Annotated in this window: 192 protein-coding genes, 1 other RNA gene, 3 pseudogenes and 1 CRISPR repeat array (2 of these 197 running past the window's edge); of the genes and pseudogenes, 37 read left to right on the top strand and 159 right to left on the bottom strand. The window is 47.6% G+C overall.

From position 1 onward, the window contains the following. From AWM72_RS05895 to AWM72_RS05875, 5 genes are all read right to left on the bottom strand, one after another. Positions 1-69: the 5' portion of a branched-chain amino acid ABC transporter permease gene (locus AWM72_RS05895; RefSeq protein ID WP_067974743.1), read on the bottom strand. The gene continues 918 nt to the left of window position 1, outside the view; 69 of the gene's 987 nt are visible here — the first part of the coding sequence; its start codon is at positions 67-69; its stop codon lies off the left edge, out of view. A gap of 8 nt (positions 70-77) precedes the next feature. After that, positions 78-896, bottom strand: coding sequence for a branched-chain amino acid ABC transporter permease (locus AWM72_RS05890; RefSeq protein ID WP_067976585.1), 819 nt, complete (start codon positions 894-896; stop codon positions 78-80). A 197-nt stretch (positions 897-1,093) separates the two neighbouring features. Beyond that, on the bottom strand, positions 1,094-2,263 hold the full coding sequence (locus tag AWM72_RS05885; protein ID WP_067974740.1) for an ABC transporter substrate-binding protein: 1,170 nt from the start codon (positions 2,261-2,263) through the stop codon (positions 1,094-1,096). Positions 2,264-2,825: 562 nt separating this feature from the next. After that, positions 2,826-5,612: an ABC transporter permease gene (locus AWM72_RS05880; RefSeq protein WP_067974737.1), complete on the bottom strand. Its 2,787-nt coding sequence runs from the start codon at positions 5,610-5,612 to the stop codon at positions 2,826-2,828. 8 nt (positions 5,613-5,620) lie between these two features. Beyond that, entirely contained in the window at positions 5,621-6,322 is a 702-nt protein-coding gene (locus AWM72_RS05875) for an ABC transporter ATP-binding protein (RefSeq protein ID WP_067974733.1), read from the bottom strand. 109 nt (positions 6,323-6,431) lie between these two features. Between AWM72_RS05875 and AWM72_RS05870 the strand changes: the two genes are divergently transcribed. Next, positions 6,432-7,700: a BaiN/RdsA family NAD(P)/FAD-dependent oxidoreductase gene (locus tag AWM72_RS05870; protein ID WP_067974730.1), complete on the top strand. Its 1,269-nt coding sequence runs from the start codon at positions 6,432-6,434 to the stop codon at positions 7,698-7,700. 51 nt (positions 7,701-7,751) lie between these two features. Here the strand turns inward: AWM72_RS05870 and AWM72_RS05865 are convergent, their stop codons facing one another. From AWM72_RS05865 to AWM72_RS05855, 3 genes are read right to left on the bottom strand one after another with little or no spacing between them, the layout of a single operon-like run. Continuing rightward, positions 7,752-8,939, bottom strand: a complete 1,188-nt coding sequence (locus tag AWM72_RS05865; protein WP_230080800.1) for a class I SAM-dependent rRNA methyltransferase — start codon at positions 8,937-8,939, stop codon at positions 7,752-7,754. Continuing rightward, positions 8,917-10,356, bottom strand: coding sequence for a sensor histidine kinase (locus AWM72_RS05860; protein WP_067974727.1), 1,440 nt, complete (start codon positions 10,354-10,356; stop codon positions 8,917-8,919). Before AWM72_RS05860 ends, AWM72_RS05865 begins: the two co-directional genes overlap by 23 nt. 1 nt (position 10,357) lies before the next feature. Further along, a complete protein-coding gene (locus AWM72_RS05855; protein ID WP_067974724.1) occupies positions 10,358-11,101 on the bottom strand; it encodes a response regulator transcription factor in 744 nt (247 codons plus the stop codon). Between the two features lie 163 nt (positions 11,102-11,264). Between AWM72_RS05855 and AWM72_RS05850 the strand changes: the two genes are divergently transcribed. Then, entirely contained in the window at positions 11,265-11,618 is a 354-nt protein-coding gene (locus tag AWM72_RS05850) for a single-stranded DNA-binding protein (RefSeq protein ID WP_067974720.1), read from the top strand. 229 nt (positions 11,619-11,847) lie between these two features. On the opposite strand, the gene AWM72_RS05845 is transcribed toward AWM72_RS05850, so the two are convergent. The 14 genes from AWM72_RS05845 to AWM72_RS05780 all read right to left on the bottom strand — a co-directional run bounded on the left by AWM72_RS05845 (position 11,848) and on the right by AWM72_RS05780 (position 25,201). Further along, positions 11,848-13,257 carry an aldehyde dehydrogenase family protein gene (locus AWM72_RS05845; protein ID WP_067974717.1) on the bottom strand — a complete coding sequence of 470 codons (1,410 nt, stop codon included), beginning with the start codon at positions 13,255-13,257 and terminating at the stop codon, positions 11,848-11,850. Between the two features lie 128 nt (positions 13,258-13,385). Beyond that, the gene (locus AWM72_RS05840; protein WP_067974713.1) at positions 13,386-14,357 is read right to left on the bottom strand and encodes a GMP reductase; all 972 of its coding nucleotides are present in this window, start codon (positions 14,355-14,357) and stop codon (positions 13,386-13,388) included. Positions 14,358-14,455: 98 nt separating this feature from the next. Next, positions 14,456-14,917: a hypothetical protein gene (locus tag AWM72_RS05835; protein WP_067974711.1), complete on the bottom strand. Its 462-nt coding sequence runs from the start codon at positions 14,915-14,917 to the stop codon at positions 14,456-14,458. Beyond that, entirely contained in the window at positions 14,917-15,897 is a 981-nt protein-coding gene (floA, locus tag AWM72_RS05830; RefSeq protein WP_067974708.1) for a flotillin-like protein FloA, read from the bottom strand. Before floA ends, AWM72_RS05835 begins: the two co-directional genes overlap by 1 nt. After that, entirely contained in the window at positions 15,890-16,489 is a 600-nt protein-coding gene (locus AWM72_RS05825) for an NfeD family protein (RefSeq protein WP_067974705.1), read from the bottom strand. The genes floA and AWM72_RS05825 overlap by 8 nt, the downstream gene beginning before the upstream one ends. 188 nt (positions 16,490-16,677) lie before the next feature. Continuing rightward, positions 16,678-17,610 (bottom strand): DNA-binding protein WhiA, encoded by a 933-nt coding sequence (whiA, locus tag AWM72_RS05820; RefSeq protein ID WP_067974703.1) that lies wholly within the window; start codon positions 17,608-17,610, stop codon positions 16,678-16,680. 15 nt (positions 17,611-17,625) lie between these two features. After that, on the bottom strand, positions 17,626-18,654 hold the full coding sequence (locus AWM72_RS05815; protein WP_067974700.1) for a gluconeogenesis factor YvcK family protein: 1,029 nt from the start codon (positions 18,652-18,654) through the stop codon (positions 17,626-17,628). Further along, positions 18,651-19,541 carry an RNase adapter RapZ gene (rapZ, locus tag AWM72_RS05810; protein ID WP_067974697.1) on the bottom strand — a complete coding sequence of 297 codons (891 nt, stop codon included), beginning with the start codon at positions 19,539-19,541 and terminating at the stop codon, positions 18,651-18,653. Before rapZ ends, AWM72_RS05815 begins: the two co-directional genes overlap by 4 nt. 61 nt (positions 19,542-19,602) lie before the next feature. Further along, a complete protein-coding gene (locus AWM72_RS05805) occupies positions 19,603-21,324 on the bottom strand; it encodes a phospho-sugar mutase (protein WP_067974694.1) in 1,722 nt (573 codons plus the stop codon). A gap of 201 nt (positions 21,325-21,525) precedes the next feature. After that, on the bottom strand, positions 21,526-22,260 hold the full coding sequence (locus AWM72_RS05800) for a CpsD/CapB family tyrosine-protein kinase (RefSeq protein ID WP_083272439.1): 735 nt from the start codon (positions 22,258-22,260) through the stop codon (positions 21,526-21,528). A 12-nt stretch (positions 22,261-22,272) separates the two neighbouring features. After that, a complete protein-coding gene (locus AWM72_RS05795; protein ID WP_067974691.1) occupies positions 22,273-23,013 on the bottom strand; it encodes a YveK family protein in 741 nt (246 codons plus the stop codon). 17 nt (positions 23,014-23,030) lie between these two features. Then, positions 23,031-23,813: a CpsB/CapC family capsule biosynthesis tyrosine phosphatase gene (locus tag AWM72_RS05790; protein ID WP_067974687.1), complete on the bottom strand. Its 783-nt coding sequence runs from the start codon at positions 23,811-23,813 to the stop codon at positions 23,031-23,033. Between the two features lie 27 nt (positions 23,814-23,840). Beyond that, positions 23,841-24,302 (bottom strand): NUDIX hydrolase, encoded by a 462-nt coding sequence (locus tag AWM72_RS05785; protein ID WP_083272440.1) that lies wholly within the window; start codon positions 24,300-24,302, stop codon positions 23,841-23,843. A 17-nt stretch (positions 24,303-24,319) separates the two neighbouring features. After that, positions 24,320-25,201 carry a DegV family protein gene (locus AWM72_RS05780; protein WP_067974683.1) on the bottom strand — a complete coding sequence of 294 codons (882 nt, stop codon included), beginning with the start codon at positions 25,199-25,201 and terminating at the stop codon, positions 24,320-24,322. A gap of 364 nt (positions 25,202-25,565) precedes the next feature. On the opposite strand from AWM72_RS05780, the gene AWM72_RS05775 reads away from it, so the two are divergent. Continuing rightward, a complete protein-coding gene (locus AWM72_RS05775; protein ID WP_067974680.1) occupies positions 25,566-26,615 on the top strand; it encodes a hypothetical protein in 1,050 nt (349 codons plus the stop codon). 71 nt (positions 26,616-26,686) lie between these two features. On the opposite strand, the gene trxB is transcribed toward AWM72_RS05775, so the two are convergent. From trxB to AWM72_RS05675, 20 genes are all read right to left on the bottom strand, one after another. Beyond that, positions 26,687-27,613 carry a thioredoxin-disulfide reductase gene (gene trxB / locus AWM72_RS05770; protein WP_067974677.1) on the bottom strand — a complete coding sequence of 309 codons (927 nt, stop codon included), beginning with the start codon at positions 27,611-27,613 and terminating at the stop codon, positions 26,687-26,689. Between the two features lie 4 nt (positions 27,614-27,617). Continuing rightward, positions 27,618-28,499: a UTP--glucose-1-phosphate uridylyltransferase GalU gene (galU, locus tag AWM72_RS05765; RefSeq protein WP_067974672.1), complete on the bottom strand. Its 882-nt coding sequence runs from the start codon at positions 28,497-28,499 to the stop codon at positions 27,618-27,620. Between the two features lie 22 nt (positions 28,500-28,521). Further along, entirely contained in the window at positions 28,522-29,595 is a 1,074-nt protein-coding gene (locus AWM72_RS05760; protein ID WP_067974667.1) for an NAD(P)H-dependent glycerol-3-phosphate dehydrogenase, read from the bottom strand. Continuing rightward, positions 29,596-30,456: a prolipoprotein diacylglyceryl transferase gene (gene lgt / locus AWM72_RS05755; RefSeq protein WP_067974663.1), complete on the bottom strand. Its 861-nt coding sequence runs from the start codon at positions 30,454-30,456 to the stop codon at positions 29,596-29,598. Position 30,457: 1 nt separating this feature from the next. Then, positions 30,458-31,393, bottom strand: a complete 936-nt coding sequence (hprK, locus tag AWM72_RS05750; RefSeq protein WP_067974659.1) for an HPr(Ser) kinase/phosphatase — start codon at positions 31,391-31,393, stop codon at positions 30,458-30,460. Between the two features lie 300 nt (positions 31,394-31,693). Then, the gene (locus tag AWM72_RS09230; RefSeq protein WP_070486448.1) at positions 31,694-31,990 is read right to left on the bottom strand and encodes a PspC domain-containing protein; all 297 of its coding nucleotides are present in this window, start codon (positions 31,988-31,990) and stop codon (positions 31,694-31,696) included. A 13-nt stretch (positions 31,991-32,003) separates the two neighbouring features. Further along, positions 32,004-33,368: a DUF4097 family beta strand repeat-containing protein gene (locus AWM72_RS05740; RefSeq protein WP_067974656.1), complete on the bottom strand. Its 1,365-nt coding sequence runs from the start codon at positions 33,366-33,368 to the stop codon at positions 32,004-32,006. A 74-nt stretch (positions 33,369-33,442) separates the two neighbouring features. Further along, the gene (locus AWM72_RS05735) at positions 33,443-36,535 is read right to left on the bottom strand and encodes an AAA family ATPase (RefSeq protein ID WP_067974653.1); all 3,093 of its coding nucleotides are present in this window, start codon (positions 36,533-36,535) and stop codon (positions 33,443-33,445) included. Then, complete coding sequence (locus AWM72_RS05730; protein ID WP_067974649.1) at positions 36,532-37,692, bottom strand: exonuclease SbcCD subunit D; 1,161 nt, start codon at positions 37,690-37,692, stop codon at positions 36,532-36,534. The genes AWM72_RS05735 and AWM72_RS05730 overlap by 4 nt, the downstream gene beginning before the upstream one ends. 60 nt (positions 37,693-37,752) lie before the next feature. After that, the gene (gene uvrA / locus AWM72_RS05725; RefSeq protein ID WP_067974645.1) at positions 37,753-40,575 is read right to left on the bottom strand and encodes an excinuclease ABC subunit UvrA; all 2,823 of its coding nucleotides are present in this window, start codon (positions 40,573-40,575) and stop codon (positions 37,753-37,755) included. Between the two features lie 190 nt (positions 40,576-40,765). Then, entirely contained in the window at positions 40,766-41,557 is a 792-nt protein-coding gene (gene pstB, locus AWM72_RS05720) for a phosphate ABC transporter ATP-binding protein PstB (RefSeq protein ID WP_067974642.1), read from the bottom strand. Position 41,558: 1 nt separating this feature from the next. Next, positions 41,559-42,377 carry a phosphate ABC transporter permease PstA gene (gene pstA / locus AWM72_RS05715; RefSeq protein ID WP_067974638.1) on the bottom strand — a complete coding sequence of 273 codons (819 nt, stop codon included), beginning with the start codon at positions 42,375-42,377 and terminating at the stop codon, positions 41,559-41,561. Further along, positions 42,377-43,255 (bottom strand): phosphate ABC transporter permease subunit PstC, encoded by an 879-nt coding sequence (pstC, locus tag AWM72_RS05710; protein WP_067974634.1) that lies wholly within the window; start codon positions 43,253-43,255, stop codon positions 42,377-42,379. The genes pstA and pstC overlap by 1 nt, the downstream gene beginning before the upstream one ends. Positions 43,256-43,351: 96 nt before the next feature. Beyond that, positions 43,352-44,248, bottom strand: coding sequence for a substrate-binding domain-containing protein (locus AWM72_RS05705; protein WP_067974630.1), 897 nt, complete (start codon positions 44,246-44,248; stop codon positions 43,352-43,354). Between the two features lie 175 nt (positions 44,249-44,423). Continuing rightward, positions 44,424-46,262, bottom strand: coding sequence for a two-component system histidine kinase PnpS (gene pnpS / locus AWM72_RS05700; RefSeq protein WP_067974626.1), 1,839 nt, complete (start codon positions 46,260-46,262; stop codon positions 44,424-44,426). Next, positions 46,259-47,035, bottom strand: coding sequence for a response regulator transcription factor (locus AWM72_RS05695; RefSeq protein WP_067974623.1), 777 nt, complete (start codon positions 47,033-47,035; stop codon positions 46,259-46,261). The genes pnpS and AWM72_RS05695 overlap by 4 nt, the downstream gene beginning before the upstream one ends. A 26-nt stretch (positions 47,036-47,061) precedes the next feature. After that, a protein-coding gene (gene prfB, locus AWM72_RS05690; RefSeq protein WP_372595696.1) for a peptide chain release factor 2 occupies positions 47,062-48,181 on the bottom strand; the annotation gives its coding sequence in 2 pieces (ribosomal slippage) (positions 47,062-48,120 and positions 48,122-48,181; 1,119 coding nt in all). 171 nt (positions 48,182-48,352) lie between these two features. Next, entirely contained in the window at positions 48,353-48,910 is a 558-nt protein-coding gene (gene hpf / locus AWM72_RS05685) for a ribosome hibernation-promoting factor, HPF/YfiA family (RefSeq protein ID WP_067974616.1), read from the bottom strand. Between the two features lie 126 nt (positions 48,911-49,036). Beyond that, a complete protein-coding gene (locus tag AWM72_RS05680) occupies positions 49,037-49,726 on the bottom strand; it encodes a ComF family protein (RefSeq protein WP_067974613.1) in 690 nt (229 codons plus the stop codon). Next, positions 49,719-51,089, bottom strand: coding sequence for an ATP-dependent helicase ComFA (locus tag AWM72_RS05675; RefSeq protein ID WP_067974610.1), 1,371 nt, complete (start codon positions 51,087-51,089; stop codon positions 49,719-49,721). Before AWM72_RS05675 ends, AWM72_RS05680 begins: the two co-directional genes overlap by 8 nt. Positions 51,090-51,244: 155 nt before the next feature. Between AWM72_RS05675 and AWM72_RS05670 the strand changes: the two genes are divergently transcribed. Next, on the top strand, positions 51,245-51,880 hold the full coding sequence (locus AWM72_RS05670; RefSeq protein ID WP_067974606.1) for a YigZ family protein: 636 nt from the start codon (positions 51,245-51,247) through the stop codon (positions 51,878-51,880). 109 nt (positions 51,881-51,989) lie between these two features. Then, the gene (locus tag AWM72_RS05665; protein ID WP_067974602.1) at positions 51,990-52,511 is read left to right on the top strand and encodes a PTS sugar transporter subunit IIA; all 522 of its coding nucleotides are present in this window, start codon (positions 51,990-51,992) and stop codon (positions 52,509-52,511) included. Positions 52,512-52,580: 69 nt separating this feature from the next. Here the strand turns inward: AWM72_RS05665 and coaD are convergent, their stop codons facing one another. The 4 genes from coaD to map all read right to left on the bottom strand — a co-directional run bounded on the left by coaD (position 52,581) and on the right by map (position 56,567). Continuing rightward, positions 52,581-53,075, bottom strand: a complete 495-nt coding sequence (gene coaD / locus AWM72_RS05660) for a pantetheine-phosphate adenylyltransferase (RefSeq protein WP_067974597.1) — start codon at positions 53,073-53,075, stop codon at positions 52,581-52,583. Positions 53,076-53,084: 9 nt separating this feature from the next. Next, the gene (gene rbsK / locus AWM72_RS05655; RefSeq protein WP_067974594.1) at positions 53,085-54,002 is read right to left on the bottom strand and encodes a ribokinase; all 918 of its coding nucleotides are present in this window, start codon (positions 54,000-54,002) and stop codon (positions 53,085-53,087) included. A gap of 14 nt (positions 54,003-54,016) precedes the next feature. After that, positions 54,017-55,471, bottom strand: coding sequence for an LCP family glycopolymer transferase (locus AWM72_RS05650; RefSeq protein ID WP_067974592.1), 1,455 nt, complete (start codon positions 55,469-55,471; stop codon positions 54,017-54,019). Between the two features lie 274 nt (positions 55,472-55,745). Continuing rightward, complete coding sequence (gene map / locus AWM72_RS05645; protein ID WP_067974590.1) at positions 55,746-56,567, bottom strand: type I methionyl aminopeptidase; 822 nt, start codon at positions 56,565-56,567, stop codon at positions 55,746-55,748. 307 nt (positions 56,568-56,874) lie between these two features. On the opposite strand from map, the gene AWM72_RS05640 reads away from it, so the two are divergent. The 4 genes from AWM72_RS05640 (at position 56,875) to AWM72_RS05625 (ending at position 59,817) form a co-directional block, all read left to right on the top strand. Next, positions 56,875-57,579, top strand: coding sequence for a winged helix-turn-helix domain-containing protein (locus AWM72_RS05640; protein WP_067974587.1), 705 nt, complete (start codon positions 56,875-56,877; stop codon positions 57,577-57,579). A gap of 158 nt (positions 57,580-57,737) precedes the next feature. Beyond that, on the top strand, positions 57,738-58,196 hold the full coding sequence (locus AWM72_RS05635; RefSeq protein WP_067974583.1) for a flavodoxin: 459 nt from the start codon (positions 57,738-57,740) through the stop codon (positions 58,194-58,196). Between the two features lie 12 nt (positions 58,197-58,208). After that, complete coding sequence (locus tag AWM72_RS05630; protein ID WP_067974580.1) at positions 58,209-59,456, top strand: aminopeptidase; 1,248 nt, start codon at positions 58,209-58,211, stop codon at positions 59,454-59,456. A 28-nt stretch (positions 59,457-59,484) separates the two neighbouring features. Continuing rightward, positions 59,485-59,817: a hypothetical protein gene (locus AWM72_RS05625; protein WP_067974576.1), complete on the top strand. Its 333-nt coding sequence runs from the start codon at positions 59,485-59,487 to the stop codon at positions 59,815-59,817. 301 nt (positions 59,818-60,118) lie between these two features. Here the strand turns inward: AWM72_RS05625 and AWM72_RS05620 are convergent, their stop codons facing one another. The 13 genes from AWM72_RS05620 to AWM72_RS05560 form a co-directional block, all read right to left on the bottom strand. After that, positions 60,119-60,454, bottom strand: coding sequence for a helix-turn-helix transcriptional regulator (locus AWM72_RS05620; protein WP_067974572.1), 336 nt, complete (start codon positions 60,452-60,454; stop codon positions 60,119-60,121). 139 nt (positions 60,455-60,593) lie between these two features. Further along, a CRISPR array of direct repeats spans positions 60,594-62,024; the repeat unit is 28 nt; unit sequence GGATCACCCCCGCATGTGCGGGAAGAAG. 17 nt (positions 62,025-62,041) lie between these two features. Beyond that, the gene (cas2e, locus tag AWM72_RS05615; protein WP_067974566.1) at positions 62,042-62,938 is read right to left on the bottom strand and encodes a type I-E CRISPR-associated endoribonuclease Cas2e; all 897 of its coding nucleotides are present in this window, start codon (positions 62,936-62,938) and stop codon (positions 62,042-62,044) included. Then, entirely contained in the window at positions 62,938-63,882 is a 945-nt protein-coding gene (gene cas1e / locus AWM72_RS05610) for a type I-E CRISPR-associated endonuclease Cas1e (protein WP_067974563.1), read from the bottom strand. Before cas1e ends, cas2e begins: the two co-directional genes overlap by 1 nt. A 2-nt stretch (positions 63,883-63,884) precedes the next feature. Continuing rightward, complete coding sequence (gene cas6e / locus AWM72_RS05605) at positions 63,885-64,526, bottom strand: type I-E CRISPR-associated protein Cas6/Cse3/CasE (protein ID WP_067974558.1); 642 nt, start codon at positions 64,524-64,526, stop codon at positions 63,885-63,887. 1 nt (position 64,527) lies between these two features. After that, the gene (gene cas5e, locus AWM72_RS05600) at positions 64,528-65,235 is read right to left on the bottom strand and encodes a type I-E CRISPR-associated protein Cas5/CasD (protein WP_070486455.1); all 708 of its coding nucleotides are present in this window, start codon (positions 65,233-65,235) and stop codon (positions 64,528-64,530) included. A gap of 1 nt (position 65,236) precedes the next feature. After that, positions 65,237-66,322, bottom strand: a complete 1,086-nt coding sequence (cas7e, locus tag AWM72_RS05595) for a type I-E CRISPR-associated protein Cas7/Cse4/CasC (protein ID WP_067974552.1) — start codon at positions 66,320-66,322, stop codon at positions 65,237-65,239. Beyond that, entirely contained in the window at positions 66,315-66,950 is a 636-nt protein-coding gene (gene casB, locus AWM72_RS05590; protein ID WP_067974550.1) for a type I-E CRISPR-associated protein Cse2/CasB, read from the bottom strand. The genes cas7e and casB overlap by 8 nt, the downstream gene beginning before the upstream one ends. 1 nt (position 66,951) lies before the next feature. Continuing rightward, entirely contained in the window at positions 66,952-68,631 is a 1,680-nt protein-coding gene (locus tag AWM72_RS05585) for a type I-E CRISPR-associated protein Cse1/CasA (protein ID WP_067974549.1), read from the bottom strand. 1 nt (position 68,632) lies between these two features. Further along, positions 68,633-71,413, bottom strand: coding sequence for a CRISPR-associated helicase/endonuclease Cas3 (locus AWM72_RS05580; RefSeq protein ID WP_067974540.1), 2,781 nt, complete (start codon positions 71,411-71,413; stop codon positions 68,633-68,635). Between the two features lie 119 nt (positions 71,414-71,532). After that, positions 71,533-71,724, bottom strand: coding sequence for a helix-turn-helix transcriptional regulator (locus tag AWM72_RS05575; protein WP_070486457.1), 192 nt, complete (start codon positions 71,722-71,724; stop codon positions 71,533-71,535). 982 nt (positions 71,725-72,706) lie between these two features. After that, on the bottom strand, positions 72,707-72,979 hold the full coding sequence (locus AWM72_RS05570) for a hypothetical protein (RefSeq protein WP_067974537.1): 273 nt from the start codon (positions 72,977-72,979) through the stop codon (positions 72,707-72,709). Positions 72,980-73,366: 387 nt separating this feature from the next. Continuing rightward, positions 73,367-74,191, bottom strand: coding sequence for a pur operon repressor (gene purR, locus AWM72_RS05565; RefSeq protein ID WP_067974534.1), 825 nt, complete (start codon positions 74,189-74,191; stop codon positions 73,367-73,369). Positions 74,192-74,272: 81 nt separating this feature from the next. Further along, entirely contained in the window at positions 74,273-75,811 is a 1,539-nt protein-coding gene (locus tag AWM72_RS05560) for a glycosyltransferase family 39 protein (RefSeq protein ID WP_158444754.1), read from the bottom strand. Positions 75,812-76,007: 196 nt separating this feature from the next. Between AWM72_RS05560 and rpiB the strand changes: the two genes are divergently transcribed. Next, complete coding sequence (gene rpiB, locus AWM72_RS05555) at positions 76,008-76,454, top strand: ribose 5-phosphate isomerase B (RefSeq protein ID WP_067974525.1); 447 nt, start codon at positions 76,008-76,010, stop codon at positions 76,452-76,454. A 59-nt stretch (positions 76,455-76,513) separates the two neighbouring features. Here the strand turns inward: rpiB and AWM72_RS05550 are convergent, their stop codons facing one another. The 3 genes and pseudogenes from AWM72_RS05550 to AWM72_RS05540 all read right to left on the bottom strand — a co-directional run bounded on the left by AWM72_RS05550 (position 76,514) and on the right by AWM72_RS05540 (position 80,523). Further along, a complete protein-coding gene (locus AWM72_RS05550; RefSeq protein WP_067974522.1) occupies positions 76,514-77,338 on the bottom strand; it encodes an endonuclease/exonuclease/phosphatase family protein in 825 nt (274 codons plus the stop codon). Positions 77,339-77,414: 76 nt separating this feature from the next. Then, positions 77,415-79,088 (bottom strand): annotated as a pseudogene (locus AWM72_RS05545) (PTS transporter subunit IIBC); the annotation flags it as partial. Between the two features lie 430 nt (positions 79,089-79,518). Beyond that, positions 79,519-80,523: a LacI family DNA-binding transcriptional regulator gene (locus AWM72_RS05540; protein WP_067974518.1), complete on the bottom strand. Its 1,005-nt coding sequence runs from the start codon at positions 80,521-80,523 to the stop codon at positions 79,519-79,521. A 114-nt stretch (positions 80,524-80,637) separates the two neighbouring features. Here AWM72_RS05540 and malQ point away from each other — a divergent pair, with 114 nt between their 5' ends. The 4 genes from malQ to AWM72_RS05520 all read left to right on the top strand — a co-directional run bounded on the left by malQ (position 80,638) and on the right by AWM72_RS05520 (position 85,641). Continuing rightward, complete coding sequence (malQ, locus tag AWM72_RS05535; RefSeq protein ID WP_067974515.1) at positions 80,638-82,173, top strand: 4-alpha-glucanotransferase; 1,536 nt, start codon at positions 80,638-80,640, stop codon at positions 82,171-82,173. 1 nt (position 82,174) lies between these two features. Beyond that, positions 82,175-84,442, top strand: a complete 2,268-nt coding sequence (locus AWM72_RS05530) for a glycogen/starch/alpha-glucan phosphorylase (RefSeq protein ID WP_067974512.1) — start codon at positions 82,175-82,177, stop codon at positions 84,440-84,442. Between the two features lie 333 nt (positions 84,443-84,775). Beyond that, positions 84,776-85,240 (top strand): LytTR family DNA-binding domain-containing protein, encoded by a 465-nt coding sequence (locus AWM72_RS05525; protein WP_067974508.1) that lies wholly within the window; start codon positions 84,776-84,778, stop codon positions 85,238-85,240. A gap of 14 nt (positions 85,241-85,254) precedes the next feature. Then, positions 85,255-85,641, top strand: a complete 387-nt coding sequence (locus AWM72_RS05520) for a DUF3021 domain-containing protein (RefSeq protein WP_067974504.1) — start codon at positions 85,255-85,257, stop codon at positions 85,639-85,641. 93 nt (positions 85,642-85,734) lie between these two features. Here AWM72_RS05520 and nadE read toward each other — a convergent pair whose 3' ends face one another. The 11 genes from nadE to AWM72_RS05465 all read right to left on the bottom strand — a co-directional run bounded on the left by nadE (position 85,735) and on the right by AWM72_RS05465 (position 101,494). Then, complete coding sequence (nadE, locus tag AWM72_RS05515; RefSeq protein ID WP_067974501.1) at positions 85,735-86,562, bottom strand: ammonia-dependent NAD(+) synthetase; 828 nt, start codon at positions 86,560-86,562, stop codon at positions 85,735-85,737. After that, positions 86,562-88,040, bottom strand: coding sequence for a nicotinate phosphoribosyltransferase (locus AWM72_RS05510; protein ID WP_067974497.1), 1,479 nt, complete (start codon positions 88,038-88,040; stop codon positions 86,562-86,564). The genes nadE and AWM72_RS05510 overlap by 1 nt, the downstream gene beginning before the upstream one ends. Before the next feature lie 648 nt (positions 88,041-88,688). Further along, positions 88,689-90,083, bottom strand: a complete 1,395-nt coding sequence (locus AWM72_RS05505) for a sugar transferase (RefSeq protein ID WP_067974494.1) — start codon at positions 90,081-90,083, stop codon at positions 88,689-88,691. A gap of 130 nt (positions 90,084-90,213) precedes the next feature. Beyond that, positions 90,214-91,560 carry a hypothetical protein gene (locus tag AWM72_RS05500; RefSeq protein WP_067974492.1) on the bottom strand — a complete coding sequence of 449 codons (1,347 nt, stop codon included), beginning with the start codon at positions 91,558-91,560 and terminating at the stop codon, positions 90,214-90,216. Positions 91,561-91,895: 335 nt separating this feature from the next. Beyond that, a complete protein-coding gene (locus tag AWM72_RS05495; protein ID WP_230080801.1) occupies positions 91,896-93,407 on the bottom strand; it encodes an ABC transporter substrate-binding protein/permease in 1,512 nt (503 codons plus the stop codon). Further along, positions 93,407-94,645 carry an argininosuccinate synthase gene (locus AWM72_RS05490; RefSeq protein WP_067974485.1) on the bottom strand — a complete coding sequence of 413 codons (1,239 nt, stop codon included), beginning with the start codon at positions 94,643-94,645 and terminating at the stop codon, positions 93,407-93,409. Before AWM72_RS05490 ends, AWM72_RS05495 begins: the two co-directional genes overlap by 1 nt. Before the next feature lie 335 nt (positions 94,646-94,980). Then, positions 94,981-96,360: an argininosuccinate lyase gene (gene argH / locus AWM72_RS05485; RefSeq protein ID WP_067974482.1), complete on the bottom strand. Its 1,380-nt coding sequence runs from the start codon at positions 96,358-96,360 to the stop codon at positions 94,981-94,983. Between the two features lie 647 nt (positions 96,361-97,007). Beyond that, on the bottom strand, positions 97,008-98,417 hold the full coding sequence (locus AWM72_RS05480) for an aldehyde dehydrogenase family protein (protein WP_067974478.1): 1,410 nt from the start codon (positions 98,415-98,417) through the stop codon (positions 97,008-97,010). A 136-nt stretch (positions 98,418-98,553) separates the two neighbouring features. Next, positions 98,554-99,105 (bottom strand): NADPH-dependent FMN reductase, encoded by a 552-nt coding sequence (locus tag AWM72_RS05475; RefSeq protein ID WP_067974474.1) that lies wholly within the window; start codon positions 99,103-99,105, stop codon positions 98,554-98,556. Positions 99,106-99,534: 429 nt separating this feature from the next. Continuing rightward, positions 99,535-101,160 carry a chaperonin GroEL gene (gene groL, locus AWM72_RS05470; RefSeq protein ID WP_067974471.1) on the bottom strand — a complete coding sequence of 542 codons (1,626 nt, stop codon included), beginning with the start codon at positions 101,158-101,160 and terminating at the stop codon, positions 99,535-99,537. Between the two features lie 61 nt (positions 101,161-101,221). Next, positions 101,222-101,494, bottom strand: coding sequence for a co-chaperone GroES (locus tag AWM72_RS05465; protein WP_067974468.1), 273 nt, complete (start codon positions 101,492-101,494; stop codon positions 101,222-101,224). A gap of 249 nt (positions 101,495-101,743) precedes the next feature. Here AWM72_RS05465 and AWM72_RS05460 point away from each other — a divergent pair, with 249 nt between their 5' ends. Beyond that, positions 101,744-101,938: a hypothetical protein gene (locus tag AWM72_RS05460; protein ID WP_067974465.1), complete on the top strand. Its 195-nt coding sequence runs from the start codon at positions 101,744-101,746 to the stop codon at positions 101,936-101,938. A 103-nt stretch (positions 101,939-102,041) separates the two neighbouring features. Here AWM72_RS05460 and AWM72_RS05455 read toward each other — a convergent pair whose 3' ends face one another. Next, positions 102,042-102,668 (bottom strand): redox-sensing transcriptional repressor Rex, encoded by a 627-nt coding sequence (locus tag AWM72_RS05455; protein ID WP_101603602.1) that lies wholly within the window; start codon positions 102,666-102,668, stop codon positions 102,042-102,044. Between the two features lie 78 nt (positions 102,669-102,746). Beyond that, positions 102,747-104,813, bottom strand: coding sequence for a glycoside hydrolase family 3 protein (locus tag AWM72_RS05450; RefSeq protein WP_067974457.1), 2,067 nt, complete (start codon positions 104,811-104,813; stop codon positions 102,747-102,749). Between the two features lie 170 nt (positions 104,814-104,983). Here AWM72_RS05450 and AWM72_RS05445 point away from each other — a divergent pair, with 170 nt between their 5' ends. Continuing rightward, positions 104,984-106,915: an ABC-F family ATP-binding cassette domain-containing protein gene (locus AWM72_RS05445; protein ID WP_067974454.1), complete on the top strand. Its 1,932-nt coding sequence runs from the start codon at positions 104,984-104,986 to the stop codon at positions 106,913-106,915. Positions 106,916-107,121: 206 nt separating this feature from the next. Here AWM72_RS05445 and tsaD read toward each other — a convergent pair whose 3' ends face one another. The 7 genes from tsaD to AWM72_RS05410 all read right to left on the bottom strand — a co-directional run bounded on the left by tsaD (position 107,122) and on the right by AWM72_RS05410 (position 114,036). Then, the gene (gene tsaD, locus AWM72_RS05440; RefSeq protein ID WP_067974451.1) at positions 107,122-108,138 is read right to left on the bottom strand and encodes a tRNA (adenosine(37)-N6)-threonylcarbamoyltransferase complex transferase subunit TsaD; all 1,017 of its coding nucleotides are present in this window, start codon (positions 108,136-108,138) and stop codon (positions 107,122-107,124) included. Positions 108,139-108,157: 19 nt separating this feature from the next. Beyond that, positions 108,158-108,592: a ribosomal protein S18-alanine N-acetyltransferase gene (gene rimI, locus AWM72_RS05435; protein ID WP_067974447.1), complete on the bottom strand. Its 435-nt coding sequence runs from the start codon at positions 108,590-108,592 to the stop codon at positions 108,158-108,160. Beyond that, positions 108,585-109,175, bottom strand: coding sequence for a ribosomal protein S18-alanine N-acetyltransferase (rimI, locus tag AWM72_RS05430; protein ID WP_067974442.1), 591 nt, complete (start codon positions 109,173-109,175; stop codon positions 108,585-108,587). The genes rimI (AWM72_RS05435) and rimI (AWM72_RS05430) overlap by 8 nt, the downstream gene beginning before the upstream one ends. Then, positions 109,156-109,890 (bottom strand): tRNA (adenosine(37)-N6)-threonylcarbamoyltransferase complex dimerization subunit type 1 TsaB, encoded by a 735-nt coding sequence (tsaB, locus tag AWM72_RS05425; protein ID WP_067974439.1) that lies wholly within the window; start codon positions 109,888-109,890, stop codon positions 109,156-109,158. The genes rimI (AWM72_RS05430) and tsaB overlap by 20 nt, the downstream gene beginning before the upstream one ends. A 690-nt stretch (positions 109,891-110,580) precedes the next feature. Further along, complete coding sequence (locus AWM72_RS05420; RefSeq protein ID WP_067974435.1) at positions 110,581-111,801, bottom strand: ABC transporter permease; 1,221 nt, start codon at positions 111,799-111,801, stop codon at positions 110,581-110,583. Beyond that, a complete protein-coding gene (locus AWM72_RS05415; RefSeq protein ID WP_067974432.1) occupies positions 111,802-112,593 on the bottom strand; it encodes an ABC transporter ATP-binding protein in 792 nt (263 codons plus the stop codon). Positions 112,594-112,605: 12 nt separating this feature from the next. After that, a complete protein-coding gene (locus tag AWM72_RS05410; RefSeq protein ID WP_067974428.1) occupies positions 112,606-114,036 on the bottom strand; it encodes a biotin/lipoyl-binding protein in 1,431 nt (476 codons plus the stop codon). Positions 114,037-114,205: 169 nt separating this feature from the next. On the opposite strand from AWM72_RS05410, the gene AWM72_RS05405 reads away from it, so the two are divergent. The 4 genes from AWM72_RS05405 to AWM72_RS05390 all read left to right on the top strand — a co-directional run bounded on the left by AWM72_RS05405 (position 114,206) and on the right by AWM72_RS05390 (position 117,979). Beyond that, positions 114,206-114,457, top strand: a complete 252-nt coding sequence (locus AWM72_RS05405; protein ID WP_067974425.1) for a DUF896 domain-containing protein — start codon at positions 114,206-114,208, stop codon at positions 114,455-114,457. Positions 114,458-115,110: 653 nt separating this feature from the next. Next, positions 115,111-115,317 carry an MFS transporter gene (locus AWM72_RS05400; RefSeq protein WP_067974421.1) on the top strand — a complete coding sequence of 69 codons (207 nt, stop codon included), beginning with the start codon at positions 115,111-115,113 and terminating at the stop codon, positions 115,315-115,317. Between the two features lie 174 nt (positions 115,318-115,491). Next, the gene (locus AWM72_RS05395; RefSeq protein ID WP_198434427.1) at positions 115,492-116,871 is read left to right on the top strand and encodes an MFS transporter; all 1,380 of its coding nucleotides are present in this window, start codon (positions 115,492-115,494) and stop codon (positions 116,869-116,871) included. Between the two features lie 229 nt (positions 116,872-117,100). Continuing rightward, complete coding sequence (locus AWM72_RS05390; protein WP_067974415.1) at positions 117,101-117,979, top strand: MetQ/NlpA family ABC transporter substrate-binding protein; 879 nt, start codon at positions 117,101-117,103, stop codon at positions 117,977-117,979. 90 nt (positions 117,980-118,069) lie between these two features. Here AWM72_RS05390 and AWM72_RS05385 read toward each other — a convergent pair whose 3' ends face one another. The 11 genes and pseudogenes from AWM72_RS05385 to AWM72_RS05335 all read right to left on the bottom strand — a co-directional run bounded on the left by AWM72_RS05385 (position 118,070) and on the right by AWM72_RS05335 (position 128,776). Next, positions 118,070-118,576, bottom strand: coding sequence for a QueT transporter family protein (locus tag AWM72_RS05385; protein WP_067974411.1), 507 nt, complete (start codon positions 118,574-118,576; stop codon positions 118,070-118,072). 372 nt (positions 118,577-118,948) lie between these two features. Continuing rightward, positions 118,949-119,569 (bottom strand): DUF2179 domain-containing protein, encoded by a 621-nt coding sequence (locus AWM72_RS05380; protein ID WP_070486473.1) that lies wholly within the window; start codon positions 119,567-119,569, stop codon positions 118,949-118,951. A 9-nt stretch (positions 119,570-119,578) separates the two neighbouring features. Next, positions 119,579-120,241: an ABC transporter permease gene (locus AWM72_RS05375; RefSeq protein ID WP_067974408.1), complete on the bottom strand. Its 663-nt coding sequence runs from the start codon at positions 120,239-120,241 to the stop codon at positions 119,579-119,581. A 1-nt stretch (position 120,242) separates the two neighbouring features. Continuing rightward, a complete protein-coding gene (locus AWM72_RS05370) occupies positions 120,243-121,205 on the bottom strand; it encodes an osmoprotectant ABC transporter substrate-binding protein (protein ID WP_067974405.1) in 963 nt (320 codons plus the stop codon). Further along, a pseudogene (locus AWM72_RS05365) lies at positions 121,198-121,846 on the bottom strand (ABC transporter permease). Before AWM72_RS05365 ends, AWM72_RS05370 begins: the two are co-directional and overlap by 8 nt. Continuing rightward, positions 121,846-122,988 carry an ABC transporter ATP-binding protein gene (locus AWM72_RS05360; RefSeq protein WP_067974402.1) on the bottom strand — a complete coding sequence of 381 codons (1,143 nt, stop codon included), beginning with the start codon at positions 122,986-122,988 and terminating at the stop codon, positions 121,846-121,848. Before AWM72_RS05360 ends, AWM72_RS05365 begins: the two are co-directional and overlap by 1 nt. Before the next feature lie 193 nt (positions 122,989-123,181). Then, on the bottom strand, positions 123,182-123,559 hold the full coding sequence (gene acpS, locus AWM72_RS05355) for a holo-ACP synthase (RefSeq protein ID WP_067974399.1): 378 nt from the start codon (positions 123,557-123,559) through the stop codon (positions 123,182-123,184). A gap of 12 nt (positions 123,560-123,571) precedes the next feature. Then, positions 123,572-125,056: a degradosome RNA helicase CshA gene (gene cshA, locus AWM72_RS05350; protein ID WP_067974396.1), complete on the bottom strand. Its 1,485-nt coding sequence runs from the start codon at positions 125,054-125,056 to the stop codon at positions 123,572-123,574. Positions 125,057-125,454: 398 nt separating this feature from the next. Next, positions 125,455-126,885, bottom strand: coding sequence for a UDP-N-acetylmuramoyl-tripeptide--D-alanyl-D-alanine ligase (locus AWM72_RS05345; protein ID WP_067974392.1), 1,431 nt, complete (start codon positions 126,883-126,885; stop codon positions 125,455-125,457). Positions 126,886-126,895: 10 nt separating this feature from the next. Continuing rightward, complete coding sequence (locus AWM72_RS05340; protein WP_067974388.1) at positions 126,896-127,984, bottom strand: D-alanine--D-alanine ligase; 1,089 nt, start codon at positions 127,982-127,984, stop codon at positions 126,896-126,898. Between the two features lie 3 nt (positions 127,985-127,987). Further along, positions 127,988-128,776, bottom strand: a complete 789-nt coding sequence (locus tag AWM72_RS05335) for a hypothetical protein (RefSeq protein WP_067974384.1) — start codon at positions 128,774-128,776, stop codon at positions 127,988-127,990. Positions 128,777-128,948: 172 nt separating this feature from the next. Between AWM72_RS05335 and AWM72_RS05330 the strand changes: the two genes are divergently transcribed. Next, positions 128,949-129,710: an SMI1/KNR4 family protein gene (locus AWM72_RS05330; RefSeq protein WP_067974380.1), complete on the top strand. Its 762-nt coding sequence runs from the start codon at positions 128,949-128,951 to the stop codon at positions 129,708-129,710. Between the two features lie 406 nt (positions 129,711-130,116). Here the strand turns inward: AWM72_RS05330 and AWM72_RS05325 are convergent, their stop codons facing one another. Both AWM72_RS05325 and AWM72_RS05320 read right to left on the bottom strand, forming a co-directional pair. Further along, on the bottom strand, positions 130,117-130,833 hold the full coding sequence (locus tag AWM72_RS05325; RefSeq protein ID WP_067974377.1) for a class A sortase: 717 nt from the start codon (positions 130,831-130,833) through the stop codon (positions 130,117-130,119). An 89-nt stretch (positions 130,834-130,922) separates the two neighbouring features. After that, positions 130,923-131,861, bottom strand: a complete 939-nt coding sequence (locus AWM72_RS05320; protein WP_067974374.1) for a LysR family transcriptional regulator — start codon at positions 131,859-131,861, stop codon at positions 130,923-130,925. A gap of 482 nt (positions 131,862-132,343) precedes the next feature. Between AWM72_RS05320 and AWM72_RS05315 the strand changes: the two genes are divergently transcribed. After that, positions 132,344-133,273 carry a LysR family transcriptional regulator gene (locus AWM72_RS05315; RefSeq protein ID WP_067974371.1) on the top strand — a complete coding sequence of 310 codons (930 nt, stop codon included), beginning with the start codon at positions 132,344-132,346 and terminating at the stop codon, positions 133,271-133,273. 154 nt (positions 133,274-133,427) lie between these two features. Here the strand turns inward: AWM72_RS05315 and AWM72_RS05310 are convergent, their stop codons facing one another. The 5 genes from AWM72_RS05310 to AWM72_RS05290 all read right to left on the bottom strand — a co-directional run bounded on the left by AWM72_RS05310 (position 133,428) and on the right by AWM72_RS05290 (position 138,252). Continuing rightward, positions 133,428-133,685, bottom strand: a complete 258-nt coding sequence (locus AWM72_RS05310) for a type B 50S ribosomal protein L31 (protein WP_067974368.1) — start codon at positions 133,683-133,685, stop codon at positions 133,428-133,430. 112 nt (positions 133,686-133,797) lie between these two features. Next, positions 133,798-135,057 carry a UDP-N-acetylglucosamine 1-carboxyvinyltransferase gene (locus AWM72_RS05305; RefSeq protein ID WP_067974364.1) on the bottom strand — a complete coding sequence of 420 codons (1,260 nt, stop codon included), beginning with the start codon at positions 135,055-135,057 and terminating at the stop codon, positions 133,798-133,800. A 195-nt stretch (positions 135,058-135,252) separates the two neighbouring features. Further along, a complete protein-coding gene (locus tag AWM72_RS05300; RefSeq protein WP_067974361.1) occupies positions 135,253-136,860 on the bottom strand; it encodes a CTP synthase in 1,608 nt (535 codons plus the stop codon). Positions 136,861-137,154: 294 nt separating this feature from the next. After that, a complete protein-coding gene (rpoE, locus tag AWM72_RS05295; RefSeq protein ID WP_067974358.1) occupies positions 137,155-137,748 on the bottom strand; it encodes a DNA-directed RNA polymerase subunit delta in 594 nt (197 codons plus the stop codon). 63 nt (positions 137,749-137,811) lie between these two features. Further along, complete coding sequence (locus AWM72_RS05290) at positions 137,812-138,252, bottom strand: YwiB family protein (RefSeq protein ID WP_067974355.1); 441 nt, start codon at positions 138,250-138,252, stop codon at positions 137,812-137,814. 129 nt (positions 138,253-138,381) lie between these two features. Here AWM72_RS05290 and AWM72_RS05285 point away from each other — a divergent pair, with 129 nt between their 5' ends. Together AWM72_RS05285 and AWM72_RS05280 are read left to right on the top strand one after the other, a co-directional pair. After that, entirely contained in the window at positions 138,382-139,203 is an 822-nt protein-coding gene (locus AWM72_RS05285; protein WP_067974352.1) for a lipoate--protein ligase family protein, read from the top strand. An 18-nt stretch (positions 139,204-139,221) separates the two neighbouring features. Next, positions 139,222-140,580, top strand: a complete 1,359-nt coding sequence (locus AWM72_RS05280) for an HD domain-containing protein (protein WP_067974349.1) — start codon at positions 139,222-139,224, stop codon at positions 140,578-140,580. 431 nt (positions 140,581-141,011) lie between these two features. Here the strand turns inward: AWM72_RS05280 and AWM72_RS05275 are convergent, their stop codons facing one another. The 3 genes from AWM72_RS05275 to AWM72_RS05265 form a co-directional block, all read right to left on the bottom strand. Next, positions 141,012-141,899 carry a DMT family transporter gene (locus AWM72_RS05275; protein ID WP_067974345.1) on the bottom strand — a complete coding sequence of 296 codons (888 nt, stop codon included), beginning with the start codon at positions 141,897-141,899 and terminating at the stop codon, positions 141,012-141,014. Positions 141,900-142,015: 116 nt separating this feature from the next. Next, positions 142,016-143,482 (bottom strand): MFS transporter, encoded by a 1,467-nt coding sequence (locus tag AWM72_RS05270; RefSeq protein WP_070486487.1) that lies wholly within the window; start codon positions 143,480-143,482, stop codon positions 142,016-142,018. Positions 143,483-143,917: 435 nt separating this feature from the next. Next, complete coding sequence (locus tag AWM72_RS05265; RefSeq protein WP_067974342.1) at positions 143,918-145,066, bottom strand: pyridoxal phosphate-dependent aminotransferase; 1,149 nt, start codon at positions 145,064-145,066, stop codon at positions 143,918-143,920. 170 nt (positions 145,067-145,236) lie between these two features. On the opposite strand from AWM72_RS05265, the gene AWM72_RS05260 reads away from it, so the two are divergent. Next, positions 145,237-146,127 (top strand): hypothetical protein, encoded by an 891-nt coding sequence (locus AWM72_RS05260; protein WP_067974338.1) that lies wholly within the window; start codon positions 145,237-145,239, stop codon positions 146,125-146,127. After that, a complete protein-coding gene (locus tag AWM72_RS05255; RefSeq protein ID WP_067974335.1) occupies positions 146,128-147,243 on the top strand; it encodes an NAD(P)/FAD-dependent oxidoreductase in 1,116 nt (371 codons plus the stop codon). 951 nt (positions 147,244-148,194) lie between these two features. Here AWM72_RS05255 and mscL read toward each other — a convergent pair. The 6 genes from mscL to AWM72_RS05225 all read right to left on the bottom strand — a co-directional run bounded on the left by mscL (position 148,195) and on the right by AWM72_RS05225 (position 152,045). Continuing rightward, the gene (mscL, locus tag AWM72_RS05250; protein ID WP_067974331.1) at positions 148,195-148,581 is read right to left on the bottom strand and encodes a large conductance mechanosensitive channel protein MscL; all 387 of its coding nucleotides are present in this window, start codon (positions 148,579-148,581) and stop codon (positions 148,195-148,197) included. Between the two features lie 83 nt (positions 148,582-148,664). Continuing rightward, positions 148,665-149,702, bottom strand: a complete 1,038-nt coding sequence (locus AWM72_RS05245; RefSeq protein ID WP_067974327.1) for a YdcF family protein — start codon at positions 149,700-149,702, stop codon at positions 148,665-148,667. Continuing rightward, complete coding sequence (rsmI, locus tag AWM72_RS05240) at positions 149,699-150,601, bottom strand: 16S rRNA (cytidine(1402)-2'-O)-methyltransferase (protein ID WP_067974323.1); 903 nt, start codon at positions 150,599-150,601, stop codon at positions 149,699-149,701. The genes AWM72_RS05245 and rsmI overlap by 4 nt, the downstream gene beginning before the upstream one ends. Before the next feature lie 12 nt (positions 150,602-150,613). Beyond that, positions 150,614-150,922 carry a GIY-YIG nuclease family protein gene (locus tag AWM72_RS05235; protein ID WP_067974320.1) on the bottom strand — a complete coding sequence of 103 codons (309 nt, stop codon included), beginning with the start codon at positions 150,920-150,922 and terminating at the stop codon, positions 150,614-150,616. Next, a complete protein-coding gene (locus AWM72_RS05230; RefSeq protein ID WP_067974316.1) occupies positions 150,915-151,658 on the bottom strand; it encodes a tRNA1(Val) (adenine(37)-N6)-methyltransferase in 744 nt (247 codons plus the stop codon). The genes AWM72_RS05235 and AWM72_RS05230 overlap by 8 nt, the downstream gene beginning before the upstream one ends. Before the next feature lie 24 nt (positions 151,659-151,682). After that, positions 151,683-152,045 carry a DNA replication initiation control protein YabA gene (locus tag AWM72_RS05225; protein WP_067974310.1) on the bottom strand — a complete coding sequence of 121 codons (363 nt, stop codon included), beginning with the start codon at positions 152,043-152,045 and terminating at the stop codon, positions 151,683-151,685. Positions 152,046-152,616: 571 nt separating this feature from the next. On the opposite strand from AWM72_RS05225, the gene AWM72_RS05220 reads away from it, so the two are divergent. Then, positions 152,617-153,384: a GNAT family N-acetyltransferase gene (locus tag AWM72_RS05220; protein ID WP_067974303.1), complete on the top strand. Its 768-nt coding sequence runs from the start codon at positions 152,617-152,619 to the stop codon at positions 153,382-153,384. Between the two features lie 87 nt (positions 153,385-153,471). Here AWM72_RS05220 and holB read toward each other — a convergent pair whose 3' ends face one another. From holB to nrdD, 7 genes are all read right to left on the bottom strand, one after another. Continuing rightward, entirely contained in the window at positions 153,472-154,446 is a 975-nt protein-coding gene (gene holB / locus AWM72_RS05215; RefSeq protein ID WP_067974299.1) for a DNA polymerase III subunit delta', read from the bottom strand. A gap of 11 nt (positions 154,447-154,457) precedes the next feature. Beyond that, positions 154,458-155,108 (bottom strand): dTMP kinase, encoded by a 651-nt coding sequence (tmk, locus tag AWM72_RS05210; protein ID WP_067974296.1) that lies wholly within the window; start codon positions 155,106-155,108, stop codon positions 154,458-154,460. Further along, positions 155,108-155,725, bottom strand: a complete 618-nt coding sequence (gene recR, locus AWM72_RS05205; RefSeq protein ID WP_067974292.1) for a recombination mediator RecR — start codon at positions 155,723-155,725, stop codon at positions 155,108-155,110. Before recR ends, tmk begins: the two co-directional genes overlap by 1 nt. 332 nt (positions 155,726-156,057) lie before the next feature. Then, positions 156,058-156,378 carry a YbaB/EbfC family nucleoid-associated protein gene (locus AWM72_RS05200; protein WP_067974290.1) on the bottom strand — a complete coding sequence of 107 codons (321 nt, stop codon included), beginning with the start codon at positions 156,376-156,378 and terminating at the stop codon, positions 156,058-156,060. Positions 156,379-156,571: 193 nt separating this feature from the next. Next, the gene (gene dnaX / locus AWM72_RS05195; RefSeq protein ID WP_067974285.1) at positions 156,572-158,368 is read right to left on the bottom strand and encodes a DNA polymerase III subunit gamma/tau; all 1,797 of its coding nucleotides are present in this window, start codon (positions 158,366-158,368) and stop codon (positions 156,572-156,574) included. 254 nt (positions 158,369-158,622) lie between these two features. Further along, positions 158,623-159,192 (bottom strand): anaerobic ribonucleoside-triphosphate reductase activating protein, encoded by a 570-nt coding sequence (gene nrdG / locus AWM72_RS05190; protein ID WP_067974282.1) that lies wholly within the window; start codon positions 159,190-159,192, stop codon positions 158,623-158,625. Then, entirely contained in the window at positions 159,192-161,441 is a 2,250-nt protein-coding gene (gene nrdD, locus AWM72_RS05185; RefSeq protein ID WP_083272454.1) for an anaerobic ribonucleoside-triphosphate reductase, read from the bottom strand. Before nrdD ends, nrdG begins: the two co-directional genes overlap by 1 nt. A gap of 587 nt (positions 161,442-162,028) precedes the next feature. Here nrdD and AWM72_RS05180 point away from each other — a divergent pair. Beyond that, positions 162,029-162,934, top strand: a complete 906-nt coding sequence (locus AWM72_RS05180; protein ID WP_067974278.1) for a nuclease-related domain-containing protein — start codon at positions 162,029-162,031, stop codon at positions 162,932-162,934. Between the two features lie 374 nt (positions 162,935-163,308). Here AWM72_RS05180 and gorA read toward each other — a convergent pair whose 3' ends face one another. From gorA to mprF, 6 genes are all read right to left on the bottom strand, one after another. Then, on the bottom strand, positions 163,309-164,658 hold the full coding sequence (gene gorA, locus AWM72_RS05175; protein WP_067974275.1) for a glutathione-disulfide reductase: 1,350 nt from the start codon (positions 164,656-164,658) through the stop codon (positions 163,309-163,311). Between the two features lie 502 nt (positions 164,659-165,160). Next, positions 165,161-165,898, bottom strand: a complete 738-nt coding sequence (locus tag AWM72_RS05170; RefSeq protein ID WP_067974271.1) for an SDR family NAD(P)-dependent oxidoreductase — start codon at positions 165,896-165,898, stop codon at positions 165,161-165,163. 121 nt (positions 165,899-166,019) lie between these two features. Then, a complete protein-coding gene (locus tag AWM72_RS05165; protein WP_067974266.1) occupies positions 166,020-167,315 on the bottom strand; it encodes an O-acetylhomoserine aminocarboxypropyltransferase/cysteine synthase family protein in 1,296 nt (431 codons plus the stop codon). Between the two features lie 119 nt (positions 167,316-167,434). Then, positions 167,435-168,094: a YczE/YyaS/YitT family protein gene (locus AWM72_RS05160; protein WP_067974262.1), complete on the bottom strand. Its 660-nt coding sequence runs from the start codon at positions 168,092-168,094 to the stop codon at positions 167,435-167,437. A gap of 511 nt (positions 168,095-168,605) precedes the next feature. Then, positions 168,606-169,103, bottom strand: coding sequence for an LURP-one-related/scramblase family protein (locus AWM72_RS05155; RefSeq protein ID WP_067974258.1), 498 nt, complete (start codon positions 169,101-169,103; stop codon positions 168,606-168,608). 2 nt (positions 169,104-169,105) lie between these two features. Further along, positions 169,106-171,598 carry a bifunctional lysylphosphatidylglycerol flippase/synthetase MprF gene (gene mprF / locus AWM72_RS05150; RefSeq protein WP_067974255.1) on the bottom strand — a complete coding sequence of 831 codons (2,493 nt, stop codon included), beginning with the start codon at positions 171,596-171,598 and terminating at the stop codon, positions 169,106-169,108. A gap of 1,147 nt (positions 171,599-172,745) precedes the next feature. Between mprF and AWM72_RS05145 the strand changes: the two genes are divergently transcribed. Continuing rightward, positions 172,746-173,708 (top strand): ABC transporter substrate-binding protein, encoded by a 963-nt coding sequence (locus AWM72_RS05145; RefSeq protein WP_067974253.1) that lies wholly within the window; start codon positions 172,746-172,748, stop codon positions 173,706-173,708. Between the two features lie 196 nt (positions 173,709-173,904). Here the strand turns inward: AWM72_RS05145 and ffs are convergent. The 9 genes from ffs to AWM72_RS05100 all read right to left on the bottom strand — a co-directional run bounded on the left by ffs (position 173,905) and on the right by AWM72_RS05100 (position 183,594). Then, positions 173,905-174,001: signal recognition particle sRNA small type (gene ffs / locus AWM72_RS05140), an RNA gene on the bottom strand. An 88-nt stretch (positions 174,002-174,089) separates the two neighbouring features. Beyond that, complete coding sequence (argF, locus tag AWM72_RS05135; RefSeq protein ID WP_067974248.1) at positions 174,090-175,091, bottom strand: ornithine carbamoyltransferase; 1,002 nt, start codon at positions 175,089-175,091, stop codon at positions 174,090-174,092. A 727-nt stretch (positions 175,092-175,818) separates the two neighbouring features. Then, complete coding sequence (locus tag AWM72_RS05130) at positions 175,819-176,673, bottom strand: MetQ/NlpA family ABC transporter substrate-binding protein (protein WP_067974245.1); 855 nt, start codon at positions 176,671-176,673, stop codon at positions 175,819-175,821. Between the two features lie 385 nt (positions 176,674-177,058). Then, positions 177,059-177,997: a ZinT/AdcA family metal-binding protein gene (locus AWM72_RS05125; RefSeq protein WP_067974242.1), complete on the bottom strand. Its 939-nt coding sequence runs from the start codon at positions 177,995-177,997 to the stop codon at positions 177,059-177,061. Positions 177,998-178,593: 596 nt separating this feature from the next. Then, the gene (locus tag AWM72_RS05120; RefSeq protein WP_067974239.1) at positions 178,594-179,358 is read right to left on the bottom strand and encodes an ATP-binding cassette domain-containing protein; all 765 of its coding nucleotides are present in this window, start codon (positions 179,356-179,358) and stop codon (positions 178,594-178,596) included. Further along, entirely contained in the window at positions 179,343-180,239 is an 897-nt protein-coding gene (locus tag AWM72_RS05115; RefSeq protein WP_067974234.1) for an ABC transporter ATP-binding protein, read from the bottom strand. The genes AWM72_RS05120 and AWM72_RS05115 overlap by 16 nt, the downstream gene beginning before the upstream one ends. Position 180,240: 1 nt before the next feature. Further along, positions 180,241-181,068 (bottom strand): ABC transporter permease, encoded by an 828-nt coding sequence (locus AWM72_RS05110; protein WP_101603587.1) that lies wholly within the window; start codon positions 181,066-181,068, stop codon positions 180,241-180,243. Continuing rightward, entirely contained in the window at positions 181,065-182,024 is a 960-nt protein-coding gene (locus tag AWM72_RS05105; protein ID WP_067974232.1) for an ABC transporter permease, read from the bottom strand. Before AWM72_RS05105 ends, AWM72_RS05110 begins: the two co-directional genes overlap by 4 nt. Next, positions 182,017-183,594, bottom strand: coding sequence for an ABC transporter substrate-binding protein (locus AWM72_RS05100; protein WP_067974229.1), 1,578 nt, complete (start codon positions 183,592-183,594; stop codon positions 182,017-182,019). Before AWM72_RS05100 ends, AWM72_RS05105 begins: the two co-directional genes overlap by 8 nt. A gap of 458 nt (positions 183,595-184,052) precedes the next feature. On the opposite strand from AWM72_RS05100, the gene AWM72_RS05095 reads away from it, so the two are divergent. Then, entirely contained in the window at positions 184,053-185,807 is a 1,755-nt protein-coding gene (locus AWM72_RS05095) for a retron Ec67 family RNA-directed DNA polymerase/endonuclease (RefSeq protein WP_067974226.1), read from the top strand. A 160-nt stretch (positions 185,808-185,967) separates the two neighbouring features. On the opposite strand, the gene AWM72_RS05090 is transcribed toward AWM72_RS05095, so the two are convergent. Genes AWM72_RS05090 through AWM72_RS05075 form a run of 4 tightly spaced genes read right to left on the bottom strand, consistent with a single transcriptional unit; the run spans position 185,968 to position 193,215 of the window. Continuing rightward, positions 185,968-188,943, bottom strand: a complete 2,976-nt coding sequence (locus AWM72_RS05090) for a type III restriction-modification system endonuclease (RefSeq protein ID WP_067974223.1) — start codon at positions 188,941-188,943, stop codon at positions 185,968-185,970. Between the two features lie 10 nt (positions 188,944-188,953). Then, positions 188,954-190,828 (bottom strand): site-specific DNA-methyltransferase, encoded by a 1,875-nt coding sequence (locus AWM72_RS05085; protein ID WP_067974220.1) that lies wholly within the window; start codon positions 190,826-190,828, stop codon positions 188,954-188,956. Between the two features lie 12 nt (positions 190,829-190,840). Further along, positions 190,841-191,992 (bottom strand): hypothetical protein, encoded by a 1,152-nt coding sequence (locus AWM72_RS05080; RefSeq protein ID WP_067974217.1) that lies wholly within the window; start codon positions 191,990-191,992, stop codon positions 190,841-190,843. Between the two features lie 29 nt (positions 191,993-192,021). Continuing rightward, positions 192,022-193,215 (bottom strand): AlbA family DNA-binding domain-containing protein, encoded by a 1,194-nt coding sequence (locus tag AWM72_RS05075; protein WP_067974213.1) that lies wholly within the window; start codon positions 193,213-193,215, stop codon positions 192,022-192,024. 375 nt (positions 193,216-193,590) lie between these two features. Here AWM72_RS05075 and AWM72_RS05070 point away from each other — a divergent pair, with 375 nt between their 5' ends. The 3 genes from AWM72_RS05070 to AWM72_RS09225 all read left to right on the top strand — a co-directional run bounded on the left by AWM72_RS05070 (position 193,591) and on the right by AWM72_RS09225 (position 197,714). After that, the gene (locus tag AWM72_RS05070; RefSeq protein WP_067974210.1) at positions 193,591-196,296 is read left to right on the top strand and encodes a LamG-like jellyroll fold domain-containing protein; all 2,706 of its coding nucleotides are present in this window, start codon (positions 193,591-193,593) and stop codon (positions 196,294-196,296) included. Positions 196,297-196,729: 433 nt separating this feature from the next. Further along, complete coding sequence (locus AWM72_RS05065; protein ID WP_067974207.1) at positions 196,730-197,470, top strand: DeoR/GlpR family DNA-binding transcription regulator; 741 nt, start codon at positions 196,730-196,732, stop codon at positions 197,468-197,470. Positions 197,471-197,483: 13 nt separating this feature from the next. Next, a complete protein-coding gene (locus AWM72_RS09225; RefSeq protein WP_083505582.1) occupies positions 197,484-197,714 on the top strand; it encodes an HAD family hydrolase in 231 nt (76 codons plus the stop codon). Here the strand turns inward: AWM72_RS09225 and AWM72_RS05060 are convergent. The 6 genes from AWM72_RS05060 to AWM72_RS05035 all read right to left on the bottom strand — a co-directional run bounded on the left by AWM72_RS05060 (position 197,608) and on the right by AWM72_RS05035 (position 205,137). Next, positions 197,608-198,015: a hypothetical protein gene (locus AWM72_RS05060; RefSeq protein WP_067974205.1), complete on the bottom strand. Its 408-nt coding sequence runs from the start codon at positions 198,013-198,015 to the stop codon at positions 197,608-197,610. The genes AWM72_RS09225 and AWM72_RS05060 overlap by 107 nt on opposite strands. Before the next feature lie 146 nt (positions 198,016-198,161). Next, positions 198,162-198,686, bottom strand: a complete 525-nt coding sequence (locus AWM72_RS05055; RefSeq protein WP_067974202.1) for a hypothetical protein — start codon at positions 198,684-198,686, stop codon at positions 198,162-198,164. A gap of 193 nt (positions 198,687-198,879) precedes the next feature. Continuing rightward, the gene (locus AWM72_RS05050; RefSeq protein WP_067974200.1) at positions 198,880-200,208 is read right to left on the bottom strand and encodes a GntP family permease; all 1,329 of its coding nucleotides are present in this window, start codon (positions 200,206-200,208) and stop codon (positions 198,880-198,882) included. A 454-nt stretch (positions 200,209-200,662) separates the two neighbouring features. Continuing rightward, the gene (locus AWM72_RS05045) at positions 200,663-203,077 is read right to left on the bottom strand and encodes a flavocytochrome c (RefSeq protein WP_067974197.1); all 2,415 of its coding nucleotides are present in this window, start codon (positions 203,075-203,077) and stop codon (positions 200,663-200,665) included. 14 nt (positions 203,078-203,091) lie between these two features. Then, on the bottom strand, positions 203,092-203,703 hold the full coding sequence (locus tag AWM72_RS05040) for an NADPH-dependent FMN reductase (RefSeq protein ID WP_067974193.1): 612 nt from the start codon (positions 203,701-203,703) through the stop codon (positions 203,092-203,094). 285 nt (positions 203,704-203,988) lie between these two features. Beyond that, positions 203,989-205,137, bottom strand: coding sequence for a glycerate kinase (locus AWM72_RS05035; RefSeq protein ID WP_067974190.1), 1,149 nt, complete (start codon positions 205,135-205,137; stop codon positions 203,989-203,991). A 259-nt stretch (positions 205,138-205,396) separates the two neighbouring features. On the opposite strand from AWM72_RS05035, the gene AWM72_RS05030 reads away from it, so the two are divergent. Then, positions 205,397-206,668 (top strand): GntT/GntP/DsdX family permease, encoded by a 1,272-nt coding sequence (locus AWM72_RS05030; protein ID WP_067974187.1) that lies wholly within the window; start codon positions 205,397-205,399, stop codon positions 206,666-206,668. Between the two features lie 679 nt (positions 206,669-207,347). Here the strand turns inward: AWM72_RS05030 and ftcD are convergent. The 3 genes from ftcD to AWM72_RS05015 all read right to left on the bottom strand — a co-directional run bounded on the left by ftcD (position 207,348) and on the right by AWM72_RS05015 (position 210,899). Then, positions 207,348-208,259 (bottom strand): glutamate formimidoyltransferase, encoded by a 912-nt coding sequence (gene ftcD, locus AWM72_RS05025; RefSeq protein ID WP_067974184.1) that lies wholly within the window; start codon positions 208,257-208,259, stop codon positions 207,348-207,350. Between the two features lie 907 nt (positions 208,260-209,166). Then, positions 209,167-210,261, bottom strand: coding sequence for an anti-sigma factor domain-containing protein (locus AWM72_RS09290; protein ID WP_067974181.1), 1,095 nt, complete (start codon positions 210,259-210,261; stop codon positions 209,167-209,169). A gap of 5 nt (positions 210,262-210,266) precedes the next feature. Next, on the bottom strand, positions 210,267-210,899 hold the full coding sequence (locus AWM72_RS05015) for an RNA polymerase subunit sigma (protein ID WP_143485081.1): 633 nt from the start codon (positions 210,897-210,899) through the stop codon (positions 210,267-210,269). Positions 210,900-211,248: 349 nt separating this feature from the next. On the opposite strand from AWM72_RS05015, the gene AWM72_RS09215 reads away from it, so the two are divergent. Both AWM72_RS09215 and AWM72_RS05005 read left to right on the top strand, forming a co-directional pair. Continuing rightward, positions 211,249-212,397: a CAP domain-containing protein gene (locus tag AWM72_RS09215; protein ID WP_144435177.1), complete on the top strand. Its 1,149-nt coding sequence runs from the start codon at positions 211,249-211,251 to the stop codon at positions 212,395-212,397. Between the two features lie 75 nt (positions 212,398-212,472). After that, positions 212,473-213,264 carry a hypothetical protein gene (locus AWM72_RS05005; RefSeq protein WP_067974175.1) on the top strand — a complete coding sequence of 264 codons (792 nt, stop codon included), beginning with the start codon at positions 212,473-212,475 and terminating at the stop codon, positions 213,262-213,264. A gap of 527 nt (positions 213,265-213,791) precedes the next feature. On the opposite strand, the gene AWM72_RS04995 is transcribed toward AWM72_RS05005, so the two are convergent. The 15 genes and pseudogenes from AWM72_RS04995 to AWM72_RS04925 all read right to left on the bottom strand — a co-directional run bounded on the left by AWM72_RS04995 (position 213,792) and on the right by AWM72_RS04925 (position 230,080). Next, a complete protein-coding gene (locus AWM72_RS04995) occupies positions 213,792-214,436 on the bottom strand; it encodes a V-type ATP synthase subunit D (protein WP_067974168.1) in 645 nt (214 codons plus the stop codon). Between the two features lie 6 nt (positions 214,437-214,442). Next, positions 214,443-215,840, bottom strand: a complete 1,398-nt coding sequence (locus tag AWM72_RS04990; RefSeq protein WP_067974165.1) for a V-type ATP synthase subunit B — start codon at positions 215,838-215,840, stop codon at positions 214,443-214,445. Further along, positions 215,840-217,618 (bottom strand): V-type ATP synthase subunit A, encoded by a 1,779-nt coding sequence (locus AWM72_RS04985; RefSeq protein ID WP_067974162.1) that lies wholly within the window; start codon positions 217,616-217,618, stop codon positions 215,840-215,842. Before AWM72_RS04985 ends, AWM72_RS04990 begins: the two co-directional genes overlap by 1 nt. A 44-nt stretch (positions 217,619-217,662) precedes the next feature. After that, on the bottom strand, positions 217,663-217,974 hold the full coding sequence (locus tag AWM72_RS04980) for a V-type ATP synthase subunit F (protein WP_067974159.1): 312 nt from the start codon (positions 217,972-217,974) through the stop codon (positions 217,663-217,665). Beyond that, entirely contained in the window at positions 217,964-218,965 is a 1,002-nt protein-coding gene (locus AWM72_RS04975; RefSeq protein ID WP_067974156.1) for a V-type ATPase subunit, read from the bottom strand. Before AWM72_RS04975 ends, AWM72_RS04980 begins: the two co-directional genes overlap by 11 nt. 15 nt (positions 218,966-218,980) lie before the next feature. Next, complete coding sequence (locus AWM72_RS04970) at positions 218,981-219,562, bottom strand: V-type ATP synthase subunit E (protein ID WP_067974152.1); 582 nt, start codon at positions 219,560-219,562, stop codon at positions 218,981-218,983. A gap of 119 nt (positions 219,563-219,681) precedes the next feature. After that, positions 219,682-220,164, bottom strand: coding sequence for a V-type ATP synthase subunit K (locus AWM72_RS04965; RefSeq protein WP_067974149.1), 483 nt, complete (start codon positions 220,162-220,164; stop codon positions 219,682-219,684). A 28-nt stretch (positions 220,165-220,192) separates the two neighbouring features. Further along, a complete protein-coding gene (locus tag AWM72_RS04960) occupies positions 220,193-222,157 on the bottom strand; it encodes a V-type ATP synthase subunit I (RefSeq protein WP_070486385.1) in 1,965 nt (654 codons plus the stop codon). Further along, complete coding sequence (locus AWM72_RS04955) at positions 222,144-222,470, bottom strand: hypothetical protein (RefSeq protein ID WP_067974142.1); 327 nt, start codon at positions 222,468-222,470, stop codon at positions 222,144-222,146. Before AWM72_RS04955 ends, AWM72_RS04960 begins: the two co-directional genes overlap by 14 nt. A 90-nt stretch (positions 222,471-222,560) precedes the next feature. Beyond that, a complete protein-coding gene (gene tadA, locus AWM72_RS04950; RefSeq protein WP_256364778.1) occupies positions 222,561-223,061 on the bottom strand; it encodes a tRNA adenosine(34) deaminase TadA in 501 nt (166 codons plus the stop codon). A 429-nt stretch (positions 223,062-223,490) separates the two neighbouring features. Beyond that, positions 223,491-224,709 (bottom strand): annotated as a pseudogene (locus AWM72_RS09210) (CapA family protein). 96 nt (positions 224,710-224,805) lie between these two features. Then, complete coding sequence (locus AWM72_RS04940) at positions 224,806-225,795, bottom strand: lactate/malate family dehydrogenase (RefSeq protein WP_067974139.1); 990 nt, start codon at positions 225,793-225,795, stop codon at positions 224,806-224,808. A 423-nt stretch (positions 225,796-226,218) separates the two neighbouring features. Next, complete coding sequence (locus tag AWM72_RS04935) at positions 226,219-226,482, bottom strand: hypothetical protein (protein ID WP_067974136.1); 264 nt, start codon at positions 226,480-226,482, stop codon at positions 226,219-226,221. A 596-nt stretch (positions 226,483-227,078) separates the two neighbouring features. Continuing rightward, positions 227,079-229,592 (bottom strand): ATP-dependent Clp protease ATP-binding subunit, encoded by a 2,514-nt coding sequence (locus tag AWM72_RS04930; RefSeq protein WP_067974132.1) that lies wholly within the window; start codon positions 229,590-229,592, stop codon positions 227,079-227,081. A gap of 26 nt (positions 229,593-229,618) precedes the next feature. Beyond that, the gene (locus AWM72_RS04925; RefSeq protein ID WP_067974128.1) at positions 229,619-230,080 is read right to left on the bottom strand and encodes a CtsR family transcriptional regulator; all 462 of its coding nucleotides are present in this window, start codon (positions 230,078-230,080) and stop codon (positions 229,619-229,621) included. 250 nt (positions 230,081-230,330) lie between these two features. Here AWM72_RS04925 and AWM72_RS04920 point away from each other — a divergent pair, with 250 nt between their 5' ends. Then, positions 230,331-230,686: the 5' end (the start) of a carbohydrate kinase family protein gene (locus AWM72_RS04920; RefSeq protein ID WP_067974124.1), read on the top strand. The gene runs 583 nt beyond the window's last position; only the first 356 of its 939 coding nucleotides appear in the window; it begins with the start codon at positions 230,331-230,333; its stop codon lies off the right edge, out of view.

The raw sequence follows: 230,686 nt of genomic DNA, 5'->3' as shown, positions 1-230,686 counted from the left end.
CACAATAAGACCTATCCATGACAGACTCGACTTGGTAAAGAAATTTTTAGCCCAACTGTTCGTTCTCATAAAACCACCTACACTTTCTCTTTAACTGTCTTACCAAAGATTCCGGTTGGTTTCATCAGTAAGATAACAATTAATACGCCATAAACCACGGCATCCTTCCAGGTAGATAAGCCGATCATAGAGACCATGGTTTCAATACAGCCGATCAAAAGGCCGCCTACCATGGCACCTGGAATCGAGCCAATCCCACCAAGCACCGCCGCAACGAATGCCTTGATCCCTGGGGTAAGCCCCATCAGTGGTGAAATAGAGTTATAGTAAATCCCAACTAAGACCCCACCAGCACCAGCCAAGGCAGAACCCAAGGCGAAGGTAAAGGAAATCACATGGTCGACATTAATCCCCATCAAACGAGCAGCTGTTTCATCAACGGAAACCGCCCGCATGGCCTGGCCCATTTTGGTTTTTTGAACGGTAAACTGGAGGCCTGCCATCAGGATAATAGTAACGATTAAAATTAAAAGCTGTTGCGTACTCACGGCGACAGAGCCAATCTGTAAACTGTAGTTGGGCAAGTTAGTCGGGAAAGCCCGCACTTCAGGCCCCACCAAATAAATCATGACATTCTGTAAGAGATAAGAAACACCAATTGCGGTAATCAAGGCTGAAATCCGAGCTTGACCGCGCAGGGGCTTATAAGCCAGGCGTTCCACAATTACCCCTAGAATTGCTGTAAAAATCATGGCAATTAGGATACTTGGCAAGACTCCGAGCCCTGTCTGTGTTACCAAGCTAAAGCCAACGAAAGCCCCCACCATATAAATATCCCCGTGGGCAAAGTTAATGAGCCCAATAATGCCGTATACCATGGTATAGCCCAAAGCCATCAGAGCGTAGATGCTCCCGAGCGATACCCCATTAATTAATTGTTGAAAGAAATTAGCCACTTTGATCCGTCCTCCTTTTATAACTGATCAGCTTAAGACCACCCGCTCTCAAAGAGAGAAGACAGGCACCTGCAAAAAACAAACCTTTTTGCCCTGCTTACGCATAGGAACCTGTCCACTTGGTCTCATGAACTTGTCTATTCTGGATCAATCGCTGTTGAATCAACGACCTTTCCATCCTTAGCCTCTAGGATAAAGGCTGTCTTCACTGTATTATGCTTGTCGTCAATTGAGAAGGTCCCTGTAATTCCTTCAAAATCCTTGGTTTCTTCAAGAGCTTGACGCACATCTTCCCGCTTGTCTGAACCAGCACGCTCCATGGCGTCAAAGGCAAGGTAAGCGGCATCGTAAGCCAGGGCCGCGAACATATCAGGCTCTGTCCCATACTTGGCCTTGTAATTGTTCATGAAGTCCTTAGTCCGCTGAGGCGAATTCTCGTCGGCAACGAAGTGGGCCGCATAGTAAATATCCGTAAAATTCTTCTTACCGGCCAAGTTTACAATTTCCTCATTACCAAAACCATCAGGGCCTAAAATCGCTGCTTGAATGCCCATTTCCCGGGCCTGCTTAATCAAGGGACCCGCTTCTTCATAGTAACCCGCCACGAAGATCACATCCGCATTTTGGCGCTTCACATTGGTCAAGATGGCGCTAAAATCCGTCTCCTTGGTCACATAACTTTCATCCGCTACAATTTCACCCTTATAGGTATTTTTGAATTCATCGGCTAAGTTTTGCCCATAATCTGATCCATTATCTTTAATAATTGCTGCTTTTTGGAAGCCTTTTTGGTTAGCGAAGGCTCCTAAGGCGGCCCCTTGGAAAGAGTCTTGGAAGCAGGTCCGGAAGACTTCTGGCAGGGTCTTGCCATTGTTATCGAGGGTGATGGTATCCCCCGTCGCAGTCGGAGTAATCATTGGGGTTTGGCTCTGCAAGGAAATTGGAATCTGAGCCTCAACACTCCCCGTCGTTGCCGGCCCTAATAGAACAGCAACATCTTCTAAGTCGACCAGGCGGGCAGCCCCCGTGGTCACTTCTTCTGGAGCTGACTTATTATCATACTCTTCATATTCGATTTGTTTGCCGTTGACCCCACCTTGAGCATTTTTCTCATCGATGGCTAGTTTAATGGCGTTATTTTGAACAATCCCGTAGGCCGATACCCCACCTGATAATTCCAGGTTTCCTCCAATTTTGATGGTGTCGTATTCTTCTTGCTCACCACTGGCTGGTTGGGTTGCTCGACTGGAGCAGGCTCCCAGCGTCAGGGCACTCATCATTAGTAAAACAAATTTTTTGATTGACATGCCTGAACCTCCTTGTTTTTTTGCTATGAGATATAGTTTAGAATTTTCAGACAATTAAGTCAAGCTTTTTTTAAGAAATCAATCAGAATTTTATCATCTTTCTTATTTTTTCAATAGAATGTTTCTATTAAAAATAAAAAAGCAGCTGCTAACAGCTACTTTTTTATTTATCTACTTATTAGTAATCGTGACGGGTAATTAAAGCTGTATTTCAATACAGATTATTTCTGAGCAGGAGTGAAGCTTTGAATTTGATCGTTAGCCATGAACGAGCAAGCGATGTGAATTAGGGATAGTTGGCGCAAGCCTTACTAGCCCTTTGAAGCTCGCTAGGCGAGAAGAAGGTAGCAACGCTGCTAGCGCAGCCTTGAACTTCATCTCTAAGTCGCTCTGCTCCAAGAGCTGAAGCTACTCGAGCCGGTGCTGCTTTAGCCGTAGGAGCAAAGCGACGTACGGATAAAGTACAAAACGGCGTCAGACGTTCTTGACCCTCCATAATTTAACGATCAAATTCAAAAGCGGAACGGATGCTCACTAACAGGATGTATTAAATAATTAAATCTTATTCCACCCCTTTGAGGGCTTCAACCATATCGACCTGCTTCAATTTATGGTGCATGATCGCCATAACAATAAGAGAGAAGACTAAGGTTAGAAGGCTAGCATAGAGATAGGACAAGCCTTGGATTTGGGCCGGGAAGATCATAATGTCCACTTCCACTGTCTGCAAGATATAAGTGGTTAAAAGTTGTCCCATGGCAAGTCCAGCAAGGATACCCCCCACCGTCAACAAGAGGGTTTCCCGGTAGATATAGAGGGTGACCTCGAGTGGGTAGGCGCCCAGCACCTTGATGGTTGATAATTCCCGGATCCGTTCCGAGACATTTATATTGGTCAGGCTATAGAGCACGATGAAAGCGAGGATAGCTGCCGCGATAATCAAGACCAGGGTCACCAGGTTTAAAGTTTCCAAAGTTTCATTGAACATGTTCCGGAATTGGTCAATATTAACGACCGTGACGATCCCCTCTTCTGCCATCAAATCATCGATGACCTGGTCCTTCTTCTCAGGCGCATTATCCTTTAATTTTATTTCCACCTGGTTTTGACTAGGCAGACTTCCGATTAAGTCTTCGTAGACCGACTGGCTCATAAAGACATCGTGCATGATGTAGCTTTCAAAGACTCCCTTAACTGGCAAGTCCACCACTTGACCATCAGGATCTTCCAAGCTGATGGTATCCCCTGCTTGGATATTCAGAAGTTTAGCTAGTTTGTGGTTGATGAGGACCCCATCTTCAGGCAGGGCCATTCTCTCCCCTGTCGCCACATCTGCGAGGGCATAGAAGTCCTGGTAGTTAGAATCAGGGTCCAAGGCATGGAGGGAAACGGTCTGTTGGTTGACCCGGTCGTCTGTTGTTTGGTAGCTAGCCGTATAGAGAGGCAGGGCATCTGCCACCTGGTCATGCTGGCGGACGGTCTCATTTAGCTCATCCACTTCTTCCGCCGATAGCTTGGGCTGGTATTGAACAATGGCTTGGGCATGCTCGAGATCGATGAATTGGCGGTCAGCCAAGCCAGATATCGAGTCAGATATTCCAAAACCTGTCAATAAGAGAGCAGTTGAACCAGCAACTCCGATCAGAGTCATGGCATTGCGGCCCTTATAGCGGAAGAGGTTACGCAAACTAATCTTATTATTGAAGCTAAGTTTTTGCCAGAACCAGGTCCAACGTTCTAAGAGAATGCGTTGGCCTTCTTTAGGGGGCTTGGGCCGCATCAGGACGGCCGCTGGCTCGGTTAGCGAATTGCGGGTGACCAACCAGGCCGGTCCAACGGTTGTCAGGAGGGAAATGCTGAGGGCAAGGAGGAAGTCCTTCCAGTAGAAGCCGTAGTAGACTTCCTGTCCTAGATCGTAGAGCATCCCGTAGGCGTTGACAATGATATTGGGCAAGAGATAATTGCCCACTGCCACTCCCAGCAAGGTCCCAATGACGCTGGCTAGTCCAGCATATAATAGAAACTTAATCGCAATTTCGGAAGACCGATAGCCTAAAGCCTTGAGCGTCCCCAATTGGATCCGCTGCTCATCGACCATCCGCGTCATAGTTGTAAAGCTTACCAAGGCGGCCACTAGGAAGAAGATGACAGGAAAGACCTGGGCAATGGCGGCAATCCGGTCTGCATTGTCTTCATACTCACTGTAACCACTCAATTGGCTGCGGTCATTGACTTGGTAGTTGGGGACTTCCATTTCTTCCTTATATGTCTTGGCCTGGTTGAGTTTTTCCTGGCCTTGAGATAAGTCTTTTTCCTTAGCTTGGATATCCTCTTCGGCTTGCTTAATAGCTTCCTTGCCTTGGTCTAATTGTTCTCTAGCTTGGGCGAATTGAGGTAAGTTAGCAGCGCCTTCTCCTAGGCCAGCAGTCACTTGCTTCAATTGGTCTTCTTGACTCTGCAAGCTTTCCTTCTGCGCCTCAACTTGATCCTTGGCCTTTTGAATAGCTTCTTGGCCTGGTTTCAAGTCCTCCTCCGCTGCTTGGATGTCTTGGTCTAAGTCTTCTTGTTGTTGCTGGTAGCGTTCCTCTGGCCGACCATCCAGCGCATCTTCGATATCCGACTTAGCCTGGTCAACTTTTTCTTCATAAGCCTCGCTATAGGCTGGATAATTTTCTAAGCCATCGACCTTGAAGGCCACCTGGCTGTACAGGTCTCCAGTAAAGACCTCGGGCTGGACAACCGCAAAGCCATCGATAGCCCCCTTGCCGATAGGGCTATTTCCCCGAGCACTCTGGTCAATATACATCGGCGAGGTCACAAAGCCTACCACCTTGAAACGATTGGAGGCTAGGCCTGGAGCTTGGTCATTGCCTGTCTGGTCAGGATCAGCTAGTTCAATTTCATCTCCGATTTGATAGCTAAAGCCCCCTTCTTCGGCTAAGCGGACATCCAAAGCCACTTCATCCTTATTTTCAGGGAGACGGCCAGACCGTAACTTGTACTGGTTAACTTCCCCCATCTGGTTAAAATTCGGCAAGAAGCGTAAGAGACTCTCTTGATTTTTTTCTTCTCGGTCGACACTGCGGTAGGGATAGGCCTGGATGCCTTCCAAGTCATCCACCCGGTCAATATCTTCATCGGTTAGTCCCCAGTCAGCTTGCAGGCTCAGATCCTGTAAGTGTTGGTCTTGGAAGTAAAGGTTAGCCGTCTGACGCATATTGGGGGCTGCCGCTCGGATCCCTACGAAAAAGCCTGCCCCTAAGAAGATAATTCCCATCAAGGCAATAAAACGGGAAAAACTATTTTTTATTTCGCGTAAACTATCTTTCCATAAAGCTGTTTTCTTCATAGCCACCCCTACCATTCAATCTCAGAAACGGTCTTGGGCTCTGTTTGTAGGTAGCTATCTGCCACCTGGCCGTTCTTGATCTCAATGACACGGTCAGCCATCGGGGCAATGGCACGGTTATGGGTAATCACGATGACTGTTGTCTCTTCTTCACGAGACTGCTTCTGTAAGAGGGCGAGGACTTGCTGACCAGTTTCATTATCCAAGGCTCCTGTCGGCTCGTCGCAGAGAAGGAGTTTAGGATTTTTGGCTAGGGCTCGGGCAATAGAAACCCGCTGCTGCTCGCCCCCAGACAATTGGGCAGGAAAGTTATTCTGCCGGTCCGTTAAGCCTACTGCTGCCAAGGCTTGGTCAGCAGCAATGGCTTGTTGGGCAATCTGCTCACTTAATTCAATGTTTTCCCGGGCGGTCAAGTTGGGAATGAGATTATAGAATTGGAAGACGAAACCAACATTGTCCCGGCGAAACTTAGTCAATTGCCGGTCGTTAAACTGGCCAATCTCCTGGCCATCTACCCAGATTTCACCCGATGTGGGCTTGTCCATTCCCCCTAGAATATTTAAGGTTGTCGATTTACCCGCTCCTGATGGTCCCAGAATGACGACAAATTCTCCCGCTTCAATTTCAAAGCTCATATGGTCATTTGCCTTCACCTGGGACCGGCCTTCACCATAGGATTTAACGACATCTTTGAATTCGATATATGCCATAGTTGACCATTCCCTTTCTTCATACAATATGTTACTTTGTTAGTATATCAATAGTAAAAACTAGCTGAAAATAAAAGCAATTAAAATAAATAAATTTAAGGAGTTCTTTATGATTTACGACGTGATTGTCATTGGTGGAGGGACTAGCGGTCTCATGGCAGCTTGTGCCGCAGCTCAAGCTGGCGCCCAGGTCCTCCTCTTAGAAAAAAATCCCAGCCTCGGCAAGAAACTTTTGCTCACTGGAGGGACCCGGTGTAATGTCACCAATAAGCGTCCCGCCCGCTATATTATCGACCATATTCCAGGCAATGGCAAGTTTCTCTACAGTGCCTTCTCGCGTTTTGACAACAGCGATATTATGGCCTTCTTCGAAGAACGCGGTGTTGCTCTTAAGGAAGAAGACCACGGCCGCATGTTCCCTGTCTCGGACTCAGCCAAGACCATCCTGCAGACTTTTATCGATGAATTGAAGCATCTAGAAGTTGACATTATCTGCCAGGCCAAAGTCGAAGCACTCAAGCTCCAAGCTGGTGGGGTGACCGTTCAACTTGAGGACCAACGCCTCTTCCAGGCCCGCACAGTGGTTCTAGCCATGGGTGGCCGGGCCCATCCGCGAACGGGGTCGACAGGAGACGCCTATCCTATCTTAGAAGGCTTGGGCCACACCATCCAACCCATCTATCCCACCGAGGTCCCCCTAACCTCTTCAGAGCCCTTTATCAAAAAGAAAACCCTCCACGGTCTCTCCCTGCGCGATATCAAGCTGACCGTCCTGGATGCCAAAGAAAAGCCGGTCGTTAGCCATCAAATGGATATGATCTTTACCCATTTTGGGGTCAGTGGGCCGGCTGTTCTGCGCTGCTCCATGTTCGTCCAAAACTTGCTTCGCCAAGGCCAGCAAAAAACCGTCCGCTTGAAACTCGATGCCCTCCCTGGCCGCAGTAAAGAAGAGCTCATCCAAGCCTATGCTGACCTCCAAGCGGACTATAAGGCTAAGGCTATCCGCAATGTCCTCAAAGAAGTCGTCCCCGAGCGTTATGCCGAGTTTCTCTGCCAGAGAGCCGAGGTCCCTGGCCTGACTCCCTGCCAGGACCTATCCAAGAAGCAGTGGGCCGCCTTAGTCCATGAGCTCAAGGGCTTTAACTTTGAAGTCGATGGCAGCTTATCGATCGATAAAGCCTTCGTCACCGGAGGCGGACTCACGCTAGATGAGGTCGACCCATACTCTATGCAAAGCAAGGCCCATCCCCAAGTCTTTATCTGTGGGGAACTCCTCGACATCAACGGCTACACAGGGGGCTATAATATCACTGCCGCCTTCGTCACAGGCCACGCAGCCGGCGAAAGCGCCGCCTACCAAGCTTTCAGCATGGCCTAATCAAATAAAGACAGCACCGCTTAAACTCGAACGTTCCAGCGGTGCTGTTTTTTAGTCGGCCCGGTAAATCAATACCTTCAAATAGTCACTTTCTGGACTGTGGGCTGGCACAGGGAAATCCCCTGGCAATTTAAATTCTTGAATGAGACGTAAAGAGCGCTGGGCTTTCTTTGCGCCCTTTTCAATATCAGATTTAAAAGCAGCCAGGCTATAATTGGAAGCATTGGTGCTGCAGACCAAGTCCCCCTGACTGGCTAGGATTCCTAAAGCCCCCGCCACTAATTTAGGATAGTCTTTGTTCACTTTGAAAACTTTTTTCTTATTCCGGGCAAAGCTCGGTGGGTCCATAATGATCAAGTCATAAAACTTGTTATGACGCTGGGCATACTTATAGTAGTCGAAGGTATCCATGACGTAAATTTCCTGGTCAGCTAAGGGGATACCATTAGCCGCAAATTGTTCTTCCGTCAAGTCACGACTGCGGTTGGCCAAGTCCACACTGCAGGTTTGACTAGCCCCACCCAGGGCAGCTGCCACTGAGAAAGCGCCGGTATAGGAGAAGGTGTTGAGCACGCGGCGACCTAGCGCTAATTCGCACTGAAGATAGGTCCTGACCTCGCGCTGGTCCAGGAAGATGCCCGTCATCCAATGATCATTGAGTCGGACCACATAACGACGCCCTTCCTCCAGGACTGTAAAATGCTCAGGCGCTTCCTCTCCAGCCAACCATTCACTGGCTAAGTGGTCCTGGCTTTGGAAGCGGTTCTTCCCCACAATCCCCCGACAAGCTGGTAGGACTTCCTTAAGGGCTTCAACGATGCTTGCCCGATAGGCATAAATGCCTAGAGAATACCATTGGATCAGTAAGTAATCCCCATAGACATCGACACTTAGCCCACCCAGGCCATCACCTTCCCCATTAAAGAAGCGAAAGGCTGTCGTTAGCTCATCATCGAATAGGCCTTGGCGTTTAGTCTTAGCTCGGCTAAAAATTTGCTTGAAAAAGGACGGGTCGAGAACCTGGTCTCTTTGGTAACTATAGACCCAGCCCAAGCCCTTATTCTGCTTAGCCAAGTAAGCCATAGCGAGGAAGTCTCCCTTGGAATCGGTCAAATAAACCTGGTCACCTTCATTAAAGGAGACTTCCCCCATAAAATCATCTGCCTGCAAGAGGGGCCGACCCTGGCGCAGGGCTTGGGCTGCTTCTTGTTTTAATTTAACGGTCATCTTGATTGTCACAATCTTCCTCCTTTGCTTTAGGAAAAGTCAGGATAAAACGGGTTCCTTGGCCAGGCCTACTCTTAACCTCCACCTGGGCACCATGGGCATGGATCAATTCATGAACAATAGCCAAACCGAGTCCTGATTCCCCATAGGCCGATGACTTACGTGATTCATCTGCCTTGTAGAAGCGTTCCCAAATATTGGCTAATTCCTCTTCCGTCATCCCAATCCCCGTATCGATAATTTGAATTTCTGTTGCTTCACTCGTCTCGCGGGCTTGCAGCTTAACCTGCCCTTGGTCCGTGAATTGGATCGCATTTTGGGTAATATTAAAGAGGATTTGCCGGAGCCGGTCCCAGTCCGCATAAACTTCTGTCTCGTCCGAACAATCGATTAGAATCTGGTCTTCCTTGGACTTAGCTGCCTCTTCCAGTTGAAGGGCCAGGTCTTCCAGCATTTGCCGCAGCTTAAAGGTCATCGGCATAAGGAAAATTTCCTGCGAGCGGATCTTTTCATAGTCTAAGTTTTGGTTAACGAGCCGCGTTAAACGCTGGGTCTCATTGTGGACCAGTTCGATACTCCGGTCAAAATGTTTTTCTGGGATTAGACCATAGCGCAAGCCCTCTAAGAGGCCATTCATGGTGGTTAGCGGCGTCCGCATTTCGTGGGCCACGTCCAGCATAAATTGCCGGCGAATATTTTCCTGGCGGTTAATTTCCTCAATCGAACTTTCAAGAGACTCTGCCATCCGGTTAAAGTCCCGGCTGAGGTCGCCGATTTCATCATCATAGTCTTGGGGCAAGCGGACAGCGTAATTACCATCCGCTACTTCCTTAGTTGCTTGGCGGATGCGGCCAATCCGCTGGTTCAAGAAGTAAGAAATCCCCAGGGCAATGACTAAAGCAGCCCCGCCTACTAAGAGAGCCGCAACCAGGGTATCCATGCGGTTGCCTAAGAGACGATGGCCAAATTCAAAGTTATTTTTGCCAATAGCCACAAAGCCCTGGTAGCGATCGCCATCAAAACGGGGCACAAAAGTGGCTAAGGCATCCCCATCTTCCTTAGAAAAGCCCATATCAAAGGCACGCATGGGCTGGCGTGTCCCGCTCTTTAAACTGGCCAAATCTTGTTGGTCGAGATAGTTGGAGACAGGCTCTGTTCCCTGGCCTTCCACCTTAGGATAGACAAGCTGGGCATCTTGGTCATAGAGAAAAACCTTAATGCCCGCGCTCCCTAAGAGCTCTTGCTTGTCTGCTAAGTAATCCGGGTTGACTGATGTTTCTTCAAAATAATCGGCCATTGAATCCAATTGTTGGGCCGTTTGATTTTGAAAACGTTCTTCCGGGATACGGATCATGACATAGGACAAGCCGGATAGGGTAAATAAAATCACAACAATAAAAGCTAACAAGAGTTGGTAAAAGTAACGCAAACTAATCCCCCTCAGTCTCGTCGAACTTGTAACCGACACCCCAGACTGTTTGGATCACCTGGGGCCCTAGAGCTTCCATCTTATGGCGGAGCTTCTTAATATGGGCATCAACCGTTCGCTCGTCCCCGTAAAACGGCTCTTCCCAGAGGCTGCTGAGCAAGTTTTCTCGGGTAAAGACTTGTTTAGGATGAGAAGCAAGAAGGGCTAAGATATCAAATTCTTTAGGCGTTAAATTCTTAATCTCTTGGTCATTATAATAGGCTTCTCGGGTCTTGGTATTGATTCGAATCGATTGGGTAGACACAATATGGTCTTGGTCCTGCTTAGCTCCCTTATCTTGGTCCTGGTCAACAGCGGCTAACTGGTCCTGTTCTTCCTGGTAGCGGCGGTAGAGGGCCTTCATCCGGGCAATCAAGGTAATCGCGCTGAAGGGTTTAGTGACATAGTCGTCCGCCCCTAGACCCAGACCCAGGATCTGGTCACTCTCAGAATCACGAGCTGTGAGCATGATAATCGGTACCATCTTATTGCGCGCGCGGATCCGCTTACAGATTTCCTTGCCGTTTAGAGAGGGCAGGTTTAAATCTAAGATAATCATTTCAATTTCTTCTTCATGGTTAAGAAAATACTCCCAACCTTCTTGACCATCAGCAATAAAAATGGCTGACCAGTCCTCTTCTTGTTCAAAGTACATGCCTAGCATTTCAGAGATCGAGGCATCATCTTCAATCATTAGTATACGCATTCGAGGTCCCCACTTTCTTTATCGTTCACAAAAATAAGTATTTTCTATGTGAGCCTTCAAAACTATTGTACCCTATTTAAATTAGCTTTGAAGTAAAAAACTTAAAATTGTTTCGTGAATTTCAGCTTTTTTCGTTTATATATCTAATAGGAGGTGAGAATAAATGAATCAAGTTGCTTGTATCGGTCGCTTAGCCGTTGATGTTGAAATTAAAGAATTTGCCAATGGCAATGCTGTCCTAAATAATCTCATTGCAATTAACCGACGCAATAGTCAAAAACAAGAAGCGGACTTTATTCCCATTGTCGCTTGGAACGGTACCGCCCGGCTAATCGCCAAATACCTTGAAAAGGGTGATGAACTGGGTCTCGTTGGCCGGATCCAAAGCCGGCGTTATGAGAATAAAGCTGGCCACAATCAAACAGCGATTGAAATTGTGATCAGCGATGTCACTTTCTTGCGTAAAAAAGTAAGCGACGCAGACAAAGTCATGACTATCCAAGTCGCTAAAGACTAAATAGAAAAATCCCTCCCCTAATAAAAACAGGCTGCGAAAAGGCAGCCTGTTGCTTTTTTATACTTTCAAATGTGGGGGCGAGGATACAGAAGCTTCTGCTCACCCCCCTGCAGTCGGGTTCGCAAAGGCAGAAAGGGAGTGACTTCAACAAATGGGAACGACCGGCTAAAGCCGCTCTTATCCCTTTTGTCTCCAGTCATCCCTTTCTAACCGCCTTTGCTCACACCCTTTATTTATAAATGGATTTGATTTCGAGGTAGTCTTGGACGCCGTAGCGGCCGTTTTCGCGTCCGATACCGGATTGTTTGTAACCGCCGTATGGTGCCTTGTTGCTCTTGCCGGATTTGTTAATGTAGACAGAGCCGGTCCGGATCTTGCGGGCAACTGCGATAGCTTCTTCATCGCTTGGGCCAACGACAGCACCGGATAGGCCGTATTCTGTATCATTAGCAATTTCAATGGCTTCTTCTAAGCTGTCATAAGGAATGACACAGAGAACTGGGCCGAAGATTTCTTCTTGGGCAATAACCATCTTGTTATCCACATCGGTAAAGACAGTTGGTTCAACATAGTGGCCTTCGCGGTCGATTTTACCCCCGCCGACAAGTACACGTGCGCCTTCTTCTTTACCCTTTTGAATATAGGATTCAACGGTTTCTTTTTGACGTTCGGAAACAACTGGACCTACCACTGTATCAGGATCTGTCGGATCGCCGATTACGACATTCTTTTCATAGTAGTTCAAAATACTTTGATTAGCCGCTTCCAATTCCTCGCGAGGAACCAAGAGACGAGTCAAGGCTGAGCAAGTTTGCCCACAGTTATTGACTACGGTATCCATGGATTTCTTCACTGCATAGTCCAAGTCGCCACCTGGCATATAGATCAATGGGGATTTACCACCAAGTTCTAGGATTAACTTTTTAATGGTAAAGCTGGCATGTTGGTAAAGATGGCGGCCCACTTCTGTTGACCCTGTAAAGGAAATGACATCAACATCCTTGTGTTCCGTTAGCACGTCGCCAACTTGGCTACCTTGGCCTGTCACTAAGTTAAAGACGCCCTTAGGTAAGCCGGCTTCCTCGCAAATTTCAGCTAAGAGGACAGCAGTAATTGGGGTATCAGTCGCAGGTTTTACAACCACTGTATTACCCGCAATCAGAGCTGGCCCAATCTTACGTTCAATCTGAGTTAACGGGAAGTTCCATGGCGTCACACAAGCTACTACGCCGAAGCCTTCCTTAACCACTTGCGTCCCATCAATATCTTCTTCGAAATGAACATTTTCTAAGTCATCGAACATGTCATCCATTTCTTTGATTGGTTGTTGGACATGCTTAGAGCGAGCGAGGCTAATCGGTGCGCCTAATTCTTGGACGATAATATCAGCGATTTCATCTTGGCGGTCAGCAATACCGTCACGCACTTTTTTCAATAAAGCAGTCCGTTCTTCCACACTGGTTTCATTCCATGCTGGGAAGGCCGCTTTTGCCGCTGCAACCGCAGCATTCATATCATCGGCAGTCCCCCGAGGAACACGCCCCACGATTTCACCATTGGCTGGATTCTTTACTTCCATCCATTCATTGGATGAGGCATTACGCCATTCACCATCAATATAAAATTGATAATCTGTCATGTCAATATCACTTCTTTCTGATTTTAATGAGAATACGCTAAGCTTTTGCTCTATTTAGCTTAGGGTTATCTCATTGTAACACAGTTTAGCCGAAATTATCGACTTATTGCTTATATCTTTCCTATAAATTACCGGTCGCCGTTGTAAATACTTGGTACCACCACATAGTCAACGGTACGCAGCGCCCCCAAGTCGCGTCCTCCTGCATAGGAAATTGAGCTCTGCAAGTCTTCTTCCATTTCCTTCAAGGTAGAGAAGAGGCTGCCCCGGCTCTCAATTAAAATCCGCTTGCCTTCGACGTTTTTGTAGATGCCTTTTTGGAATTGGCTAGCTGAACCGAAGTATTCCTTATAAGTGACGCCATCTTCTTCGACCTGCTCGCCAGGGGACTCTTCATGGGCGGCAAGGAGTGACCCTACCATCACCATGCTGGCTCCAAAGCGGATACTCTTCGCTAAGTCACCATTGGTCCGGATCCCCCCGTCAGCAATGATCGGCTTGCGGGCGGCTTTAGCGCAGAGGCGGACAGCAGCTAGCTGCCAGCCAGCGGTCCCAAAACCAGTCTTAATCTTAGTTATACATACCCGACCAGGGCCAACTCCCACCTTAGTCGCATCAGCACCGGCGTTTTCTAAATCGCGAACAGCTTCTGGTGTGGCAATATTCCCCGCAATCACAAAAGTATCGGGTAATTCTTCCTTAATAAAGCGGATCATATCGATCACTGTTTGTGAATGCCCATGGGCAATATCGATCGTAATATAATCCACTGCCTGCCCCGAAGCCTTCACTTCACGGATGAAGTCGCGCTCCTCATCTTTAACTCCCACACTAATGGAAGCATAGAGGCCTTTTTCATTCATCATTTTGATAAAGTCGAGGCGCTTTTCGGGTTGGAAACGGTGCATAATGTAGAAGTAGCCCTTCTCAGCTAATTGGATAGCGAGTGCTTCGTCAATCACCGTCTGCATATTGGCTGGTACCATCGGAATTTTAAAGCGATGTTTACCAAACTCAACACTTGTATCGCATTCGCGACGGCTTTTCACAATACATTTAGCGGGAATTAATTGAACCTGTTCGTAATCAAAAGTTTGCACGATTTTCACCTTTCTGCTTGGCTATTCATTATAATTGTCCGCCGAATATTTTACTCTATATTAGCCACAAAAGCAAAGTTTTCCTTAAAACAATCTCATTATTTCTTCCGACGACTGGGCGGTGGGTTGAGCAAAACTTGCCATTTCAAGCCCTGGCGAATCTCTTGTTTACTTGGACGGCGCTTAGGGCCTGAGTCTCTCTTCGAACTAATCTTCGGAAGATCAGCAGCAGCCTGGTCCTGATCTGCCAAAAGAGCTCGGGCATGGTCATCCAAGTAAGCCTTAAAGTCTTCATGGTCTTCATGGAAACGGTCAACGGCATCATCAATCGCTTCGTTGGTCGTATCTGAAGACATTGGCGCCAAGTCTAGATCTTGGTCCAGGTCATAGGTTCCAGCATTTTCTTCGTGGCCTTCCTCTAATTCAATGGGGGTGAGTGCTTCCCCTTCACCAACAGTCTCTTCACTTGTTTCAGCTGCCTCCTGACTAGGGCCCAGTGCCTGGATTAGAGCTTTAATGAGACGGTAAATAACATAAGCCAGTAAGACCCACGCCCACATTAGTCGTCACCTGCTGGGCTTTCCTCTTCCCCAAAGGACTGACGCATCTTCGTGTCAGCTTGGAGATTTTCTAATTGATAATGGTCCATCACTCCTAAACGTCCTGAACGCAAGGCTTCAGCCAGGGCAAGAGGCACCTGAGACTGGGCTTCGACGACCTTGGCACGCATTTCCTGGGTCTTGGCGATATTTTCTTGTTCATTGGCCACAGCCATCGCCCGTCTTTCTTCAGCCTTGGCTTGGGCAATCCGCTTGTCAGCTTCTGCTTGTTCGGCTTGCAGTTTGGCTCCGATATTGCGTCCAACATCGACGTCAGCGATATCAATGGAGAGAATTTCATAGGCAGTTCCTGAGTCCAGACCCTTGCGCAGGATGGTTTGTGAGATAGAGTCAGGGTTTTCGAGAACAATGGTATGGGTCTTAGACGAGCCGACCGTCGTCACAATCCCTTCACCAACCCGGGCAATGATGGTTGATTCCCCTGCCCCACCGACTAAGCGTTCAATATTGGCCCGCACCGTTACCTTGGCCTTGGCGCGAACTTCGATCCCATCCATGGCGACCCCGGCAATCACGGGCGTTTCAATGACTTTCGGATTAACCGAAACTTGGACAGCTTCAAAGACATCACGGCCTGCCAGGTCAATGGCTGCTGCCTGTTCGAATTCCAAGTCAATCATGGCGCGTTGGGCTGCAATCAGGGCATCCACCACCATGTTAATATCCCCACCTGCCAAGTAATGAGCTTCCAGGTCGTTGAGGTCCAAGTCAAGCCCCGCCTTAGTCGCCTTAATCAGGGGTTTAATAATACGAGACGGATTCACCCGGCGCAAACGCATGCCCACTAAGTCCCCTAAACCTACCTTAACTCCTGAGAAATGAGCCGTTACCCAAAGGCCCACAGGCACAAAGATAAAGAATAGGATAAGCAGGATAAAGGCTAAAAATACTAGAAAAGCTGCTAACCACACATTAGTCATGATCGATTCTCCTCACTTTCACGTCTTTTGTCCGAACTGCAATAATTTCAACGGCTTGTCCACGGTCAACAAAATCTTGCTCATTGATCGCTTCAACTACCCGACCGTCTGAGACCCGCACCTTACCAACCGGTCTCAAAGGGGCGACAACTTTAGCTTGCTGGCCCAATAAAAGTTCTTGGTCTCCTCTTTTGCCTTGAGAGCCTGGCTGGTCTTTTAAGACAAGTGTTTGGGCTTGGGGACTAGCAAGGACCAGACGGATCATCAAAACAGCAGTCACTAGGCCCAAATAAAGAGCAGCCAAAACTTCAAAGCCTAAAGCGCCGAGAGACAAGCGCTGCTGGAAGATTTCAAAAGCCAGCATCCCCAGACCTATCAGCCCTAAGATTCCTAAAGAAGGTAAAAAGGCCTCAAAAATCACTAAGGCTAAGCCTAGGGCCAGGACACCGATAAAGGCATAATGGCCCGGATCCCAGAGATAGAGAGCGACTAAAGCCAAGCCTAAACTTAAGGCACTTGCTCCCAATCGGTACTTACCTTGAAAGCCATAGACCAAGCAAAGAATAGAAATGATAAAGATGATAAGCGCCATCTTAAGACCTCCCTCCACCTAACTTCCATTGACGGTTATCTTCTGATACGAGTATACAATACTTGCCAAGTTTCCTGCAATCCACAAGCTAAGTTATAAGTTCGGACATACAAAAAGAGCTGGCCAAAGACCAACTCTCTAAATTTGTATGGGGTGCCTCCATAGCTAAAGCACTTATTTTGCACACTCTACTGCCGGCGCAATTCTTCGGCAAATTGGTTGATTTTGCGGAGGCGGTGGTTGACGCCAGACTTGGAAACCGGACCGCTCTCCAAGGTCTCACCCAGCTCCTTCAAGCTGGCCCCTGGGTGTTTCAAGCGGGCCTCTGCAATCTCCCGTAATTTGACTGGCAATTCCCCTAAGCCGACACGGGCTTCGATATAATTAATATTTTCAATTTGCTTACCGGCAGCGGTGACCGTCTTATTCAAATTAGCGCTCTCACAGTTCACAATCCGGTTGATGGAATTGCGCATATCCCGCATCACCCGGACATCTTCAAAGCGAAGGATAGCCTGGGTGGCACCCAGTAAGGCTAAGAAGTCAGAAATTTTTTCCGCTTCCTTAAGATAGGTAATATAGCCGCTCCGTCGTTCAATCTGCCGGGCATTGAGATCATAAGCGTTCATAAGCTCGATAATGTCTTGGTTGTGGGACTGGTGGATGGAATAAATTTCCAGATGATAGCTCGACGTCTCTGGATTATTCACCGATCCTGCCGCTAGAAAAGCGCCCCGTAGATAGGCCTTGGCCAATTTAGGATCCGCTTTAATAGCTTGGGGAACCTGGGGGATAATCATTAAGCGGTCTAGGATCTCCATATCAGACAAGATGGCCTGGGCTTCTTCATGGATACGCACAATATAGACATTGTTCTTTTTTAATTTCATCTTCCGGCGCACAATAATCTCGCCTGTCACCTGGTAGGTTTTCTTAAAAAGACTATATATCCGCCGGGCAATGGCCGCATTCTCTGTCTGAACATTTAAGACCAGACCTTGACTCAATAAGTTAATCGAACCATTCATCCTGACCAAAGCAGAAAGCTCTGCCTGAGCCTCAGCAACACTCACTTCAATCCGGGTTAATTCTTTTTTGACATCTGCAGCAAATGAACTCACGACTGGTATTCCTCTCTACTCGAAACCTTTATCCGCTTCATAAAGACGTAAAATCGTTTCGACAAGTTTATCTTGATCATGATACACGCCTGTCTCTCTGAGGTCAAGGAAATCAGCTGCAACAATTTGGGCTTCTTCTTGGAGAATCCCTGCCCGGTCTCTTTCCACCTGGACCAAGTACTCTGGGGTGAGGTCAGATTCCATGTATTCATAGGGAACCGGGGCCTTGTTGATTAAGGCATAGTCAATTCGCTTAGCCTGGAGGTGGTCATTGATCACCCGGACATGGTCCGCATCAGAAAAGTGCTCCGTCTCCCCTAACTGCGTCATAATGTTACAAATATAGACGACCTTGGCTGGGCTTTCTAGAACTGCCTGGCGGATATCTTCAATCACTAAATTAGGAAGGATCGAGGTATAGAGGGAGCCCGGGCCTAAAACAATCAGATCTGCCTCGCGAATGGCCGAGACCACTTGACGACCTGCTTGGGGTTTCCGGTCCTGGCAGGGACTGCCTGGCATACAGTGGACACTTACCCGGTCAATTGGCCGGCGCTGGCCAACAATTTCCGTTTCGCCATCAATCGTCTGCCCATCATTGTAGTGGGCCCGTAAGACAAGCGGCTCTTCAGCTGCCGGGAGGACCCGCCCCTTGACCTTCATCATCGCCGATAAAAGACGGAGGGAGCTAAAGACATCCCCGCGCATCTCAGCTAAGGCAGCAATAATCAGGTTCCCAATCGCATGGCCTGAAAACTCCTGGTCTTCTGGTGCAAAGCGGTATTGGAAAATATCCTTATAGATTTGTTCGACTTCAGATAAGGCCACAATACAATTTCGAATATCACCTGGTGGAATGGTATTGAGGGAGGTCCGGATACTGCCGCTGCTTCCCCCATTATCAGAGACTGTAACCACTGCCGTAATCTCACAATTGGCCTGTTTGAGACCGGACAGGAGGATGGGGAGGCCTGTCCCCCCTCCAATGACAGTAATTTTTAGCTTATCGTTCTTGGCTTGGTTAAGCAAGTCGCGGTTAATCATGAATGCTTCACCGCCGCCTGACTCTTACTGGCATCCCGGTGGGAAACATGGACATTGTAGCCCAGCGCTTTGATATGGTCTCCAATGCGCTCGGTCAAAGCGACAGACCGGTGCTGGCCTCCCGTACAGCCAATGGCAATCGTCACACTGCTCTTTCCTTCTGCTTCGTAGAGTGGCAGAGTGAAGTCGATCATATCTGTAAATTTATCAAAGAAGATCTGGGTATCGGACTGGGCCATGACATAATCATAGACCGGTGCATCCTGACCCGTCAGCGGTCTGAGCTCTGTCTGGTAATAGGGATTAGGGAGGAAACGCACATCCATGACAATATCTGAATCGATTGGAATTCCATATTTAAAGCCAAAGGACATCACTTCTACCGTAAAAATAGCATCATCCCCGCTATGGAATTCACGTATTAAGGTTGCCCGCAACTCCCTCGGTGACAAGGACGAGGTGTCGATTACTAGATGCGAATTTTCCTTAACGGCAGCTAATTGCTCGCGCTCACGCTGGATACCGTTTAAAACTGTACCGTCTTGTTGGAGCGGGTGGCTGCGACGAGATTCCTTATAACGCGATACCAACTTGCTATCGCTCGCTTCAAGGAAGATAATTTGCAATTTCATAAAATCTTTATGGTCCATATTCGTAAGGACTTGGTTGAGTTCGGTAAAGAAATCCCGCGAACGCAGGTCAATCACTAGGCAAACCTTACTGATCGTATCCGAACCTTGCAAGAGGTCCCAAAAAGAAGTCAAGAGGGAAGGTGGCAAGTTATCGACACAGAAATATCCCATATCTTCAAAGGATTGCAAGGCGACCGTCTTGCCGGCCCCGCTCATCCCCGTAATTATCACAAGTTTAATATTATTTTTGGTCATTCGATCACTCCTATAAAAAGATGGGACTTTCCAGGTCTTTGCCCTAGCTTGGATTCAACTTTTATGCTGTAAATTCTTTCATCGCTGCTTCATATTGGTCGAGGGCTTTTTGAGCAGCTAACTCATTCTCTGCCTCTACGCCAATATAGAACTTAATCTTAGGCTCGGTCCCACTTGGGCGAACAGCAATCCAGGTCCCATCCTCAAGTTCATATTTCAAGACATTTGATGGGGCTTGGTCTAAACTTTCCTGCTTGCCATCCGCATAAGTTTTGGACTGGTCGGCAAAATCAGAAGTTGCTTTAACTTGAACCCCCGCAATTTCCTTGAGGGGTTCTTCTCTTAAGCCCTTCATCAATTGCTCAATCTTAGCGGCACCTGCCTGTCCAGGTAGTTTAACAGAAATGGTCTTTTCTTTAAAGTAACCATACTCCTGGAAGATTTCTTGCAGGCCATCATAAGGCGTCTTACCTTGTTTTTTATAATAGGCGGTCATTTCTGACATTAGGAGAATAGCTTGAACGGCATCCTTATCACGGACAAAGGGCTTAACCAGGTAGCCATAGCTCTCTTCGAAACCAAAGAGGAAGGTCTTGCTTTGGTCTTTTTGATATTGTTTGATCTTATCCGCGATCCACTTAAAGCCAGTCAGAGTATTAACGGTGTCTACCCCATAGGCCGCTGCAATCTTAGCTGGAAGTTCCGATGAAACAATAGATTTCAAAATAACACCATTATCAGGCAATTCATCGGCATCCTTCTTGGCCTGGAGGATGTAGTGGGTCATGAGGGCCCCAATCTGATTCCCGGTTAAGATTTGGTACTTGCCATTAGGTAGGCGGACAGCGCCCCCCATCCGGTCAGCATCGGGGTCGGTTGCTAGCAGGATATCAGCTGCTTCTGCTTCCCCGTACTTGATAGCATATTCAAAGGCTGCCGCATCTTCAGGGTTAGGATCTGGCGCATAGGTGAAATCAGGGTCCGGATTCTTCTGTTCGTCAACAAAGACAACTGACTCGAAACCGGCGTGGTCTAGAGCCCGTGAAACCGGCATTTGACCAGTTCCGTGCAGAGGGGTGTAAACGATGGTTACTTGGTCGCCCATTTCTTTAACCAGGTCTTGGTCAATGGTCACTTCTGCTACCCGGGCCAGGTATTTCTGGTCAAGCTCTTCTCCAATAATGGTTAAGAGATCACTCGACTTCAGTTCTTCTTGGGACAAGCTAGGGATCGTTAGGAGGTCAACCCCTTCCGTGTGGGCCACCAGGGCATCGGCATCTTCAGGCGTCATCTGGCCGCCATCCGCGCCATAAACCTTATAGCCGTTATATTCAGCAGTATTATGACTGGCAGTAATCATAATCCCCGCAAAGGTTTCCAGTTTACGCACGGTAAAGGAAAGCTCTGGGGTTGGACGCAGGGATTCATAAACGTAAGTTGGAATACCATGCTTGGCCAAGACAGCTGCTGATTCATAGGCAAAGCGCTGGCTATCATGGCGGCCATCATAGGCAATCGCCACCCCAGCTTCCTTGGCCTCGGCCCCATAATCTTCCATTAAGCGGGCCAGCCCTTCTGTAGATAGGCGAACCGTATAGATGTTCAAGCGATTAATTCCTGGGCCCATGAGTCCGCGCATACCTGCTGTCCCAAAAGCAATTCGTTGGTAGAAGGCATCTTCCAAAGCTTCGGGATCTTCTTTTAAAGTGTCTAATTCTTCTCTTAGAGTTGGATCGAGGTCTTCAAAGTCGTCCCAGTGTTTAAAGTTTTCTTGCCAAGTCATGATTAACACTCCTCATCATATTCTTTTCCTATATTATAGCAAATTTTACCCGTAAAGGCTTCTAATCTTATCCTAATTTTCAAAAGATGTAAGCCCTTAACAAAGATCAGTCTCTTTTAGGATAGCTATTAGCCTAAGCAAATAAAAAACATAGTCAAAAGCCTAGTTAGCTGGGCTCTTGACCATGCTAAATCATCATTCTTAAACTTCTTCGTCGTGGTAACCGTAGCCGTAGTAGGAGTTGATCGCATCCCCTACGGCCCCATTATAGATGGCACCGAGGACATTGGCATTGACAGCATCGAGGAGTTCTTTGGACTTTTGGACATTGCGAATCTGGGAGACATTCTCCCGCAAAACGAAGATGACATTATCGACCCGTGATGCCATGATCTGGGCATCGGTCACCAAGAGGATCGGTGGCGTATCAATAATCACCAAGTCAAAGAGCTGCTCCAGTTCATCAATGATATCTGCCATCCGCTGAGAACTCAGGAGTTCGGCAGGGTTTGGCGGCTTAGGACCAGCCGGCAAGACATAGAGATTAGCCTCAGGAACATATTGGACATAATTCATGGTCTTCAGTTCTCTTTGGGTCAGCAGACTGGTCAGGCCAGAAGGTTCATCCACGTCAAAAGTCTTATGAATCGTAGGCTTACGCAGGTCACAGTCTACAATGCAGACCCGTAAGTTCAGGTCGGCCATTACCGTTGCGATATTGGCTACAATGGTCGACTTCCCTTCCCAAGCTCCCGAGGAAGTAAACATAATGGATTTGAATTTCTGTTCTTCCATGGCGAATTGAATATTGGTTCGAATAGTCCGAAACTGTTCCGAGACAATATCATTAGGGCGCTGGAGGGTAATCAAGCTGGAACCTTGGCGCTGTTCCCGGTTCTTTTTGACGATTTCTTTTTGTTTGAAACGAGAAAACATTCTTAACACCTCCTAGATGCGACGTTTATTGTCGTCGTAGTTAGCTGACCGGCCCTTCCGTTTGAAGCGCGTTTCTCGTACTTCTGTCTGGCTCATTTCGGGTAGGACCCCAATTAAATGCCAGCCCATCTCGCTGACAATCTCTTCGCTGCGGACTGTCTTATCGCGGTAGGCTTGCCAGAGGGCCCAAAGCGAGGCGAGAAGGAAGGCTAGCCCACCACCGATCAAGATATCCCAAACGGGTTTAGGCCGGATTTTTTTTGTATGGGTTTTTGCATCAGCCACTTGCTTGACCTGGCTATTGGGATAGATTTCATTCACCTGCTTGCCGAAGCTTGAGGCAATCTGGTTGGCTAAGTCGGAAGCCGTGTAGGGCGAATGGTCGACCACTGCAATTTGTAGCACGAGGGACTCCTCATTGGTCGTCACACGCACCCGATCACGCAGAGCCTGGTAGGACAAGTCCTCCTCCGCTCCTTGAGCGACCGGTTCCAGGACAGCTGGTGTTACAACAATTTCCTTATAAGTATCGGTCAGTGTCTTGGCCTGGTCAGCTAAGGGGGCAGTCGTTTGTTCCTCCGTATTTTGGTGGACAATCACTTGGGCTGTCCCTTCATACTGGGGCTCAAGAACGAGGAAGGAGATAAGGCTGGCCAGGATCATCCCGATAACCGTTGCCATAATGATAAAGGCCAGCTTATTTTTCATAATTTTTAGAATCTCGGTTAGAGGTTTGCGCTGTTTCTTCGCCATAAGAACCACCTTTCTTCTTACTTTTGGCGCTTGAAGAAGTCAAAAAATGTCCGTTTCTTCTTCAACTGATAATGGGTCACCATGGGATCCCCATTCAATAAACTAATGGCATTCTGCTTTAAATCAAAGCTAAAACTTTCACCATATTTTTCTTCTAAGTATTGGTAAACGCTAGCCAAACTGTCCCCTCGCCAGGAATCGCTAGCACAGAAAGCCCCTGAGGCAATCACATGAAGATAGCGGCGCTCAACCAAGTCCCAGGTCAAGCGGTAAACGGGATCTGGGCTGGAGGGCAGCAAGGAAGTCGCTGAAGCTTGAATACTGCAACCCTGCTCACAAATATCATAAAGGAGCTGGGGCTTGTTTTGAAAGCAGGCTTGCTTTTCCGGTTGGCTAATAATGGGCCGAATATTATGAGCAAGCAAGCTGAAGAGAACTTCCTGGGTATAGGCAGGCAAATCTTGGTCGGGAAAACGAATGAATAAATAGCGTTGGTTGAGGTCTGCGAAAGAAACTTTTCCCGCTAAGACATCATCGGCTAAGCTTGCTTCTAACAAGGCTTCGTGGCCTGGATAAAGACGGAGGGGCAAGCCTCTGCGGTCAAGCGCCTCCTGGTAGGCCTCAGCGACAGCTTCTAATTTAGCGAGCGGTGCAATGGTCGTATCGTGCTGGTAAGGAGCTAGCGACAAGACATGGCTAGTGCCTGCTTGTAAGATTTGATTGACCCTGGGCAAGGTATCTTCAAAACGCAAGCCTTCCTCCACTTCCGGAAGAATATGGGTATGAACATCAACAAGCACACGCATCAACTCCTCTCAATCACTAGGCTAGTGGGAGAAATCTTCACAAGCAAGCAAACGACTCTCCGCATCATAACTTAATTTCATATCAATATACTGGTCGCTTTCAAATAATTTCTTAAGGAAAATCCGATCTCCTTCCCAGAGTTCTAAATCGGGAATCTGGTCGCGCTTAACCCATTCTAAGTCCCCTTCATAGGTCTGGATCACTTGCCGGGAAGCCAAGCGACCAGTATAGAGGAAGATGTAGAGGGGCTCGTCATCGGCAAAGAAAAAGGTAATCACGCCCCGAGCTTGGGCTTCTAGAAGGTCTTGGCCCGTTTCTTCCTTCACTTCTCTTCGGGCACATTCTAAAGGACTCTCTCCCCATTCGAACTTACCGCCTACACCTAACCATTTATTATGGTTGATATCATTAGCTTTCTTAGTCCGATGGAGCATAAGAACCTCATCACCGTCAATCAGATAAACTAAACTCGTTAATTGCAAGTCCTGCCTCCTCTTCTTTAATTGGCTTGGTAGCGGCGAGGTAAATTAGGAACGGCAATCACGCCATAAGCATCCCGACCTGCATGGATACCAATTACTGGGGTTAGATAAGTCTTCTCCACCCTGATGTGGGGATAGGCAGCTGTAAAAGCTTGCTCTAGGGCTGCCACCCCTTCTGGATTGAGGGCATCCAAAACAATCAGCCGCTCTACCCCGTCAGGATAGTCCTGGATCCGCTTCTCGATTTCATCAACAATTGTCGCATAAACACGTTTACGCGACCGCACCTTAGCAAAAACTTCTACCTTGCTATGGACCTCTAGCACAGGGAAGATATTCAATATTTTTCCAATGAGGGCCGAGGCATTACCAGCTCGCCCTCCCTTAACCAGGTAAGACAAGTCTTCAAAGCAACATAAAAGCGCTGTCTGATCCACCATTTTTTCCAGGTGGTCAAGGATCTCCCCTTCACTAGCCCCGGCTTCTTGGAGACGTATCGTATGGTCAAGCAGGGCTTCAATAGCTAGAGAAATCGACTTAGAATCAATCACATGAACTGTTAAGCGGTCATCATACTCGTGCATGACTGAATAGGCGGTTTGATAAGTCCCACTTAGGTCGGCAGACAAGAAGAAACCGTAAACCGCCTCATAACCTTCCGCTACTAAGTCGTCCATAATATCGTAGAACTGCTGGGGTTGGGGCTGGGAAGTCGTCGGAATCTCTTCTTCTTTGGGTAAGTCTTCGTAGAAACGCTGTAGGGCTTCGGGGTCTGTCGTGTCACGCAAGCTATCACCATTCGCATAATGAATCGATAGGTAAACTTGATAGACATCGGGATGGTCTTGGTAAGCTTCCGGTAAGGACGCTGTACTGTCAATAATATAAGCTGTTTTCATATCTAACCTTTCCAAGTTATCGCAAAATAACTTCATTCGTAGAGTCTCGCTTGCAAGCAAGCGTATATGTTCATTATAACAAATCTGACCTTTAAATGATATGAAAGCGGCGGGTAAAGCCTCTTCCTAAGTCTAGCACAATCTTGTCTTCATGCCTTCTGATTAATTTTTAAAAATATATAAATACTCACTAAGGGAATTTTTTCATTGGCTTTCTGACAGAGATTTAATACAATTATTGTTCTTATTTTCATAAAAGAGGGCGCTTACAGGGTGGAATAGACCAAATGCCCGTCATGGAAAGGCTTATGCCTTGAATTTATCATACATAAAGATTAAATTAATGGAAAAGGAGGAATTATTTATGCATAGATTTAATCGTTATCTAGGAGCTGGCGACAAAGAAGCCGGCTACAACCTATCATGGGGAGCGATCTTTGCAGGCGTTGTTACTTTTATCGCCTTAATGATCACCCTCGGTTTTATTGGTAATGCCATTGGCTTCGGGACAGTGAGTCCTAAAGCGAGCAATCCAATGTCAGGCGTTGGAACTGGGGTCTTAATTTGGACGGTTATCCAATTAATCCTTTCATTCTTAGGGGCTGGCTTTGTTTCTGGGATTACCGCCCGTCGCGTGGGTGTGGTTCACGGTTTCTTAACCTGGGCTGTATCAACCATCGCAACCTTTATTTTACTTTCAGTCGCTACCGTGTCGATCCTGTCATCCGTGGGGACTTTCTTTGGCCAAGTGGCACAGACAGCCGGTCAAAGCGTTGAAAGTGTAACTTCTTCAGCAGCTGATAGCGTCTCCAATGGCGTTAATGCCCTCACTGACCAAATTGATGTGAACCAAAGTGACATCCAAAGTTTAGAAAACGATGTCAACGACGTCCTACGTGATACCAATATCAAAGAGCTCCAACCAGAATACTTGAAGGGGCAGCTCCAAGGGGCAACTGACGACATCAGCCAAGCTGCTAAAGACTTGGTAACGAATCCTGAGAATTCAGATGCTATCTTTGACCAATTAAGTAATCAATTGCAAGCACGGACAGAAAGCATCACGGAAAACGTGGATGAACAAGCCGTTGCCAATGCCATCGAATCTAACTCTGATTTATCCCAAGCGGAAGCTGAACAAACTACTCAAAATATTGTCGAAGGGTACAACCGTGCAGCCAGCGAAGCCCGTCAACAAATTGACCAGGCTAGCCAAGCGCTTGACCAAACCAAGTCTGAAGCTCAAGACGCGATTGCACAATTACGGAATGAAGCCAACAAAGCTTCTGACACGACTGCTCAAGCTTCAATCTGGGCCTTTGTCGGACTCTTACTTGGTGCCATTCTCTCAGCTCTTGGTGGTTACTTCGGGACAAAATTCGTCACAGAAGAAGCCAATGAAAATCATATCTAGTCTAAATTAGCTATTGCTAGATAGACAAAAAGCGCCTTTAGTCGGGCGCTTTTTTTGTTGGCATTATTTAGTTATAAGCTTTGAATATAATTATAAGCTTCTTGGCCAGCTTGGCCGCCGTCACCAACTGCGGTTGAAATTTGCCGCAATTTCTTTTGGCGGATGTCACCAGCAGCAAAGATACCAGGGACCTTCGTCAACATGTTCTCGTCAGTGATGACCCAGCCTTCCTCATCGGTGATGCCCAGGTCATCAAAGCCAGCTTGGTTGGGGAGGAGGCCAATATAGATAAAGACCCCATCGCAGTCTTCCACATAAGAAGAGCCATCCTTCTTAACAATCCGAACTCCCGTCACCTTCTGACCGTCGCCTAGGATTTCTTGGACTTGGGCATCCCAGGTGAAATCAATCTTCTCATTAGCAAAGGCCCGCTCTTGGAGAATCGCTTGGGCCCGTAACTGATCGCGTCGGTGGACAATGGTCACTTGCTTGGCATACTGGGTCAAGTAAGCCCCTTCTTCAACAGCTGAGTCTCCTCCACCTACAACGATCAACTTACCATCCTTGAAGAAGGCTCCGTCGCAGACAGCACAGTAGCTAACTCCGCGCCCAGCATAGTCGGCCTCACCTGGCACATCCAGGAGACGGTGGGTGGACCCCGTTGCAATCACAATCGCCTTAGCTTGGTAGGTTGCCGTATCGGTTTCAATCGTATGGTAGGGTTGGCCGGGATGGATCGCTTTAACATTCCCATAGGCATAATCTGCCCCGAAACGCATGGCCCCTTCATACATACTGGTCGCCAGGTCTGGCCCTTGGATGCTAGGGAAGCCTGGATAGTTTTCTACTTCAGCTGTATTCAAGAGCTCGCCCCCCCGTACACCCCGCTCTAAGATTAGAACCGATAGGGCTGCCCGTGAGGTATAGAGGGCGGCAGTCATCCCCGCTGGCCCACAGCCAATGACTAAGACATCATATTGTTTAATTTCTTCGCTCATTCTCTCACTCCTTATTTAATTCGTCCTCAAGACTCAGGAGATAGTCAGTCAGGCCCTGGCGGATACTCTCTTGGCCTAAGCCATACTCGATGGTTGTCTTCATATAGCCAAGCTTATCCCCCACATCATAGCGTTGGCCCTTAAATTCGTAAGCAAATACCCGCTGAGTGCGGTTCAAACGATCGATGGCATCAGTTAATTGGATTTCATTGCCTGCTCCTGCTTTTTGAGTTTCTAAAAGGCCGAAGATTTCAGGTGTTAGTAAATAGCGGCCAATAATAGCCAAGTTAGAAGGGGCCACAGAAGGATCCGGTTTTTCGACAAAGCGGCGAACATTGTAGATGCCATCGCGGAACTTCGCTTCAGGATCAATGATGCCATACTTATCGGTATCTTCCTCGGCAACGGGCATCACGGCAATGTTGGAAGCATGGGTCTCATTATAGGCGCCAATTAATTGCTTGGTTAATGGTTCCTCATCTACCATCAAATCGTCCCCGAGCATGACCACGAAGGGTTCGTCGCCAACAAAAGCCTTGGCTTGAAGAACCGCATGACCGAGGCCTAGTGGATAGGATTGGCGCTTAAAGTAGAGGTTAAGCCCAACATTCTCCTGTATTAGTTCTAGTAATTGGTCCTCACCCTTCTGCTTGAGGACGCCCTCGAGTTCAATATTCGAATCAAAGTAGTCTTCTAGAGGGCGTTTACTCTTACCTGTGATGATTAAAATATCTTCTATTCCCGACGCTAATGCCTCTTCCACTATGAATTGGATGGTTGGCTTATTGACAATCGGTAGCATCTCTTTAGCCATCGCCTTAGTAGCTGGTAGGAAACGGGTTCCAAAACCAGCCGCTGGAATAATTGCTTTACGTACTTTTTTCATAAGTCCTCCTTAAGAAATTACTTTAAGTTCTTTTCGCCAGATAGTCAATTAATGCGCTTCGTAATTGGGCTTCTTCCTTACCTTCCCGCATCATCAGCTGGGTTAGGGCTTCTTCCACCGGCATGCCTTCATAGAGAATAGCGTAGAGAGCATTGGTAATGGGCATATCGACACCTAAGTCAGCCGCTAATTCGTATGCCGCCTTGGTCGTCGGAATTCCCTCAACGACCATGCCCATCTTAGCTTCTACTTCTTCAGGGCTAGCTCCCTGAGCAATCTGGTTGCCGGCCCGCCAATTCCGTGAGTGGACGCTGTTACAGGTCACAATGAGATCCCCCACTCCGCTTAAGCCAGAAAAGGTTAGGGGATCCGCACCCATAGCCAGGCCCAAACGAGTAATTTCGGCTAAACCACGCGTGATCAAGGCTGCCTTGGTGTTATCCCCATAGTTTAAGCCATCTACCCCGCCGGCCGCGACCGCAATAATATTCTTCAGGGCCCCACCCAATTCCACACCGATACAGTCAGTGTTGGTATAAACCCGGAAATAGCGGTTGAGGAAGACTGCTTGGACTTCCTTGGCCGCTTCTAAGTCTCGGCTCGCTGCTGTGATCGTTGTGATATGGCGGACCGCCACCTCTTCCGCATGACTTGGCCCAGACAGTGCCACGATGCCGCGGTAGTCACAGTCTTCTAGAACTTCTTCGATAATCTGACTGATCCGCAAATGGCTACCTTGTTCCAAGCCCTTAGAAGCATGGAGGATAAGCGGCGGCTTGTCCGCTCCCGAAGCTTGATCAGAGGCTAAAACTTCCTTTACTTGTTGGCTGACAGACCGGATTGCCTTGGTCGGCACCACAAAACAGACCATATCAGCTTGTTTGAGTGCCTCGCTCAAATCCGTCGTCACTAAGATATCCTCAGCTAGGTGCAGGTCGGGCAGGTAGGCAGCATTAATCCGCGTCTGACGGATCTCTTCTGCTTGGTCTGCATCAACGGTCCAGAGCCGAACCTGGTGCTGGTTGTCATTTAATACCATGGCGAGCGCCGACCCCCAAGAGCCAGCGCCTAATACTGCAACACGATAACTTTGCATTTAGTTCTCCTCCGTTTTCTTCTGTTCAATCGCATAGAGACTCGCTTCCTGGTAGGGAGTGGGAGCTTTTTGCCAACGTCGCCAGATAATTGCGCCCAGGCCAATAAGCACCAAGACTAAGGATAGGACTTGGGAGACACGGAAGGGCCCCCAATAGAGGCTATCTGTCCGCAGCCCCTCAATAAAGAAACGTCCGATCCCATACCAAATCAAGTAGAGGAAGGTCGTCTCCCCTACTCTCAGTTTGCCCCTAATATTACGTAAATACAAGAGAACCACAACCCCTAAAAGGTTCCATAGTGATTCGTAAAGAAAGGTCGGATGGTAGTAGACCCCGTCGATCTGCATACCTTCCACAATAAAATCAGGTAAGTGGAGGCGGTCACGAAGAAATTCTACCGACACGGGGCCTCCATGGGCCTCCTGGTTAACAAAATTTCCCCAGCGGCCAATGGCTTGGGCAAGCAGGAGGTAAGGCGCCATCACATCTGTCAAAAGTAGGAAGCGCCAGCCCTTAGACCGACAATAAAGGTAAATAGTCAATAGGGCCGCTAAAACGCCCCCATAGATGGCAATCCCACCATTCCAAATTTGGATAATCTCATCCAAGTGCTGGCGGTAATAATCCCATTCGAAGATCACATAATAGAGTCGAGCCCCGATAAAGCCAATGGGAATGGCCCAAACCAAGACATCTAAAATTAAATCCTCAGGCCAGCCCCGCCGCTTAATTTCACGGCTACCCAATTGAATAGCTAAAAGGATACCTCCAGCTATGATAATCCCATACCAACGAATGGGCCAGCCAAATAGCTCGAAAGCGACGGGATCAATGGCTGCTAAAACACGATCACTCAACATATTATCCTTCCTCTTGACTGTTACTTTCGATCAAATGCGTTAAACGGTCTTCAAATTCCTTGGCTGAATTGTAGCCGAGATCATTGGCTCGGAAATTCATGGCAGCTACTTCGACGATGCTAGAAATATTCCGTCCCATCTGAACCGGAACGGTAATCTTAGCCACCTTCACCCCAAAGATATCTTCCTCTTCGGCAGCGGTTCCCAAACGGTCATACTTGTCCTCCTTGTGCCAGAGCTTCAACTGGATGATCAAGTTCACCTGTTGCTTCTGGCGGACAGCTCCTGCGCCGTAGAGGGTCATAATATTAATAATGCCCAGGCCCCGAATTTCCATCATGTTTTCAAGGATAGCGGGCGCCTCCCCCATAATGGTATATTCATCTCTTTGATAGAGTTCGACCCGGTCATCAGCAACCAGGCGGTGGCCATTCTTAACCAGTTCGAGGGCAGCTTCCGACTTACCAACGCCACTCTCGCCCATAATGAGCACACCTAAACCATAAACCTCAACAAAGACACCATGGCGCGAGGTACGGGTCGCCAAACGTTCCTGAAGAAAGGTCGTCAAGCGAGAAGAGAGGTGGGTGGTCGAGGTATTGATCCCAATCACCGGAATATGGTTTTCATTAGCTGCCTGGATCACTTCGTACTCCGGCCGCAAGTCGCGGGAAAAAACAAAAACCGGTGTCTTATCCCGGGCTAGACGCCGCATCACCAATAAACGTTCTTCACTGGTCATCTTGCTCATAAAAGAATGCTCGTTACGGCCAAAAAGTTGGATCCGTTCTTCAGGATAATAATTAAAATAACCGGTCAATTCCAATCCCGGGCGCGAAATATCTGATACTGTGATCTCTCGATCCAGATAGTCCTCACCAGAAATAATATTCATCTTGAGTGCCTCTACTAGCTCACGAACTGTAACTACCGCCATGTAGAACTCCTTCCATCCTTCGCATCAATGCTGTTTTTCTCCTATTTTACCATAGATTCCCCCAAGAAGCTTCACCGACATCAAGGACCGCCCCTTAGGCAGGCAAAGAAAATAAAAGAGGCTGGGACAAAAGCCCCGGCCTCTTTTAAAATAACGAACTTTTTTAGCAAAAATCTGTTCCAAAAGTCAGTCCTGACATCCACTTCATGAACTATGTCCAATCGTTTTCCAACGATTTCCCATAGTTCGCTCCAGTGATTCAGGACTAACCGACTTTTGTCACACTCTCTTTATTATAGGTTAAAAGTCATTCCAATTTCCCTGCTGGTCATCATCAATGTGTTCAGCTTCTTTAATGCGACCGAAACCTCGGGGGTGGCGGTGGGTTTTCTCAGCCTTGCGCTTAAAAGGCTTTCCTTCACTTGGAATCAAATAAGCCGCCACGATGTAGATCAGGATGAGGAAGGGATTGAAGAAAGTGAAGATGGCGTAAAGCCAGCGGATAAGGGTTGAACTGACGCCAAAATAAGCTGCCAGGCCCCCTAGTAAGCCGGTTAGAACGCGGTCTGTTTTGGATCTTCTTAATTTTTTAGTCATGGTTATCCTCCTATTACTTAGCCTCTGCCTTCAACCAGATATCTCCAGAAACGGATGACAGGTTGATTTGGGCAGGGCGTGTCTCGCCTAAATAATATATGCTCTTCGCTTGGTTAAAGCGAGAATCAGCCAAGGTTTCTACCTTAAAGCTTTCTTGCCGCCAACGTATAGTCCCATTATTGGAACGCAGGTCAGCATTCAAACTCGTTGCTGGATTAACATTGAGCTTGACATCTCCCGAAGTGGTCTGGCAGTTAACGGTCTCTAAGTCCGGGCTTGTCACCGTCAACCGCAAGTTCCCATTCAGGGTATCCATGGCCAGCTCGCGAACCGCTCCAATGAAGCGCTGGTCCCCATTGGCTGTCTGCGCATCCAGATGGTCAAAGGCAACTTGGTCCAAAACTACTAAACCGTTCTTGGTATTCACCCGGCCACTGCTTGCCTGGCACTCAGCGACCCGGATATCCCCATCAATGGTATAAAGATCCAGGTTTTCCGCTTCTAAACCAGTCAGCTGGATGCCTCCTAATAAGCTCCTAAAATTTAATTGGCCGAATTTTACTTTGGGAAGGCGCAAGTGGATATTAGTAGATAGCAGGCGGTTATTTAATTCAAAACGTAAACATCCGCCTTGGTTTTCAATCAGGGTTCTTTTTCTAAAGGCTTCTTCAACGCTTTCTTCCTGGTACTTACCTAGGATAGTCCCTGTCACTAAGACTTCCACCCGGTCGATCTCGGCGACTTCAACCAGGATGTCTCCCTTAGAGATTGAAAAATCAAAATTCTTGGCGATCTCGTCAAAAGTAAAACGTTCTTCAAATTGCCGGGTGACTAAGTGGGGACGGGGGATCCCCGACCGGCCCCGGTCAAAGTGAACCGTTCCTTCAACGGCCGTCTTAAGGTCCTTGAACATTTGACCCAATCCTGTCTTCTCTGCCTGGCTGGTCTTTGCTTTTGGCTCCTCTGCTGGTCCGTCTGCTGAGTCATTATTTGATTGGTTCGCTTGGTCACGCAAGTAAGTCAATTCTGTTTTGAGACCCTTGATTTCTTCTTCTAAGGCCAACTTGGCCTCCGCTTCGTCCGTTGATTCAGCCAACCCCAGTTCTTCTAAGGCAGCCTCCTTGGCATCTAATTCAGCTTCTAATTTTTCTTCGCGATCTAAGTAATAATTTTTCAGAATCGCTTGGGCTAAGTCATCCTGGCCTTGGTCTTCATAGAATTCCGCCAAGGCTTGTGCTTCTTCAAATGAGAGGCTCTGCTTCTGCTTTTGGTTATCACTTTCTTTAGCTTGGCGCTGTTCTAAAAGCACCAAGGCTTCTTCTCGACTGAGTAAACCTTCTTGAACTAATTTCAGTATACGTTGTTTGTCCTCACTCATCGTGTCGCCTCCTTGTTTATCTTGAACCTATTATCTCAATTTTTTCAAGTTTTAACATAGGCCCTGAGATGTATTTATCTTGTAAGCCCCCGAAAGGCACAGCGGCTGCCTGCTGGACTGGCTGTCACCGCCAATTGAACGGGCAGCTCCTGCTTCAATTCCTCCACGTGGGAAATAATCGCAATCAAGCGGCCACTGGCTTCCTGGAGCTCAATCAGGGTATCCATGGCCTGGTGGAGGGACTCTTCATCCAAACTACCAAAGCCCTCGTCAATAAAGAGGGTTGAAATTTCAATACCACCTGCATGATTTTGGATCACATCGCTTAAGGCTAGGGCCAGGGAGAGTGAAGCCTTAAAGCTCTCACCCCCTGATAGGGACTGGACGCTGCGGCTGCTACCGGAATAATAATCCATTACCGCCAAGTCTAAACCCTTAGCAGCTGTTCCCCCCTTGTCTGTACGTTCACGCAAGAACTGATAGCGGCCACTCGTCATCTGCTTAAAGCGTCGATTGGCCTGCTGGATAATCTGATCAAAGTAATAAGCTAAGATATAGCGCTCAAAAGAAATACGTTGGCTGCCTGATCGTGTCCCGTTAGCGACTTCAGCGAGTAAGACCAATTCCCCGTAATGTTGGGATTGCGCTTGGTAGCGGGCTAAGCGGGCATTGAAGGCCTGGTCGAGCTGGTCTAGGCGGGTCAGCTGGGTCAAGCGTCTATCCCGGTATTGTTGTTCTTTTTGAACTTGCTCGCTTACTTCCTGGAGACGGGCTTGAGTTTGGTCAAGGTCTAAAGCCTCCTCCCTAGCAGCCAAGGCCTGCCGATTCTTGGCTATTTGTTGGTCCAGAGCATAACGGTCCTGTTCATAATTTCGCCAAAATTTCTCCACAGCTGACCAATCTTTATCCGCACGGTGGTAGTTAGAAAGGTCTTCGGCCGTGAGATCAAAATCGGTTAGGCTTGCCTGGAAGTGTGACCAGCCCTCTTGGTAACGCTGGTCTTGCCGTCCCAGGCTCTCTTCCAAGCCCGCTTTCTGTGCTTTTAAGCGAACTACTTGGTCACTTGCTGCTTGGAAGCTGGCTTGAGCTTTTTGATAGGCCTCTTTTACCTTTTGAATTTTCTGTTCAAGTTCTTTTTCAGCAGCCAGGAGGTCATCCATTTCCTGGTAGTTTAGCTGGGCAGCCAAAGCCTGCATGTCTTCTTTTAAGTCCTTATACTGCCTTTCCTGGTTATCCAAACGTTCCTCGAGCTGACCTTCTTCTTGTCTGACCGCAACTTGTTTTTCTTGGTAGGTCACGAGATCTTCTTGGACCTGGTCATAGTCCCTTTGTCGCTGAGCTTGGGCCTTCTCTTTAGCTAGTAGCTGGTCCGCTTGGGTCTTTAGGCGACGATCTTCTTCTACTAAGTCAGAAGAGAAATTCCCTTCTTTTGCCTGGTCTTCTAGCTGGTCTGTAAGCTTCTGCATTTCTTTTTGGGCATAGCCCAGTTGGCTACCCAGCTGGGTCAAATCCTGGTAGGCCTGGCGCTCCTCAGCTTCTAAACTGTCAGTGTCTGGCACCGGCCCCTCTTGGTCACTTGTCCCTTCATAAACTGCCGGGTGGTCCAAGCTCCCACAAAGCGGACAAGCCTGGCCAGGGACTAAGTCAGCCGCTAACTTGCCCAGGTAATCCGCTTGCTCCCTGAGCCGACCTGCTTCAAGCGCCGACTGAGTCTGCCGCCAAGTCTCTTGAGCCGCTTGGTAGTCTAGCTCCAGCTGGCTAAGCTGGTCTGTCTGCTCCTGCTTGCTTGCCATTAAGTGGCGGTAAGTCGCATAAGTTGCCTGCTTATTTTCCAATTGGTAGCGCTCCTTAAGCAAGTCGTCAGGATTCAGCCACTGATTCTGGAGCTGCTGAGCTTTTTCTTTAGCTAGGTCAATCTTTTGCGCGAAGCCTTCCTGGTCTTCCTGAAGCGCAAGAAGTCTCTTTTGACTCGTCTGGATGGATTGGTCAAGTGCTTGGGCACCTTCCCTTTTCTTCAACCAGGTCTTTAAGTCGTGTTCCTCCAAGCGCATCTGAGCCAGCTTTTCCTCCCAGTCGTCGACTTGGGCATAGGAGTCTTGACTGGCTTCTAAGCTAGTTTGAGCAGCTTCTTTAGCGGCCTGGTATTGGCTAGCTTCTGCTTCGACTTCCCCCAGGCGCTTTCTCTCCTGGCTAATGACTTCCGCCAATTGTTCCAAGTCAGCTTGGTTCTTAGCCAGGGGCCGCGTTTTTTGATAGAAGTCCCAGTCCGCCTTGGCCTTATGATAGACCGAAGACTTTTGATCCAAGTCAACTTGTGCTTGGGCCAAGCGGTCCGCTTCTTTTAAGCGCTCTAAGTGCTGGTTGAGCACCTGACTTTCTGCTTGCCCGTCTCCGATCTTCTTTTCCGCTGCCTTAACACCTGCTCGCTGGTTTTCCAAAGCCTCCGCCACTTGGTCCGCAAAAGCTGCGAAGTCTTCTTGATTAGCAGCTTCTCTTAAAGCTTCTTGACTCGCTTCATCTAGCAGGTCCAGGATATCCGTTTTGTCCTCCTTAAGGGCTTGGTAGTCTTGGCCCATTTCTTTTTCTAAAGCTTGTTTCTTAGCCAGGAGGTCATCCTGGAAGTTTTTAAGATGGTAGGTCGTAAAAATCTTGCGAAAGATGACCTCTTTTTCACGGCTAGGGGCCTCTAAGAGCTGCTTGAATTCACCCTGGGGCAGCATCACAATTTGTCGGAACTGGTCGACACTGAGGCCTAATAGTTCTTCTAGGGCCTGGTTGGCTTCTTGGGTCTTTTGGAAGACCCGGTCCCCTCGGTCGAAAGTCACACTTGCCTTCAGGTTGATCGGACGTTGGGTTTTGGGACTGGGGCCCTTTTGCTGGGGAATACGTTTAACGGAATAAGTCTTTCCGCCAAGTTCAAAGCTCAAATAAATATAGGACAGTTCATGGTCACTGGCTAAGTCTGATTTGAGCTCAGCCTCCTGGCGCGAACTGCCGCTGGTCTTACCATAGAGGGCATAGACAATGGCATCGAATATGGTTGTCTTACCAGCGCCAGTGGGTCCCGTAATTAGAAACAACTGGGTCTGGCCTAGGTCCCGGAAATCAATCTGCATCCGCTCACGGTAGGGACCAAAAGCTTGCATCTCTAATATAATCGGTTTCATTGGTCACCTGCCTCCTCTCCTCTGCCTTGGGCCTCAGCCATGATTTGCTTAACCACTTGCTCTTGGTAAGCCGTCAAGACCTGGCCCGTTTGATCTTCATAAAAATCGGCAAAGACCTGGTCTAAAGCTTCTTTTTGCTGGGCCTGGTAGCCTGTTTCAGATTGTGGTTGATCGACTTCTAGGGCCGAGTAGGTCAAGGCCATAATGTGGGGATAGACTTGGCGCAAGCGTGCCATCGCTTCATGGACGGGCTGGGCATCGGTCAGTTCCACATAGAGGTAGTCATCAGACTGGTCGGCCATTAAGTCTTCAAAAGTCCCCTTTACCTGCCGCAAATCATATTTAGGCTGGATGGGATGGGGGGTAACGGTCAGGTCTTCCTTGGTCAGATCAACTTCTAAAAAAACCTTGCGCTGGCGGGCTTCCGATTTTGAGTATTTTAAGGGAGACCCACTGTAGTAGATATGCTGGTTTTTAACAAACTGGCGGCCGTGCAAGTGTCCTAGGGCAACATAGTCAAAATCCTCAAAAAGATCAGCAGGAACATAGGCAGAGTTCCCCATGCTCAGGGGACGTTCAGACTCCGTGTGCTCTAAATCTGCCCCCGCCTCGTCCAAATCGACATTGGTTACATAGCCATGGAAGACTAGGAGGTTGAGCCGGTCAGGTCGCCAGTCCCCCGCCTTAATGGTTTGGATTTGAACCGCTAGCGCATCGGCCATAGAGCGGATTGTCTGGTCAGGGTATAACTTTTGGATTTGACCATAGTCACTGTAGGGCAGGAGATAAACATCAGCCTCTTCCAGACAGACACGGCGGATTTCTTTTTTGACCATGCCCTCTAAGTAGAGGCCCTCCTTTTCTAAGATAGCGGAAGCATAGTCGATGCGCTCCCCGCTATCATGGTTGCCCGAGATAATACAAATGGGGCAAGCGATTTCTTCCGACATCTGGGTCAATAATTGATTGCACAGGTGGACACTCTCGCGATTAGGAAGGGACCGGTCATAAAGATCCCCCGCAATAATCACAAGATCTGGCCCCATCTCTGCTACCTGACTGATCCATGCCGTTAAAACATCCGCCTGGTCATCGAGCAGACTTCTTTCATTGATCACTTTTCCGATATGCCAATCGGAAGTATGGATAATTTTCATATGGACTCCTCACTCGGTGAAAAAGAGGCTGGTAAATTCGTCCACCCTCTTTGACACAACTTATTCTTTTTCCAGTAATGGTTTTAGGTATTGACCGGTGTAGGAAGCTTCCACTTGGGCCACTTCCTCAGGGGTCCCACCAGCAACGAGCTGGCCACCCTTTTCGCCGCCTTCTGGTCCCAGATCAACAATATAATCGGCGGTTTTAATCACATCTAGATTATGTTCAATAATAATCACCGTGTTTCCCGCATCCACTAGACGCTGGAGGACCTCTAAGAGACGCTTAATATCATGACTATGTAAGCCGGTCGTTGGTTCATCAAGGATATAGACCGTCTTCCCTGTCGCCACGCGCTGGAGCTCACTAGCTAATTTCATCCGTTGGGCTTCACCACCGGAAAGCGAGGGCGCAGGTTGACCCAGGCTAACATAGCCCAAGCCCACATCCACCATGGTCTGTAATTTACGCTTGATCTTTGGCACCGCAGAGAAGAAGTCTAAGGCTTCCTCAGCCCGCATGTCCAAGACCTCCGCAATATTCTTTCCTTTATAAGTGACTTCCAAGGTCTCCGCATTGTAGCGGGTCCCCTTACAGAGCTCGCAAGGCACGTAGACATCCGGCAAGAAGTGCATCTCTACCTTAAGGATCCCGTCACCCTTGCAGGCCTCACAGCGCCCTCCTTTGACATTAAAGGAAAAGCGTCCCTTATTGTAGCCACGGATCTTCGCCTCATTGGTTTGGGCAAAGAGTTCCCGGATATCGTCAAATACAGAGGTATAGGTCGCTGGATTCGACCGGGGTGTCCGACCGATTGGGCTCTGGTCAATATCAATAATCTTATCTAGGCCCTCATAACCCGAGACACTGTCTGACTTACCGGGATGAATTTGCGCCCGGTTGAGATCGCGAGCCAAGGTCTTCTTGAGGACTTCGTTGATCAGCGAACTCTTACCCGATCCGGAAACGCCGGTCACGACATCCAAACGCCCAATAGGCAAGCGGACATCGATCCCTTTCAGGTTATTTTGACGGGCGCCCTTAATCTCTAGCCAGCCCTTATCTTCCTGACGACGCTCTGATGGGACTTCAATGGCAAGGTCTCCACTCAGATAGCGGCCTGTCAGCGAATCAGGATTTTGAGCTACTTCTTGGGGGGGGCCGCTAGCCACGACTTCGCCCCCATGCTCTCCAGCGCCTGGTCCCATATCGATCAGGTAGTCTGCAGCCCACATGGTCTCCTCATCGTGTTCCACTACGATGAGGGTATTCCCTAAATCACGCATTCTCTGCAGAGAGCGGATCAAGCGATCATTGTCTCTTTGGTGGAGACCAATCGAAGGCTCATCTAGGACATACATGATACCCGATAGGTTAGATCCAATCTGGGTAGCCAAACGAATACGTTGGGCTTCCCCACCCGATAAGGTACCGGCTGACCGGTCGAGCGTTAAATAATCGAGACCAACTTCTTGTAAGAAGCCCAGCCGGGACCGCAATTCTTCAAGAATCGGTGCAGCAATTTCACTATCCTGTTCACCCAAGTGGAGTTGCTTAAAGAAGTGGATTGTTTTTTCAATGGGCATGGCCGTTACTTCTGCTATATCCTCACCTTCGACCTTGACGCAGAGGGCCCGCTCATTCAAGCGTTTGCCATGGCACTTGTCACAGGGCAATTCGGCTAAGTATTGTCGCATATTGTCGCGCACCATATTGGATGAACTGTTATGGTAACGCCGGCTGACATTATTAGCAACTCCCTCAAAGGTCATATCCTTATCTTGAACCTTGCCAAAATCATTGACATAGTGAAAATGGAAGGTCTCATCCTTAGACCCATAGAGCAATAAGTCCCTCTGCTCTTCAGTCAAATCTTCAAAGGCTTTATCGAAAGGAATATCGAAGGCTTCCGCTGCTTGTTTTAAGAGGGTTGGATAGTAGCCTGACCAATTAGAATTCCAGGCTTGAATGGCGCCCTCTTCTAGACTTTTCGATGGATCAGGGACCAGTAAGTCCAAGTCAACCACCAATTTCTGTCCCAAACCATCGCAAACTTCACAACGTCCATAAGGGGCATTGAAGGAAAAGAGCCGAGGTTCCAGTTCTCCTACGGTAAAGCCACATAGGGGGCAGGCATAATGCTCAGAAAAAAGGATCTCTTCCCCATCAATGATATCCAAAAGGGCATAGCCATCCGTTAGGCGGAGAGCCGTCTCCAAAGAATCCGCTAAGCGCGTCCGGATACCTTCCTTAATGACTAAGCGGTCGATTACAATATTAATATTGTGCTTCTGATTTTTATTTAGTTCTGGCAGGTCCTCGATATCATAGAGCTCGCCATCAATTTGAACTCGGACATAGCCCTGCTGTTGAATCTTCTCCAATAATCGTTTATGCTGGCCCTTCTTGCCGTAAACCACCGGTGCCATAACTTGGACGCGGGTTCTCTCTTCCAAGGCTTCTGCCCGCTCGATCATCTGGTCAATGGACTGGCTAGCGATGGGTGTCCCGTCATTGGGACAAATAGGCTGACCTACCCGGGCGTAAAGTAAACGCAAGTAATCGTTCACTTCTGTAATCGTTCCAACGGTTGACCGAGGATTACGGTTGGTGGTCTTCTGGTCAATTGAAATAGCAGGACTCAACCCATCGATACTATCGACATCTGCTTTGCGAGAATTCCCTAAGAATTGACGAGCGAAGGCTGACAGGCTTTCAATATAACGACGCTGTCCCTCCGCATAGAGCGTATCAAAGGCTAGAGAAGACTTTCCCGAACCTGATAAGCCTGTTACAACGACCATTTCATTGCGTGGAATTTCAACATCAATATTTTTTAAATTGTGAGAACGTGCCCCACGAACCACTATTTCATCTCTCACAGACTTCACTCTTTCTTTGACAATTTATTTACCTATACAAACAAGTGTTCTGATTCATTATAGCATGGATTAAATGAATTAACTATTATTATACTCCACGCCCCATTCTAAAGCTTTCCTAGTCGATTCTCAAATGATTTGCAAAAAAATAAGCCGGACTCGAGGTCCGGCTAGGTAAAATATATTTTGATTAACCAAAACGTCCAGCAACATAGTCGGCTGTCTGTTCGTTATTTGGATTATTGAAGATTTGTTCGGTTGGCCCGAATTCAATGATCCGTGAATGGCCAGGCGCACGATCAGGATCAGCATAGAAGAATGCTGTATAATCAGATACCCGAGCTGCTTGTTGCATATTGTGGGTTACGATAACAATGGTATATTTTTCTTTCAACTCTTGAACAAGTTCTTCAATTTTAAGGGTTGAAATTGGGTCCAAAGCTGAAGTTGGTTCATCCATCAATAAGATTTCTGGTTTTACTGCAAGCGCACGTGCAATACATACCCGTTGCTGCTGACCACCAGAAATCGCTAAACCAGACTTGTTGAGGTCGTCTTTGACTTCATCCCAAATGGCAGCCCCTTTAAGAGAAGTTTCCACGATTTCATCTAATTCTGCCTTATCTTTAGTGCCATGAGTCCGTGGACCATAAGCCACATTGTCATAAATGCTCATAGGGAAGGGGTTAGGTTGTTGGAAAACCATCCCCACCCGTTTTCTCAAGTGGTTAACATTGACATCCTTGGCATAGATATCCTTACCATCTAAAGCAATCTCACCTGTAATTTTGCAACCTTCAATTAAGTCATTCATACGATTTAAACTCTTTAAGAAGGTTGATTTCCCTGAACCTGATGGGCCGATTAAGGCGGTTACCTGTTTTTCATAAATATCCATATCGATATCTTCCAAGGCTTGGAAATTGCCATAAAATAGGCTCATATTCCGAGCAGTCATTGTTACTTTGTGTTCTTCTGCCATTTTATTTTTGTCCCCCTTGAGCTCCTAATTTATTGGATAACCAAGTCGATAATCCGTTGATAATTAATACAAATAATAGTAAGACAACACCTGTTGCCATGGCTTGGTCACGGTGCAAGCCTTCTGTTGATAAAATATACATGTGTAAGGCCAGTGTCCGACCAGATGCAAATAAGCTATCGGGCAAGCTAGTTGCGGTCCCTAAGGTGTACATAAGAGCCGCCGTTTCCCCAACAATCCGTCCAATCGCTAAGATGATACCGGATAGGATACCAGGCATAGCCACTGGTAAAACAATCTTGAAGATGGTCCGTAGCTTACCAGCCCCTAAACCAAAGCTCCCTTCACGCATCTTGTCACTAACAGACATCAGCCCTTCTTCGGTATTCCGAATAATTAATGGAAGGACCATAACCGCCATGGTCAAGATACCTGCTAGTAATGAATATTGGAAGCCAGCAGCAATAACAAAGGCTAGCATCCCGAACAAACCATAAACAATGGATGGAACCCCTGATAAGGTGTCAGAAGCTACCCGAATGGCTTCTACCCATTTATTGTTCTTACCAGCATATTCAATCAAATAAAAACCAGCGAAGACCCCCAGAGGTACAGCAATTAACAAGGCTCCTAGGATCACATAAATGGTTGTGATAATGGCGGGCATCATCGACACATTATCTGTTGTATACTCAAAGGCAAAAAGGTCTGCTGATAGGTAAGGAATCCCATTAATTAACACATAGCCGATAATATAGATAAGCCAAGCAAAAGTTACGATAGTAAAGAAATAGGTTAGGTACTTTAATGCTCTATCCATTAGCCTTGCACGCCTCCTTTGCGTTTAACAACTGCTAAGATCCCGTTGATCATTAGGACGATGACAAAGAGTACAGCCCCTGTGGCAATCAAAGCGCTCCGGTGGTCGCCAGATGCATAGGCCATTTCTAGCATAATGTTAGCTGTCATGGTCCGGGTCCCTTGGAAGAGACCTTTAGGGAAGACAGCCGCGTTCCCGGCTACCATGATAACCGCCATGGTTTCGCCGACAGCCCGACCAATCCCCATAATAACGGAGGCCAGAATCCCCGAGCGAGCAGCTGGTACCATAATGCGGTAGGCTGTCCGGTCGTGAGTTGCCCCCAAACCAACAGAAGCTTGGTAATAGGACTTAGGAACCGCACGCAAGGATGATTCGGACATGGTAATAATAGTCGGTAAGATCATAATACCCAAAACTAGGCCAGCTGTAAATACACTCATCCCACTGGAAGGAATTCCCATCGACCGAACCGTCTTACGGATAATCGGAACTAAAACCACCAAACCGAAGTAACCATAAACGATGGATGGAATCCCAGCCATCAGGTTGACCCCAGGTTTAAGGATTTTATGCAATTTGTCAGGGCAGTAGAAGGCCATAAAGACTGCTGTAAAAATGCCAGTCGGAACCCCAAACAAAATAGCCAGGCAGGTTACATAGAAAGATCCAACCAGCATTGGAGCAATCCCATAGATATCATTAGTTGGCTTCCAAGTATCACCAAACAGAAAGCTTCCCAGGCCATAGTCAGCTAAGAAAGGAATACTGCGTGCAAAAATGAAGTAGCAAATTGCTGCTAAAGCAAAGATAGACAGCAAGGCGCAGATGAAGAAAATCCACTTCATTACGACTTCAAGTGTATTATTTTGATTCATTGCTTTCTCCTCTAAAATATACAAGTCTCATAAACATTGGAAAACAGCTACTAGTGTTCAATAGTAGCTGTCCTCCTCTCTTCTTAAGCTAGGTCACTATTTAACTTCTGACCAATCTGTGATTTCACCCACGAAGATACCTTTAACACTTTCTAAAGTAATATCTCCTAAACCATTTTCATTATTTACAATAACAGCAATCCCATCTTGGGCAATTGCTTCTGCTTCAACATCTGTTTCGTCTTCCTTAAGTTCACGGGAAGCCATACCGATATCAGCGGTTCCTTCTTGGGCAGCTTGTACCCCTGCACCAGAACCGTTTTGGGTGATGTTAATGCTTACACCTGGGTTTAACTTTTCATATTCTTCTTTTAATTTTTCCATAACAGGGCCAACAGAAGTGGAACCAGAGATATTGATATTTCCTTCTGCAGAACCGTCGCCGGCATAAGCCTCAGCATCACTCTTCACTGGCACATAGCCTTCAGCTAAGATAATGTCTTGGCCTTCCTTAGAGAAGATGAAGTCATGGAAGTCTTGAGCTGCGCCTTCTAAGTCGCCCTTGTGAACAATATTAAATGGACGAGCAATCGCATATTCACCAGAAGCAACATTTTCTTCAGTTGGTTCAACGCCATTGACATTTAAGGCCTTAACGGTATCGTTTAATGACCCTAAAGAAATGTAACCAATAGCTGCTGGGTCCCCAGCGACAGAAGTCATCACGCCGTCTGTTGAGTTTTGGATATCTGCCATATCCGTTGTGTTATCGTTGTCGCCTTCTTTAACACCTGTAATTTCAACAAAGGCATCACGTGTACCAGATCCTTCTTCACGGCTGATCACTTGGATTAAACCTTCAGGAGCACCAGAAGCGCCACCTGCATCAGCTTCAGAATCACCGCTATCGCTAGCTGAGTTACCACATGCAGCTAATAGAGCCGCACTCCCTAATACAGTGATTAATTTTGAAAACTTCTTCATTTCTACCATGAATTAACCGTCCTTCCTAAACTCTTGGAGTTCATTTGGATTAATATTTTTTGCTATATATTAATCATACACGTTAATTGTAAATTTCTTGTATAGTTTGGGCTAAAAATCAGCGAGTAATGTTAAAGTTTTGTAAATTTTATGTAAAGTTTGTTATAACTTAAAATTAAAAAAACTATTCTTCTAAAATCTCAATTCCGTCATCATTATCTTCCAAATCGAGCATAGGCAGATAGACATTGAAACAAGAGCCCTGGCCATATTGACTCTCTACATGGATCTTCCCGTTCATGCTATTGACCAAGTTACGAACAATAGATAAACCGAGACCTGTCCCTCCTGAATTGGTTGACCGGTCCTTGCTCACCCGGTAAAAGCGTTCAAAAATACGGGGCAAGTCTTCACGGGGAATCCCGACACCATTATCCTTGACGCTAATATGAACGTAACCCTCTGCTTCCATCAGGTCTAAGATAATCCAGACATCGCCACCCGGATTAGTGTACTTGATCCCATTGTTCACGAGATTCGTTAATATTTGATCGATCCGGCCAGCTTCACTATTGAAAATAATCGGTTCCTCGTGGAGATTCACCGTATGCAGTGAGATTCCTTTCCGCAAGGCTAATTCTTCCGCTTTCACCAAAGCGCCGTTAGCCAGAACTTCCAGGTCAATACTTTCTACCTTATGGCCGATCTGATCCTGTTCAATCTTAGACAAGTCCAAAATATCTGAAATCAAGGAGGTTAAACGATTACTCTCAGAGGCTATGATGCCGACAAATTCCTGGGCCAAGTCAGGATCTTCCAAGGCCCCATCTAAGAGAGTTTCAGCAAAGCCTTGGATCGAGGTAATCGGCGTCTTCAACTCGTGGGAGGCATTGGAAATGAAATCTGTTCGAACCTTCTCTAAGCGTCTTATTTCAGTGATATCATAAATCAGAACAATCACCTGGCTGCCCGTATCAGGACCCGCCGGCGATTCCTCGATATAAATCACATTCACATCTAAGATAACTTCTTTGGGATAGTATAAGTAAACCTCATCGTTGTAATTACTCTTGTCTTGAAAACAATTCTCAATCATCTGTTTGAGCCGGTAACCATGGAGCACATTATCATAGCGCTTGCCCCAAATATCATCCGTCTCAATACCTAGTATCGTAAAGAAGGCTGAGTTACTTACCTGGATACGCTGCTGGTCATCAATGAGGAGGACCCCAACAATCAGATAGTCAATCAGCTGGTTTAATCGTTTCTGTTGGGTTAGAATCTGCCCCTGCTGCCGTTCTAAATTCTCTGCAAGCCCGTTAATATTGCGACCGATTTCATCGAACTCCTCGATCCCCTTACTTTCATAGCGACTCTGATAATCATTATGAGAAAGGTCATCGACAATCCGGGTAATAGCCTGGACAGGATTTGACAAACGTTTGAAATAATAATAGAGCAAGGCTAATAAGACAGCCATAGCCAGTATCGAACAGATAAATGCAATCCCCATCAAGCGTGACTGGGCAGCAGAAAGATCGGACACCGCCCGGATAATTTGAATATAGGCAATGGGATCTCCCTTACTATTGCGCATAAATTCCGTATACTGATAGATTGTATTATCTTCCGAATTGTTATCATGGGTCTTAAAATCTGTCGTATTGGCCCAGGCCCTGTCAAAAGCTTGACTTTCTCGAGGTGCAGCAGGCAAGTCCGCGTTCCCCATAGCAATTAATTCCCGCTTGTCCATATCGTAAATAATGATCCGCTCAGCTGGGTTGAGAACACCAATCAAGTTATTAATCATTCCCACCCATTTGCGGTCACGATTTTGAATATTTTCTTCATTTAAGGACATAAAGGACTTGCGCAAAGTAGCGGCTGTCTCTGTCATCTGTTCCTGTGTTTCCTCACCTACAACGTGTTCCACCACTAAGTTGGCATTATAGGCAAAAAGAAAACTATAAAGAATAAAAAGTAGGGCAAAAAGACCCGTTAAACGTGCTGTGAGCCGCTTCATGGCTTAGGAACCTCAAACTTATAGCCGAAGCCCCGAACCGTCTTAATATATTGAGGTTTCTTAGTATCTTCTTCGATTTTTTCCCGCAAATGGCTAATATGAACATCCACAATACGCGTTTCCACTGGATAGTCAAAATCCCATATTTTCTGTAGCAATTGTTCCCGCGATAGGGTCCGGTTCACCCGTTTGGACATATAGTAAAGCAAGTCAAATTCTTTAGGTGTCATATCAACAAGCTCGCCCCGCACGCTAACGGAAAAGTCTCCCGTATTGATGATAATATCTCCCACCTTAACTAACTCATCTTCCTCTAAGTCATCTGCTGGAACTGGGTAGGAATTTTCAGCCACATGCTGGCGCAGGGAGTCAGCCTCTGCTTGGGACTTGGCTTTTTCTTCCGACTGCCGAGTGGACCGGCGCAGGATCGCCTTCATCCGTGCCAGGACTTCACGCGGACTGAAAGGCTTCGTCATATAGTCATCCGCCCCTAGTTCAAGTCCGATAATCTTCTCCAACTCTTGGTCCTTAGCTGTTAACATGAGGATGGCTGTTTCGATATTTTTTTGTCGGAGACGGCGACAAATTTCCATCCCATCAATACCTGGCAACATAATATCCAGGATGATCAGGTCAAATTCATTGCTTTTCCCTAATTCGTAACCCCGGTTACCATCTTCCGCCGTCGTCACGTCATAGCCTTCCTTTTCCAAGTTGAATTGCAATAACTTACGGATTGACGCTTCATCATCAACAATTAGTACCTTTTTCATTCCTTACACCCCATCTTCATCACGACTTAATTCTCAACTTCATTATTCAACTGAGCCTTAAGATAGGCATCAATAAAGAGATCAATCTCACCATCCATCACCCCATCGACATCGCCTGTTTCGCAATTCGTTCGGTGGTCCTTGACCATGTTGTAAGGATGGAAAACATAAGACCGGATCTGAGAGCCCCAGGCAATCTGAGATTTCTCACCGCGAATTTCATCCAACTCCTTAGCATTTTCTTCCTCTAGAATCCGAGCCAATTTAGCTTGGAGCATCCGCATGGCGACTTCCCGGTTCTGGAACTGGGAACGCTGGTCTTGGGAGGCAACAACAATTCCCGTGGGCAAGTGCTTGAGGCGGACAGCTGATGATGTCTTGTTAACATGCTGGCCCCCAGCCCCTGACGCACGAAAAACGTCCATTTCAATATCATCAGGATTAATCTCAATCTCTGTCTGTTGGTCAATCTCTGGCATCACCTCTACTGAGGCAAAGGAGGTATGCCGGCGACTATTGGAATCAAAGGGTGAAATTCTTACCAAACGATGTATCCCATGTTCAGACTTCAAGAGACCATATGCATTGTGGCCGAGAATTTCCATCGAAACCGTCTTAATGCCTGCTTCATCCCCAGATTGATAGTCTAAGTAATTAATCTTATAACCATGTTGGCTCGCCCAACGTTCGTACATCCGGGTCAACATACTTGCCCAATCTTGGGATTCCGTTCCCCCGGCTCCCGGATGAACTTCAACGATCGCTGAAAGCTTATCATACTCGCCGCTTAGCAGCATGTTTCGTTCATACTTAACCATTGCTTGGGTGAAAGCTTGCATCTTATCCTGCAATTCTGTCCCAAGATCGGGATCATCAGGTTCCTCACTGACCAATTCATAGAGCGTCTCAAGCTCCTCGTACTCTTCCTCCAAGTCATGGAAGGTTTGATAAACAGACTTCGCCTGGTTATTGGCTTGAATCAATTCCTGCGCCTTGTCCGAATCGTCCCAAAAGGATGGATCCAGCATTTTCGCTTCGTTTTCAGCAATCGTCTCTTCCAAACTGTCTAAGTCAAAGAGACCCCCTGAAGCTTTCCAATTGATCGCGGTCCCCATCGAGCAAATGACGAATTTCGTACAATTCCATTATATCCCACACTTTCTATCTATATAATTAGCTAAAAACCTTCAATTCTAATTATAAAGAAATTTCTAACAAGCACAAGTTGAATCCTCTTTCTAAACATTTTCAAATGCATACAAAAAGAGCCAGCTTTAAGCTGACTCTTTAAGACAGATAAATTTTATCAGGCTGAGCTTAATCTTTAGTAAATTCCTCTTCAATATCAATTAAACCATATTTGCCATCATGACGTTTATAAACTAAGGCAAAGCTTTCGGTCTCTGCATTTTCAAAGATGAAGAAGTTGTGGCCGAGTAAGTCCATTTGGAGAACAGCTTCTTCTGCTGACATCGGTTTAACTGAGAAAGTTTTTTGACGAACGATTTCAATCCCATGATCGTCGCCCCCAGCTTTCTGCTCATCAGCAGCAATTTCACCGAGTCCTTTTTCCCGAGAGCGGCGGTTCATCCGTGTTTTATACTTGTGAACTTGGCGCTCTAGTTTATCTACCACTAAATCGATGCTCCCGTAGAGGTCTTGTGAAGTAACTTCTGCACGGAGCGTCAATCGTGGGAGAGGAATGGTAACTTCTGCTTTCGCATCATGGTTTTGATAAACCTTAGCATTCACGTATACTGTTGCCTCTGGATCATTATCGAAATATTTCTCTAGCTTACTAATCTTATCTTCCGCATATTGACGGATAGCCGGAGTGATTTCAATATTTTCTCCCCTAACATTATAAGTAAACATAAATACTCATTCCTTTCTAACCAGTTTCCTGGCGAAAGCTCATTCGCTTTCTTGATTCTAATCTTATTATAAAAAATAACGCTTTCTTTTTCAATGAAAAGGCCTTAGAAATTTAATTTGTTCAATCTATCGTGCCAAAGTAAAGCCGGATAAATTCTGATAACCCGCCTGGTCGAGCGCCTGGTAGCAGGCAAACATGGTGGCTCCCGTGGTATAGACATCATCGAAAAGAATAAAGGCCTGGTCTTTGGGATAAGAAAAAGTTGGGGCTAAACGGATTCCGCGGTCCGCTTGCAGGCGCTCGCGTCGGCCCTTGAGTGCTTGCTTCCCTTCCTTGGGCTGGCTGGGTAAGAAAGCTTGGTCATAGGGAAGGCCGACTGCTTCTAGGATGCATTCGGTTTGGTGGAAGCCCCGCTTACGGTAATTGGCCTCGCTCGATGGCAGAGGTAGCCAGATAGCTTCCGGCTGTCCTTGATGAAAGTCACGCAAGACTTGTTCAAAAGAAGCAGCCAATCGCACATCCCCCAAGCGTTTGAATTGGTGGACCCAGGCCTTAAAGGCTGCGTCGTAATGCAAGAGGGCGCAGTTTTTAAAGTACCACCCTTGGTCCTGCCAGCGCAGGCAGTCCCTGCAATAAGCAGTATCCGAGTCTTCATGAGATCGGCCGCATTGCTGGCAGGTTTGCCCACTTATCCAAGCAAAGCTTTGCCAGCAAGCTGTACATAACTTAGCTTCTGTAATAGGGCGGAAAGCTAAAAAATCCTTGAGCGAGAAATGAGCCGGCATGCTTTCTTGGCACAAGAGACACCTAGTCATCGAGCAGCCCCCTCTCATGGGCAAGCCGGTTCATGTCTTTAATCTGCCTGATTGCTGCCTGGCTGGCCCGCGTTTTTCCCTGGTGGAAGAAGACCACCTCTCCTGTCGCTGCGTCCGCCTTCCGTCCCACCCGGCCACTGATCTGAACTAGGGCCTGCTGGGTGAAAGTCCGATCTTCCGTACCGAGAACTGCTACATCAATATTGGGGAAGGTCACCCCTCTTTCGAGAATCGTCGTCGTGAGTAAGAAATCATAGCCCTCCTCCCGCATGACCTGGACCTTGGCTGTGCGTTCAGGGTCTTTAGCCGATACACTAGCTAGGCGGGCCTGGTCAAAAACACGGTGTAAGACCTCCTCCAAGGCTAGCATCAAAGGAATATGGGGTAAAAAGAGCAAAAAGCGGCGTTTGGCCTCTAGCTTACTGCCTATCCAGTGATCCAATCGGCGGGGCAATTTAGCCTGACTCAGGGATTGCCGCCAATTACCAACCCATACATAGTGGGGAACGGGCAAGGCCTTGCGGTGGTAGCGGGCAGGTAGGATAAAAGCTGCCACCTCTTGTTTTTTAATCGCTGCTTCCTGTCGCCGGCTAGGGGTTGCCGATAAGAAAATCCGCACGCCCCCTTCAACTAGCGCACGCTCAGCCGCAAAATGTAAAGTTTGATCATCGACAAAAGGAAAAGCATCCACTTCATCGATAATAATGCCATCAAAATATGCTTGAAAACGGATGAGCTGGTGGGTGGAACAAATGGTCAACGGGCAGTCACGAAAAGACTGGTCGGATTGCCCGTGCAAGAGCGCAATATCAAGTTGGGGGAAGGCCGCTTGTAAGCGGGGGTAGAGCTCATTACAGACATCCAAACGTGGACTGGCTAAGGCCAAACGCTTGCCGTCCGCCATGGCGACTTGGAGGGCCGGAAATAACATTTCCGTTTTCCCTGCTCCAGTTACTGCCCAAATAAAACAATCTTTCCCCTCTTCGAAGCTCTGCCGGATCTTTTGGGCGCCTTCTGCCTGCTGGTTGGATAATTGCCCCTGCCAAGCTAGACATACTTCCGCTTCCGAAGGCTTAACCGCCGGCTTGCGAGGAAGGTGGTAGAGTCTATCACAAGAAGAAAGTTTGCCAAATTGTAGGCAAGATAGGCAATAATAGCAGTCTTCACGTTGGAAACAAGGATTCCGGTAAAAAGCCGCCTGGTCCTGGTTGTGGCAGCGTTGGCAGCTTAACTGCCCATACTGGCCAGACACCGCCTCTAGGCACTGGACCCCTTCCAAGCCTTCGATTTGCTCAGGGGCTAGCTCCACTTCTTCCGCCGTCAGCAAACGACCACGCAAAGCGTCAGTTGAATGTTCCTCCATCTTTCTCCCTCCTTACTCATATATAAACCAAAAGCTCGTTTATTCACTAAATGCTTTTATAAAAGTAAAGATACTTTCCTTAAAAAGATAAAAAAGTCGAAATTTGACTCTCGTTCGCGTAAAATGAAAGTAAGTATAGAAATGAGGTGAAGGCGATGTTAGCTTATCGCACCATACGCCAAGCAGGAGAACATGAAATTGAAATCAAAAAATCCCGCTTCATCTGCCAGGCCAAACGGGTCTTTAGCGAGGAAGAAGCCCAGGATTTCATCCAAGAAATTAATAAAAAACATTGGAAGGCCACCCACAATTGCGTTGCCTTCCAAATTGGCGAACGCAATCAAATTCAACGTGCCATGGACGACGGCGAACCGAGCGGGACAGCGGGTGTTCCTATGCTCGAAGTTCTTAAACAAATGGACTTAAAAAACATCATTGTCATCGTCACCCGCTATTTCGGTGGCACCAAACTGGGAGCAGGGGGACTTGTCCGCGCCTATAGCCATGCGGTGAGTGAAGCCCTCCAAGCTATCGGTATCGTTGAACGCCAGATCCAACAAGAAGTCGCTGTCAAAGTGGACTACCCGCTCACCGGGCCCATGGAACATTGGATTGAAAATAGCCCCTACCAGCTGCTGGATACGACCTATCTTGCAGATGTTTGCTATCATCTCGGGGTTGCCGAAGACCAAGTAGAAGCCTGCCAAGAAGCCATCACCAATCTCAGCAGCGGCCAGGCCAATTTTGAACTTGGAGATAAGGTCTATGTCGATGTCCCCGTTGACGCCTAGGCCATATTCTTGAGGAGATGTTTAAGAATTAATGCTTTGGCGCTTTGGTGTTGCAGACCGCTCCCAGAAAGGGCTATAATACATTTAGATATAGAAAGGCGGAGTGCAGATGTTTGACTTCTTTAAACGAAATAAGCATAAGGAAAGCCAAGAAGAAACTAGCTATGATGACAGTATCCAAGAACTCTATGCCATTTCCGATGGCGAAATGGTCAAGTTAGAGGATGTCAGTGACCCTATGTTCCAAGAGAAAATGCTTGGCGACGGCTATGCGCTTAAGGCCAGCCAAGGTGAAGTCTATGCCCCTATTAATGGTGAGATTAAGACGATTTTCCCAACTGAACACGGTATGGGCATTACTACCGAATCTGGCCTCGAGTTCCTTATCCACTTAGGTTTCGATACGGTTGAATTGGAGGGGAAACCCTTCGAACACCAGGTCCATGAAGGGCAAGTGATTGCACAAGGCGATCTCTTAACCAAGGTTGACTTAGAAGCCATCCGCGAAGCTGGTAAGGATGACACTTTTGTTGTCATTTGTACCAATATGCAAGATGTTGACGACTTAACTATCACAGCCCAAGGCCAAGTCAAGCATGATGACGTGGTCGGTCAAATTAGCGCTGGATAAGCCAGTCAAGATTAAAAACTCACCAATGAAAAAGGCTCCCGAACCAGCAGCTGCTGGTCAGGAGTCTTTTTATGCATTCAAGTCCTTATATTTGGCAAACATGGCTTGGGCAACGACTTTAGGTACCGCCGCCTCAACTTCTCCGCCAAAGCTAGCCACTTCCTTAATCATACTTGATGAATAGGCACGGTATGCCGCATCAGATAAGAGAATCACCGTCTCAATATCAGGGGCTTGGAGCTTATTAATCTCAGCCATATTCATTTCATACTCAAAATCTGTATTATTACGAATCCCACGAAGTAGGACGCTAGCCCCCACGTCTCGGGCTAAGTCAACTGTGAGACCCTCTGTAAACTGCAGCACTTGCACATTAGCCAGGTCAGCTGTCACTTCCTCAACTAAGGCTACCTTCTCTTCTGGACTGAAAAAGGCTTGCTTAGAGGTATTGCTGGCAACCGCGACATAGACTTGGTCAAAGAGCCGGGCGCCCCGTTGGATAATATCGAGATGGCCCCGCGTGATCGGATCAAAACTTCCTGCATACAAGGCTTTTTTGCTCATAAATCCTCCTTAATTCTTTTCAAAATAAGTCAACCAGTCTTCCTGGAAATACTCACTAGCTATCAGCTCTTCCCAGGTCGGCATACCCGTTTGAGCCCCAAGCTTTTGAACGGATAGGGCACTGGCCCCATTAGCGAAAGCCACCGCCTCTTTGAGGGGCAGACCTTGGCTCAAGGCATAGGCAAAGGCTCCAGTAAAGGTGTCTCCTGCTCCTGTGGTATCCACCGCTTGGACTGAAAAAGCCGGCACATGTTGAATCGCACGGTCAGCCTGCTGGGCATAGGTCACCCCATCTTTTCCCAGAGTGACTAATAGGCGCTCGGGATAGCGCTGAATCGCCTCTTCGATTGATGCATTGGGGCATAGGTTATTCAATTCGAATTCATTCGGTGTCAGGTAACTACATTTTTCAACATAGCTTTCATCCAGGGCAATCGCTGGAGCAGGGTCATAAATCACTTGCTTACCATGGCTTTGGGCCAAGTCAATCAAATACTGGATACTCTCGATAGGAATTTCATTTTGAATAACAAAAAACTCTTCAGCCAAAAGGGCCTCTTGGTGGCGCTTGAGATAAGCCACTGTCACTTCCTGGTTGGCGCCAGGAATATAAATAATCGCATTATCTGCTTGGTAAACAGTAATATGGGCCGAACCCGAAGACTGATTGGAAATAATTTCCACTGCCTGGCTGTCTATTCCCTCTTTTTTGAGATTAGCTAGGATTTCTGCCCCGAAGACATCATCTCCTACGCAGCCAAACATCGTGACTTGCCCTCCTAAACGCGCTGCGGCAATAGCCTGGTTGGCCCCCTTACCGCCAAAAAGCGTGTGGAAGTCCCGCCCAGTAACCGTTTCACCACGATCAGCCAAGATATCCGTTTCCACGACAAAGTCTGTTGATAAACTTCCTATTACAGCAATCATAACTAGCCTCCTCGTTAATAAGCGTATTCTGTCCCTGTCTCTTCTGAACCAGTTGATGGTGCTGTTAAACTAGGATCAACTAAGCCAGAAGAACCCGGCAAAGCACTCGGTCCTTGGTCAACTGGTCCTAGGCCCTGGCCCGATTCTAAGGGCACTTGGCCCCCACTTCCTTCCGACGAATCGATCGATCCACCAAAACGGTCGGCACGTTTCAATTGGTTTGCTTGAAGCAACATTTGATCCTTAGGCGTGTAAAGGAGCGATGGTTGCATTACGCCTTCATCATCCATGTAGACATCTTCAAAGTAATTAATCCCCTGCTTCATCGAAGCCTTGTGAATCCTTTCTTTCAAATCAGCAATGGTATAGTCACTTGCCGAGGTCAAGAGGTCATCATCACTTATCTGACCGTCTTCATCTTCATCGATCACCCTGAAGTAACGGTTGACTACCCCATAACTAGGAGGGTAAACAATAACTTTTTGCGTCGGTCCTAAGCCCAGATTAGCTCTTAGCTTATTAGACATCTCCCGGCGCTCTTTCTCTGGTACCAAGAGATAATAGCCAAAGTCTAAATTAAGATCTTGGTGGTCTTTGAAGACCAAGCGTTCAATAGAAGCCAGGGCCGGAAGATAATTCTTCTGCAAGGCCATCATATCATTTAAGCTCAAATCCGTCTTCAGATTATTACCAAGGGCAGCCATAATTTCCCTGAAATTCGTGATCGTATCGAGGGTCAGCACCTTATCAATCACTGCTTTGACCAACTGTTGCTGGCGCTTCTCGCGACCTATATCGCCTTCTGGATCAGCCTTGCGCATCCGCACATAGTGAATAGCTTCTTCACCCGTTAAGGTCCGTGTCACCCCTTCCTCAAACTTGGCGCCATTCTGGGTAAAAGTTTGATTAGGAGTGATCTCAATCCCCCCCATGCCATCGATAATGTCGATAAAGCCCTTCATATTCACTTCGACATAATAATCAATGGGCAGGTCAAGATAACGCTGCAAGGAGTTAATCGTCCCCTTAATCCCGTAATCCATATAGGCATGGTTGAGCTTATCAAAGTCATCCGTGCGGTCCATGGGGCCAAGGGCATCACGCGGCACACTCAAAAGCTGGGACTTTTTATTTTCGGGATCAATGGTAATCACCATCATGACATCGGAGCGTCCATCCGGCACATCTTTATAGAAGAGGGCCCCATTATCGATGCCTGCTAAAAGAATCGAGACTGGCTCTCCCTTGCGCAAGGATACATTAGCATCCCGCATATTATCCCGGGCAACACGCTGATAGATACTATTGGTAAATTGAGAGAGGCTCCCATAGAACTTATAAGCCCCAAAACCTGCTAAAGCGAGTAAAATAAGCAATAGGCCCAGCAAAATGAAGCAGCCTGGCCGCTTCTTTTTCAAGGTTTTCGACCGCCGCCTTTCACGACGCGCTAAATACTTATCTTCATCCATAGGCTCGAGTCTCCTTTACCTTAATACCTTTCACTAATACATAGATGAATTATACCATAGCCAAGCAATCACAAGATAAACTTTAGCATTTCTTAAAGAAGGGTGTGAGGGAGCGCGGGTAGAAGTGGACCTCTGGAGTAAAGCAACAGAGAAGACTAGACATCTTCGACGGATCTTTGTAAAGAGGACTATTTCTAACAGCCTGAACCCAAGTAAAAAGTGCGACAAAAGTTCAGTTAGCACTGAACACTTTTTGCCGCACCTTTCTTATTTTTTAATTTGATTTTGGATAATTATAATTAATCTTCAATTGGTCAAGACCTAAAGCATCCTCGCCTGGGACAGGTGACTGCATGGTAAGGATTTTAGGCCCATCTGGTGTAATCGCCAAGGTATGTTCATATTGGGCAGAGAGGCTTCCATCAATGGTTCGAGCCGTCCAACCATTATCATCCATTTTTGACTTCCAGGCACCCACATTGACCATGGGTTCTACGGTGAGGGTCATTCCGTTTTTCAGGCGGAGGCCACGACCAGCTGTCCCATAGTGAGGAACGGCTGGTTCTTCATGCATAGTGGGTTGGATACCATGTCCCACAAATTCACGCACTACGGAGAAGCCTTCTGCTTCAACATATTCTTGAATAGCCGCTCCGATATCACCAATGCGGTTACCAGCTACACACTGCTCGATGCCAAGGTACATGGCCTTCTTGGTCACATCGAGTAAACGTTGGGTTTCAGGATCAATTTCGCCAACCGCAAAGGTGGTACAAGAATCCGTAAAGAAACCATCGATAGATAAAACTGTATCCACTGAACAAATGTCCCCTGCCTTCAACACCCGTTTGCGGTCAGGGAAGCCGTGACAAATTTCATCATTGGTCGACGTACAGGTCGCATAAGGATAGCCTTCAAAACCAACCTCTTCCGGGATGGCCCCTTCTTCGCGAATACGACGTTCCACATACTGGTCAATTTCTCCCGTCGTAATACCAGGCTTCACGACATCTCTTAATTCTTCAAAAATCATGGCAATGATCGACCCAGCACGATCCATTGCTTCAATTTCACGTTCGGATTTCAAAGTAATCATAAAAATTTGACTTCCTTTCTTCATTCTACTACTGTTCCTAGTATACATGAAAATGTTAACTTTGACAGGACCTGGATGCAATATTTTTGGATAGCCTAAATCGCTTTTCCATAGCCCCGTCGTATCGAAAGGCATAAAAAACAATATGGTACTTATGCAAAGCTTTAGAGTCAATGTTTTCGCATAATTAATGGCTTTAAAAAACATAATAATTGACTTTTATACGATATTCACGCAAAATAAAATTGAATGGGATATATAATTCTTAAATAAAATAAGAACAAAAAAAGGCAAAGGGTGATTCATTATGGGTAAAACACAAAAATTTGAGCAAGTGGCCTATTTGTATATTAAGGACCAGATCCTACGCGATAATTGGAAAACTGGCCACCATATCGTTGAAGCTGATATTTCAGATCGTTTGAGTATGAGTCGGAGTCCGATACGGGCTGCTTTGAGCGTACTTGAAGAAGAAGGAATTGTTGAAACACGTCCTTACCGAGGATACTTTGTTAAAGAAGCACCAAATAACGAAAGCATTATTGCCTTAAGGGGGCGTTATGCGCTCATTCTCTGGTTCCGCCTGCTCGACCGCATGGTAAAGAACCAAACAGATGGGGCTGTAATCAAAGAAGAGTGTGACCAGTTACTAAGAGGTTTAAAGCAAGCCTTCAACGACCACAACCGTGAAAATTTCTACAATGGTTTACTAGAAATTCTTAGAACCTTAACCTCACTCGGAGACCACGACTTCTTAGAGGAAGAATGCGTTGAAGCCTGTCGTGCTTTAATTGCTGCAGTCAATGATAGTATGGGCAATGAGGAGAATGATTTCTTCTCCACACAAATTTGGATTTTAATGTATGTCGAGAATATCTCTTACTTAATGACCCACAACCGTTTTGACGATACCCGCGTGATTGCAGAAATGCTTGTCCGCAGTACATTGAACTGGTTACCAGAAGATATCCAAGACGACTTTGAAAGCCACAGCATCTACGCCTTACGTTAATTCAAACTAGCCCTTGCTTGGCCGAATGCTTCACTCTTGTGACCATTCGGCCTCTCTTATTTATACTTCCTTATTGAGTCATTGGAAGTCGCAGCTAGAGAGATAATTTGCTATACTTTTAGAGAGAAAGCTTTAAATTGAGTAATGGAGGAAATGTTATGCCTAAAGCCTTAATAATTTATGCCAGTTTAACTGGTAATACAGAAGAAATTGCCGACGTGATGACTGCCGCCTTTGAAGACCTAGGTGTTGACTGTGAAATGGTCGAATGCACCGATGCTTACGGCGAAGACTTCTTAGACGCAGATATTTGCGTAGTTGCCACCTACACCTACGGCACAGACGGCGACCTGCCCGATGAAATCGTCGACCTCTACGAAGACCTAGAAGAGGTTGACCTAACAGGTAAAGTCTACGCTGCCTTGGGTTCAGGCGACCTTTTCTATGAAAAATTCTGCCAGTCTGTTATTGACTTCGACGAACGTTTGGCAGAAACCGGAGCGACACGCGGAGGCGAATCTGTCAAGGTTGACTTAAATCCAGAAGAAGACGACATCCAAGCTATCGAAAAACTTGCTTCGGAATGCCTTGAATGCTACCAATCCATGAATGCTTAAAAGGAGGTCCTTATGGAGAATTTCAATGAACTACTCGATAAATACGCCCAACTCCTTATCCAAAAAAGTATCCAAGTAGAAAGTCAGGAGAATGTCATGATTTATATTGACATCGACCAAGCTCCCCTGGCCCGTCTACTTGCCAAACATGCCTATGAAGCAGGAGCCAAGCGCGTTTACTTCACCTGGCAAGACGATTCGATAAAAAAGATGGACTACCAATATGTGGCCAGCGAAAATCTAACCACTATCGAAGAGTACACCATCGCTCGCGATAAAGACCTGATTGAAAACAAGAAAATTAGCCGCCTATCCATCATCTCCAGCGATCCTAACTTGCTAGATGGGATTCCTGATGAAAAAGTCCATCGGGTTCAAAAAGCCAATAGCCTGGCCTTCGAAACTCGCCGAGAAGCCACCATGAAAAATGCCATTAAATGGGGCGTTGCTGGAGCTGCTTCCTATGGTTGGGCCCGACACGTCTTCCCCGAATTAGCGGATGACCCCAAAGCTTGCGTGGACGCTCTCTGGCACGAAATCTTTAAAGCTTGCCGGGTCTATGAAGACGACCCCGTAGCCGCTTGGGACCAGCACAAAGATAATCTAGAAAAACGCGCGGCTTATATGAACGACCAACAGTTCGACAGCCTCCACTATCTAGCTCCGGGGACAGACCTCTATCTCGGTTTACCCAAGGACCACATCTGGACCTCTGCAGAAAGCCTTAGTCAAGATGGAAAGCCTTTTATCGCCAATATGCCGACAGAAGAAATCTTTACCGCCCCAGATACGCGTCGGATGTCTGGCTATGTGCGTTCAACCAAGCCCTTGTCCTATGCTAACACTACCATTAAAGGCATTGAAGTCCATTTTGAAGATGGGCAAATTAGCCAAATTACGGCTGAGCAAGGACAAAAGATCCTCGAAGATCTCGTTGAAAATAACGATGGAGCGCGTGGCTTGGGCGAAGTCGCCCTCGTTCCTCACCGGTCCCCAATCTCCTTAAGCAATCTCACCTTCTATAACACCTTATTTGATGAGAATGCTTCCAACCACTTAGCTATCGGTGCCGCCTACCCCACCACGGTTAAAAACACGGAAGGAATGTCGGATGAAGAACTTCAAGCTATTGGCTTAAATGTCTCAAATGTCCATGTCGACTTCATGATAGGCTCCGAAGCTATGGATATTTACGGCATCCGCGCAAACGGCGAAGAAGTTCCTATCTTTAAGCAAGGCGAATGGGCCTTCTCAGTATAATCAAGGCTAGTAAAAAGGATGGACAAAAATGACTAAAAAAGCGAAACGCCAAAAATTATATTATCGCTTAAAGGATTTGGAAAACCTCAGTGAACGCGAGCGGAAACGTTTGGAGAATCTGACCGTCGACGAAGCCCTCGAGCAATTAGACCACGGCTCACCCAAACTCAATTGGATTTATGTCATTCTTGCGGTGACTGCCATCTTCTTTATTGCTTGGCTGGTTATCGAAAACAATCCACGCCAAGAAGAGATTCCCCCTAATACCATTGATGAAATGACCGAGGAAATCTCAAGTATGCATGAAGAAATCTCATCGCTCGAGCAACGAATTTCCGATCTAGAAAGCAAGATGCCTTAAATAAGCTATAAGCTAGCCTATAATGAACATAAGCCAGGAAGAAATATTCTTTCTGGCTTTTTTCTTTTGCCTTGCTTTAAGTTTATAGGTCCCGCTTATGCGGAAAGAAGTGGTCATTGCAAGGCTGGCTACCGAAATTACACCCGCATGTGCGGGAAGAAGTTTATCTATTATAACTTTTGCAAATTATTTCTAGGATCACCCCCGCATGTGCGGGAAGAAGGAGAAGAGTATTCCTTCATTTTCTGCTATCTCAAAAGGATCGTTTGTATTATATTTAGCGATTAAATCTGAAATTAAGCTATCTATCCCCACCTTCATCACCGCCAAGCAGCGATTCCACTATGCCTTCCAAGACTTTTAAGTCGTGATCGCTTATTTCTTTTCCGCCGTATGTCATGCTTGAATTTTTAAGTAACACTTTCAAGTCAACCGAATCGTTATCATCTACTCCCAATAGGGTATTTACAGAAATGCCGAAAAAATCGGCTATTTTCTTCTGCATTTCTTGGTTAGGCTCCGTCCTGCCAACTTCCCAACTCCCGATAGTAGGTTGAGAAACGTGTAGCCTATTCGCCAATTCTTTCTGAGTCAAGCCTCTTGATTTTCTGTAGCTCTTCAAAATCTCAGGAAACATATTTATACCTCCCTTTATTCACTTCTTTTCTTAATTATATATTACAATTTGCAATATTTAGAGGGTAAACGCTAATAGGATCACCCCCCGCATATGCGGGAAGAAGAAGTTCACGTTTTATGAACTTTATGCTTATATAGGATCACCCCCGCATGTGCGGGAAGAAGGTAGTTGCCAATCGAGCAATTAAGGAGGACGAGGGATCACCCCCGCATGTGCGGGAAGAAGAAAATCGCAATATCATAGCTATAGTGGCCGTCAGGATCACCCCCGCATGTGCGGGAAGAAGCAACTGGGGCTAGCCTTCATGCCAAAGTAGTTGGGATCACCCCCGCATGTGCGGGAAGAAGAACTTCTTTAGGTGCATCAGGCCTAATTCTCCGGGATCACCCCCGCATGTGCGGGAAGAAGATTGGCGTACTTATCCACCACGACTGGAGGGCGGGATCACCCCCGCATGTGCGGGAAGAAGTCTACGAGGCGACCGCTTCGCAGATGTTCGGGAGGATCACCCCCGCATGTGCGGGAAGAAGACTGGTCGGGAGCTTTATCACATTTCAATTAGAGGATCACCCCCGCGTATGCGGGAAGAAGCTAACACATATTCATTCAAGTCATCAGGAACTTGGATCACCCCCGCATATGCGGGAAGAAGCAGGACCCGCCCCAGTTGATATTGAGGCCGTAGGGATCACCCCCGCATATGCGGGAAAAAGGTGGTGTCGCCCTGTTTAATGACTGCCCCAGTAGGATCACCCCCGCATATGCGGGAAGAAGATCTGTCCAAAGAAATGAGGGAGCTTATGGATCTAATCACCCCCGCATATGCGGGAAGAAGATAGAAAAAAGGACATCCTCTCTGGCTCGATGAGGATCACCCCCGCATATGCGGGAAGAAGACCAGCAAATCATTAATCACATCCACAAATCGAGGATCACCCCCGCATATGCGGGAAGAAGAGTCATTAAATGAGATGACAAGCTTCCCTGAAGGGATCACCCCCGCATATGCGGGAAGAAGCATGTAAAGCATGTTTGAAGTCGCCCGGTCTAGGGATCACCCCCGCATATGCGGGAAGAAGGGGTATGATCTATTTGCTGATGAAGACTTTGTGGGATCACCCCCGCATATGCGGGAAGAAGTTACTGATAATCAAACGAACTTAGTTAAGCGAAGGATCACCCCCGCATATGCGGGAAGAAGTATGCTTCCAGTTAGTAACAATAGTAGTAAGTAGGATCACCCCCGCATATGCGGGAAGAAGGTGCCTTAAAGATAAACATCGGAAACGAAAAGAGGATCACCCCCGCATATGCGGGAAGAAGTCCCCCTGGCGGAGGTAGCTCCCCGTGTTGTCAGGATCACCCCCGCATATGCGGGAAGAAGTCCCCCTGGCGGAGGTAGCTCCCCGTGTTGTCAGGATCACCCCCGCATATGCGGGAAGAAGTGCACAAGGGGATAGCGCGTCCCTAGGCCGTGAGGATCACCCCCGCATATGCGGGAAGAAGGAACCCCTATCAAGTACCCAGAAAACACGCTGAGGATCACCCCCGCATATGCGGGAAGAAGACTAAAGGATCCCTGTATTACCGGGCTTTCTTTTTTAAGTAAACTGGAAATTTATTCACTTTAGAAATGAGCTCAGCCATTAATCTAACATCCTCCAAGGCTCGGTGGGGGACTTTTTTATTGATCCCGTAACTCGCTAAAACTGTTTGCAATTGAAAATTTTTTAGAAACATCTTCTCCTTTTTGACAATAGTCTTTAAATCAAGAATTGGATTAGATAAATTCTCCTGTCCCATCTTTTTCAATTGCTCATTAATAAAACTAATATCAAAATTGATATTGTAACCGACAATAACCTGACCTTCGATAAATTCGAGAAGCTTTGCAAGTACTTGCGATTCATCTTTACCGTCTTCATCTATGTCTTTCTGGCTAATCCCTGTTAGTTTTTGAATTTGCTCAGGGATTTTCTTATTAGCGATCAGAGAATGAAAGATGTTCTCTTCTGACCCATCTATCTTTAAAGCGCCTATTTCGATCATTTGATCTTTTTTAGGATCTAATCCTGTTGTCTCGATATCGAGAATAATGTAGCTAGGAACATTGATAGAGTTTGGTCGTGAGAATTTCCTTGCTTTGCGAAACTTACTGGCATTACTAAAGCCTCTTTGTTTAATATAAGCTCCCTTGTCCTCGGCCTGAGGGAGCAAGACAAGCGGAATACCTTCTAGTTCGATCATCTGACGCGAGGTATTATAGGATTCAAAACGATAGCCAATTTCATTTTGGGCCGCATAGGAAATCGTTGCTTCTCCATTGCCTACGTTTTCTTTCACTCTTTCCCATAATTTTTCGCGAATCCGTCGATTAAAGTTGCCCACATAGACTCCTGTTGAAATTTCCTGCATCCATTTAGTCAAGTCTCCCTTTAGAGAAGCTGGAGTCTTTGAGAGGGTGATTACGGTGAAAGGCATCAATCTCCCTCCTCATCGTAACTAACCCCATAGCTGACTAATTCTTCTTTATCATCCCAGAGGCCAAAGTTTTCTGCAATAATCTCCTCTTCTTCAGAGATATCTAACAGGACTTGGATATCTTTTACAATGCGCTTCATTAATTTGCCATCAACCAAATTATCTCGGAGTCTTAACCGCGTCAAGCGACCGATATCATCCTCAGCTGTATATTCACTGGCAATCTGGAAAGCCAAGGGAATCGTATATTCTGCTTTGTAAAGGTCAGCAATATCATAAACGAAAGCTTTATCATGCCCAGTATGGACAAAGCCAAGCCCTGGGGATAGTCCTAAAGCCACCGTGATGCTGTGGACCAAACCGTAAAGCGAAACATTAGCCGCTGATAAGGCTTGGTTGACCACATCGCTAGCCAAGAAATCGTCTGGCTTGTACTGGCGCTTGTCCCAAGGAACGTCATACTTATCGGCATAGTAACGATAGGTCCGCCGAACCCTGGCACCTTCACGGCCACGTAATTGTTGCATAGTTAACTTGGATACATCCTCATTATCGAAACGCATTTCATACATCTTACGAGCAACTGCTAGCCGCAAGCGGCGATTGGATACATACTTAGCTTGCCGTTCGAGCAGACGCGTAGAATGGGCAAGAGGCCGTCCCCCTGCATAGAAGCGGACACCCCGTTCACCCACCCAGACCATAGAAGTTCCGGTATCACCTATCAGTTCAACCGCCCGGTGACTCACATCGGTCCCCGGCCCTAGGAGAAGAACGCCAATCATCGCACAGGGTATCCTAACAACGCCCCGCTTATCCCTTACCGTAATGGCACTATCGATGCGGTTAATTTTTGCGTGCTCAATATAAATAAAACTGACGCGGTCCCCAATCCGAGGCAATTCTTGGAGTTCAGTCTTTTTAGCTCCAAATTTTTTATCCATCTTTAATCCCTCAATGGAATAACTGTCATCAGGCCAAAACCGTAAGCTTTTTTCTTGCCGAAGCCCTGTGTTAAGGTCTTAATAAAGCGGTCCTTATCCGCCACCGTCAATACACCCTCATAGGTCACTTGAATGAGGCGCAAGTTCCGCTGTCCAGATTTTTTGACAAGGGCACGTTTACTCTCCACGATTTTAAAATCCTCAGCTTCTAAAATAAAACCATTTTTTTCTGCTCGATCAAGCAAGAATTGGCGTTGGTGCTCTTCTGTCACATGGGGCATCACGCGCCCACGTACACCTTTTTCGCCTGAACTCTTAGAAACTACCGGATTTAAAGTCACACGGAAAGCTAAACGCATGCCGTCTTCAATCTGTCCTAGAAAATTATCATAAGACTTAGTTTCAGCACTACCTGGAAGGCCATAGCGTTCTAATTGTCCCTTGTCTGGCTCCTCTTCACTCACAATCAACAAATAATCTTTACCCTGCAAGCGGTCTAAGCGCCAAAGCTTTCGACTTCTTTCGCCTGAGTTGAACTCTTCGGGAAAGCTCCGCTCTACCCAATTGTGGTAGGCCCCCGCATGGGTCAAATCCTTAATTTTTTGACGGTTGTGACTATCGATCTGTACACGTGAAAGATACATCTTAACCTCCTAACTCGCCAAAAGCATCATGTTCTGTTTCCTGGATCAAGCTGGGAAGCTCGATTTGAAACTTAAGCTCCCGCCGGGTTTGAAAATGGCGATTTTTTTGGTCGAAGGATACCACCAAATCTTTTCGCCATTGTTCTCGTTTAGCGTCCTCTATTAAACCTGCATCGGCATAAGCATCCAAAATCCGGCTGTGCTGCCTTTGGTACCAGGGAGCAGCCTGCCAGTCTAAGCTTTGTAGAGTCTCCACTGCTCCCAGATCCGTTTCCGCAATAATAAAATCTAAGGGAAGAGGTAAAGACCGACGCCCCATATAAGGCTGGAAATAAGGTTGCTTTAAGGCTTGGGCAATCTTTGCCATAAATTCTTCATCCGTATGGGACAAGGCGACTAGGAAAACCGCATCCTCTAGGTAATAGCGATTAGTCACATAAGTTCGATCTGGCTGACCATTTGCCTTGTACTTATGAGCTGTTTGATAATCGTGCCTCAGCCCACCTTCTTGGTCAACACGGACCGCAAAATCGAGTTGATTGAGGGCTTGGATATCTTCGGTTTGGTCACGCCGGTAACCTAGGCTAGCAGCTAATAAACCGACCACCCCTGATTTCGAAGGATACAAATCCGTATGGCGGCTTTCGAAATGAGACTGCGTTCCCCAGGATTGTAAGGGGCCAGCAAACTTCAAAACGATTGATTTCAACTTACTCACCTGCTTGATCTAATTGCTCGGATACTTGCTGATCCACGGCTTCCTGAAGTTGACTTAGAGAATCCACTGTCTGTACACGGTCTAGATCACGCTCATCCCCGTCTAAATTAAGATAGAACGTTGCGATCGCGGGATCTAATAATTTTTCTGCCTTATTTACTTCAGCTAGCAAACGGTCGATGGAAGGTTTCACAAAGCCGTCTTCTGCGCGAACCGGCGACTCGAAAGCCGACACTAGACTCAGTGGTCGGTCGGACCGCAAGGAAACAAGAACAGCTTGAGGAATAGTCTGGTTAGCAAAAGTATTTACTTTACCAGTAGGGAGAGAGTTAAGGAAGGCCTTAAGGAATAAATTTAGGCTTCGTTTAAGGGTTTCTTGGTCACCGTCTAATTGCTGAAGGAATTCATGGACAGCTACATCCGCATAGCGATATAAAGTGGACGAGTTAAACTCGATAGTCCCTAACATACCAGCGCCCGCATTATCTTCTTTGCCAAAATCATCAACGGCAGTATAGAAGTCAAATTCCGTCTGTACCGCATGGGTCGAAATGGCATGAGCAATCTGGGAGGAAGCATCTTCATTAAGGGAAGGATCATCGGCTACCATCCGCCCAAATAGAGCAATATCAATGGCTGGATTATCTTTTAAGATAGCCTTCAATTGTTTTTTGTCTGTGACTCCATCAAGTGCAGCTTGGGCTAATTTTTCTGCTTGGAGATCGCCAAGGAAGAAGAGGGCCTTAGCGCGTTGGTCTTTAGTTTTTACGCCAGCTGCATTAATGGTTTTATCCGCTAGTTCCATCGCCTCTTCTAAAGCCATGTCTGCTGATAATTTTTGAATCTTATGAGCAAGATAACGCACAATTTCTAAACTTCTCACCCCAACATTATCGAGGGCGCCAAATTCTTTAAAGTAGTCCCGCATAGCTTTCTTCCAAGCTTGTGAACTCACCCGAGCCCGTTGTACCCCACCATATCTTGCGGTCTTCGGACTCCCCGTATCATCCCGGTTGATATTGGATGGAGGTAGGGTTTGGATGGCATGGATATCTAAAAACAAACGTGGTTTAGTCATTGTCAGTCTCCTTTTCTTTGTCCGCTTCTTTACTTTGATAGCTATAGTAGGCTTTAGACCAGCTTAAGCGCAGGCCTTCGATATAAGGCCGATCATGTTTAAAATCATAGCGGTCTGCTTTGATGTTATAAATATCTCGGCTTAGGCCGCCAAAATTAACTGGCACTTCTGCTTTCGTCTTGGACTTGAGCAGTTGCAGCATTTGACGTAAGTGGTATTTAAATTCCTCATAAGTTGTCGCTGTTATCATGGCGTTAAAACGCCGGTCAGTAGCCACCTTATTTTCTTCATTTCGTCTGAGATAAGCTAGCGAATGGCCGAAATTCTTACGTCGATCAACTTCCTCCGTCCAAACTGCCTGGTCCTTCCCTTGTTGGTAGAGGGCGTAGAGCTGGAGGGTAAGTAGGATAGCTTCTTCCTGGTCGGTTAAAGTTGCGCTCTGCCCCAGATAATCATCCGGTAGATTTTCAAAAAGGAAAGGCCAGATTTCAACGCTTTGACTCAACTCCCTCCCGATTGAGTGCCTTAGGTTAGCCAATCTTGCCTTGGTTGCTGGCTTATCTAGACTATGACTGAGCTGGTGTAAGAGGTACTCAGTCACTTGCGACAGCCCTATTCTTTCTGCCATGTCATACCTCCTTCAATGCTTTCCACAAGATTCGAGAAAATTTATTGTGGACAGTTGCAATATTCATTACTTCTTTATCTTGAATGATTCCTGTATAGTCGCGTGGCCCGGCCTTGTCTATAATTTGATTGACTTGCTGGTTAATCAAATCATAGAGGCAATCCTCCCAAACTTTGATTTTTTCATTCATAGATTCATACATCTCTAAGGAAAGTAGCCAGTCTCTGAAGGGCCGATCGATTCGAAAGTAGACTTCTTCGATATTTTGGTTAATGAAGCCATAATACTTAGGATCGTCACGCTTAATATTTCGAATTTGATTAATATCTTTAAGAAAATATTGGAAGTGAATTTCAATCATCTTCTTCGTCTTATCCACAGTGTCATTGATCCGTGGCATCCATTGGCTCTCATCGACATCGATCAGGGCAAAGGAGCGGATATCCAAACGGTCACAAATTTCATTCACCGGGACCCAGGAAGTAGCATTGCCGTCATCCTCCATACTTACTGCGCGCAAGCTAATAACTTTTTCGCCAATGATTTCGTCTTGTTTATTTAACCACTGGATAATTCCAGGTTGCCGCTGCTTCTCGTCTTCAGCATCCGAATCTGGTAGAGCCAGTAAACCGAAGGACCGCCAGATAGCCTGTCCCGGCCGATGCTTGCGCGGGGTAAAGTATCCCTTGTTCTCCCCTGAATCGTTGTGACGCCAAAGAGTCATTGGCTCGAGGAATTGATTCGTGTGTCTAAGATCTGGCAGTTTCACCACCTGACATTCGAAAGGCTGGCTGAGGTCCGTTTCTGGGTCGATATAGATAGCCCGAGACCACAGGGTGTAAAGTTCAGCTAGGTTGTCTGGATCGAGGCGAGTAAAATAGCCTTCAACGTTTTCAGCAGGAGATAACTCCCAAGCTGGTCTTTGTTTTTTACCCAAAAATTCATCATATGGATGCACAGCCAGGCAGTTTAAGAGTAGAGTTTCTAATAAATTATCTCCCTCTAGATAAATACCGCCAATATCGAAGAGCCAACCCTTGGAAGCCTTGTATTTCTCTTGCCCAAAGATTACCTTGTCGGAAAGGCCGATATAGCCCTGCAAAGTAATCAACCACCGAGCAACTTCACTTTCACTGAGGATCTCTTTATTCTTTTTAGCCGCATACTTGGGTGAGAAAAGAGCTACCTTATTCCCACTTTCTGAAATCAAGCGGTTAATATTTTTCCCCGACAGACTAGAAGCCTTCTTCTTACTAATCTTATCTTCAGAAATCTCCTCCGCAGTCACTTGCATAAAAGGATAGCGGTCATCAAAAAGGTAGAAGCGGTCATGCCAGTGGTCTAGATAGTTAAATAGACTCTTCGGAAGAAACTGTTCCTCCCAAAGTTCTTCCCAATCATCTTCTAAATTATCTATCAGAACTTCCCAATCATCTTCAATATTCCAATTATCCTGATAGTGAGGTCTGAGTTCGCCTTCAAGATCAAAACGATCAAAGGTCGTCTGTAAGATGGCCAAAAGAATTCTCAAAACCGCAAAGTTTTGTGTTTCTGTCTCTCCAGCTAGGCGTTGGTAGAGATGGGCATTCTGAAAGATTTCTTTTAATGACACTTCTTGGTTCTGGTCATCTAGATCTAAGACTTTGATCCAAGGCTCATCAATCAAATTAAAGTGCCCCATGCTATTCCTCCTTCTCTCTCATTAAACCAATTTTTTGACTGTATGTTAAGCGGTAACCATCCAAAATAAAGCTATTGTCATCGTCCAATAAAATACCTAATTGGCCTTTTAACCAAGCTGAATCTTGCCAGTCTTTAAAATGTTGGAGTGTATAATCTTCCAAGAATCGAATAGTATTGTCGATATTATAAGACCTACTCAAGACGCCTGGCAGCTTGATGGTCTCTTGGGCCAGCCTTTTTGCTAAGTCAGAATCACTAATCTCTTCTGAGATATCACGACTTTCACCCAAAAAACTATAACCTTCTCCTAACTCTTTTAGCAGGATAATTTCGATACTCTCATCACTGTCGCGGACCTGAGCATAGCCCCCCGCTTCCGTCTGGTTTGGACTGGCGTTATTCAACCAACCGACCAAAGATTCTTCTTTTCTTCTCTTAGCACGTTTTTTTGATCTATCTTTGAGAAGATAGTGTTTTGCCTTTTTTTCTTTTTTCTTTTTATGTTTTACTTCATCCTGCTCAGCCTCTTCAAGAATCGGTCTTAACTCATCCGCTAAGTCAAGGGGCGCATCACCGTAAACCTTCTGCACCAAGGGCGAGATGTCCCCAGGTATATTTAAAACTTCCGGTAGAAAAGCTTGGGTCCGAATCAATAGATTTTTCCCATAGATACTTTCGGATCCCTCATCGAATTCCAAAGTATCTGACAAACCCATAACATAGAAACGCGCTTCTTGGTGTTGGGCAGGACGTTGGATGGCATGACGGTGGAGCCGTCCCATCCGTTGAATAAGCAGATCCATCGGGGCCAGATCACTGACCATCACATCGAAATCAATATCTAGAGATTGTTCAATCACCTGGGTGCCTATAATGATCTTCTTGGCGGGTCGGTCTGCCCCCTTACCAATTTCTTTAAGGAGTTGGCGCTCTTTTTGTTTGCGTTCGGTCGCAATGAAAGAAGCGTGCAAAACATCGACTAGATCATCCCCGTAGCGTGCTGCGCACTTCTGAGCCAGGTCTTGGGCCTTTTTCACCGTATTGACTACAACGCCCACCACCCCTTCACCACTGAGCCAGTCATCTAATTGATCAAATAATTGGTCTTCTTCAAGCGGCTTGATTTCAACGGGATGGTTTTCCTGCGGCGCAAAATTGGCGAATTGCTTAATCCTTTTCCCATCTGAATAAGTCACTAGGGGATAAGCATCTTCTAGTAGGCCGTCTTCTGGCCATATAATCTTCTCACTGGCATCTCCTCTCTCTTGGAGATAGGATTTGACCATCTCGTTACGGCTAGCAGCAGGCAGGGTTGCGGATAGGATAATAACCGGAACGCCGTACGCCCCCATTAGGGTCAGCGCTTGATTGAGGTAGACATTCATATAGGCATCGCAGGCATGTACTTCATCAATCACGACAACCTTTTTACTAAAGCCGAGGTGGCGCAAGGCCAGATGCTTTTGTTTCAGAGCATTCAAGAGAAATTGGTCCACTGTTCCCACTACGAAATCATCAAGGTTGGATGTTTTCCGTCCCTTAAACCACTGATTGACTGTCACCGTTCCTAAACCGCTTTCACCATCAATATTAATATTAGACGCTAAAGAGGCATAATCTGGATTAAGCGCCGCCTTGCCATGGACGAGTTGGAGCGAACTATCTTCCATATAATCATCGCTCACCCGAGATAGCCAGTGCGATATCCGGGGGAAAATACCATCTGAAGTAGCTTGGGTAGGTAGCCCAAAGAAGATCCCACTCCGCCCTTGACGGTTGGCCAAGACTTCTGCCCCAATAAGAGCTGCTTCTGTTTTTCCTAAACCCATGGGGGCTTCTAAAATAAAGATGCCCGGGTCTTCCACAGCCATCAACAATTCCGTAAATTTTCGCTGAAAATCTCTCGGCACAAAACTGTGCTCACTATCCGGATCACCAAAACGGTCATCGTAGATTCCATCAATGGAGGAAATTTCCTGAAAATGTATAGGCCTTGTTTTAAACCATCGGCCAAAGCCAGAACGAATCCTTTTCTCTTGGTCGATAGTCACTGGATCATTGAAGTCGATTAAGGGGAAATAATGCTCATTACTGGCGATCCAATCAGCCATGATTAACAACCCCGAATAAATCACTTGCCCATTTTTACTAATTTTAGGTAGTGCCTCCACGCTATCAAATCCTGAAAAAGCTAAGGCCCAGTCTACAAACTTCTCTTGCTCAGACTGCCAAAGTTTAGAAACGGGATGGTTGGGATTAGGCATCTGATAATAATTTTCAGCATATCCCGATTGACGTTTTAATGTTGTCTTCTCCGAAACAGGTTTGCCATGGTGGCCGCCAATAATTGAGGCAATCCCACGATTAACACCTAAACGTTCTAGGATAACTTGACCGACCGTTGCATGAGGCGTCCGTCCAACATCTCTAAAGAGTTTATCGCCTAAGCCCTCAAAGCCTTCAAATTCTAACTGTTCGATCAATTGCCGGTCTAAATCAGGCGAATTACTGAAGCCTTTTTTGGCCTGGAAGCAGCTTGAAATCTTCCCAAGATCATGACATGCACCCAAAAAGGCCGCCATTTGCTTAGCGACTTTCTCCTCCTGAATGCTCAATGAATCCGTTAAGAGCTGACGCTGACCATCACTCAGCCAATGCTCCCAAAGCAAACCCGACACTTGAGCCGTATCCAGAGCGTGCTGGCTGAGCGGTAGCCATAGATAGCGTCCATTCTCTTCTTTCTTCTTGGCCCAAAAAACTGGGTTGACTGTTGTTTGAATCCTTACCCTCTCCTCTCTTAAAAATCAAGCTAACCCCTGCTAACGCAGGAAGAAAAGATATTACCTAATCCATTTAAGGATCACACCTGCTTACACAGGCAGAAGTTAGCCCTATTATCTCATTTAAAATCTTCAAATTCAATTTTGTAGAGTGAAACTAATGACAAGAAAAAGTTAGCTGAAGGATAGCAACGTCCTTGTTCCCAGTTAGCAATACTTCCAACTTGAACGCCAATTTTGTCAGCTACTTCTTGTTGAGTCAAACCCATATTCAAACGACCCTTTCTTAACATTTCACCTATTCGCATCATAACACCCCCCTCTGATACATAATCTATTTAATTCTACCTTACATAAATACTATAACAAGTACAAATTTATTTTTCAACCTAAAGATATTGAGGGTCACAATTACAAAATCATTCCAAAATTTATCCGCTCGATAAACCGAAAACTCACACCTACTTGCGTGAGAAAAAACTAGAATAGCACCTTACCGAACCTTTATTGGAAGCTGCCTGCTCACAAGGGATGAAGAGAAAGAGTGTGAGAATTTAGAAGTTTATAATTACCCCGGTTAGCTTATTTATGTTCATCTTGTTTATCTTTCCATGAGTCATAAGCAGTACTCCCGACAGTGAAGATAACCACGACTACAAATAAAATTAATTAAACTAATGTTAGCGTTGACATATCTAGTCTACCTCCTATATTCTGTTAAATATATGCACCAGAGGAGATAGAGGCTCCCCATGGTACTAAAGAAGCTTTTTAATCCTTGTTGAAATTTGAACTTCCTTTTTTATTTTATCTTTTTGAAGCCTTAACGAGCATATTCTTTCTTTTATGTACTCTGCTTATCCAGGAAAAGTTTTCTCTTGAGCTTATTCTCCCTTTTCCATATAATAAAGGTGAAGGAAGATCAACTTCCCTAGATTATTCTAGTTAATTGTCAGCGACTGGAATATTTCTATGAGTAGAGGAATGATATTGAGTATTGCAAGTACTATTTTTATCATTTCTCTTTTTTCTATTTTCATTTTTTCCGAATGATATTCTTTTCTTGAGATTAGCTCTGCTTGCACGAAAAGGCACCCTCCAAGTCAGGAAATTCAATAGCGAACTGGCCAGCTGATGGAGTAAAAATAGCATAGTGCAAGTACATAAGTGTGCTTCCTTTCTTCAGATTAGATCAGAGATCCGCTTAAATATATATATATATCATCTCTGCTTGTACGGGAATAAAAAATATTAGAGCATTTCGTAAAATACGAAACAAAAGTCGCCCCTCCCTTAATCAATTTTCGATGCTTTAATCAATTGTTTTATATTGTATTGATTAACAGTAAAATCATCAAAGAAAGGATTGGTTAAAAACTCTTCTGGATTAATAATTTCAATCCAGTTATCCTCCCCAGAATCTCCAATTAATCGTTGAATCATACACGGCGTATCTTCAGGAATTTCATATTCCCCAAATTCTCCACTAGTATTATTAGTAAACTCAATAAAGAGTGAGCCAATGGACGGATCCAATTCATAAGTTGATTTATAGATTGTTGGCATTATATAGCTTCACTCCTTTAAAAATAATTATTACTAAGGTAATTCATTTTAGGATAATAAGGTGCCAGAGTGACCCCCGCTTGTGCGGGAAGAAGTTTTAGCCACCGTTGTCGCTTTAGGATTAACAGGGATCACCCCCGCATGTGCGGGAAGAAAAAATATTTTAAATCCCCATTGTTCATTCTTATAAGGATCACCCCCGCCTAGGCGGGAAGAAGAAAAGAAAGGGATCAAATCAGGCTTCTTATTTGATCCCTGGGCCATTTTTATACACTTTGAAAAAGTCTATCCTACAAGCTACTATAAGCCATCCTAATCGATTTAGCTAGAGAAAAGCATTCAAAAATAAAACTCCTCAGTATCTAAGACTCAGGAGTTTCTGTCTATTTAGTCATGGTCATCAAAGATGCCCCCTGGAAGGACTTCTACCAACTGGGTGTTATCTTGTGATTTCACCACTTGCATCAGGGACTGGTAGTCGAATGCTACTTCGCGGTCAGGGTTCTGAACCTCAGCGAGGACACAGATGCCAACACAGGTCGCATTGAATTCTTTAGTCATACTTAACATTCCGGTGATTGTGCCACCACCATTCAAGAAGTCATCAATAATTAAGACTTTCTCGCCTTCTCCTAAGCTGTTCTTGGTGAGTTCCATTTTTTCAACCCGGCTCTGGCCTTGGCTAGCATAGTTGATCGATACCGTTGCTCCCTCTGTCACTTTAGAATCCCGGCGTACCATAACGAAGGGGATATTTAAATACATGGAGACAGCCTGGGCGAGCGGAACGCCCTTGGTAGCAATGGTCATAATAGCTGTCGCACCAGCTTCCCGATAGCGACTGGCAATAATTTGCCCGATCAGCCGTAAGTGGTCCGAATCTCCCAGAATATCGGTCAGGTAGAAATAACCTCCCGGCAGGATGCGATCATTATCCGTCAGCTCCTGGCAGAGGGCTTGGACTCTCTCCAGGGCCTGGTCTGGAGCAATGCTCGGACGAAAAATGACCCCACCGCTCGCACCAGCAACCGTTTCAATGCTTCCGATATTCGAATTTGGAAATTCCTTCTTTAAGATAGAGATATCCTCAGATATGGAAGAACGCGCCGATTGAAAACGGTCCACAAAATATGACAAAGAGACTAGGGTGTGGGGATGGGCAAGTAAATAGTGGGTCATCGCAATTAAGCGGTGGCTTCGATTAAGTTTCATGTCAACCCTCCTTTCCGGTCAACTCATGATCGTCGTTTGGACTTCTTATTTTACCATAAAGCTGACAAAGTTCGTTAAGATTTAAGAAAATAATTTTTCCCGAGCTTTGGCCCAGAGCCCTTCCAGTGCTTGAAAAAGATGACCTAAACTAGCGGCTAGAAGCGGCACAAGCAGAATGACATAGGGATAAACATACTGGCTCTTGCCCTCCCAGAAGGTATGGAAAATGACCCCGCCAATAAAGAATATAATGAGCACTGTCATTTGGGGATACTTGCGCACGAGGAAGAGAACAAAGACTAAGCTCCCCCCGTAAATCAAGAAAATCAGCCCCTTCATATAGTGGAAGGAGGCAAAATATAGTTTCCCAAAGCGGTAGAGGGACAGCATGGGCTCCTTAGCTGTCGTCAGTTGATCTTCTTTAAATTGGGGGCCCGACCAAATACCTTGGAAAGTTGGTTCCGCCCAAATACTTGCCCATTTATGGACAAAGAAGGTCTTGGCATAGTCAGGGTGTTCCTTGAAGTAATCAACATTCGCCTGGACCCTCTGCCGACCAATCTCTTTGGTCTTCTCTTGGTCGAAACCCGTCCGCTGGAAAGGCTTGAGGGCCTTCTCATCATACCAACCAGGGGCCTTTGACGTATTCAAAGGATCTGTCCCCATGGCCAGCCACAGCTCAGTAGGACTTCCGGGCCCCAAGTCGAAGCCATGAACCTGGCGATAGTAAGTTGGAATAGCTTTTTGGCCGACAGGAATGCTTAGGGCTAAGACCCCAACCGCTAGGAGATAGCGCCAATTCCTCTGCTTGAAGAAAAGCACGATCTGGCCCAGAATTAAAGCAATCACCCAAATTAAATAATTCAAGCGGAGCATCAGGGCTAGAGCTGTGAAGACAAAGGTCAAGATCAAATAGAACGGGTGTTTCTTCTCCCCGTATTGGATAAGGGCCCAATAACCTGCTAACAAGCAGAAAAGGCCAGGAATTTCCCCATAAGCAAAGCGGATAAAGAAGAGTTGGGGAATAAATAGAAAGGACAAGACGAGGCTCATCAAGACTATCCCTTGTTTTTCCTTAAAATAATGATCACTGATCCGATAGATACAGTAATTAATCCCTAAAACCTGGAATAAATTGGCGACGAAGAGGAGGATCACCTGGTCTGAGAAAGCCCCGAGAATTCGCTCATAGAGGGCCAAGCCCATTTGATAGGGATAGTTATACATATAGGCACCAAGCATGGTAAAGGCATAGTTCTGGTCAGCCATCATCTTGCTGACATCATGGACTGCCCGAGCATCTGCCCGCAAATGAAGCGGTCCGTTCAAAATCAAATAGAAACCTAGAATGAGATAAAGCACAGCTAGAAACTTAAAGACCTGTTCTGCTCGTAGGCGCTCTCTCAATAAGTATACAATTAAGAGGATCACTAAGACCAAGCCGATATAGGGCCAAAAAAGCGGACTCGGCGGATAGAAACGGACGACTTCACGACCATACTCCTCCACCTGGGCACTGAACTGGCTATTCAAGAACAATATCCCCAGCAAAAAAATGCCGGCAATCAGCTGGACACCCGAAATCGATAATTGATAAATAATTTGACTCAATTTTTTCACAAAAGCAGCACCCCTAGTTTCATTTTCGCTAAGAAGCATAGACCTATTATAGCTAGTTTTCAAGCTAGCGACCTCTTTTTTTCTTTAAAAAATTTTAAAATTAGAAATTCTCCTACTTGCTTGCAAAAAACTTGCATCTTCAGGTAAAGTGCGTTATAAAAGAAGCAGATTATATCAGTAAAGGAGCTTTCCAAAAATGAAAATTGCAATTGGCGCTGACCATGGTGGCGTTGACCTCAAGGCTTTAATTACCGACCACTTAAAAGAACGCGGTATCGAGGTAGTCAATTACGGAACAGACAGCAGTGAGTCCGTCGACTATCCTGATTTTGCCCATGCGGTGACCCACGCTGTCCAAGAAGAACGTGTGGACTACGGCATCCTCATCTGCGGCACTGGCATCGGCATGTCCATCACAGCCAACAAAGAAAAAGGCATCCGCGCTGCCCTCTGCGGTGACGTCTTCTCTGCCCAAGCAACTAAGGCCCACAACAATGCTAACGTGCTCTGCCTAGGTGCTCGAGTGGTAGGCCCTGGTCTCGCCCTCATGATCGTTGACGCTTGGTTAGATGCGGACTACGAAGGTGGCCGCCACCAAAAACGCCTCGACAAAATTGCAGCTATCGAAAACGCCCAAGACTAAGCAAAATAGCTTCTCAAAACAAACACCCACTGGTCAAAATCAGTGGGTGTTTTTAATGTTTATTGCAGATTAATCACAGCGCTAATCCCATAATGGTCAGAAACAATCGGCCCCCTAACCCCGTCAAATTGGCTCTGATAACGAGCAACTTCAAAATCATCCGTCATCAAAATCAAGTCAATACGCTGGGATTGATCGGTATCGGACCAACCTGCAATCCCTGGGCCCATACTATAGTCGCCCTCGCAAACAGCGGCTAGATGGTAAGCATCCCCCAGTCCAGCAGCCTGGATCAGGCTATAGGATTCACCTTCAATATGGCTCGGTGCATTGAAGTCCCCCATCAATAAGCTGGGGCTTTGAAAATCTTCAAATGCCTTCCGAATACGGTCCCATTCATATTGGAATCCTTCTTCAACCTGGGCCGACCACCAAGATAAGTGGAGGGAGGCCACTTGCAGGTCAATGTCAGGAAAATCAGCCAAAATCATCGCCCGCGTCCGATAGTCTCCAGGCTCATCCTCAGATGATAGGAGGCAGCGCTGGGGGCTGAAAGGTCGCTTAGACAAGAGAGCTACCCCTTCTTCGTATCGGTCAAAGCCAATGTGGTTAAAGGCCCAGGCCCAAAAATACGTCAAGCCCTGGTCTTCTAACCCCCTCACCAAAACATAGGCAAAATTATCCTCACGAATGGGGCACTGGTCTTGGCATGGGAAGAAGGTCTCCCCCACTTGGTCAAGCAAGGGGCTCTCTCGCCATTGGTTGACTTCCTGTAAGGCAATGAAATCATAATCTTCTTGAACAATATGGTCAATGATCTGTTTGATTTTTACTTCTTGTTGGTCTTCTATCCAGGAGTGGCAGTTCAGGCTGAGTAATTTCAATATGATTTCCTCCTAACAAGAGCAGAAGGACTGGCAGAGCCAATCCTTAAGCATTCTATTCTTTATCAATAGCGTCGAGCTGAACATGACGATCTAAGGCATCTTGAACATCATTTTTAAGGTTGTCGGCTTTAGGACCGTAAACAGCTTGGACCCCTTGTTCCTTGATGATGAGGCCCATCGCCCCAGCGTCTTTCCACTGTTTCTCTGAGCCCACTAAGTCCGTATCCTTCACCGATACTCTCAGTCGGGTCATGCAGGCATCAACGTTATCGATATTGTCTGATCCTCCTAAGAGACGGATGACTTGGTCAATTTGAGCATCGCCAGACCCCTTAGGATCCGCACTAGCTTCTTCCCCACTGCTAGCCTCTTCTGGGTTGGCATTCTCATAGTTCCCCATCCGACCTGGCGTAGCATAGCCGAAGCGTTTGATCATGAAGCTCGCAATGAAATAGGTCAATACCGCAAAGACCAGGCAGCAGATAATGAAATTAACCAGGTCCCCTAGTAGGCCGGCATTGATGATCAGCGGCGTCCGGGTCAGTAATTCAATCACCCCGAAAGAATGGACGCGGAGATTAATAATGTCAGCCATGGCAAAGGCCACCCCTTGGATGAGGGCATAGACAATGTAAAGCGGCATCGCAGCAAACATAAACATGTATTCCAAGGGTTCGGTAACCCCGGTCAGGAAGACCGCAATAGCAGCCGAGAGGAACATGGACTTGTACTTGTCGCGTTTATCCTTATCCACATTGCGGTACATAGCCAAGGTCAAGCCCATCAAAATCCCCATAGAACCAATCATCTGTCCAACCTTGAAACGAGCCGGCACAAAGTTTTCGAGCAAATAATGAATTTGGCTGGTGTCCCCGGCCCGACGTAAGTTCATCAGGTCAGAAGCCCAGGCCAACCAGAGAGGGTCTTGGCCGAGCACTTCTTGTCCCGCTTGAGCGCCAGTAAGAATCTCATAAGTCCCGCCCAATTGAGTATAGTTAATAGGAATCGTTAACATGTGGTGGAGACCAAATGGCAAGAGTAAACGTTCCAAGGTCCCGAAAAGGAAGGGAGCCAGCACTGGCGCCGTATCTTGAGAATTAGCAATCCATTGACCGAATGAATTGATCCCCGTTTGAATCACCGGCCAAATAAAAGCCAGGAGGATAGACACAATAGCTGACCAAAGAATCACCATAAAAGGAACGAAGCGTTTCCCATTAAAGAAAGACAAGGCGTCAGGCAGCTTGCGATAGTTGTAGTACTTGTTATAGGCATTAGCACCGAGGAAACCCGCAATAATCCCCACAAAAACGCCCAAGTTAAGGGCTGGAGCACCGAGTACATTGACAAAGTAACCATTCACTGGAATCTCTTGTCCAAACAAGGTATGGGTCACCGCTTGTCCACTAGGGTCCAGCAACATATCCGTTGTCACCCCAAAGATAGACCCTGTAATCCGGTTAATCAGGATAAATGCCGTGACAGCCGCAAAAGCTCCCCCTGCCCTTTCCTTGGCCCAAGAGCCACCGATTGCCACAGCAAATAAGAGGTGGAGGTTGGAAATAATCGCCCAACCGATATTCTCAATTACCCCACTCGTCGTGATTAACCAGGCCCAGTCAGGATTAATCAATGGTAGGGCCTTCCCTATACTAATCATTAAACCAGCTGCAGGCATAACGGCAATGACAACCATCAAGGCTTTACCAAATTGTTGCCAAAAATCAAAAGAGAAAATTCTCTTGATACTGTTCATCATCATCCAACTCCTTATTTTAAAATCTTGGCTAAGTTAACGAAATCGTTTTCATTGTTCGAGCAAAGTATACCACTCCCCTATTTTTTTGTAAAGGTATATTTTAAAACGATTACATAATTAAGGGTGTGAGACTTGGCGGTCAGACTCGGATGATTGGAGCAATTAAGAATAAGAGCGAAACATTCGCTCGTTTCTTAATTGTGAAATCACTCCGAGTTTGCCAAGTCGAACCCGACTAGATAAGGGTGTGAGGGCGCGGTTAGAAGCGGACCTCTGGAGCAAAGACCCAGAGAAGACTGCAAGTCTTCAGCGGGGCTTTGTGAAGAGGAGCTGCTTCTGCGCGACCGAACCCGACTAGGAAGGGTGTGAGGGTGCGCGGTTAACTTTCCTTCACTGAAACAAGCCTCCCCTAAGTCACCTACTCGTTAGAGATAAAGTCACTCGTCACACATTGGTAGATATAGCGGTGACAGTGAGCATCTTCTGCTTGAGCGAGGACTTCTAGAAGTACCTGCATGGCCTGGTAGCCCAAGTCCTGGCTGTGGAGATCAAAGTAGGGATAGCCCTCGATTTGGCCCAAATCCGGATCACTATAGGCTTTAAAAGTTACCATCCAAGATGGATCAAGGCCTAACTGCCGCATGGCTTGGTAGGCCCCCTCTGCCAATAGTTGGTCAGCAAAGACAAAAGCATCAAAGTCTTTTTTAAGTAGTTCTCGACGCGCTAGCTCATAACCGGGGGACTGGAGGAAGGGCAAATCATTATAAACTGCCCCGTCTGCTAGGTCTAAACCGGCCTCTTCCATGGCCTGGCTGAAGCCAGCCAAACGTTCTTTAACGAACTGCTGCTTGGGGTCGCCACCAATAAAGGCAAGTTTCTTCGCCCCTCGCTTAATTAAGTGGCGGGTAGCCTGGTAGGCGATGGCCGGGTTATCATTGTCGACCCGGTTCACATCGATTCCAGGCAGGTTACCGATCACGACTAGGGGACAGTCCTGGCTAAGAGCAAATTGCAAGAGAGGATCTTCACGGCTAGCATAGAGGAAGATGAGCCCTTCCACTTGCTTACCAAGGATCATATTCTGAAGATGATCTAAGCGCGTCTGGTCCCCCTCTCCTGTCGATAAGAGGAGAGCATACTGGGCCTGGCTTGCTGCTTCATTAATCCCTCTGAGAACCGTAGGAAAGAAGGGATTGTGGTAGAAAGCATCACTAGCCGCCGGGAGGACAATCCCTACCGTTCGCGACTTGCGGCTGGCTAAGCGTCGAGCATTGTAGTTGGGATAGTAGTGGAGGTCAGCCATCACCTGGCGAACTTTCTCCTTGGTAGCTTGGCTAATAGCTGGGTTATCAGCAATCACCCGAGAGACCGTCGAAGGAGCAACCCCTGAGGCCTTGGCAATATCTTTAATAGTTACAGTCATATTCGGCACCTTTCTATTTATTTAAGAAAACGTTTGCGCTTATGGTCTAAGTTTACTATAATGAGTTTGTAAACGCCATCATATTATCAAAATTTTAGATTGGGAGGCTTCTTTATGGAAAGAACAAGCGGGGTTTTACTACATATTACATCCTTAGCCAGCCCCTATGGCATCGGCAGTTTCGGCCGGGCTGCCTATGAATTCGTCGATTTTTTAAGTGCATGCAAGCAATCTTACTGGCAGATCCTACCTCTGACCACAACGAGTTACGGGGACTCCCCCTACCAATCCTTTTCGGCCTTTGCCGGCAACACCCATCTGATCGACTTCGACCGTTTAGTTGAAGCAGGCTACCTAAAAGCTTCTGATCTCGAAGATCTGTCATTTGCTGAGAATCCGGAAGTCGTGGACTATGGGCGCATCTTCAGGGTCCGCCGTCCCCTCCTGGAAAAAGCCGTCGCCGCCTTCCAAAAAGACAAGAAAGACAAGAGCCGAGACTTCAAAGACTTTGTCCAAAGTAACCAGGATTGGCTGGAAGCTTTCTGCCAGTACATGACCGTCAAAGAATCTTTCGACTTAAAGGCCTGGTACGATTGGCCAGAAGCCTACCGGACCTATCAAATAGACCAGGTCAAGACCCTCTGCTGGGACCACGCCGACTGCTATAACTACCACCTGATTACCCAGTACTTCTTCTTCAAGCAATGGGAAGCTCTCAAGGCCTACGCCAATCAAAAGCATATCCAGATCATTGGCGACATGCCCATCTATGTGGCCCGTGACAGCGTTGAAATGTGGACCCAGCCAGCTATGTTCAAAACGGATGCCAATAAAGATCCCTTGACCGTTGCGGGAACGCCACCCGATAATTTCTCAGATACTGGCCAGTACTGGGGGAACCCGATTTATGACTGGGACTATATGGCTGACCAGGGCTACCAATGGTGGATCCAGCGCATGGCCAAGAGCTTTGAAATGTACGATATTGTTCGCATCGACCACTTCCGCGGCTTTGAGTCCTTCTGGGAGGTGCCTTATGGTTCTGAAACTGCCGCTTCAGGCCACTGGACCAAGGGACCGGGTCTAAAGCTCTTCAAAGCCTTAAAGGACGCCCTTGGTGACCTAGCAATTATTGCTGAAGATTTAGGATTTATGACCGATGAAGTCATTGAAATGCGGGAAGCGACTGGCTATCCTGGAATGAAAATTTTACAATTTGCTTTTAACGGAAAAACAGACAGTTTAGACTTGCCACATCACTATTCTGCCAATACAATAGCTTATGTAGGAACCCACGATAATGAGACCGCACGCGGTTGGTACGAAGAAAGCGCTAACCAATCTCAACGCGATCAAGTGGACGCTTACTTAAATCGAAGAAAAGGCGAAGCAGCCTCCCATGCCCTCAACCGGGGAATTGCTGCTTCAAGCAGTCAAATCGCGATCTATACCATGCAGGATTTATTAAATCTGGGCAACCGCGCTCGGATGAATACGCCCTCCACCATCGGTTGCAATTGGCAATGGCGCATGGCAGAAGATGCCCTAACAGCTGATGTTTATGAACAATTGACAGACTTAACGGAAACCTACTTCCGTGCAAATCCTAAATTTAAGTTAGGCACAAGTATTACAAACAAAGGAGACTAACATGCACGCATTAGAACAACACGCTAAGGAGCTCTTCAAGAAGGACCTTGCCAATCTCTCTGACGCAGAAACTTATAAGGTCCTACTTGACTATGTTCAAGAACAAATGATTAACTCCCCTGTCAACCAAGGGAAGAAGAAGCTCTACTATATCTCAGCTGAATTCCTAGTAGGGAAACTTCTGACCACCAACCTCATCAACCTTGGCCTCTATGATGAAGTCAGCCAAGTCCTTGAGGCCAATGGTAAGTCACTCCATGACGTAGAAAAAGCTGAAACTGAACCCTCTCTTGGGAATGGTGGCCTAGGCCGTCTAGCTGCCTGCTTCCTCGATTCCATTGCCTCTTTAGGGATTAATGGCGACGGGATTGGCTTAAATTATCACTTCGGTCTCTTCCGCCAAGTCTTCCGCGACAACCAACAAGCCTCTGTGCCTGATGAATGGCTCAACCATCCGAATTGGTTAGTGAAGACAGAGACCTCTTATGAGATTCCCTTCCGCCACTTCAACTTCAAATCCAGCCTCTATGAAATTGAAATTCCAGGTTTTGAACAAAAAGCCCATAACCGCCTCCGCCTCTTCGACTTGGAATCCGTAACTTCCGATATTATTGAAGCGGACAGCATCAACTTTGATAAGATGAATATCCCGCAAAACCTGACCCTCTTCCTCTACCCAGATGATTCAGACTACGTGGGTAACCTCTTACGTATCTACCAACAATATTTCATGGTGTCCAATGCTGCTCAACTGATTATTGAAGAAGCGAAGGCCAAGGGCAGCGACCTCCACGACCTCTATGACTATGCCGTGGTTCAAATCAATGACACCCACCCGGCTTTCATTATTCCGGAATTTGTCCGCCTCTTAACCACATACCATGGTTTTGAATTCAAGGAAGCCCTAGCTGTCATTGAAAAGACCGTTGCCTTCACCAACCACACGATCCTCGCCGAAGCCCTCGAAAAGTGGCCCATGGCTTATATTGACGAAGTGGTACCTGAAATTGCCAAGATTATCCGTCAATTGGATGAAGAAATTAGATCGCGCTACCCAGACAAAGAAGCGGTTCAAATTATTGACCAAGATGACCGCGCTCATATGGCCCACATCGCTATCCACTTCTCCTTCTCAACTAACGGCGTCGCCAAGCTCCACACCGAGATCCTGAAGAATTCTGAGCTCAAGCCTTTCTATGAGCTTTATCCAGACAAATTTAATAACAAGACGAATGGTATTTCCTTCCGCCGCTGGATCATGGCAGCCAATCCCGAGCTCACCCAGTTACTGGATGAAAAGATTGGCCAAGATTGGCATAAGGATGCCGACTTGACAGCTTTTGAAAAAGAAATTGACCAGGCAGATAGCTTGAAACGCCTCCAAGAGATCAAGCACCACAATAAACTCCAACTCCAAGAATACCTGTCTGACCAGCAAGGCGTCCAATTACACGATAATGCCATTATCGATGTCCAAATCAAGCGACTCCATGAATACAAACGCCAGCAGATGCTAGCCCTCTACATCATCCACAAATACTTGGATATTAAAGCCGGGAATCTGCCAAGCACCCCAATTACCATCCTATTTGGCGGCAAGGCAGCTCCAGCTTATACCATTGCCCAGGACATTATCCATCTGATCCTCTGCTTATCTGAATTAATCGCTAAGGATCCAGAAGTGAGCCCTTACCTCCAAGTTATCATGGTTGAAAACTACAATGTGACTAGCGCCGAGAAGCTCATCACAGCAGCAGACATTTCAGAACAAATTTCCTTGGCCTCTAAAGAAGCCAGCGGGACCGGCAATATGAAATTCATGCTCAATGGGGCGCTCACCATTTGTACCCTAGACGGGGCCAATGTTGAGATTGCCGAACGCGTGGGTGAAGACAACATCTACATCTTCGGTCAAGACAGTGAAACCATTGTCAAGCTGTATGAAACCGGCGACTACCACCGGCACTTGGCTGACTACTACCACCGTGAACGCATCAAACCTTTAGTTGACTTCATTGTAAGCGACGAACTCCTAGCGCTCGGCCAGCACGACCGCCTCTACCGCCTCCATGAAGACATCAAGTACAAGGACTGGTTCATGGCCCTCATTGACCTTGAAGAATTCATCGACGTCAAAGAAAAAGTCTACGCCGACTACGAAGACCAAGAAAGTTGGACCAAAAAAGCCCTCATCAACATCGCCCAAGCCGGCTACTTCTCATCCGACCGCACCATCCAAGACTACAACCAAGACATCTGGAAAATCTAAGGGTGTGAGACTTGGCGGTTAGACTCGGATGATTGGAGCAAGTCAGAATAAGAGCGAAACATTCGCTCGTTTCTGACTTGTGAAATCACTCCGAGTCTGCCAAGTCGAACCCGACTGCACAGGGTGTAAGCAGTTGCACCCAGACTTGAATGACTGGAGCAAGACGCCAAGCCAAAGCCTAAAACACAACAAATCCCCCAGAACGGAGTGAATCTGGGGGATTTTATTATGGCCTTTTTACCACTCACGACTTAAAAACAACCGCTCGTCTAAAACGGGACGACTTTTTGCCTCTTCTAGCCTATACTAAGGTCAGAAAGGAGGAGAACTTCTATGACAGTAGAAAAACTGGTCATCCAGCGTATCCTTGACCAAGACGAAGATAAACACCAAGTAATTTTACGCGCCTCTGATAGTCAATGGCTAGACCGAACTTCTGACCTGCTCTACCAGCTAGAAGGCCAGCAGCAGACTGACCGCTTGACGATCAAGAGCCAAGACACTTACCAAGTATTAGCCATCCCTGACATCCTCTATGCAGAAATCAACCAAGGAGAACTAACGATCTGGACCAAGGATAAGACCTATCCTTGCCGACTCAGCCTAAAGAAGCTAGAAAGTCTCTTGCCAAAGGGCGATTACCTGCGGGCGAGCCGCTATAGCTTGGTCCGTCTAGACGCCATTCAAAGTTTAGAATTGGCCTTTTCTGGTAACATGTACGCCCAGCTCAGTAACCAGAAAAAAATTCTAATCAGCCGTCGTTTTCTCCAGCAGTTTAAAGAAAAACTTGGCTTATGAAAGGAGCCCCCACTATGAAAGAATTTATTCATCGAAGCTTACAAGGAATCTTTATCAGTATGGTTATCTTTGCTGTCATGGGTGCCATCTATACTTCCTCCCCCGTTTATCTTAAAATGTTAATCAGCTGGAGCCTGGTCGGTTGCGTCTGCGGTGGCGGCTCTGTCCTCTACCAAATTGACAAGCTCAGCCCCCTCTTAGCCGGCTTCTTCCACCTGGCTTTAAGCCTGCTAACCTTCCTCGGCCTAGCCGCATGGAATCACTGGTTCCCTCTGACTTGGGACATCATTCTCTCGGCTAGCCTACAATTTAGCTTGATTTTTCTCCTCATTGCCCTAGGCTACTACTTCTACTATAGCAAACAAATTAAAGCAATCAATCAGAGAATCGACAAATCATAAGACACAGCTAAAAAGACGAGAACCCCTGCTAGGCTTAAAGATCGCCTGGCAGGGGTTCTTCTATCGATAAATTAATTTCTAATATACAAGTCTTTAACGCCACCACTGGTCATAGACATTGACCGGCAGCTCTCGCTTATGCTGGCTAGATTGGTAAAGTTGTTCAATACGTTCAGCATCGGCTTCAGCAAGGTCCTTTCCTTCTAGGTAGTCATCAATGGCCTGGTAGGAGACACCGAGGGCTTCTTCATCGGCTTGGCCCGGTTTATCGTCTTCTAAGTCTGCGGTTGGCACTTTTTCATAGAGGCGAGGCTCTGCCCCGAGCGCTTGGAGCAAGGCTGCCCCCTGGCGTTTGTTGAGCCGCCAGATAGGCATGATATCCGCTGCCCCATCACCGAACTTGGTATAAAAACCTGTGACTGCTTCAGCCGCATGGTCAGAACCGGCTACAATCCCCTTATCAGCTCCAGCAATGGCGAATTGGCTAATCATCCGCTGGCGAGCCTTGATGTTCCCCTTATTGAAGTCCGTGATCTCAAGCCCTGCTGCTTCGAGAGCCTCAACTTGGGCATCCACAGCTGGCTTAATATTGACGGTCAACACCTGGTCAGCCTGGATAAAATCCAAAGCCTTCTGGGCATCATCCTCGTCCAACTGTTGGCCGTAAGGAAGGCGGACTGCAATGAAGCGAAGGTCTTGCCGGCCCGTCTCTTCGCGCAATTCTTCCATGGCTAGCTGGCAGAGCCGGCCCACTAAGGTCGAATCTTGGCCCCCGCTAATCCCTAGAACTAGGGTCTTGAAAAAAGGATGCTTTTTAAAATAAGCCTTAATAAAGTCAATTGATTGACGGATCTCTGCCTCCACATCAATGCTTGGCTTAACACAAAGCTGGTCGATAATATGTGCTTGTAATGGACGCATTATGCTCCTCCTTTACCTGCCTCTATATCTGCTTTAATCTTGGCTTTAATCTCTTTAATGCTGTTCATCTTCAAATCGTAAAGTTCTTGGGAGAGGTCAACCGGATACTGCTCTGGGTTCAAAATCCGCTTATACTCATCCCACAGTGAGTCTAGCCGTCCTTTGGTATAATCTTTTATCTCATCTAATTCAGGCTGGTCATAGACCAATTCCCCCTTGTCAAAAATCGTCTGCAAGAGCGGACGCGCTGTATAGTCAACGACGGTTTTATTGATATAAGGATAGGTAGGATGGAACATAAAGAGCTCATCCAATTGGTCGGGGCGTTCGTGTTTAAGCGCGACATAATCCCCTTCCGACTTACCATCTGAATTGCGTGTAATGCGCCAAACCTGCTTGTCACCTGGGGTAGTGGTTTTTTCAGGTGAGCTTGAGATCTTCATAGTAGGAATCAAATTACCATTTTCATCTTCCATGGAGCAGAGCTTGTAAACAGCCCCGAGAGCAGCTTGATCGAAGGAAGTAATTAACTTCGTTCCGACACCCCAAGAATCAATCTTAGCCCCCTGCATCTTCAAGTTAAGGATGGTCTTTTCATCTAAGTCATTGGAGGCGACGATGATGGCATCTTCATAACCTGCTGCATCGAGCATGGTCCGGACACGTTTGGATTGATAGGTCAAGTCCCCACTATCCAAGCGAACCCCAATAAAGTTAATCTGATCGCCCATCTCATCGGCCACACGAATTGCCGCTGGGACGCCAGAATTCATCACATCATAGGTATCCACTAAGAATACGCAGTCCTTGTGGGATTGGGCATAAGCCTTGAAGGCCTCATAATCGCTCTGGAAGGATTGAACCATAGCATGGGCATGGGTCCCTGAGATAGGAACGCCTAGGGTCTTGCCTGCCCGAACATTAGAAGTCGAATCAAAGCCGCCAATATAAGCAGCCCGTGCCCCCCAAACTGAAGCATCCATCTCTTGAGCCCGGCGTGCACCGAACTCTGCCAGGCCATCGTCACCACAAACCGTACGGATGCGAGCAGCCTTGGTTGCAATCAGGGTTTGGAAGTTCACAATATTTAAGAGCGCGGTTTCTACTAATTGGCAATCCACCAAGCGCCCCTCTATCTGAATCAGCGGTTCATTGGCGAAGCAGAGCTCCCCTTCCACCATGGACCGGACTGTCGCTTGAAAGCGGTAGTCCTTTAAGTAATCTAAGAAGGCATCAGGGTAGTTTACTGTCTCCCTTAAATAAGCGATATCTGAATCAGTAAAGCGTAAATTCTTAATATAATCGATCACCCGTTCCAGACCCGCAAAGATAGCATAACCATTATTGAAGGGATTCTTACGGAAATAAATTTCAAAAACCCCAAACTGTTCAGCCTTGCCACTTTCCCAATAGGTCTTCATCATATTGATCTCATAGAGGTCAGTATGTAGGGTTAAACTGTCATCTGGATAATTCATAAGGGCACCTCTGTTTGTCATTTTTCTATCATTATAACACTTCACCCTAACTTTGTCGCAAAAAAGCCAATCCTAAGCTATCTAGCTAGCTTATAAAAATCAAAAAACAGAAAAAAGAAAGAGCCGGAGACACAAGTCCAGGCTCTTTCTTAAGTTTTTTTCCCAAAACGCGTTGGTGAGCATTCGTTCCGCTTTGAAGTTGATCGTTAAAAAGCCATGGCACCGGCTCGAGCCAAGGTCTCTCGCCTAGCGTGCTTCAAACGGCTAGTAACGGCTGACGCCGACTATCCGTAATTCACAACGCTTGATTTTTCATGGCTAACGATCAACTTCAAAGCTCCACTACTGCTCACAAGTAACTAATATCAAAACTTTTCTTTAATTACTAACCACTAAACCTGAAACGGAGATAGTCAAATAGAAGCGATAAATACTTAAAAAAGCTACTGCTTTCTTTTTTATTGACGTTACAAGATTTTGGATTTCTCTTTAATGAACAAAAGATAAACAATCACCTTAGTTATCACCCTTTTAGTCGGGTTCAGTCAAGCAGAAGTGGCTCCTCTTCACAAAAATCTTTCGAAGTCTTTCAGACTTCTCCAGTTTTTTTGCTCCAGAGATCCCTTTCTAACGCATCCTCTCACACCCTTAGTCTATGACTTGGATGTTCATTTTTTGGATGGCTTCGCGGTCTACGACTTGTTTGCTTTCTTCGTCTACTCCGGAAGAGGAGACCTTGTCGAAGAGAATTTTGATCGTCTGTAATAGGATCTTGAAGTCTAGGATAATGGAATAAGTCTTGATATAGATCAAGTCAAAGTTGAGCTTACTGTTAAAGTCCGTCGCATACTTGCCGTAGACCTGGGCATAACCGGTTAGGCCAGCTGGTACATTATGGCGGAGGTAATAGTGAGGGTTTTGTTCTTGGAATTGCTCAACAAAGAAGGGACGTTCAGGACGTGGCCCCACTAGAGACATATCTCCATTCAAGATATTGAATAATTGAGGCAACTCATCGATACGCAGGGAGCGCAGGTACTTTCCGATTCCTGTGATTCTTGCATCATTTTTGGTTGCAATCACAGGTCCTGTGCTGTCCTCCGCGGTCGCTGTCATCGTCCGGAACTTATAGATTTCAAATTCGCGGTTGCCCTTGGTAATCCGCGTCTGCCGGTAAAAGACGGGGCCTTTAGAGGTGAGCTTCACTAAGAGGGCCGTTACCAGCATGATCGGGGAAGCAATGATCAAAAGGACAAGGGAAACGATAATATCCAAGAGGCGCTTAATCAGGGCCTGGTCTGCTGGAATCTTGAAGTCAGAGGTTTCAATAATCGACTCATCTTCAAAGTTCATGATATTAGGGTTAACCATGACTAAGTTTTCAAACTTGGAGTTAAGGAAGAGCTTCTTATCTTCCGCCATCAAGAGAGAATAGAGGCGGAGTTTTTCCTCTTCTTCAATCTGTGAAGCTAGGTAAACAATATCAAATTCATCCAAACGAGCTTTCACGTTCTCATAGTAGTGGTCGATCACCACATGGGTCACGATATGCCGGGTAGACTTAGACGACTTAAAATTATAGATGGCTGGGAAAACTTCTTCCTCCTCACCTACAATCATCACCCGCTTATTGCTGGCATAGCGGCGGTACATACTAAAGACTAGAGCCCGGAAGGCATAGATCAAGAGGGTTGACACAAAAAAGTCAATCAAAATCACTGAGCGGGGGAAGGCAAACCAACGCCCCACGAAACTCAAGACCATGGCAACCACAGCCAATAAGGCCTGGATAATCAAGGTGATAAAGAAAATATCCCCCTTGGACTTATTGTAGAGGACATAGATCCCGAACAATAAGTTAAAGACAATAAAGATAATTAAAATCCACGGAATCGCCCCCTGGAAAGCTTGGAAATTGCGTAAGGGAACGTAACGGCCATAGCGGATAAAGAATGAAATAAAATAAGATATCAGTAAGATCAGGGCCTCAGTTGCCCCAATAATGACCCGATACCAATTGGTCCATTCGCCGTTTCTTTGCATAATGATCCTCCTAAGAAAAAGGGACGGTTCAAACCGCCCCTCAAGCTGTTCTACTATATGGTATCTTAGCATAATTCCCATAGTTCAAGCAGCTATTTATCAAATATTTTCAAATTATTAAAAATTAAACTTAGCTAGCAGCAGCACCTGTCTCGGCGTTTCCACCTTCAACACTACCGCCTTGGTCAGCTGTTCCACCATTGTTTGGATTAGCTGGAGCTGGCGTTTCAGGTTGTGGTTCTGGTGATGGTTGTGGGTTCGTCGCTCCGCCTTGATTTGTAGAAGAAGGTGAAGACGTTGATGGGCTGGCTGAGCCTTGGTTTGGATTCAGCGGTTGAGAAGAGACGGCAGAAGAGCTGGCGCTTGGCTTAGTTTCTTCTTTTTTGCCCCCGTTATTGTTTGAGTTGGCATTATTTTCTTGCTTGCTTGGTGCCTTGCTTTCCTCTTGCTTCTTGTCATCCTTCTTGTCGTTATTGTTGTTTTGATTTTGACGATTATTATTGTTGTTTGCGTTATTATTATTAGAAGCTGGACGAGAGCTTGGCGGGGTCACACGTTGGCTGCCCCGGTTGCCCACATTTTGACTTTGGTTGCGGTTAGATTGGGTCGCTTGTTGACGCGCTTCATTCGCTTGTTTTTGGAGACGATCGCTCCGTTCACGGGCTTGGTCTTGGGCCTTCTTAGCTTCTTCTTCTAACTTCTTAATTTGATCTTGTGAAGCACCAGACTTGCGGGCTTGGTCAATTTCAGCTTGGCTGATCCGTTCCGTTAAGTCTTCATCTACTTGACTGATCATATCTAACATCTTGGCGGTCACATAAGGATTTTCTTCCTTCTCAGCTTCCTCACGCAACTTATCCAATTCTTTTTGTAAGTCTTCATGTTTTAAAGACTTATCAGATTTCAAGTCGTTTAAGGTCTTAGTAAATTTCTCGAACTTGTCAGCTTGTTCTTCAGCTGTCTTCACAAGGTCAGCTAGCGTCCCGTAGAGGCCATCTTCCTTAGATTCCAAGGCAGCTTTATGTTGGTTTTTAACCTTATCAACATCAGCCTTCTTCAAGCCATCCTTGATAATGACCCATTTTTGTAAGGTTGCCCCATTGAGCGGCTGCTTGTCCTTGGTCTTTTCAAAGAGATTGTTGGTCGCATTTTGGACATCATAGCGTTTTTGGACATCTTCCAAATCGCCTTGTAATTGCCCCTTAATCCCTTCTTCATCCTTCAAGTTAGCCACATCTTCTTTAGCCGCTTCGATATCTTCTTGACTGATATCTTCAGCTAAGAACATCTTTGCTTCATCAAAGTAGAGATCGGCGACAGCTTTCTCTGCCCCACTCTCCTTGTGGTCTTCAATAGCGGTTTGAACAGGTTCCTGCTGCAAGGCGGCATAGACGCCCACGCCCCCAATCAAGAAGAGAGATACGGCGACAACTAAAACTCTTTGCCAATTGAACTTTTTCTTCTTATTCTTCTTCAAGTCAATCTCCTCCGTTAATATTTATCGCAATATTATATCTACACTACGATAGCATGTTTCATTTTTCAATGCAAAAGTATTCCCGATTTGTAACCAATTTTTAAAGAAGTTAACAAGTCAAGCGACTGTAAATAGCAAAAAAACTGGGACCAGGCCCAGTTTTTTGTTTGATTCAAAAATTCTGTTTGAGATACTTGCTCTTGCTCGCACTCTGTTTAGTCGGATTCGAGGATGCGGAAAGGGAGTGACTTCAACAAAGTGGAACAATCGGCTAAAGCCGCTTTTAGCCTCTTTGCCTCCAGTCATCCCTTTTGGAACGCCTGTGCTCACACCCATTAATTATACTTCGCGTTCATTTGTTTTTCGTAATGGTTCAAGAGCTTGGTTAAGGCATAGGTGATAATGAAGTAGATCACCATGGAGATAAAGAGTGGGATAATGCCTTGGTAAGTCTGGCTGGTAACGGCCCGGGTTTGGAAGGTTAATTCGGCTACCCCAATGGTCGATACAATAGAAGATTCCTTAATCAAGGTCACGAATTCGTTCCCTAATGAAGGCCAAATGGAGCGCAGGGATTGTGGGAAGATAATCTTCCGCAAAGTTGTCTTGTAGTCCAAACCGAGAGACCGAGCGGCTTCCGCCTGGCCTTTAGGAACGGACTGGAGGCCCCCACGGATAATCTCACAAATATAGGCTCCTGAGTTGAGGGAAACAGCAATCAAACCAGCCACCAATGGGCTAATACCGAGTAAGCCCCCAACCCCCAGGAAGATAAAGAGAACTTGGATCATCAGAGGTGTTCCCCGAACAAATTCGACATAGGCTCCTGCAATACCAGAGAGAAATTTCAGGTTAGAAATCCGCATCACGGCAAGGAGGGAGCCTAGGATCATCCCGAAGACAATCGATAGGATGGAGATTAAGAGGGTCATCTTAATGCCGTCCCAGAAGAAAGGCCAATACTGCATCCAGTCCACATTGTCGGTATCGGCTAATTGGTCCGCGGCTTCATCCGCCCATTGGTTGACCAAGTCTTGTTCAACCACTTCATCAATCGTATGGTTGATCGCTTCCCCTAGGCTCGGTTGGTTCTCGGGAATAACGACCGCCTTGCCATCATTTTCTTCCCGTGGGACTTTAGCGTCGACATAAGTCAACTGGTCATTGCCCTTGGTCGCAGTCCGGGCCATAATTTCATCAACTAAGACCCCATCGACTTGCTTGGTTCCTAGGGCACTGAGCAGGTCAGGAACCTGTTGCATGGTAAGGAGTTTAGCTTTAGGCATATGGGCCTTAGCCAGGTCTTCTTGGTAAGACCCCTGTTGGACCCCCACCACCGTTCCTTCTACGAAACTATCCTTATCTTTGAGTCTGTCCGTATCATCTTTGCGGATAACAAGGGATTGGCCAGCATTCTCGTAGGGTTTGGTGAAGTCTACGGACTTATCCCGTTCCTCGGTATAGGTCATCCCTGAGATAATCATATCGATGTTGCCGGTTTCTAGTGAGGACATCAGGCTGGAGAATTCCATATTTACAATTTCCAGCTTAACGCCGAGGTCATCAGCAAACTTTTCCGCTAGGGAGATATCGATTCCCTTGGTTTTGTTCTCGCCACCTTCACGAGTCAAGAACTCAAAGGGTGGATAATCAGGGCTGACACCTAGCTTAATGACGCCCCGCTTCTTAATTTCATCGAGTAATTGGTCGTTGCCTGCTACTTGCCCCGATGCCGCTGGCTGGTCTTCAGCCGCTTGGACCAAGGCCCCCGTTCCCGCCAATAGTGGGCTAAAGGCGAGGACAAAGGCCATGAGGACCTGCAGGCTATACTTAAATAGTTTTTTCATTAAATTTTGCCGTCCTTTTTCCATTCTTTTTCAGCAAGTACCCGTGCGGTTTGTGGAAGTCCGAAGAGCTTAATGAAACCTTCAGCATCATTTTGGTTGTAGATATCATCTTCGTCAAAGGTTGCGAGTTCTTCATTATAAAGGGAGTAAGGGCTGGTAGTTCCCGCATCAATGACATTGCCCTTGTAAAGCTCTAACTTGACTTGGCCAGTGACGTGTTTTTGGGTTTCATCCACAAACTGTTGGAGGGCCTTGCGTAGAGGTGAATTCCACAAGCCATTATACACTAATTCCGCATATTTATGGGCAAGGACTTGTTTAAACTGTAAGGTATCGCGGTCTAAACATAATTCTTCCAATTTTTCATGGGCATGGTAGATGATGTGGCCACCTGGTGTTTCATAAACGCCCCGAGACTTCATGCCGACGAGACGGTTTTCAACAATATCGAGGATGCCAATCCCATTGGCTCCGCCAAGTTCGTTTAATTTTTCAACTAAGGCGATAGGATCCAATTTTTCACCATCCACAGCGACAGGGTTCCCTGCTTCAAAATCGATGGTCACATAGGTGCTCTCATCTGGTGCTTGTTGAGGTGACACCCCTAATTCTAAGATATCATCTAGTTTAGGCTGCTGGCTAGGATCTTCCAAGTCCAAGCCTTCATGGGAGAGGTGCCAGAGGTTTTCATCCTTAGAATAATTCGTCTCACGGGTGATCGGTAGCGGAACGTTGTGCGCTTCGGCATAGTCAAACGCGTCTTCCCGGGATTGAATATCCCAGATCCGCCATGGGGCAATAATTTGAATGGTTGGATCGAATTCACGCAAGCCGAGCTCGAAACGCACTTGGTCATTCCCCTTACCGGTACAGCCATGGACGATGGTATCGCAGCCTTCTTCATGGGCGATTTCAATCATCCGCTTGGCAATCAGTGGACGCGCATAGGCAGTCCCTAAGAGATACTTGCCTTCATACTTAGCCCCAGCCCGCATGGCAGGATAGATATAATCTGTAATAAATTCTTCGCGGAGGTCTTCGACATATAATTTAGAAGCCCCGCAATTGACAGCTTTCTTCTTTAAATATTCATAGTCTTCTTCTTGGCCGACATTAGCGGTCATCCCGATCACTTCAACGTCATCCCCATAAGTTTCCTTGATCCAAGGAATAATGACGGAAGTATCCAAACCACCTGAATACGCCATTAAAACCTTCTTTACTTCCTTCTCTGCCATTTATATACTCCTCCTTAAATATAAAAAAACCGCCTCTTCCAATCTGAAGAGGCGGAGTTAATAAGCATCCACGGTACCACTCTACTTGCTGGCAAAGCCAACATCTCTAGCCGATTAACGCTCGGACACGGACTAGTTTATCTTATCTAGTCGAGCTTATGCGGCGCGCTTCACACAGTCTTCAGACAGGCCTTCCACCACCACCTGCTCGCTTTACTCAGGGACTTTGCTACTCTTCCGCATCTCTTTTATGAGAGTACTTTAATTTAATTGTTATTATATCACGGCTATATCAAATGTCAACTGAACTTTGCTAAATTATTTTAGGACTTATCCTAAGACCGCTCGAGGGCTTGGCAGAGGGCTTGGGCATGTTCTTCTACCCGTTCAGGGGCTGGCCCACCCAGAACATTACGCCGGTAGACGCAGGCTTTCAAGTCGATTGCGTCAAAGATATCTTCTTCAAAGTCATCCGCATAGCGCTTATAGTCTTCCAAGGAGAGGTCTTCTAGGGTTAGGTTCTTTTCGCTGCAATATTGAAGGATGTTACCGGTAATTTGGTAGGCATCACGGAAGGGCATTCCCTTAGCAGCCAAATAGTCGGCGCAGTCTGTCGCATTCAAGAAGCCTTGACCACAAGCAGCATACATGGCATCCACATCCACAATCGTTGCTTCCAACATGGCAGGTAGGAGGCTCACCATCATCTTCATGGTATCGATAGCGTCGAAGAGGGCTTCTTTTTCCTCCTGCATATCCTTGTTATAGGCGAGAGGGAGGCCCTTCATCAGGGTAAGAACGTTAACGAGGTCGCCATAGACCCGCCCCGTCTTTCCGCGCATCAATTCATGGATATCGGCATTCTTCTTCTGGGGCATAATGGATGACCCGGTTGAGAAGGAATCTTTCAGGTGAATGAAATGAAACTCCTGACTGGCCCAAAGAATCGTCTCTTCCGCATACCGGCTGAGATGCATGGCCAGAATCGAGAGGGCACTCAGCATTTCAATACTGTAATCACGGTCAGAAACCGCATCCAAACTATTGGCCGATGGGGTCAAGAAGTCCAAGAGTTCCGTCGTTAAATCGCGGTTCAAGGGGAAAGAAGAGGTCGCCAAGGCACCAGCCCCCAGTGGCATGGTTAAATCAATCCGCTTACCCACATCCTGCAAGCGGCCATAGTCCCGCAGAAGCATTTCCGCATAGGCCATCAAATAGTGGCCATAAGTAATGGGTTGGGCCCGCTGTAGGTGGGTATAGCCCGGCATGATGCTTTCCGTATGCTGGAGGGCCTTCTTAGCAAAGCCCAGCATGGCATCCTCCAAGAGGCTGCAGAGGACCTCAATCTCATCTCGAACATAGATCTTCAGGGCGGTGGCAACCTGGTCGTTCCGGCTTCGGCCGGTGTGAACCTTCTTGCCTGTATTCCCTAAGCGCCGGGTCAATTCCGCTTCAATAAAACTATGGACATCTTCTTCCTCATAGTCAATGGCTAGCTTGCCGTCACGGTAGTCTTCTCGCATCTGCCCCAGTTCCTGGTAGAGCGCCTCCGCTTCCGCTTCTTCAATAATTCCCTGGGCCCCCAGCATCTTTGCGTGGGCCATTGAACCCTGCAGGTCAGCATCCAGCAGTCTATCATCCACTTGAATTGATTGATTAAATTGATAAGCCGCTTCTGACATCGCGTCATGAAAGTCATTCGACCAAATTGCCATCTTTGCCACTCCATTCTTTTTAAGTCTTATGCTTAATCATAAACAAAGTTCGGCCCAGGTGCAAGATTGATTGAGAAAAGCTGCTTAAAGAATCCTATTTGCCAGCAGCTACAAGTGAAAAGCCATTATAAAAGGCCCCAACTTCTACTTCAGTTGGAGCCTTGGGATAGAAAGGGTTTGGTCTGGCAGAAGTGGCTCCTCTTCACAAAGCGTCGCCGAAGACTTTTAGTTTTCTTTGTCGCTTTGCTCCAGAGGTTCACTTCTGACCGCGCTCCCTCACACCCTTATCTAGTCGGGTTCGCAGTTGCAGACTTGAAGTGACTTCACCCAATCGGAACGATCGGCTAAAGCCGCTCTTTTTCGCTTGGGCTCCAGTCATCCAAGTCTGGGCGCAACTGCTCACACCCTTTAGTCGGGTTCAGGCTAGCAGAAATAGCTCCTCTTCACCAAAATCCGTCGAAGACTTTCAGTCTTCTCTGGCTTTTGGCTCCAGAGGTCTATTTCTCCCGCTAGCCTTCACACCCTTTCCTAGTTGGGTTCGACTTGGCAAACTCGGAGTGATTTCACAATTAAGAAACGAGCGAATGCTTCGCTCTTATTCTTAATTGCTCCAATCATCCGAGTCTAACCGCCAAGTCTCACACCCTTTAATTTTCAAAGATGGCTTTGATTTCGACGTAGTCTTCTAGGCCGTAGTAGCCTTTTTCGCGGCCTAAGCCAGACATTTTGTAGCCGCCGAATGGTGCTTGGTCGCTGCCTGGGTTGTCGTTGACGAAGACGTTACCTGTCCGCAATTGGCGGGCTACTGCCTTGGCTTCTTCTTCTGGACCAACGACAGCGCCAGAGAGGCCATAAGGGGAGTCATTGGCTTGTTTGATGGCGTCTTCTGTGTCGGTATAGGTCAGCACGCAGAGGACAGGGCCAAAGATTTCTTCTTGGGCGATGGTCATATCATTAGTCACATTGACAAAGACCGTTGGATCCACATAGTAGCCTGTCCGGTCAACTTTACCCCCGCCTACCAAGACTTCAGCACCTTCTGCCTTACCTTTTTCGATATAGTCTTCAACGGTCTCTTTTTGCTTGGCGGAAACCATGGGGCCAACTTTGGTTGCTTCATCGGCTGGGTCATCGAGGACCACTTCCTTGTCATAGAAGTCTTTGATAGCCGTCTTATAGTCTTCCAATTCATCTTCTGGGACAAAGAGACGGGTCAAGGCTGCACAAGTCTGCCCTTGGTTATCGAGGACAGTGTTCATCGACTTAGCCACAGCGAGTTCCTTGTCGCCGCCTTTGAGGGCAATAAGAGCAGACTTACCGCCGAGTTCAAGGACGAGGCGCTTGATACTACCACTCGCCTTATCGTAGAGACCGCGACCGACTTCGGTTGACCCGGTAAAGGAAATAATAGCGACATCCTCATGACCAGCGAGAAGGTCTCCGGCCTCACTCCCCCGTCCAGTAATCAAGTTAACGACCCCTTTAGGCAGGCCAGCTTCTTCAATAATTTCCATGAATTTAATGGCTGTGAGGGGGGTATCCGAGGCTGGTTTAACCACGATAGTATTACCAGTTAAAAGAGCTGGAGTGAGCTTACGTTGGATCTGGTTCAAAGGATAATTCCATGGCGTAATGCAGGCAACCACTCCTGATCCTTCTTTAATAACAGTCGCCGTATCGTAACGTTCTTCGAAGTTGAAGCGGTCCAAGGCCTTGAGACTTCCTTCCAATTCCCCGATCGATTTGCGCACCTGGTTATCCCGGGAAAAAGCCTTGCTGGCGCCCATCTCTTCAACCACAATATCGACTAATTCTTCCTTATGCGCTTTAAGGCCTTCAAGCACCTTCTCTAAGTAGGCCTTGCGTTCATCTACAGCTAAGCCATTCCAAGACGGAAAAGCAGCCTTAGCTGCAGCCACTGCATTGTCCACATCTTCGGCATTACTGGTTGGAACTTGGGCGATCACTTCTTCACTTGTTGGATTAATTACATCGGTATATTGACCAGACTTGCTGTCTACCCATTCACCGTTAATATAGTTTTGATAGGTCTTCATCAAAAAAGCCTCCTTCAGCTTGCTGTTAAGGGTTTACAGTTCCCATTATCAAGTAATTGACTGGAGAATTCAAGTCAGAGGGGTCCAAAAAAGCTCCCCGAAATCAGGGAGCTTGAGGTCTAAATTGAAACTTAGTTTAGATAAATTTTCCTGCGAATTCAGCGAAGGCTTTACCAGCACTTGCTAAGAATTCTTTGGTATCTTCTGCTGTAATTTCACCGTTTTCACCGATGTAATCAGCAGAGTTTCCAATGTAAAGTTCAGGTTGTTGCATAACTGGCATATCTAAGAAAACTAAAGATTGACGGAGGGTATGGTTAGCGATAGCACCACCGATACCTGCTGGTGATTGTGATGCAACAAGAGCTGGCTTGCCTTCCCAAACGCTTGAACCATATGGACGAGAACCTAAGTCGATCGCATTCTTCAAGCTCGCTGGAATGCTACGGTTGTGTTCAGGAGTCACGAAGATAATCGCATCTTGAGCACGCACTTCATCACGGAAACGCGTATATTCAGCAGGTTGTTCAGCTGCTTCATCATAGTCTTGGCTATAGAGTGGAAGGTCAGCTGTTTCGATAAAGGTCACTTCAGCGTCACTTGGTAAACCTGCCACTAATCCTTTTGCAATGGCTTCAGAAAATGAATTCTTACGAATTGATCCTAAAACTACACCATATTTTGCCATAAAATAAATCTCCTTCTTTCTTTTATACTTTTGACTTAACAACTTATCTTATACTTCTATGATAATAGTTCAGTTTCGAAACTTCAAGGCAAACGACTCGAAAAAAGATTTTTTGTTGGTATTTAAGATCACATTTTTATTTCTAGAATTAAAGAATAAGCAATTTTTCTTTAATCAGCTAATCTTGAGCAGGAGTGGAGCTTTGAATTTGATCGTTAGCCATGTCTAAGCAAGCAATGTGAATTACGTATAGTAGGCGTTAGCCGTACTAGACGTTTGAAGCTCGCTAGGCGAGAGACCTTGGCTCGAGCCGGTGCCATGGCTCTTTAACGATCAAATTCAAAAGCGGAACGTATGCTCAGCAACGCAGCTTAAAAAAGAAGCAAGAACCCCCTTGCGAGAGTTCTTGCTTCTTCTTTAATCAGCGGCTTAGTACATGCCACCAGCCATAGCACTTGGATCAACTGCTGGTGCTTCAGGTTCTGGCTTATCCGCAACAACACTTTCTGTTGAGAGGATAAGACCGGCAACTGAGCCAGCATTTTGTAGGGCTGAACGGGTTACCTTAGTTGGGTCAACAATCCCTGCTTCAATCATATCTACCCATTCATTGTTTTGGGCATTGAAACCAATACCTTGGTCTTTAGAACGGAGGCGTTCCACAATAACTGAACCTTCTAAGCCAGCATTTTCAACAATTTGGCGGAGAGGTTCTTCTAAGGCGCGTGCCACGATACGTGCACCTGTGGCAGCGTCACCTTCCAGCGCTTCTGTTGCTTTTTCAACTTTATCTTGAACATTCATGAGAGCAGTCCCCCCACCAGCAACGATACCTTCTTCAACCGCTGCACGGGTCGCATTCAAGGCATCTTCAATGCGGAGTTTACGTTCTTTTTGTTCAGATTCAGTTGCAGCACCGACTTTAACAACGGCTACCCCACCAGCTAATTTAGCTAAGCGTTCTTGGAGTTTTTCACGGTCATAGTCAGATGTGCTTTCTTCGATTTGTTTACGGATTAAGGCAATACGTTGTTCTAATTGTTCCTTATTGCCGCCACCTTCAACAACTGTGGTATGGTCCTTGGTTACAGTAACGCTACCAGCCTTACCTAAGTGGTTGATGGTTGCGTCTTTCAATTCTAAGCCGAGATCTTCAGAGATCACTTGCCCCCCCGTTAGGACAGCTAAGTCTTCTAGCATTTCTTTACGACGGTCGCCGAAACCTGGTGCTTTAACAGCAACTACATTCATGGTCCCGCGTAATTTGTTCAGTACTAAGGTTGGAAGAGCTTCCCCATCCACATCATCAGCAATTAAGAGCAGTGGGCTACCTTGTTGTAAGATTTGTTCAAGGAGAGGAAGGATATCTTGGATATTTGAAATCTTACGGTCTGTTAAGAGAATGTATGGATTTTCCAAGCTGGCTTCCATTTTTTCATTGTCTGTTACCATATATTGGGAGAGGTAACCGCGGTCGAATTCCATCCCTTCAACCACGTCTAAGGTCGTATCGATAGACTTAGAGTCTTCAATGGTAATCACACCATCTTCGCCAACCTTGCCCATAGCTTCAGCAATCAGCTTGCCGACTTCTTGGTCACCAGAAGAGATCGCAGCAACGTTAGCAATGGCATCTTGAGATTCCACTTGAACAGAGTTTTCCTTCAAGCCTTCAACAGCTGTCCGGATTGCTTCGTCGATCCCGCGGCGAACGCCAACAGGGTTAGCACCAGCGGTCACATTCTTCAAGCCTTCACGAACAATGGCCTGGGTTAGGATCGTTGCAGTGGTGGTTCCGTCACCAGCTACATCATTGGTCTTAGAAGCTACTTCAGCGACTAATTTAGCCCCCATGTTTTCGAAGTGGTCTTCTAATTCGATATCTTTAGCAATGGTTACCCCATCATTAGTGATCAATGGTGAGCCATAGCTTTGTTCGAGGACAACGTTACGTCCCTTAGGCCCTAAGGTAATCTTCACCGTATTCGCTAACTTGTCCACACCACGCACTAAAGCTTGACGGGCATCTTCTGAAAATTTAATATCTTTTGCCATTAAAATTCATGCTCCTCTCGATACACAAGTAATGATTCAATCTTTAAATTTAATTTTTGATCTAGTCTTCAATAACAGCGACAATATCTTTCGCTTTTAAGATGAGGTATTTTTCACCAGCATATTCCACTTCATTGCCGGCATATTTTTCAAATAAGACAAGGTCATCTTTCTTAACTGGACTTGTGAAATCTTCTGTTTCATCAGCAACTGCAATAACACGTCCCACTTGGGATTTTTCTTGGGCTGCAGATGGTAGTATAATACCAGACGTTGTTTTTTCTTCTTGTTCTTCAAGCTGAACAATCACACGTTCATTTAAAGGTTTTAACATAATTCACATTCCTCCATCAGTTCCAAAAAACAATTCACTTTTTATCGTTAGCACTCACAACTTCCAAGTGCTAACTTACATTTATTATCTTAAAACATTTTATTTTAGAATGCAAGTCTTTTGTTGACTTTTTTTGACCTTTTAGTTTTTCTTTAAATTTTTCCGCCAAAATAGCTGATCTCACTTGTCTTTTAGCCATATTTTCGTTACATTACATATTACGATGCAAGATTAAAAAGGAGTGTTGCTATGTCTTTACAATCACTAGTCATGAATATTGTGCTAAAAATCATCCTTGCTGGCCTCTTCCTCTCCCTGGCTATTTCAATGGTCAGTGAAAACGGTTGGTCCTTCCTTCCCTTCATTAATATTCTCTTAGCAAGCCACGATATCTTCCAAAGTATCCAGTTAATTCGAGCCTACCGAAGAATCAAAAACCTATAAACCAGGTAAGTGGTCTTAAAAGAAATTAATCGAAAAGTGCCTCAAAGAGAGCTATTTCGCTCCTTTGAGGCACTTTTTTGATCACTTATATTAAGCTGATTTCTTAATGGTGGGTCACATAATAAATCAAAGTCTGTAATTCATTGGCTAAATCCACAGTCTGAACAAACATGTCTTTAGGCACATTGAGCCGACTAGCTGAGAAGTTTAATATTCCCTTGACTCCAGCTTCTTCAAGTTGTGGCACCACGCTTTGGGCGGCATGACTAGGGACCGCTAGAATGACAATATCAATTTGACGGGCTTCTAGCTGGTCGACGATCTCGTCCATGCTGTAGATTGGCACCCCTTCGTGGATCTTACCGACCTTCTCTGGATCAATATCGAAAGCTGCATTAATATGAACATTATTAGATTGCTTAAAGTTATAAGAAATTAAGGCATTCCCCAAATTCCCCACACCGATCAGAGCGACCATGGTGAGCTGGTCTTGGCTCAGTAGGCGGCTGAAAAATTCAATTAAATGATCAATTTCATAACCATAGCCCCGTTTGCCCAAAGTACCAAAATAAGAAAAATCACGTCGGATGGTAGCACTGTCGACTTTTACTGCATCAGAAATCTGTTCGGAAGAGACACGATCCATCCCCATTGCCTTGAAATTCTTCAAGCAACGGTAGTAGATTGATAAGCGCTTAGCTGTTGCCTTTGGTATCTTTTTCACTAGAATCCCCCCTGTTTGTTCAATTGTGAAAAATAGAATAGGAATATTTTACCAGGATTTCGACTTCGTAGCAAATCTAAAACTTTAATTTAAGCTTAAGCCGAAGCCATAAGTGTAGCTATTTCCCGCACTATCTTGATAGGCATAAGCGCGGTCCATATACTTGTCCTTATCGTAGCCCGGTACATCATTAGGGGAAGCACAAATACCTTCATCATTAACCGCAATCACGTCATCATTGGCGGGTAGGGTTAGAGGCAGTTTCCCCTTGGCAGGGCAGGCCCCTGTATAGACATCAATGATGGCCTGGATAAAGCTATTAAAGCTGGCAGTTAAGGCGTCAGCTAGAGGCTCTACATTCTCCAAGATAAATGGCAAGTCGAGGTTGACATTAATAATCGTATGGTCAACCGCTGCTTGGATGGCCTTCACCCGGTCGAGGTCCACGTTCGTTGCTTGGTGGATCTGTAAGTCCAGATAGCCTGAAGTGGCTTCGAAGTAAGAACCCGAGATTGGTTCTAAGAAGAGTAGGGCAATATCGGCTTCGTGGTAATCCGTCACCAGGTCAATCTGTGGGAAGGTCTTGCGGATCTGCTCTAGTAATTCTTGGTTGAGTTCATCTGTATTACCGAAGATTCCTTGCTTGCGGCGACTGGCCATTTCCTCTTCATTATAGACCTTGGTAAAGATTTCCGCATAAACTTTCTTACCCGCTAACTTGTCCTCAGTCAGAGGCAAGAGCTCTTGGTCATTCTTCAAGAGAACCACCGATTCCTGGTGGGCCTGGTAGGCTACTTTGCGGCTGTCTGCCGTATTGGTGATGGCTTCTGCCTGGTCAGTATCTTGGTAAGGATTCTCGAATAAGCCGAGAGCAAAGAGCTCCTTCAAAGTGCCTTCCAAGCGAGCATTCACCGTCTCTTCATCGACCAAGCCCTGGGTCATAGCTTCCTCAAAGGCTTCAACCTCTGTGGTCCCCGAGACAATATTCGTCCCCGCCTTGAGCATCTTAGCTACCCGCTCCGGCTTAGTTAGGTCTTCAACACCCCAGGCACAAGCATCCAAGACTCCTGTATCTGAGTTGATATAGCCCTTAAAGCCTAGGTCATCACGCAAGAGCTCTTGGAGGAATTGACGGTTGTAAGCAAAAGCCACATCCTCTTCAAAACCTGCTTGGAAGGGTTCTTGGGGCAGGTTGGATTTTTCCTGGCTAGGAATCGCATAGTAAGGCATGATCGAGCTTGGTTGGTGCTTAATAGCTGCCTTGAAGGGTGGTAAGTGGTAGGTCTCTAAACTATTAGGAGTTGGGTAAACATTAAATTTCCCTTCTTCGTAGTGGGGATCGAAACCGTTCTCCCGTGCACCGCCGCCTGGGAAGTGCTTGATGGTGAGGGCAACACCCTGGTCGTCTAAGTCCTCTCCTTGGTAGACTGGGATAATCGTTTCAGCAATTTCTGAAATCTGTTCGGGGTTCTCGCCAAAAGTTCCCGACGTTCTAACCCAGCGAGGATCCGTCGCGGTATCTACCATGTACATATAACCCTTGCGAATGTTGTTGTGCCAGAATTCCTGCTTACCAATTTCAGCAAAGGCCTTGATCAAAGGAATATTGCGAGTCGCTGCCAGACCCAGGGTACCAGGGAATTGGGTAAAGCGGCCGATCGCTGACTCCGCATTAAAAGTAGCCTCATTGTTTTCGTTCTTGGAGTTGGACAAAACCACTAAGGGAATCCCTAAGCGACTTTCCTCGACCATTTCCTGCATGGTATTGACCCAGGTCACAATCTCTTCCGGCTTGGCATTCTCTCTTAAGATAATATGCCGGATTTGGAAGTCTTCTAAAAGCGTTGAGGTCGGGTGCTCATGCTTAGGATGGGGATACTGGATCTCCTTATCGGCTTCGTTAATGACCCCATTATGGCTGGTTGGTTCACCTTCTTCAGCTGAAATTCCCATGGGCTTGTCAATGAGGACCATCATACCGGCTTTTTCGCGGAGGTTCATCCGCCCGACCAAGTCCTTAGCCCGCTCTTCCGGGCTCAATCGCCAGTCTTCATAGGGATTGACTCGACCATCTTTATTATGGTCTTTGAAGCGTAAGCCATCGACTTCAACTTCTTCTAAGTGACGGCTCACTAATTTCCTTTGTTCCATTGAATCGCTCCTTATTATTTATTTGAATGATTTTAAGCACACCATAAGTCTATTTTAAGGGATAAAGTTATTTTTGCAAAGCCTTTCACAAGCTAAGCGAAATTTTGTTAGTCGTCCCTGTGGCGGAATTATGCTAAACTAGGAATAGTATTTTAGAAGGAGGCTAGACAATGATTCTTTTACAAGGTTCCAATTTAGCCCGACATTTTGGGGCTGAGACCCTTTTTGAAGACATTCAAATTACAGTTCAAGATAACAGTCGCATTGGTCTAGTCGGTAGAAACGGTACCGGTAAATCGACCCTACTGAAGATCCTAGCAGGCATTGAGAGTCCAGACCAAGGTACCGTTTCCCAGCGCAAGGGAACCCGGATTGCCTATATGGACCAGCACTCCGCCGTCAACAGCGAACGGACAGCCTATGAAGAGATGAAGAGCGTCTTCACGGAAGACTTGGCCTTGATTGACCAGGCCAATGAAGCGGCCATGGTCCTGGCCGATGAAGCTGTCATCCAAGACCCTGATCGCTATGAACAAGCACTGAAGACCTATGACCAGCTCCAAGAAGAAATCAACCAGCGCAACGCCTATAGCTATGATTCGGAGATCCGCATGGTCCTCCACGGCTTCCGCTTCCCCGAGGATATGTACGACCAGCCCATTTCACAGATGTCTGGTGGGCAGCGGACCCGGTTGGCCTTAGCCAAGGTGCTCCTAGAGAAGCGGGACATCCTGATCCTGGATGAACCAACCAACCACTTGGATATCGATACCCTCAACTGGTTGGAAGGCTACCTGCCCAAGTATCCCGGCGCCCTCTTGATCGTCAGCCACGACCGCTACTTCCTCGACCATGTCACCAACGAAACCTATGAAATGACCCACCACGGCATCGAACACTATGCCGGAAATTATAGCTTCTACTTGAAGGAAAAAGCGGTCCGCCTAGAGACCCAAATGAAGGCCTATGAGAAGCAACAAAAAGAAATCCATAAGTTAGAAGACTATATTGCCCGCAACCTGGTCCGGGCTTCTACTACCAAGATGGCCCAGAGTCGACGCAAGCAGCTGGAGCGAATGGACAAGCTAGACCGCCCCCAACAGGACGAACGCTCAGCCCGTATCCAATTCTCTACGGAAAAGTCGAGCGGCAATGTCGTTCTCACGGTCGATGACCTGGCCATCGGTTATGACGACTGCCTGTCCTATCCGATTAATATCGATTTACGTAAACAGAAGGCCCTGGCCATTGTCGGTCCAAATGGCGTCGGCAAGTCTACCTTGCTCAAAACCATTACGGGACAAATCCCAGCATTAAAGGGCGACTACCAACTTGGAACCAATGTGAGCCTAGGCTACTACGACCAAGAGCTAGGCAATCTCAATTCCAAAAAGGACGTCCTCCACGAACTCTGGGATGAACACCCCAGTATGAATGAACAAGACATTAGGACCATCCTGGGCAGCTTCCTCTTTAGCGGAAGTGATGTTGAGAAACCCGTCCATGGTCTCAGCGGTGGTGAAAAAGCCCGCTTGGAACTGGCCAAACTCGCCTTGGACCACGACAACTTCCTGGTCCTTGACGAACCCACCAACCACTTGGATATTGACTCCAAAGAAGTTTTAGAGAATGCCCTGATCGATTATGATGGCACCCTGCTTTTTGTCAGCCACGACCGCTACTTTATCAACCGCCTAGCTACCGAAGTGCTCGAAATCTCAGCAGAAGGCAGTAAGCTCTACTTGGGCGACTATGACTACTACCTCGCCAAAAAGGCCGAAGAAGAAGCCCGGCAAGCCGCCCAAGACACTGGTCAAGACCCAGCCAAAAAAGTCGAAGAGAAGTCTTCGGGCAAGCTCAGCTACGAAGAAAATAAACAAAAACAACGCGAACAACGCCGCCAACAGCGTCTCGTCGACCAATGCGAAGAAGAAATCACCCAAATCGAAGAACAAATCCAAGCCATCGAGCAGGAAATGGCCAAACCCGAAGTCTACCAAGACAACGCCCAAATCCTCGATCTCAACGCCCAACTCGAACCCCTCAAGGCCCAGCACCAAGAACTCATGGACCAATGGGAAGAATTGCTCAGTCAATTGTAGGCCGTTGAAACTTGAGACTAAAGAGACAAGCTAGCAAACAGAGAACCACTTGCTAGCTTGTTTTTAATTATGGACGAATAACTTGCGAACTAGGGACCAGAAAGCCAGTTCGCCCTTTGCCTACACTATTAACAAGCTACAAAATAAAACCACTCTCTTCACTCGGCTAAGAGTAAAGAGAGTGGTTTTATCATTTCTCAGCATTGTTAAGAATCGCTAATATCCAAGCCTGGCACAGCATCCAAGCTCAAATTAGCGAAGGCGCCTTTTTGGTAGAGGCTATAAGCAGCCGCACCAATCATGGCTGCATTATCACCACAATATTTGAGGGGTGGGAAGTAAAGCGTCACTTCTGGATGGCGGTCAGCTAGGGCCGCTTGGAGCTCGCGGCGCAAGCCACTGTTAGCTGCTACCCCACCAGCCACTAAGAGCTGCTTAACAGGATATTCATCCAGGGCCCGGCAGGTTTTTTCAACGAGGACTTCTACTGCTGCGGCTTGGAAGGAAGCCGCCACATCTTCTTTAACAAGCTCTTCCCCGCGTTGGTCAGCATTGTGAAGGTGGTTAATAACGGCCGATTTCAGCCCACTAAAGCTGAAATCAAAATTATCTTCATCGAGCATGGGACGGGGATAGGCATAAGTATCCTGACCTTCCTGGGCCAATTCATCCATCCGCTTGCCACCCGGATAAGGCAGGTCGAGCAAGCGGCCTACCTTATCATAAGCCTCCCCAACTGCATCATCACGGGTATCTCCGAACTTCTCAAAGACGCCATCTTCTGGCATATAAACCAATTCCGTATGCCCACCACTCACCACCAAGGCAAGCAAGGGAAAGGCCATGGCTTGAACCAGTTGATTGGCGTAGATATGGCCTGCAATATGGTTGACACCAAGCAAGGGCTTGTCATGGGCAAAGGCTAGTGCCTTGGCTGCGGTAATCCCAATTAAGAGAGAACCCACCAAACCTGGGCCCTTGGTCACCGCAATCCCGTCAATTTCTTCCCAAGTCAATCCAGCCTCTTCAAAGGCTAGGTCCACAATTTGTGTAATTTGTTCCACATGGTGGCGGCTGGCAATTTCCGGAACCACCCCACCAAAGCGCATGTGACTTTTGACCTGGGTGGCTACGATATTGGCCAGGCAGTCCTTGCCGTCACGAATAATCGCAGCCCCTGTCTCGTCACAACTCGATTCAATCGCTAATAGGGTTACTGACATCTTCTCACCTTTTCTATCTTTAGACTAATAAACAATAAATCCAGGCATCTTCCCCATCCTGGTAATAGTTGGGACGGACCGCTAGCCGGTCGAAGCCCAGTTTCTGGTAGAGGGCCTGGGCCGAGCGATTGTTTGCGCGCACCTCTAAAAAAATACGTTCCAACCCTAGGACCTTCAATTGGCTGATTCCTTCTCTTAGGAGGGTCTCTCCCAAGCCTTTCCGCTGAAAGTTAGGCAATACCGCCAGATTCAGCAGTTCGGCTTCACCTGCTAAGAACTGAAACTGAGCCAAAGCAAGCAAAGTTTCTTCTTCATAATAAGCAAAGACCTGGGCATGGGGGCGACTGAGAAAGTGGTCGAGGGCTTCAACGGTCCAAGTCGGTGGCTGGGGATAAGCAGCTTCCAAAACCATCCAAATTGCTTGTCCAGCCCCTAGCTCTAATCGTTTAATCATGTTTGGAGTCAGCCTCCTCAAAGCGCCAAGCCAGCAAGTCGGCATGTTCACGGTTATCGTGATAGTAAAAGTGCCGGGTCTTCAAGCGTTGAAAGCCCCGCGCCCGGTAAAAAGCTTGGGCCTGCCTATTGGATTGGCGGACCTCCAATTGAATTTCTTGGAGGCCAACTTGTTGGGCCAAGTGTTTTGCTTCTTTCAATAAGTAACTACCCAAACCTTGACCCTGGCAACTAGGGGCCACCATGAAATTAGACACATGGAGATGATCAGGCTCTTCCCGGCAAGCAATAAAAGCCAAGAGGACGCCATGGGAAAAAGCCTGGAGATAAAAAGTATCCGGCCGCCCCACCATGTCCCGGTAGAAATCCTTCATCCCCCACATGACCTTGCCATAAGCTAATTTTTCCAAGTCAACCATCTGTTTCAAGGCCGTCTGGTCGGATAAACGCAAACTGAAAGCTAGACCAGAAGCCAAGACCCCTTCTTCTTGTCGGACTTCAATGCGGTCCAACAAGTCAGCTTGGGGCGCTCTAAATAAGTGGTCTAGCCAGCTAAAGTATTGGTTAATCCGCTCTTTCAACATAAGTTTCCCCATCATGACCGGGGTTTTTCTCCCGCCAGTTTTCTTCTGCTTCAGCTAATTTGGCATAATCGGGCAGGAAGGTATCCACATCTTCTAAAGTCAGGGGCAGCTGGACCATCTTGTGAGCATAGATCAACCGATCCTCTGGCGCCGCCAAGTGACAATGGTCGTGACGGAATAAAATAGGCGCCAGCGCCTCCTCATAGCTAGCCAGGTCCGGGCTGATAAAGTAAACCTGGTCATAGTCATCTAAGCGGTCTTCCCAGGCAGCCAAGCAATCGGAAAAAGCACCGTGCTTAACCTCTTCAAGAGCTGTCCAAGCCTGACCATCCTTCAAGTAAGCCGCCGCAAAAACCGTCTGCCGGCGGGCATCGAAGAAGGGCAAGACCAAAGCTTTTTGGGCTCTAACATTGGCAGCCAAGGCGAGAAGGCTAGGCACGGAGTATAGGGGAATCCCCAGGGTAGAAGCCAGGACCTTGGCCACTGTGACCCCAATCCGAAGTCCTGTGTAAGAACCAGGTCCCTTGGAAACAATAACCCCTTCCAGGTCCTCAGGTCGCCAAGCTACTGTCTCCATCATGGTCTGGACCAAGGGCAGGAGCTGGGTAGAATGTTTAATTTTGGTATTGGTGGTTATCTCACTGATCAGCGTCTGGTCCTCCAGCAGGGCCAGGCTCAGGGATAGCGTCGCACTATCAATCGCTAAAAAACGCATCTTAGCACCCTCTCTAATTTGACTATTCACAGCTCTTATTGTAGCAAATATCTGAGCCCTGAACAATGTGCAGACGTGCCCTTAGGAAAAGCTGATTTGAGCTTTAGGCAAACCTTTGTTTTTAAAACTTATTTTATAAGAACTGGGTGGTCAACTTACTAACAGAGATCTTGTTTGCAAGTTCCCTAGCGGCTACTTGCATTTGAGGGGCCATTCGCAAATAGACGACTGCCAACTTGCTATCGAAAGCCCCGTTTGCAAGTAGCCAGCCACGAACTTGCTATTGATTCTGGTATTCGCGAGTTCAACTAATATAATTTGCTAATTGGACCGCTATTCGCAAGTTGCTTGTTCAAAAATCTTATTCTCAATAATAAAACAAGCCAGCAAGAAAATCGATACTTGCTAGCTTGTTCGTTGGTCGTTATTTTTTAGGTCTTACTCTGACCCTGAGTAGTTGAAATCACAAAGGCAGAAAGGGACTGGCTTCAGCAAAAAGGGCGACCGGCTAAAGTAGGTCTTTTCCGTTTGGCCTCCAAGCATCCAAAGCTAAACGCTCTTGCTCACACCCTATAGTCGGGTTCGCAGTTGCAGTCTTGAAGTGACTTCACCCAATCGGAACGACCAGCTAAAGCCGGCCTTTTCCGCTTGGGCTCCAGTCATTCAAGCCTGAACGCAACTGCTCACACCCTATCTTAATATTTCAACGACGTTCTTCTGGGCGGCGGCCCGGGCTGGGAAGACGCTGAAGACGATACCGATGAGGACAGAGATTAGTACGGCTAATAAGGCGGTGCCAAAGTCGACGGAGGCGCCGAAGGGGAGGAAGCTGGCGATGAGGTGGGCCAGCAGGATACCGAGGATATAGCCGACCACGCCTCCGACTGTGGTGATGGCAATGCCTTCAAAGAGGAATTGTTTTTGGATATTGGACTGGGTGGCCCCGAGTGAGCGACGGATACCGATTTCTTGGGTCCGTTCAGAGACGGAAATATACATCATATTCATGACCCCAACCCCTGCAATCAATAGGGAAATTCCGGCAACAGCCGAGATGAAGTAGGTCACCATATTCAAAGTATCGCCGACCCCTTCCAGCATCTTAGACATATCGAAGAACATATACTGGCCCTTCTGCATCTTGCTGCCTTCTGAATTCAGCTTATCGACAATATCATCCATAATCTTCTTGGAGTCAACCCCCTCCTCAAAATAAACTTTGAGGGACAGGCTGCCACGATCAATCAGATTATAGATCTCCATGGTCTTCTCTGGCATCTTGATTTCAGGTCCACTGCTGATCGAGAAGGCGCCAGCGCTCTCATTCGTGGCCGGCCCCTGACTTTCAAAGACACCCACAATCGTAAAGTTCTTACCATTAATGCTGAGGTTCTTATCCACAGCCTCCTTTGCCTGACCAAAATATTTTTCAGCCAAGTTCTGACTGATAAGGACATTACGAGCATAACTTTCTGAATCACTTGGATTCAAATTACGGCCAGCGACCAAGTTATCAGATGTTTCCTTAAAAGGCCGGACCGGTTGGGACTTAGTCTCTTTGCCTATTTTAACCGTCACATTGGTCGGCATACCATTGTCTTCATCGTCAACCTTGGCCTCACTAACCCCCTCGAAATCTTCGACCAATTGGATATCCTGTGGGGTGTAGACCTTGGTCTTCGAGGAATCGAAGTTCTGGTCAGTCGGTTGGAAGAGTAAATTCTGGCTCACCCGGCCTTCCTTATCATCCGTCAGGGAATCCATCGTTTCTTTTTGAAAACCGTTCCCGAGGCTCATGATGGTAATAACCGCGGCAATCCCGATGACAATGCCGATCATAGTCAGGAAAGTCCGTCGTCCGTTCATCCGCATGGTTGCTAGGGAGGACTTTAATATTTCACTAAAACGCATCTAGTCCCCTCCTTCCGCTGGATCGCCGCCTGCCATTAATTGTTCATAGGCTTGGGGCATGATGATATCCGTTCCATCTGAATGAATGGCCCCGTCCACAATGGTAATGTGGCGGTCCGCATATTCCTGGAGAGTCGGATCGTGGGTAACCATCAGGATGGTCACCCCTTCCTGGCGGTGGAGAGAAGAAATGATATCCATAATCATCCGCGAGGTCTTGGTATCCAAGGCCCCGGTCGGCTCATCCGCAATGATAAATTTGGGTCGATTGACCAGGGCACGGGCAATGGCCACCCGCTGGCGCTGGCCACCCGATAACTCATAGGGTTTGGACTTGCCCTTGTCTCCTAAACCTACCCGTTCCAAGGCTTCTTGGACCCGTTCATGGGTCTGTCCGGTCCTCAAGCCACTATAAAGCAGGGGCAGACGAACGTTATCGGCGACCGTCATATTTTGGATTAAGTTAAAGCTTTGAAAGATAAAGCCCACATAGCTATTGCGCAAATGCGAGACTTCCTGGTCCGTCCGCTGCTTGAGCGGCTCATTATGGAAGAGATAGGACCCTTCGAATTGGTTATCCAAAAAACCAATCACATTAATCAAAGTAGACTTCCCCGATCCAGAGGGCCCCATAACGGTAATGAATTCCCCGTCATAGACGGATAAGTTCACATCTTTCAGGACATGGACACGGTTTTCTCCTTCGCCGTAATACTTGTTGATATTTTTGAGTTCAAATAAAGGCTCGGCCTGGTCTAATGCCTGGCCAAGGTTGGATTGTTCAATTACCATGGCCTCTGCCTCCTAGTTTTTACTTTCTGCGTCAGCTTTGTCCGCTGATTCAGCCAAGTCAATTTCTTGGCCATCTTGGAGGCCTTCAGGATTCTTAATGACCTCGTCACCTGCCTTGATATTCTTGGTTACCACTTCTTGGCGGCCTTGCTTGGCAGTCGTGACTTCGACTTTTTTAACTTTGCCATCGCGGTAGACAAAGACATAAGACTTACCCTTGTCCTCTACAATGGCTTCTTTAGGGAGGACAAAGCCAGGTAATTTGAAGTGAACTTTAGTGCTAAAGCCTGGTTGGATCTTGTCTTTAGCTTTAACAGTGAAAGGATATTGGCTCTCGCCCCCTTGACCAGCGGCTTGGGCGGCTTGACCGGCCATAGCAGCACCTGCATCTCCACCAAGACTTGGGGCTTCGCCAGGAGCTGCTGGCAAGTTTTCATAGCTGATAATTTCACCCGTTGTCTTTTGACCACTGGCTGGAACAGTCAGGTCTACCTTGCGTCCATCCTTGAGCAAGTAGAAGTCATACTCGCCAACGGTCCCTGTCACAGAAATGTCGTCACTGATAATCCGCACTAGGGGCACACTTGAGTCTGTAATCCCCTTGGCGTCATAGATGACCTTACCGCTCGTCCGCGCCTTGACCTGGTTATCAGTCTGGGCTTGGGCCCGGTTGAGCTGGATCTCCAAGTCTTCAATCTGTTGGTTGAGCTGGCGAACTTGTTCATCCACACCAGCTTGACCACCGGCTGCCGGAAGATCTCCCATGCCACCTGCTTGGCTGCCTGTTTCTAGACCAGATGGTACTGTTCCTCCCGCTTCAGATCCGGCTTGACCCGCTAGGCCTGGGCTTGCCACAGCCTGGTCAGTAGCTGCACCTGGAATAGCTGCTTGGCCAGCTTGACCACTAACCGCTGGAGGACAATTCGGATCACTTGCAGCTGGAGCTTGTCCTGCTCCGACACCAGCTCCTGATAAGTTCACAGGTGTCGCAACATAGGCTCCCAAACCCGAAACTAGCGGACTGGCTACGAAGGCCTGGTTGACACTGGCCATGGGACTGGCTGCCTGGTTCTGCAGGCGGTTGCGTTGGTCATAGAGGCGGTTAAGTTGACGCTTGGTATCGTCAATCTTATACTGGGCCTCAGCTTGTTGGTAGGAGAAAAGAACATCGCCCTTGTTAACCCGCTGGCCGTCAGCAACATTCACAATCCCCAAGTCTCCTTTTTCACGGCTATAGTAATAGGCATCGTCGGTCTTCAATTTCGCCTTCCCATCAACCGTCACCGGTTCCTGTTCCGTGACCTTGACCGTTTCGTAGCTCGTATCGCTTCCTTCCTCACCGAAGTTAGCCGCATAAAAAACATTATAAGCGAGTACGCCGAGGACTAGGAGCGCAGCTAAGCCGCCAGCTAGTCCCCACCAAAGTTTTTTTGAATGGATCATGTGTTCCCCTCATCTTCCTAATTATTTTTCTTTTTTTATTCTACCATATTAAGGGCTTAAGCTTTACCAAATTTTGCTAAAAGCACGAAAATCCCCTTGAAGCAAAAGAATTGCATTTTAAGACAGGAGGCAGTATATTGGAAGAAAGTCTATACAAGGAGGTCTAAGCATGGACGAATTACTACCACGTATCAACGAATTAGCCAAAAAGAAAAAAGAAGGCACGCTTACCAAAGAAGAAGCAGCCGAACAAGAAAAATTACGGAGCCAATACCTTAAGCAATTCCGGGAAAACTTCCGGTCTGTCCTCATGAACACCAAGGTGGTTGATCCTGAAGGGACCGATGTCACCCCACAAAAACTAAAAGACGCCCAAGCCAAACGCCGGGGCGAGCAAAACGATCAATCAGGATCCAAATAAAAGTTTGCTAGAAACTAGGACAAGTTAGCAGAAATAAGTCTTTTTCACTAGAAGCTAACAGCTTATTGTTGCTTCTAGCCTTCATGACTTGTATATATTTTTATCTAAAGCCGGGATTTAATCTCGGCTTTTTTAATAATAAAAAACATCTTTGCCAAAGCTGGCAAAGATGAAAAAGGAAAAAACAAAAATGAAAGGATGATGCAATCTTTCGACTGCTCAATCAAAATTATAGCATAGGCTAATCAAAAATGAAAGGGCTTTTTTAAAAGCGATTACATTTTTTCTTTTTTAAACTTGCTTGCTCATAAAGTACAATATCGTTCTCATTTTTTGATCATTTACGGGCTCTTGTATTTCCAAAATATTGCTATAAACCCATTTCCCCTTATTTTTCTTGTGAAAGTCTAAGCTAGAAATGTTTTTTCCGCATTTTTTACTTAAAAGGGCTTTCATTTGTGTGGGAATTTATATATAATACTCTTACTGGCAATTAGCTAGTTCTATTTATAGGGTTTTATCTATTAATGATAGCGCTTAAGAAACTGAGAAGGAGGCAGCTTTTTACTTAGTAAAATATTATTATTTTCATACACTTGCCATTATTTATTTTCTAGGTGTATGCACTTTTTTTGAAGAAAGGAATTATAAAAATGAATACAAATGCTAAACCATTTGGCATGCGTGATAAGCTGGGGTACATGTTCGGGGACTTAGCCAACGACATGACCTTTATCTTACAAAGTATGTTCCTGATGGTCTTTTATACGGAAGTTTGGGGGATTAACCCGACAACAGTTGGGAACTTATTCCTAGCCGCTCGCTTCGTTGATGCCATCACAGAACCATATCTGCTATAAAAGTTCTTGATAAATGTGAAGCAATTGTTTAAATTGCACATTTTATCTTGACAATTCATTTAATTTGTTGCCAATTTCACATGTTTGATCAAAATCCCTTTTCAAAGCTATTATTTTCTCTTATAATGACTAATGCTTTATTTTTATATTTTTTGTTTTAAAGGAGGAATTATTGTGGCAGAAAAAACAGCCACCAAGCCGTTCGGTATGTCCGACAAACTTGGTTATATGTTTGGGGACTTCGGGAACGACTTTACATTTATTCTTTCATCAATGTTCTTGATGAAATTCTATACAGACGTTATGGGAATCTCGAGCGGGATTGTCGGCGGTATTATGGCCGGAGCTCGGATCGTGGATGCCTTCACAGATATGACCATGGGGCAAATTGTTGACCGGACCAAGCCAACGCCAGTTGGGAAGTTCTTGCCTTGGATCCGCCGCATGGCTGGTCCCGTTGCTCTAGCTTCCTTTCTCATGTATGCGAGCTGGTTCCAGGATATGCCTATGTGGTTTAAGATTGGATGGATGATCTTCACATACATCTTATGGGGATCTGTCTTCTACACTTCCATCAATATTCCTTTTGGTTCGATGGCTTCAGCCATCTCCGCTGACCCTAAGCACCGGGCTGAACTATCCACCTGGCGGACCATTGGCGCTACCCTAGCCCAAACCTTCATCGGGGTTGTGCTCCCACTCGTGGTTTACTACAACGATCCTAGTGGCGCCCAAGTCCTTTCGGGAACCCGGATGGCAATTGCCGCAGCGGTTTGTTCGATCCTAGCAGTTATCTGCTACGCCCTCTGCTACAACCTAACCACGGAACGGGTGAAGATCGAACAGAAAACCGAGCGTTTCGATTTCATTGATATGGTCCATCAACTGGCATCTAACAAGGCCTTGATTGGGATTGTAGTCTCTTCCATCTGCTTACTGCTCACCCAATTAACCTTGAGCGCCATGCTTCCATACGTCTTCCCTAACTATTTCGGGAATACCCAAGCCCAAGCCGCCGCAACCTTTGTGGGTTCAGCAGCGACTCTGATCTTATCCACCTTTGTGGTCCAACTCTCCAGCAAGCTCGGCCGTAAGGAACTCGGTATCTGTGCTGCCCTTTTCACTGCCGTGGTCTTGATCCTAGCCTACATCCTACAGATTTCTAATGCCTGGGTTTTCGTTGCCTTCTACGGCCTCGCTTATTCTGGTATCGGCTGCTTCATGCTGATTACCTGGGCCATGATCACCGACGTCATCGACCAAACGGAAGTGGAAACCCATGAACGGTCAGACGGTATGATCTATTCCGTTTACTCATTCGCCCGTAAGATGGGCCAAGCTGCCTCATCTGGTCTAGCCGGTTGGTTACTGACCCTGGTTGGCTATTCTGCAGCCACAGCCTTCGAGCCTGAGGTCACCCAAGGCATCTACAATATCACTTGCCTAGCTCCAGCTGTTGGCGCCATTTTACTCGCTACTTCTCTCTACTTCCTCTATCCACTGAATAAGAAGCGTGTCGAAGAGAATGCTACCATCTTAGCCAACCGCCGGTAAAATATTTTATAAGCAAAAACTGCGCCAGTAAGGGCGCAGTTTTTTTGCTTATAACAGTACATATTTTGTTCTTTCTTAGGAACAAATTTTGTTCCGATTTTTGATAAAGCTTGATCTTATCCCCTTTTAGCTAGGTCGCAACTATCGATTGTTCCTTTTAAGCTTGAAGGGACCTGTGAAAGGGCTTAAACTAGAGGCAATAAATCTACAGACAGAAAGGTCGATTGTGATGAAAAGAAGCAAGGCTCTGGTCTTAGGCCTAGCCATTCTGGCCCTCTTCTTAGGAGCGTGCGGCCAGCAAGGGAAAACTGCTGAAAGTAAGAATAAGAAAGTCAGTTTAGCTGTCTCCAACCAGCTTAGCCAGGAAGTCTGGCAGGATACCGCCCGACGACTTAAGGAGAAGGAGGGAATCGATTTAGAGGTCAAGCTCATTTCAGACTGGGTGCAACCTAATATGGCTGTTGCCGAAAATGATATCGACCTCAATGTCTTCCAATACATCCCCTTCCTCGCCGAATTCAACCAACCCCATAATACTGACCTAGTCCCCATTGGTTATTCTTATATCCCACCAATCGGCATTTACACAGCTAATCCTAAAATCCAGTCCGTTGAAGACATCCCTCAAAACGCCAAGTTCACCATTCCTGATGACCCAGTCAACCTAGACCACAGCCTCCTGGAAATTGAACGTGCCGGCTTAATCAAACTAAGAGATACATCTGGACAAAAGACCCTGGATGACATTGCCGAAAACCCTAAGAATATTCAATTTATCCTGATGAAGGGAGACGGGATCGCCCGCAGCCTGGCCGATGCCGACCTAATGATTACAGGAGCTTCAGGTGCCCAAGACACTGGTATCAGCCAAGATCAAGCCATCTATGTGGAAGATCCTAAGACTACTCCTAATATCTACAAGGTTTGCATTGTCTCCCAACGCGACCGGGCCGATGACCCCGTCCTAGAAAAGGTCGTTGATGAATTCCAAAGCCAAGACACAGCAGACTTCATCAAAACCGTTTCAAATGGCACCTATGTCCCCGCCTGGTCAGACCACGAACAGCCCATCAAGGACTACGATGCCTTCGTCCAAAGCAAAAAATAAGCCATACTCTTAAGCCTGCGCTAACTTGCCTCGCGCAGCATCACCCATAAAGAAAAGACACGCCCAGCCAGCGTGTCTTTTCTTTATTTTTTAACGGTTAAACATTTTAGCAAAATTTAATCGTTTGTTGATCAAATAGATCAGAGGAGCCGTCAGAGCTAAGATAATTACTTCACTGACAAAGAGAGAAGCGTAGGTCGCCCAGAAAGGTAATTCAAAGGCTAGGTTCAACTCAAAGGCGATAATAAAGATCATCGTCGAAAAGACCAGCGTTGTTGCGGCGAGTTTCTGCTTATCTGTCTTCAGGTAACGATAGATCCAATCGCATATCAAGAAACTGATCAAGGTATGGGCTGTCCCAAAGGCAATATCATACCAACCTAGGCCCGTCATAAAGCCATAGAAATTCGATAAGAAGACGCCCAGAACGACACCCCACTTATAGTTTTTGTGGTAGACATTCAAGTGATTGAGCCCTTCCGACACACGAAACTGGATCGGCCCATAAGCGAATTGCGGGGCCACAAAATACAAGGCGACATAAAGCGCAGCGATTAAAGCATTAACCACCAGGGCTTGATTGTGTTTACTTTGCATAAAAATTCCTCCCATAGTTTTTTAATGTTGGCGGGTTTCGAACAACACAGAACTTATCATAGCGAAATTATGGATTTTTGACAAGACCAATCCCCAATCGGCTCGAAGGCGTGTGGCTTGCTGACTGGCAACACCTAATAGCAGGCTGCGACTGTGGCTTGGCAGGATCCAGGCCACAGTCAAGGGCTCGGAGTTAATGTTGATCAGTCACAAGCCACAAGAGAAGCCTTCACATGTGGATCGCCAAACTTTAACCCCCACTCAAGACTTTCGAGTGAGCGTTGATAAGCTAGCCTTCCCAATCTTTCTTTACTCCAAGAAAAAACCAGAGAAAGTTACTTCCTTCTCTGGTTTTTTTCGCATGCTTATAATTTATTTATCCTCATCATTAACGAACTCGTCTTCGCTCACCCGTTCTGTCCGAGGATCCAGGGGTTCTTGGTCTTCCAGAGCCTCATGGGCACGCTGGACGCGCAGTTTGGTCACCCGCTTGGTCCAGAAACCACCGTGGATATACTTGGCATCATAGGAGATATAAAAGGCCCGGTCGTCGACCTCTTCAATAGTTCGGCAGAGTTTCCGTTCAGTTGAACGGGGTGTCAGGATAGTGAGGATCAAACGGTCCCCATCCCGGCCGTAGCCCGACTGGACCGTCACCCCATAACCGCGGTTCCGCAATTCCTCAGCCAGGGCATGGTTGTCACTGGCAATGAAGATCTGGATCACAGCATATCCCAAGGCAATCTTGTCTTCTAAGAGCATCCCGCAGTAAATACCTACCCCAAAACCTAGGGCATAGGCCAAGAGATAGGCCGGCTGGTCCAGGTATTGCATGACCATGGACAAACCGATCGCATAGATGGTAATCTCAATCACTGCCAAGAAGGAGGCTGGGAAACGATAACCTCTCATAGAAAGCAAGAGGCGCATGGTATTTAGCATAATATAAACTAAGTTAATACTAAATATTTTAATTAATAAATGATAGTCCACAGCATTCTCCTATCTTTGACTAGGGTCTAAACTTTTTTCGATCCGGCCTAAGCCCCAATCGGCAACAATCGACATGAGAGCAATGGGGATAACAGCAGCGAGGATAATACTCGTGCCGTCTGAGGCATTGACCCCGCGGAAGAGGATATCGCCCAGGCCCCCTGCCCCAACAAAGGTCCCGATGGTGGCGATCCCAATCCCTGTAATAAAGGCGTTGCGGACGCCCCCCATGATTACCGACATAGCCAGGGGAAGTTCCACCTTGTAGATAATCTGAAGCTTAGTCATCCCCATACCGATTCCAACGTCAATAATATCGGCGTCCACATTGCGGACCCCCGTATAGGTATTGCGAAGAATGGGGAGGAGGGAATAAAGGAAAATGGTTAAGACCACCAAGTTACTCCCTAGGCCCATCGCCAACATCAGAACAGATAGCATAGCTAGTGAGGGCACGGTTTGGATGAGATTGGCTAAACCCAGCACCCAATCCGCCAAGCGATGGTGGCGGGCAATATAGAAGCCGAGTGGAATAGCAACCAAGCAAGCAAAGAGGACACCATAGATGGCCATCAAGAAATGTTGGCCGAACTGTCCCACCACATAGCTTAAGTTTTCCTGGTAGTAGACGCCCAGTTGTTCTAATAGGCTTAATTGTGTCATATCGGTCATCTTAGTCACCCCCCACAGTGTCTTCAATCGGTTTCAATTCAGGTGCCTTGTCTTCAAAATAATTATGGGCCTTCAACCAGTCATCGGCAACCACTTTGGGTTCCAAGAGATAATTGTCCGCCCGGTAGTTTAATTTCTGCATGGTTTCTTCATCGATGGTCCCTTCTAACTTGTGTAAGACCTTGTCTAGTTCAGGATGGACCTCTAGGATATGGTGGGTTGCAACAGGGCTGGCATCATAGGGCGGGAAGAGCTGTTTATCATCTTCCAAAACTTTTAAGTCTTCGGAAATAATCCGCCCATCCGTTGAATAACCCAAGATGACATCCACTTCATCATTGGCTACCGCTGAATAGGTCAAGCCAATCGACATGGGCAGCGTCTGGCCAAAATCAAAGCCATAAATCCGCTTGAAGTCTTCATAACCGTCCCCCTCCCGGCTCAGCCAGGAAGAGTCCACCCCTGCTTTTAGATCAGGCGCATATTGGGCCAGGTCAGAAACTTTTTCCAGTCCTAACTCTTCAGCCTTGTCTCGGCTCACCATGAAAGCATAGGTATTGGCGAAACCGTAAGTGGGGTACCATTTCTGGTCGAATTCTCGGTCGAAGCCCTTAACTACCGTTTCCGCAGCTTTTTCAGGGTCGGTGATGGCATCCATCCCCAACTCTCCAGTCACTGAGGTCCCAGTATAGCGGACCGCTGAAACGTTGGCATCGTCCTTCATCAAGGCCTGGTGGTTGAGCGAGGAAGACCCGAGGTTAGAAATCACCTTGGTGGGCACATCGATATAATGATTGGACATCCCCTCCACAATATAGGCGAGAATCTGCATTTCCGTCGACATACCGCCCGTAATAACAATCTCATCTTCAGAAGTCGAGGCTCCGAGTCCTGGTAGGCTACAGGCTGCCAATAAGAATAGACTCAGCCCCAGGGTGAAGGCAGTCTTTAAGAATTTACGCATCTTCACCAGCTCCTTTCGAGGTCGTTTGAGGTTGGGTTAGTTTTTCCAGATAATTCATCAAAAGGTCTGCCAGAACCGCAATCAGGGTGACCGGAATCGTCCCCCCCAATAATCAGGTCTGGCTTGTAGAGGTTGAGGCCGTTAAAGATCATCTCACCGAGGCCCCCACCGCCAATATAGGCTGCCAGAGTGGCCCAGGCAATTACATAGACCGTTGACAAACGAATCCCTGCCATAATCACCGGCATGGCGAGAGGGAGCTGGACGTCCTTAATGACCTGCCAGGCCGTCAAGCCCATCCCCTTAGCGGCATCCAGGAGGTCCGGGTCAACCGAGGTCATCCCCAGATAGGTATTGCGGAGGATGGGCAGGAGAGAATAGATAAAGAGAGCCACAATGGAGGGCAAACGTCCCACCCCAAAGATTGGAATCATCAAGGCTAAGAGCGCCAGGGTAGGAATGGTTTGAAGGACACCGACCACACTTATGACCCCTCCTGCGATCTTAGGGTGCTGGGAGAGAAGGATCCCCAAAGGCACCGCAATCAAGATCCCCAAGGCTAGAGAAACCACAGACAAGAGCAGGTGTTGGAGGGTTAAATTAAGGAGTTCTTGGCCGTTTTCAGCTAGGAAGTTTGCCATTAGATCTCAACTCCTTCAATCGCTTTCGTCTCGCCCCAGATCACTTCATAAACAATATTTACCAGGTTAGACCGGGTCACAATCCCCGTTAGCTGCCCTTCACGGTTAACAACCGCCACATTTTGCACCTTGGCTTTCAAGATACGCTGGATGGTATCTTGGACGAGGGCATCTTCTTGGACGCCCCGGCGTCTAACCATCTCATCACTCACGCTGGCTTCCATGTCTCTGGCATTCATAATATTTTCAATGCTGATCTGTCCCTTGAGCCGTTTGCGGTCATCCACAACGAAGAGACTGTCCACGTGTCTGTCCCGCATCATGGTCAAAGCATCGCTGAGAGACTGGCCCATGCTGATGGACAGGGGCTTGTCATTCATGACATCCTTAACTTGGATATACTGGGTCTTGGCTTCAAAGAGCCTGTCTTCACCCAGGAAGCTCTTCACATAATCATCAGCTGGATGGCGCAAGATTTCCTCTGGGGTATCGTACTGGAGTAAATTACCCTTGTCCCAAATGGCGATACGGTCAGCCAGATTCAAGGCTTCATCCATATCGTGGGTCACGAAGATGAAGGTATTGTGGTATTCCCGCTGTAGTTCCTTGACTAATTCTTGCAGGGCGTCCCGGGTAATCGGGTCTAGGGCCCCAAAAGGCTCATCCATTAATACAATCTTCGGATTAGCCACCAAGGCACGGATCACTCCGATCCGCTGCTGCTGGCCACCGGATAATTCACTCGGATAGCGGTCCAGATAGTCGAGGGGGAGTTCCACCCGTTTCATCAGCTTCTCCGCTTCACTCCGACAGCGGTCTTCGTCCCATTTCAAGAGCCGAGGGACAGTCACAATATTTTCATAGACAGTCATGTGGGGCATAAGGCCAATGCGCTGAATCACATAGCCGATCTTGCGGCGCATATCGACTGCATTCATCGAAGTGGTCGCCTGGCCATCAATTAGGATCTCCCCCTCGGATGGATCGTGCATACGGTTGATCATCCGCAGAGCCGTCGTCTTCCCACTCCCTGAGGTGCCGATAAAGCAGACAAATTCTCCGTCTTGGATGGTCAAATTCGCATCTTTCAAGGCGTGAACATTGCCTGGGTACACCTTACTGACATTCTTAAATTCAATCATAATTTCGGTCCCTTCCGTTTTTTCTTAATTTTATTGTAACAAACTAAGCACCAAAAGCGACTAATCAGGCCAAGTCAGGGGCAATTGATAATTTTAGTATTTATAATCGGTAATAAAATAACGCATCGAAGCCTTTTCAGCTAAGGCTTTCGATGCGTTATTTTTCAATCTTTACGATAAACAATTATTGTTCTTAATTATGTTCAGATCTTCGGTCCTCGATGACCACATAAGCGCTGGCATAATGGGCCGTATGGGTAATCGAGAGATGGATAGCGTAAGGAATCTTAAGACAAAAGAGCTGGGGTTGGCCGCTTTCGTTTGACAAAATAGCCATATCCTGGAAAGAAAGCTCTTTACAAATCCCCGTCCCCCAAGCCTTGGCACAAGCCTCCTTGGCTGCCCAGCGCCCCGCTAGAAATTCCGCCTGGCGCTGGGAAGAAGTGAAGGCTTGAAAGACCGCTAGCTCCTCTTCTGTTAGAACCCGCTGAATGAAGCGGTCGTCCTGTTTAGCACAAGCCTGGTCAATCCGCTTGATTTCAACTAAATCAGTGCCAATTCCAATAATCATAAAGCTTGCCTCCTAGCGAATGTCAAAGGATGCTTTCTTCCGTGAGCCCCGTTTCTTGCCTTTTGGATGGTCCTTGGAGCCTTGATAGGACTTCTTTTTACCCTTCTTATCGTGTTGTTGATAAGACCGTTTATTATTGTTTCGCTTCGAGCCCTTGCGCTTGCGTCCGCCCGACTTCTTGCGCGGAGTTCGTTCCGGTGTAATCCGAACCTCAACCTCATTAGGATCCTTGGTTAGACTGCTGAGAACTGCTAGGGCCAATTGGTCCGTACTGTAGTGGGCGGAGAGGTAGTCGATGGCTTCTTGGTAGTAAGAAGGATCGGCCTCCTCGGTCAGTTTCTTAACTTCCTCCAAGGCCTGGTTGATCCGGCCGCTGAAGGCTTCCTTAGCCGATGGTGGACGCAGGGGCATCATTTTCTTCTTGGTCAGGTCTTCAATCGTTCTCAGGTAACCTAATTCATTGGGACCAACAAAGGTAACTGAAACCCCCTGGCGGCCTGCCCGACCCGTCCGACCAATGCGGTGAACATAGCTATCGGGATCCAAGGGAATATCAAAGTTGTAGACATGGGTCACATTAGAAATGTCCAAGCCCCGAGCTGCCACATCCGTTGCCACTAAGATATCCAGCTTCTCATCTTTAAATTGGCGGAGCAGCATAGACCGCTTGTCTTGATTCAAGTCCCCGTGCAGGCCTTCTGCAGTATAGCCGCGCTCAATCAGGGCACGAGAAATTTCATCCACCCGGCGCTTGGTCCGTGCGAAGACAATAGCTAGGACAGGGTCTTGGACATCAATGAAACGGGTCAAGACATCGAACTTTTCACTCTCCCGACAGCGGGTAAAGTATTGGTCGATCAGGTCGGCCGTCATTTCCTGAGCCTTAATCTTCACCTGGATTGGGTCCTGCATAAATTGCTCCCCAATACGTTGGATGGCCTTGGGCATGGTCGCCGAGAAGAGCAGAGTTTGACGGTCTGCTGGTGTCTTAGCAATAATCGCTTCAATATCATCAATAAAGCCCATATTAAGCATCTCATCCGCCTCATCGAGGACTAAGGTCTGAATGTGGGACAAGTCTAATTTTCCACGACGGATCAAGTCGAGCAAACGACCAGGCGTCCCCACGATCACTTGCCGTTTCTTCTCCAATTGGCGCAATTGCCGTTGGATCGAGCTCCCACCGTAAACTGTCAGGCATTGGACCCGTTTCTCTTCACCCAATTGGTAGAGCTCTTGCCCAGTTTGGATAGCCAATTCCCGGGTTGGCGAAATAACTAAGGCTTGAACTTCCTTAGCGTAGGGATCAATCTTCTCTAAGAGGGGAAGACCAAAAGCGGCCGTCTTCCCTGTCCCCGTCTGCGCCTGGCCCAGGACATCCCGTCCTTTTAAGGCATAGGGAATTGTTTCTGATTGAATCGGTGTGGCTTCTTCAAAGCCCATCTTATCGACAGCTTTTAATAATCGCGGGCTCAAACCCATTTCTGTAAATTTCATTCCATTCCTCCGTATTTCATATCTAAATTTTTAATTTCTTATATTGGCAGTTGACAGATCTAAAATTATTAATTCAACAAATTACTTTTAAGCAATAGTGGAGCGTTGAAGTTGTCCCTTAGCCATGAATAAGCAAGCGATGTGAATTAGGGATAGTAGGCGCTAGCCGTACTAGCCCTTTGAAGCTCGCTAGGTGAGGGACCTTGGCCCGAACCGGTGCCATGGCTTTTTAAGGGGCAAATTCAACAGCGCAACGAATGCTTATCAATACAATTTGTCAAATCAGTACACATGTCAAAAATTATTAAGTTAATATTAGTTAAAAAAACAGCCGACCAGTCGACTGTTTTCTTTGGGCAGCTTGTCGAGGGCTGTGTGGCGAGACAGAGGCTGCTGAGCTAATCTTCTTTAGCTTGGCTTTCTATATCTGGGCGGCGGAGGGCTTCAACTACTTCCAGAAGTCCCATCCCATGGCTCCCCTTCACCAGAATCTGGTCATAGTGGCGGGTATGGTTTTCCAACCAAGCAATGAGGGCCGCTTTATCTTCTTTAAAATAATGCACCTGGTCTGGCCGGGCTTGACCGGCAGCTAGGAGGCGCTCATAGAGGGCTTCCATCTCCAAGCCATAGAGTAAGACCTGGTCCTGGTCTTCAAGGGCCAAGACCTCTGCTACGCTGGCATGGAGCTGGCCTGCATCTGGGCCTAATTCTAACATGTCAGCCAGCACATAGAGCTTGCGTCCCTGTTGGGCATCACCTGCCCGCGGAACTTGAACGAAGTTACTAATTACAGCCTTCATCGCTGAAGGGCTAGCATTGTAAGTATCATCCAGCACTTGACTCTCATTAATGCCTTCGATCCAGGCTGTCCGATTGGCCGTCATTTGGAAATTAGCCAGGGCATCCTGGATTTGTTCAATCGACAGGCCCAGGCGGTAAGAGACCGCACAGGCATCTAAGGCATTCACAACATTATAACGGCCCGAAACCGGAATTGTCAACTGAACCGTTGGAGAAAGGTTACTGCTGAACTGGGTCTGGTACTGGTCTACAATAATATCCAGGGCATAAACATCCTGGTTTTCCGTTAAACCGACTGATAGAGTCTCGATATCTTCTCGGATATTGCCTAATTGGGAAGTAATCAAGTCTTCCTCACCAGGATAGATGAAGCTGCCTCCTTCTTTTAAACCGTCCAAAATTTCAAGCTTGGCCTTGGCGATATTGGCCTTGGTCTTCAGAAATTCCAGGTGGTCCTCCCCAATCATGGTAATCACAGCCAGGTCGGGCTGGGCCAGGAGACTCAATTCTCGGATTTCACCAAAATTAGACATCCCCATCTCTAAAACAAGGACTTCCGTTTCTTCTGGCATCTCGAGAATAGTAATCGGAACGCCAATTTCATTATTATAATTGCCTTGGGTCTTATGGACCCGGTAAGCCACCGATAGGCAAGCTGCTGTCATGTCCTTGGTGGTCGTCTTACCGGAAGACCCTGTAATCGCCACGACTTTGGGTTGGATTAAAGACAAGTAGTAAGCTGCCAAATCGTGGAGGGCTGCCAGGGTGTCCGACACTTGGATCAAAGCCAGGCCAGCAGGAGCCTGGGCCGGATCCTTGGACCAAAAGGCAGCCACCGCCCCATTGTCTAGGGCTTGCTGGGCAAAGTCATGGCCATCGCGTTGCCCGCTTAAGGGAACAAAGAGGCTTCCGGGCTGGGCCTGTCTAGCATCAAAAACAACATGGTCAAGCCAGACCGCGTCGGGGTCTTCTGCTTGGACCTGTCCTTGGACAGCTTTAGCAATTTCATTTAAGGCTAATTTTTTCATGGCACACATCCTATTGGTTGGCTAGTCCTTGTTTTTTATTAAAGCGCTCTAGGGCCAGCTTAAGTAATTTCTCGAGCAAGTCTTCATAAGACAAGCCTGAAGCTGCCCAGAGAGAGGGATACATACTAAATTGGGTGAAACCAGGCATGGTGTTGACCTCGTTGATATAGATATCCATGTTGTGGGTCACGAAGAAGTCACAGCGGGTGAGGCCTGAACCATCAATAGCTAAATAGGCCTTCTTGGCGTAGGCTTGGATAGCCTGGGCGCTTTCCTCTGGGAGGTCGGCTGGAATCGCCATCTCGATGCTGTTGTTAATATACTTCTCTTCATAGTCGTAGAAACCTTGGTCCTTGACAATCTCACCAGGTTGGCTGACCTGAACCTCTTCATTCCCGAGGACAGCCACCTCGATTTCCCGAGCTTCAATCCCTTGTTCAACCACCACCCGGGTATCATAATGGAAGGCTGTCTCTAGGCCTTGGAGCAAGGCATCCCGGTCCTGGGCCTGGGTAATTCCTACGCTAGAGCCCATATTGGCAGGTTTGATAAAGACAGGATAGACTAACTGCCCCTCAATGCGGGCAATTACTTCGCTGCGCTCGGTCTCATACTGGTAGCTAGTCAGGGCAACAAAAGGCACCTGAGGGATCTGAGCTTGTTGGAAGAGCTGCTTGGAGATAATCTTATCCATACCAGCCGCTGAAGCAAGGACACCTGCCCCGGTATAAGGGACATTCAGTGCTTCAAAAAGGCCTTGGATTGTACCATCTTCCCCATTCGGTCCATGCAAGGCGGGGAAGGCCAGGCTATCCTTGGTCAAAACATCGGTCGGAACAACAGCCAGCCCTTGGGAAATTTCAGCTTCACCTTGGCGGTAGAAGTGTTGTTGGTCGCTGGCCTCGAGATAGAGGATGCTATCCTCACTGAGGCTATATTCTTCAAGCAGCTCACCAGCAATCCACTGCCCCTCCCGGTCAATAAAGACAGGCTGAACTTGGTGCTTCTTATAATCCAAATGTTTGAGGATGGAAGCAGCCGTTAAGACGGATATATCATGCTCCGCGCTGTCCCCACCATAAAGTAGTACAATTCTCATAATTTAACCTCCAAATAGGTTGGCATCCGCGATGCGCTCAAATGCCCATTTTTTATCTTTCATTGAGTAGCTTAATTTAGCTAAAAGAACGGTTTGCTTGCGTTGAAGAATATCATCAACTTGGTCTTCTGCTAACAGGAGAGGGATCGCCATCGCCTGGTCCTCCCGCCAAGTGAGCTGACTAAAGTCAAAGATAACCCCTTCCGTTAAAAGCGGACGGATTTCCTGCATGACTGCCATGGGAGGCAAAGGAATCTTCGCCTCTTCGCCCAGATTATGTGACCGCCAGCCGAACAAAGAACGGCGCTCAGGGCGTTGGGCCAAGAGCTTGTCGCGAATCACATTAGCCAGCTGGAAGTAAAACTCCTTGACATCCCGGTAGTAAGTCTTCAAGATCCCATTGGCCATGGGCAGGAAGACATAATTATTTTGCAACTTATAGAAGAATGGCGAGTGCAGGTGGCGGTTCACATGGCCTAGATATAATAACTCTGCAATTTCACCTGGTGTTAGCTGGTGCAGGAGTTCTTGGGAATAATAATCCACCCACTTGGTATCTGGAAAAGCTAAGCGACTCTGCCCACTTAAGAAATCTTGGACACTCCGTTCGCCCCGGATGAGCTTAAAATGCGTATGGTCATCCGCTTGGCCATAATCTTTTTGGCAAGATAGAATCAGTAAGTTCTGCGGCTTCTTCTTCATACTGCGCTGCAAGTAGGCCAGGCCCAAACCGCGCGATAACACATGGTTGGATACCTCATCTACTAAGATATAAATATAATTCTCAATCACGTCCCCACCTCCTTATCATACCCCTTAATGATAGCATATTCCCCCCACAAAAAACTATAAGCTTTAACTAAAAAGCCTAAAAACACAGGCCAAACTAGATCTCAAGCTTTACTTTCTTTAGCTGCTTATATTAAGATGGGAGGGACTGTACGTATTTAAAGGAGCGAAGAACATGCATCTGATTGGCCTAGCCTTCCAAAAACAACAACTCACCTACCTACCCACTAGCCCCCTCTACGGGGAGATTATGGTAGAGGACCTGCCGCTTGGCTACCACCAACTCCTCACCCAACAGAATGGCGGCTATACCTCAAAATCTTACTATCCCACCTCTGCCCCAACTTCAGATTCACTAAGCGCCGTTTATATCCCTTACCTGGCCGGCTTGCTTCCCCAAGCTGTTCATAAGGAATATCTCATTCCTAGCCTGGCCTTCCAAGACCAGTTCAACCACCGGGATAGCCTGCCCGAAAGCAGCCTGATTATCTACGAAGACGGCGACCGTCTTGTCTTCCTGGACTATGACCCCCATGACAAGCGAGACCGTGACCAGCGCGGCCTAGCCAAAACCCCTAGCGTCCGCTACCGGGACCTGGAAACTGACCAGTGGATGGACCTCGCCCCTAATTTTGCTTACTTTATCCAACATTTCGAATCCCGGGGCTTTGCCCTGCCGGCCCCTCCTATGCGAACCTACCACCGGGCCAATGCCGCCTTTATCGCCGTCCAGCGCCCCGAGCAACTGGCCCGACTCTTCGAAGAATTCCAAGGGCAAGCCGACAAGACCTGGTACTTCCACTGGATCCGCCACTTCCTCCAGTCCCAGGACTTCCGCCTAGCCGCCGTAGCCAAAGAAGCCCTCGACTTCCAAACCGACTACTTCCGCCCCCTCCTGCCCAAAGGCTTTGAGGACCTATTAGGAAAAGAAAGCTAGAAAAAACAAAAGCAGCCCCAGTTGATGTTTACAGGTCGACTGGGGCTGCTTTCACCTTCCTTATATTTAAATCCACGGCTTTTTAATGATCAAATTCAAAAGGGGAAAACATGGGTTCTCTAATTTTTTATTTCAGCGCTTAATAATCAAAAAGTCTCTATCAATTGTTTGTGAGCAGGAGTGGAGCTTTGAATTTGATCATTAGCCGTGACCAAGCAAGCGTTGTGAATTAGGGATAGTAGGCGATTAGCCGTACTAGCCGTTTGAAGCTCGCTAGGTGAGGGACCTTGGCCCGAACCGGTGCCACGGCTTTTTAATGATCCAATTCAAAAGTGGAACGGATGCTCACTTGCACAATATAATCTATAACAAAAAAGCCCCAGCTAAGCTGAGGCTAAAGATTGAACTAGTCCTTCTCAAAGAGCGCTAATAAGTCGGGACTGGCCTGGCTGAAGTCCTGGGTCTCCACAAGACGTCCCTGGACAATCCGCCGTTCGGTCGCATCATCCGTACAGGTCATCAGCGTAATAATCGGCTTTTGGGTCTCAGGATCCAAGAGATTAGGATCAACCAAGTCAACCCGGGTTGGTGGCACATCTTCGACAAAGAAGGTGTCATAGATATAGATTTTTTCTAAATCGGTCATGTAGATCTTTTGCCCTACTTGAGCCTTGTCGACAATCGGTGAGAGCAAGAGGCCTTTTTGGACCACATTCATATTGTGACTAGCTAATGGGTAGTTGCCTTCCCCCATCTTCTGTTCAGGGTAGAAGGTACCCGCTCCTGACAGGAGGACGTCCTCACTTAAGCCCTTCATAATGGAGACCTTAACATCGGCATCCGGCATAGCCAGAGCTCCAATAACATTCACGTCCGCATAACCATTCTTGATCCGTTCCCGCGATTCACGGACTTCCTTCTCGCTCACATTGCGGATCTCGCTATGGTCGAAGACTGCCTCCTTAGTCTGGTTATCCTTCAACTGATCAGCCGTCATATTCTCAATGGCAACGTCATTTTGATTCTGTTGGATCTGATAGCCACTAATATAGTGCTGGCCTAGGAAGAAGAGCCCAATCACAATCAGGACCACTCCCAAGAGACGTATAAGATGATGACGCATACTTGCCCCCCTAAATCGTTTACTATAGAGCTATTATCTTAGTTTTCCCTGGGGATGACAAGTCATATTACTTATAAAAAGTTTAAAAATTAATTAAACTGCAGGGCTGTAGAAAAAAATTTCTTAGCTAATTCGATAAAATCTTCCATATACTTAGGCAACGGCATCCCCTTACGGTAGGCAATAATCACATCTGACTTAGAGCTTGGGCTAGAGAAGGAGAAGAGTTTAGGCGCATTGTCATGCTTGAGGTTTAGGTTGCGGTAGTGGTTCTCATAAACTAAGGAAACCCCATAACCCCGGATGGTTAAATTAACAGCTGTTTGAATATTATTGGTCTTGATGGTGCGCGCAGGATGGAAGTGTTCCTGGCTGAAGAGCTTATCCATCTCCCGGCTGATCTTGGTGTCGTTGGTAGAAATAATGAAGCGGTCATCCTTCAATTCTTCTAAGTCGATCTTAGGATATTTGGAATCAGGATTCTCTACAGCCGTTGCAACAGCCGGGTGGTCGTGTGGAACCGCCACGAGGATTTCTTCTGTTCCAATCTTGTCATAGGTCAGGTTGGCATTCTCATTGCTGGCATTAATGATGATAATGTCGCAATCGCCATTCATAATCCGATCTTCCAAAATAGTTGCTGTCTCTTCAACCAGCTGAACTTCAACCCGTGGGTAGAGCTTCTCATACTCGGGCAGTACGGGTGGCATGAGATAAGAGCCGCGAATAAGAGGGATCCCAATGCGAATCCGGCCATAGTTCTTATCTTTAATGGTCTGCATGGTCATCTCCAGCTCATCACGCATGGTTAAGATGTCATTGCCATACTTCACGAACTCTTCCCCGGCATAGTTGAGAACGAGACGTTTACCAACCCGTTGGAAGAGATGGTAGCCCAAACGCTCTTCCATATTCTTGATGTACATACTAAGGGAGGGTTGGGTAATAAATAAACTCTCCGCAGCCTTAGTCAGGGTACTATGCTCATGGATGGCTTTTACGTATTCAATATCCTTCATTTCAATCATTACTCAATACCTCTTCTATATTTATTCCACTTATAACTTTCTTGACTTATATCTAATCGATAATATAACATATTCCTCTGTTGTTCATTCGTCAAGAATTTCTTTAAGAACGAAAAGTCTTACTGAAAAGTCTTTAGCATAGCGCTTTTTTGCCTCTTATAAAGCTGCCTCCTAGCTCCATTGCCTGGCTAGCAATCTGATTTTCTCTTCATCTATTCCCTTCCCTTAAAGCCTGACATGATAGGCTTTTGAAAGCTACAAATGGTCCAAACCAAAAGAATAAGAAGCTTTCATTCTGCAAGAATCGGCCGAAAAAATAAGAGCAAATTTGTTCCAGTCAAAAAATACATTACTGAACACTTTAGAAATACTTAAGCCTAATTTATCATAAGAGAAACCAATTTTTGTTCTTTATTTAAACTCTAATCACAGAATCTAACTTTCGCTATAATGGATCAAAACAGAAAGTGAAGGGATTTCCTATGCGCATCGAACAATTACAATACCTCAGCAAGGTGGCCGAGACGGGTTCCATTACCCAGGCAGCCAAGGCCCTCTATCTCTCCCAACCCTCTCTCTCCAACGCCATCAAGGAATTAGAGCAGGAAATGGAAGTCCAACTCTTCAAGCGAAGCAAGAAAGGAGCTATGTTGACAGAAGCGGGAGAAGACTTCCTCACTTATGCCCAACAAATTCTTGCCCAGGTCGACCTGCTTAAGACCCGCTACCAGGAAAGCGAACGACCCCGGCGAATCTTTAGCGTATCAGCCCAGCACTATGCCTTCGTCGTAGATGCCTTCGTCCGTCTGCTCAAGGAGAACTCCTACCCCAAGTACCAGGCGACCCTCAAGGAATCCCGGACCTATGAGGTAATTGAAGATGTCGCCAACCAACGTTCTGAAATCGGTGTCCTCTACCGCAGCCGTTTCAACCAGCAAGTCATCGCCAATGCCCTAGCCGAACGCGACCTTAGCTTTACGCCCCTTATGCAAGCGGAGCCCCACGTCTTCATCTACGCCAACCACCCCCTAGCCAACTGCGACCAGCTGACCTTGGACGACCTGGCCCCCTATCCTAAGCTCAGCTACGAACAAGGCGTCCACAATTCTTTCTATTATTGGGAGGAGGTCCTGGCCGACCATGTGGCAGACAAATCAATTATTGTATCTGACCGGGCCACCCTCTTCAACCTACTGATCGGTCTGGACGGCTACACCATCTGCTCAGGGATTATTAATTCCGACCTCAATGGTGGCGACATCCTGGCCAAGCCCTTAGCTTGTGAGGAAGCGATTGAGATTGGTTACATCACCCACAACTTCCACCCCCTCAACCCTATCGGCCAAGCCTATATCCAGCAACTCCAAGAGGCGGTCAAACGTTCAGCCCCCATAGAGCCAAAAGCCAAGTAAAAGGTCAGCCCTGCTCAGTTCCCCCTCTATTAAGAAAAAACAGATAGATTTGATGTTTTTACCGGCTTCTCCCCTATCCTATCAGAAACTTACCCATAAGGCGAAAAAAAGAGCAGCTCGATTGAGCTGCTCTGCTTGGTCAAGAGACCATTTCTTAAGCATTTTTGTCTGCAAAACCGTATTTCTTGTTGAAGCGGTCCACACGACCATCGGCTTGCGTGAATTTTTGGCGGCCAGTATAGAATGGGTGTGAATCTGATGAGATTTCAACACGGATCAATGGGTAAGTGTTCCCATCTTCCCATTCAACGGTTTCGCTTGACCCACGAGTTGAGCCAGATAAGAATTTAAAACCTGTTGTTGTATCCATAAATACAACGGGTTGGTAGTCTGGATGGATGCCTTGTTTCATTATTCTTTCTCTCCTTTGCGCCCTGGCTATCTGCTAGCCAGAGATTATTTTGACATAACATTGATATGTTACCACATCCCATTAGCCAATGCAATGGGATTTTTTATTTTTTCTATTCTTCGACTAATTCGATATCAGCGCCCAGGTGTTGGAGCTTGTCAGCAATTTTGTCGTAGCCTCTCAGGATATGCTCAGCACCATAAAGATCTGTACGGCCTTCTGCCATCAGGGCGGCATTAATCAAGCAGGCCCCTGCCCGTAAGTCAGAAGCAGTCACTTCTGCACCCCGGAGACAAGATGGCCCAGAGAGGTGGATCTGGTCATTAAGAACCTTGGCCTGGGCGCCCATGCGGACGAGTTCAGGAATGTGCTTGATACGCTTAGGATAAATCGTGTCTTCGATGGTTCCCTCACCTTGTGCCTTGAGTAAAAGCGGCGTGATAGGCTGCTGGAGGTCGGTCGCAAAACCTGGATAAGGCATGGTCTTAATGCTGACCATAGCCAGGTCCTCTTGGGCGGGATGAACATAGATCTCATCTTCATAGATATCCATTTGTACACCCATTTCCCCCATCTTAGCGACAAAACCTTCGATATGTTCGAAGATCACATTCTTCACAGTAACCCCTTGGCCGATAGCAGCAGCTGCGGTCAGATAGGTCCCGGCCTCGATCCGATCGGGAATGATCTGATGGTTGGTCCCTGTCAGCTCATCCACCCCTTCAATCCGGATGGTAGAAGTCCCCGCTCCCTTGATCTTAGCCCCCATCTTATTGAGCAGGGAGACCACATCGATGATCTCCGGTTCGCGGGCCGCATTCTCGGTGGTCGTCTTGCCCTTAGCCATGGTTGCAGCCAGCATGACATTGATAGTTGCGCCCACACTCACCACATCCATATAGATCTCTGCCCCATGGAGGCCGTTAGGGGTGGAGAAGTGAATCGCCCCTTGTTGGTTCTCAATCACTACTCCCAATGCTTCGAAGCCCTTAATATGGAGGTCGATTGGACGCGGACCGATGGAACAGCCCCCTGGCAAGCCAACTACCCCTTCCCCATACTTAGCTAATAAAGCGCCCATAAAATAATAGGATGCCCGAAGACTCTGGATTTTTCCTTCCGGCATCGGAATATTGACCATATGCTCTGGATCAATGACTAAATGGTTGTTCTCAAAAGAAACTTCACAGTTAAAATCTTCCAAAATTTCAATAAGGGCCTTTACGTCAGCAATGTCTGGCACACCGTCTAAACTGACTGGGCTATTCCCCATAATAGCAGCAGGAATCAAAGCGACCGTACTATTCTTAGCACCGCTAACTAAAACTTCTCCCTTTAACGGTTTACCACCATTTATGATAAACTTTTTCATTTTGCATTCCTTTCGTCCCCAACCGGTCCCCGCTAAGTGAGCTTTCGATCAGGCGCAAGTATTCTATCGATAAAATTAAAAAAATTACTATCTTCTCAAGTTAACATTATAACGGATATTCAGTCGTTTGACAGCCCCAATCGAAGTTTTTAAGAAAAGTTTAAAGTTGAAAGTTTTTCATCGATAAAAGAACAATTAATGTCCTTTAGCTGCCCGGACCAAGCCCATAAAGAGCGGATGGGGACGGTCCGGACGGGATAAGAATTCAGGGTGGAACTGGCTGGCGATAAAGAAGGGATGGTCGGGCAATTCCACGATTTCAACCAGGCGCCCGTCAGGCGAAAGGCCAGAGAACTTGAGCCCAGCTGCTGCCAATTGGTCACGGTAGGCATTATTGAATTCATAGCGGTGGCGGTGGCGCTCCTTGATCTCTGCTTGGCCGTAGAGGGACTGGGCCAGGCTGCCCTCAAGCAAGTGGCAGGGATAGGCACCCAAATGCTGGCTGGCACCGAGCTCTGCCTGCCCCACTTGGTCGGCCATCAAGCTAATCACAGGGTCAGGCGTCTGGCTATCAATCTCAGAAGACTGGGCTTTGGCTAAGCCGCAGACATGGCGGGCAAATTCCACACAAGCTAGCTGCATGCCCAGACAAATCCCTAAGAAAGCTACCCCTTCTTCGCGGGCGTATTGGATGGCGCGGATCTTCCCCTCAATCCCCCGACTACCAAAACCTCCGGGCACCAGGATACCATCCGCCCCGGCCAAGGCTTGGTGGACCTGGCCAGGACTTAAGCTTTCCGCGTCTACCCAGTCAATGTCCACTTCTAGGCCTTCCTGGTAGCCTGCATGGCGGAGGGCTTCCGCTACAGAAAGATAGGCATCGGGCAAGGCGATATACTTGCCGACCAAGGCGATTTTTACTTTGTCCTTAACCGTTACCACCCGGTCCACGAGCTGGGTCCAGCTGGTCATGTCGGCTTCAGGCAGGCCAGTCAGAGCTAGGGCCTGGCAGACCTTATCGTCTAGCCCCTGGGCCTTGAGGGCAAGCGGCAGGGCGTAGATAGTTTCCACATCCCGGTTTTCGATAATATGGTCTTCTTCTACATCGCAGAAGCGGGAGAGCTTGGCCCGCATTCCTTCTGGCATGGCCAGCTGGCTGCGGACAATTAAGAAGTCGGCCTGGATACCCAGACTCCGCAATTCCTTCACTGAATGCTGGGTAGGTTTGGTCTTCAGCTCCCCTGCTGCTTCCAGGTAAGGCAGGAGGGTGGTATGGAGATAGCAGGTATTCTTGGCGCCTAGGTCTTTTTTCAGCTGACGGATAGCTTCCATAAAAGGCTGGGACTCGATATCGCCCACGGTCCCTCCAATCTCCGTAATCACCACATCTGCCTGGGTCGAATGGCCTGCCCGCAGGACCTTCTCCTTAATGGCATCCGTAATATGGGGAATCACCTGGACCGTCGCCCCCAGATAATCTCCCCGGCGCTCCTTGGCTAGCACTTCGGAGTAGATCTTGCCCGTCGTCACATTAGAATATTGGTTCAAGGGACTATCCGTCAAGCGTTCGTAGTGGCCCAAGTCCAGGTCCGTCTCCGTCCCATCATCGAGCACATAGACCTCCCCATGCTGGTAGGGGCTCATCGTCCCTGGATCAACATTGATATAAGGATCAAATTTCTGCAGGGTCACAGCCAAGCCCTTGTTCTTTAAGAGCCGCCCCAGCGAAGCCGCCAAGAGCCCCTTACCGATTGATGAAACAACGCCTCCCGTTACGAAGATATACTTAGTTTCTTGTGTCATTTTTTTGTCCAACCTTTCCCATAAATTGAGGCGAACACTCCAGGACAAAAAACAAAAAAACTCCCATTCCGCAATTGGAATAGGAGCTCACTCACTATCGTTCTTAAAGTGCCCATAGAAAATTCTAAGGCAAAAAAGCTTTCGAGTCAAGTCGAAATTATTATATTTTGATATTCGATAGGCATGATTGATATAAGCTAGCAATAATAATTAGCTTCCTATAACTAAGTTCTGACCAGTAATAGATGGTCAGCATACTCTTGCATCACGCCCATCGCATCCAGAAGCCGATACTTAGAGGTCATCGTCCTCGTCTTCATCCTCATCCAGATCATCATCATCAATAATCCCTAGGTCGCCTTCTAGGCCGTCCTCTAGTTCATCTTCCGGATCATCATCGCCGAGTTCGTCGAGATCAGCCCGGTAATCATTCAATTCCCGGCTTTCGTCTTCTTCGTCCTCGTCTTCATCCTCATAATCATAGTCATCTTCGTCCACTTCATGGTCTTCTGGATCGTCGTCTGAGTAATCAATGACATCTTCATCCAAGGCAGTGAGGACATTCTTCGAGCGTTTGTGTTTCTTCTTGATGTCATCATCATCAATCGTCGAAATAATTTCTTCATCAATAGAATCCACAGGGTACCAAGCTCGAAGCCCCCAGCGGTTTTCCCCTAGTGAAATGAAGGACCCATCAGCATTCATTTGGGTGTAGAAGAGTACCATCCGTTGTTCCAATTCATCGGTAGTCAAGCCCATATACTCTTGGACCTCTTCTAGTAAGTGGTTAAATTCATAAACTTGGTTACTTTCTCTTAAGATTTCGTGGGCCACTTCAATCATTGAGAGCTCTGATTTATTTTGATGATCTAAACGTTCTAATTTCACTGATTATTCATCCTTTCAAGCTTCCTCTATAGTAGGTATCAAAAAAATCCATTCCTTATAATTTTACACTATTTCAGCGTGGTAATGCAATTTTAATTCATGGCGGATAGGTTGGTCGTCAAGGCCTGAGATCTCATAGACCAAGCGCAGGCTACCCTTATCCGTCCCCAAGTTATGGTTCAAGGACTTGAGTTCAACCGTCATGGGGATCCGGTAAGCCCCGACCTGGTAGTGGGTAGGAATGGCTTGTCCCACAACTAGGGGCAGGCGCATAGCCCCCTCAGCGGTCCGCCGCTGGATGAGGGCCCGTCCCGCTTTCAGATCGACCTTGACGCGGACTTGGGCGGGCGCTTGGTCCGCTTGTTCTTCCTGGTATTCGAGATAGTGCTTGTCCCCTAAACGGAAATACGCCCCCTGACTATTCAATTGCAGGTCTTCCTTAGAACCTGCTTGACTGATCCGATTTCTTAAATTCACATGGACTGCTTGTTTTCCTTTGGGCATCTGGCCACCTCCACTTGTCTTCCCCTAATCCTACACGAAATACAGGCAAAAGAAAAGGCCTCAAGCGTTTTGTCCCGGGCCAATTTGGGTTATACTAAGAGTAAATTAAGTATAGAAAGTGTGACGCTTGTGATTATTAGTGCCCTTTATTCAAAAAGCCCCCATTTAGCCATTGTGGATGAATTCGTCCCTAACGACCAAGCCCTCCGCCCTTTTGCTGTGGACGATTACCTCCTGCGCGCTTTAAGCAAGGACGAACTGGAAGCAGATGCTGTCCTCCACTTCTGGCCGGGTGACCCTGCTGTCTATCTCGGCATGGTCGACACCCGCTTGCCCGACTTCCAAGCTGGCGTAGACTTCCTCAAGGCTTCTAGCTACCGCCCAGTCATCCGTCCCTCTGGTGGATTGGCGGTCGTCAGTGACCCCGGCATCCTAAACTTCAGTCTCCTCATCAAGCCAGCTGGCGGCCGACTCAGTATCGATGACGCTTATGAAGTCCTGCTCCGCTTAATCAACCAGGTTCTCGCCCCCTACCAAGAGCAGGTCCAAGCCGGCGAAATCACCCGGTCCTACTGCCCTGGTAGCTACGACCTCAGTCTCCAAGGTAAAAAAATTGCCGGACTCGCCCAACGCCGAATTGGTTCAGCTATTGGTATTTCCGCCTATGTCTCCTTAGAAGGCGACCAGATCCGCCGCGGCCAGCTGATCCGCGACTTCTACCAAGCCAGCCAGGTCCAAGAAGCCAAGCGTGATGACTACCCCGATGTCCTCCCCGAAAGCATGCACAATGTTTCCGATGTGGTGCCCGAACTCGGTCAACTGGACCGCTTCAAGGCAGCCATCCAGGACGCTTTAAGCGCCGATACCGCCAGCCAAAGCCTCCTTGACCTGGACCAAATAGACCTCAGCAAGGACCTGGCCAAGATGAGCAAGCGCAACCAGGACATTTAAGCAGAAAGGAGCCCAGCCATGTCGCTTAGCAGCCAACAGACTATCCGCGAGAAAATCTTCCTCGACCCGGTCCACTCCGAAATCCGGGTCCAGCACCAAGTGATTTTGGACTTAATCAATACGCCTGAATTCCAGCGCCTGCGTCGGATCAAGCAGCTGGGCACCGCCCACCTCACCTTCCACGGCGCCGTCCACAACCGCTTCAGCCACTGCCTGGGCGTCTATGATATCGCCCGGCGCATCTGCGATCGCTTCGTCCGCAACTATCCCTCACAGAGCGAAGGCGACGGGCTCTGGGACGACAGCGAGCGGCTCGTCGTTCTCTGTGCCGCCCTCCTCCACGATATCGGTCACGGAGCCTTTTCCCATACTTTCGAGAAGCTCTTCGACACCGACCACGAGGCCATTACCCGGCAAATTATCCTCAATGACGAAACCCAAGTCCACAAAATCCTCGCTGCCATCAGCGACGACTTCCCCCAAAAGGTAGCTGCCGTCATTGACCACACCTACCCCAATCCCCAAGTCGTCCAGTTGATTTCTAGCCAGTGCGATGCTGACCGGATGGACTATCTCTTACGCGACTCCTACTTCACCGGGACCCATTATGGAACCTTCGACCTCAACCGGATCCTCCGCGTCATGCGACCAACAAAAACCGGCATCATCTTCAACGAAGCTGGCATGCATGCCGTCGAAGACTATGTGGTGAGCCGCTATCAGATGTATATGCAGGTTTACTTCCATCCCGTTTCCCGGGGCATGGAAGTCCTGCTCAGTCGACTCTTGGCCCGGGCCCAAGCCCTCTACAAGGGCAATCCTAAATACTTCGTCAAGACCTCCCCCTTCCTCCTCCCCTTCTTCCGAGGAAATTGGACCTTGACCGACTACCTCCACCTGGATGATGGGGTTTTGGAGACCTACTTCCAGCACTGGCTAGCCACGAGCGACGACCCCATCCTCACTGACCTAGCCCACCGCTATATCAACCGTAAACCCTTCAAGTCAGTGACCTATGAACCTGAAGACCAGGACCTAGTGGCTGAAGTCAAGGAGAAAATCCAAGCTCTGGGCTATGACACCACTTACTATACCGCCCAAAACAGCAACTTCGACCTCCCCTATGACTTCTACCGGCCCAACGCCAAGAAACCACGGACCCAGCTAGAAATCATCAGCAAGGATGGCACCACAACCGAACTCTCCCAGGCCAGCCAGCTCATCCGCGCAGTCACAGGCCAAGAGATTGGCGACCAACGCCTCTACTTCCCCAGCGAACTCTATGCCGGGAAGAACCCTGACAAGCTCAACCTCTTCCAACCTCTCTTGGACGACCTCCACCAGATGACCGGAACCGGCAAACTCAAGCCTAGTTAAAGGGTGTGAGGGCTGGCGTTTAGCTTTCCTTCACTGGAGCAAGTCACCAGAGCAGTCTGCAAGACTGCGGCGGAGACTTGTGAAGTGACAGGAAAGTTGCCAGACCGAACCCAACTAGAAAGGGTGTGAGCAAGAGTGGTTAGGCTTGAATGATTGGAGCCCAAGAGGAAAAGAGCGGCTTTAGCCGATCGTTCCGATTGGGTGAAATCACTTCAAGTCTGCTCTTGCGAACCCGACTAGAAAGGGTTTGAGGGAGCGCGGGTAGAAGTGGACCTCTGGAGCCAAAATCAAATATGCCTAAAGTTCAAGACGACTTTAGCCGGGTTGATCCTCTAAACATCCAAGGGACAAATTCAAAAGCGAAAGGCATGCTCATCACACCATTTATCAAAAAAAGCGGCAAAGACCGCTTTTTTTTGATGCCTATATTTTTATTCAGAAAGGCGAGAAAAGGCCATAATCGAGACAATCACCAAGGCAATCCCCAATAACTCCGCCCAGTTGAGGGGCTGGCCAAGAACCAGAACAGATAAGATACTGGCTAGGAGGGGCTCGAGAGCCGTCATGAGATTAGCCAGACCCGGATTAATATAGGCCGTACTCGATAAGTAGCTGAGGAAGGCAAAGGCTGTCCCGAAGCTAATGATCAGAAGTAAAAGCAAGATAGCCCGACCATCCAAAGTAAAGTCTAAGAGCCAGAGAGGTTGGATCAATTGGAAGGCCAGTCCCGCCAGCAGCATGCCCCAAGCAACCACAAGGGTAGACCCATAGCGCTTCTGGATGCGACGCGGTTGGAGGGTATAATAAGCCACTGCAACAGCTGATCCCAGACCAGTGATTAAAGCCAAGGGAGAAATACTGAGCCCATCGAACTGGCCGCGCGTCACGAGGAGGACCACGCCCAGGATGGTAGACGCAACCAAGGCGACCTCAAGCTTCTTCGCTGACCGCTCACCCTTTAAGACCAGGTAGGCATAGATAAAGATGGGTGAAGTAAACTGGAGAATCGCGGCCATGCCTGCCCCACTCCCTTCAATCGTCTTGAAGAAGAGGTATTGGACCCCTAGCATGCCCAGCAAGGCAAAGAGGAAAAGTTCACGCCGGTCCCTAGTATTTTTAAAAATAGACAAAACGTCCGTCCCCTGTCCCCACTTGGCATAGGCCAATAAGCAGAGCCCTGCGAAGACCAAGCGGCAAGAGACCAACCATTCTGAACTCGCACCATAATCTTCAAAAAAAATTTGGGCCAAAATACCTGAAAAGCCCCACATCGAGGCCCCAAAAGCTGCTAAAAAAATCCCTTTTGTCTTATTCGTCATCCGACCATCTCCCATCATTTTTATTCATCTATCATACTAAAGCAATCGCGGATTAGACAAGATGAAGGCAAAAGAAAAACCAGGAAAGGGCACCCCCTTTCCTGGCTAGCTTTCAATTAAGCTGTTTCATTCGATTTCTGAGCTTTCTTGGCTGCAATCTTAGCTTGAACGTCTTCCATGGTTTGAGGATCAAGTGGGTAGAAGTGGATCAAGATAGCTGTTAAGGCGAAGACCGCAATAACAATCCCTAAGAGGATATAGCCCCCTTGCATCAGAGCTGGGTTCAGCGGTTCGTTAGGTTGTGGGAAACCATCAACATAGCCGATCCCCGCAAAAACTAAACCTAAAGCAATTGGTGAAAGTGAAGAAGCAATAGAGTCAGTCAGGGAGAAGATGGTCCCGATAACCCCTGCGGCATACTTACCAGAACGGGCTGTTTCGTAGTCCGTGATATCAGCAGACATTGTTAGAACGGTTGACGTTGGATAGGTGGTAAAGATCTTGGCAGCTACCCAGAGGCCAAGGAAGCAATAAGCAAGGAAACCAGCTGGTGAGAAGATTTGAGTGGTATCAGGTGTTACTGCAAGTACAACGGTCATTAAGATCCAAGATACTAAACCGAGCAAGATAGAAGTCCTATAGGTAAATTTCAAGCCTTTCTTACCTGCCAAGCGGGTAAAGATAGCAATCATAATGAACTGTGGAATGATGAGATAGAGGGAGACTTGGCCGACTAACTGCATGTCCGCAAGAATAATTCCGAAGAGAAGGACAAGGAAGGTCTGGTCCCCGATTAATTGGGCCACAAATTTCACGAGACCCCCGCAGAGTGCCAAAATCTGTAAAGGACGGTTACCCTTGATGATGCTCCAAACATCGCGTAAAGAAAGTTTTTGGTCTGCTTCATGACCAAGGCCGAAGTATTTGGTCTGGTCTTTACGGGCTAAACCGATCATCGCCAGGACCGTTAAGACAAGAGAAATCACACAAATACCTGGGATAAAGACGCTAAAGAAGTCGCCATTATACTCATTATTGTATTGTGGTAAGAGCAAGTTCGATACCACATATTGGCCAACTGCGAAGACCCCAATGGATGAGAAGGCCGTATCGAATAAAGTAAAGAGTGGCCGTTGCTCAGGGTCATTGGTTAGGGCAGATTGAGCAGCCTTGGTTACCGTTTGTTGGAAGGAGTAGACAATTTTATGGAAAACTAAAGAAATAAATAGCATGACTGTCTGACTCGTTCCAGATAAATTATGTAGGTTAAAGATCATTAAGAAAGATAAAATCAAACCAATATTAGATACCAACATAATCGGACGATACTTACCCCAACGCGTGTTGAAGTTATCAATAATAAAACCAATTGTTGGGTCAATAATCCCATCGAATAAACGGGCCATACCCAAAACAGAAGAAACCAAGAGTGTGGTCAGACCAGCCACCCCGGTCGCATAATAAGTGAGGAAACCAAAAGCGAAAAGGTAAAGGTTAGATGCCGAGTTGTTCATGGAGAACAGGGCAATCTCCCAGGGTTTCGCGCGATGGTATTTCGCATCCTCTAATACTAACTTTGCCATACATATACCTCCAATATTTTTCAGGGAACTTCCCTTCATTTTTTGCCTCAAAGCCCCAATAAACCGTTTTCATTTTTCTTTAAAAAGAGCCCAATAGTGAATAGATTCACGAATATGGTTTTCTCTATTCCAAGTGGCCTGGTTTAAGGAGGAGCTTCTCCGCATAGATCGTGATAGGATAAGCTTTTCTGCCTTGGTTCACCATGCGAATCGCTTCATCCTTCTGATCTACAAGACATAGAATAGCATACTTCTTTTAAAAATGGAAGCGGTTTTATGTGAATTCATTATATTTTTCTTATTTTCGACTAATAAATGCCTCATAAGGCCTATATATCAACCTTTCTAGCCCTCCCTTTTCATTGAAAACAATTTTGCCTTAAAAATAAAAAAGAGGCAGGACAGGGTCACAACCTCTTAATCGAAAAAAGATGTTTAAAGTGATTTTACAAAAACTTCCAGCCGGTCCATGGCTTCCACTAAGTCTTCATAACTGGCCGCATAGGAGAGACGATACCAACCCTTGCCACCAGGACCAAAGACGGAACCCGGCACCACACCGACCTTAGCCTTGGCGATTAAGTCCTCAACGAAGCGGAAATCATCATCCCCATAAGCTGGGTGAACCTTACCAAAGAGATAGAAAGCACCATCCGGTTGAATAAAATCCATCCCCATAGCAGATAGGCGGTCTATTAAGACTTGGCGCCGTCTTTTAAATTCTGCTAGATTGCTTGCCACTACATCGTCACAATCACGGTAGGCGGTTAGGGCAGCGTACTGGTCAGGGGTTGACACGCAGGTAACCAGGGCTTGGTGGTAGGTGAAGAAGTAAGAATAGTAGTCAGCCGGCAGGTGGAGGAAACCAATCCGGAAACCCGTCATGGCGTAAGTCTTGGAGACGCCGGCCATCAGAATGGTTTGGTCAGGAATTTCTTGGTAGATAGAATAGTGGTCCCCATCGTAAACTAAGTCCGCATAGATTTCATCACTGAGCACCAGCACATCGTAAGCTCGGATCACTTCAGCTAAAGCCTGGATCTCTGCCTTGCTGTAAGTCGTCCCTGTCGGATTATTAGGATAGTTAAGGATCAGTAAACGGATTTCAGGATGATCTTCCAAGGCTTGACGAAGCATGTCAGGACTCAACTTAAAACCATTATCTGAGCTATCGACAGCAACGACTTCTCCCCCTGCCAGATCCGTACAGAGTTCATAAGAAGGAAAGAATGGTGAGGGGATAAGCACCTTGTCGCCTTCATTAAGCAGGCAATGTGTCGCCAGTGCAATCCCTTCCGAAGCCCCATTAGTGATCAAAATTTGTTCTGCAGACAAATCCATCCCATGGCTTCGTTCATAGTAAGCAGCGATGTCTTCCCGCAGCTCAGGAATCCCGGTCGACGGTGCATAATGCGTCTGCCCCTCTTGGACGGCCTGGGTCATAGCCGCTTGAATTCTAGGATCCGTTGCGAGGTCGGGTTCCCCAATGGTAAAGTTTAAGGCCCCTTCCGTTTCAGCCACCTGCTGGGCAATCGTACGAATAGCAGATGGTTGGGGTTTATTCAAACGTTGGTTGTAATACATGGTCATCCCTCATTTTCTTATCGTTTTATCATTTTACTTATTTTATATATTAACATACTATCTACGAAAAAGTTAGCGGATCACATGACTTTTGCTAGCTATTTGTCCAGCACTTCGGTAAGATGATAGAGAGTTCTGTTAACTATTTTTCGCTAAAGGAGGCGCACGTTGTGACAGAAGAAAGTATTGAAAAAGAGGGCGTCCGCCCACTTTATGATTTAAACCAAGAACGAGCCCAAGCCCTCAAACAACCATGGCAGCTCTACTACTATGCCGTCAAAGGCTATGTCATCACGGAAGTTGAGATGCAGGCGCCCGTCGACCAAATGCTCAGCGAATTATTAGACCGATTAGAGAAGGCCCAGCGATTGGAGCAAGCCCCCAAAGAAGCCCTGGGCAAGCACCCCCACGCCTATGCCCGCCAGGAACTGCGCCATCTCGACGTCCCCCGCTATGTAGAGAATTTCTCGCGTTATGTCTACTATCTACTCATTTACCTGGTCATTACTTACGGGCTTTTCGCCCTCTTCCAGTTCGGTTATGGGATCTATTATTACGGAGACCTCAACAGTGCTTGGAACATGCCTGTCCCGATCTCTCTTCTGGGACTCCCCCTACAATTTCTAATGCTGGCTACCAGTGTTTTCTTCCTCTTTAAATTTATCCGGCAAAGCGCTTGTGGCCACCTCTGGCAGAAACGCCACCACATCATGTATCTCTTGGCTGCTATTCTCTCTGCCCTTGCCTTCTTGGTCATCCCCTTCTTCTCCTTGGCCTACCATGTGCTGATTATCCGCATCCCTGTCTTCCTTCTGGCCCTCTGCCTGGTCCTCGCTGCCGGCTATCACTTCAGCAGCCGCCATCTCCACATCGACCAGCACATCGACCGCCTCTTCGAAGACCGAGTGCGTAAAGCTAAGCAGAAGGCCATCGAGCAAAATATGGACATCCGACTGGCAGATAAACTGCCTAATAAGTGGGCCACCTTGAAACTCAAGCGACCACTCATCAACCGGTCCACTGTCAAAAAAGCCAAAGAAGAACAAAAGGAGGATAAATAAATGAAAATTGCAGTTATCGGTGGTGGGATTGTTGGATCAACCGCCGCCTTTTACCTTAGCCAAAACCCAGACATCGACCTCAGCCTCTATGATTATGGCGTGGGCCAGGCCTCCAAGGCAGCCGCTGGAATCATCTGCCCCTGGTTCTCCCAGCGCCGCAACAAGGCCTGGTACCGCCTAGCCAATGCGGGAGCCCACTTCTATCCCGAAATGCTCCAAGACTTAGAAGCAGCTGGCCAGCCAAGCCAAGCCTACCAGGACAAGGAAACCTGGCTCCTCAAGAAACGTCCTAGCACTCGGGAGGATGTCTACCAAATCGCCCTCTCGCGCCGGCCTGAAGCCCCTCTAATTGGGGACATTGAGATTCTCACCCCCGCCCAACAAAGCGCCCAGCTCGACGAATGGACCTACGACCAAGACCTAGTCGCTATCCGCCAGGGAGCTGCTATTGTCGATGGTCAAGGACTCTGTGAGGACCTCCAAGCAGCAGCGACAAAGAATGGCATGACCAGCTACCAAGCTAAAGTCCAGATTGACTTCCAAGATGATCAAATCCTGGTTATCACAGAAGATGATCAGAGCCAAACCTTTGACCAAGTCATCCTAGCCACAGGGGCTTGGCTGGGCGACCTGCTCCAACCCCACGGCTACCAAGTCGATGTCCGCCCCCAAAAAGGCATGCTGACAGTCTATGACCGAGATGTCAGCGACTGGCCGCTCATCATGCCAGAAGGCGAAGCGGATATCATCCCCCACGGCCAGGACACCCTCTACCTAGGGGCCACCCATGAAAATGACAAGGGCTTTGACCTCGAACCCGACATGGCCAGCATGGCAAATATCTTTGATACAGTCCGCACCATCATCCCCGCCATCGACCCCGAAGACTACCGGGGCATTAAAGTCGGCACCCGGGCCTATACTAGCGACTACGCCCCCTTCTACGGCCCCGTCCCTGGCCACAGCAATCTCTACGCTGCCTCAGGACTCGGATCAAGCGGCCTCACCACCGGTCCAATCATCGGCTACCAACTCGCCCAAGCCTGCCAAGACAAACCCCAACGCCTCAACCCCGAAGACTACGACACCAGCCCTTATTTGGAACAAAGGGTGTGAGCAAGAGCGTTTAGCTTTGGATGCTTGGAGTAAGTTGGAATAAGGGCAAGCATCGCTTGCACGTTTCCAACTTGCGAAAGCACTCCAAAGCTGCTCTTGCGAACCCGACTACAGGGTGTGAGGGCTGGCGGGAGAAATAGACCTCTGGAGCAAAGAGCCAGAGAAGACTGGAAGTCTTCGGCGGTTCTTTGCGAAGAGGAGCCCTTTCTGCATCCTCGAACCTGACTAGGAAGGGTGTGAGACTTGGCGGTTAGGCTTGGATGGTTGGAGCAAGTCAGAATAAGAGCGAAGCATTCGCTCGTTTCTGACTTGTGAAACCACTCCAAGCCTGCCAAGTCGAACCCGACTGACTATAGGGTGTAAGCGGATAGCGCTCAACCCACAACCAAACACCAGGAGTGTGGGTTAGAAGCAAAGAATCCTCAATTAAAGATCAGGAGTGTGGGTTGACAACATCCAAGCCACAATCAGACTCCGGGAGCGTGGGTTAGCAGCAAACAACCCTCGATTAAAGATCGGGAGTGTGGGTTGAACTCTGTCAAGCCACACTCAGGAGGCCGGAATATGGCTTTCCAAGCCGAGTCCAAGTAAAACCTGGCACAATCCATGGTAAAAAATATAAAATAAGGTTCAACAAGCTAGCAAGGCCCTTGCTAGCTTGTTTACATTATGATGAGGTCAGTCAGCTTGCCTAGCAGGAGCTGAACTTGCTAATAGGAGGCCCATTTGCGAGTTGACGCGGGTCTACTTGCTAACAGGCAGCTCATTAGAAAGCTCAAGATCAGCTACTTGCTAATCAAGGCCCTGTTTGAAAGTTAACGCGATCAATCCTTAAAAATAAGCCTTCTTGATATTTTAATACTGATCACTAGCACAAAATTTATAACAAAACACCGCCCTTAGTAAAGAGCGGTGTTTTTGCTTATTAACGATTACGAATCATCGTTAAGACTATTTATTCTTCAAAAGATCGCGGATTTCAGTCAAGAGGACTTCTTCTTTGCTTGGTTTATCCTCTTCTTCCTCATCCACTTTTTCTTCTTTCACGAAGGTGTGTTTCAATGTTGCCACACCCTTCATCACAAAGAAGAGAACCAGGGCGATAATCAGGAAGGAAACGATAGATTGAATAAAGTTCCCCACCATCAACTTGGTATTACCAATCTGCAAAACAATATCAGTAAAGTCCGTTGAGCCCGTGAAGAAAGCCACAATTGGCATAATAATATCTTCAACTAAAGAATTGACAATGGCAGTGAAGGCGGTCGCCATAACAACCCCGATGGCCATATCCATTACATTACCTTTTGCGATAAAATCGCGGAATTCTTTTAACATAAGTACTAGCTACCTCCTTAATATTTAGCTTTTCCTATGAGTCTATTAAAGCACAAATTAAGAACAACTTAAAGTCTTTCCTTTTAAAAATGTACAAAATTAATGATGCCAAAGCCGAGTAAGGCAAGGCTGACGATAAAGTGCAAACGGCGGTGCATGAAGAGAATGGCGATGTATTCGCGGAAGCTATCGATGGTCCATTCCTTCAAGGTAGAGGGCGCGCCAATTCCGCTCACTTGGTAGAGCTTCTCCAAGTTGGCATAGAGCTGGCTGCGGTAGAGGTGGTAGGAAGAGGTCACGAAGACAGCAGAAACGGCTTCAATAATGGGCTGGCGGTCTTGGATCAGGCACTTGCTGTAGTAGAAGTTGCCGTGGGTATTGGACGCTTGGTCTTCCAAGAGAATCTTATCTGCTGAAAGGCCTCGGGCAACGAGATAGTCGCGCATCACTTCCGCCTCGGTATAGCTGGCTTTGGGCCCGGTCAGACCACCCGAGACAATAGTCACAGGCTGCTTGCCATGGATGTAGGTGTGCCAGTTCAGGTAAGACAGGGTCCGGTTCAAACGCCGCTCCAGGACGCCGCTGGGGCTGCCATCTGGTCTCAGCGAAGCCCCCAAGACAATCACATAGTCTTGAGCTTTTTGGCTTTCAAGGAAGGACAGGCGGGCGGACATCAATAAATAGTTAATAAATAAGAGCACATAATAGGCCATTACAAAGTCTGGAATCCTGAGCCAATCCTGCTTGTCCGAGAGCTCTACAGTGAAGATCAGCCAGTAATGGGCGATAGAAATCCCGATCAAGAGGACGCTGAGGAAGAGGCCCACCAGCAACTGGCTATAGGAATGTTCCTTGGTAAAGAGGTTCAAGGCCAAAGAGAACATGCAGACCCCAAAGATCATCAAGAGCAAGGGCGCGATATAGTCGGTTAGGACCTGGGCCCAGCGAAAAACCTGGTGGACCCAGTAATAACGCGGAAAATTCTGGTCATTGATCACCGCAAGAAAGAGGCAGACCAAGCCTAGAATCAAAATCAAGTTATCCCACACATTGCGCGGTGCCAGGATAAAGATAACCAGGGCCACGGCAATCAGGGCAAAGGCGATGCCATAAATAATCACCCTTGACCACCTTCAATCTGGTGGTAGGCGGCATAGACCTCCTGCTTGGCCAGACCCTGGTCCTTGGCCACTGCCTTGATGGCTGCCTTGGAGGTCAGACCTTCTTGAGCCATCCGCCCAAGAACCTGGTCGCGCAAGCTCAAGCCAGCATTAGGGGCCGCTGCTGCTTGTTCCGCCTGGGCTTCTTCCTCCGACTGGCCCGCCAGCATGAAGCAGATTTCGCCCTTTATTTCAGGATGGTCTTCATAGTAGGCAAGGACTTCGGCTAGAGTTCCCCGACGAAACTCCTCGAAGCGCTTGGTCAATTCCCGGACCACAACAACTTTGCGGTCGTCACCGAAGACTTCCGCACACACTTTGAGGCTTTGCCGGAGCCGGTAGGGCGATTCGTAGAAAATCAGGGTCGCCTGGTCGCCCTTCAAATCTGCTAGAGTCTCCTTGAGGGCTTTTTTCTTGCGAGGCGGAAAGCCGACAAAAAGAAAACGCTGGGTATCGAGGCCAGACGCCATGAGGGCAGTCAGAGCCGCATTGGGACCAGGCAGGGGAATCACCGCGTAACCAGCTTGGATAACCGCCTGAACCAGGTCAGCCCCGGGATCCGAGATCGCAGGCATGCCAGCGTCCGACACCTGGGCTAAGACTTGGCCCTCCTCTAAGCGCTTGAGGATCGTCGCTAAGCGTTCCTGGTGGTTGAACTTATGATAGCTCAGCTGCTTAGTTGAGATGTCAAAATGGTTGAGGAGTTTTTGAGTATTACGAGTATCTTCAGATAAGATCAGATCAGCTTCCTTGAGGGTGGTCACCGCGCGGAAGGTCATATCCTCCAAGTTACCAATGGGCGTCGGCACAAGGTAGAGCCGACCTCGGTCTGACGCTTGAAAACTTTTTTGTTCCTGCATACTGGGACCTCCTTAAGGCGTATTGTCGAAGATAAATTGCTGGGTCAAGGGTTGGTTGAAGTCGATCCCCTGCTGGGTCAGGTAGGCTTCCTTAGCCGGTCGCTTCTGGTGCTTGAAGGCGTATTCTGCTGACATGGCCGCAGACTTATCCGCATAAGCCTTGGCATAGATCATATAGCAGGGGCGGCGGGAAGCCGGGCGGGTATACTTGGCTCCCTTGCCGGACTGGTGGGCTTTTTCTCGTCGTTTAAGATCAGTGGTATAGCCCGTATAGAGGGTCTGGTCAGCGCAGGCCAAGACGTACATATAGTGCTTAGCCATAGAGGACCGCCGCCACTTCCTTGGAATAGTGCCCCTCTTGGTCATGGATATAGAGCGGAGGTTCAGCCCGCAAGCCTTTTGCCTGGCCATTCTTAATGAATTCGAGAAGGACGATATGAGCCTCCCGTTCAGGCAGGGGATAAACCAGACGGAGCCGCTTCAATTGGAGCCGGTGTTTATCGGCGAGGAGTAAGAGTTCTGGCAGACGTTCCACCTGGTGAACGAGATAAAGCTTCCCCCGCGACTTCAAGAGGATCTTCGCCTGTTGGAAGATATCCTCCGCCGTCATCAGGAGTTCATGCCGGGCCACCGCCTTACTATCGTTAGGATTCAGAGGGGACTGGGGATAGACCTTGAAATAGGGTGGATTACAGGTGATCAGGTCCACACTATCATGGGCAAAGTAATCCCGCGCCCGGCGGATATTGCCCTGGATAATCTGAACCTGGTCCTCCAAGTGGTTGTGGCAAACCGATCGCTGGGCCATATCTGCCACATCCTCTTGCCACTCAATCCCGTAGACCCTACCTTGCGTCCTTTGCGCTAAGACCAGGGGCAAGACGCCATTGCCCGTACAAAAGTCAACCGTCACAGACCGGGCACTCGCCTTGGTCTGGGCAAAGTCAGCCAGCAAGAGAGCATCAATGGAGAAGGCAAAATGATCCGCGCTTTGGATAATGTCCAGGTCCTCCCGCATCAAGCGGTCCCAACGTTCGCCTGGCTTCAATTCGATCATTGCGATTCCTCCCTCTCCTACTGCTTAACGGTCACTGTAGAGGATGTCCAAGCAGAACATGCACTGCTCATCATTAGCCCGGCGCTGACCATAAGAAATATTACAAATATGGTAGCCATCCTCATAAATATTCATTAAGTTCTTTAAGGCTGGGGACAAGCCTGACACATCTTCAGGACTATGCCCCCCTAGCTCAACCTGGCCATCCTGGTCAGGCGCGGTCAATTCTTGGAGCCGCTCGCGCAAATACTGGTTCTCCATCTGCAAGTCATGGTTTTGCATAACCGCCTCCGACCAACGCTCCTCCAAGCGGTCCAGATTCTCCAACAAAGCGCTCAGCTGAGCCTTCATCCCCTCAAACTCCTCAACCATCTCACGATTATCCATCAAATCCCTCCTTCACAGCTTAAACAAGAAGCCTTCTTCTAGTCATCCATTTTAGCATATTTTACCCTAACGTGCTTGTAAAAAAGGGTGTGAGCAAAGGCGGGTAGAAAGGGATGACTGGAGGCTAAGAGGAAAAGAGCGGCTTTAACCGATCATTCCACTTTGCTGAAGTCACTCCCTTTCTGCCTTTGCGAACCCGAGTATAAGGTGTGAGCAAGAGCGGGTAGACTTGAATGATTGGAGGTAAGCCACAAACAAGGTCTCGGAGTGTGGGTTGACAAGCTTCAAGCCACACTTAAGGGCCTGCTGTGTGGGTTAGAGCGATGCAAGCCACAATCAGTGCACCAGAGTGTGGGTCGGCAAGCAGCAAGCCACAATCAGTGCACCAGAGTGTGGCTTAGCAAAGCACAAGGCACAAACAGAGCGCGCGAGTGTGGCTTGGCAGACTACATGCCGCCCCTCTAGCAAGAAATCTCCCTGCTTTCTATTAAACTTGAAAGATCTTTTCTAATCCTCAACATTTTCCCTTATAATAGTTGAGAAGTCTCACCATAGAGAAAGGATGACCCCCATGTTCCATTTTTCTGATTTATATAGCTATGCGAGCCATTATGAACCTACTGATCTTTTTGATTTTTTAGGCAATCCCCAACTGGCAGAGGATTATGAAACAAATTGCTTACAGCTGGCCTTCATGCCTGGTGCAGAGGAGCTCGACATACTCGAGGATATCTTCTGGGACTATGCGGAGGAGCTGGGCCTGGCCTATTACAGCTTCTACCTGCCTGAAAACCACGGCATTCCCAACGAACTGATGGCAGCACTCGAAAGCAAAAACTACCAATTAGCCAGCTACCAAGTCTTCCAAAGCCCCGCTAACCGGCGTCAGTCGAAAGAGATGCAAATAAACTGGCAAGAAGTCACCGACGAAGATAGCTTCCAAGCCTATCTAGATTTCCAAACTCCCTTCGACCAACCGGCCCCTCCGGCCCTCAGAGATAGCCGAGCCTTGCGCTATCAGATGGCCTATCAGAATCCCTGGATCAGCCAATCCCTGGCCTATCAAGGAGACCAACTTGTCGCGACATGGGACCTGATCGACCAAGGCCCCTTCCTGGAAATCGACAACCTGACCGTCCACCCCGACTACCGGCGCCAGGGGATCGCTTCCCAAATTATCACCCTCAGTCAGGAAAAAGCAGCCCCGTCTGCCAAGCCCCTCCTCGCCCTAGCGGATATCGAAAATCCTTCTGTGGCGCTCTTTGAAGGACTAGGCTTTGAGGCCTTGAGTCTGGTCACTCGCATCCACCGTCCCCTAGACGAAGCAGATGCACTTTAAAATATAAAAAAGCGGTCCATAAGTCTCCCAGCCTAACCGATCATTGGAGGTCTGAGAAGCTTATGGCCGCTTTTTTATTCATGCACGCTAGCCTTGCCAGCTCGCCAGAACAAAATATTCTAGGGCCGCCTGGGGGCTGACATTGGCTTGGATCATCCGCCGCGCCTTAAGTGCCAGCTGGACTTGGTCTTGGAGCTGGCGAGGATTTACCTGGCGGCGGAGGTCCTGGTAAGCCGAAGCCCGGGAAGGCAGGATGAGTTGGTCTCTTTCCTGGTAGTTGAGAACAAGCAGGTCGCGCAAGTAGGCCAAGATGATTTCAAGGAGGCGTTGGTTCGTCTCCCGTCCCTTGTCTCGCTTGATCCAGTCCGTCTGCACCATGGTAAAAGCCCGGGGATCCTGTTTAACTAAGGCTTCCAGCCAGGTCCAGGAACGTTTGGTCTGGTCTAAGAAAGTCTCATCTTCTGCCAAGCCTTGGGCCAGACTGAGGTCGGAAGTCAGAGCTGCCAGGTATTCCGACACTTGCGAGCTGATCCCCGCCTCCTGGTAGGTCAGCCGGACCTGGTCCAGGGGCAGAGTCTTGAAGTGGATCACCTGACAGCGCGACTGGATGGTTGCCAAGAGCCGCTCTTTTTGGCTGGTCAAAAGAAAGATATAAACTTCGGGATTGGGCTCTTCCAGGAACTTGAGCAGGCTATTGGCAGCGCTATTGGTCATCTTCTCTGCCTCATGGATAATGAAAACCTTGTGCCCGCCACCCATAGCGGTTAGCGAAAGCTCCTGCTTAATCTCCCGCATCTGGTCGATCTTCAGGCTCTGCCCCTCCGGCTCGACGTGGACTAAGTCAGGGAGGTCGCCTTGGACGAGGAGCTGGCAGTTCCGGCACTGGCCACAGGGCTTATCTTCTCCCTGACAAAAAAGGGCCGCCGCCACATAGTCCGCCATCTCCGCCTGGCCAGCCCCCGCCTCTCCTTCAAAGATATAGGCGTGGCCCAAACGTCCCTGGCGGAGGACCCGGTCCATCAGCGTCGTGAGTTCCGGCTGCTTGGCTTGAATTCGAAACATGGTCTCCCCTCCTAGTCTTGGCGAAAGTCTTCTGGATAAGCCGCTTGCAAGATCTTCCAGGCCTGGTCCAAGCAGGCTTCTGGCGCCTGACTCGCATCGATAGCCTTAATCCGCTGGCCCTGGTCCTTGGCTAGGAGCTCTTGGTAGCCTGCCACCACCCGCTTATGGAAAGCGATACTCTCCTGGTCCAAGCGGTTGTATTCGTCAGACCGCTGTGTCTGAATCCGACGAATGCCTTCTTCTGCTGAGAGATCTAAGTAGAGGGTGAGGTCAGGGGCTTGGCCTTCTGTCGCAAAGTCATTAATGGCTTGAATGCCAGCTACCCCAATCTCCCGCCCCCAAGCCTGGTAGGCAATGGATGAATCCACGAAGCGGTCACAGACCACCCACTTACCGGCTGCTAGGGCAGGTTGGATCTTGTGGACCAGGTGTTGGCGACGGCTCGCCGCATAGAGCAAGGCTTCCGCCCGGGCATCTAGATCCGTATGAGCAGGATCCAAGATAAGGTCGCGGATTTTTTCCGCTAGGGGCTCGCCACCTGGTTCACGAGTAGCGACCAAGTCAGGAAGCAAGTGAGCTTCCAAGCGGGCAAGAAGGCCTTGGATCAGGGTGGTTTTCCCTGAGCCGTCTGGGCCTTCCACTGTGATAAAACGTCCGGGCATCAGTCTTTCTCCTTCCCTTGGTTCATGGTCCGCCGCCCCTCCAAAGCACGGAGGAGGGTCATTTCATCGACATACTCAATATCTGACCCCACAGACAGACCGTAAGCAATCCGACTCACCTTAATCCCTGCCGGCTGGATCAGGCGAGACAAGTAAGTCGCCGTCGCCTCACCCTCCGCCGTGGCATTGGTAGCAATAATCACTTCCTGGATGGTTTCGTCCTGGAGCCGGGTCAGTAAACTCGTAATATTCAAGTCTTCCGGACCGGTTCCTTCCATGGGGGACAAGACACCGTGGAGGACATGGTAAAGGCCTCGGTACTCCTGCATCCTCTCCATCGACATGACATCCCGGGCCTGTTCCACCACCATCACCTGGGACTTGTCCCGAGTCTGGTCAGCACAGAGCACGCAGGGATCTTCTTCCGTAATATTCCCGCAAACGCTGCAGTAGACTAAATTACGCTTCACATCGACCAAGGCCTTAGCAAAGTCCACCACATCCGCTTCCGGCATATCTAAAACAAAAAAAGCCAAGCGCGCCGCCGTCTTCGCCCCAATTCCCGGCAATTTCTGGAAGCTATCAATCAACTTAGCAATAGGTTCTGGATACTGCATCTAATCCTCCTTAAATCATTAGGCATAAAGAAGAGGCCCAGCAAAGATTGGCCAGGCCCCATGCATACGCGCTTCTTAACTTAAAACCATTCCTTAATTTTTAATGTTGGTAATTAGTAACCAAAAACTATACCAATTACTTTTGAGCAGGAGTGAAGCGTTGAAGTTGGTCCTTAGCCATGAAAAAGCAAGCAAAGGAAATTACGGATCGTAGGCTTTAGCCGTACGAGCCGTTTGACTCTTGCTAGGCGAGAGACCGAGGCTCGAGCCGGTGCCATGGCTCTTCAAGGACCAAATTCAAAAGCGCAACGTATGCTCACCAATACAAATTGTTAAAACCCTAAACCAGACAAGCCCTTACTGATTCCACCAAAAGATTTCTCTTGGGCAGCATCCACTTGGCTCAAGGCATCATTCGTTGCTTCCAGTAAGAGGTCTTGGAGCATATCGATATCATCCGGATCCACCACATCCGGTTTCAGGTCAATCTTTTCAACCTTCTTGTCGCCCGTCACCGTCACCTTAATCATGCCGGACGGTTCCGTCCCAGTAAAAGTCGTTTCTGCTAGCTCCTTTTGCGAAGCCTCCATCTGCGCCTGCATCTTCTGTGCCTGCTTCATCATCTTCTGCATATTCATCATATTGTTAGCCATGCTTGATTCTCCTTTATGCTTAGTTGAGCTTCTCTTGGTCATACCAAATTCTCTGTATCGCTTAACGTACTCTATAGCGCACGTTTCTTTCTACACTATTATAAGGGAAAATGCCTGAAGGGTAAAATGCTTTGCTGAACTTTTAATAAAAACACCTTGCCAGCAGTCGACGAGAAAAAATAGTCTCTCGGTCTTAATCATCCACCACCGTCACATTATCTGCCCCGAAGAGTTTGATGGCTTCTTCTGCCAGCGGATTGTCTTCTTTAGCCTGGACCCCCTCCAGCAGGGTCTGGTCACTATCAGCTGGCTTTTCCTCGGAAGACGCGGCTTGCTTGATCTCAGTTGGCGCCTGGTCGCCCAGGAGTTCGTCCAATTTGCCTGCCTTGTGGGCGGTGACATAGTTCTGCCGGGCTTCATTCCATTGTTCGCTAGTCAGGATGAGCATCTTACCGGGATGGCCTACCCCTTCCTGGAGGCGTTTGGCCACGGTATCCTTAATGGCTTGGTCGTCCGCTACCTTTTGACAGAGGATAGCATAATCGAAACGCAAAACAAAATACTCAGGGGAGGCAGCGGCAGGATAGGTCTGTTTGAGCAGGGCCTGTTGGATATTAGGCAGGGATTCCACCAAGTCCGGCCAGATACTTTCGATCTTGTGGCGGTCGGTATTGGTGGCCTCCGACAGGGTCTTATAGATCAGCCCATAATTGGGTTTATAGTTGACCGAACCTGTGGCCTGGCGCTTGGCAGTCGGCTTGGCTTGCCCCTTGGCTGGACCTCCCGGCGTTCCTTGAGCGACCTGGTCTTGAAGGGATTTCACTTGGGCGGTGAGAGCGTCCAACTGGTCCTGGGCGGCCTGGGATACCGGTGCATTTTCAGCAGCTTCCTGGAGTTCTGGCGCCTGGTTGAGACTCTGACTCAAACGAATCGAGAGCACTTCCAGGTAGATCTCTGGCTGGCTGGTAAAGCGGAGTTCCGACTGGGCTTCCTGGAAATGGTCCATCATCAGGTAGAGGGCCTGGTCAGGGAAATCCTTGGCCAAGTCAAAGAAGGCTTGGGAGAAGTGGCGGGTCAGCTCGGATTCTTGCCCACCCAATTCCTTAGCCATCAGCAGGTCCCGGATAAAAGCCAGCATTTCTTCAACGAAACGGTTGGCTTCTTGGCCCTGGTTCAGGATCTGGTGGAGGGTATCGAGCGCTTGCCGGGCATCTTGCTTAAGCAGGGCCTGGCTGTAGGCCAGCATCTGGTCCTCGCTCAGGGTCCCCGTTACTAGGCGGGCCGTCTCCGCATCCAGACTGCCTTCCGCAAAAGACAGGCTCTGGTCCAAGAGGGAGAGGGCGTCCCGCATCCCCCCATTGGCCGCCCGAGCAATAATCTTCAAACTGTCTTCCTCATAGGCCTGGTCATTGCTTTTGAGGATATAGGCCAGGCGCTCTTCGATATCCGTATTGCGGATCCGGCGAAAGTCGAAGCGCTGGGTCCGAGAGATAATCGTCGCAGGAATCTTATGGGGTTCCGTCGTCGCTAGGATGAAGACCACGTGGGCAGGCGGTTCCTCCAAGGTCTTGAGCAGGGCATTGAAGGCCCCCGTCGACAGCATGTGGACCTCATCGATAATATAGACCTTGTACTGGGCTTCGGTAGGCGTATAGCGGACCTTATCGCGGATGTCGCGGATCTCCTCCACCCCATTATTAGAAGCCGCATCGATTTCAATCACATCAGCCAGAGTCCCCTCGGTAATGGCCTGGCAGATCGCGCATTCATTGCAGGGTTCCCCATCGGTCTGGTTGGGGCAGTTAATGGCCTTAGCAAAAATTTTCGCCGCAGAAGTTTTCCCTGTTCCCCGGGGTCCTGTAAAGAGATAGGCGTGGCTGGTCTTCCCCTCGCGGATGGCATTGCGCAAGGTGCGGGAAACAGCCACCTGTCCCACAATATCCGCAAAGCGCTGGGGCCGCCAGACCCGGTATAAAGCCTGATAAGACATAAATAACGCTCCTTTTTCGTACTCGTTTGGGGAGGCAAGATCCTCCCACCGTCCTATGTATTATAACAAAACTTTCCCCACTTGGCCCGAGTGAAGTCGAAGTCATACAAAATCAGAAATTCATTTAAAGCTTCTATTATAAGATATATTGTGCTAGTGAGCATCTACTCCACTTTGATGTGAATCCTTATATTTCAAATAAAGCAAAAAGCAGCTGACTCTTCCTAAAAATAGGATTGTCAGCTGCTTTGTCATTAAATATCATCATACTTGCCGTCTAGCCAGAGGACCATCTCCCCCTGGGCCAGGGACTTCTTCACATCGATAATGCGCTGGTTGGAACTGCCGCGAAAGCGCAAGTTCAAGTCGAGCTTGTCGAGTTCGAAGCGGCCATCCACGAGCACATCGATATGGTTCAAGAGCCAGAGTTTATCGTCAGTTTCCTGGAGGAGTTCCTCCCAGTAGTAGCCGCTCCAGCTCCAGATATCCTTAGTGTCCCCGAAGCGCTCGCGCACCTTGGCGACCAGGCGGTTGAGGACCTGGGTATTGAGGAAGGGCTCGCCCCCTAACAGGGTCAGACCTTGGACATAGGGTTGGGCCAGGTCGTTGAGGATCCGCTCTTCAAGTTCATCGGTATAGTCTACTCCATAGTTGAAATTTTGCACAATTTTATTGTAGCAGCCCTTGCAGGCGAAGGGACAGCCACTCACATAGATGGAACAACGGACGCCATCCCCATCCACGAAGTTAAAAGGCTTGTAGTCGGCAATCTTACCTTTGCTGAATTTCTCCGCTGTCCACTCTTTGGGCTTGGGGTTGCGCATTAGCCATCAGCCTTTCTTTGGGCATCTTGGTTCAAGAGGTCGATGGTGTCTGCTTTAGAGTCCTTGACCAAGGCATTGTCTGCCGACATATGCTTAACCCGGGCGCTAATTTCTTTGTGGCGGCCTTTTGCCATCGGACGGATATTCGGATTACCGAGGTAGCCGCAGGTCCGCTTCACCACGTCGCAGCTGTCAGGGTCGTTGTTGCCACACTGTGGGCATTCGAAACCGCGCTCAGTCGGCTTAAAGTCCCCGCTGAAGTCGCAAGCATAGCAGTGGTCGATGGGCGTATTGGTTCCCAAGTAGCCCACCCGGTCATAAGCGAAGTCCCAGACCGCTTCTAAGGCCTTAGGATTTTGCCGCATGTTAGGGTATTCACAGTAGTGGATGAAGCCGCCGCTGCAATATTTAGGATAGTCCTTTTCAAAGTCTAACTTCTCAAAAGGTGTCGGATTCTTGCGGACATCGTAGTGGAAGCTATTGGTGTAGTAGTCCTTGTCCGTAATGTCCGTAACCTGGCCAAATTTTTCTTGGTCCAGGCGGCAGAAGCGGTCCGTCAGACTCTCACTTGGGGTGGAATAGATACTGAAATGATAGCCATAGTCATCCCCCCATTGGTCCGCCACTTCCTTCATATGTTTGACAATATCCAGGGTGAAGGCCTTGGCTTCCGCATTATCTTCCCAGTCTGGACCGTAGAAGTAAGTCGCGGCTTCGTAGAGCCCGATATAACCCATGGACACCGTTGCCCGGCGGTTCTTGAAGAGCTCATCCACGTCGCCTTCTTCATCGAGCCGCTTGCCGAAAGCCCCGTATTGGTAGAGGATGGGCGCATTCTCAGGCTTAGCTTCCTTGGTCCGCTCCACCCGGTAGAGGAGGGCCTTTCTCAAGACTTCTAAGCGTTCATCAAAGATTTGCCAGAACTGGTCCTTGCTGTGGTCAGATTCTAGGGCAATCCGCGGAATGTTCAGGGTCACAACGCCCAAGTTCATCCGGCCGCTGTTGACCTCGCACCCCTGTTCATCCTTCCAACCTTGGAGGAAGGACCGGCAACCCATTGGCGCCTTGAAGGACCCTGTTAACTCGACAATCTTGTCGTACATGAGAACATCCGGGTACATCCGCTTGGTAGCACATTCGATAGCTTTTTGCTTGATGTCATAGTTGGGATCGCCCTGGTCCAGGTTGGTCCCGCGACGGATAGTGAAGACGAGTTTAGGGAAAATAGCAGTCCGTTTTTCCCGGCCGAGCCCTTGGATACGAACATTCAGGATGGCCAACTGAATCTCGCGAGCAAACCAGTCCGTCCCCAAGCCGAAGCCAAGAGTGGTAAAAGGTGTCTGGCCATTGGAAGAGTACAAGGTGTTGATCTCATACTCGAGACTCTGCATGGCATCATAAATATCCTTCTTGGTCCGGGCGTAGGCAAATTCGCGCTGGCGGTTCTCGCCCTCAATCCATTCCTTAGCTGTCTTCAAGTGCTTGTCGAAGTTCAGCTTGGCATAAGGAGCTAGGACCTCATCGATCCGGTCCGCTGAACAACCGCCGTACTGGGAAGACGCCACATTAGCAATAATTTGGGCAATCTGGGCGCAGGCCGTGTTGATGGACTTAGGCGATTCCACCTCCGCATTCCCGATATGGAAACCATTGGACAACATCTCTTGGAAGTCGATCAAGCAGCAGTTGGTCATCGGAGAATAAGGCGAGTAATCCAGGTCATGGAAGTGGATATCCCCCTTCAAGTGGGCATTAGCTACTTCCTTAGGCATCATAGAAAGCCCGATCGCCTTAGCCGAAACCCCTGCCGTCAGGTCGCGGGTCGTATTGAAGACCCGGGAGTCCTTGTTGGCATTCTCATTGAGGACTAACTTGTCCCCTGCCGCAAATTCTTGCAGCTTAGTCGACACATCATACTGCTTATCATTGAACTGCATCTTATTGTGGCGGAAAATCCGGTAGCGCTCACTCGCTTCAGTATAGCCAAAGTTCTCTAGGCTACGCACCACCGCTTGGGCAATCCCTGCAGACTGGAGGGACTCCGCATCCCCCTGGAAAATCTCAGCCAAGGTCGCTTGGAAAAGCTTATCCAGCACTTCCTCATCCTTCACATCCAGGGCTTTGGCGAGCGAATGCTTAACCGCAGAAGGCCGGAAATGAGCCTTGTGCCCATCCCGTTTCTCAACCATCAAATCCTCCAAATTAATATTTTGGATCTTTATTTCTGGCGTTGTTTGCTCATTAAACATCCCAATCCCTCTTTCTAACTTGTGTATCCTTTATCGATCGGACACAAGATATAGGGGGTCCGACTGACTTAACTCCCCCATATCTTGAGCTCACTAACTATCATAACCGACTACATATAGATTTTCAACATTAATCTCGTACAATATCTTGTGTTTTACAGATTGTTCTCCCAGGAAAGACCGCCAAAGCCCCACAGTCTGGGAAGAGCGAAAAACAATTCTTTGAAAAAACTTGCTTCGCTTGGTCAGAAAATACAGAAATGGCTTTTTGGGGAGAGTGAGTTTGATGCAAGATTGACTCGAGACCTGAGATTGTGGGCTGGGAGAGCGCAAGCCACAATCGGGATATTCTATTGTGGGTTAAATCAATTCAACCCACACTCAAGAACTTCCGTTGGGGGCTAGTCTTATCCAATCCACACTCGAAGTCTTTTGTTGTGGATTAGAGTATTCCAACACACACTTACCCTCCTCATTTGTGGCTTTACCCGCCAATCCATTTATCCAAATCTATTATTTATAAAAAATAAAAATCAGTTAATGAATAACCACATTAACCGTGTATATATCTAATAGGAGGGATAAAAATGACTAGAAAAGAATCCTTGACGCTACAGTATTTTCGCACTTTAAAGAAATATCAACAACTAACACCTGAAGGCCATAAAAAACTGGACCATTTCGAACGAGGTTTTGAGGGGGAATTAGCTTTCGACCACATGTTGGAGCAAATAGATGTCCACCCCCTCGCTCATTATCGCAACTGGCAATACCAAGATGCTTATATTGAGATCGATTCGCTCCTGGTATTTCCTTCAAGCCTTTGTTTAATCGAAGTGAAAAATTACCGCGCTCAAGTCAGCTGCCGAGACCGCCGCTGGAGCTTTAACAACTATCCCGGAGAGCGCGATATTTGCCAACAGTTACTCAAATCCCAGCTCTTCATGGAAAACTTATTAGCAGAGCATCAATTATCAATCAATCTAGAGGCCAAAATATATTTTGCCAATCCCTATAACTATCCTGATTTGGATGATTCGGTAACTAAGAATGTGCTGCTCCCCCACCAAGCTCGAGATTATTTTCAATCCTTAAGCCAAGAAAAGTTCAACCCGGAAATAAATTCTCTTTGCTATTTATTAGAAGAAATAAAATGTCCTCCATTCTCAAATGAATTAGAAGATTTTCAGAAGTTTTACCCAGGTTTTCATTGCAGTATCTGTGGTAACAAGCTCAATATTTTTCGTTATTATCTTGCATGTTCCTGCGGTCATACTCTCTCTAAGGATGAAGCTGTCTTAGAGCTCATCAATGATTACGCCCTTCTTTTTCCAAATCGAACATTGAATGGTACAGCTATTCAAGATTTTGCTTGTGGTAAAGTGAGCTATTACAAAATCCATCAAATTCTCCAACGCCATTTCACCTATCTAAAAGGGAAAAATCCAAAGCAATTTCAAAACCCTTACTCTCCACAAACAATCGAACAATAGAGTTCTTAATAGATACTAGATTGGATACTCAATTTAAAAATTTTATACTTGCCTGATATATTAGGTTTGCTTTAATGATTTCGTGTTTAAGTAAAACTATCATCAACCTACACTAGATCCTTCTGATTGTGGGTTAATTCTCTCTAACCCACAATCAAATACTGCAATTGTGGATGGAACATATTCTATCCACACTCGAGGGTTTCAATTGTGGGTTAAACAGATTTTACCCACAATTGGACACTTCATTTGTGGGTTAAACAAATTTTATACACAATTGAGCACTTCGTTTGTGGGTACCACCACCCACCCCCACAAAAAAAGACCCCGAGCGTGGGGCTCGGGATCCATCTGTCAGATATTTAGGGCTTGAATTAACGCAGGGTGACGAATTCTTCGGCGCTGGTTGGGTGGATGGCAACGACGCTGTCCAGGTCGGCCTTGGTGGCGCCCATTTGGATGGCGACGCCGAAGCCTTGGAGGATTTCGTCCATGCCTTCGCCGGTGCCGTGGAGGCCGACGACTTTTTCTTCTGGGCCGGCGCAGACCACCTTGTAGTGGCAGGCTTCGCGTTCGCCGGCAGCGGAGGTGTACATGGAGTAGAAGTTGCTGGTGTAGACCTTGATGGCCTCTTCGCCGTATTTATCGATGGCGTCAGCTTCGCTCAGGCCGATTGATCCGAGAGCGGGGTGGCTGAAGACCACGGTTGGGACATTGTCATAGTTGATGGCGCCGGATGCTGCCCCGTTGTAGAGGTATTCAGCGACTTGGCGGCCGGCACGGATGGCCACGGGGGTGAGGTTGACCTTGTTGATGTTGTCGCCCACCGCATAGATGTTGGCAACGGAGCTTTGATGGTTATCGTCCACCAAAATCGCTCCGGTCCTCTCGTCGGTCTGAACACCGATCCCTTCTAAATTCAAGTCATCGGTATTGACAGCCCGTCCGATCGCCATCAGCACCTTGTCCGCGCTGGCAACTTTCTCACCATTCGCATAGCAGGCGATCTGGCCTTCTTCTTCCGCAAATTTTTCCAAGCCTTGGCCGCCGTAGAAAGCGATGCCTTGGTCTTCGAAGGATTCCAGAACAGTATCTACCAACATTTGGTCGAAGCCAGCTAGGGGTTGGTCTTGGAACTCGAAGACATCGACTTTGACACCAAGCCCGTTTAAAACGCCCGCAATTTCAACGCCGATGTAGCCTGCCCCAACAATCACAACAGATTCTGGCAAGCTCTCCCAAGCAAAGAAATCATCTGAGGTTGAGAGGAGCTCGCGCCCTTCCACATTCGGAACTTTAGGCCGTCCCCCAGTGGCGATGACGATCTTGTCCGCCGTATAAGTCTTGCCGTCGACTTCCAGGGTCTGGGCATCCACAAAGCGGCCATAACCTTCAATTAGAGTGATTTGATTTTTCTCAAATTGCCGGGTATAGGATTGACGCGACCGGTCGATATAGGCGTCCCGGGATTTCTTAAAGGTCTGGTAGTCGAAGTTGACATTGTCCGCACTAAAACCGTAGCCAGGGCCGTAAGTTTCAATCGCATCACGGACGCGCGAGGCATACCAAGTGATCTTCTTAGGTACGCAGCCAATATTAACGCAAGTCCCACCGAGGCGCTTGGCTTCAACCAAGCCCACCTTGGCCCCATGTTCCGCGGCTCGGTTAGCTGTCGCAATACCACCACTGCCACCACCGAGAACCAATAAATCAAAATCTGCCAAAAGAACCACTCCTTCATCATTAAACACTAGGTTACTAAAGCTATCATAACAAATTATCGGCCAATCTTCTCCCTATCTGCTCAAAAAGTCGCGCCGCTTTAAGACGAATTTAAAATCCTTTCAATAAATACTTACTATAATAAAGAGGCTGGATCAAAAGTTCCAGCCTCTTTGTAAGTTACGAAGGATTTTCAAAAATCTGTTTCAAAAGCCAGCCCTGACATCCACTTCGTACTGGGTGTGCAACTTGGCGTTAAGCTTGGATGCTCGGAGCAAGTCAGAATAAGGGAGAAGTATTCGCTCGTTTCTAACTTGTGAAAATACTCCATAACTGCCAAGTCGAACCCAACTACGAACTATGTCCAATCATTTGTCAACGAATTTCCATAGTTCGCGGACACTTGCTATAGCTCTTCGAAGCCAAGCGACTTACAGATATAGTATGCGTTAGCTGATTCAGGCCTGATCGACTTTTATCACACTCCCTCATAAGCTAAATCTTTTATTGGATGGTATAACCCCCATCAATGGGCAGGGTCACGCCATTGATAAAATTACTCTTGTCTGAAGCCAGGAAGAGGACCAGGTTAGCCACTTCCTCAACTTGGCCAAAGCGGTCAGCAGGAATATTGTCGGTAGGAATTTGATCTTTCACCTCAGCGATCAAGGGTGTTTCAATAGTTCCAGGGGCAATAGCATTGCACTGGATGCCCTTGGCCGCATATTCACTGGCCGTATGCTTAGTCAAGCCAATCACACCATGTTTGGCAGCAGTGTAAGCAGCCCCGCCCTTACCCGCAACAAGGCCAGCAATCGAAGCCACATTAATCACCTTACCCCCACCTTTCTCAATCATATCAGGGAGAAAAGTCCGGGTCATTTCATAGACACTCGTCAGATTTATCTGCAGGTAAAAATTCCAATTGTCTTTGTCCATATCTAGGAGGGGCTGGTATTGGTCAAAAACCCCTGCATTATTGACCAAAACATCCACCGTTCCAAAACTTTCTTTCACCTGCTGGTAGAGCTTGGCAATCGCTTCAGTGCTGGTAATATCCGTTTCAACCGCTAAGGCAGTCCCCTTATTTTCTTGAATTTCAGCAACCACTTGATCTGCTTTTTCTTTATCCAAATCAGCGATAACAACCTTGGCTCCTGCCTCTGCAAAGGCTAAGGCTTCGCCCTTGCCCATACCAGAGGCTGCTCCAGAGATTAAAACAACTTTATTTTTTAATGCCATCTTGATAACCTCCTTTAATATCTTCATTATAGCAAAACTATGTAACCCCTTACAGTAAAAGGTACTTAAGCAGCAAAAAAGAGCGGACGCACCGCTCTTCTTCTCTCTTTATATCATCAATTTAGGCTTGGTCCAAAGCTTGGTCGAGGTCTGCAATCAGGTCATCGACATCTTCGATCCCGATCGATAGACGGATCAGGTCTTGGCCAACCCCAGCTTCTTCCAATTCTTCATCGGATAATTGGGCATGGGTGGTTGAGGCAGGGTGGACCACTAAGGAACGGACGTCAGCCACATTGGCCAGGTTGGAGAAGATTTCTAGGGCATCCACGAAGCGGATACCAGCTTCCTTGCCCCCTTTAACCCCAAAGGAGAAGATGGATCCAACCCCGTTCGGGAAGTCACGCTCAGCGAGTTCATGGTAAGGAGAGCTTTCCAGACCAGGATAAGCCACCCAGTCTACCTTAGGATGGTCTTCTAAGTGTTTCGCGATCTTTTCTGCATTGGCCACGTGGCGTTCCACACGCAGGGACAGGGTTTCAATCCCATTGATAATCAGGAAGGCGTCCTGAGCGCTCAGGCAGGCCCCGGTGTCGCGGAGAACTTGGGCGCGGATCTTAGTCGTGAAGGCCGCTGGTGCTAGGTCGCCGAAGACCAGGCCATTATAGTGAGAGTCAGGCGTCGAGAAGCCAGGGAAACGCTCGTTATTCTTCCAATCGAACTGGCCATTTTCAACGACAATCCCTGCCAGAGTTGTCCCGTGGCCGCCCAGGAATTTGGTTGCAGAGTGGACCACCACATCGGCACCGTGGTCTAGAGGCCGATAGAGGTAAGGTGTGGCGAAGGTATTATCCACAATCACAGGCAGGCCGTGTTGATGGGCAAACGCGCTGACCTTGTCGATATCGATCAGGTTGGTCTTAGGATTGCCGATGGTCTCCAGGTAGATGGCCCGGGTCTCGTCGTCAATTAATTTTTCCACGGCGTCGAAATCTTCGATATCCTTGACAAAACGCGTTTCAATCCCTAAGTCAGGCAGGGTCACGCTAAATAAGTTGAAGGTTCCGCCGTAAAGACTGGTCGCAGAGATAATATTATCCCCCGTCTTAGCAATATTGAGGATGGCATAAGTAATTGCCGCTGATCCGGAAGCTACCGCAATCCCAGCTGTTCCGTTTTCCAGAGCAGCCACGCGTTCTTCGAGGACGCCCACGGTTGGGTTGGTGATACGCGAATAAATCCCACCCGCATCGGTTAAGGCAAAGCGGTTGGCCGCTTGTTCAGCATCTTTAAAGACATAGGAAGTCGTTTGATAAATCGGTACCGCCCGCGCACCCGTTTCATCGAGTTGGTGGCCAGCGTGAACTTGTTTCGTATTAAAACCCTTATATTTTTCAGTTGGATTTGGCTTAGTCATCTGAATCGCTCCTTTTAACTTATTAAAAATAAGCACTGTTTTCTATGTGAATATACTAGCACACGTCAGCCCGAAATACTATAGGACCGCTGATACACCTTCTTGATGAGTGGTGTTCGTTAAATGCGATCACTTATCTTCCAAGCCCCAATCCGGCCCAGGACAGGCAAATTTTTTTGGTAAAAAGCAACGAAGCGTCCGATCAAAAAGGCCGAAATCAAGGTCCCCCAGCCTACCCCCTCCAAGCCGCCGAGCAAGAGGAAGGAGAAAAGAACCGCCAAACCGGTAATGGTCCCGTCGAAGGCAATCTTCACCCGACCGAACGGCCAAGCAAAATGGGTCGTGATGGCCTGGACGATGCCCTCCGCCGACACATAGAGCCAGTCCGCCGCCACTTCCAAGGCAATCCCAAAAGCCAGGACCGCACAGCCCAAAACCAGGCAGAGAGCCTGGGACCAGATTGTGTTGGGTTGGAGCCAAGACAAGGCTGCCGCCGACCAATCCGTCACCAGGCTGAGAATCAAATTAACCCCGAGCTGGAGCCACTGCCAGGACTGGAAATCCCGGCGGTAGAGGGCCATCTGCCCGACAATGTAGAGGGCATTGAAGATAAAAAGCAAGGTCCCCAAGCTCAGCGGCGTCGCCAAACTCAGCACCAAGGGCAAACTAGAGACCGCCGTTGTCCCCAAGTTGGCCTTGGTAATCAGCACAATCCCCAAAGCATTAATGGCAATTCCTATGGCTAAAACCAGCGCCCGTTTCCAAATATGTGTCGTCATAAAGCTCCTCCTCTAAAGATCTTATCCCTATCTTAGCGAAATTAACGGGGAAAGCAAAGGGAGAACAGGTCCGAATGGGGAACTGGCTTAGGGGATTGGTGTCTGGTGGGTAGGCTGAGGCTGGCAACTTGCAAATTCAGGGTCTGTTTAAAAGTTGCAGCGCGTCGACTTGCAAACTTAGCTCCCCTTTGAAAGTCGACGCGATCCGACTCGCAAACCACCGCCCCATTTGAAAGTTGCCACGACCCTACTCGCAAACCACCGCCCCATTTGAAAGTTGCCACGACCCGACTCGCAAACCACCACCCCATTTGAAAGTTGCCGCGATTCGACTCGCAAACCACCGCCTCATTTGAAAGTCAGCAGCCTCTCCCAGCCCCTATTCAAAAAAGCCATGCAAAAACCCCGCCAGCTATTTTTTCCGGCTGGCGGGGTTAGATGATAAGATGGTTATTAACGATCAAATTCAAAGGCGGAAGGGATGCTCAGCACTCTCCCTTTCAAAATCAATCTAATCCTCGTCTTCCTCGTCGTCTTCACGGTCCATCAGGTTGTCGATGGCAATGGTAATAGCGACGAGGACTTGTTCGTAATTGGGATCTTTGACTTGGATTTCAAAGCTGTCGCCAATGCTGATGAGCTTTTTGCGGATGGTGCCGATCTCATTTCCACTTTCGCTAACTGTGAACTTGTGGTCGATCAGGTTGCCACGCACTTTCAGTTGGAAGTCGTCGGAGCTGACCTTGACCTTGCGACGCATGAGGGAGAGCTGGCTTCTAACCTTGAGCGATTGACCGTCCGCGAATTCCACACTATAGGTTGGGAAGAGACGGATCAACTTGCGCTTAACGGTGAAAACCTCATCACCATGGGGATCAGTCACATGGATCTTATCGCCGATCAGCTTGAAGTCTTGGTCCACCTGGTAGCAGACCTTGCCTTGGTCGTCTTTGATGGGATAATTATCCGTAATTTTGAAGATACGTTGTTTGATATAGAGAGTATGCATGGTTATTTCTCCTTTTTCTTATAAGACCGGTTGACTGCTTCATAGAGGCCGAGGAGGATCTGGGGCAGGGCGGCGGCTTCGGCGTAGACCAGGTAGCGGTTCTCCCAGTGGGGGCGGAACTTATCCTTGTAGGCGCGCAGGCCCTTGAAGCCATAGACCCGGTTGCCGTACTCATAGACTAGGCGGATCACCCGGTCCCGCGAGCGCGAATAGGTCTGGTCGCCAACATTAGCCAGCGGGGCCATCCCCAGGTCAAAGGTCTCGTAGCCTTCCTCCTTAGCCCAGGCTATAATCTGCAGCAAGAGCATCTGCATCACGTTATCTACAGTATCCCCCCCAAAGCGCATTAAATCAATTGATACGCTCGTCGAACTGATGGGCATGAGGTTAGCAAAGGCCTCCACCCGCTCATCCGAGCGCAGGACAAAGATGGGACTGGCCTGCAGGTAGTCTTCCTGGAAAGCCCCCAGCGAATAGGCCATCTCACTCCGCCCCTCCAACCAGTCATCCGAAATCCCCTTCAATTCAGCTAAAGTTTCCGGGCTATGGGGCGGGGTCAGAACTTCAAAACGCAGGCCTGCCTTCTCCATGGCATTGCGGATCTGCCGGCGGTTGCGGTTCTTTTTCCCCTCAAAAGTGAAGTCAGTCAGAGAGATAATAGCCGCCTCCCCGATCTTGACGGTCAAATAACCCATATTACAAAAATGATCCAGGTAGCGGGGACTGACCTCATAATAGGCCAGCTGCATGCCGGCATCATGGGCATAGGCGGCAAAAGCTTGGAGCAAGCGGTCAAAAGAAGCGGGCTGGCCGACAGGACCACCGAGAACCAACATGTTCCGCCCCACCGACCGGTAGAGCACGGCCGCCTCTTGGTCTGGCCCGAAAAAAATCTGCTTATCATAGAGACGAACTAGGTGGCTGTATTCCGTCCCCCCGTACTGGTCGACCAGGGCCAGATAGGCATCAACCTCTTCTGGACTCGGACTTTGGAAGGCCAGCTTCTTCGACTGGCTGAAAAGAAGGAGCAGGGCCAAGCCCACAACAATCAATAAACTCAGCATGAGATGAACCAGGTTGATGGTAATGACCAATTCCCCCTGGAGGCGGAGGATGTGCCAGGCCACTGCCACGCTGGTCACCCCCAGGACAAGGATAGTCAAGAGACTAGCAACAAGGATATTACGCCGGGTCAGGGGCACGCTAGCCCGGATAAATTGCCGGCGGTTGGCATAGAGGAGGATCCAGACGGCCATCACGACCAGGGCCTCCCGGTAAGAGATGCCCCGAACCAGGCAGAGGACAGCGCCCAGGGGCAAGAGGCCCATCGCCGCCTGGTAGACCCGGCGGACCCGGGCATTGATACCAAGCGAAAGCAGGAGGGTCACAATCCCCACAATTAAGGTGATAAAGGCCGAGACTTGTTCAAAGAGCCGGGGCACCAGGTGGTTGAGCAGGCGGACCCGTTCGAAGAGTTCCGGTGCCAAAGCGGTCGACACGAGGAGGGCGCCACCGATAAACATGACGAGCGCCAAACTTTTGACCAGGACATCTGACCAGAATGTCAGGTGGAAGTCCTCCGTCTTCTCCCGGTACCAGCGGCCCAGAACATAGGTCGAAGCCAGGACCCAGGGAATAATATAGTAACACACGCGGAGAACCACCAAGGCGGCGAGAACATTGGCCGTCTCATAGCCCGCCTTCTGCATGAGCAGGAGGACCGTCACATCGAAGGCCCCCACCCCACCTGGGACGAAGCTGAAGAGGCCCACCACGATACTGAAGACATAGATCAGTAAGCCGTCCGTCCAGGCAAAATTGGGGTTAAAGACAGACATGACAAAGAGAAAGTAAGTCAGGGCAGCCGACCAGTCAAGGATGGATACGCCCACATAGCCCCATTTTTTGCGCCAGGAAATCTGCTGGAGCTGGTAGCGGTCAAAGAGGCGTTGGAACCAGGGCACCCGGTCCGCCAAGAGAAAGGCTGGCAGGTAGAGGGTGAAGATGAGCGCCAGGACTAAGGGCCAACCCAGCGACCGTCCCCAGGCCAGGGGCAAGGCGAGGAAGATCAAAAAGACCAAGCCCAGGAAACTCGCCGCCCAATTCATCACCGACAATTGGAGGGCCGATTCAGCCGGCAGACCCGCCTTCTTGTAGAAGTTCGCCCGCAAGGTTCCCCCCGTCAAGCCCCCGAAATCGATGAATTCATTGAAGGCCTGGCTAATCCAGCCGATCTTAAGGATATCCAGCGGGGCTGCCGTCAAAGGATAATCCCGGGTGGCATTTAAATCATAGAGTCCGTTGACCGAGAAGCCCAAGAGCCCCGTCAGGAGGAGGGCCAGTTGAATCCAAATGGTCTTCTCCCCCAAGGACTGGCGGAAGAGTTGCCAGTCAATCCCCTGGAGCTCGTGGCGGATGAAATAACCTAAAAGCCCAAAAATCAAGACATAAAAAAAGATTTGGAGCACGCGCTTGTGCCGTCTAATAAAATCCATCATACACATTCCTTATCTGTACTTGCAAAAGCCACGCCCAAAAGAATGACATCTCGCGATTATTTTACCTATATTCTATTTCTAAAATAAATAAAATACTAGAAGAAGATGGTCATCTTAGACTTTCTTTAACAAAATAAGGCCGAAATGAATGGGGATTCCTAGCTTAGAGCTTAATTTTTTGAGGATGATGGTTGCGGTGCGGGACAAGCCACACTCAGGGAGCTTGCTTGGGGATTGGTAAGACTGAACCCACACTCGAAGGGCTTGGTTGGGGGTTGCCGGTTGCCGATCCTCACTCGAGAGGCCTGGTTAGAGGTTGCCAGTTACCAATCCACACTCGGAGGCACTCTTTGAAGCTTGCCACGGCTCAACCCACAGTTAGGGAACTTGCTTAGGGGTCGCTCGGTCCTAGTCGCAAATTAAGGGGGCATTTGAAAGTTGGCCGGGGCCTAGTTACAAACTAAGGGGACTTTCGAAAGTTAGCGCAGTCCGACTCACAAACTAAGAGGACTTTCGAAAGTTAGCGCAGTCCGACTCACAAACTAAGAGGATTTTCGAAAGTTAGCGCAGTCCGACTCACAAACTAAGAGGATTTTCGAAAGTTGACTCGGTCCTAAGCGCAAACTAAGGGGACTTTCGAAAGTTGACCCAACTCGCCTCACAATCCAGGATTTCTATTTGTGAGTCAGCCTGCCCATCAACCCCAGTTCCCCCTTCACATGATCATTTTCCCCAGAATAAATTAAAATTCCATAAGAATACGGTTGACTTCTTCTTACTTTTGTCCTATGATAGGATTATCACTTGAGAAAGGAGCATGACTCATGCTAAGAATTGAATCAACTCACTGCCTGGGCGCATGCTCGGCTCAACCGAATACTTTCTTCTTTAGCTTCTTTAGATAGTGTTTGTAGCTATGCGAGTCATAGGTACAAACACGGACCAAGCGTTTGTATCTATGAGGCTAGAGATTTTTACCATGCTTAGGCCCCATAGAATAGATTGGATATTCTAAGAGGCCGGGCCTATATTTTTGAACTTACCCACCGTCTTAGGATAACTATCTAAGGCGGTTTTTCTATTGTAAGGAAGAGAGTTTAGTCACTTGTTGGTTATTTTTAGAACTTATAAGGAGGATCTCATCATGAAAATCAAGCAATTAGTTAAAATATTAGGTCTCGGTGCCCTAGCGCTGGGTTTAGGGGCTTGCGGGCAAGCAGCCGAAGATAATAGTCAAGCCGAAGCATCAGTGGGTGTCCTCCAATTTATGGAACACGAATCACTCGACCGGGCCCGGGAAGGTTTCACAGATGCTCTCAAGGAAGCCGGCTATGAAGAAGGCAAGAATTTAACACTCAACTACCAAAATGCCCAGGGTGACCAATCCAACTTGCAGAGTATCACCCAGCAATTAGCAGGTAAAAACGACCTCATCCTCTCCATCGCTACCCCAGCTGCCCAAGCCATGCTGAACACCGATAAGAAGACGCCCCAACTTTTCACGGCAGTTACTGATCCGGTCAGCGCCAAATTGGTCGAAAGTGCGGAAAAACCTGGCGCTAACATGACGGGAACCAGCGACGGCGCGCCAACGGACAAGGTCGTCGACCTCTTGCTCAAGGCGGACCCTTCCATTAAAACCATAGGCATCCTCTACAACTCCAGCGAGGTCAACTCCGAGATGCAGTACAAGGAAGCCAAGGACTATATCGAATCCAAGGGGCTCAAGGTGGAAAGCATGACCGTCACCACGACCAACGAAATCCAACAAGCCACCAAGGCCCTGGCTAAGAAAGTCGACGGCATCTACCTGCCAACCGACAACACCGTCGCCAACACCATCCAAACCATCGGCCAAGTGCTCAAAGAAGAAAAAGTGCCTTCAGTTGCTGCCTTCGATGCTGGCGTGGAAGGTACCCTCTGCGCTTACGGGGTGGACTACTACGAACTCGGCAAGCAAACCGGTCAAATGGCCATCGACATCCTGAAAAACGGTAAAAACCCAGGCGAAATGCCCGTTCAAAAATCCGAAAAATTAGTGGTTAAAGTCAATGAAGACATGGCCCAGGCACTCGGCAGCGACCCAAAGTCCTTAACGGAAGAGTAATTCTCAGCTACTACCAGGACCTGGATGATCTCAGCCGGCCCTTGGAACATTTAACCTGTGATCATTGATAAAGAAAATCATAAAAAATTTACCTAAATAAAGAGGCTCTAATCGCGATTGGGCCTCTTTTATTGTATATTTTACCCCATAGAAAAAGCCGGCCGCTGATTCAGCGCGCCGGCTCCTTTAATATCCAAAATAAAAAACTTACAGCACAAGATGGAAAATGCTTAGGGCTGCTTCGTTCCCGATCTGACCCGGTTCACATCTCCATCCTCGCCATAAGGTCTTTCGACAATGATTATTGTAACATGGATTGGGGAAACTGACAAGGGGGAGGACTGGGGAAAGCTAGTTCTTGCTTTTCCGTCCCCCTTAACTCTAAACTCCCGGCACAAACAAATGCCCATTAGTCGCCGCCAGAATGGCCTTGGTCGAGTGCAGGCGGTTTTCAGCTTGTTGGAATTGCCAGCCGGCCTCGGATTGGAAGACCTCGTCCGTAACTTCAAAGGCAGCCTCGCCGTATTGATCGACCAGGGCCCGGCCTTTTTCACTCTCACCGTTGTGGTAGGCAGGGAGGCAGTGCATGAAGATGGTGTCCTTGCCTGTCTCTGCCATAAGCTGGGCATTGACTTGGTAGGGCTGGAGTAAATTGATGCGCTCTTCCAGCTGGTCTTCTTCCCCCATGGAGACCCAGACATCGGTGTAGATGGCGTCCGCTTCTTGGACAGCGGTATGGACATCCTCTGTCAGTTGGTAGGGCGTCCCGTAAGTCTCAGATAATCGGTCCGCTAGCGCACGAACTTGGGCATTTGGCTGGAGGGATTCGGGTGCCGCGATGACCACTTCAACCCCTAGGATCAGGCCCGCCAAGAGCAGGGAATTGGCCACATTGTTACGCCCGTCCCCCACATAGACCAACTTGAGCCCAGCCAAGTCACCGTAAGCCTCCTTGAGAGTCATGTAGTCGCCCACCATCTGCATGGGATGGGCCAAGTCCGTTAAAGCATTCCAGACCGGCACCCCCGCTTCAGCAGCCAGAATATCCACATCTTCCTGAGCCGCCCCGCGAAAACCAATCCCATCAAAAATCCGCCCCAGAACCCGAGCTGTATCCGCAACAGATTCCTTGGTCCCCAACTGCATATCCGCCGTGGAAAAATACTCCAAATCCGCCCCCAGATCGCTAGCTGCTACCGTAAAAGCCGCCCGCGTCCGCGTCGAAGCCTTGTTGAAAACTAGAGCCAAGTTCTGCCCCTCCAAATAAGGATGAGGAATCCCCCGCGCCTTAAGATCCTTAAGATGCAAGGCAAAATCCACCAAATTGCGCAATTCCGCTTGACTAAAATCACTCACCCGTAAAAAATTTCGTCCTTGTAACATACTTACCACTCCTTAATTAGGATTCTGTCCCCAGTCTGGCACGAAAAAAACAAATACGCAAACATAAGGGTGTGAGGGCTAGCGGGAGAAATAGACCTCTGGAGCCAAAAGCCAGAGAAGACTGAAAGTCTTCGACGGATTTTGGTGAAGAGGAGCTATTTCTGCTAGCCCGAACCCGACTAGACAGGGTGTGAGACTTGGCGGTTAGACTCGGATGATTGGAGCAAATCTGAATAAGAGCGAAGCATTCGCCCGTTTCTGACTTGTGAAATCACTCCGAGTCTGCCAAGTCGAACCCAACTATGAGGGTGTGAGCAAGAGCGGTTAGCTTTGGATGCTTGGAGCAAGTCAGGACTTTCCTATTTGCATACAAGCTTGCCGAATGCAAATCCACAACCGCTATCTGCACTCAGCCTCATCGAGCGCAAACCCAGTCCCGCTATCTGCATTCAAGCCTCCCGAAGGCAAATCCACCCCCATTTATTCACAAAGGCAAAAAAAAACAATAAAAAAAGACCAGCTGAATAGCTGGCCTCGACATGTCGCAATCTGCCTTCTTGCTTGTGGGGAGCGTGAAAGCAAGGCTCTGACATTGAGCCTACCGAATGAGTATATGCTTCGATTGCTTTTAAAGGAAAATTTATGCATGTCTGCTTCCCAACAGACAATTACATTATAGCTAAGCTTTATTGAAATTGGGTTAAAAACTTGTAAATCTTATGTAAATTTATGGGATGAAGTCCACCTTTTGTCCCCAGACCGGATAGTACTGGCCTGGACTCACTTCATTCATCTTGTCCGCCACATCTTGGGCTTGGTAGAGCTGAACAATTTTTTGAAGTGTGGAGTTATTCTGGTCTTCCTTGCGCGCCACGATTAAATTATAGCGATCATTTGGAATTTGATCCAAGTGGTCGGCATCGGTGAAGATATTTTCCTCAATCTTCATACCTGCGTCTTCAGCGAAGGACCCGTTCACTACCGCCGCATCCACGTCCTTGACTAGGCGAGGGGCTTGGGCGGATTCCACTTCCACCAGCTCAATATTCTTAGGATTCTCAATGACATCACTGACCTGAGACAGGGTCGACCCGCCATCGCGGAGCTTCAATACACCCGCCGTCTGCAAGGCTAAGAGCGCCCGCCCCTGAATCGAAGTCTCCTGGGGAATCAAGACCTGGCCACCTTCCGGAAGGTCCTTGAGATCATCCACCTTGTCAGAGAAGATATAGAGCGGTGTGATGAAGGTCAGCCCAATCGGCGTCAAGTCTTCCTTGTGGTCCTCATTCCACTGCTTGAGGAAGGCATAATGCTGGAAGGCGTTGAGCTCGACGTCTCCATTGGCCAGGGCCTGGTTGGGTTGGTTGTAGTCGGTTAACTCCACCACTTCCAGGTCGATCCCTTCCGCCTTGGCCTTATCTGCGACAAACTCCCAGATTTCCTTCTCGCTCGAGCCAACCACCGCCACGCGCACCTTATCCTTGGCCGCCTGGTTCTCCGACGACGCCTCCTCGTGCTTGCCACAAGCCCCCAAAAGCAAGAACGCTAAAAGTGCTAAAAAAAATTTCCCAAATCGCTTCATACGATCACCTTTCCCTTCTGTAGACGCTACTATAGCAAATATTTCGCCAGACCGGAAGTCTCGGAAAAAGAACAGGAGTGATCGCTTGAGGAGATCAGCTGATAAAAATAAGCCTCCCCGTTCATTAACAAAGGAGGAGGCATATTGGATTTGGGGAGGCGCTGGTCAACTCGCAAATAAAACCCCCTTCTGAAAGTTACCAGCCAACTACTTTCAAACTAAGCTCTACTTTGAAAGTTCCTGGCGGCCTACTCGTAAACGAGGCCGTGATTCATAAGTAGAAGACGAGCAACTTTCAAACGACGTCCTCGTTTGAAAGTTCGAGCCCCCTTCTCCACCCAATCCCCCAAAAAGAAAAAACCAGCCGCAGCTGGTTTTCCCTCTCCTAATGATGGAGTTGGTCTTCGAGGATCTGGTCGCCGGTCCATGCCTTGGGGTAGAAGGTTGGCCAGTTGTCCATTTCTTCAAAGAGGGCTTCGTGGGAGTCGTTCCCTACAAAGATATGGAAGTGGTTGACATGGTCGCTCGGGGCAACGTGGTGGTCCGAGAACTGGACATAATTATAGGCTTCCTCATCGCCGGATACCTTGGTAAACAAGGGACGGACGCCGCGGTTGCCTTTTTCATAATCGAGAATCTTCGAGCCTTCTGCCCGGTAGGTCCCAGTTGCGGTCGATCCGTCTTTCTTGATAAAAGTAATCTGGTCGCCCTCGATCTTGATTCCCTTGAGGTCGGTCTGGTAGCCCTTCTGGTAATAGGCCTTGTAGTCTTCCGCCGACTTCTCGCCCTCGGACTTGACCGCCTTAAATTCCATAACAGGGTCCAAAGTGCCGTCTTCTAAATAAGGGGCCACCGACTGCCAGTCGCCCTGCCAATCTGCTAGGGTTCGGTCAGCTACATCCGCATCGTCGAAGTAGCCGGCTTGGACCTGGAGCGCCTTCTCATGGTCGGCCTTAAGATTGGGATGGGCCGCCAAATAGTCATCGAAGTCCTTCCGCTCCTCTTCAGTCAGCTTGTCGGCAGGAACTTTGTGGTAGTGGTCGCCGTGCGCCACCAGGTAGTCCTCCCCTTCCTTGCCGACCAGGGTCTCCTTGGTCACTTCAAAAGCATGGTCATGGTCTTCCCCACTGTGGTCATGCGTATGATCGTGGCTATCCTCTCCATGGTCGTGCCCCTCATGGCTGTGTCCCGAATGATCCTGACTCGTCGCCTGCTCGGTCTGACTAGAAGAAGCTGCCGCTTGATTAGCGGGCGCATCCGAAGCCTGGCAAGCGCCCAGGGCCAGAACACTCAGCAGACTCACCATTAATACATCTCGTTTCAAAAAATCCCTCTTTCTTTCCTTAAATCGTAATCGTTACGATTAATAGTCTAACCGAGATCCAAGCGCCTGTCAACAAGAAAAAGAAAAAAGAGGCTAAAACATAGGTCCTAACCCCTTTGTAAAATAAAATTATTTAGTTGGTTTGCCATATTATGCTGGTGAGCATTCGCTCCGCTTTTGAATTTGGGCCTTGAAGAGCCATGGCACCGGCTCGAGCCTTGGTCTCTCGCCTAGCGTGCTTCAAACGGCTAGTACGGCTACAGCCTACTATCCGTAATTCACAACGCTTGCTTAGTCATGGCTAAGGCCCAACTTCAACGCTCCACTACTGCTCGAATCTATTTGGTATATAAATTCTTCTTTAATTGCTAGTCACTGTACTAAAATAAAGAATCATTATTTTAAAAAATCAGTCCAAACATCAATTCTGATAACTGCTGCGCTCCAAATTCCCAATCTTTTCACAGTCTCACACCCTATACAGTCGGGTTCGGGCTGGTAGCTTTCGTGTCACTTCACAAGTCTTCGTCGCAGTCTTGCAGACTGCTCTGGCGACTTGCTCCAGTGAACGAAAGCTAAGCGCCAGCCCTCACACCCTATACTTTCAGAGACGGAATGGCTGCGAGTAAGTCTCGCGTATAGGCCTCTTGGGGATTTTCAAATAAGGCTTCGGTGGCTTGGACTTCAACCAAGTGGCCTTCCTTCATCACGGCAATCCGGTCTGAGATGACCCGGGCGATGGACAGGTCGTGGGTGATGAAGAGATAGGTCAGTTGGTGATCTTCCTGGAGGTCCATCAAGAGATTGATGATAGAGGCCTGGACGGACACATCCAGGGCCGAGACGGGCTCATCCAGGACGATGAAGTTGGGCTGGTCGGCCAAGGCTCGGGCGATATTGACCCGCTGGAGCTGGCCGCCGGAGAAGGAGCGCGGACGGTGGGTCCACTTGTCCTCGGGAATTCCCACCTGGTTCAGATAAGTCTTGGCTGCTTCCCTAGCTTCTGCCTTGGACTGGCTGCGGAGCAAGGGTTCGGCCACCACATCGAGGACGGAGAGCTGGGGATTCATGGCTGCTAGGTTATTCTGGAAGACGATCTGGGGGCTGAAGTCGGCCTGACTCCCCTCCTGGTCAGGGAAATAGTTAATCTGACCAGATGTCGATTTTTCAAAGCCCAACAATAAGCGACCGAGCGTCGACTTGCCGGATCCCGATTCGCCGACCAAACCGAGGACCTCGCCCTGGTAGATATCGATGTTAATCCCTTGATTTGCGAAGTTCGCTTGGCCACTCGTCTTGAAGAAAGACTTGGCTTGGTAGACCTTGTCCAAGTCCCTCACTTCGATTAAGCGTTCGTCCATGTGTCAACACCTCCTAAGACCTTGTGTGCGTCGGAAATAACCCGGAGTTGGCTCTGGGCCTTGTCTGCCTGGCTTAAGTGAACGGGCTGCATCTCGTGGAGGCGTTCCTTGTGCTGGCCGGCTGGGACCGACCGGATCAGTTCCTGGGTATAAGGATGGGCCGGGTGGTCGAAGAGATGGGCCACGGGCGCTTCCTCCACAATTTTCCCGTCATACATGACCTTGACCTCATGGCAGAGCTCGCGGATAACCGCCAAGTCGTGGGAGACAAAGATAATGGTCAGGCCTTCCTCCTGGTTCAATCGCTTGAGGATATCTAGGATCTGGGCCTGGATGGTCACGTCCAGAGCCGTTGTCGGTTCATCCGCAATCAAGATCTGAGGCCGCTTGAGCAGGGCCAGGCAGATCATGATCCGCTGAATCATCCCACCCGACAGCTCATGGGGGTAGAGGTCCAGGACCTGGCGTCCCTTGGCAATCCCCACCTTATCCAAATAATCCAGCATCAAGTCTTGCCGGCCAGCCTGGTCCAAGTCGTAGAAGCGCTCAATGACTTCATTCAGATGGTAGGCGACGGTCCGCAGGGAGTTCAGAGAAGACAGGGGATCTTGGAAGATCATACTGAAGGGCAAAGGATCGCCTTCTGCTAGAACTTGCCCCTGCCAGCGAATCTCCCCTTGGCTCACGGACACCCGCTGGGGCAAAAGCTGCATCACGGCCTTCATCAGCATGGTTTTCCCCGAACCTGATTCGCCGACCAGGCCCGTAATCCGTCCCTGGCTAAAGCTGGTCGACACCCGGTGGATCAATTCCTGGTCGGGCTTAAAGCGGGGCTGGCTCACGACGGTTAATTCTTGAATTTCTAATGCTTCATTGGCCATATTATCGCTCCTCCAAGTCATAACTATCACGGATTAAATTGCCCAGACCATTAAAGGACACAATGGTTAAGATAATCAAGAGACCCGGCAGGATGGCCATGTAAGGGGCCAGCTGCAGGTAGGACTGGGCATTCTGCAAGAGGGACCCCCAGGATGACTGCGGGGGCTGGATGCCAAGACCCAGGAAGGACAGGGTCGACTCCATCATAATGGCCGAAGCCACCACCGAAGTTGCCCCTACAATAATGGTCGGGAAGACCTGGGGCAGGATATGGCGGCGGATAATGGTCAAGGGCTTAAAGCCTAGGAATTGGGCGTACTTAACATAGTCCCGCTCCTTGAGCGACAGACTCTCCGCCCGAACCAAGCGGGCAATAGACATCCAGGTAAAGAAAGAAATAATAATGATAATGGTCAAGAGCCCCGGCTTCAAGAGGGCGGCCAAGACCGTGGTCAAAACCAAAGAAGGTACAGACGAAATCAGGTCAATCAAGCGCATCAAGACCGCGTCCAGGGTCCCGCCAATATAGGCCGAAAGAAAACCGATCAAACTCCCAATCAAAGTCGCCATAACCATGCTGGCTAGGCCAACCAAGAGAGAGACCCGGGCCCCGTAGAGGATCCGGCTAAAATAATCCCGGCCCAATTCGTCCGTTCCGAAGGGGTGGGCCCACTGGGGAGCCTGCAAGCGGTTGGGAATATCCGTCGCCACCGGGTCAAAGGGAAAGAGCGGGGCGAGCAGGGCCAAAATGCCCAAGACTAAAAGAAAAATCACAAATAGCCAGTAATAGGGTTTGAGCCTTAACATACGTTGAATCTTTGCGATCATGAATTTACCTCCAATCTAATCCGTGGGTCCACCTTGTAGTACAAGAGGTCCGCCAAGAGGTTGCCGAGGATAGTCAGGCTAGCGGTCAAGAGAAGGACAGCCATAACAACCGGATAGTCCAACTGCTTGGCCCCTTCCACAAAGTAAGAGCCCACGCCTGGCCATTGGAAGATCGACTCCGTCACCACCGCCCCTGTCACTAAAGAAGGCAGAGACTGGCCGAGGAGGGTCACCAAGGGCAGGAGGACATTCCGACTCACATGGTGGAAGAAAATCTCCCGCTTGGAAGCCCCTAGTGACCGCTGGACCGTGATGTAGTTGGCGTCCACTTGACTCAGAGCCGCCGAGCGCACATAGCGGGTCAAGTTAGGCGTCACCGCCACAATCAGGACCCCGCCCGGCAAGATGGCATGGTGGAGGAGATTCAAGAGGTCCCCCTCTGACCCCAGACTATACATGCCCGTGGTTGGGAAGAGCGGCCACTTGAGGGAGAAGAAGTAAATGACCAAGAGTCCCAACCAGAACGTCGGCACAGCCAAGCCCAGAGAAGCCAGTAAGTCCACCGCCCGGTCCCCTGCCTGGTCCTTGTTGGCACCCGCGAAGAGGCCGGAGAAGAAAGCGATCAGAGAGCCAATGGCATAGGCCGGCAGCATCAGAATCAAGGTATTGGGAATCCGTTCCGTCAGCTGGCTAGCAATCTCCTGCTGGTTAATCAGGGAGTAACCGAAGTCGCCTTGGAGGACATTTTTGAGCCAGGTCAAGTATTGGATGATGAAGGGATCATTGAGCCCATTCTGCTCGCGGATAATCTCGACCTGGGCCTCGGTCATATTGGGCGTCGTGATCGCATCAATGGCATCAAAAGGCGCCAGGTAAATCAAGGCAAAAACAATCAAACTAATCAGTAAGAGTAAGGGAATCGCCTGTAGGATTCGTTTCAGTGCATACTTAATCATGAGAACCCTCCTTTGTCGTCTGGATCTCGAGCTGGGACGCGTCGCCGAATTGGTAGATAGGGACCAGGTTCGCCTCTTCCACCCCACCGATCCGCTTGTTCACCGCCATAATCTTCTTATTATCCACATAAGGGTAGAAGATGGCATTGGACATCACTTCCGACTGAGCCTGGTTGTAGATCTCCTTGCGGCGGTCAGGGTCTACTTCCACCTCTCCCGCCTGGAAGAGGCGGTCAGCTTCAGGGGTCGAGAATTTGAAGTAGTTCTTAGACCCGCCAGAAGTATAGAAAGGCGCATAGGCAGAGGGATCCAGCCCCATGATATAGCCCCCAATAAAGAGCTCATAATCCGTACTCTCAGGATCGTGGTTAGCCGCAGACAGGGCCGCAGAATCCATGGGCTTGAGCTCGGTTTCAATGCCCAGCTTGCCCAATTGTTCTTGGACCATGGTCACAATGGTCTGCTCCAGCTGGCTCTCGCCATTGTAAGCCAAGCGGACGAGGGGATCTTCAACTCCCGACTGGTCCAGGTAGGCCTTGGCCTTATCCAGGTCGGTATGGTACTTGTCAATCTCCTCATAATAATAAGGATTGGACGGCGGCAGGATGGAATGGGCAGAGCTGTAGTAAGCCTCATCGAAATAAGCTGCCTGGTTGATCTCTTCGCGGTCCAAGGCATAGAAGATAGCCTTGCGGAAGTCCTCATTATCGATGGTATTGGTATTAAAGCCAATATAGCCCACCCGACCTTCCGAATAAGGGTAGAGGGCGATATCGTCGGAATCAAGAGCGAGCACATCCAGGGGTTCCAAGAGGCTGGCGTCGATCTCCCCACTCAAGAGAGCCGCCTTGGTGGTCTGGGCATTCTTGATAATCTGGAAGATGACCTTGTCAATATTGGCCTTGCCCTTGTAGTAGTGGGGATTGGCCTTAAAACGGAAATCCTGACCCTGATCATAAGAGACTAATTGGTAAGGGCCACTGCCCACCGGATCAACGCCCTTGATCTGGTTGCCGGAAAAATCCTCCACATCCTGGTAGACATGCTTGGGCAAGATATAATTCTCAAAGACAATATTATTCACCAAGGCACCAGAAGACTGAGGCGCCACAAAGCGCACCGTCCGCCCATCCACTTGTTCAATCTGGATAGGCTTGCCACCCACCATAAACTTATCGGCCTGGCCGTTAGCAGGATCCAACATCGTCTCATAGGTAAAGACCACATCCTCCGCCGTCACCGGTTTCCCGTCCGAGAACTTGGCATCCGGGCGCAGGGTCACCGTCACCGTCTTCCCGTCCTCAGACTGGTCGACCGACTCCGCCAATTCCATCTCCAAGTTCCCCTCCGCATCCATCCGGGCCAAGGGCGAGAAGATCATATTGGTCACCGTCAAGCCCCAGCGGTCGGACGTTGACAGAGGATTCATGGAGATTGGATCCCCCGCAATCGCATAAATAAAGGTATCCTCGCGGCGGTTAGCCTGGCTCGAATCATTCACCCGGGCCGAACAAGCCCCAATCAACCCCAGCGTCAGCACAAGAGATACAACAGCAAGAAACTTTCTCATAACGAACCTCCTCATCGTCGCAGAAATCACAGCAGCAACTTCGCCCACAAACAGCGGCCAAATCACTTACAATTTGTTAGCTATCTTATTATAAAAGATCGCCCTGACAGAGGCAAACAAAACCACTTATAAATAATAAGTTATTTCCGGTCAAGGGTGGTTGGAAATGGGGGTGGGGGAGATTTTAACGTCAAAAAAAGCAAGCTGGTAGGGCTTGCTTGGTTAATAACAGTGCCTAGAATTTTAAAAAAAGGTTTCCTGCAATCTGATAAATTATGCCTTTATATTTATGATATAATATTTCAAGTGCATGATATGAATTTGTTTTGGTGCGTGATTCGCGTATCTTTTTGCTGATGTAGGCAGGCCTAGTCTGCGTACACTCATTTAGTCAATATCGACTATCGACATATCGTTCTAATGAGATATCATGCACTTATTTTTATTAAGGATTAGATATGAACTTACAAATTAATAATTTTACAACAAGAACTGAATTAGCTAATTTACTTGAAATTGAATTACAAATATTAACACGCTTACTCTACTCTCCCACCCAAAATGTTAATACCCAATATCATACCTTTGAGTTAGAGAAAAAAAGGGGTGGCGCTACAAGAACAATTGCTGCTCCAAACGATTCTTTAAAAATAGTTCTAAGGAAATTAAATGATCTTCTTAGCCAATATTATTTAAAGGCATTCGCTTTTAGAGAAGCTGAAAAGCAAATTTCACATGGTTTCGTGAGAAAAAAGAATATTTTTACGAATGCTTCTCAACATAGAAATAAAAAATATATTCTTAATATAGACTTAGAAGACTATTTTGATCATTTCCATTTTGGTAGAGTAAGAGGTTTTTTTGAAAAGGATAAGCGATTCAATCTTTCTAAGGAAATGGCAACTGTTTTAGCACAATTAACTTGCTATAAAAAAGTTTTGCCACAGGGCGCTCCTACTTCTCCTACAATCGCAAATATGATTACTGCAATACTTGATCGCCGCATATTATCCTTATGTCAAAAATATAAATTAAAGTATACCCGCTATGCAGATGACCTAACCTTTTCAACAAACGATAATACTTTCAGTGATAAATATGGTGAATTTTTGATTGAATTAGATCGAATCGTCAAAGCTTGTGGGCACGAAATTAATCAAGACAAGACACATTTTCTTACCTATAATAATAGGCAGACAATAACTGGACTTTCTGTTAACAAAATAGTAAATGTCCCTAGAACTTATAGTTCTAAAACTCGTGCAATGGCCCATAATTTATACACTAAAGGGGAATATTTCATAGGCGATAATGTCTATAATATTAACGAGAATGAAAAAACCTTAGAGATCCTAACTGGTAGATTTAATTTTTCGAATTGGATTGATAATCTTAAATTACAAAATAATCAATTTGCACAAAATAACAAGTCTTTAAGAACTTATTCGAAACGAGAAAAAGATTTCTCTAAATTTCTATTTTATAAAACATTCTATGTCAACGCTACACCCTTATTAATTACTGAAGGTAAGACTGATTTTTCATATATTGACTCAGCATACAAATCTTTACTACCTCGGGATATTGAAGTAGTCAATAAATTCGACTATAAACTGTTTAAAAAGAACAATTCAATAACTACATATTTTTTGAATTCAAAGAGTGATAATAAAACAGGCGAAGGCGGAGATGAGATTTCTAAACTCTTTTTCCAATATACTTCGCAGATAACTTTTGGAAAAGGAATAGTAGAGGACTGCGAAATTAATATAGGATTATCTAAGGTGTCTCCTCATTTTTATCATTATTTTCGAAAATACGGTCATCCCTTCAACCATCATCCAGTAGTTATTCTCTTAGATAATGAGAACAGTAGCAATAAACCTTTAAAAAAATTCTTAAAAGCCATTTACACGGGTGGTAATTATCAACCCCCCTATGAATTATTACAATCTACTAATTTTTTACATTTAGTCGGAAATCTATATCTGACAACCATTCCTAGTCCCCAAAAGAATCCTAATGCTTTTGAAATTGAAGATTTATTTACGGAGGAAGATAAAAAACGTTTATCCTTTTCTAGGGATCGAAAGGCTCCTTTTTCAGAAGCTGTAGAAGAAAATAGAGAGACTATAAATTTCGATAACTTCATTAAGTTATTTAAAATATTAGATGATATCAAACAGCATTATTTAACATTTGAGAGTTACTAATACTAAAGCAAGTCTCAAATAACTTACAAAAAATAAGAACCGTACGAACACCTCTCGTTAGAGATCATTTGAACGGTTCTTATTTTTTATTATCAGTATGTAAAGATCATCTGTGATGTAAGTAAAAGACAATCTAAAATCGCTATATTTAAGAGTCTAATTAATAAACATCCCGCAAATTCGTAGACACCTTAAAGGCTAAACCTGAATCGATCGCATCAAAATGCTTGCGACCACACTTAATCTTAGCTTGTTCGGTTGACCGCAACTGAGTAGTGTCAGTTGTTCCCTTGGTTTCAACTACAAAGTACAGTTTATCTTCTTTATCCTGCTCTATCAAGACTGCCCAATCGGGATTGTAGTTGCCCAGTGGTGTCGGAACTTTGAAGTTACTTGGCAATTTGATGTAGCACTTCACATTTCTATCATGCTCACATTCCACGGCAAAATTGCGCTCTGTCTCTGAATCATAAACAACATAATTATAAGGATAGCGATCATCGTGCACTTCCAATGTATTATCGGCGTATTGGTCGATTTCATCTGCTTCTAGCAAGCTTTGATCGTAGGTCTCGCCTATTTTTTCATATTTAATGCCATCGACCATTACTACTCGCTTATGAGCGTTAATGATACGTGCTACTTCTGTCATATATTCCTGAGGGTTCCGCTTGAAATCACGCAAGGTATCACTTTTCTTAAGGATCTTAATAATCGTTTGCCGCGTCAACCGTGTTTCATTCTGAAGATAAGTCAAAATATCAGGGACTTCTGTGTACACCTTGTCTACGCTAGAATAAGCCCCTGATTCTTCTTCAACGAAATCAATTCCTGCTTCAGCAATGCCAACTTGAGCTTTCGAATAGTCGATTCGGCGACGTTTCACTTGTAACTCAAGCGATAATTCATTGGATACTTCTTCAATGAAACGTTTGGAATCAAATGAAATAGAATAACGTGTTTTCTCATTAATGCGTTCCCACAAATCGAGGAAGGGGCCTGTTAGTGCTTGCTTATTCAGTTTAACAGAAACTCGTGTTCGCCGGTCTTTAATTTCAACCTTATCAGAATGGAACTTCTCTTCAATGGCCTGAATAATTCGATTAGACATGCCTAGAGCTAATTGGGCAATTTCTTCTGGAACCTTGAAACTTTGGTCCTTAAGATCTTGGGCTAATTTCTCTGTTCCTTTGCGTTTCTTATCGATGTAACCCTCATCTTGCATATACTGGACGAGGAGTCGAGATTTTTCTAGTCCTAAAGCGCTCTTAGTTCCGTCAGCACGCTCTCCCACAATTAAAGAAGAGAAAATATTATCGGTAAAGAGACCGAATTGAACCCCTTCGCTTTCATATTCTTGCTGCAAATCAGTAGCAAACTGCTGGTAGCTTTCATTAGCCATTACAGTAAGAACATTGGTCTCAAAACCTGGTACGCGTTCACCTTCTTGGTTGACTGCAATCCGTAAACCGCGACCAATCTTTTGCCGTTTTGTCAATGTATCTTTAGTTTCCACTAAAGTACAAATTTGAAAGACATTTGGATTATCCCAGCCTTCCTTCAAAGCTGAGTGCGAGAAGATAAAGCGTAATTTATTTGCACGCTTTGTATTCCCTTTTTCTTCATCGTAGAAGGTGAGTAGATCTTCCTTATCTTTCATGATAATTTGATAGGCAGATTCATCTGCTTTAGAGGTCCCTGTTGTGTTCTTAATCTTTTGCTTACTATCCACCGCAAAGTAACCATCATGAACCTCTTCTACTGGCACTTCACGATCTCTCAAGCTCTGGTACTTCTCTCTTTTAATCAGAGCTTGGTACTCTTCTTCAAAAATTCGGGCATATTCTCCCTTAATCGCTTCATTGTTCTCATCATACTGACGATACTTATCTACCTGGTCAATAAAGAAGAGGCTTAGAACTTTAATTCCCTTTGGATTTAATTTTAATTCTTTATCGAGGTGTTCTTCGATGGTCTTCTGGATCTGAGCCCGCTTAAGCAACCGGTCATCTCGCTCAGCTTCAGATAGTCGATAGATTTCCTTTCCGCCAGATAATTCGATATATTCATTACCTGGTTCTGCTGAAATTTCTCGTACAAAACCGAGTGACTCATAGGGCTCTAGGCGTTTAGACTTGAGGTAGAGGTCGTCATCTTGCTTGAGTTTAACATTCTGCTTACGCTCAACACCGTTCTTGGTCCGCACATTCATTTCTACTGTGGCACTAATTGTCTTCTTCGTTGCCTTGATGTCGACTAGTTTAAAATAAGCTTCATTTGGATCGATATCTTCGCTAAAACCAGCGACCTCTATTTGTTTAACCAATTCTTTTTGGTAGGCTTCCACAGGGCCTAGTTTGTAAAGCAAAGGAAACTCTTGCTTGTGAGTGGCTGAAAAACGAAAGGTAACAGAAGGATTCAGAGCGGCAATCGCCTCCTTAGCATTTTCCGTATTATCCACACTTTGGGGCTCATCAATAATAACAACTGGATTGGTCTCTGCAATCAGATCAATTGGACGGATTCCATTCATACTATCCATATCGTCTCGATAGATAATATTTAGATTATCAGTCGCCTTTCCGCGCTTAGAGAAGGACTGGATATTAATCACCATAATCTCTACCGTCTCATTTCGAGCGAATCCATCTACATTCTCTAATTTACTTGAATCATACATGAAAGCGCGGTAGACCATCCCATTCATTGTCTTCTTGAAGGTCTCACGTGTCATCTCAATTGACTTAAAGACCCCCTCCTTTATCGCAATAGAAGGGACGACAATAATAAACTTAGTAAAGCCATATTTCTGATTCATTTCTAGGATAGACTTCAAATAGACAAAGGTCTTCCCCGTCCCTGTTTCCATTTCAATATTAAACTGAGGATAGCCAGCAGGTAGGTGTTCTGTTAGAGGAAGCTGGTTGGCAATCTGGACTTGTTGCACGTTATCAAGCAAACGATTAGGATTAAAAATAATCTGATTGCTAACCCCATATTCATTTAAAAGATGGTATTGAGCATAGCTTCCCCCAATCGTAAAGTTTGATTGCCGAGCCTTGTGCCCATCAAAAACATGAAGAATGGAATCAATCGCCTGTCCTTGGTAGTCCAAGTCTTCAAATTGAATTTTCATGTTCTACCTCCTAAATCGTTTGAATAGCTTCTTCGGCGAAATCCGCATCAACCAAGGCTTGGATGACGTTCAACTTCATCGCATCGTTACCTTTAAAGCCTTTATCTTTAAACACAACACCTGAAATTAGCTGTGAATCATAATCATCTCGCTTAGTAATAATCCCTTCAGCTACAGCCAAATCGATCCCATGAGCTAAGCAGATAAACTGTGATCCATAAGCAATGTCATAAACTATCTTACCCTCAATTTCAAAAGTAGTTATAGGTAAAATCAACTCCAAGCCATTCTTCAACATGATTTCGTAGACAATATCTAATTCAGATCGTCCCTCTACAAAAACATCTTCAAATAAATTTACCTTGTCATTTTCTAAATCCTCAAAATCTGGATTCCATTCTTGAATGTTGGACTTATCGAGTTGAAAGTATTTGAAACCAATATCCAAAGTGTCAGCTAGTTCTGGATTTTCATCAATTATCTTGTCACCAGCGCGGCGGATACGTTCAACAGCTATATCAGTAAGATTTCGATAGCCATCCTTATAGGCAGTCGAGGATTCCTCAAGAACTTCAGGCAATTGCACCATAATATATTTACGACTCCCACTATCTTCAGCATTTTTCTTCATTACAGCTTCTGCCGTCGTCGCAGAACCAGCAAAGAAATCTAGAACAATTGAATCAGGTTCAGAATATAGTTCAATGCAACGTTTAATTAAATCAACTGGTTTAGGGTAGTCAAAATATGCTTTCCCATCCATCAAGTTTCTCAAATATTTAGTTGCACTTTGAGAGTGTCCAACATCATCATATTTCCAAATAGTCATAGGAGTTACGCCTGATTTAACTTCCGAAAGAAATCTTTTATATGCTGGGACATTATTGCCATCCTTACCAAACCAAACTCGATTGTCACTCAATAACTCATTAAACCGTTCTTTAGAGAAACGCCATGAATAGCCATTAGGAGGTAAAACTACTCTCCCCGATGGTGTTGTAATTTCATAAATATTCTTTTCAACTGCTGGTCCAACCGTGAAATTGTCTGGTTTATAAATCCCTCTTGGATCATTATCAGGATTTATATAGCTATCAATTTGCCTGTCTGATCTAGCTATTCCATTTGATTCTAAGCCATCAGTATTCTTTCCATATACTAAAATGAAATCGTGACTTTCAGAAAAGTTTTTCTTTAAATTAACTGGAGCGTAAGCCCTTTCCCAAATCACTTGAGCAAGGAAATTTTTTTCTCCAAATATTTCTGAACAAACTTTTTTTAAATTTGCTACTTCTCCATCATCAATTGATATAAAAATAACTCCGTCTTCAGCTAGAAGATTTCTAGCTAATCGTAAACGTGGATACATCATATTTAACCAATCTGTATGAAAACGACCATTGCTTTCAGAATTAGTAGAAAGTAGATTGCCATCCGAGTCCACTTGCCCTGTCTGCTCAAGGTAGTTTTCTACCCCCTCGCGAAAATCATCCTTATAGACGAAATCTTTTCCGGTGTTGTAAGGTGGATCAATATAAATCACTTTCACCTTACTGTTATAAGATTTTTGCAAGAGTTTTAAAACTTCTAGGTTATCTCCTTCAATATATAAATTTCCAGTATGGTCAAAATCCTTACTCTTGTCAACATTAGGCCGTAATGTCCCCTTAGAAGGAAGCTGTGATCCTAGGATAGATTCACGCTTACCTGGCCAAGTAAAGGAATAGCGTTCCCCTTCATCGTCAATTTCTTCACCTAGAATGGTTTGCAAAGTTTCAAAATCGATCTTTCCACCATCTGTAATAACTTCTGGAAAAAGTTCTTTTAACTTTTCGATATTATTCTGGGTAAGATCCAGCGATCCACTAGGGACTTGGTTTGTCATGTTATAGCTCCTTTAATTATAAAACTTCATTTGTTCTTCTAATTCTGATGAAAGATTTTTATATTCTGAGACAGTTAGCTGAGCTTTCTGAGTAAAGCGCCATTCTCTTATTTTATCAATTTGTTGTCTACTGAGACTAATATTCTCAGTATTATATTTTCTTCTAAAGATTGCCCTCTTTCCCTTATCTGAAACTTCAAATAAAATACGTTGGACTGGATTGAGATTAATAGTTTGAGATAACCCTTTATCTGCTGATAAGAAATAAGCTAGGAATATATTATCAGGAGCAATTCGATCTCTCATCATCATTTCTAAATATCTTATATGTGCTAAATCCCAAGCCATACCACTAATTTTATTTATTTTATCTTTTGAATTAGGCTGTACTGTCAAAAAATTAGATAGTGTCTTATTATTCCTAATTCCAAATACAGCAATAACGAATTCGTTCTCACCATATATCCTTAAGTTACTCGTAATAAAGTCAATTAATACATCTATTTTCTTATTGTTTGATTTAATTTTAGAATCAAATTTTATTAAAAAGGTTTTTAACAAAAGAATATAAGTATTATGATAATAATTAAGAATCTGATTTAGATTACTAGAATTGTAATTGCTTTTTATTTCATCGTACTTATTTTGTGACTCAAATGATATCCAATCTTGATTTCTTTCATAGGCATCTTGTAAGCTATCATCATGTACGGGATCAAATGAATCTGCCGTATTAAAAGCCTCGATATGTTTATATAATATTTCATCTTCAAAATAATAATTATTAAGAGTATTTTCTAATACATATGGATTAAAGTCCAATCTCATATTATTTTTCTTTGCCAATGCTATCATTGATAATAAGTCAGAATTTTCATTTTCTTTCACGAAGCAATTTTTTAAATCGCCAAGCACATTCGAATCTAAAGATAGTATATAGCTACTTTTGACATATTCTTTATCTAATATTTTTTTATTTATAAAGAACGTTTTAGAAAAATCCATTATACTATTGATCATATATTTTCCAGTAGACCGTCCATTTGACAAAGAGGAATTTTGGTGTTTGTCAGTGTAGTCGAATAATATAAGCTCTTCATTTATAAGTACAGAACTGAGAATATCCTCAAGTGGAGCTGTTAATAAAAAAGATATTTCATTCATATATTTCTCCTTTGTTTTTCTCTGCAACCTTAAGACTTTTGTCTCATATAACTATTTATCAGTCTCCCTAAATTGTTCTGCTCTTTATAGTCTTTAGCTAGTCTATACTCTGTATCAGGATTCCAAATATCAGTTTTTATTCGAGCTTCAACTAATTCAATCTCTTTTTCTGTTGCTTCAATATCACTAGGAAGATTAAAATGTTCTAAAATTTCATTTTCTATCTTTTTCTTTTCTTCAAGATCAGCATATACGACAACTGATTTCATCACTCTATCTTTTTGTTCATGTAAGTAATGGCGATTTAGAGATGATGGACACTTCCAAAGTAGCTCATTCAGATTATACGCTATGCTATTATCGATATAGTATTCATAGCTTAAAAGACCACAATCTCTAGAAATATAATCTGAAATATGCCCTGGTGAAGGACAAACCTGAAGAAAGCGAGTATCATCCATCCAAAAAATCCATTCAGAGTCAATTTCCAAATGATTATATTTAAGACTAGCCATTTCCCAAGAGACATTCAACCTAAGAGCGTTTAAGCTTATAGGTTGAAACTGATCTCTTCCTAATTCATCTCCCAATAAATCAATATAAAAATTTGGATCTAAATTATAGATAAATCTTGCTGGATTTCCATTAAAACTATCGACAAATGTCCAATTATTATAATCTTTTAAAACTTCGTTATAGCGATCTTTAATATCTCTATCTAAATGAAATCTTTTGGCCCATAGTTTTTCAACTATATAATCTGGAGCCGTTCGATCAATCGGCGTATTCGAGCCTTGATTTCGCGAGAATATCTGGCCCGCCCCTATATTCTTCTTTCCCCAACGGCGGTCTTCCAATAAATAAACAGGGGTATGATTAGTATTATATATCGTAATGATGTCACAAATTTTATCTTTGACTTCAATAGAAGACACTTCAATTTCTGGGATATAATTTCCAGATAAAGACAAGCTTCTTAACTGATCAGTGATTTGTTCTGACTGCAATCGATTTTCATCATAGATATCTACTCCAATAACTTCTCTCGAATCATCTTTTATCCCGATAATTATATAACAATCTTCATGATGGACTGTATTGACGAAATTCAAGATATCGATTATTAAATCAATCTTCTTTTCTTTTGTATACCATTGCAATTTATAATCTACTCTATCATTTTCACCATTCGAAATTAAATCGTAAAATTCTGAGACTTCCATCAATACATCCCCTTATTTAAAAATTAGATACTTAATTCTACAGATAGATTCAGTTAATTTACAACATTCTCCAGATCGTTTCTAGAGATAGACTTGGTCATTTAACAATCTTTTACAGATTTTTCTAGAGATTATTGAATTACTCACCTAGACTATAATTTTAAAATCATTCTCATTATAACAAATCCTATTCTAGATAGCATACTTGCAGTTATTTCTCCTTTCAAGAGAAACTCTTCTATAAGATTTGACTAGGCAGCTTAGTTTTATTGTATCTCTCCCTTTACACAAGCCACACAAGACTTTTACATATTCTAAACATCCGCTCGCTATAATTGAGGGTAGTAGTTGATTAATGATACGGAGGTTTAGATTATGAAGAAATTAGCTGTTGGTAAGCATCTTTTATTTTCGTCGGCTGCGCTGTGTGCATTTGTGAGTGCGGGCCAGGTGTCGGTGGCGGCTGCGGAGAATGCTGAAATAAGCCAGCCACAGACGGTTGAGCGGGCGGCTGCTGACCAAGCTGGGATTAAGCTTTCTGACCAGATTGCTCAGGAGGCGCCGCTCAAGACCCAAGAGAACATCTCTTCAGCGACGGATTCCAGGGAGCAGATTGTGGACCAGGATCTGACCTTTGAGCAGGTGGTGACACCGGTTAAGGAGACTGAGATTCCAACGACGGTTGAGGCTGGGGAAGAGCCGGGGGCGCGTTTTTCGCTGGCAATTTTACCGGATACCCAGTTCTATTCCCGCTATGCGACAGAGGCTGAGGGGGACCAATTTAATGCGGCTTATGGGTCGGAACCTTTTGCGGCCCAGACCCAGTGGATTGCGGACCATGCGGATGACTATGGGATTGCGATGACCCTGCACGTGGGGGATGTGGTGGACCAGGCCAATAAGCCCGCCCAGTGGCAGGTGGCCAGCGAAGCCATGGGGATCCTCGAAGCCAACCAGGAGCCTTACCTGATCATTGCCGGCAACCACGATATCGGCGGCCAGCCCCTAGAGAACGGTCAGAGTCCTTACTACGGCTACTATACCGAGGTTTTCCCCGGTGAACGGGCCCAAAAGAACGACACCTTCCAAGGCAGAGGGCCGAACGATGCCCACGAATACCATATCTTCAATGTGGACGACCAAGATTTCTTAGTCCTCGGCCTGTCCTGGGGCGCTGAGGGGGCTGAATTAGACTGGGCCGAAGCGGTTTTAAAAGAAAATCCTGACACTCCTACCATCCTGGTCTCCCACCAATTGATCAATAACGATACGGTAACTTCACAGGCCCTGAAGACCCCATTCGGTGAAGTGATCTGGGACCGGCTCATCGCTCCTTACGACCAGGTCTTCCTGACCTATAACGGCCACCACCACGGGGCTTCCCGGGTCAAGCGAACCAATAATTTTGGCAACCCGGTCTACCAGATTCTGACCGACCAACAGATGGCCTACATGGGCGGGAACGGCTACATGGCGCTGACGGAGTTCGACCTCACCAACGGCAAGATCCACCAGACCACCTTCTCCCCTTGGGTGCCTACTAAGGACAAAGAAACCCTCAATGGCTATGACCAAGTCTTCCTCACCGACGACGGGGCTAGCTTTACTTTCGACCTTGACTTCAAGGGGCGTTTCCCTAACTTGGTGGTTGGCCAGCCCGACGATCCGTCCTATTCCAGCCAGCTGCGGACTTACTACAGCGAAACCTACCAAGCCCCTCAAGCCGTTGAACAAGAGCGTCCGACTTCGGAAGAAGACTATCCTGTCGTGGAAGGCACCGTGGCCCACTGGCGGATTTCCGGTGAAGATGGGCAAGCAGTTGGCGTGGGCGAGGCTTTAGTTGACATCACTAATCCTGCCAATAACTTCTACCGGGCCCCACTCAACGAAGGCAATATCGAAGGTGCTGTCCTAGAAGATGTGACCTGGTCCAGCGACCACCATCCCCTATCCTCTAATGCCGGTTCCATCCGCTTCAAGAATGACCACCGACCAACGGCAGACGAGCCCAACCACCGGGCCTCCTACTTCCGCACCAAGGACGGGGCACCCATCAACCTGGAAAACTTTGAAAACGGCTATACCTTCGAAAGCTTCATCAAATTCGATCCCGAATACAATCCAGATGGGGTTAACGATTGGATGCAGTGGCTTGTACGCGAAGGTCAGCGCCAAAACATTCCAGGTTATGTAGGAACCGAGGGCGAGGAACCCCCATTCGCCTGGGCCTTCTCCAACCTGAGCGAAGTCCAATTCTCCTTCGTCGACCAACAGAGCCCTGAAGCGACAGAAGGCTCGGCCTGGTCTGGGGAAATTGTCGACCTGAGCGACTGGTATCACCTGGCTGTGGTCAACGATCCTGAAGCCAAGACTTTGACTATGTATGTCAACGGCGTTCCCGTTCTCCGCAATGCCACAGACACCGTCGGCCTAGCTGACGACAAGGGCCAACCCTGGCGTCTAGGTGGGTCTTTCTACGGCGGCCAAGGCGAGCACGGCTTCATCGGTTGGATTGGGGAAACCCGCCTGGTCGACCGGCCCCTCCAAGCGAAAGATTGGTTAACCGCTCGGGCCGCCCAGCCAGAAACGACGCCAACAGGAACAGGCGGGTCAACGGGAACTGGATCGACCTCAAACCCAACCAAGACCGACCGACCAAGACCTAAACCAGGTTCAGAAGTCAAACCAGGCACTAGCACCAAGCCTGGCTCAACTAGCGAAGTTGACCAAAATGAAGCTCCGGCGACTCCAACCAGCACTGATAGTCAAGCAGACCAAGGCCAGGAAGTCGGCCAAATTGATCCTGGTCAGACAGCTGCCCAAGCTAGCCAACAAGCGACTAGCTCAAAGAGCGATAAAGCGCAAGCTGGGCAAGCTAAGCCATCTGCAGGTCGACAAGAATCCATCAAAGAATCTGCGGCTGTCAAAGATCCAGCTAAGACTAAAGAAGGTTCACGCTCGCTTGCTTCGAAGAAAGCAGCTTCTACCCTTCCGAAAACTGGCGCTAGTGCAGGCGCACTCGGCTTTGGACTAAGTCTAGTTGCCCTGGGCTCTGCTTTTAGCTTTAAGAAACGTAGATAGGACATTGCAAGTCGAAAAATAATTAGCATTGTTGAGCATCCGTTACGCTTTTGAATTTGGCCCTTGAAGAGCCATGGAATCGGCTCGAGCCAAGGTCTCTCGCCTAGCGAGCTTCAAAGGGCTAGTAAGGCTTACCGCCAACTATCCCTAATTCACATCGCTTTCTTGGACATGGCTAAGGGCCAACTTCAACACTTCACTCCTGCTCAAAAGTGAATAGCTAAAAAATTATGTCATACTATCAGTTTCCAAAGCTGATAATTAAATAAATAGTATTACAAAAATAAGAATAACCCGTCTCAATTCAGTTTGAATGACTGCTTTGAGGCGGGTTTTCATATTGCTAATTACTTATATTCCCTTATTAACACTTATAAACGCTTGTATTTTTAGATATAATCTGCTAAATTATAAGTAAAAAGGAGGCGGTTCCATGTACCAAGAGCAGCGTTTGGCGGAGATGATGCGTTTGCTTGAAAGCCGAAAGCAGCTATCTAACCAAGAGATGATGGCTTATTTTGATGTGTCCCGGGACACAATTCGGCGCGATTTTACTAAGTTAGAGGACCAGGGGCTGGTGCGGCGGACCCATGGCGGGATTGTGCCCCGGCAGTCTCAGCCGACCATTCCAGGCTTTAACGACCGTTTGCAGGCATTTAGCCAGGTCAAGGCGGCCATTGCCCAGGAGGCGGCGGCTTTCTTGGAGGAAGGCCAGCTTTGTTTCTTCGACGTGTCTACCCTGGTCCTCCAGCTGGCCCAGCAATTAGAGACTGGCGTGACGGTTTATACCCATTCCCTGGACAACGCCATTATGTTGAGCGGCGAGGAGCCCTACGAGCTTCACTTGCTGGGCGGACAATTTTTCCCTAAGAATCGTTTCTACTATGGATTGGACACTGCCCAAGTCCTGGCCAAGATCCACTTCGACCTGGCCTTCATTGGGGCAGCGGGCCTCCAGGACGGCGAAGTGACCTATGACGATGCGGAGGACGCTTATCTGAAGGAAATCATCCTCAAGCAGGCCAAGACCAAGATCCTGCTCGCAGAAGCCTCTAAATGTCAAAGAACCGCGCCTTATTCAGCCGGTTCGATCGACCAATTCGACTATCTGATCACGGACCAAGCGCCTGACCTGCCCAAAGATGCCCAAGTCCAAGTGATTATTAGCCAATAGGAAGGAGCCTAGTATGCCAACACCTTATATCCAACTCATCCTGACCGATATTGACGGCACCATCCTGACCGACCAACAGGCTTTAGACCCCGGTCTCAAGGAAGCCGTCCAAGCCCTCAAGCCTCGGCAGATTCCCTTCATCCTAGCCTCTGCCCGGTCGCCCCACGGTCGGACCGGGCATATTCCATGGCCATCTCATCATGGAGGCGGATCAAATCCTCTTCCTCGCTGGCCTTTTCAATGATAATGGCAAACTTCTCGGTGAGGTGGTGGGAGAGTGCCGGATCAAGCCCTGCCCGCTCCGCTTCCAAAGCCATCATGGAATTATGGGAGAGCATGAGGTTCTTGAGTGAACGCAAAGAAGAGCCCTGAACCCGGTCTAAGAGACCTAAACGGCGATTATAAAAGAGCGGCCGCATCTCCTTGAGCAAGACTTGGAGCTGGTCTTGGTCAGCCTGGTGGATCGCTTCAAAGAAAAGTTCCCGTAGCCGGTGGGTCTTACGAATAAAGGCATCTTCTGCCAATAAATGTTGGTCTTTGGTCATAACTAAGCCCCCTTCACCTGTGAAGTATAAAGCAAAAAGTCACAAAATGAAATGTTGACCCCTCCAATTATTAGACAGCTCCTAGTAGGCTGGTGTAAAGCACAAAAAAAGCCACCCCATACAAACTTGGAGCAGCTCATCATTACTTAAAGATCTTCTTCAAGGCAACTGACTAGGAATGAGACAAAGGCGCTAATCAAGGCCCATAAACCAGGCTGAAGCTTGGTGGTCGCCCCCACCTGGGGTAGCTCAGGATGGGGCACTTCCGCTTTTACGTCGGGCTTATTGGCCTTCTTAGGGCTTGAGGAGCTTGCTTCCCCCTGGTCTCCCTGATCAAGTGGGCGCGACCAGATCACTGACCGCCTTGGCACAAGTGGGGCCTTGTCCGGCTGGGCTAATTCCAAATCATCGCTTGGCTCGCTAGCTGGTGGCTCTGCTGTGGGCGCTTCAGGTGCCTGAGTGGGAGGCATCTCATCCTCCTGGGTCTCCTCCTCTTGGGGGACGAAGCCCGCCTCTTCTTCCATAGAGGGGCGGTCCATTTCTAAACTGGGAAAATCTTCCGGCCGTCCTTGGTCAGCCACTTGGTCTTCCACTTCCTCTGCAAATACTGTGGGCAAAGCTGTTAATAGGACCAAAAAGCCGCTAACTAGCGCTCGTTTTATCGCAGACATCCTGTCACTCCCTTTCATGATCCTACTATAGCAAAGTCACTTTAACAGCAGGTAAAGACGGCTTGACAATTTTATTAATAAAAGGCTTTCTTTGTTACCAAACTGTCATTTATGAGATACAGCTGTTAAAAAAGCAGGGATTCTCCCAGTTATTGAGAAAATCCCTGCTTGGATATGTAGGCTATTTTGCTTATTAATAGAGTACACCAGCTAGAATCAAGGTCACAATTAAGGCCAAGAGGAAGCCCCCGTTGCTGACAATGAAGGCTTGCTTGAAGCCATGCTTGAAATCTAAACCTGAGATACTATTGAAGGCAATGACCGCCCCAGATTGGGGAACGACAGTCAGTACGCCCCCACCAATAACAACTACCCGGTGGATTACAGCTGCCGGGATCCCCATTTCTAAATAAGGTTGGGCAAATTGGGAAACGACTGTACCGATAGCACCGGAAGCAGCCATTACCCCAGATAGGAGGGCCGTAATTACACCCAGGGTCACTAAGGCAGGACCTGGCATATTGACCAAGGCCTCTTGGACCACCGCAAAAGTTGGTGCACTGGTCAAGACAGCCCCAAAAGCAACCGCTGAAGCGGCCCCAAAGGAGGAACCGACTGCTCCAGATGCCCCTTTGTTGAGGACATCTTTTTGGTCTGGCAGGTAATTGCGGAAGAGGAAGGCGCAGCAGAGGATGGCTACTGTTAAGGCAATTAAGATAATATTAGGAACCTTACTGAAGACCAGGATAAGGACAATCAGGAGAAGAAGGGGCAGGATACTTACCATAAAGCCTGGCTTCTCTTGGTCAGTCACCGCCTCTTGGTCTTCTTTTGGAACTGGCTTACCATCGAGGTAGCTGTAGAAGTTTTCCCCTTTCTTTATGCTCTTATCTAATTCGTGTTTCATATACCAGAGCCCAAATATCAGGATCGTAATGGTTGCTGCAATCCCTAAGAGTGGAGCAGCTGTCAGAGTCGTGCCGAGTTCTGTTGTGGGAATGGCATTCTGAACAGATGGTGTCCCCGGGATCATTGACATGGTATAAGTTCCCGCTCCGAGGAAAAGAGGGATAGAGACCAATTCCCAGTTAATATCTAACTTCTTAAAGATAGGCCGGGCTAGAGGGATCAGGGTGAAGAAGACCACGAAGATTGAAATCCCACCGAAAGTTAGGACACTACCGATAATTGTTAAAGCGATGAGAACGCGGAAGGGGCTATCCGTCCCAATCTTCTCTAAGAGGACTTCCGCAATCCGCTGGGTGGCTCCAGAACGGTCCATGTATTGGCCGAGCATGGCCCCCAATAAAAAGATAGCAAAATTCTTAATCAAGAAGCCTGCTAGACCTGCCATATAGGAATTTTCTGATCCTGTTAAGGCCTCAAAGAAATTCATCTGATTGCAGACGATCACGATGATAGCTGCTAGAGGGGCAGCGACCACAATATTGAGTCCCTTAAAGGAGAGGTAAATAATTGCCATTATGGCTAAGGCCAGGCCTAAAATACCAACGATTTCCATTATTCATCTTCCTTCTATTGTTTGAAATGTTATCAATGCTAAGAAAATACCAGCAAACCGGCTGAAGGCCGGCCACTGCTGGTTTCTTGGGTGGACTTGGGTTCGACTTGGCATAAATAGCTCCTCTTCACTAAAATCCGCCGAAGACTATCAGTCTTCTCTGGCTTTTGGCTCCAGAGGTCTATTTCTCCCGCCAGCCCTCACACCCTGTCTAGTTGGGTTCGCAGAGGCAGAAGCTTCTCCACTTCACACGATCGAAACGTGCAAGCAAGGCTTGCCCTTTTTCGTTCGTGCTCCAGTGGTAAGCTTCTAACCGCCTCTGCTCACACCCTTTTTAGTTGGGTTCGACTTGGCAACTTTCATGTCACTTCACAAGTCTCCGACGCAGTCTTAACAGACTGCTCTGGCGACTTGCTCCAGTGAATGAAAGTTAACCGCCAAGTCTCACACCCTGTTATTCAGCTGCGTTTTGGCCGGCTAGTTTGCCGAAGACGAAGATGTCGGCTAGGGCGTTGCCGCCTAGGCGGTTACCGGCGTGGACGCCGCCTGCGACTTCTCCGGCGGCATAGAGGCCTTCGATGGCTTGGCCTTGGGTGTTGAGTACCCGAGTCTGAGCGTCGATCTTAAGCCCGCCCATGGTGTGGTGAGTTGCGGGGCTTCTTGGCGTCGCATAGAAAGGTGGCACAATCACTTTGTGGTTGAAGGCACCTTTTTGGAATTCTTCATCGTAGCCTTGGTCCACATAGGAGTTATAGTCTTCGATGGTCTTCACAAAGACTGCTGGATCTATGTCTAATTGTTTAGCCAGGTCTTCTAAGGTATCTGCCTTGAAGCAGGCTCCCTTCTTGACATCATTGGCTAATTGTTCATCCGTTGAGTTGAAGCGTGTCTTCGCGATTTCAGCGTCGGAAATGTTATAGATGACACCACCTTGGTCAAAGAGGGCCTTAGCTAGAACGTCACGGGAGGCATATTCATCAACGAAGCGTTTCCCTTCTTTATTCACGAAGATAAAGTCTGATGGTGGGCAGTCGATCCCGCTGAAGATATTACCAGTGATAGGGTCAGCTGATGGCATCAATTGAACGAAGCCCATGCCAACAACATCTGCGCCGACTTCTTGGCCCATTTCAATCCCATCACCCGTTAAGGCTGGTGAGTTGGTAGTTGGGATGCTTTCAGGTAGGTTGCCCCAGTAGTTATCGTACTTCTTAATCATTTCGATATTGGCACCGAAGCCACCTGTGGCAATGACAACCCCCTTATTCACATGGATCGTGACTTTTTGGTCATAGCGGCCTGTCGCTTGAATTCCTACGATCTTGCCGTCTTCTACGATGAAGCGGTCAGCCTTGGTATCCGTCATAATTTGGCCACCATGGTCTTCAATGTAGGTCGTTAAGGGGTCGATATAGCCGAAACCTTCAGAAGCTTGGGGTTCGCGAGCCCGACGCCAGAGTGCGCCGACTGGTTCAGCCACCATATGTTCGTCGAAAGTAACTCCCTTTTCTTTGAGCCAATCGATGGTTGGGAGAGCATTCTTCGTCAGATAATGGATCAATTCGATATCAGAATGGATTTCATTGCCGTCAAGGTCCATCCGCTTCCCACCGATGTAAGTTTGGATAGTATGTAGGTGGATAGAGTCAAAGAGATAGCTCTTGCCTTCATCCAGGTCCTTGAAGTATTGGTCGAGCTCTTCCTTGAGGGCGCGGAAGTCTTCCCGATATTCTTCAGCAATTTCATCTTCAGGGGTGTTGTAGATCTTTTCTAGGGTTGCACGTTCGCCATGGATTGCCTTGAATTGGTGCTGCCATTCAGGGTCGGCCGCATTAATCTGGCCACCTGTCCGGACAGTATTCCCACCAATCACAGGGAATTTTTCAAGAACGAGAGTGGAGGCTCCCTTGTCTAAGGCTGCAATTGCTGCTGCTAAGCCAGCCCCACCAGAACCGATAACCGCTACATCCACGGTCTTTTCAACGGGATCCAGCTGCATGCTTTCGCTAACTTTAGGCCGTTTCTTTAATATTTCTGGATCAGAACCTGCTTGGTAGACCGCATCAGCTACTCCGTCAACGACCCCATTGGAAGTTACGGAAGCCCCTGAAACTACATCCACATTCAAGGTTTGGCCATCAATAATTTCTTCCGGCAAACGGGTGAAGACCAGGTCAGCAATCCCTTCTGTTTCGCCTTCAGTATCGATATCAATGGCTTCGATACGGTCTTCTGAGAAGGTCACGACCATTGGTAAGTCGCCGTTATGGCCCACTGCAGAAACATGGTAGTCGCCTGGTTTGAAGTTCACTTCTTCAGGTTGGTTTAAGATTTCTGCCACTTCAGTGAAGCGTTTAAATTTGCGGAAGCAGGATGACAAGAATTGAACCGTGCGTTTGTCTTTTAATTTCCCATCTTCATCAAAGGCTTCGTGAGCACGTCCTAACAAGAATTCATTCCCAGGCATCACGATCGCATTAACCCCCGGCGCATCCAAGATTTGACGGAGGTGAAGTTGTGAGCGTGAGGAGCCTTGCACACTATAGGAAGCGCCAACGATCATGACTGGCTTGCCATCTAAAGGATGGATCTTGTAGGACAGCCATTCGATCACACTCTTCAAGGCTGAAGGAATAGAGTGGTTGTGCTCAGGTGTAGCAATAATCACCCCATCTGCCGCTTCAATTTTTTCTTTTAATTCTTGGATAGGAGCGGTGTCCGTTTGGTCCTTCGTTTCATTGAACATAGGTACGCGGTCGATGTCCAAGACTTCAATCGTATCTTCTTCGTAGTAGTCGGCCATAAATTCGAGCAACTTCCGGTTATAGGAGAACTCTGCATTGGTCCCGACAATTCCAACAAATTTCATGACTTATCTCCTCCCTAGTCTACAATGTCTTTCCAAGAAAAGTTTTCTTTCTTGGCTCGACGTGTCTTCTGCTCAGTTGTCAACTGCTGGGTCAGGTCTACAAAGTGTAGGAACTCTTCGAAGACTTCTTCCAGTTCTTTCACCTTATCTTCATAGACCAAGTTTCCTTCACTGTCAAAGGCATCCCCTGAACGTCCCAGCAAGAATTCTGAACTTGGCATCACGCGGGCTTGAATTTCTGGAGCATCCAAGATTTGGCGCAAGTGAGCTTGGGCCCGGGAAGAGCCCAGAGAGCCTAAGGAAGCCCCGGTAATCATAACGGGCTTGTCAATTAGGGGCTGTACACTATAGGAGAACCACTCCAAGACACTCTTCAAAGCCGCGGTAATCGAGTGGTCATACTCGGGAGTTGAAATAATGACACCGTCCGCTGCCTCAATCTGATCAGCTAATGCCTGGATAGGGGCAGGCGCTGTCTTATCCTTGGGTTCATTAAAGGCTGGGCAATCAGCAATTTCTAAGACCTCAATTTCAGCTTGGTCACTGAAATGCTTAGCCATAAACTGTAACAATTTTCGATTTGTGGACCGGTCGGAATTGGTCCCTACAATCGCTGCAAGCTTCATTCAAATAACCTCCATTTATCATCATAGATTCCCCCCTAGCCTACCATCACTAATTCATCATGTGAAAAGTTAAGCAATCCCTAAAACATGTCTTCTCTCTTCATTTTCTCATTAACCCCCGGCTATTTCTCACTTTATGACTGTCTTTTTCACTTATCAAAAAAATAAGAGCTCAGAAAGTTTGTGAAATCGATATTATTAAGCAAGTCATTTTCTGAGCAAGTCATGATAAAAATTTTATTTGGTCATGTAAGCCTTTAAATTTATAAAGACATTTTTTGTATTTCAATTGTTGGCATGACGATTAAGCAAGCGCATCACATTCTCACAGGTCTGCTCAAGGTTTTCTGCAGTTTCTGCCAGGGCTTCTTCTAGAGTGCTCGGCCCTCTACCGATCGCAAAAATAGCTTGGACGCCTTCCTCATAGAGGGCCTCAGCGCCCTCACCTATCTGGCCAGCCAGGGCGATCACGGGAACTTGGGCCTGATGTCCAACCCGGGCTACGCCCTGGGGCGTCTTGCCAAAGACAGACTGGCCATCTAAAGAGCCCTCACCGGTGAAGATATAATCAGCGCCTTGGCAATGCTTGACCATCTGAGTTTCTTCAATAACGAGGTCAATGCCAGCTTGAAGTTTGGCCCCGAGGAAGGCCATTAAGCCAGCTCCCAGGCCACCCGCTGCGCCTCCGCCTGGACACTGGGCCATGTCCCAAGCCAAGGCCAAGTCCTTCTTAGCACAGGTCGCGAGCTGGCGGAGGTTACGGTCGAGAGCGGCTACCATGTCGGGGTCAGCCCCCTTTTGCGGGCCGAAGACGGCTGAAACGCCCTGGTCCCCCACTAAGGGATTGGTTACGTCGGAGGCAACAATGATTTCTATGTCTTGGAGTCGGGGATCCAGCCTGCTGAGATCGATATGGGCCAGGTCTGACAAGGTACCACCGCCTAGACCAATGGACTGGCCCTGGCTATCGAGGAAGCGGCCGCCCAGAGCCATGGCCATCCCCACGCCTCCATCATTGGTCGCACTGCCCCCAATCCCCAAGATGATCTTCCGACAGCCGGCATCCAGAGCAGCCCGAATGACTTCGCCTGTGCCGTAAGTTGTGGTGTGCCAGGGATTGCGGTCTGCTCTAGCGACTAACTCCAGTCCCGAAGCAGCTGCCATCTCGATGACTGCGGTCTCTCCGTCAGCAAGACGTCCCCAGGCTGCTTGGACTTGTTGACCAGGTAGGGGGCCTGTCACACTAGTCCGCTCCAGCTTTCCCCCGCGCGCCGCTAAGAGGGCTTGGACGGTCCCTTCCCCACCATCCGCCATGGGCAGGGCAAGTATTTCAGCATCCGGACAGGCCCGGCGGATACCTGCTGCCATGGCCTGGCAAGCTTCCTCGGCGGTCACAGCATCCTTAAATGAATCAGGTGCGAGAATAATTTTCATATGATTACCTCCTTATGGGACTCTGTGTTATCCTAATTATAAAAGCTTCAGCCCCTTTTTAAATAACGAATTTTTAGGCAAAAACCTGCTCCAAAAGTCAGTCCTGACATCCACTTCACGAACTATGTCCAATCGTTGACCAACGATTGGACATAGTTCGCTCCAGTGATTCAGGCCTAACCGACTTTTGTCACACTCTCAATTATAAAAGCCCTTACAACTTATTGCGACCCCTAGGATTTAGAATGGAGGCTTATCCATGTTGATCTCAAGCTTTGGGGCCCTAGCTGCCCTCGCCATTGCCCTATTGCTCATCCTCAAAAAATTGCCTGCGCCCTATGCCCTCATGGTTGGCGGTTTGGTCGGTGCCCTTTTAGGTGGCGCTAATCTCAGTCAAAGTATTGAGGTCATGGTCGACGGTTCGGCTTCCATGATGAGCGCCATCCTCCGTATCCTCGCCTCGGGGGTCCTCGTTGGTTGCCTAGTCAAGACAGGGTCCGCTCAAAAGATTGCCCAGGCCATCGTCAACCGGCTGGGCCAGAGCCGGGCCCTGGCCGCTCTCATCCTGGCCAGCCTTCTGATCTGTAGCATCGGGGTCTTTATCGACATCACGATCATTACCGTTGCTCCTATTGCCCTAGCCATCTGCCAAGAAAGCCAGCTTCGAAAGGAAGCTGCCCTGGTCGCCATGATCGGCGGGGGCAAGGCCGGCAACCTCATCTCCCCCAACCCCAACACCTTGGCTGTTGCAGCTAGCTTCGATGTCGACCTAAGCCGGCTGATCTTACAAAATCTGGTGCCCGCCCTAGTGGCAGCACTGGTGACCCTCCTGCTCTCTCAGGCTCTCAACCGCAAATTAGGCGACCAAGTGGGGCTTGACTCGTCTGACCCAGTCGCTCCAGTCGCTAATCCTAGCGAGCAAGGTCCTAGCCTGTTCGCCGCTCTGGTCGGTCCCCTCACGGTTGTCGTCTTGTTGGCCCTCCGTCCACTTGTCGGCCTCTCCGTCGACCCTATCCTAGCCCTCCCTCTTGGGGGACTGGCTTCCCTACTAGCCTGCCGTCAGGGCAAAAAGCTCATCAGCTACAGTCAATTCGGCCTGGACCAAGTCAAGGATGTTTGCTTGCTTCTGATTGGAACGGGAGCATTGGCCGGCGTGATCACCGCTTCCCAGCTCCAAGCCGATCTCAGCCAGCTCCTCCAATTCCTCCAGCTGCCGCCCTTCCTCCTCGCTCCCTTGTCTGGTATCTTCATGGGCGCAGCCACAGCCTCCACCACAGCCGGAGCCAGTATCGCCAGCCAGAGTTTCGCCCCAAGCCTGATCGAAGCCCAAGTCCCCCACCTAGCAGCCGCTGCCATGTTGCATGCGGGCGCCACCGTCTTGGACTCCCTCCCCCACGGTTCCTTCTTCCACGCCACCGCAGGCAGTGTCCAGCTCTCCTTCCGCCAGCGTCTGACCCTCATCCGCTACGAAGCCACAATCGGCGCCAGCGCCACCCTAGTTGCCATCCTAGCCTATCTCATGACCGCTTAGGGTGCGAGACTTGGGCTTAGGCTCGGATGATTGGAACAAGTCAGGATAAGAGCGAAGCATTCGCTCGTTCCTTACTTGTGAAATCACTCCAAGCCTGCCAAGTCGAACCCGACTGTAGGGTGTGAGGGCTGGCGCTTAGCTTTCGTTCACTGGAGCAAGTCGCCAGAGCAGTCTGAAAGACTGCGGCGAAGACTTGTGAAGTGACACGAAAGTTGCCAGACCGAACCCAACTATAGGGTGCGAGGGAGCGCGGGTAGAAGTGGACCTCTGGAGCAAAGAGCCATAGAAGGCTGAAAGCCTTCGAAGGATCTTTGTGAAGAGGAGCCACTTCTGCGCGACCGAACCCGACTGTAGGGTGCGAGCAAGAGCGCTTAGTTTTCGAGACCCCTGAGTAGTGCAAATAACATGTCGCCAATTTGTATTTGGAAGCTCTGAGTGCAGATAGCATGTCACCAATTTGCATTCGAAAGCTCTTAGAGCAGATAGCAAGTCACTAGTTTGCACTCGCAAGCCCTGAAAGCAAATAGCAACCGCCGATTTGCGCCCAAGAACTCTGAGTGCAGATAGCAAATAACCCCACCACAATTTGAACAATACCATTTAAAATAAAAAACGTATCCCCAGTTTCCACTTGGCCTAGTCCCTAGGCCTCCAAGCACTGGAAGGATACGTTTTTATTTTAGTCTGCTTTAGCCTGGCGAAGTTCTTCTTCGAGGACCTGGCCTTGCGGATCAAAGTCAGCTAGTTGAAGGTAGTAGGCTGCACTGTCATAGAGGGCCTGGGCTGGGGCTAGGCCAACCAGTTCCGTTTCGAGTACAGCCACCCCATAGCGGGCTGCTTCCATGCGGACCGTTTCTAGGATCCGGTAGAGGGGCAGACTGTCCAGGTCCAAGATATTCATGGAGACTTGGACCAAGTCGCGGTCAGTTAGGGCCATGCCCAAAGCCTGGCAGGCAGGGAAGCCCCCACTCGAGCCCCGGACCTTTTTAGCAATCGCCTGAGCCACATCCAAACGATTAGTATCTAGGTTTACGTTGAAAGCGACCATAGCTGGACGCGCCCCTACAGCAGTCATCCCTGCGCTAGGATGCGGGGCTTGGGGGCCGTAGTCTACCTGCCAAGCCGGATCAGCAAGCTTATCAGCTAAACCTTCGAAACCTCCCCGGCGGATATCAGCCACCCGGTTGCGGGAAGGCTGGCTAGCCGCCTCTCCATAGAGCATCACTGGTAAGTCAAAGTCAGCTGCTAGACGCTCAGCCAGGGCTTCGGCCATCCGACACGCCTGGTCCATAGAAGTCTGGCCCAGGGGAATAAAGGGACAAACATCCAAGGCTCCCATGCGCGGGTGCTCACCCTGGTGCTGGTTGAGATCAATCTTCTCCACTGCGACGGTCGTCATTTTGATCAGTGCTTCGATCAACTGGGGGCCCGTCCCCATCAATGTAAATACGGACCGGTGGTGGTCAACGTCAGCTGAATAATCGAGCAGGACCACCCCTGCCACTGACCTGGCCTCTTGAGCGAGGGCCTCCACTACTTCCTGGTCACGCCCCTCAGAAAAATTCGGCACCGCTTCAAACAAGTCTCCCATAATCTGCCACCCTTTCTTGTGATTTCCTTCACTCTAACATAAAGCGACAAGAAAAGCTATTTGGGACCCCTAAAGCTTAGCCAAGATCATTCGCTGCATTTTTTAGGGTTTGACTGCGCAGCAGAAAGCTTCACTGCATTTTTAGAAGATTTCACTGCAAATGGCCATGGTTCACTGCAGATTTAACTGAGTTGACTGCAAGTTCATTGAGTTCCCGTTTAGAGCTATCACCTGCAATCTGCTGTAACTCAATGCGCAATTAAGGCAGTTAGCTGCATGGCACCATCATTCACTGCATGTTTTGAGGGATTGACTGCAAGCTGATAAGCTTCACGATTAGAACTATCAAGTGCAAGCTAGTCCAACTCAATGCACAATTAAGCTGTTGACTGCACACCACCACCATTCACTGCGGATTTAGCAGTTTTGACTGCAAGATATACCGATAAAAGAAGTCTGGAGCCACTAGAATAATTTTTATTCCAATAGCTCCAGGCTTAAATAATTTTTTACATGCAAGCTATAACCGAATTTGCTGTGTCAAGCCTCATTCGGAGGGCCTGATTGTGTGTTAGGCATCGTCACCCCACACTTGAAGGACTTGATTGGGTGTCGGACACCGTCAAACCACAATCGCAGACTCTACTTGGGTGCTGGGCGTCGTCAACCCACACTCAGAGGCTTTGCTTGAGTGTCGAGCACCGTCAAACCACATTCAAAGCCTTTGCTTGAGTGTTGGGGATTTAGTCGAGATTAAGGATCCAAACCTAAGCGCCAAGTCTCACACCCTTAGTCGGGCTCGACTTGGCAGGCTTGGAGTGATTTCACAAGTTAGGAACGAGCGAATGCTTCGCTCTTATCCTTACTTGCTCCAATCATCCAAGCCTAAGCGCCAAGTCTCACACCCTTAGTCGTCATCGTCGTCCCAGTCGTCGTCATCCCAATCGTCATCGTCCCAGTCATCGTCGTAGGAGGGCTGGGGTGCTGGTGCGGGAGCTCGATAAGGGGCTGGGGCTGGTTGGGGTGCGGGAGCCGACTGATTAGGCCTGGCTGGTTGCTGGGGCTGGTTAGCAGGTCGACTTGGATTCGTTTCAGGCTGGGAGGAAGGGGCTGGACTTGCTCCTTGACCTCCGGATTCTGGCTCTGCTTCGGATTCTTTCTTAGCTTCTTCTTCTTTCTTTTTCTCCTCTTCTTTTTTCTTCTCTTCTTCTTTATTTTTGGCTTCTCCTTCCTCTTTCTGGCGCTGGTCTTCGTTGACCACATGGATGTAGTCGCCATGGCCCTTCAGACGGTCTTTCTTCTCTTGGTCGGACAAGTCACGACTTTCCTCACGCGTCCAGATATTGAGGTCATAGTGGTCGATCAGGTAGTCGGCCAGGGACTGGCCCTTATCTTTGGCTGCTTGGTATTCGCTATTTTCAGCCTGGAGGAAGATTAAATCGCCATCGTAGCCGTTCGCTTCATAATAATCACGGATCTGCTGGCGGACTTGGTCGGCCTGGTCTTTAGGCAGGCCTGTGCTTGCGACCACCATGTTCTGGTCATCCGCCACTTTCACTTGGCCGAGCAGCTGGTCGATCTCATCCTTGAGCTTCTCACCGATATACTTGGCGGCCGCTTGTTCCTTGCCACTGGCGTCAGCTAGGGATTGGATGGTCCCCTTACTGTCCACTTCTAACTGGATGCTTGGATTGCGTCCCAAGCCTAGAATCTCATCTTCCTGGCTCCAATTGCTGGCTACTGTCGCTACACCGATAACTAAAAGGGCCATGGCAGCCACGAGGATTCCTGTTAACCAAGGAAGGCCTTTTTTCTTACTTCCTGACTTCAAGGGCACTGGCGCCTTGGCAGGTGTTTGTTGGTAGCGATCTTCTTCTGTGATATAGATCTGCTGGCCGACCGTCAAGCCGTCCTTTAAGCGGATGCGGAGGATTTCCCCCGACCGCGACATGGCCAAGGCATAGTCGGTCTTTATCTCTAATATAAGCACTTCTTCAAACATCCCGCTCACCCCCTAATCCAATCTAATATGGCCCGGTATTCCTTCACAAAAATGATAATTACCGAAATAATAAAGGTCTTGGACCCCTTGATCACCTTCTCTGTCACGTCAAAAGTCCGGCTCATCTTACGGATGGGCAAGCGCTTCTTAGTGAAGAGGTGGTCGGTAATGGCCCGCTTCTTACTGGATGCTTCAGAAATATCAATGGCCCGCTCTCGGGTGTCTCGGTGCTTGGGCGCTTCATCCGCTAATTGTTCCAGCGTAATCGCAAAGTCTTCCAAGTCTTCCTTCCAGGCTTCAATCTCAACCTTCATATCCGTCTGCGACACCGGCCGCTCGTCTACTGGGTCAAAGCCTAATTCCTGCAAGTCGTCTAAGGAAACATCCTGCTGGTCCTTGCCCTCTCCCTTAAGATGAGTCAGGACCCGGCTCTTAATCACCAGTTTACAGAAGGCTAAAAAGTGCCCCCGGTCTTCATCATAACGTGAGATGGCCTCATCGAAAGCCATCAAAGCCACACTCAAGGCATCATCATTGCCGACTTCCACATAGCGTCCCGTTATTTCAGATACTGTCTTAATAATAAAACCAAAATGTTCTTGAATGAGCGCATTCCGTTCCTCTCGCGTCTCCATCACTTATCCCCTCATTCCTCCATAATCAGAGCCTCCAGCCCTAAGACAAAATACAAAAGCCCAAGAAATTTTAGGGCCTATTTTGCCCTACTATAGCAAAAAAGAAGTACCGAAGCGACTGAAATGGTCATTTTTAAAGAAAATCTCCAATATTTTAGAAATTAGTCCCTAAATTTTTTAGCCCCCTTGTATTTTATAACAAGAGAGCCAGAACGTTCTCGGGTCTACTCGACCCAAAATCTTTTTTTTAAAAAAGGGCCCTAAATTTTGGACAACCCTTGTATTGTATAGCAGGAGGGCAAAAATAGTCCTCGCATCACTCATTATGACAGAAAAGAAAGGGAATGATCACATGAAACTGGATAAAAAATTACTCATCGCACTCGGACTGATTGGAGCAGGCAGCCTTGGACTTGGCGAAACTGTCCAAGCTGATGACTTCGATGACGATTACGATGACTATGAAGATTACGAAGTTGATGACGACTGGGACGATTACGACACTTATGATGACGATTATGATGGTTACGACGATGACTGGGACGATTATGACGCCTATACTGACAGTTATGACTATGACGGTTATGACGATATTTACGACGATTATGACGACGATATCTATGATGATGACTTAAGCGTTGACGATTACGATGATATCCACGACGATTTTGACGACGATGATCAGGATGAGGACTTAGGCGATGACGATTACGATGACATCCACGACGATTTTGACGACGATGATCAGGATGACAACCTAGATGATAACGATTACGACGATATTCATGACGGTTATGACGATGACCAGGATGACGACCTAGACGATGACGATTATGACGATATTCATGACGATTTTGACGACAAGCAGGATAAGGCTAAGGAAAGCCGCCCTATCCCTGTGGCAGAAGTTACGTCCCTTGCTAGCGAAAAAACCGTTGATTTAAGCAAGGCTCAACCAGACTTCAATTTAATTCCAAGGGCTGAAGCCAGCACCCAGGAGACAGCAACAACGGACACCAAGCAAGATCCGACTACAGTGACTACGCCAAGTGCTGATGCAGTAACCCTGGCTAACCAGAGCACGACCTCCCTCAGCCAGGCTATCAGCAAACATTTCCACGACCTGGTCAACCAGGAACGTACCCAGCAAGGCTTAGCGCCTTTAGCCTACCAAGATAGCTATCAAGCCGCAGCCAACAACCGGACCCAGGAGATTATCGATTGCTTCTCCCATACCCGTCCCAATGGCCAAGCCTTCCACACGGCTAATGGTTTTGAGAGTGCAGGCTCCTATGTGGGTGAGAATATCCAGCAGACCTATGCTAGCCCTGGCACTTCAGCTGAAGCCATCGCTCAAGAGCTCTTCAACAATTGGAAGAATAGCCCTGGCCATTATGCCAATATGATCGATGCCAACTACAAGGGCCAGTCGCTCGGCCTGGAATTCATCCAGAATGGTGACCACACCCTCATCTATTCCGCACAGATTCTTGGCCAATAATCCTTAAAGACTGCTTTCTGCTGGACTTTCTTTTATAATAGACTTAAGAATCAGAATAAAGGGAGGCCAGCAAGCGTGACCCAAAATAAGAAAAAAAGCCAAGCTGCCAAGATCGAAAAGGTTAAGAAGCGTGCCCTTGAAGCCATGCGCCAGCCTTTTAAACAAAAATCGGCCGAAGAAATCCAAGCTGAGATGCGGCGGCAAGCCCATTATGGTTTGAAGGTCTATGTTAGCCAGTGGGGGGATAGCCTCTCCCAGCTCGCACTAGCGTCAGGACGGGATGTTGTCGACCTTGTTCACGATAACCAGCTCGACTATAAAGATCGGATAGACACGGGAAGCCTAATTGAGGGCGTCCTGGATGACTTAAACGACAAGGCAGCGGGGGAAGAAGTTACTGAGGAAGATCCCCTCTTCGACCCTGAGCTAAGCTTAGCGAGTGAACAAGCCAGCGTCCGCCTGAGTCCCGAGCCAGCCCGAGGAATTGCACCTGGCAAAGATGAGGAGAAGACAAGTATGACAAATAACTTATTTGATGCAATTAACCAAGAGCGCCAACGCCTAGGCCTCCATGCCTTGCAAGAGGCCAGCGACCAGGGCGGCTTTATCCGCGCCTTAAACGACCAAGCTGTTCTCTATAGCTACCAAGATGCTGACCAAGACTTGGTGACGGAAATCAAGGTTCAAGTGAATGCGGATGACGCAACGTCTGAGGAAGAGGCCCTAGCAGCAGGCTGGGAGCTCTTAAAAACCCAACCCCTACTCTACCAACAAGTCACCCAGGCCCTCTACCGCAGCCATTACGCCAACCTCCAGCCCAAGCGTGATGGATACACGCTCATTTATGGTTTAAAAACTTCTGAATAACAAGAAAAGCACAGCTGAACTTTGAACCAGCTGTGCTTTTTGTTGGGATTGATCGAGGAGGCCTGGATTTATGTGTGTTAGGGATTGGTAGATGGCGGCAATTTGCGAATGGAGGGGGAGTTCGCAAGTTGAGGGGCTCCAACTTGCAAAGGGACTGGGAATTCACAAGTTGCAGAACGCCAACTCGCAAACAGACCGGATATGCGCAAGTTGCAGAACGCCAACTCGCAAAGAGAGCCTCCATTCGCAAGCTAAGCCGAAGCTACTTGCTATCGAAGGCTTCCTCTGCAAGTTCGCTAGTCTCCGCTTCAAATTCCAGAGCGGAACGCCTGCTCACCAGCACCCTTCCCAAGAAAAAAGTCTGGGACAAAAGTTCCAACCTCTTTTAAAATTTTTTTCAAAACCTGCTCCAAAAGTCAGCTCTGACTCCACTTCACAAAGGATGGGCGAGCCTCTACAAGGCTCTCCCCTCCTTTGCTCCAGTGGTTCAGAGCTGGACGACTTTTGTCGCACTCTATTTCTCAAATTTAAGCCTTTTCGCCCATATCTTTCACTTTGATCATCCGGGTCTTGGTTGACCGTTCGTCTTCTTCGAGTTTGGCTTCGATGTAGTCGATGGTTTCCTCGGTATCAGGAATCATCCGGTACTCGAGAGCGTTTACCCGGCGGCGGGTACTTTCGATTTCGTCTGCCATGAGTTGGCAGGTTTTTTCGATTTCGCTGAGTTCAAGTAGGCGCGGCATCACTTGGGTCATGGTTTCAATTGCTTCGTCCAATTCGCTTGAGGTATTCAAGTAACCATAGGCAAATTTTTCATTTTCACTTTCTTGCTCTTCGGAGTAGTGGAATTGCATCTTAGGGACGTCAACGCTCATGATGTTTTCCTTATGCATTTCCAAAGAGACTTCTTTGGTTGGAATTGCGACGAGTTCATCGATGAAGGCTTGGTTCATCAATGAAGACGCAAGGACAAAATTTTGAAGGGCGCCGGAGAGTTGGGCTTCAACTTCCTCGCGCAATTCGTTATTTTGGCGGATCAAATCGATAAATTGACGCATCAGTTCGTCTTGCTTATCTTTGAGCAATTTGTGTCCGCGTGTCGCTACGTCTAAACTTTTCTTCAGGTTGCGCAGTTCCATCCGCGTCGGTTTGACATTTAACGCGTTGGCCATTTAGCATCACGCTCCTTCAGATTCAGTTTCAGCGTCTTCCGGATAGTATTTCTCAATCAGTTTGTCGTTAATCCGGGTCAATTCGGACTTAGGCAAGATAGCGAGGAGTTCCCAAGCTAAATCTAAGGTTTCGAAGATGTCACGGTTGGTGTTGAAGCCTTGGTTGACATATTCTTCTTCAAAACGTTCGGTAAACTTGAGGTAAAGCTTGTCAGTATCAGAGAGTGCGGAGTCCCCGAGTACGACCGCTAATTCTTTGGCTTCCTTACCCTTGGCATAGGCTGAGAACAACTGGTTCATGGTGTTGGCGTGGTCTTCACGCGTCTTACCTTCCCCGGTCCCCTTGTCTTTCAGACGAGACAGGGATGGCAACACGTTGATTGGTGGCCGAACCCCATTGTTGTAGAGCTCATGGTCTAAGATAATCTGACCTTCTGTAATATAACCGGTCAAGTCAGGGATTGGGTGGGTAATATCATCTTCCGGCATGGTTAAGATCGGAATCTGAGTTACCGACCCATTAGCCCCGCGGATCCGTCCAGCACGTTCATAAAGGGTTGACAGGTTGGTATAAAGGTAACCTGGGTAACCCCGACGCCCTGGCACTTCACGGCGGGCAGCGGATACTTCACGCAAGGCCTCGCAGTAGTTGGTCATGTCCGTCATGATAACGAGGACGTGCATGTCCTTCTCATAGGCTAGGTATTCCGCAGCTGTTAAAGCGATCTTAGGGGTTGCCAAACGTTCAATAGCTGGGTCATTGGCTAAGTTGATAAACATTACAGACCGGTCAATGGCGCCTGTTTCACGGAAGGAGTTCTCGAAGAATTTAGCTTCTTCAAAGGTTACCCCCATGGCAGCGAAGACTACCGCGAACTGTTCATTGTCGTTCAACACATTAGCTTGGCGAGCGATCTGAGCCGCTAATTCTTGGTGGGGTAAACCTGAACCTGAGAAGATTGGCAGTTTTTGCCCACGAACTAGGGTATTCATGTGGTCAATGGTTGAAATCCCCGTTTGGATAAATTCATCCGGATAGTCACGGGCCATTGGGTTAATGGCTGTCCCGTTAATATCGCGCATTTCATCTGGGATGATGGCAGGGCCACCATCGTTGATATTGCCTAAACCATCGAATGAACGACCAATCATATCTTCTGATACGCCGAATTCGAGCGGACGGCCTTTGAAACGAACCTTGGTATCGCGCAAGTTGACCCCTGAACCGCCCCCATAAATTTGGACAACGGCACGGTCTTCTTGGATTTCTAGGACTTGGCCGACCCGGCTTTCGCCCGTTTGCATTTGAATTTCAACCAATTCATCGTAGCCGACTCCCTCAACGTCATCAACAATCATCAGAGGGCCATAGACATCTGTTACGGATTTATATTCTTTTAACATTATTCAGCCCCTCCCTTTTGTACAAGATCACGCATGGCAGGCTTAATATCTGCCTTCAATTGGTCAAGTTGGTCGAGATCATCTTCATGGACATACTTCATCCGTGAGATGCGTTCGCGAATATCTTGGGTGCCCTTCATGATTTCGTCGTAGTAAGCGCCAAGTTCCATGGCTTCACGCGCTTCATCTTCGAAGGTCAAGATAATATCTAGCATCTTATATTGCTTGTCGAAAGATGTGGTAGCATCGACATCATCGAATGAGTTTTGTTGCAGGTAAGCTTCACGAACCATGGCTGCAACAGTCAGTGTTAAGCGGTCACGTTCAGACAAGGAGTCAATCCCTACCAGACGGACAATTTCTTGGAGGCCGTCTTCTTCTTGCAGGGTCGACATGGCACTGCTGACCATTTCTTGCCAGTTGGTACCTGTTTCTTCAGAGATCCCTTGAGTCACGTCATCGAGATAGAGTGAGTAGGAATCTAACCAGTTAATAGCTGGGAAGTGACGTTGTTGAGATAAGTTGGAATCGAGTCCCCAGTATACCTTCACAACGCGGAGGGTATTTTGGGTAACTGGTTCTGAGGTATCCCCGCCTGGAGGTGACACGGCACCGATCGCTGTAACAGCCCCAGTCCGGCCTTCGCTCCCTTGAACTTCAACGATCCCGGCACGTTCATAGTATTCCGCGATCCGTGAGCCCAAGTAGGCAGGATAACCTTCGTCCCCTGGCATTTCTTCCAGACGCCCAGACATTTCACGGAGGGCTTCGGCCCAACGTGAGGTGGAGTCCGCCATGATAGCAACGGAATAGCCCATGTCACGGAAGTATTCGGCTATGGTAATCCCGGTATAGATGGACGCTTCACGGGCGGCAACCGGCATGTTGGAAGTATTAGCAATCAATACGGTCCGTTCCATGATAGACTTGCCGGTATTCGGGTCGATCAATTCTGGGAATTCGTTAACAACGTCCGTCATCTCATTCCCACGTTCCCCACAACCAACGTAGACAACGACATCTGCGTCCGCAAACTTAGCGATCTGGTGTTGGAGAACGGTCTTACCAGCACCGAATGGCCCTGGGATGGCAGCAGCGCCCCCCTTGGTGATAGGGAAGAAGGTATCAACTACCCGCTGGCCGGTGGTCATAATGGTATCTGGTAATAATTTCTTCTTGAATGGACGTCCAATACGAACTGGCCATCTTTGTGAGAGGCCATAGCCCTTCTCTTCACCGTGCTCATCGCGGATCACATAAACGGTATCGTCTAAGTCATAGTCGCCAGAAGCGATCTTAGCGATGGTCCCTTTGACCCCATTCTGTACCATGATCCGGTGTTCAATGACTTCACCTTCTTGAACTGTCCCAACGATATCGCCAGCTTCGACGCTATCGCCTTCTTGGACTGTCGCTTCGAAGTGCCATTTCTTCTCACGGTCGAGTGGGTCAACATGGGCCCCGCGTACCAAGTAATTGGAGCCTGTTTTTTCCATAAAGTCTTCGAGTGGGCGTTGGATCCCATCGAACATACGTGTTAAAAGTCCTGGACCTAATTCTACTGATAAGAGCTCCCCGGTTGGGCGCACTTCTTCTCCTGGGGTTAAACCAGAAGTTTCTTCATAAACCTGGATAGACGCAACGTCACCGTGCATTTCGATGATTTCGCCCATGAGGTTTAATTCGCCGACGTAGCAGATTTCCTGAACGGCAGCGTCTTCCATGCCGGAAGCTTTAATCAGTGGACCAGAAACTTCTACTATTTTCCCTGATTTCAAATCTTTTCCTCCCTCTAATGGTTGTTTCACTGAGATGGCTGGACTTAGAGGATATTCTGTCCGACAGCCTTCTCAACATTATCTTGGACACGTTTCTTCCCAATGCCGAGGCTGCCCTTGTGTGAAGGGATCAAAATAACAGCAGGTACGACTTGGGTGTCGTAGTGGGAAATCGTGTCAGGTATCTGTTCAGCGATTGTTTCGGTGAGATAGATGATACCGTATTCGTTCTTTGCTAATTCATCGACTTGCTTACGGGCTTCCTGGCCGTCATTAACGGGGAAGGCGTCGAAGCCGATCAATTGAAAAGGAATCACGACATCTTTTTCACCGACGACTGCAATTTTATGAGCCATAGATAGGTCGCATCCTTTCCTTAATTGCTTGCTCATCTAAGTCATTGGCCTTGCCAACTAGGATCAAGCGAATATTGGTAATTTCATTCTCTTTGAAATACAAGTAAGCTAGGGCTGGTAGGGGGCCAAATGCCTCCAATTGAGCCAGCTTCATCTCTTCTGCTTCGGTTTCTTCGATCCGGCCTTCTAATTCCACCACATTGGTGCTTCCATCTTCATGGAGGGCATTGCCTAAATTGCCCCCATAGAGCAGGGACTTGTAGGCTTGGGCAATAGCTGCGTGGTTGTGGGAAACGGCATAGTCGATGATTTCATCGCTATCCAGGGTGCCCTTGTCACTTAAGACAGCCCGCATAAAGCCCTTGGACCGCCCTTGTTGGATGGCCCGGACAAGCATGGACAGGTTGGCAAAGTCGATGGTCATGTCTGCCACCCGGTCCACACCGGGATCATTAATTTCATCAGCGATCTCCCGCATATTGTCGAGATAGGCTGAATCTAAGATGATAGAAATGGCATCGTAAGAATGATATTTCTCAAAATTCTCCCGTACATCGCGGATACCTTGGATCATGGATTGGTCAAAACCCTCGCCATCTCCGGTACGCACTGCCCGGCGCAAGCTTTCAATGCTGTGCCGGCCAATAGGTAGGTAAATATCCGAGAAGTCGCGCTCAGCGTACCATTCCTTGAAGAGGACCTTCAAATTATGGTATTCATAGCGCAAGGCGTAGAAGTCAACCACACGTGGATCCGGTGTACTTGCGTAGAGGTCATTATAGGCCCGGCGCAAGTCCGCCATTAAGAAAGCATCGAAGTCTCTCGTTTCCTCAATGTCCTCTGGTAAGTTGTAGTCCGTCTTACGCAAGACATTGAGCGCCTCGCTTAAAGAAGTTGCCTGTAACATGGCGTTGTAATCCGACGCTTGCAAAAGACTGGTCTCTTGGACGCGGACGGAAACATTCAACCCAGCATATGCTGTATTTTCCATTTTGACAACTCCTTTCTAATTAAACGCGCGTTTGGAAATTTCGGCAGAAAGAGCTTCCTCTTGTTCCTCGATCAGTTGGTCAAAAGTAAAGTTATAGTCCATCCCCTCTTGGGAGAGAATGAAGCCGCCTTGACCGCGTAAGTTTTGGTCAGCACGCTGCAAGTTTGGATAGTCTCCTTGAAGCTGGGCTAAACCTTGGTCGGTCAATTGCTTCTCTGATTTCGATCCAAGCTGTAAGACAGTCGCTTGGTCTGTATTTAATTGTGATAGAGCACCTTTGACAAATTCGATAAACTCATTTTCTGGAAGTTCTGTCAATCTTGTCACAGCTTCGGTATAAACCGCTTGGATCAAGTCTTGCTTCTTAGCTAAGACTTGGTTGCGCATTTGGTTGTTATAACCTTGCTTCTTACGGTCTAGGTCACGCGCCGCTTGGTCTTCTAGGGACGCCTTCTTATCTTCAGCGTCTTTCTGGATGCATTTTTTGCGAGCGGCTGTGTCTTGTTCAAGCTTTTCTTTGCCTGATTTGAACTTGGCATCTTCCTCCTGGCTAATCTTAGCGAGGACATCCTGAGTTAAATTTTGAATGGTTGCCATACAGTGCCTCCTTTCCTCTGTAGATTGTCTGGTGATTGGTCATCAAGCTGGAAAATTATATTCCCGCTTCGCTTTAGGCTGCGAGAGCTGGCCTAGGCCAGCTCTTACCCGTGTCCCAACTAGCCTTGGATTTGTAGGACTAGGAGTAGAGACATAACGAAAGCTAAGATTGCGTAGGTTTCCACCATAACGGCGTAAACAATTGCGTTAGAAACGTTTTCTGGACGTTTCGCCAAGATTTGCATACCTGCAGCGGCAGTTTGACCTTGGTATTTAGCTGAGATCCAACCAACAATCCCGATAGGAAGAGCGGCCATTAAATAGAGAAAGCCTTGTTGTAAGCTTAATTCATTCCCTAATTGTAAGTAGATCATGAAACCTACCACGAAGCCGTACAAACCTTGGGTACCAGGTAGAAGTTGCAAGATCAAGGATTGGGCGAATTTTTCAGGTTGGTCTTTAACTAAGGCAGCAGCAGCTTGACCAGCTTCACCAACACCGCGAGCAGAACCCATACCTGAGAACATTACGGCAACCGCTACACCTAACATAGCGAAGATTGCGCCACCATTTTCAACAAAAAAGCTTATCCAGTTTTCCATTACTATACCTCCGTATTATATATTGTGTCTATTTGTCAGAGTTATTTAAACGTACATATTTCTCTAGGGTATTGATTGGGCTGAAGGCCCGGCCGTCCCCTTCATAGAACTTACCGAAGAATTCTACGAAGATCAAACGCAAACCGTGAACGTAACCACTCAGAACTGAGAGGAATAAGTTGAAGGATTGCAAGGCGATAATCAATACGATCCCAATTGTGAAACGAATTGGGGCTGGGAAGAAGCCAACAAGCATGTTGAAGGCCATGGCAATGGATCCACCAGAGATCCCGAGCGCCATCAGACGGGTATAGGAGACTAAGTCACCAACATAGCCTGAAATCCCATAGATATTGTATAGACCTAGCCCAGCGGCCAGGAGCTTCTTATCTTGGAAGATAACGGGTACAATAATCATTCCGGCAAAGCCGATAATGGAAACCCATTTCCCAATTGTTCCAACTTCTGGCATTCCAGCCATGGCACCGATTCCCCAGGCACCTAGGCCGAGTAAGATCAGGATCCAACCTAAACCATCGCTATAGGCAGATTCTATATTGCCCCGGCGTACTTCAAGGTAGATCTTGATGCAAAGGGCCACTAAGATATGGATCAAACCAATCACAACAGAGGCTGCCATAATTAAGATAGCGTCCCCCGTCGGATCAACAATACCGGTTGGAATGGATTCCCCAAAGAAGGAACCATAGAGCAAACCAACGAGCATGGTAGGATAGGACAAGTAATGGCCAAATTTGACCATCCGCGCCGCCCCTTTGCCAAGATCCATCACTTTCATTGCGACAAGGGTCCCTAACCAGAGCACCAGGCCATAGCCCAGGTCCCCCATCATCATCCCAAAGAAGAGTAAATAGAATGGGGTAATGAATGGTGTCGGGTCAATCTCTCGGTAGTTTGGCACCCCGTACATTTCAGTAATCATTTCGAAAGGCGCATTCAGCGCATTATTCTTAAGTTTAGTAGGGACTTCATTATTGTCGATCGCTTCTTCAGTGATTTCTTCTTCCACGACAACAAAGTTATCAGCCCCAATATTGGCTTCCAATTTTTGGATGAGGGCATCATAGTCCTCTTCATCGGTCCAACCGCTCATTAAGATGAGATAGTCATTATCATAGGTCAGTTGGACAGCCAGGGCACGTTGAGACCGGTTGTAGGCCTCCTCAGCAACTTGCTCCACTAAAGGGATCTTAGTTTCTAAGCCCTGGAGCGTCTTAACGACGTCTTCTTCTTCTTTGATCAGTGACTTGCGCTTGTCTTCCAAGTTCTGGAAGGCTGCTTCTGGGCCTTCTTCATAGGGATAATCGAAGGGTTGGAAGTGGTATTGGGCCAAGCGCCCTTGGAAATCTTCAGCTTGCGACTTGCGGGTCACAGCTACCACCCCAATTTCATCCTCATTGGAGAAGGCTTCTAATAAGGAAATATCCTCATCTTTTGTATCTTCCTTAAGGGCATGCCACTGGCTGCTTGAACTATCGTTAGGGACAGTCCCCAAGGAAACGGCAAAGTGGTCCAGTTGATAAAGCTCGGCTGGGTTCACATCCAGGCTCCGCCAGTTAGAAACAGCCGTCTGTTCATCTTCCACTGTTTCCCGGGTGGAGATAATGTTTTCCCGTTGATTGTAGAGTTTTTCGACCTCTTCAATTAAAACCTGGCCTTGGTCCAGGTCCACTTCTTGGTGGAGACCTTCTAGACTAAAGACAGGACGCTTATGGGTGAGCTTCTCCATCATGGACCGATCTTTAGCATAACGGGATAGGATCACTAAAGCCCGCTCTGCTCTTTGGTAGAGATCATCATATTGGACATAGTCTTCAGATTTCACTTGTGCCGCATCAACCGCATCTTCAGCATCTTCCCTAGGCAGGGCCGACACTTCGACACTCTGCAAGGCCTGTAAGTTTCTCACCAGGTCTTCCTTTAGTGCAGGTTTCGATACAATCGACAACTTCTTCATTTTAGCTATTGCCATATGATTTTCTCACCTCCTCAACAACATATGCGACCAAATCCTCTTTGTTCTCGTCAAATTTTTGACCGAGGCCTTGAATTTGGCCCTGATTTTCTTCATCTGCTTGTGCTTGGTATTCGGCATAGGCTTGATCAAGTTCGGCCTTCTTGTTGGCCTTGAAATCAGCCACTTCGGCATCTTTTTCTTCTGTTAGCGCTTTTAATTTTGCCCGATATTCGTGACGTAATTGCTCTAACTTGGCTTCAAAATCTGCTTTAATGCCCTTAGCTTTTGCTTCTGCATCAACAACCTGCTGAATCGTTTGGTTCGCCAATCGCTCCACCCCCCTTTATAAGAATCATTATACCTTATCTTCTACTACTAAGCATAGCCTGACAACAACTAGCCGCTCTTTTAAGAATAATTAGTGCAAGTTGTTTTCTTCCTTTCGAGGCTTCCGTGACGCCCGCTTACGCTGCTTACGCAATTTTCTAAAAAAAGACGTCAACATCTCGCTGCAGGCTGTTCCTAGAAGGCCGCTGGTCACTTCAACTTGGTGGTTAAAGCGCTCATCAGTAACAAGGTTCATCAAAGAACCTACTGTGCCAGCCTTGGGATCATAAGCCCCGAAATAAAGATGTCGAATCCGCGATAGAATAATTGCCCCGCTACACATTGGACAAGGTTCTAAAGTGACATACATATCACAATCCATCAGTCGCCAATTATCCAAATAAGCGTTGGCTTCACGAATGGCCTGCATCTCCGCATGGCTTGTGGCATCATTGGACTGCTCGCGCAGGTTATAGCCGCGTCCAATCACTTGGCCATCTTTAACGACAATCGCACCAATCGGTACCTCGCCTAAAGCTTCCGCCTTCTTGGCTTCCGCTATGGCCAAACGCATAAAGTCTTCATGCTGCAAACAACCACCTCAAATTCGGAATAATCAAGCAGAGCCAGCATGAAAAGTTTCTGCTTGGCTCTCAATTTGGAAAGGGCTATTCGCCTTCCATAGATTTCAAAAGATATGTTCCCACAATTATTACTTTACGATAATCTAAGCCATTGGTCAAATTATTTCTTTCTCAAAAAACGATATTTTACCGTCTTTGAAGCCCTTCCAGAAAGTAAAATCTGCCCCTGACCCAAAGTTCAGAGGCAGTCATATAATAGGAAAGTTTCGACTTGTTCTGCTCCCTCAGATGGTTTATTTGAACCGACAAGTCTTGCAAGGATCTTAAAGATTCTTTACTTTTCATTTCTAAAAAGCTAATTTTTGTATTTATTAACCGAGACTGTGACAATAGTCGCTTAGACCTGGACTTTTATCCCAGCCCATTCATTAACCACTTTAATCATCAATTCCGGGACTAGCTTGGTAGCTCTGCTTGGCTTTTGGCCAGTCCAAACCCACATGGTCCTTAACCGCGGCATAGGCCTGGTCGATTCGTTCTCGGACAACTGGATCAACTCGGTCGCGGTAAGGGCCACCAGCTACGAAATCATCGAGGATATAAGTTTGATAGAGGTATTGCTTGCGGTTGAAGGTCTGGGAATAGGTCCCCAGATCTTCCCGGGCCACCCAACTTGGCCGGGCTTGAGCCTCCTTGATCCGGGTCTTGCCCCCCCTTCTTCTCGAAGGTCAGGTCCATCAAAACCCCGCGCTCGGTCCAAATATCCCCCTCCATCGTTTCTGCACGCTGGTTGGAGAGGAAGTTACCCATAGAATAAATAATCAGCTTCTTATCTCCCTCATGGTCGATAACCTCAGCAGGTTCAATCACGTGAGGGTGGCCACCCAAGACCACATCCGCTCCCCAGGCCACCATCTTATGGTAGCAATCAATTTGTTCCTGGCTTGGTTCCAAGGCATACTCCACTCCCATCTGGGGCATGACGACAGTCACATCTGCAACTTCCTCTGCCCGCTCGATCTCTTGACGCATCTTCTCTTCGTCGAGGTCAGAGAGGCAGGAGGCATAGTCGCTAGGGCTCAGACCTGCCTCCAGACCATTGAAGCCGTAAGCATAGGCGAGGAGGGCAATCTTGATCCCATTGACTTCCTTAACCAAGATATCGGCCTCCTGGCGGGGTGTCTTCGGATAGACTCCCAGGGGCGTCATCCCCCGCTGGCTGAAGCTAGCTGCCGTTGAGCGGAGCCCTTCAAGTCCCGAATCTAAGATATGGTTATGGGCCAGGTCCACCACATCATAACCCGTATCCGCCATGGCATCAGCCACCGCTTCAGGGGCATTGAAGAGCGGGTAGCCGACCAGAGGCTTGCTGGGATCAATCGTCCCTTCAAAGTCCGCCAGACTGAGGTCGGCCCTCTGAATCCAAGGCTTGACATAAGTGAAATTGGGATGGAAGTCGAAAGAGCCGTCGACCTGGGCAGCGCTAGCAAAGATCGGATCATGGTAGAGCAAGTCGCCATGGGCCATGATGCGCGCTTCGTGGACGATTTCTGCTTTCGGCTTCGCTAAAGGACTTGAAGCCGCCTGGCAGCCCGCTAAAGCCAATAAGGCAAGCGATAAGACGATGCGAATACATTGACGCTGGATATTTTTCATTATTTTCTCCTTTAAAGCTTGTCTAAGCAAAGAAAAAAGCCGTCAGCTTCCGCTCCCACAAGCTCTGCTGCGGCTCTGTCTTGACTGATAAGGGGCTTACTGCTTGCGGTAGTCTTGCAGCTTCTCCCGACCAAAGCGGATGGACTGGTCAATGACCGCCACGCTTTGGACTAGTTTTTCTTTTTCCCATTCGTTGAGAGGAATCTGGAAGGTCCGAACAACCCCTTGGCGGCCAATCTGGGCAGGCAGGCTGAAGGTTACCGCTTGGTCGAGGTCATAAATGCCTTGGCCAAAGAAGGTTCCAACAGGCAAGATCGTCTCTTGGTCCAGGACAATAGTCGTCAAAAGTTCCACCACTACCCGGGCAATGGCAGCATCCGTCACACCCGCCTTATCCATAAAGACATCATAAGCCGATTGGACAACTTCCTCTGTCAATTGGTCAACATCGAGGGGGCTAATCCCTTCAAAATAATCGCTCAGCTGGTCAAAGGGGATCCCCTGAACATTGAGATGGCTACAGGCTGCAAAAGAAGACATGCCGTGCTCCCCTAACATGTAGCCGGTCACTGACTTGGGATCGATACCGTAGTGCTCAGCCACCGCGTAGCGCAAGCGGGCTGAATCCAGCATGGTCCCCGTCGATAGGACCCTTTCTTTGGGGTAATGATATTCTGTCACTGCTAGATGGGCCAGGGTATCAACAGGATTGGAGATAAAGACCAGGATGGCTTCCCGGGTGTGCTGACAGATTCCTGACATGACATCATCCAGGACCGGAATATTATCTAGCAAAAGATCCTGACGTTCAGCCGGAATTTCATCTTCGTAGATGTGGGTTGCAGCAACTACAATCACATCCGCATCTGCTAAATCACTATAGTCACCGGCATAGACCCTCACATGCTGGGTCGAACCGAGGCCCATAGCATGGCGCTCGTCGAGGGCTTCTCCCGCTGCCTTCTCTTTTTTCTCATCAATCAAGACAATTTCAGAGAAGAGATTGGCAGCCAAAACATTGGATAAAATTTTGGAACCGACAAAACCTACTCCGACAATGCCTAATTTTTGGCCATAAATTGCCATCAGCCGTCACTCCTTTATGTTATTAATAGGTCAATTATAGCACAGATTAAGGGGATGATGAGAAAATTTTAATTTTTAAGTTGGGTTCGACTTGGCAGAAAGGGAGTGACTTCAGCAAAAGGGAACGATCGACTAAAGCCGCTCTTTTTCGTTTGGGCTCCAGTCATTCAAGCCTAAACGCTCTTGCTCTCACCCTATAGTCGGGTTCGCCAGAGCAGCTTTGGAGTGCTTTCGCAAGTTGGAAACGTGCAAGCGGGGCTTGCCCTTATTCCAACTTACTCCAAGCATCCAAAGCTAAGCGCTCTTGCTCACACCCTAAATAAAAAAGGATTGCCCGCAAGCAATCCCTCGTATTCTTAAACTGTTCTTTTTCCAGTCTTGACCATTGAGTAATAGTTCAGATACTCACCCAGACGGTTTGATCTAATCATCTGACCGGAAAGAGTCAACCAATTGGTAAAGGTCTGATGCCCGATCTTTCCACTTACCGGCTGAAGAATCATCCGAAAAGAAGGGCAACTTGTCGACCAAGTCTTGTCCATGGGCCTTGCCCTTCTTGCCCACCGTATCTAGCAAGTTACTAAAGGTCGATTCATTATCTTCTTCAAAAAATGCAACAGCAGCTACCGCTGTCACTGCAGCGAGAGAACCTAATACAAAAAGTCCCGCCTTTGTTTTCTTATCCATACCATCCACCTCACTTCTTCTGTTTCTAGCATTATACCATACAGGCTTGGCAGCTGAAAAGTTTGCCCTAGATATGATAAACAAAAAGAGTTGGCACCTGGCCAACTCTCTTCATATATCGTTTAGCTTATAGGGGCAGTGTCTCCTGGCTGGTCAACCCACACTTTATAGTCTCGTTTGGGGATTGAGAGCTGCTAACACACACTCCGTAAGCCTGATTGTGGGTTCATTTCTATCAATCCACAGTCAACGAGCTTGTTTGAGTCTTCAGCTCCGCCAGTCCACACTCCGCAGCCGCGTTTGTGTGCTAACCTCTATCAACCCACACTCCATGCTTACCGTTGTGTGTTCAGCTAACCGCCTGCCCTCACACCCTGTGTAGTCGGGTTCGCTAGAGCAGACTTGAAGTGATTTCACCCAATCGGAACGATCGGCTAAAGCCACTCTTTTCCGTTTGGGCTCCAATCATTCAAGTCTAAACGCTCTTGCTCACACCCTTATCTAGTCGGGGTCGGGCTGACAGCTTTCCTGTCACTTCACAAGTCTCCGCCGCAGTCTATGAGACTGCTCTGGCGACTTGCTCCAGTGAAGGAAAGCTAACCGCCTGCCCTCACACCCTGGACTTTCACTAGGCTTTCTTTTTCTTCGCTGCCGTCTTCGTGTTGGATGCGGATGTAGAGTTTGCCTTGGCGTGAGCCGATGGTTAGGCGGTCACCTTCTCCGACGGCTTGGGATAGGATGAGGTCGCTGAGTGGGTCTTCGATTTGGCTTTGGATTTCCCGACGCACGGGACGGGCTCCGTATTCTGGGCTAAAACCTTTTTCAGCGAGGACTTTGATGGCGCCGTGGGTAAGGCGGAGGTCAATACCTTGCTGGGCCAATTGGTCGGCCATGGCATCTGTAAACTTGCGGACGATTTCGCCCACTTGTTCTTGGTTGAGGGAGTGGAAGACGATAATTTCATCAATCCGGTTGAGGAATTCGGGACGGAATTGTTGCTTCAACTCTTCTCGGATACGTTGGCTCATCCGGTCATAGTCATGGCTGACGGACTCCTGGCCAAAACCGACTGTCTTCTCATCACGCAGAGCTGTTGCTCCGAGGTTAGAGGTCATGATAATGATGGTATTGCGGAAGTCCACCATCCGACCCTTGCTATCGGTGATGTAGCCATCATCGAGGATTTGTAAGAGCAGGTCGAAAATATCGGGATGGGCTTTCTCCACTTCATCAAAGAGCACGACTGAATAAGGGTGTTGGCGTACTTTCTCGGTCAATTGACCCCCTTCGTCATAGCCCACATAGCCTGGGGCAGAACCGATCATCCGGCTGGTTGAATATTTTTCCATAAATTCGGACATATCGACCCGGATCAAGTGGCGTTCGGACCCGAAGAGCTCTTCGCTCAGGCTCTTGGCTAATTCGGTTTTCCCGACCCCGGTTGGGCCTAGGAACATAAAGGAACCGATAGGCCGGTTGGGGTCTTTGATCCCGGAATGGGCCCGGCGTACAGCACGAGCCACCGCATTGGTCGCCTCATCCTGGCCTTTGACTCGACGGTGGAGGCGTTCCTCCAAGGCTAAGAGCTTCTGATTTTCCGTTTCGGTGAGCTGGCTAATCGGAATACCGGTCCATTGGGCAATGATTGCGGCAATCTCCTCTTCACCGATCGATAAGTTATAGTTTTGCTTTTTCTTCTTACGCTTGCTCTCTAACTTATTGAGGGCCTCTTCCAGCTCTTTTTGCTTGGCATGAAGCTTGGCAGCCTCTTGGAAGTTCTGCTCAGCCACACACCTTAGCTTGTCTTCTTCTAGTTGCCGGTAGTCGCGAACCAAATCCTGACTCTTGCCAGCTTGGTCCGTTTTCCCTTGGGCATCCAGACGTTTGGTTGCTGCGGCTTCATCCATCACGTCGATGGCTTTGTCTGGCAGGAAGCGGTCGGAAATATAGCGTGCGCTCAAATTGGCTGCCGCGTCAATGGCTTCATCGGTAATCGTCACTTGGTGGAAGTCCGCATAGGCTTGGCGGATGCCAGCCAGGATGGACCGGGTTTCTTCAATTGTCGGTTCATCAACTTGGACTTTGGCAAAGCGACGTTCCAGGGCAGCATCTTTTTCAATATACTTCTGATATTCATTGAGGGTGGTCGCCCCAATCACTTGAACTTCACCGCGGGCTAGGGCGGGTTTAAGGATATTGGAAGCATCCATAGTCCCTTCTGCTCCGCCAGCTCCGATAAGGGTATGCAATTCGTCGATGAAGAGAATGACCTGGCCATCTTGGATGACTTCCTCAATCAGATGTTTCATTCGATCTTCGAATTCACCCCGGTACTTAGTTCCCGCAATCAAAGAGCCCATGTCGAGCATCATCAAGCGCTTGTTCTCTAAGCTTTCGGGGACTTGCCCACTAACAATGGCCTGGGCTAGGCCTTCCGCAATAGCGGTCTTACCCACACCAGGTTCGCCCACGAGGACAGGGTTATTCTTAGTCCGGCGGCTGAGAATCTGGAGGATGCGTCGAGCTTCTTTTTCCCGACCGATGATGGGGTCAAGTTGGCCATTGTGGGCCCGTTTGGTTAAATCCTTGCTGACTGCATCCAAGGTTGGGGTCTTACTCTTGTGAGGATCAACTTTCCCTTGTTTCTTGCGTCCCGACCTATCTAAAGGCAGGCCGAGCATCTGGTAGATGTCACGGCGGATAATATCAGGATCCGCCCCCAAATTCCGTAAAATACGAGTAGCTAGGACTTCTTCTTGCATGAGAGCCAAGAGGATATGTTCGGTCCCTACTAAGGAAGCCCGATTCTTCTTAGCTTCCTCTGTGCTGAGATAGAGCACTTTGTTGGCACGGGGGGAATAGACAGGCTCGCCTAATTCATTATAAGGGTCTTGGCCTGACCCGTAGCCCACGACGAACTCAACCTCTTCTTTGAGGGTTTCATAGTCACCAATATGAGGGCTCAGGACCGCATGGGCGATGCCATCAGGTTCGGCTAAAAGACCCATCAACAGGTGCTCTGTCCCAATGGCATGGTGGCGGAAATCCTTCGCCGCATCTAAGGCATAGGCTAAGGCTTTCTGGGCTTTTTCCGTATAGATTTCTTTCATGGTCTAAACTCCAATCTTCGCGCAGTTTAATGATCGTATTTCAACTTACGAAGCACATTCGTTAAGATCAAGGCGCGTAAGGAATCGGCTTGGTTCACATGGGCCATGACGTCCTTGTCTAAGCTCGCATAGATCAAGCGCGCTTCCAACTTCGTAAGCAAGTCATTCTTGTGTAAATTACTAATAATTGCTTGGGCATCCTTATCTGATAATTCATCGCCAATCAGCTGGATCATCGAATCGATATAGTCCGCCTCATCAACTACCGTCATCTTAACGATCCGGATATAACCGCCGCCCCCACGTTTACTCTCCACATGATAACCGTTCTGGGGAGTAAAGCGGGTGTTAATGACATAGTTAATTTGTGAGGGAACACATTCGAAACGCTCAGCGATTTCACTCCGCCGAATTTCAACATTCGACGACTCCTGTAAGACTTGTTTCAGGTAGGCTTCTATTATATCAGACATGTTTTTATTACGCATTTTTAATCACCTCTAGTCTGACTAAGTTTGACGTTCAACTTTATCATACCGAATTTTCAGCCAAGCGTCAATATCTTTGTCTGGCAAAACTTGACCAAACCAAGCTTTTGCCCCGGTCTAATCGGCTTTAGAACAGCTAATTTTTAAAGCGCTTTCTCTTTACAATTTCATGAAATCGTGCCATTCTTAAGTAGAATTGTGTATAATAGAAAGCGTGCAATCTTATGCAAATTTTAAAGGAGGCAGTGGGATGACGAATGAGTCATATGTCGCAATTATCGGCGGCTTAAACATGGATATCGCAGGGATTTCTGGTCCCATGTACCGGGAGCGGGATTCCAACATTGGTCACATCTACCTGAGTCCAGGGGGTGTCGGCCGTAATATCGCGCACAATTTAGTGCAATTAGAGGTACCGACCTATCTCGTGACCGCTTATGGTGATGATGATTTTGGTTTACTAGTTGAAAAATCATGTCGAGAATTAAATATTTCCCTCGACTATGCAGAGAAATTAGAGGACGAACACACCTCAACCTATCTCTACGTCACAGATAGCGACGGGGATATGATTACCGGTGTCAACGATATGGATATCGTTAAACG

It is taken from the genome of Aerococcus sanguinicola, from assembly GCF_001543145.1.
GTDB classification, from domain to species: Bacteria; Bacillota; Bacilli; order Lactobacillales; family Aerococcaceae; genus Aerococcus; species Aerococcus sanguinicola.
This window is presented reverse-complemented; position numbering and strand designations above follow the sequence as displayed.

Excerpts from the sequence above, each read along its gene's own strand:
- AWM72_RS05695 (WP_067974623.1), bottom strand. The coding sequence starts at position 47,035 with ATGAAAAAGGTACTAATTGTTGATGATGAAGCGTCAATCCGTAAGTTA.
- cas2e (WP_067974566.1), bottom strand. The coding sequence starts at position 62,938 with ATGCCTTTCACCGTAATCACCCTCTCAAAGACTCCAGCTTCTCTAAAG.
- AWM72_RS05330 (WP_067974380.1), top strand. The coding sequence starts at position 128,949 with ATGCATCTGATTGGCCTAGCCTTCCAAAAACAACAACTCACCTACCTA.
- cas1e (WP_067974563.1), bottom strand. The coding sequence starts at position 63,882 with ATGGATAAAAAATTTGGAGCTAAAAAGACTGAACTCCAAGAATTGCCT.
- AWM72_RS05630 (WP_067974580.1), top strand. The coding sequence starts at position 58,209 with ATGGAGAATTTCAATGAACTACTCGATAAATACGCCCAACTCCTTATC.
- AWM72_RS05680 (WP_067974613.1), bottom strand. The coding sequence starts at position 49,726 with ATGACTAGGTGTCTCTTGTGCCAAGAAAGCATGCCGGCTCATTTCTCG.
- AWM72_RS05575 (WP_070486457.1), bottom strand. The coding sequence starts at position 71,724 with ATGATGCGAATAGGTGAAATGTTAAGAAAGGGTCGTTTGAATATGGGT.
- AWM72_RS05045 (WP_067974197.1), bottom strand. The coding sequence starts at position 203,077 with ATGAAATTTGTTGGAATTGTCGGGACCAATGCAGAGTTCTCCTATAAC.
- AWM72_RS05805 (WP_067974694.1), bottom strand. The coding sequence starts at position 21,324 with ATGACTTGGCAAGAAAACTTTAAACACTGGGACGACTTTGAAGACCTC.
- AWM72_RS05230 (WP_067974316.1), bottom strand. The coding sequence starts at position 151,658 with ATGATCGAATTGAAGCCAGGCGAACGTTGGGACCGCTTGATGCGGGAG.
- AWM72_RS05060 (WP_067974205.1), bottom strand. The coding sequence starts at position 198,015 with ATGACCAAAGACCAACATTTATTGGCAGAAGATGCCTTTATTCGTAAG.
- AWM72_RS05100 (WP_067974229.1), bottom strand. The coding sequence starts at position 183,594 with ATGAGAAAGTTTCTTGCTGTTGTATCTCTTGTGCTGACGCTGGGGTTG.
- AWM72_RS05225 (WP_067974310.1), bottom strand. The coding sequence starts at position 152,045 with ATGGATAATCGTGAGATGGTTGAGGAGTTTGAGGGGATGAAGGCTCAG.
- floA (WP_067974708.1), bottom strand. The coding sequence starts at position 15,897 with ATGACTAATGTGTGGTTAGCAGCTTTTCTAGTATTTTTAGCCTTTATC.
- AWM72_RS05305 (WP_067974364.1), bottom strand. The coding sequence starts at position 135,057 with ATGAAAAAGTTTATCATAAATGGTGGTAAACCGTTAAAGGGAGAAGTT.
- AWM72_RS04980 (WP_067974159.1), bottom strand. The coding sequence starts at position 217,974 with ATGGCTCATAAAATTGCAGTCGTCGGTGAAAAAGATGTCGTGATTCCT.
- nrdD (WP_083272454.1), bottom strand. The coding sequence starts at position 161,441 with ATGTTTAATGAGCAAACAACGCCAGAAATAAAGATCCAAAATATTAAT.
- pstC (WP_067974634.1), bottom strand. The coding sequence starts at position 43,255 with ATGAATCAAAATAATACACTTGAAGTCGTAATGAAGTGGATTTTCTTC.
- AWM72_RS05280 (WP_067974349.1), top strand. The coding sequence starts at position 139,222 with ATGTCGCTTAGCAGCCAACAGACTATCCGCGAGAAAATCTTCCTCGAC.
- AWM72_RS05130 (WP_067974245.1), bottom strand. The coding sequence starts at position 176,673 with ATGAAGCGATTTGGGAAATTTTTTTTAGCACTTTTAGCGTTCTTGCTT.
- AWM72_RS05585 (WP_067974549.1), bottom strand. The coding sequence starts at position 68,631 with ATGGGGCACTTTAATTTGATTGATGAGCCTTGGATCAAAGTCTTAGAT.
- AWM72_RS05345 (WP_067974392.1), bottom strand. The coding sequence starts at position 126,885 with ATGAAAAAATTAGCCTTAAATGAAATTGCTAAAGCTGTCCAAGGACAG.
- AWM72_RS05085 (WP_067974220.1), bottom strand. The coding sequence starts at position 190,828 with ATGACAAACCAAGTCCCTAGTGGATCGCTGGATCTTACCCAGAATAAT.
- AWM72_RS05505 (WP_067974494.1), bottom strand. The coding sequence starts at position 90,083 with ATGCAAAGAAACGGCGAATGGACCAATTGGTATCGGGTCATTATTGGG.
- rpiB (WP_067974525.1), top strand. The coding sequence starts at position 76,008 with ATGAAAATTGCAATTGGCGCTGACCATGGTGGCGTTGACCTCAAGGCT.
- AWM72_RS05145 (WP_067974253.1), top strand. The coding sequence starts at position 172,746 with ATGAAAATCAAGCAATTAGTTAAAATATTAGGTCTCGGTGCCCTAGCG.
- cshA (WP_067974396.1), bottom strand. The coding sequence starts at position 125,056 with ATGAAATTTACAGAAATGGGTTTGAGCCCGCGATTATTAAAAGCTGTC.
- dnaX (WP_067974285.1), bottom strand. The coding sequence starts at position 158,368 with ATGTCTTATCAGGCTTTATACCGGGTCTGGCGGCCCCAGCGCTTTGCG.
- AWM72_RS05255 (WP_067974335.1), top strand. The coding sequence starts at position 146,128 with ATGAAAATTGCAGTTATCGGTGGTGGGATTGTTGGATCAACCGCCGCC.
- AWM72_RS05275 (WP_067974345.1), bottom strand. The coding sequence starts at position 141,899 with ATGACGAATAAGACAAAAGGGATTTTTTTAGCAGCTTTTGGGGCCTCG.
- AWM72_RS05825 (WP_067974705.1), bottom strand. The coding sequence starts at position 16,489 with ATGGCGCTTATCATCTTTATCATTTCTATTCTTTGCTTGGTCTATGGC.
- AWM72_RS05370 (WP_067974405.1), bottom strand. The coding sequence starts at position 121,205 with ATGCGTAAATTCTTAAAGACTGCCTTCACCCTGGGGCTGAGTCTATTC.
- AWM72_RS05325 (WP_067974377.1), bottom strand. The coding sequence starts at position 130,833 with ATGCGTCATCATCTTATACGTCTCTTGGGAGTGGTCCTGATTGTGATT.
- AWM72_RS05235 (WP_067974320.1), bottom strand. The coding sequence starts at position 150,922 with ATGGCTAAGCACTATATGTACGTCTTGGCCTGCGCTGACCAGACCCTC.
- AWM72_RS05220 (WP_067974303.1), top strand. The coding sequence starts at position 152,617 with ATGTTCCATTTTTCTGATTTATATAGCTATGCGAGCCATTATGAACCT.
- AWM72_RS05115 (WP_067974234.1), bottom strand. The coding sequence starts at position 180,239 with ATGGCCAATGAAGCATTAGAAATTCAAGAATTAACCGTCGTGAGCCAG.
- AWM72_RS05845 (WP_067974717.1), bottom strand. The coding sequence starts at position 13,257 with ATGACAGATTATCAATTTTATATTGATGGTGAATGGCGTAATGCCTCA.
- AWM72_RS05480 (WP_067974478.1), bottom strand. The coding sequence starts at position 98,417 with ATGAAGACCTATCAAAACTATATTAACGGTGAATGGGTAGACAGCAAG.
- AWM72_RS05495 (WP_230080801.1), bottom strand. The coding sequence starts at position 93,407 with ATGAAAAAACTATTTAAGTATAGCCTGCAGGTCCTCATGGCCTTTGTC.
- AWM72_RS05040 (WP_067974193.1), bottom strand. The coding sequence starts at position 203,703 with ATGAAGCTTGCAGCGATTGTAGGGACCAATTCCGACCGGTCCACAAAT.
- AWM72_RS05730 (WP_067974649.1), bottom strand. The coding sequence starts at position 37,692 with ATGAAAATTATCCATACTTCCGATTGGCATATCGGAAAAGTGATCAAT.
- AWM72_RS05465 (WP_067974468.1), bottom strand. The coding sequence starts at position 101,494 with ATGTTAAAACCTTTAAATGAACGTGTGATTGTTCAGCTTGAAGAACAA.
- AWM72_RS04960 (WP_070486385.1), bottom strand. The coding sequence starts at position 222,157 with ATGGCAATAGCTAAAATGAAGAAGTTGTCGATTGTATCGAAACCTGCA.
- AWM72_RS05405 (WP_067974425.1), top strand. The coding sequence starts at position 114,206 with ATGGACGAATTACTACCACGTATCAACGAATTAGCCAAAAAGAAAAAA.
- AWM72_RS05475 (WP_067974474.1), bottom strand. The coding sequence starts at position 99,105 with ATGGCAAAATATGGTGTAGTTTTAGGATCAATTCGTAAGAATTCATTT.
- pstB (WP_067974642.1), bottom strand. The coding sequence starts at position 41,557 with ATGGCAGAAGAACACAAAGTAACAATGACTGCTCGGAATATGAGCCTA.
- casB (WP_067974550.1), bottom strand. The coding sequence starts at position 66,950 with ATGGCAGAAAGAATAGGGCTGTCGCAAGTGACTGAGTACCTCTTACAC.
- mscL (WP_067974331.1), bottom strand. The coding sequence starts at position 148,581 with ATGTTAAAAGAATTCCGCGATTTTATCGCAAAAGGTAATGTAATGGAT.
- AWM72_RS04935 (WP_067974136.1), bottom strand. The coding sequence starts at position 226,482 with ATGGATAAGAAAACAAAGGCGGGACTTTTTGTATTAGGTTCTCTCGCT.
- AWM72_RS05315 (WP_067974371.1), top strand. The coding sequence starts at position 132,344 with ATGCGCATCGAACAATTACAATACCTCAGCAAGGTGGCCGAGACGGGT.
- AWM72_RS05035 (WP_067974190.1), bottom strand. The coding sequence starts at position 205,137 with ATGAAAATTATTCTCGCACCTGATTCATTTAAGGATGCTGTGACCGCC.
- AWM72_RS05740 (WP_067974656.1), bottom strand. The coding sequence starts at position 33,368 with ATGAGTGAGGACAAACAACGTATACTGAAATTAGTTCAAGAAGGTTTA.
- AWM72_RS05050 (WP_067974200.1), bottom strand. The coding sequence starts at position 200,208 with ATGGAAATCGTTGGTATTTTAGGCCTGGCCTTAGCCATAATGGCAATT.
- AWM72_RS05200 (WP_067974290.1), bottom strand. The coding sequence starts at position 156,378 with ATGGCTAACAATATGATGAATATGCAGAAGATGATGAAGCAGGCACAG.
- AWM72_RS05650 (WP_067974592.1), bottom strand. The coding sequence starts at position 55,471 with ATGGATGAAGATAAGTATTTAGCGCGTCGTGAAAGGCGGCGGTCGAAA.
- AWM72_RS05095 (WP_067974226.1), top strand. The coding sequence starts at position 184,053 with ATGAACTTACAAATTAATAATTTTACAACAAGAACTGAATTAGCTAAT.
- AWM72_RS05520 (WP_067974504.1), top strand. The coding sequence starts at position 85,255 with ATGAAAGAATTTATTCATCGAAGCTTACAAGGAATCTTTATCAGTATG.
- groL (WP_067974471.1), bottom strand. The coding sequence starts at position 101,160 with ATGGCAAAAGATATTAAATTTTCAGAAGATGCCCGTCAAGCTTTAGTG.
- AWM72_RS09290 (WP_067974181.1), bottom strand. The coding sequence starts at position 210,261 with ATGTTTGAAGAAGTGCTTATATTAGAGATAAAGACCGACTATGCCTTG.
- AWM72_RS05090 (WP_067974223.1), bottom strand. The coding sequence starts at position 188,943 with ATGAAAATTCAATTTGAAGACTTGGACTACCAAGGACAGGCGATTGAT.
- AWM72_RS05780 (WP_067974683.1), bottom strand. The coding sequence starts at position 25,201 with ATGAAAACAGCTTATATTATTGACAGTACAGCGTCCTTACCGGAAGCT.
- malQ (WP_067974515.1), top strand. The coding sequence starts at position 80,638 with ATGGAAAGAACAAGCGGGGTTTTACTACATATTACATCCTTAGCCAGC.
- argH (WP_067974482.1), bottom strand. The coding sequence starts at position 96,360 with ATGGCAATTTGGTCGAATGACTTTCATGACGCGATGTCAGAAGCGGCT.
- AWM72_RS05265 (WP_067974342.1), bottom strand. The coding sequence starts at position 145,066 with ATGTATTACAACCAACGTTTGAATAAACCCCAACCATCTGCTATTCGT.
- AWM72_RS05855 (WP_067974724.1), bottom strand. The coding sequence starts at position 11,101 with ATGCGTATACTAATGATTGAAGATGATGCCTCGATCTCTGAAATGCTA.
- AWM72_RS05800 (WP_083272439.1), bottom strand. The coding sequence starts at position 22,260 with ATGTTTTCTCGTTTCAAACAAAAAGAAATCGTCAAAAAGAACCGGGAA.
- nrdG (WP_067974282.1), bottom strand. The coding sequence starts at position 159,192 with ATGCGCAACCCCAAGCCCAAAGAGTGGACAGCGGAGAAATTCAGCAAA.
- AWM72_RS05890 (WP_067976585.1), bottom strand. The coding sequence starts at position 896 with ATGGCTTTGGGCTATACCATGGTATACGGCATTATTGGGCTCATTAAC.
- AWM72_RS05815 (WP_067974700.1), bottom strand. The coding sequence starts at position 18,654 with ATGATTAACCGCGACTTGCTTAACCAAGCCAAGAACGATAAGCTAAAA.
- recR (WP_067974292.1), bottom strand. The coding sequence starts at position 155,725 with ATGCAGTATCCAGAACCTATTGCTAAGTTGATTGATAGCTTCCAGAAA.
- AWM72_RS05385 (WP_067974411.1), bottom strand. The coding sequence starts at position 118,576 with ATGCAAAGTAAACACAATCAAGCCCTGGTGGTTAATGCTTTAATCGCT.
- AWM72_RS05460 (WP_067974465.1), top strand. The coding sequence starts at position 101,744 with ATGTCTTTACAATCACTAGTCATGAATATTGTGCTAAAAATCATCCTT.
- AWM72_RS05340 (WP_067974388.1), bottom strand. The coding sequence starts at position 127,984 with ATGAGAATTGTACTACTTTATGGTGGGGACAGCGCGGAGCATGATATA.
- AWM72_RS04965 (WP_067974149.1), bottom strand. The coding sequence starts at position 220,164 with ATGGAAAACTGGATAAGCTTTTTTGTTGAAAATGGTGGCGCAATCTTC.
- pstA (WP_067974638.1), bottom strand. The coding sequence starts at position 42,377 with ATGGATAGAGCATTAAAGTACCTAACCTATTTCTTTACTATCGTAACT.
- holB (WP_067974299.1), bottom strand. The coding sequence starts at position 154,446 with ATGTTTCGAATTCAAGCCAAGCAGCCGGAACTCACGACGCTGATGGAC.
- AWM72_RS05165 (WP_067974266.1), bottom strand. The coding sequence starts at position 167,315 with ATGACTAAGCCAAATCCAACTGAAAAATATAAGGGTTTTAATACGAAA.
- map (WP_067974590.1), bottom strand. The coding sequence starts at position 56,567 with ATGATTACTTTGAAATCCGAACGTGAAATTGAAGCAATGGATCGTGCT.
- ftcD (WP_067974184.1), bottom strand. The coding sequence starts at position 208,259 with ATGGGAGACTTGTTTGAAGCGGTGCCGAATTTTTCTGAGGGGCGTGAC.
- rbsK (WP_067974594.1), bottom strand. The coding sequence starts at position 54,002 with ATGATTGCTGTAATAGGAAGTTTATCAACAGACTTTGTCGTGGAAACG.
- AWM72_RS05420 (WP_067974435.1), bottom strand. The coding sequence starts at position 111,801 with ATGCGTTTTAGTGAAATATTAAAGTCCTCCCTAGCAACCATGCGGATG.
- AWM72_RS05850 (WP_067974720.1), top strand. The coding sequence starts at position 11,265 with ATGAATCAAGTTGCTTGTATCGGTCGCTTAGCCGTTGATGTTGAAATT.
- AWM72_RS09225 (WP_083505582.1), top strand. The coding sequence starts at position 197,484 with ATGCCAACACCTTATATCCAACTCATCCTGACCGATATTGACGGCACC.
- AWM72_RS04990 (WP_067974165.1), bottom strand. The coding sequence starts at position 215,840 with ATGTTAAAAGAATATAAATCCGTAACAGATGTCTATGGCCCTCTGATG.
- AWM72_RS05870 (WP_067974730.1), top strand. The coding sequence starts at position 6,432 with ATGATTTACGACGTGATTGTCATTGGTGGAGGGACTAGCGGTCTCATG.
- AWM72_RS05400 (WP_067974421.1), top strand. The coding sequence starts at position 115,111 with ATGAATACAAATGCTAAACCATTTGGCATGCGTGATAAGCTGGGGTAC.
- AWM72_RS05885 (WP_067974740.1), bottom strand. The coding sequence starts at position 2,263 with ATGTCAATCAAAAAATTTGTTTTACTAATGATGAGTGCCCTGACGCTG.
- AWM72_RS05540 (WP_067974518.1), bottom strand. The coding sequence starts at position 80,523 with ATGACTGTAACTATTAAAGATATTGCCAAGGCCTCAGGGGTTGCTCCT.
- argF (WP_067974248.1), bottom strand. The coding sequence starts at position 175,091 with ATGTTACAAGGACGAAATTTTTTACGGGTGAGTGATTTTAGTCAAGCG.
- AWM72_RS05835 (WP_067974711.1), bottom strand. The coding sequence starts at position 14,917 with ATGTGGGCGTGGGTCTTACTGGCTTATGTTATTTACCGTCTCATTAAA.
- AWM72_RS05510 (WP_067974497.1), bottom strand. The coding sequence starts at position 88,040 with ATGAATTATCCAGATGACAGTTTAACCCTACATACTGACCTCTATGAG.
- purR (WP_067974534.1), bottom strand. The coding sequence starts at position 74,191 with ATGAAACTTAATCGAAGCCACCGCTTAATTGCGATGACCCACTATTTA.
- AWM72_RS05665 (WP_067974602.1), top strand. The coding sequence starts at position 51,990 with ATGTTTGACTTCTTTAAACGAAATAAGCATAAGGAAAGCCAAGAAGAA.
- AWM72_RS05170 (WP_067974271.1), bottom strand. The coding sequence starts at position 165,898 with ATGGCATTAAAAAATAAAGTTGTTTTAATCTCTGGAGCAGCCTCTGGT.
- AWM72_RS05415 (WP_067974432.1), bottom strand. The coding sequence starts at position 112,593 with ATGGTAATTGAACAATCCAACCTTGGCCAGGCATTAGACCAGGCCGAG.
- hpf (WP_067974616.1), bottom strand. The coding sequence starts at position 48,910 with ATGTTTACTTATAATGTTAGGGGAGAAAATATTGAAATCACTCCGGCT.
- AWM72_RS05290 (WP_067974355.1), bottom strand. The coding sequence starts at position 138,252 with ATGCCCAAAGGAAAACAAGCAGTCCATGTGAATTTAAGAAATCGGATC.
- rapZ (WP_067974697.1), bottom strand. The coding sequence starts at position 19,541 with ATGACCAAAAATAATATTAAACTTGTGATAATTACGGGGATGAGCGGG.
- AWM72_RS05530 (WP_067974512.1), top strand. The coding sequence starts at position 82,175 with ATGCACGCATTAGAACAACACGCTAAGGAGCTCTTCAAGAAGGACCTT.
- AWM72_RS05640 (WP_067974587.1), top strand. The coding sequence starts at position 56,875 with ATGGGTAAAACACAAAAATTTGAGCAAGTGGCCTATTTGTATATTAAG.
- AWM72_RS05570 (WP_067974537.1), bottom strand. The coding sequence starts at position 72,979 with ATGCCAACAATCTATAAATCAACTTATGAATTGGATCCGTCCATTGGC.
- AWM72_RS05065 (WP_067974207.1), top strand. The coding sequence starts at position 196,730 with ATGTACCAAGAGCAGCGTTTGGCGGAGATGATGCGTTTGCTTGAAAGC.
- AWM72_RS05105 (WP_067974232.1), bottom strand. The coding sequence starts at position 182,024 with ATGATTAAGTATGCACTGAAACGAATCCTACAGGCGATTCCCTTACTC.
- AWM72_RS05070 (WP_067974210.1), top strand. The coding sequence starts at position 193,591 with ATGAAGAAATTAGCTGTTGGTAAGCATCTTTTATTTTCGTCGGCTGCG.
- AWM72_RS05270 (WP_070486487.1), bottom strand. The coding sequence starts at position 143,482 with ATGGCAAAGTTAGTATTAGAGGATGCGAAATACCATCGCGCGAAACCC.
- AWM72_RS05775 (WP_067974680.1), top strand. The coding sequence starts at position 25,566 with ATGCATAGATTTAATCGTTATCTAGGAGCTGGCGACAAAGAAGCCGGC.
- galU (WP_067974672.1), bottom strand. The coding sequence starts at position 28,499 with ATGAAAAAAGTACGTAAAGCAATTATTCCAGCGGCTGGTTTTGGAACC.
- AWM72_RS05760 (WP_067974667.1), bottom strand. The coding sequence starts at position 29,595 with ATGCAAAGTTATCGTGTTGCAGTATTAGGCGCTGGCTCTTGGGGGTCG.
- AWM72_RS05055 (WP_067974202.1), bottom strand. The coding sequence starts at position 198,686 with ATGTCTGCGATAAAACGAGCGCTAGTTAGCGGCTTTTTGGTCCTATTA.
- AWM72_RS05180 (WP_067974278.1), top strand. The coding sequence starts at position 162,029 with ATGACTAGAAAAGAATCCTTGACGCTACAGTATTTTCGCACTTTAAAG.
- AWM72_RS05160 (WP_067974262.1), bottom strand. The coding sequence starts at position 168,094 with ATGACGACACATATTTGGAAACGGGCGCTGGTTTTAGCCATAGGAATT.
- AWM72_RS05795 (WP_067974691.1), bottom strand. The coding sequence starts at position 23,013 with ATGGCGAAGAAACAGCGCAAACCTCTAACCGAGATTCTAAAAATTATG.
- AWM72_RS05110 (WP_101603587.1), bottom strand. The coding sequence starts at position 181,068 with ATGATCGCAAAGATTCAACGTATGTTAAGGCTCAAACCCTATTACTGG.
- AWM72_RS05625 (WP_067974576.1), top strand. The coding sequence starts at position 59,485 with ATGACTAAAAAAGCGAAACGCCAAAAATTATATTATCGCTTAAAGGAT.
- AWM72_RS05375 (WP_067974408.1), bottom strand. The coding sequence starts at position 120,241 with ATGACCGATATGACACAATTAAGCCTATTAGAACAACTGGGCGTCTAC.
- AWM72_RS05675 (WP_067974610.1), bottom strand. The coding sequence starts at position 51,089 with ATGGAGGAACATTCAACTGACGCTTTGCGTGGTCGTTTGCTGACGGCG.
- AWM72_RS09230 (WP_070486448.1), bottom strand. The coding sequence starts at position 31,990 with ATGACTAAAAAATTAAGAAGATCCAAAACAGACCGCGTTCTAACCGGC.
- AWM72_RS04970 (WP_067974152.1), bottom strand. The coding sequence starts at position 219,562 with ATGGCAACCATTCAAAATTTAACTCAGGATGTCCTCGCTAAGATTAGC.
- AWM72_RS05120 (WP_067974239.1), bottom strand. The coding sequence starts at position 179,358 with ATGGACGAACGCTTAATCGAAGTGAGGGACTTGGACAAGGTCTACCAA.
- AWM72_RS05445 (WP_067974454.1), top strand. The coding sequence starts at position 104,984 with ATGATTCTTTTACAAGGTTCCAATTTAGCCCGACATTTTGGGGCTGAG.
- AWM72_RS04930 (WP_067974132.1), bottom strand. The coding sequence starts at position 229,592 with ATGAAAGAAATCTATACGGAAAAAGCCCAGAAAGCCTTAGCCTATGCC.
- AWM72_RS05300 (WP_067974361.1), bottom strand. The coding sequence starts at position 136,860 with ATGACACAAGAAACTAAGTATATCTTCGTAACGGGAGGCGTTGTTTCA.
- hprK (WP_067974659.1), bottom strand. The coding sequence starts at position 31,393 with ATGGCGGTAGTTACAGTTCGTGAGCTAGTAGAGGCACTCAAGATGAAT.
- rimI (WP_067974447.1), bottom strand. The coding sequence starts at position 108,592 with ATGATTAAACGATTAGAGCTAGGGGCTGGACAAGCAATTTGGATGGTT.
- AWM72_RS05620 (WP_067974572.1), bottom strand. The coding sequence starts at position 60,454 with ATGTTTCCTGAGATTTTGAAGAGCTACAGAAAATCAAGAGGCTTGACT.
- mprF (WP_067974255.1), bottom strand. The coding sequence starts at position 171,598 with ATGGATTTTATTAGACGGCACAAGCGCGTGCTCCAAATCTTTTTTTAT.
- AWM72_RS05670 (WP_067974606.1), top strand. The coding sequence starts at position 51,245 with ATGTTAGCTTATCGCACCATACGCCAAGCAGGAGAACATGAAATTGAA.
- lgt (WP_067974663.1), bottom strand. The coding sequence starts at position 30,456 with ATGTTGAGTGATCGTGTTTTAGCAGCCATTGATCCCGTCGCTTTCGAG.
- AWM72_RS04940 (WP_067974139.1), bottom strand. The coding sequence starts at position 225,795 with ATGGCAATTTATGGCCAAAAATTAGGCATTGTCGGAGTAGGTTTTGTC.
- AWM72_RS04995 (WP_067974168.1), bottom strand. The coding sequence starts at position 214,436 with ATGGCCAACGCGTTAAATGTCAAACCGACGCGGATGGAACTGCGCAAC.
- AWM72_RS05030 (WP_067974187.1), top strand. The coding sequence starts at position 205,397 with ATGTTGATCTCAAGCTTTGGGGCCCTAGCTGCCCTCGCCATTGCCCTA.
- tsaB (WP_067974439.1), bottom strand. The coding sequence starts at position 109,890 with ATGCGTTTTTTAGCGATTGATAGTGCGACGCTATCCCTGAGCCTGGCC.
- AWM72_RS05390 (WP_067974415.1), top strand. The coding sequence starts at position 117,101 with ATGAAAAGAAGCAAGGCTCTGGTCTTAGGCCTAGCCATTCTGGCCCTC.
- AWM72_RS05875 (WP_067974733.1), bottom strand. The coding sequence starts at position 6,322 with ATGGCATATATCGAATTCAAAGATGTCGTTAAATCCTATGGTGAAGGC.
- AWM72_RS05735 (WP_067974653.1), bottom strand. The coding sequence starts at position 36,535 with ATGAAACCGATTATATTAGAGATGCAAGCTTTTGGTCCCTACCGTGAG.
- AWM72_RS05080 (WP_067974217.1), bottom strand. The coding sequence starts at position 191,992 with ATGAATGAAATATCTTTTTTATTAACAGCTCCACTTGAGGATATTCTC.
- AWM72_RS05155 (WP_067974258.1), bottom strand. The coding sequence starts at position 169,103 with ATGCATACTCTCTATATCAAACAACGTATCTTCAAAATTACGGATAAT.
- tsaD (WP_067974451.1), bottom strand. The coding sequence starts at position 108,138 with ATGTCAGTAACCCTATTAGCGATTGAATCGAGTTGTGACGAGACAGGG.
- trxB (WP_067974677.1), bottom strand. The coding sequence starts at position 27,613 with ATGAGCGAAGAAATTAAACAATATGATGTCTTAGTCATTGGCTGTGGG.
- tmk (WP_067974296.1), bottom strand. The coding sequence starts at position 155,108 with ATGCCCGGACGTTTTATCACAGTGGAAGGCCCAGACGGCTCAGGGAAA.
- AWM72_RS04925 (WP_067974128.1), bottom strand. The coding sequence starts at position 230,080 with ATGCGTAATAAAAACATGTCTGATATAATAGAAGCCTACCTGAAACAA.
- AWM72_RS05075 (WP_067974213.1), bottom strand. The coding sequence starts at position 193,215 with ATGGAAGTCTCAGAATTTTACGATTTAATTTCGAATGGTGAAAATGAT.
- AWM72_RS04975 (WP_067974156.1), bottom strand. The coding sequence starts at position 218,965 with ATGGAAAATACAGCATATGCTGGGTTGAATGTTTCCGTCCGCGTCCAA.
- rsmI (WP_067974323.1), bottom strand. The coding sequence starts at position 150,601 with ATGCAGGAACAAAAAAGTTTTCAAGCGTCAGACCGAGGTCGGCTCTAC.
- AWM72_RS05360 (WP_067974402.1), bottom strand. The coding sequence starts at position 122,988 with ATGATTGAATTTAAGAATGTCAGTAAGGTGTACCCAGGCAATGTTCAC.
- nadE (WP_067974501.1), bottom strand. The coding sequence starts at position 86,562 with ATGCGTCCATTACAAGCACATATTATCGACCAGCTTTGTGTTAAGCCA.
- acpS (WP_067974399.1), bottom strand. The coding sequence starts at position 123,559 with ATGATTATTGGAATTGGCACTGATTTAGTTGAAATCAAGCGGATTGAC.
- AWM72_RS05310 (WP_067974368.1), bottom strand. The coding sequence starts at position 133,685 with ATGAAACAAGGCATCCATCCAGACTACCAACCCGTTGTATTTATGGAT.
- AWM72_RS05490 (WP_067974485.1), bottom strand. The coding sequence starts at position 94,645 with ATGGCAGAGAAGGAAGTAAAGAAGGTTTTAATGGCGTATTCAGGTGGT.
- AWM72_RS05410 (WP_067974428.1), bottom strand. The coding sequence starts at position 114,036 with ATGATCCATTCAAAAAAACTTTGGTGGGGACTAGCTGGCGGCTTAGCT.
- cas6e (WP_067974558.1), bottom strand. The coding sequence starts at position 64,526 with ATGTATCTTTCACGTGTACAGATCGATAGTCACAACCGTCAAAAAATT.
- AWM72_RS09215 (WP_144435177.1), top strand. The coding sequence starts at position 211,249 with ATGAAACTGGATAAAAAATTACTCATCGCACTCGGACTGATTGGAGCA.
- rimI (WP_067974442.1), bottom strand. The coding sequence starts at position 109,175 with ATGTTGAAAGAGCGGATTAACCAATACTTTAGCTGGCTAGACCACTTA.
- AWM72_RS05635 (WP_067974583.1), top strand. The coding sequence starts at position 57,738 with ATGCCTAAAGCCTTAATAATTTATGCCAGTTTAACTGGTAATACAGAA.
- AWM72_RS05320 (WP_067974374.1), bottom strand. The coding sequence starts at position 131,861 with ATGATTGAAATGAAGGATATTGAATACGTAAAAGCCATCCATGAGCAT.
- coaD (WP_067974597.1), bottom strand. The coding sequence starts at position 53,075 with ATGAGCAAAAAAGCCTTGTATGCAGGAAGTTTTGATCCGATCACGCGG.
- pnpS (WP_067974626.1), bottom strand. The coding sequence starts at position 46,262 with ATGAAGCGGCTCACAGCACGTTTAACGGGTCTTTTTGCCCTACTTTTT.
- AWM72_RS05705 (WP_067974630.1), bottom strand. The coding sequence starts at position 44,248 with ATGGTAGAAATGAAGAAGTTTTCAAAATTAATCACTGTATTAGGGAGT.
- AWM72_RS05525 (WP_067974508.1), top strand. The coding sequence starts at position 84,776 with ATGACAGTAGAAAAACTGGTCATCCAGCGTATCCTTGACCAAGACGAA.
- cas7e (WP_067974552.1), bottom strand. The coding sequence starts at position 66,322 with ATGACTAAACCACGTTTGTTTTTAGATATCCATGCCATCCAAACCCTA.
- AWM72_RS05880 (WP_067974737.1), bottom strand. The coding sequence starts at position 5,612 with ATGAAGAAAACAGCTTTATGGAAAGATAGTTTACGCGAAATAAAAAAT.
- AWM72_RS05450 (WP_067974457.1), bottom strand. The coding sequence starts at position 104,813 with ATGGAACAAAGGAAATTAGTGAGCCGTCACTTAGAAGAAGTTGAAGTC.